The sequence below is a fragment of the Acinetobacter sp. GW821-FHT09D10 genome (assembly GCF_059416285.1).
The window spans coordinates 1-230,686 of sequence record NZ_JBWKOW010000002.1; the positions used below are offsets into that span (position 1 = coordinate 1).

The following is a 230,686-nucleotide window of genomic DNA, read 5'->3' on the forward strand; positions in this document are numbered from 1 at the left end:
AGAGTAAGTCATCGCCAGCTCATTATTCAAACACCCCTGTCCAATAGGCCAGGGGTGTTTTTTTATGACTAAAGTAAATGACGAAAATAAAAAATCAATGCAATAAAAAAGAATCCTATGAGAGAGCTGTGCTATAAATAATAAGAAAATTATCTATTTAAGCATAAATAATAAGAGAGAAGTACATATGAAAATCTATGGTGATGTGGGTTCGGGTAATTGCTATAAAATCAAACTCTTACTTTCCTTGTTAAATATTAATCATAGATGGATTCATATTGATATTTTAAAAAAAGATACACAAACCCAAGAGTTTTTATCCCTAAACCCTAATGGAAAAATACCTGTATTAGTTCTGGAAGATGGTCGTGTTTTAAGTGAATCGAATGCTATTTTAGGTTACTTAGCTGAGGGAACAAAATTTATTCCTATAGATCTTTTTATTAAAGCAAAAATGTACCAATGGATGTTCTTTGAACAATATAGCCATGAACCTTTTATTGCAGTTGCACGTTTTATTAATAAATATTTAGGTTTACCAGAAGATAGAAAAACCGAATATTATAATTTACAGCCAAAAGGGCATAAAGCATTATCTATTATGGATAAAGTATTAGCAGAACACGACTATCTTACAGGACCACAACTCACTATTGCTGATATTGCGTTATATGCTTATACACATGTGGCTGATGAAGGTGGCTTCGATTTAAAGTTATACCCAAATATTCAAGCATGGTGTCAAAGAATTCAAGAATATCCCAGATATATGAGTATGATTGAATAAAAAAGAACTCTTAATAGAGTTCTTTTTAAGTATGAGAGAAATTTCTAGCTTGTTCCGGTTTAGAAATGTGCTTCTAAGCCTACATAGGGACCTTTAAACTCAAATTTAAGGTCATTATTATCGTAGTCATCTAAATCAATATTGAGTATGCGATAGCCTGCTGTTAAACCAAGATCAATGAGTAAGTTATCTGCAAATTTATATTTTACTTCTGCTAATGCATCTGTAATTCGTGCATCATCAAAGTTTGTATACGTTGCTTCACCTTTAGCACTTAAACCTGTAAATGGAAGTTTTACTTCACCTGATAAATAAGCAATAGGATATGTTTTATCAATATCCACCCGCTTACCTGTATACGCAGTGATATCACCATTTAGTACAGTTGCACCAAGTCCGGCATCTACACTCACAATATTATCGAGTAATTCGTAATAGAGTATAAAATCGCTATGATCTAAATCAACTTTATAGTTAGCTTGACCTAAAGTTTCTGATTTAGTTTGAGTATCTAAATTTACATAACGAATTTTTGCATTTGGAATAAATGGGATTGGGTGTTCTACTGACAATGAGAGTTGAGCACTGCCTTTTTGATCTAGATCCTGATCATCAGGGAATTGAGAAGACATATTAGCTTTACCGTCATAAAACCAGTAGCCTACTTCTCCTTTGACTCCAACAAAGTCTGCTTGAGCAAAGCCACTTAAGCCCATCCCGAGCGCTAATAAAGACATTTTTAATATTTTCATTTTAACATCCGAATAAAAGAAATCTTCGAGCGCATGATATAGACATCTTGCTACAGATGCATTGATAAAAAATAAGCCTATCGAGTATATATCTATAAGATTTTTTGAGACTGAATAAAAATCCATGTATTTCAAATAACTAATATTTATTTATTAGTTTTGATGACAATAAACCTATAAAAATTTTAGTATAAATTTTGTCATCTAACAGTAATGTGACATTTAAATCTTAATTGAAAACTGAAGAGTTAAGAAAAAATTACTGGATAAGTCGAGTAATTGAAGAGCTCTTTCAATGAATTGGAATAAAATATCATTGAACAATAATGCCTGCCCCTAAGCTTTAGGGCGTAAAGATGAGCTGAAAAATAACCAATTGTGAAAAAAACTTGGAAAATTCGTAAAATTTCTGATGGAAATTACAGTAAAAAGAAATAAAAACAGGTATTGTTCAGCTACATAGGGGCAAAAAATGGACAAAAATCTTTAAGGAAGAATTTTCTATTTTTGCTTGTTTGAAATGAAATAAAAATACTCAGAAGGTGCTTTTTATTCTCAATCAAACACAAAAGTATTCTTTGGTTCTTTTTTTGCATGCGGAATAACAATCAACAATAGCAGTAAAAATAAGTAATCTTTTAACATTAGGTGTTTTATGGCAGATTCTCGTGAAAACTGGACGTCACGATCTGGTTTTATTATTGCAGCCGTTGGTTCGGCTGTAGGCTTAGGTAATATTTGGCGCTTTCCATACGTTGCTTATGAAAATGGTGGTGGTGCGTTTCTTATTCCCTATCTATTGGCACTCATTACTGCTGGTTTACCGTTACTATTTTTAGATTATGCGGTAGGGCATCGTAGTACTGGTTCGCCTCCAAAAGCATATCGTGCTTTATTTAAAGGCGGAGAAACTTTAGGGTGGTGGCAGGTTTGTGTCTGCATCATCATCGGTTTGTATTATGCAAGCGTTCTGACGTGGGCAGGTAGTTACGTTTACTTCTCTATTGGTCAAATGTGGGGAAGTGATCCAGAAGGTTTCTTCTTTAATACTTACCTACAAACCTCAAAAGCGACTGGTTTTGATCTACAGTTTGTAAGTCATTTATTCTGGCCGATTGTTGGAATTTGGGCACTTACTTTAATCATTCTTTATGGTGGCGTGAAAAAGGGTGTGGAATTATCTAATAAGATTTTCATGCCATTATTATTCGTTCTATTCACTATTTTGGTGATTCAGTCATTGCGTTTGCCGGGTGCAGTTCAAGGTTTGAATGCATTCTTCACGCCAAACTGGTCAGCAATGATGGATTATAAAGTTTGGTTAGCAGCTTATGGCCATACTTTCTTCTCTCTCTCTGTTGGTTTCGGGATCATGGTGACGTATGCATCATATTTGAAACCAAAAACGAATTTAACTGGTTCTGGCTTAATCGTTGGTTTTGCAAATGCATCAACAGAGATTTTAGCGGGTATTGGTATTTTTGCAGCGCTAGGTTTTATGGCACATGCTGCTGGTACTGAAGTTAAAGATGTGGTGAGTGGCGGGATTGGATTGGCATTTATTGCATTCCCTAAAATTATTTCAAGTTTAGGTACAGGTGCCGATTTATTTGGTCTCTTATTCTTCTCTTCACTTTTCGTCGCAGGTATTTCTTCGATGGTCAGTATTTTGGAAGTGCCTATTGCTGCAATGCAAGATAAGTTGAAATGGGGCCGTAAAAAAGCTGTAACGATTATTGGTGGTGGTAGTGCGCTCGTATCAATTATTCTATTCTCAAGTGTAAATGCAATTAAACTGGTTGATATTGTCGATCACTTTATTAATAACATCGGGATTATTGGTGGCGCATTAATATCAATTATTAGCGTAGCTTGGTTTAAACGTTCAGCGCTTAAAGAACTTAGTGACCATATAAATCGTATCTCAACCATCCAAGTTGGTAAGGGATGGGATTTCACTTTAACGGTTATTACATCTTTAATCTTGTTAACTACACTCTGTATGACTGTTTTTAATTTGATCAAAAATGGCTATGATACTTATAGTATGAGCTTACAAGGTGTATTCGGCTGGGGCAGTGTGATTTTCTGTGCGGTCGTTGCAATCGTGTTAAGCAAAATGAAAGATCGCTAGGAGGATAAAATAATGAATACTTCGGCAATCGTGATGATGGTGATTTCGATGGTGTTTTTATGGGGTGGATTGATTTTATCCATTCTACATTTGTCGAAACATCCTGAAGAGTTAGATGATGTTTTAGAAGATGTAAAAGATCAACATACGCTTTGATGCTGATCTAGTAAAAAGCAGGCTTTAAGCCTGCTTTTTTTATGCAATTTTTTGAATTTTACAATAATAAAATCCATCACCAGACTGCGCTTGCGGCAGTAATTGGCGACCATGGGTTTGCTCAATTCCCCAATCAGCTTCAATTTTGATTTCTTTCGCATCAGTATGTTCTGCGAAGAAATCTATCATTTGCTGTTCATTCTCAGCTTTTAAAACTGAACATGTGATGTAGAGCAGTGTGCCTCCAACGTTGAGTTGTTGCCACATATGTTCCAGAATCTGCTTTTGCAGCTCAATCGTTTGGCCTATATCGCTAGATTGGCGTAAAAGGCGTATGTCAGGATGACGTCGAATGACCCCTGTTGCAGAGCAAGGCGCATCTAGCACAATACAATCTACAGGCTGCGCTGGAACCCATTGGGTTGCATCAGCTGCCAAAATTTCAGTATGAGTTTGATCGAGTGCTAAACGGTTTAAATTTTCAGTCACACGGACTAAACGATTAGAATCTTGGTCAATAGCAATGAGCTGAGCTGGTTTAAACTTTTCGAGTAAATGAGCCGTTTTTCCACCGGGTGCTGCACAGGCATCAATCACTGTTTTATTATTTAAATCTGGCAATAATGTTGCACATAGCTGAGCATGCTCATCTTGTACAGAAAACCATCCCTCTTCAAAACCGGGTAGTTGGGTAATTTGAACAGATTGCTCAAGGACGATGCCTGCTTCAGATAAAATACATGCACGTGCTTGAATTTCTGAACTTTGTAATTTTGCTAAATAAGCGTCTCGACCAATGTGGCGTTGATTAACCCTTAAGGTTAAAGGTGCGACTTGCTTTAATGATTGGCATAGAGATTCGGTTTGTTCACCCCAATCTTTTTTCACACGCTTATAAAGCCAACTTGGTAAGCCATGCGCCTGTTGTAAACCTTGTTGAAATTCATCAGTTTCACGCGTCGCTCGGCGCAAAATAGCATTCACAATGCCACTGAGTGCTGGGAACCCAAGTTGTTTAGTGGCGTCTACTGTTTCAGATATGGCAGCATGTGCGGCAATACGTGTGCATAAAACTTGATAAAGGCCGACGTAAAGACAGGTTTCAACAGTTTCATTGTTTAACGGTTTGCTTAGCAAAGGTAAGCTAATTGATTTAAGCGCAAACCATTGACGCAATGTACCCAAAACCAACTCGTGAAACAAAGCACGGTCACGTTCTGCAACTTGATTCAACTGTGTATTTAAAATACTAGCGAGTGATTGGCCTTGCTGAACTTTTAATAACGTCTGGACGACTTGAGCACGTAAGTTAAATCGTGACGAATTTGATGAAACCTGACTCATGGCAGAATTTGTCCTACATGAAGTTTTTGAGTTTGAGCAATTTGTTGGGCATTCATTGCTTTGCCGCCCGGCCATTGCACACTGGTCAGACAAATAAAGGAATCTTTCCCACAAGCAATATGTACGCCTTGCTTATCAATCGCGATAATTTCACCAGCTTGGACATTCGCTTTGTTTTGACTAGAAATTGTTGAGCTCCAAACACGCAGAGCATTATTTTCATCTAACTGAACGAAAGCAACAGGCCAAGGGTTGAAGGCACGAATATTTCGATCAAGTTGAATAGCATCAGTTGACCAGTCAATACGAGCTTCTGATTTCACGAGCTTGTGTGCATAGACAGTTAGGCTTTCATCTTGAACTTCACGTTCTGCCAAATATTTTTGTAATGTTGCTTCTGACTCGAGTACTGCACAAATCGCTTCTGCACCTTGAACAGCTAATTTGTCATGCAAGCTGGCAGAGGTCTCTTCGGTGGTGATTGGGCAGTAGGTTTTATACATCATATCGCCTGTATCTAAACCGGCAGCCATCTGCATAATGGTAATTCCTGTTTCATCATCACCTGTTGCGATTGCGCGCTGAATTGGTGCTGCACCGCGCCATCGTGGTAATAATGAGCCATGAATATTTAAACACCCATATTTAGGTGTATCGAGTACAGCTTGTGGAAGAATCAAACCATAGGCAGCAACCACCATCACATCAGCACCTAAAGCAGCGAGTTCTTGTTGCGCTGCCAAGCCTTCTTCTGTTGAAGCTTTAAAGTGAAGCGGTTGATAAACAGGAATATTATGTTCAAGGGCAAGCTGTTTTACAGGAGATGGCGTTAATTTTTGTCCGCGACCAGCTTTACGGTCTGGTTGAGTATAAACCGCGATAATTTCATGGGAAGTTTTTAATAAAGCCGCCAATGCTGTTGCAGCAAATTCGGGGGTGCCAGCAAAAATAATTTTCACAAATGCAATCCAAAAAGAGTTTGTGGGTAGTATACGTGAAAAACGTTTGAAGCCCTAAACTCATGGCTATTGAGAGATTTGGTTTTTAAATAGTGAACAAAAAATTATTGAAAAACTTTTATTGATAAAAAAAGGTTATGAAAAAATAAAAAATTATTCATGTAAGTTTTGCTAAATATTGACTGACTATTACTGTTCTTGGCTTTCCGAATATTATTTGCTTCTATAGAATGGAGAATGATCAAATTATGATGATGAGTCAATATTCCGACTGATCTAACGCTATATCAGTATCATTCAGCCAGAGTGGGAGAAATTTCGCTCAAGCACAACTTGTTGGAAACACTAATGCCTGACTATCGTTCAAAAACATCGACACACGGAAGAAATATGGCTGGCGCACGTGGCTTATGGCGTGCAACAGGAATGAAAGATGAGGATTTCGGCAAACCGATTATTGCGGTGGTCAATTCATTTACTCAATTTGTTCCGGGCCATGTACATCTTAAAGATCTAGGGCAGCTTGTTGCAGCAGAAATTCAGGCATCAGGTGGTGTTGCTAAAGAGTTCAATACGATTGCAGTAGACGACGGGATCGCAATGGGGCATGACGGCATGCTTTATTCTTTACCATCACGTGATTTGATTGCTGACTCAGTAGAGTACATGGTGAATGCGCATTGTGCTGATGCTATGGTCTGTATTTCTAACTGTGACAAGATTACTCCGGGAATGCTCATGGCTGCGATGCGCTTGAATATTCCTGTGGTTTTTGTGTCTGGTGGACCAATGGAAGCAGGTAAGGTCAAATTCCGCGGTAATGAAAAAGCGATTGATCTTGTTGATGCAATGGTTGTTGCAGCTGATGAAAGTTATACAGACGAAGAAGTTGAAGAATTTGAACGTTCAGCATGTCCAACCTGTGGTTCATGTTCAGGTATGTTCACTGCAAACTCAATGAACTGTTTAACCGAAGCGTTAGGTTTATCTTTACCGGGTAATGGTTCGATTGTTGCGACACATGCTAATCGTAAAAAATTATTCTTAAAAGCAGGTCAGCTTATTGTTGAATTGGCTAAGCGCTATTACGAACAAGAAGATGCAAGCATTTTACCTCGTTCAATTGCAACAAAGGCTGCATTTAAAAATGCCATGACGCTTGATATTGCAATGGGTGGTTCAACCAATACCGTTCTACACTTATTGGCTGCGGCAAGTGAAGCGGAAGTTGACTTTACCATGGACGATATTGACGAACTATCACGTCGAGTGCCTGTATTATCTAAAGTAGCGCCTGCAAAACAAGATGTTCATATGGAAGATGTACACCGTGCAGGCGGCATCATGGCCATTTTAGGTGAACTTGATCGTGCGAATTTACTTGATGTATCACTAGCAACCGTACATGAGAAAACATTAAAAGATGCCTTAGATAAGTGGGATATTATTCGTACTGAAGATGCAGAGGTATATGAGTTCTATCGCTCATCTCCGGGTGGCGTACCAACGCAAGTTGCTTTCTCTCAAAATCGTTACTATGCAACTTTAGATGGCGATCGTGAAAAAGGCGTTATCCGCAATGCAGAACATGCATTCTCTAAAGATGGTGGTTTAGCTGTGCTATACGGCAACATCGCTCTTGATGGTTGTATTGTGAAAACTGCGGGTGTAGATGAATCTATCCTAAAATTTACTGGTACAGCGCGCGTGTTTGAGAGCCAAGATGCTGCTGTAGATGCAATCTTGGGTCATGATATTAAAGCTGGTGATGTCGTTGTTATTCGTTACGAAGGTCCACGTGGTGGTCCGGGTATGCAAGAAATGCTTTACCCAACCAGCTATCTTAAATCGAAAGGTTTAGGAAAAGACTGTGCATTAGTTACAGATGGTCGTTTCTCTGGTGGTTCATCAGGTCTTTCGATTGGACATGTTTCGCCAGAAGCTGCTGAAGGCGGTGCCATTGGTTTGGTTGAAGATGGCGATACCATTGAAATTGATATTCCAAACCGTACCATTCACTTGAACGTTGATGATGCGACTATGGCGCACCGTCGTACAGTTCAAGAAGCGAAAGGCTGGCATCCGAAAGAAGAACGTAAACGTAAGGTATCAAAAGCATTAAAAGTTTATGCAATGCATACAACAAGTGCAGCGAAAGGAGCTGTACGCGTTCTATAAAATATTCAATTTTAATAATTGAGTAGAAATTATGCACTCTTCAACACGATGAATTATTATCTGTTGAGGGTGCATTTTTTTCGCCTGATGAAAAAAATAGGCTTGTAGATTAGGGTGTTGCAAGTCATTCTATGGGTTTGTCATAAAATGATGATAAAATCTTCACCGATGCAGGAACACGTGCAATAACATGATATTTGTTCTGCGTAAGCAGAGCCCATCAGTATTTTGTATATTAAGCTTCTGCTGCACTTTGTACTGCGATCAAAGCAGTTTTTTGGTCTAGCTTAGGATTTTATTTTTTAGAGGCACTATTCATGTCACTGCTACGCCGTTGGTTTGACCCTATCCGATCGAGTTGGTTTTACCAAAAACCATCTCGTCAAGCGGTGTTACCCACGGAAAATGGTTTAAGTATTTATTTACGACTTGATGATGTGTATAGCTATTTGGCTGTTCAACAATTGTCTCAGCTCGATGAGATTTTAAGTGATGAACTTAAGCCTTTAAAAATTATTATTTCCCATACGGCTTCTGAACCTCCAAATGGCATGTCACATGAAGAGTGGCAAAATTATTGTCTGAATGATGCAAAAATTTTAGCCAAGCAACACCGTTTTGCTTTTGATGAATTTCCAGAAATCCCAAGCCAAGAATCTTTAAAACAAGCCGCTGTCATATTAAAAAGAACTCCATTACAAGGTCAGAATTTCTTACATTTACTAGAAGATATTTTTCACATGCTTTGGCAGCAGCAATATGGAAAGCTGCGCACTTTACATGCCATGGCAGTTAAACATCAGCTTCCTCAACATTTTTCCGAACGTATTTTTACGAATGAACCTGTACCGGCGGCATACTTTGAATTTGGTGGGCGTAAGTATCATGCAGTAGATGATTTATTACGTTTAACCCGTCGTCTAAAACAGCAAAAGTTACTTACTGGTAATCCGATCTTTTTAATTAATCATATCGAATGGCGTGAACATTTGATTAATGATGCTGAGGCACTTACTGAAATTCAGACACTTCGTCCTGAACTCGATATATATATTGCCTTAGAAGATCCAATGAGTTGGCTGTTACTTGCTTATATTAAGGAAGAGCTGGCCGATTATTATGACATTCAATTAAAAGTTTACCCCTTAAGCTATCAAGGCCGAGATTGGTTTGACTGGAGTTTGGCAACCCGTGTTTCTAAACGAACAGATGTAGCTTTTACCCCTTTTTGCCGACCAACAGAAGAAAGTACGCTTGAAATGGCAAAGCTTTTCTATAGTGTGCAGGAAAATCAGCAAATCGATACGGTTTTTACGATCTTGCAGGCTGTTTGGACAAAAGGCAAAGATTTATCTTTCAAAAAGCATTTCCAAGAATTACAGCAGCAATTGGGAATTGAGCAGTTAACCGAACAGGATGTGCCAGCTATTTTGGCGCAAAATGACGCATTTTGCAGAGATAAGCATCAGCCTGATTTACCAGTTTTAGAGTTGCGTATTGATGGGCAAAGCTATGTCTTTAATAGTTTGTATCGTGTTTGGATGATTGAAAGTATTTTTAGCAATGTATTAGAAGAAAAATATAAAACGGCCTCAACTTCTAATTGAGGCCTTCTCCCAAAAACAAGAATAGGGCAAAGCCTGTTTTTTCCGTAGCATAGCCTTGTAGGGAATCGGAGATAAACAGTGACATTTCTAGCAATTATTATGGTGGTGTTTGCCTTTGCTGGCATGATTAAAGGCATGATCGGCTTAGGGTTGCCCGCGGTATCGATGGGCCTACTCACCATCGCAATGAGTCCTTTTCAAGCAGCATCTCTTCTGATTGTTCCTTCAATGGTCACTAATGTCTGGCAGCTTTTCGCTGAGGGGCATGTCTGGTCTTTTATTCGCCGTTTCTGGACTTTGCTTGTAGGCATTGTACTAGGGTCAATATGGAGCTTTCTGCCCACCTTGAGCCAAAGTCATGGGCATAGTAGTGAAATTTTATTAGGCTGTATGTTGGCCTTATATGGGCTCTACGGTCTATGCGTGAAAAAGCTTCCACACTTAGGCAAGCATGAACGTTGGTTATCGCCCATCATTGGTTATATTGGTGGGGCAGTGACGGTAGCAACAGGTGTGATTATTATTCCAGTAGTGCCTTACTTGCAGTCGTTGCATTTAAAACGTGATGAGTTGGTACAGGCTTTGGGGCTGACTTTTACTGTCTCTACCATTTGTCTTGCAGTCTTTTTACACCACAACCCTATGTCAGGAATAACGCTAGACTATCGTTTATCTTTTGCGGCTTTATTCGCTGCATTAGTTGGAATGTGGTTAGGTAAAAAAATCCGTTATCGATTGAATGAGCAGAAATTTCGCCGTATTTTTTTCATTGGTTTAGTGTCATTAGGGATTTATATGGTTTTGCACTAAGCCAAGTATTTAAGGGCGATGTTGCAGTAAAAAATCTGCAAATTGCTGATAATTGTTAGGAAGCTGACTGAAATCTTGTGTAGCTAAAAGCAATTTACGGTTTGCCCACGCACCGAGTAATTGAATCGAATGGAAATCATAGTCTGATTGCAAACGCTGTGCAGCACGGGCGGGCATAATTGCAATTCCAACACCTTTCGCCACAACCTCAGCAATTGCGCCAAAGCTAGGTAAACGTAAACGGTACTGTATGTTAAAGCCTAGCAATTTAGCTTGAGTTTCGATGGACTGCTGCAAAGAGTGATGGGATTTAAGGCCAATAAAGCCATAGCTTAAAGCATCGACCAAATTCAGCTCTTGGTATTGAGCTAAATTGTGGGTAGTAGGGCAAATCAGAACTAAAGGATCACTCGCAAATTCCTTAGTTTGCAAATGCCTTGTATCAAAGAAACTTGAAACGAGACCGAGACTTGCAACCCCTTGTGTTAATGCATCTACAATTTCTGAGCTTTCGGCTTCATGTAAATCGATATTCATTTCGGGATGCAGTACTAGATATTGCGGTAAGAGAGGCGGTAGATATTCACTTTGAGCAGAAGAGTTACACCAAAGGATCAATGATTCTGTGGTCTTTTGCCTAAAACGCTGCATTTCTTGTTCGAGTTGATCTTTTTGTGCCAAAAGCTGACGAGCATGCTCAGTAAAAGCATGTCCTGCGGTCGTGAGTTCGACTCCTGTTGTCTGGCGAATAAATAAAGGAGTTTCAAAATATTGTTCGAGTTTTTTTATACGTTCGCTGGCAGCCTGAAGTGAAATCGCGGAACGATCTGCACCTTTAGTTAAGCTACCTGTAGAGACAATATGGAGAACCAGTTGTAAATCAAAAAAATCAAAACGCATGACAGGGAACGTATTGAAGGGTAAGTGATCATCATACTAAAAAGTAATCAGGAAGGGTGATGAAAAATAATAATAAAAAAGGCAGCTGATGCTGCCTTTGGGAACTTACGTTTTATCTTTTAAACTAAATAACCAGTTCAAAATAATGGCTGCAAACGTTGCTGTACCAATGCCGCCTAAATTGAAGTTACCAAACATCAATTCAAAGTTTCCGGCACCTAAAATAATCGTTACAGAAGCAACAATCAGGTTTTTATTGTTAGAAAAATCGACTTTATTTTCAATCCAGATTTTTGCACCCGCAATGGTAATTAAACCAAATACGACAATAGATGCACCTGTTAAAACAGCATTTGGGATAGTACTAATCACTGCACCAAATTTTGGAGATAAACCCAAGAAAATTGCGAAGACACCAGCAATAACAAAAACAATAGTTGAATAGACACGAGTTACCGCCATGACCCCAATGTTTTCACCATAAGTGGTCATACCCGGTGCACCTACGCTACCAGACAGCGTTGTTGCCAGACCATCTGCGACAAACGCTTTGCCTAATTGTGGAGTTAGGTTTTCGCCAGTCATTGCACCAACAGCTTTAATATGCCCTAGGTTTTCGGCTACTAAAATAAGCGCAACCGGAGCAATAATGAGCATAGCTCTGGTGTCAAAAGTAGGATGTGAAAAGCTTGGGATACCGAACCATGCAGCTTGAGAGATCTGGCTAAAATCGATTGGTTTACCTAAACCTAGACCATTGGTGGTGATGGCATAAATTACATAGGCCAAGATTAAACCAACCAATAGAAGTAGACGTTGCAATAAGCCGCGAGTAAAGACCGCAATACTTCCCATACAAAGTACGGTAATTAAGGCCATCCACATTTCAAATGGTTGGCCTGCAACACCTTTAATCGTAACAGGTGCAAGGTTTAGACCAATAATCATCACAATCGCGCCAGTAACGACAGGCGGCATGAGTTTTTCAATCCAGCGTGTGCCAGTAAGCATCACAATAAAACCGATGAGGGCATAAAACACACCGCACGCAACGATTCCACCTAAAGCCATAGAGAGGTTGGGATTTGCACCTGAACCTGTAATATGCCCAGTCGCTGCTGCAACCACACCAATAAAGGCAAAACTTGATCCTAAGTAACTTGGAACGCGACCACCTGTAATTAAGAAGAACAGGATGGTACAGATGCCAGACATTAAAATGGCAAGATTTGGATTAAAACCCATGAGTAATGGTGCTAAAACAGTTGCTCCAAACATGGCAAACGCATGTTGGATACCTAAAATAGCACTTTGAACTGGAGGGAGATATTCATTGGTAGAGACTGGCCGATGGTCAATATCACCTTGGTAAGGCTGCCATTTTGGAAACCAATTGGACATAAAATAAACTCGTTATTCTTTAATTGGTGCAATGATACTCTTTCTTGAGAATGCATTTAATCTCTAGAGAGAAGTATGTCAGTGGAAATTAATTATTTTTTAACGATTGGTATAATTTTTTAAATTCTAAATGTACGTATTTAGTTATTTTTTTCTTATAAAAATTAATTTTTTGATTTTTAAAAAATATTTAAAAAAATAGAAAATCGGGGAAAATTTAAGAAAACTGGGGAACTTTGTAAGTAAAAAGCAGCGCATCGGTAATGCACTGCTTTGTTAAACAATCGGTAAAATCAGCTTAGCCAGTGTTACGTAAACCAGCAGCAATACCTGCAATACTCACCATTAGCGCATGATCAACAGGGGTATTTTCTGCTTGACGCTCAGCGAGATAATCACGACGGCGTTTCATCAGTTCAGCCTGTAAAAGGTGTAAAGGCAGTAAATAAGGTTTGCGAACTTGCATAGACTGATCAAGAACTTCGTTATTGCTCAGTAGTTTTGATTCATCTTTTAATGCAAGTAGGGTTTCAACAGCATCTTTTAATCGCTGACGTAATTGGTTGCCGAGTACTTTTAAATCTTCATCTTCAGTCAGATGTGATTCGTAATAGAGCGCAATGTTGGCATCAGCTTTTGACAATACCATTTCCAGCATATCGATGAGTGTCTGGAAATAAGGCCATTGCTGGAGCATTTCATCAAGGGTTGCTTTTTGCTGATCCGCAATCACTTCATTAATTGCTGCACCAGTGCCTAACCATGCAGGTAACATTAAACGGATTTGAGTCCATGCAAATACCCATGGAATCGCACGTAAAGACTCAATACCACCACTCACTTTACGTTTTGCCGGACGCGAACCTAGTGGCAACATTTGTAATTCAAGCTCAGGGGTGACAGTACGTAAATATTTTACGAAGTGTGGATTTTCACGTACTGTTTGACGATAGACCTTAACAGAATGATCTGTCATACGGTTCATGAGTTCACGCCACTCAGCTTTAGGTTCCGGTGGTGGTAATAAGGTCGCTTCAAGTGTTGCTGCGGTATAGATTTCAAGGTTTTGCATGGCAATCCCTTCTAGACCGAATTTGAAGCGGATCATTTCACCTTGTTCTGTAACTCGGATTGCACCAGAGATCGAACCCGGTGGCTGTGAAAATAGTGCCTGTTGAGTTGGAGCACCACCACGACTAATTGAACCACCACGGCCGTGGAACAGAGTCAACTGTACGCCGTGTGTTTGAGCAATTGCAGTCAGCTCTTCTTGAGCACGATATTGTGCCCAGTTGGCAGACATGAAACCGGCATCTTTTGCAGAGTCAGAGTAGCCGATCATAACTTCGTGTTTGCCCTGAATGTGCTGTTTATACCAATGCATATTGAACAGCGTATTCATGGTAGTTGCAGCGCCATCTAAGTCCTTTAAAGTTTCAAATAGAGGAACTACTCGTAAAGGATGCTGAATACCTGCTTCTTTTTGCAATAACAATACAGCTAAAACATCGCTTGGATATTCAGCCATAGAAATAATATAAGCTCCTAAAGATTCAGGCGGTTGGTCTGCCAAAGTACGCATGGTTGCAAATACTTCTTGAACATCTGGGTGTCCAATCAAACTGCCTTCAGGTTCATTAATATATTTCGGTAAAAGTGGACGTTTGCTTTGTAATTCCTGAATCAGGAAGTTTTGGCGTGCTTGTTCAGTCCACGATTCAAAATTACCTAAACCTAAGTATTCGGTAATTGCTGAAATTGCTTGGCGGTGACGACCTGATTCTTGGCGAATGTCGAGTTTAAGTAGTTCAATACCAAAACAGTTCACACGGTAGATAAAGTCGAGTAGTTGACCATTCGCAATTTCAGGTAGGTTACTGTCGATTAAAGAGCGATAGCACAATAATAACGGTTGTAAGAGCTCATCTTTACTTTTAATCACATTCGTATCGTCTGCTTCGAGTCCTTGCAAACGTTGAGCTAACCAGTGACGAGTCGCTTTTAAGCGTTCTCGTGTTGCACGTAAATACTCACGATAAGGTTCTGCATGTTGGTTACCAATGGCCTGAATCATTTCTTCAGAGCAGGTTTGGATCGAAAGTTCCCAACGTAAGTTTTCGATATCTCTTAAATAGAGATCGGCAGCTTGCCAGCGCGATAACCACAGAACTTCTTGTGTAATTTGATGGGTAACATTTGGGTTACCATCACGGTCTCCACCCATCCAAGAGGCGAAACGCACTGGTGCAATGTTAAGGGGTAAGTTTTGTTGGCAATTTTCTTGAACCAACTCATTTAACTCACGAATAAATTTAGGTACTGCATTCCAGAGCGTTTGCTCAATCGTCGCAAAGCCCCATTTTGCTTCATCAACAGGAGTCGGACGATGTTGACGAATTTCATCGGTTTGCCATGCCGAACTAATTTGTTGCTTTAGGTTCGCAAGTGCACTTTGACGCTCACGTGGAGTGAGTTTTTGCTGATCAAGCTGAGACAAGCACGCATTGATATCATCATATTTCTGAATGAGCGTACGACGGCTGACTTCGGTCGGATGTGCTGTAAGCACTAGCTCAATATCAAGATCACAAACTTGTTGGAACAGTTTTTCTGTTGAAATACTTTTATCTTTGAATTTTTCAAATAGGTGAACAAGTGGATTCGGAGAGTTGGCATCCGAATCAAACTCTGCCTGTCTGCGGCTACGGACCACATGATATTGCTCGGCAATATTGGCAAAATTTAGGAAATGAGAAAAAGCTCGGGTAAGGGGAAGTAATTCATCGTCGGGTAAATTTAAAAATAATTGTTCTAGTTGCTTTTGGGCTTCAGCTTGGCCATCACGTGCACCTTTAGCAAGGGCACGAATTTGCTCGATCTGATTAAACAGCTCTTGTCCTGCATGTTGCTTTAGGGTTTCACCTAATAAATTACCAAGTAAGCGGACATCCTCGCGCAGTGGCGCATCGATTTGCTGAACCATGCTATTTTCTCCTGTTCTTATCCTTATCGAATATAGCGTGATTAACAAACATTCCAAGCTTTGAGCGTAAGAAAATGTGAATTTTTGCTTAAAAAATAACATTTAATTTGCATGTAATGCTGTTAACGATGGCATGCACTCAGTACAACTTTTGGCAATGGTACTTTGGTTTAAGTCCGATATTTGAGCAGGAATAAAGCAATTGCATCTTGAATAATTTGCTCAAGCTCATGAACATTTGGTACAGCAATGATCCCAAGTAAAACCTTCTGGTGGCGTACGCCAAGCAATAAGGACATAAGAAGCTCGGTTTGATAAGTAGGATTATCGGTTTGAATAAAACCTAATTGAGCTGCTTTTTGCAAAAACTCAGCTAATTGATTTTGCAATCGGGTATGAGATGCATCAAAAAACTGTAGGGCGAGTGGACTTTGTTCTGCTGCAAGTTCAAATAAAACGTGTTCAAGTTTAAGTGCTTCAGGTGAGTAAATAATTTGCAAGGCGCGTGAACACACAATAACGAGTGCTTGATAAAAGTCTGCCGATGCATCTAATTCAAATTGTTTATTACACAGTGTCTCTTCACAGGTTTCTGTAATCGCACAGATAAATAGGTTGGCTTTATCTTGAAAGTGATTATAAACCGTGAGCTTAGTGACTCCTGCTTCCTGTGCAATCTGGTTCATGCTGGTACCGTGATAACCAGATTTCAAAAAAATGGCTTTTGCTGCTTGTAGAACACGAGCACGTTTTTCTAGATCTTTGGGGCGACCACTTTGATTAACTGTTTGCACGAAATCCTCTAATAAAAATTTAAAAAAATAGCGATTTATAAGTTTTTCTTTAATTAGTATACCCATGGGTATATTAATTAAAAAACAAACAATTTATGATGCAAACATATTGTGCCTTAAAAAATCAGTTTGAATAAGAGCGATAAGATATGAATCTGTTAAAACCTCTCATCATGAGTATGGTGATTGTTTGTACGGTCACATTAATGGGGTGTAGTAAAGAAGCCCCAAAAACAGAAGAAATACCCTATGTGATGGTGGCTCAACCTTTGACCACACTCAATGAACAAAAGAGCTATGCGGGAGATGTTCAGGCCAGACAACAAACAGCTTTAGCATTTCGGGTCGGTGGGCAGGTTACAGCACGTTATGTAGATGTTGGTGATCGAGTTAAGGTTGGACAAGTTTTAGCAAAACTTGACGTGGCAGATGCTCAGCTACAGTTAAATGCTGCTAAAGCCCAACTGGACAATGCTCAGGCCGCAGCAAAAACGGCATCAGATGAACTTAAGCGTTTTCAGCAATTACTACCAATTAATGCGGTTAGCCGTTCGCAATACGATACGGTGAAAAATCAATATGATTCGGCACAAGCAGCGTTACAACAAGCTCGTTCTAACTATGAAGTTTCTGCTAATCAGACAGGATATAACCAACTCGTTTCTAATAAAAATGGGGTGATTACTGCGCGAAATATCGAAATTGGACAAGTGGTTGCAGCGGGCCAAGCCGCTTATCAACTGGCAATTGATGGAGAGCGTGAAGTTGTCATTGGCGTACCAGAACAAGCAGTTGCCGAGATCAAGGTTGGTCAGGCAGCTTGGGTCACTTTATGGTCTAAACCGGATGACCGATTTGCTGGTTATGTGCGCGAAGTTTCTCCCGCGGCTGATCAGTCTCGTACATTTACGGTCAAGGTTGCACTCAAAGAAGGCCAATCTGTTATTCAGCTTGGGCAAAGTGCACGCGTATTTTTTAGCTCGACTCAAACCAATGTGATGAGTGTGCCACTTTCGAGTGTCTCAGCAACAGATAATCAACCTTATGTATGGGTCGTTAATGCGAATCAGACATTGCGTAAAGTACCTGTAACGATTGGTGCATATGGCAAAGATAGTGTGCCGGTATTATCTGGCTTGGCCCCAAATGATTGGATTGTGATTGGCGGCGTACATTTGCTACGTGATAAACAGAAGATTCACCCGATTGACCGTGAAAACCGTGGGGTGAAAATTCAGGGAGCAACCCAGCCATGAAATTCAATCTCTCGGAATGGGCATTAAATAATAAAGGCATCGTCCTTTATTTTATGCTGTTGCTTGGCATTGTCGGTGCGATCTCTTATTCAAAATTATCACAAAGTGAAGACCCACCCTTTACCTTTAAGGTAATGGTGGTACAGACCTACTGGCCTGGGGCGACTGCCAAAGAAGTTTCAACTTTAGTTACGGACCGTATCGAAAAGGAACTCATGACAACAGGGCAGTATGACAAGATTATGGCTTACTCCCGTCCAGGCGAGTCACTAGTCACTTTTGTGGCCAAGGATTCACTTACTTCTGACAAGATTCCCGATGTTTGGTACAACGTTCGTAAGAAGGTCAATGACATTCGCCATGAACTGCCAAACGGTGTACAAGGTCCATTTTTTAATGACGAATTTGGAGACACTTACGGCAATATTTATGTACTGACAGGCAAAGACTTTGACTATGCACTTCTTAAGGAATATGCAGATCGTTTGCAATTACAGCTTCAACGGGTGAAGGATGTCAGTAAGGTTGAATTAATTGGTCTACAAGATCAAAAAATCTGGATTGAGATTTCTAACACTAAAGCGGTACAGCTTGGTATTCCAGTTACCGCAATTCAAGAAGCCTTACAAAAACAAAATAGTATGGCAAGTGCAGGTTTTTTTGAAACAGGCACAGACCGTATTCAGATTCGGGTAAGTGGTCACTTACAAAACATTGATGAAATTAAGAAAATGCCGTTACTGGTAGGCGATAAAACCATTCAGCTCGGAGATGTCGCTGATGTCTACCGTGGTTTTAGTGAACCTGCTCAGCCACGTATGCGTTTCATGGGTGAAAATGGGATTGGTATTGCTCTATCGATGCGTAAGGGCGGCGACATTATTGCCTTAGGTAAAAATCTCGACACAGAATTTGCCCAATTGCAAAAGACACTACCTTTAGGTATGAAACTCCAAAAAGTTTCTGACCAACCTGTAGCAGTACAACGTAGTATTCAGGAGTTTATAAAGGTACTCGCTGAAGCAGTTATTATTGTCTTGTTAGTGAGTTTTTTCTCTTTAGGTTTCCGTACAGGATTGGTTGTCGCTTTTTCTATTCCTTTAGTTTTAGCAATGACCTTTGCGGGTATGAGTCTATTCGATGTCGGCCTGCATAAGATTTCACTGGGTGCCTTGATTCTGGCGCTAGGTCTGTTAGTCGATGACGCTATTATTGCCGTTGAGATGATGGCAATTAAGATGGAGCAGGGCTATAGCCGAATTAAAGCCGCCGGATTTGCGTGGAAAACAACAGCATTTCCGATGCTCACTGGAACACTGATTACCGCGGCTGGTTTCTTACCTATCGCGACAGCTCAGTCTGGTACAGGTGAATACACTCGCTCTATCTTTCAGGTTGTGACGATTGCCTTATTAGTATCTTGGGTTGCAGCAGTTTTATTCGTACCTTATTTAGGTGAAAAGCTATTACCCGATTTTACCAAAATAGGCCATCAGGCACCTTGGTATGTCCGTTTATGGGCGAGATTAACCAAAAAACCGCAACCGCAAACTGTGACCATTTCACAGGACCATCATTACGATCCTTATCAATCTAGCTTCTATTTACGTTTTAGAAAGATGGTCGAGTTTTGTGTGACTTACCGAAAAACCGTAATTGCGACGACGGTGGGTATTTTTGTGCTATCTGTGCTGATGTTTAAGATAGTTCCTCAGCAGTTCTTCCCACCTTCGAACCGTGCTGAGATTTTAGTTGATTTAAAACTTGAAGAAGGCGCTTCTTTAACAGCGACAGAACAAGCTGTGAAAAAGGTTGAAAAGTTTCTGTCTACACAAAAAGGTATTGATAACTATGTGGCATATGTCGGTACAGGATCACCACGTTTTTATTTACCATTAGACCAGCAACTGCCACAAGCCAGCTTCGCGCAGTTTGTAGTTCTGGCATCATCACTTGATGATCGTGATGAAATTCGTCGCTCGTTAGACAAACAAATTAGGCAATTACTGCCGCAAGTTCGTACTCGCGTGTCATTACTGGAAAATGGCCCACCTGTTGGTTATCCATTGCAATATCGTGTGTCGGGTGAAGATCAAAATCTGGTCCGTCAAGAAGCACAGAAGGTCGCTAAACTAGTGAGCGAAAACCCGAATACCACCAATGTACATTTAGATTGGGGTGAGCCGAGTAAGATTATTTCAATTCAAATTGACCAAGATCGTGCTCGACAAATGGGTGTCTCTAGTGTGGATTTAGCGAATTTCATTAATGCATCAATTACAGGTAGTGCGATTGAGCAATATCGTGAAAAGCGTGAACTCATTGAAATCCGTTTACGTGGCGATCAGAGTGAACGAGTTGAAGTGGCTTCACTGGCAAGTTTAGCTGTACCAACGACAAATGGAACGACTGTGCCTTTAGCTCAAATCGCTAAAATTGAGTATAAATTTGAAGATGGCTTAATCTGGCATCGTAACCGCTTACCAACCATTACCGTTCGCGCAGATATCCGAACTCAATTACAACCAGCTACAGTGGTTGGTGAGTTAGCTGAATCAATGGACAAGTTACGTGCTGAATTACCAAGTGGCTATCTTGTTGAAGTCGGTGGAACGGTAGAAGAGTCTGCACGTGGGCAAAATTCTGTTAATGCGGGTATGCCACTGTTTTTAGCAGTTGTCATGACATTACTGATGATTCAGCTTAAGAGCTTATCTCGCGCAACCATTGTGTTGTTAACAGCTCCACTAGGTTTAATTGGTGTGGTTTTATTCTTACTGTTATTTAACAAACCATTTGGCTTTGTGGCCATGTTGGGCACAATTGCACTCTCTGGGATGATCATGCGTAACTCGCTTATTTTGATCGATCAAATTGAACAAGACAGGCAAGCAGGTCATTCCACATGGGAAGCGATTATTGAAGCAACAGTACGTCGATTCCGTCCAATTATTTTGACTGCTTTAGCCGCAGTTCTGGCGATGATTCCACTTTCACGGAGTATTTTCTTTGGTCCGATGGCAGTTGCGATCATGGGTGGATTGATTGTTGCCACCTTACTGACATTATTTTTCTTGCCTGCGCTCTACGCAGCATGGTTTAAGGTGAAAAAAACCGCATAAAATACATAATTTTTTTGTGAATAAAGGTGCGAAATATTGAAAACTCCAATATAGTAGCACCTGTCTTTACACAAAAAATACAGGATTATTTCACTGCATAAAAAATAGGCAAATGCAGTGAATTGAGGTGAAATACAGATGGGGCAAGACCATATCGAACAGCATCGCCGTTATATTGTAATTTCTTATGCGTTCATGTTTCTTGCATTGTTTACGGTTATTTTTGCAGCCTTTGCTTATTTGGTTGCTCGTAAAGTAGCGGCTGTAGATAATGCGGAAGTTTGGATTCATGCGCATGCACTATGGATTATGCGAAACGGGATTCTATTTCTTTGTATGGCAATTTTTGCTGCGGTCTGGTTTATTCCGCTCTTCTTTTTTGCATGGGACAGTAATCTTTGGGTAACTGCCTCTACGGTTGCTGGTGTTGTATTTAGCGCGATTGCGTGGTTATTTCTATTAAATGCATGGTTAAAAGGCTTGTCTAAATATTTAAAAAATAAGGCAGTTTTTTAATATATCTATTTTTTAAACATTTTCCCCTTGTAAATTCGGCTAAAGCCCCCCATTTAGTCGGCAATAGAGTATTGATAAAATTCCGTGAGGAGCACCGCCAAAAATGGCTAAACGTGATTATTATGAGGTTTTAGGCGTTTCAAAAACCGCAAGTGATGATGAGATCAAAAAAGCCTACCGTAAATTGGCGATGAAATATCATCCTGATAGAAACCCTGACAATGCCGAAGCTGAAGAGAAATTTAAAGAAGCTGCTGAAGCTTATGAAGTTTTATCGGATAGCGAAAAGCGTAGCATGTACGATCGCATGGGTCATAATGCGTTCGAAGGTGGCTTTGGCGGCGGTGGTGGCGGCTTTGGCGGATTTAGTGCAGAAGATATTTTTAGCCAGTTCGGTGATATCTTCGGTGGTGCATTCGGTGGTGGTGGACGTCAACAGCGTCAACGTCGCGGATCAGATTTACGCTATGTAATGGAACTTACCCTTGAAGAAGCTGTAAAAGGGGTGAAAAAAACCATTACCTTTACTGCTCCTGCACCATGTGATGTGTGTGATGGTAAAGGGTCAAAAAATCCAAAAGATGTTGAAACTTGTAAAACTTGTCATGGTTCAGGACAAGTGCGTATGCAGCAAGGTTTCTTCTCTGTACAACAAACATGTGGTACTTGTCGTGGCCAAGGTAAAATTATTAAAAACCCTTGTCAGGCATGTCATGGTTCTGGTGTAGCTGATCGCCAGCAAACGTTGGAAGTTACAATTCCAGCGGGTGTAGATAATGGTGACCGCGTACGTTTGAGTGGCAAAGGCGAAGCAATTCGTGATGGCCAATCAGGTGATTTGTACGTTGAAGTCGTTGTTCGCGAACACGAAATTTTCCAACGTGATGGTGCTGATCTTTATATGGATGTACCTGTTAGCATTGCTGATGCCGCACTTGGTAAAGAAATTGAAATTCCAACTTTGGAAGGTCGTGTTAGCTTGAAGATTCCTGAGGGAACTCAAACAGGCAAATTATTCCGTTTACGCGGCAAAGGCGTTCGTCCAGTACGTAGCAGCATGGTGGGTGATTTACTCTGCCGTATTGTGATAGAAACACCGGTGAACTTGAATGCTCGCCAACGTGAATTACTTAAAGAGTTGCAAGCTTCTTTTGATGGCGAAGACAGTGCTTCTTCACCAAAGAAAAAATCATTCTTTGATCGTTTGTTCGATTAATGCTTGATTAGATAAGAAATTAAAAAGAAGGCGGATATTGATAAAATATCCGCCTTTTTATTGCGCTGATTCATCTTATTATTTTTATTCTGCTTAAAAGAAAATTACTTCTGCTTACTCTGTAGGGTGAGCAACGTCAATATCATCAACACTTACAGTAGGTTCACTAGCAGCAAGAGTAGGCGCATTTTCGATAACCGATGCGGCTACTGCTTCTGCCTGTACAGCTACTTTAGGCGTTTCTGCTGTTGTTTCGCCAATAATCGGGTCAATATCTTCAACTTTAACGTCGGTATTGGCATCGGTTACTACGCTAATTTGAGCTGTAGGCGTTGCTATTTGAGTATTTACGTTAGTCGTAATGCGTGCTTTAGATAAGCTTTCTAATGTGTCTCCTGGCTGGATTGCAGGCTCTGCAAATGCCACTGAACTCATAATCCCCATCATCGCTGTGAAGCCAATAATTCTCGAATGCATGTTGAACTCCTTATAGTCATCTTTTTTTCATTCGTGGCTGAGTAGTGTGCCGATCAATTCTTTAACTTTTGTGAAAACAGATTAAATTTCAGCTGATCTTAAAAAATAATTTTTACTTTTTATCGTGAGCAAAGAGTTTTGATATAGTAGACAAATTACGTAAAACAGAAGATTGAGAAGGATTATGTCAGTAGCTCCACGCATTGGTGTTTTAGGTGCAGGCGGTCGTATGGGCCGTACGCTTATTCAAGCAGTTCAACAGGCAGGCTATCAATTGGCTGCTGCGGTAGAACGTCCGGAAAGTAGTTTGGTCGGCACTGACGCAGGTGAGCTTGCTGGTATTGGTTCAGTGGGTGTGAAGGTTTCAGGAAGCTTGGCAGATGTTCTGAAAGACTGCGATGTAATCATTGATTTTACTGCACCAGTTGCGACTGCTCAGCATTTGAAGCTTTGCCGTGAAGCTGGGGTTGCCATGGTTATTGGTACAACAGGTATGTCAGATGAACAAAAAGCTGAGTTAGACGAAGTTGCCACTCATACACCTGTGGTTTACGCTGCGAACTATTCAGTAGGTGTAAATGTATCAATCAAGTTACTTGAGCTTGCAGCAAAAGTATTTGGCGATACAGTAGATATTGAAGTGATTGAAGCTCACCACCGTCATAAAGTAGATGCGCCGTCAGGTACAGCGTTAATGATGGGTGAAGCGATTGCAGATACTTTAGGCCGTAACTTAAAAGAAGTTGCTGTTTATGGACGTGAAGGACATACAGGCCCACGTGACCGTCAAACGATTGGTTTCGAAACCATTCGTGGTGGTGATATTGTTGGCGAACACACTGTCATGTTCATTGGTGAAGGTGAGCGCGTTGAAGTGACTCATAAAGCAACTAACCGTATGAACTTTGCTGCTGGTGCAGTGCGAGCTGCGGCATGGGTTGTGGGCCGTGAAGCGCGTAAATATGACATGAAAGATGTTTTAGGATTGAACGACGTACAGGTTTAAAACCCTGTACGTATTCCATGTGTAGCGAGAAAAAAAAGATAGAGCAGAACATGAATAAAAAACAAATTGCCCTGACCACTCTTCTTTGTTTAAGTAGCCTCTGGACGGGGGCTGCTTCTACAGAAAAAGCTAAATTAAGCTTAGACCGCAATAATATTAAAGTCTGGACCTATCAGAAGACTGATAATCCAGTCTTTCAATATAAAGCAGAAACGACATTTGATGTGCCACTCGAACGCGCTGTCGCCGTGATTTTAGATGTGAATCGTGCCGATCAGTGGGTGCCTTATATGGGCAAAGTTGAAATGTTGTCTCAAGATGAGAAAAAAGGTGAATTCACACTCTACATGGTGTTAGATTTTCCATTTCCCTTGAAAGATCGTGATGTCGTTGTAAAAGGAAAAATGAGCAAGGCCGCAAATGGCGTTGTGACAATTAAAAATACTGCAATTAGTGGAAATTATCCGATACAACCCGATGTGGTGCGCTTAACACGCTATGAAGGGGACTGGACATTCCAAAAACTTGCAAATAATAAGGTGAAAGTAACCACCAGTGGTTATGCTGATCCTGCTGGTGCAATTCCATTAAGTTTTGTGAATATGTTTGTTCAACAGCAACCTTACCAGATGTTGCTTAAAATGAAGCGCGAAGTGACCAGTCCGATTTATGAACAACCGAAATTACCAGATATTTTAAAATAAATAACTTAAAAAAAGCGCCTGAAATCAGGCGCTTTTTTTATTAATCTGAACACTGCTGTAACGCTTGGGCAGGGCTGCTTTCGCGTTTGATTTGCAATAAAACCAATAACAAAGCTAACCCAGCCAGCAGTGCACCAGCAAATGATACTGCGCTATAACCCCAACCTAAATCGAGTACTAATGCGCCTGCTGCTGCTCCGACAGCATTACCGAGGTTAAATGCACCAATATTCACTGAAGAGGCAAGTCCTGGAGCTTCGTAAGCGACTGACATTACACGCATTTGTAATGGAGGCACTAAAGCAAAGGTTGCTGCACCCCAGATCACTAAAGCAATGGCTGCACCAATCTGACTTTGTGCAAGAATTGGGAAAGTCACCATCATCACAATCAACAGAACCAAGAAACCAATCAGGGTTTTGTTGATGGACAAATCTGCAAAACGTCCACCTAAATGGTTACCAATCGAGAAACCGACACCAATTAACATCAGCATAAACGTAATGAAGGTCGGTGAAGCATGGGTAAACTCAGTCAAACTTGGCGCAATATAGGTATAGAGCGTAAACATTGCACCCGCACCGAGTACAGTGGTGAGCAACGCAAGTATTACAGGAGTGCGCGTTAACACTTTCAACTCGGCTTTCACATTTGGTTTTTGGGCAACCATACCTTGTGGGAGAGCTTTCCATAAAGCGAGCATGGTAATAACACCAAGTAACGAAATAGCAAGGAAAGACATACGCCAGCCAATGTTTTGCCCAACCCATGTTGCCAAAGGCACACCACCAATATTGGCAATAGTTAGGCCCATAAACATGGTTGCTACAGCACTGGCCTGTTTATGTGCGGGCACAATGCTTGCTGCTACAACTGAACCTATCCCGAAGAACGCACCGTGGTTCAAGCTTGTGATGAGACGAGCACCTAATAAGCTCATATAGCTTGGTGAAAATGCTGCAATTAGGTTACCTACCGTAAAGATCGCCATCAGAAAGATAAGCGCATTACGTCGTGCAAAACCACCGAACCACAGGGTCATGAACGGGGCACCTAGCATTACGCCAAGTGCATAGCCCGTAATTAACATTCCGGCTGTTGGAATTGAAATCCCTAAATCATTAGCGATATTCGGCAACAATCCCATTGGTGAGAATTCAGTGGTGCCAATGGCAAAGGCACCAATCGCCAATGCCAATAATGAGAACGCCGTATTTGATTGAGTGTTCATGAGTTTAGTCCCAAACTGGTGCCCATGGCTCTGGGCTAACTTCACGACTGTTACGATCAAGTTCGGCAATCATTTGCATTTCAGCTGAAGTTAACTCGATATCCTGTGCTTTTAAATTGCTCATCAGGTTTTCACGTTTAGTCGAAGAAGGAATGACTGCAAAACCATGTTGCAATGCCCATGCCAGTGTAATTTGTGCTGTTGTTGCTTGATGAGCTGCTGCAATTTCAGCTAGAACTGGGTCTTGAAGCACTTTGCCGTACGCAAGCGTCATATATGAAGTGACATCAATATTCTTCTCTTGTAAGAAGTTCACAAGTTTGTGGTTTTGAAGATAAGGGCTTAGCTCAATCTGATTAGTTGCAATATGTTCTGCACCAATTGTGTCAATTGCTTGTTGGGTAAGCTCAATATTGAAATTTGAGATGCCAATTTGTTTGGTTAAGCCCTGTTGTTTTGCTTCAAGTAAAAGCTGCATGATTTCAGGAATCGAAACGCCTAAGTCCGGTGCTGGCCAGTGAATCAACGTTAAATCGACATGGTCAGTACGAAGCTTTTGTAAGCTCTCTTTTAAGCTTGGAATAAATTTATCTTGAGCAAAATTATCTACCCAGATTTTTGTGGTTAAGAATAAGTCCTGACGTGATATACCGCTTTCGGCAATGGCTTGACCAATCGCTGCTTCATTGTCATAAATTTGAGCAGTATCAATTGCACGGTAACCTACATCTAAAGCATTTTTAACAGAATCAATCACCGCTTGCTCTTTTAGACGGAAAGTTCCTAGACCAAAACGTGGGATATTCATGTGTTCACCTGAATTTAAATAATTGTTTAACTTGAGGTGCATTTTGCTCGGATTATTGTTGCGAAAAAATAGATGAATAAGCAAAATATCTTTGATGATTAGTCAATAATAGAATAAGCCATGAAATCAACAATTGAAGAACTTGTTGCCTTTATCACAATTATTGATACAGGCTCATTTGTAGCTGCCGCAGAACATTTAAAACAAACGCCTTCAGGGGTAAGCCGTTCTTTAACACGCTTAGAGACTAAGTTAGATGTAACCTTGTTAGAGCGAACGACACGTAAGTTGAAATTGACTCAAGAAGGGCAACAGTTTCTGGTAAAGGCTCGTAAAATCTTAAATGAGCTGAATGCTGCTGAAGAAGAACTACAAAAATCTGATCAGGGCACGGCAGGACTCATTCGTATTGATTCGGCTACTCCGTTTGTTTTACACGTGATCGCACCATTAATGCATAAGTTTCGTGAGTGCTATCCAGATATTGAAATTGAGTTAAATAGTAATGATCAGGTGATTGACTTGTTACAACATAAAACGGATGTGGCTTTTCGATTTGGGGAACTCAATGATTCGAGCCTACATGCCAAACTGGTGTGTAAAAGTCGTTTATATATTGTGGCAAGTCCAGAATATTTGGCGATTAAGGGCACTCCAACACAACCTGAAGAACTCGAACAACATGATCTGATTGGTTTTACCAGACCTGCCTATATTAATAGCTGGCCGATTAAAGTAGGTGATGAATATTTCTTTGCTCAATCGAAAATTAAAGCATCGAGTGGAGAGACGGTACGTCAACTCACCATTAGAGGTCATGGCATTGCACGGCTATCTGAATTTGAAGTTTGGAAAGATATTGAAGAAGGGCGATTGATTGCATTATTTGAAGATCAAATTGAACATCAATATCAAAGCATCCATGCTGTGTATTATCAACAAGAGCATCTACCAAAACGAATCCGTTTATTCATTGAGTTTTTGGCAGAACAGTTAAAAGATGGTTTTAAAAACGCTCTCTAAAAGTAGCATAGCCATCAGTTGGAAAATGAACCTCTAGAAGTGGAGTGGTTTGTCCTTCTGATGAATGCTGGGCCAGAAAATAGCTTTTTTGCTGTTGGCGGCAACTAAAATATAATTTGGAATAGGTCGAGTTCACCATCACAACTTCATTTGAGCTATTACGCTTATATTGATAATGAGAAATCGTACTGGCCTCATCATCAGTACGCTGCTCCAATTTGTAGTCTTGTTGATTCGTCATTTTTAAATAACCCTCAATCAGACTTTGGCAAACTGTATGTCTGTATTGTTCGTTTTTTGGTTGAGGTTGGCAACCTGCTAAAACAATAGTAAATAAGAATATAGCGTTTAATTTCATGATCTTGCTACTCTTTGAGTTGATTTCTATAGCGTAAAGGTGTTCTATAAACCAGTACAGATACAGAAATTTTTAAAAAAGCAGCACAGAATGACTTTTCAATATCAGGTTCTTGCCAATCAATTAGCACATCGTATTTATCAAGATGAGCTCAAGCCCCATCAGAAGCTGATTTCTTTACGAGATTTTGCTCGTCAGCACACTATTAGCTTAAGCACGGCAAAAAGTTGTTATGAGTTACTTGAGGCAAGGGGACTCATTTATGTAAAGCCGAAATCAGGTTATTTCGTGGTTGCTCGTGCCCAATCGAGTCCTATTCCTGATAGCCCAGATTTTTTATCGTTACCTCGGCAAGTCTCAAATCTAGAGTTACATAACCAAATTCAAGAAGCTGCCTTACAGAGTCATCTCGTACCGTTGGGTTCGATCCAGTTGACACCACATTTTATTCCGGTAGAGGGTTTACGTCGTTCTATTCAACGGGCTTTAAAAAATTGTCAGCCACAAGACTTTCTCTACTGTAATAAACAAGGACATGAGCAATTAAGGAAAGCGCTTTCTGATCATTGGCGGGAAGACGGCATTTTTATCGCAGCAGAAGATATTTTCATTACCAATGGTTGTATACCTGCTTTGTCGTTAGTCATTCAGCATCTAACAGATGTAGGGGATAGTATTTTGATTCCGACGCCTACTTTCAATGGGCAACTACAGCTTTTAGCCAGTTTAAAACGGCAGATTATTGAAATTCCTGCGCATCATCGTGGCATTGATCTTGAGCGTTTAGAGTCATTAATGCAGCAGGGTTTGGCAAAGGTTTGCCTCATGACAGCCAACTATCAAAATCCTTTAGGATATTGTTTAAGTAATTCAGAAAAACAAAAGATTGCTGAATTAGCTGCAAAGTATCAGTGCTTTATTATTGAAGACGATATTTTTGGTGAATGTGGTTACAGTAATGAACGCCCGCTACCGATTCGCTATTGGGACCGTGAGGGCTATGTCATTTGGTGTGGGTCGGTTTCTAAGTCGCTATCGAGCGCATATCGGGTAGGGTGGTTCTGCCTAAGTGCAAAGCTACAGCATTTAAGGCTTGAGCTGCTAGCAAGCAATATTGGAGTAAATACACCGCTACAATTAGGCTTAGCTGATTTTATTTATAGTCGTGGTTATCGAGAGCATTTAGAGCAGCTACGACCAAATCTAATGCGACAGGTCGAACAATATCGCAGTTGTATTTTAAGAGCCTTTGACGGCCTTCCCATTGCGTTAAGTCAGCCAGAAGGCGGCTATGCACTTTGGATACAATTACCAAAGGAGGTAGATACCTTAGCGCTTTATTACACTGCGAAAGCCGAAGGAATTACTGTGGTACCGGGCCATGTTTTTGGTGAGGATGAACGATATCGACATTTCATTCGTTTAAATGCGGGTCATGAATTAACAGCAGATGTCCGCCAAGCAATTAGTGACTTGGCGGAATGGTCACGACAACAGATGAAAACCGTGAGTTAGCTAGTTTTATTCTGCAAAGTCTGCTTTAAGCACAATTCGATAACGTGCTTGACCTGAGTGTAAACGTTCAATTGCTTCATTAAGCTCTGACATTGGAAATAGCTCAATTTGAGGTGCAATTTTTTTGCGTGCAGCAAACTTTAAAAGTTGACGCAGTGCAGCAGGTGAACCTGTAGGTGAGCCTGTCACTGACTTGGCACCGTCAATAAGCGAACCGACAGAAACTGGAACAGGTTCAAGTGTAAGTCCCAAGAAATGCAAAGAGCCGTTTGGTGCTAGCGTAGAAATGAAAGCGCGCCAATTTAAGGTCACATTTACTGTACTCAGCAATAAATCAAATTTACCTTTTTGTGCTTTTACCGCGTCTGTGTCGCGGCTATTCACCACATGATCGGCACCCATTGCTTTGAGTTCTTCTGTTTTATCCGGATTAGAACTAAATGCCGTGATTTCACAGCCCCAAGCTTTAAGTAGCTTAATGGCCATATGACCTAAACCGCCAATCCCAATTACACCTACATGGTGTGTTGCCTGAATTTTGTGTTTGAGTAGCGGATCAAAAACGGTAATTCCGCCACAAAGTAAAGGACCTGCGCTTTCTGGGTCTAAATCTTCGGGGAGAGGAATAGCCCATTGCCAGCCTGCACGTACTTTATCGGCAAAACCACCAGCATGCCCGACGATTGTTGCTACATTTTCACCCGTACAAAGTACTTGCTGACCACCAATACATTCATCACATGCTTGGCAGCTCTCCGCTGTCCAGCCAATACCGACACGTTGCCCGATTTTTAGACCTTTGGCTTCTGAGCCTAAAGCAACAATTCGTCCAATAATTTCATGCCCTGCAACGACAGGATACACAGTTGAACGCCATTCATTGTTTAGAACAGAAATATCAGAATGGCATAAACCACAGTATTCAACTTTTACTTCAACCTGATGCGGTTGTAATTCACCTGCATCAAATTGGTAAGGAACCAGTTTTTCACCTGCCTGCATAGCGGCATAAGCTTGAATTGTATTATTGCTCATCGGAAACTCCTTAAGCGGATTTAAACCGTTATGGTGGGTTATGAAGCTTTAAATTGACAATTGTTTTCATGATCATTGACCATGCCCACTGCTTGCATAAAAGCATAACAGGTGGTTGGGCCAACGAATTTGAAGCCATTCTTTTTGAGTGTTTTGGAAAGTTTTACACTGAGTTCGGTTTGTGCTGGTGCCTGACGATAATCTACAACATCGTTTTGTTGTGGGGCTGCATCTACAAATTGCCAAAGCCATGTAGTGACATCACCGACTTGTGCTTTGAGTGCTTGCCAAGCAATTGCATTATCACGAATTGCTTTAAGTTTGCCTAAGTGGCGAATTAAACCCGCATCGGATAATTTTAGTTCTAAAAAGTCATCTGTGAATGAGGCAATATCTGAAATAGAATGTTGAAAAAAGTGTTGACGGTAACTCTCTCTTTTTTTCAGTACGGTAATCCAAGATAAGCCAGCTTGCTGACCTTCTAGACAAAGCATTTCAAATAATCGTGCTTCATCATGTTCTGGTTTACCCCATTCTTCATCATGATAGGCAATATAGAGGGGATCATTGGAACACCATCCGCAGCGTTGAGTTTTCATGATGATGCTCCTTATATTTATCTTAGAATTTTAAAGTTTAAATAACACCCATTCATTTGGGCGCGTATCCCAATAATACAGTTCAGCTTGAGTTAAGTCTTCAAACTTTAGCCAAAAGTCTTTGCCTACTTTATCTGAAAAACCGGTACTGATTAGCAGGGCATCGTCGCTGATTTCCATGATCCAGCCTTGATAGCTATTGCCATTTAAAATGATCTTTTGCTGATTGCCTGACTCGGCAAACTCTACTAAGCGATTGATCAGCGCTTCCGACATACAATGTTCCTAGCGTAAATAAGAATAAGGATTAACAGCACCACGTCCTTTACCATCTAGATAAAGACCATAATGCAAATGAGGTGAAGTATAACGTGCATTGCCCGTGTTGCCGACATAGCCGATCAGATCACCCTTTTTGACATAGTCACCTACATTCAGGCCACGTTTGTGACCATCAAGATGAGCATAATAATGCCATGTTCCCGCCGGCCCTAAAATCCAGATGACTTTGCCACCGAGATTGTTATTGCGAAGATCTGCCACAAGTCCTTCGGTTGCACTGTACACTTTGGTTCCACGTGGAGCCAAAATATCAATTCCTTCATGACTACGGCCCTGACTGCGTGCAGCTCCCCATGTATCTTTTAACTCATCTCGGTCGACACCTTTCACAGGCACAGGAAGTCGATTTGCAAGTTGCATACTTTTAAGCTTGCTGACTTGAGCTGGTGAGAGTGGGGCTGGTTTTTTAGGTGCACTGGCACAGGCAGCCAAAAGAATAATTAAAAAACCAAGTGAGAAATGGGAAACAAAACGTCGCACAAAATACTCCCTGTCACTGCCATATCAAAATTATTTTACTCAATATGTCATGAACGGCTTGTCGAGATCAATTTTTTCATTGCTGTTGGAACGCCCTTGGCAACAGCTTGTTCTGGACTAAGCCATTGTCCTTCGAGTTCAATTGCCAGATGTTCTTTTTGATCAGGTTCCACGTGGAACGTGTGAGCATTAAGTAACCACGTAAAATGAGTGAAACTATGACTGATCTGAAAGGTTTGCGGTTGAGGTTGCAATTTAAATTGCTGACTTAAGCTAAGACGTTCGTGTTCAATTTCTAAAATGGGTAAACAGAATAAACCACCCCATAAACCATGAGATTGTCGTTGTTGCCAGAACCATTCATCTTCACACTGGATGATAAGAACATCTGCTGTTCTAACGGGTGGTGTTTTTTTAGGTTTTTTAAATGGGAGTTCTTGTTCTAGGCCTTGTTGGTAAGCTTGGCAGTGGGCTTGCATTGGACAATATAAACAAAGAGGCTTTTTAGGCGTACAAATGGTCGCACCTAGGTCCATAATTGCTTGAGTGTAGTCATGGTTACGCTGGGTTGGGCAAAGCTCTTCAGCTAGTTTCCACATTTCACGTTCATGTTGGGGTTTACTTAAATCATCCTCAATAGCAAAGAAACGGGCTAAGACACGTTTCACGTTGCCATCCATAATCACGCCATACTGACGTAAACCCAAAGACATGAGCGCACCTGCGGTAGAGCGGCCAATGCCGGGTAGAGCAATCCATTCTTCTAGCGTTTCAGGAAACTTACCCTGCTGCGTTACAAGACCTGCGGCCTTGTGCAAATTGCGGGCTCGAGCGTAATAACCGAGGCCAGCCCAAAAGGGAGCGACTTCATCCCAAGTTGCATGACCTAATGTCTCTACGGTTGGGAAGCGCTCCATAAAGCGGTCGAAATATTGCAGAACTGTTTTAACTTGAGTCTGCTGCAACATAATTTCAGAAACCCAAACTTTGTATGGATCATCTGCGACTTGCCACGGCAAATCATGACGACCATGTTGATCGAACCAGTTTAAGAGGGCATCAGAAAAAGAAAAGTTGGGCATGAACAGCTAAAGAAGAAAAGTGAGGGCTAAATTATAGCTGAAATTTGTGGGGAAATTTTGTTTAAAGCAGGTAAGCACAAGTGCCAGTTAAAACAGAGATGACCTTAAAAAGCGTGATCTCTGTTTCAATAATAAAAAGGATTAAACCTTTTGTACGCCCCAACGCTGATCAAGTTTCAACGGCTGGTTTTTGTAGTACGGAATGACATGAATGTGGAAATGGTCTGAATTTTGTCCGAACACTTCACCATCATTGAAGCTAATATGGAAACCGTCTGGTTGATGGCGAAGCTGCGTTTCGTGGCGTGCAATTTCAAGAAGTGTAAGCAGGCCTTGGTGTTCTTTAGACGTGATGTCAAAAAAAGAACGAACATGGCGTAGTGGTGTTACCACACAGTGGCCTTTAGACAACGGATTAGAATCAGGTAAAATTACAGCAAATTCATTCTTATCAATGATGTCATATTCATCAAATTCGCAATACGGACATTTCTTGTCAGTCATTGTTGTATCCTCTCATGTTATTCCATTAAACCCCGAGTGCGGGAAATAAGACTAGGCTTTGCTCTAGCTCAACGGGAGTATAGTTATTGAAGTATGGTTTAAAAAATACAGTAAAAATATTGCAAAGTCATAAACATTTAAGGGAGCAAATGCAAATAAACAATTTGCTCCAAATTCGCTTCTTTTATTTTAAAGTACGTTCTAATAAAGCGTACATTTTAGCAAGGCCTTGTTTTTCCGCTTCGCTATTGTAGCCAAGGTCTACACCGTTCGCTTTAGCTCTTTCATCTGCAAGCGGGTTACTAAAGCCATGTTTAGCACCTTCTAAAACCACTACCTCGTGTTTCACCTCAGCAGCTTGCATCTCTTTTTCAAAATTAGCAACATCTTCTAAGGTGACCATACTGTCTAATTCACCATGAAGAACTAAGATTTCACCTTGAATGTTGCCTTTTTGAGCAGGGGCTTTCGGTGTTAGCGTGCCATGGAAGGTTGCAACTGCTTTTAGGGGAGCACCTGAGCGAGCAAGATCCAATACCACTTTCCCGCCATAACAAAAGCCAACAGCTGCAAGTTTTTCACCGTTTACTTCTGGTTGGTCTACAAGAGTTTGAAGTCCAGCATTTGCACGAGTGGTGACAGTATCTAACTCTTCAAATGTCTGCATCATCCATTCATAAGCTTGAGCTGCAGTAGTTGTGACTTTTTTATCACCGTACATGTCAATTGCAAGCGCAGCATAACCATGTTCAGCAAGCTCACGCGCACGTTGTTCAGTATATTCGTTACGTCCCCACCATTCAGGAGCAACAATCACACCCGCAACAGGTGTTTCACTATCTGGAGCCGCAAAGTAACCAATTAAATGGCTGCCATCTGGTGCAGTATATTGAATTTCACGGGTTTTAATTGCTGTACTCATAACCTTAATCCTGAAATTTAAAGAGATTTAAACACGCTTGATTAAAGCATAAAAAAATAAAGTAATATAAATAACTATGTAAGAATCTACATCAAAAGAAAAAGTTAGAAAGTTTATTGCAATATAAAAAAGAAGGAAACTGGTTCCTTCTTTTTTATATATGGTCATGATTAAATTAAGTCCTGCCTCGCGAAATGAACCCAATTACAGCAAGAATTACAGCTATAACTAATAAAATCACGGCAAAGTCTTTAGATAACCCTGCAACACCACCAAACCCTAATAGACTGGCTATGAGTGCAATCACTGCAAAAATTATTGCCCAACGGAACATATGCTGTCCTCCTACTTATTTTTCATTGTCCTTTAACTATATAGGGTGTTTTTTACACTGAATGTGTCGTTTATGTGGTTGAAATGTATATTAAACAATCATTTTGTGATGCTAAAAATAAAGCTTCTTTTCTTAAGATAGGGCACTTCAATGTTATACTGATGCATTGCTTTATCTGTTCAGCCGTTGAAAACTTATGTCTACCGAGACCTCACTTCGTCCATTGTTTTGGAAAAACTATCCGCTAGAGCAACTGACTCAAATTGAGTGGGAAGCTTTGTGTGATGGGTGTGGTTTGTGCTGTCTGGTAAAGCTAGAAGATGAAGATACGCATGAAGTCGCGTACACCAAAGTGGCTTGCAAGCTGCTCGATTGCAGTACGGGTCGTTGCTCGGACTATTCTAATCGTCAGCAACAAGTGCCTGACTGCTTACAATTAACGGTAGAGTCTTTAAAAACAATTCACTGGTTGCCATCAAGCTGTGCTTATAAACGTTTGAATGAAGGTAAAAAATTACCCTCTTGGCACTATTTAAATACGGGTTCTCGACAAAGCGTGATGAATGCGAAAAAGTCGGTTGCAGGACGTTGTATTTCTGAAGTTGATGTCCATGAAGATGATCTTGAAGATTATGTTGTACGTTGGGTACGTTAAACAGATCTGCATGGTATTTCTAATTACAGCGTATAATAACGTAACACTTTTAGCGTAAATTTTTTGCTCATCTCCGTTATATAACAATAAAGACAAAAGGAGATAAAAATGATGAGACGACTAGCAGCCCCCTTATTATGTAGTAGCTTTTTTTTCTTAATGGCTTGTGGCTCTAATAATACCAATTCAAAAAACCTTGAAAAAACAACCTCTGCTAAAACAGAACAGTCTAATTCAGTCAAACAATCTTATCAGGTTGAAACTGTTGCACATTTTGATGAACCTTGGGCAATAACAAGTTTGCCAGATCAGCGTTTGTTAGTGACGGAGCGCCAAGGTAAATTAAAAATTTTTAATCCTAAAAATAAACAAATGCTGGATGTTTCAGGAATACCTACAGTGAGTTATGGCGGGCAAGGCGGTTTAGGTGATGTAGCTTTACATCCGAACTTTGCGAAGAATCACTGGATTTACCTAAGTTATGCAACCAAAGGGCAAGGTGGGTATGGAGCAGTCATTTCACGTGCAAAATTAGATTTTTCTAACCCTAATCAACCTAAACTTACAGATGTGAAGCAGATTTGGCAGCAAGTACCCAAAGTTTCAGGTCAAGGCCATTATGGGCATCGCATGGTTTTCGGGGCCGATGGAAAACTTTGGGTGAGTTCAGGTGAACGACAAAAGTTTGACCCTGCCCAAAACATGAAAAGTAACTTGGGCAAAATCTTGCGCTTAAATGATGACGGCTCAGCGGCCACAGGTAATCCTTTTTATCAGCAAGGCGGGGTAACTGCTGAAATATGGTCGCTTGGACACCGTAATCCGTTAGGAATGACATTTGACCCTCAAGGGCAACTATGGGTCGTTGAAATGGGCCCGAAAGGTGGTGATGAGCTTAATATCATCACAAAAGGTGAAAATTATGGTTATCCAATCGTTTCAAATGGAGACCATTATTCAGGTTTACCAATTCCAGATCATCATACTCGTCCAGAATTTAAAGCACCTGAAATTGATTGGACTCCTGTAATCTCTCCATCGAGCTTGATCATTTATCGCGGACAACAATTTCCTGCATGGCAAAATAAGGCTTTAATTGGAGGGTTATCTTCCGAAGCGATTATTGTTGTGGATTTACAGCATAAACCTGTGAAAGAAGTGCAAAGACTAGATATGAAGCAACGTATTCGTGGTTTGCATGAAGCACAAGATGGTTCGATTTGGATCATTGAAGATGGTTCAAAGGCGCGCTTACTTAAGCTGACTAAGAAAGCATCTTAAGGCGATAAAACCGCCTGTAAATAAAGGCCGTGTCTCATAGATTAAAATTGTAGATTTCTGTGAGACACAATAGACTATAGATAAAAGACGATAAAGCTATTTGAAATGTCAGACACCCATATTCCACTTCCCGAACGCCTACGCCCGAGAGACTTGTCTGAAATTATTGGGCAAGATCATTTATTAGGTGAGAATGCACCACTGCGTCAAATGATTGATCAGGGTCATTTACCTTCTATTATTTTTTGGGGACCGCCGGGAGTTGGTAAAACCACAATTGCTTTGCTGTTAGCTCAGGCGATAGACCGCCCATTTGTGAGCTTATCTGCGCTGAATACGGGTGTAAAAGAATTACGTGAAGTCATTGCAGAAAGTGGTGATTTACTAACACCTGTGGTTTTTATTGATGAAATTCATCGTTTTAATAAATCGCAGCAAGATGCTTTATTGGGTGCAGTTGAAAAAGGTAAAATTACCTTAGTTGGAGCGACTACCGAAAACCCGTCTTTTGAGGTAAATAGTGCGCTTTTATCACGTTGTCAGGTTTATACCTTAAACAGTTTAGACAGTGAAGCGATCCAAACTCTCATTAATAGTGCGCTTCAAGCCGATAAATTCTTAAAAGAACGCTATATTCATATTGAAGAATATGATGCTCTCATTCAATTCGCTGCAGGTGATGCCCGTAAAGCGCTTAATTTACTTGACCTGATTGCCAGCACATTTGAACCAGAGATTGAAAATACCATTACCAATGCGGTTGTGGTGAAAGTAGCGCAGCAAAATATTGCACGATATGACAAATCTGGGGAACAGCATTACGATTTAGTTTCTGCATTCATTAAATCGATTCGTGGCAGTGATCCAGATGCAACCCTGTATTGGATGGCACGTATGCTCAAAGGCGGCGAAGATCCGGTTTTTATCGCAAGACGTATGCTCATTGCAGCCTCTGAAGACATTGGAAACTCTAACCCAAATGCATTATTACTTGCAGGTGAATGCTTCCGTTCTGTCCAAGCGGTAGGTATGCCTGAAGCTCGAATTATTCTGGGCCAAACGGCGGTTTATTTAGCAACGAGTGCAAAAAGTAATAGTACTTATTTAGCGATTAATAAGGCCTTGGAACTTGCTGATAAGACTGCAAATTTACCTGTGCCTTTACATTTAAGAAATGCACCAACCAAGCTCATGAAACAGCAGGGTTATGGAATTAATTATCTCTATCCTCACGATTATCCTGAGCACTTTGTGCTGCAAGACTATTTGCCGCCTGAGTTAAAGGGAACCAAACTCTACGAGTCTGCGAGAAACAAGCGTGAAGTTGAAGGTGAGCGCTTGCAACAACGTAGATGGCAGCAAGAACAGTAATAACTTATTCGTTTTATCAAGCTGCACCTAACGATGATCATGCTGTTCCAGCTCTTCAGTCACCTGACCATAAATCAGTAGCGTGAACACGCCTGTACCACCAATAATATTGCCAATGGTGGTTGGGACTAGGAAAGTAAACAGATATTTATTAATGGAAGCCTCTCCTTGCCAGACGAGATAGGACATTTCGGTAGAGCCGACTACTACATGGGTAAAGTCACCTAGTCCTATCAGATAAGTCATGAAAAAGATGAGCAGGAATTTATTACTGACTGAGGGCAACATCCAGACCAATGCTGCAATTAACAGCCCTGACATAATACCTTTGAGCATATTCTGGGTTGCAGAAAAGGAAGCAACATGATGGGCTAGCTCATCGAGTGCTTGGTCAATACCGGGAGTAAAGAGGTGAGTAGTTAGGAAAAATAAACTCGCTAAACCTGTTCCAATCACATTGCATAGAATCACAATCCCCCATAAGCGGCCCACTGCTCGTAATTTATCGAAGGTAAAGGGCTTGAATAAAGGTACAACTGTGGTGATGGTATTCTCGGTAAAGAGCTGCATGTGGCCCAAAATTGCGATCAGGAACCCAATGGTATAACCGATATTGGTGATTAAATCGGTCCAGATGGCATCAGTCGGGAGATAAGAAGCAATAATCGCTTTAAATACAAATGAAAAACTGATGACCAAACCTGCGGCAATCCCTGAAAAGATCAGTGCAGCTGTCGGGCGATCCAATTCCTCGGCACCATCACGACGGATAATTTCATAGACCAAACGGGGTGACAGCTTCTCATGTTCTTCTACCGCTATTTTTTCACGCCAGCTTAAGGTTTGATCGACTTTTTCTTCCTCTATTTTATGATCCATCAGGTTTACTCCTCACTGAATAAATATTTTATATTTCTAATTTTTATTTATTGTTAAGGCAGTGTTCAGGATAAATCCAGTCTATTCCTAACAGCTTTGTGTGTCTTTTTATAAATCGAATGATGCGGCGGCGGCAAAGAAGCAAAAATAATGCGTAAACAAGAGCAATCAGCCCAGATGCAAAGGAAGATTGAGAGCACTTTGTGCTACAAGACGAATTGCCGCCTGAATTAAAGGGAAGCTATGAGTCTGCAAGAAATAAGCATGAGGTTAAAAGCGATTGCTTATAGCAACGTAGATGGCGGCAGCAGCAATAAATTTAAAAGAATGTATAAGCTCTTAAGGTACGAATAAGCGCCATATAATCGCCTTGAGAAGCCTTGGAAATTACTGACTCAACTTCTGCCTGAGTCCAGCCTTGTTTTAAGGCTGAGCTGCTAAAGTTGGTTAATAAGACCAAAGGATTTTCACCAAAATGGATTGGATGATTCATTAATCTCTTTTCAAGCTTAGATATTTTCATAGGCCCACCCTATTTTTAAATTTAATTATTGTGAAGTACTTAATATTTTTTTAGATTTTAGTGTTTAAATTTAGGTTTGTGCAAGTGCTAATTTATTTTAATAGACAAATCTGTCTACATTATTTATTTTCTAAAGTACTTAATGTAAAAAAACCGGGCTAAGACCCGGTTTTTCATGAAGTTTGACTGATTAGATGTCAGATAAATCTACGCCTAAACGAGCAGCAACTTCTTCATAAGCTTCAACAACACCGCCTAAACCTTGGCGGAAACGGTCTTTGTCGAGTTTCTTCTTAGAGTCTTTATCCCATAGACGGCAGCCGTCTGGAGAGAACTCATCACCAAGCACGATACGGTCATGGAAAACACCGAATTCAAGCTTGAAGTCCACCAAAATCATGTTGCCTTCAGCAAATAATGCTTTTAATACATCGTTTACTTGGTAAGTTAACACTTTCATTTGCTCTAATTGTTCAGCAGTCGCCCAACCTAAAGCAATTGCTTGAGATTCGTTAACCATTGGGTCGCCTAGACCGTCGTCTTTATAGAACAATTCAAATGTAGGAGGAGTTAACTCTTTACCTTCTTCTACACCTAAACGACGGCATAGAGAACCAGCTGCGTAGTTACGAATTACACATTCAACAGGAATCATTTGAAGTTTTTTAACAAGCACTTCAGTTGGAGAAAGCAATTTTTCAAAATGCGTTTCAATACCCGCAGCAGCAAGTTTTTCCATAATGAAGGCGTTAAAAAGGTTGTTCACCTTGCCTTTACGATCTAGCTGTTCGATTTTTTCGCCGTTGAACGCAGAGGCATCATCACGAAAGACTAAAATCAGATGGTCGGCATTGTCTGTTTCATATACAGATTTTGCTTTACCAGTATAGAGCAAGGTTTGTTTTAACATGAGGGAACCTTTTTAAAAAAAATGCCTAGTAAACGACTAGGCTGGCCAATTTTGGTAAATCTGGTTTAACACTTCAGCAGCCACATCTGGGCTTGCAAAAGAGTTGTCTACATTAAATAGAGCAAGAGTATGACTTGAACCAACACCAGTGAGTTTAAGCACATAAGTATTGTCATTTACTTTAATCGTCGCCTGATTACTGCCTTGAGCGATGATGTTGTAATTTAAAGTGCTTAATGTTGCTTTGGTGTATTGCCAGATCTCGGTCGTATTCCCATCAATTTTTAACAATGGGTTTTTATTACCGTCGGTCACAAGCTGAGGGCGTCCAAGCGCAGTCGTCGTTTGAGCAGATGCATCTGCTGTTGCATTGCCATTCTGTGTTTGTTCAGGACGTGGCAATGCAAAACGGTTACCACGCTGGTTTTCAAACTTCGGTGCGTGCTCGATAGCGAGCTGGTCAACAGTTGGTGCAGGATACAAAGGTGTCGCTGGTCGTACAGTTGCATCTGCAGGATACTCAAGCGGGGCAAGTTGCTTGGCATTTTTATAATCTAAAGAATGATTATTAATTGCGAAGCGACCACAACCAACTAAACTTAAGGCTGAAACTGCAAGGACTAAACCAAGACGTAATTGCATCATAAATTGCTCTTATTAAATAATTCCCGCATCGTTTAGGGCATTGCGGAGAGGTTCGCGATATTGCTCAGCGAGAGGAGTGAGTGGTAAGCGAATACCAGTATCAATCAGTCCCATCTCATGTAGTGCCCATTTCACAGGAATTGGGTTTGATTCGCAAAATAGAATATTGTGTAAATTTGCAATCTTATTGTTAATCGTCTTCGCTTGTTGTTCATCTTTGGCAATCGCAACAGCACATACTTCGCTCATTGCTTTAGGTGCAACATTTGCTGTAACAGAGATATTACCATCTGCACCAAGAAGCATAAGTTCCCATGCAGTTTCATCATCACCTGAATACACAGCCATCTTGCCGTCTAAAGCGTCAATTAAAGCTTTACCACGAGGTACGTCACCTGTTGCGTCTTTAATACCGACAATATTAGGAATCTCTGCTAAACGTACAGCTGTATCGTTTGCAAGATCTACACCCGTACGGCCAGGTACGTTATAAAGAATAAGTGGTAATTCTACGGCTTCAGCAATCGCTTTATAGTGTTGGTAGAGGCCTTCTTGAGTTGGCTTATTATAATATGGCGTAACAAGTAAGGCTGCATCTGCGCCAAGATCTTTAGCAGCTTTAGTTAATTCGATTGCTTCACGGGTTGAGTTTGCACCAGTACCGGCAATAATTGGAATACGTTTATTGGCTACACGAATAATTTCTTTAATAACCTGTGTGTGCTCTTCCATGCTCAATGTTGAGGCTTCGCCGGTAGTACCGACGGCTACAATACTGTTTGTACCTTGTTCTATGTGCCACTCAACCAGCTTCTCAAGACCCTTCCAATCTACACCACCATCTTTCAACATTGGTGTGACGATTGCGACGATTGAGCCTTGAATGGTCTGTGCTTGCTGAGTCATTTTTAAAAATATCCTATTTATCCATCCGAATCTGAGGTAAGAAAAACAAAATGTGGGATGGTTGCAGTATTTTGATTGTCCAGTTCTAACAATAACAGATTGTTGAATGACAATTATGCAAATTATGACTGATCAGACGCATAAGAACAATACGCCTAACGGATAATCGCTATGTAAACTTGAGGAAAAGATAGGATGTATTCGTATTGCAGGGGTGAGAAGGGTTCGTAAATATAACAATACAGCTTGATTCAACTGAGCCTTACTTAATATCGGCTTTTTTTATGGCAAGATAGAATGCAATTTTCCCTGTTGGGATTGAAGATGACATGAAAATGAATAAACAACCACAAAATGCGGCTTTAATCGTAGTTGATGTACAAAATGGTTTTACACCGGGTGGAAATTTAGCAGTTGCTGACGCCGACACAATTATTCCAACGATTAACCAACTTGCTGATTGTTTTGAAAATGTTGTTCTGACGCAAGATTGGCACCCAGATAATCATATATCTTTTGCACAAAATCATTCGGGCAAGCAGCCATTTGAAACTATTGAACTCGCCTATGGAGCACAGGTGCTTTGGCCTAAACATTGCGTACAAGGCACCAAAGATGCCGATTTTCATCCTGATTTGAATATTCCAAAAGCTCAACTCATTATTCGAAAAGGCTTTCATGCTCATATCGATAGCTACTCGGCTTTTATGGAAGCAGATCAGTCCACAATGACTGGTTTAACGGGTTACTTAAAAGAGCGTGGTATTGATACGGTGTATGTGGTTGGAATTGCGACCGACTTTTGTGTGGCATGGACTGCTTTAGATGCAATCAAACAAGGTTTTAAAACTTTAGTGGTTGAAGATGCTTGTAAAGGTATTGATTTAAATGGTTCGTTAGAACAGGCATGGCAAACCATGCAGCAACAAGGTGTTGTCCGTATTCAGTCTACGGATCTATTGAGTGAGCGCTAAGCCTATTGCTCTTGTATTTTGACTTTGATGTTTTAATTTTTAGGGAATGAAAGTATGTCAGCATTACTGCGCTTTACCCAATTTATTCAAAAAACTTTTGCCCTATGGGTGATTGTTTTTGCAGCATTGGCGCTATGGCAGCCTGAGTTTTTTGTCTGGCTGAAAGCTTATATTCCATGGATTCTGGGCATTATTATGCTTGGTATGGGAATGACCATGACCGTAGACGACTTTAAAGGTGTGCTACAAAGTCCTAAAGCGGTGTTGATTGGGGTAGTGGCACAGTTTGTGGTCATGCCAGGTTTAGCATTTGTCTTATGTAAATTATTTCAACTACCTCCTGAAATTGCGGTTGGTGTGATTTTGGTAGGATGTTGCCCCGGTGGAACGGCTTCGAATGTCATTACCTATATGGCTAAAGGCAATGTGGCTTTATCGGTGGCCTGTACCTCAGTTTCAACACTTTTAGCTCCCGTGTTAACACCTGCTATTTTCTATTTGCTTGCTAGTCAGTGGTTGAAAATTGATGCAGCTTCTATGTTCGTTTCAATTTTACAGGTAGTACTGCTTCCTATTGTCGTTGGTCTGATTTTAAGAACATGGCTCAAGCGTCAGGTCGAGTCCTATATTCAAGTCATGCCTTTAGTGTCGGTTATTGCAATTGTAGCCATTGTTGCAGCCATTATTGGTGGGAGCAAAGCAGCTATTCTACAGTCGGGTTTACTCATATTAGCCGTAGTGATCTTACATAATGGGCTTGGATATTTATTAGGTTTTGCAGCAGCACGATTCTTTAAATTACCTTATGCCGATAGCAAAGCGATTGCTGTTGAGGTGGGAATGCAAAACTCAGGCTTAGGCGTTGCTCTTGCAGCGGTACATTTTGCGGCTTCCCCGATTACAGCAGTGCCAAGTGCGATTTTCAGCCTTTGGCATAATATTTCTGGGCCTGCACTTGCCACTTATTGGGCGAGTAAACACAAAAAATAATAACCGTAGAAAAACATGAATTAGAAAATAAGACCAAACGAATCGTTTGGTCTTTTCATTTAAAACAAATTTTATGGGAGCTGAATTTAGAACGGGTATGTCTTTTGCTTTGAATTGATGCACTAAAAATAACGTGAATATGAATATAACTCGCAAAGAAAAATAAGGCATTTCCTAAATGAATCAGATTTTTAAATTATTTATTCCAATGCTTTCAAGCAATTTAATCCTAGTTTTAAGTGGATTGATTGATATTGCTTATGTAGGGCATTTTAGTAATGACCATGTAGCCGCATTATCAGTGACCTTATCTTTATATACAGTGATTTATGTCATTGGTATGGGGATTCTGCAAGGTGTGATGCTCAAGCTCTCGGAAGCTTATGGTTGTCATGATATACCACGTATTCGTCAGATTTTTATTCAAGGCATCTGGCTGATGTTATGTTCGGCATTGATTAGTATTGGCTTGCTTTACTTGTTCCGTGATTTACCAAAATTGTTTGGTGCATCTGAACATGTCATTTCAATTACTAAAAACTGTATTTGGGCTTTGGTATTTATTTTACCTGCGCATTTACTCATGCGTTTATTTACAGCTTTGTCTCAGGTCACTGAAAATGCGCATAAGGTTTTATTATCAGATATCATTTTTTTTATTCTTAAAATTATTTTGTCGTATCTTTTAATTTATGGCGTCGATTCATTTTCAATTCCGCCACTCGGTGCGATAGGGGCTTTGTTAGCCACCCTCATTGTAAGGTGGTTTATGCTGGCTGTTTATTACCTATTTTTTCTGGAGAAAGGCTACATCTTTATTGAACATCCAGAACTGTCACCTGAAGATAGCCGACAAAGTCTGCGGATGATTTTAAAAATAGGGATACCGACCGCGATCTTGGCGTTGATGGACGTCGTTGCATTCTGTTCGGTTGCTATTCTGATTTTGCCTTTTGGAAGTGTGGTGTCAGCAGCCCATCAAATTGTCGCGAGCACCAGCGGGTTCATGTTTATTATCCCGTCATCAATTGCCTCGGCTTATAGCATTTTGGTGTCACGATCTATGGGCAGCGGAAACATGGAAGAAGCAGATAAAATTGCCACACAAAGTATATGGGTGATTATGGCAGTGAGTGGCAGTCTGTCTCTGTGTTTATGGTTGGAGCGGGACTTGATTGTCACGTTCTATTCAGATGATTTGGCCGTACAGATTTTAGCTGCATCACTGCTGTTAATTGTCTGTATGTTTCATTTTCTAGATGGCTTAATGGCGTTATTGACCTCTTTGTTACGCTGTTGGGATGTGTCGATTTTACCGATGCTAATTTTCTTGGTCGTAGTACTGGCTTGCGGATTGGGCGGTGGTTGGTGGGTGGCCTATAAAGGGCTGCATTGGCAGGATATCTCGATTTCAGCGATGGGAATTTATGGTTTCTGGTGGATGGCCGCCCTGAGTTATTTAATAGCTTGTGTATTGAGTGCCCTCTGTTTTCATTTTAGAAAGCAATTAAGAGGGTTTTGAGTGAGCAGACAACCATTAAAGCGGATGTTCTGCTAACCAATCTTCAATTTCATTTTCAGAAATCACCTCAAAACCATGGCGCTGTAAAAGTGCCGTGGTGATTCCAGTTCCAACAATTTTTTCGCCTTGAAAAGTCCCGTTATAAATTTTTTGACTACCACAAGAGGGACTATTTTCTTTTAAAACCACACAGCTTGCTTTTATTTGCTGTGCAATTTCTAAAGTGCGGTGTGCACCTTTTAAATATAAGTCTGTTACATCTAAACCAGATGAATCGGTAATTTTTGCTTTGCCATCTAGCACATCTTGTCCTGTTCCCCCAACAATTTCTGCGGGTAAGCGCGGAGTGGTAAAACCACCTAATAACTCTGGACAAAGAGCATGAGCTTTTTTATTGAGTAACAGCTGCTTAAGTAAAATATTTAGGCAAGATTTACCGTCATAACGAACAGGTTCGCCAATTAAACATGCGCTGACTAGAAGCATAGTTTTCCAAACTCAAAGCAGGTGAGATTTTTGAAGATTAAGAATCATAAACAGAATATGGAATATGACAATTCATTTTAAAAACACACAAATTAAAAGATTACCAAAATTATGCAATTCATAATTAAGTTATGTATTGCATAATTTAATTGTTTTTAGTAGCATCTGTTTTAAGGTAAATGGCCATTGGAGATCCAACAAGGATGTTGGTCTCCATAAATCTATAAATGATTTTTAGGAAAAGACGATTTTTAAGGGTTTAGTGAAAAATCTCAATCGTACTTTTAGATAAGAAAGGACAGTGTGTATGGAAAATAAACACCACATGGAACGGGAATTAATCATCAAAAGCTTCACGCTCATCATATCTTTTTAGTGATTCGTTTTTTTCTCATAGGATGCGTTGGGTTAAGGCATTTTGACGGTTCAAAGACCTACCCAATAAATACGTATTCTATAGAGAAAGGAGCTGAATTGATCAGCAATAGAGATAAACGGAACAGGTAATCACCAGAGGGAAACTAGATGGATATTTTAGAGAACCCATTAGAATTATGCGGTTTTGCATTTATTGAGTTTGTTTCAAAAGAAAATGAATTAGATCCAGTTTTTGAAACAATCGGCTTTTCAAAAGTAGCCAAGCATAAATCGAAAGAAGCGTACTTATGGCGTCAAGGAAATATCAATATTATCCTGAATTATCAGCCAGAATCTTATGCTTCATTCTTCTTTAATGAACATGGTCCATCTGCTTGTGCGATGGGCTTTAAAACACGTGATGCAGCAAAAGCTTTCCAGAAAGCCGTAGAACTTGGTGCTGAACCAATGTATTCAAAAGTTGGGCCAATGGAGCTCAACATTCCGGCAATTAAAGGTATTGGTGGCATGCCAATCTTTTTAGTTGACCGTGATATTTATGAAAACGACTTTACGTTCTTTGATGATGCTCAAAGACACCCAGTAGGTGCAGGCTTAAACGAAATTGACCATTTAACTCATAACGTCTACAAAGGCCGTATGGAGTATTGGGCAAACTTCTATGAAAAAATCTTTAACTTCCAAGAAATTCGCTACTTTGATATTAAAGGCGAATATACAGGTTTAACGTCTAAAGCATTAACAGCGCCAGACGGCATGATCCGTATTCCATTAAACGAAGATTCGGACAAAGGAAACGGCCAAATTGCAGAGTTCCTGTCTGACTTTAATGGCGAAGGTATTCAACATATCGCGTTTATTTGTGATGACTTAATTTCGACTTGGGATAAGTTAAAAGGCCTCGGTCTGAAATTTATGACACCACCGCCAAATACTTATTATGAAATGCTACCAGAGCGTTTACCTGAGCATGGTGAGCCGACTGACGAGTTAAAACAGCGTGGTATTTTGCTAGACGGCAATACCAAAGATGGTCAGAAGAAACTGTTATTGCAAATTTTCTCTGAAAACATGATTGGTCCAGTCTTCTTTGAATTTATTCAACGTAAAGATGATGATGGTTTTGGTGAAGGTAACTTCAAGGCGTTGTTCGAGTCAATTGAACGTGACCAGATTCGCCGTGGTGTTCTAGAAACTAAATAAGCTGAGCTTTGTTTCTCATCTAAAAAAACCAAGAGGTTGATCTCTTGGTTTTTTTATGGCTGTTAATTAGCGACTTTTAATATATTGATTGATGAGCTTCACTTCATTTTTTAGGATTTCAATCGTTTTACTGTGAGGGTCGACTGGTAAAAACATTTCGCTATCCAGTGCGACAATACAAAACTCTATGCTTTGATTTGAGTTAAACACAGGTAAACCCACTGCATTAATTCCTGTTAGTAAATCACCTTTCGCTGCCGACATTTCTTGCTGGCGAATCGTTTCTTTAAGCTCTGTAAACGCTTGCCAGTTTTGTGGTGCAATGTTAAGACCAAGCTCTTGATGCTTTTGCCATTCTGTTTCCATTAAGGGGCGAACAAAATGTTCTGGAAGGTAAGATGCAAATAAACGTCCCGCAGCAGAATTAACTAAAGGCATGATCGAGCCGACTTTGGTGACAATCGAAATAGGGTGGTTAGATTCAATAGATTGAACAACCACAGGGCCTTTAGGCGACCATTTACTAATTTGTATACCGCAACCAATTTTGTTTTGTAGGTCGTAAATTAAATGCTGTACCAGCTGTAGTGTGTCGCTATGTTGAACACAGTTTAGACCTAAGCGCCATGCCTGATCACCTAAAGCATATTGGCCATCATCAAGCTGTTTTGCATATTCCATGCGAATAAGACTAACGAGATAGCGGTGTACCTTCGCAGGATGCATTTCTAGCTTACTAGACAGATCTTTGAGAATAATAGGTTGATTGTGCTCTAAAAGGGCATTTAGTACAGATAAACCGACTTCAAGTGATTGAACCCCCCCAGATACTTTTTCTTCAATCATTTAAATACCCTTAATAAAGTTACTTCAGTTGTTAAACAGTGATGTTCAAAACATAAATTGAAATTGGTGCGTTTTACATCATGCCTGAGCCTAGTGAGAAATAGAAATCACCTTTTTCTATTAGCGAAATTGGCATGTTTAATAATCAACAATTTTCTAAAATCACCATACTCTCATTTGTAGCGCAAATTTCTAGAAATTTAGCAGCTTTAAATAATATAAATCGGCATTGATACAGAACAGTTCATCCAAACAATTCTAATCAATGCCGACTTTTTAGATCGCTCTTTTAAAATTAGGTTCCTAACTCTTCTTCATGTAAGAAATGTGTATGGTGAGGAGCGCGTTTAGTTTTGCTCCATTCCTCAAGCATTTCTGCTTTCATTTCTTCAGTAATTTTTGCAATTTTTTCTTCAGCGCGCACATCGTTATAGGTAAGTTCTAAACGGTGGCCATTTGGGTCAAAGAAATAAATTGAGTGGAAAATACCATGATTGGTTACACCCAAAACTTTCACACCATTTTCTTCTAAATGTTGCTTCGCAGCCATCAGCGCATTTACATCTTCGACTTCAAAAGCAATATGCTGTACCCATTGAGGCGTATTTTCGTCTCGGCCCATTTCTGGTTGAGTCGGCAATTCAAAAAATGCCAAAACGTTGCCTTGACCTGCATCTAAGAATAAATGCATATATGGGTCAAAAGCTTTAGTTGATGGGACATGGTCTTCAGCAAAAGCTAAAATGAAGTCCATGTTGAGCATTTTTTTATACCACTCAACAGTTTCTTTCGCATCCTTACAACGATATGCAACGTGATGTATTTTTTTAATGGCAAATGTCATATTAAAACTCCTTTTTACTATTCCCAATCTGGTTGTTGTTCTGGCGCCGCGTTATAGAAGGCTGGGATAGACAAACAATGGTGATAAATCGATTCAATTTTTGGAAACGCAGATAAATCAATCTTGAAGCGTTTCGCGTTGTAAACTTGTGGAATCAGACAGCAATCGGCAACCGTAGCTTCTTGTCCAAAGCAAAATTGGCCATTCGAATTTTGTAGTTGCTGTTCCAGATTTTGAAAACCTTCAAGAATCCAGTGTTGATACCAGTAATTTTTTTGCTCATCTGAAACATTTAACTCATTTTTTAAATATTTCAGAATGCGCAGGTTATTTAATGGGTGCATATCACAGGCAATAGCTTGTGCAAAAGCACGGACTTTGGCACGTTCTTGCACATCTCTTGGGAGTAATTTGGTTTCTGGATATTGTTCATCCAGATATTCCAAAATACTTAAAGATTGAGACAAGGTTAAATCGCCGTCAATTAAAGTCGGGACCAGAGCACTAGGGTTTAACTTTAAATAGTCTTCGCTTTGCTGTTCGTTTTTTACTAGATGTACCGGAACAGTTTCATAAGCTAAACCTTTAATGTTTAGACCAATCCGTACTCTGTAGGCTGCAGAGCTACGAAAGTAACTATACAGCCTCATAGTCAGGCTCCGAAGTTTCTGCAAAATCGAACGTTAATGCAGGAAGAACTGTATTTTTCACTTCACCAAAGCCGACACGGATTCCATTTTTCTCACAGTGGCCTTTCATGATGAGTGTATCGCCATCTTGTAAGAAACCACGAGTTTCACCGTTGGCAAGTGTTAACGGCTTAGTTGTGTTCCATGTAAGCTCAAGCAAACTGCCATACGAATCTGGTGTAGAACCTGAAATTGTTCCTGAACCCATTAAGTCACCAACCTGAACATTACAACCAGCAATGGTATGGTGAGTGAGCTGTTGAGACATAGACCAATACATATATTTAAAATTGGTTTTACAGATCACGTCAGTTTGTGTCGATTTTGGCGTTTGAATTTCAACACTCAAATTAATGTCGTAACTGTTGGCGATATTTTCTTGTAAATAGCCCATTGGCTTCGGGTCTTGTTTCGGGCCTTCAACTTTAAATGGTTCAAGTGCTTCAAGCGTCACGACCCAAGGTGAAATCGAACTGGCAAAAGTTTTAGCGTTAAAAGGGCCGAGTGGAACATATTCCCATTGCTGAATATCACGTGCTGACCAGTCATTGAGTAATACCATTCCAAAAATATGGTCCCACGCATTTTCAATCGAGATCGGTTGACCAAGCGCCGTTGGTTTACCAATAACAAACGCTGTTTCAAGTTCAAAATCGAGTTTACGCGTTGCAGAAAAAACTGGGCGCTCTTCATTTGGAAGTTTAATTTGACCAGATGGGCGTACGACGTGAGTGCCACTGACCACAACAGAGCTAGCACGGCCGTTATAACCCACAGGCAATTCAGTCCAGTTTGGCAGTAAAGCATTTTTTGGGTCGCGGAACATACAACCCACATTGGTCGCGTGTTCTTTAGAAGAATAGAAATCGGTATAACCAGGTACTTGAACAGGTAAATGCAAAGTAACGCTGTCTTGTTTAACCAATACTTCCTGACGTAATGCTTCATTTTGTTGAAGCGTTAAATTATCAGCCGAGAGAAGAGACTGTAGTGTCTTACGCACTTTTGACCAGTTTGCTTTGCCAGACTCAATAAATTTATTCAGGGTCGGTTGATTAAAGTAGGTGTCTTGTTCTGAAAGTTTTAAAAGACCATGCTTTTCAAGTGCAGCGAGATCAATAACCCACTCACCAATAGCTACACCAACTTGACGCTCGCCTTCGCTAGTTCTGCTAAAAATACCATAAGGCAAATTATGAATAGTGAAATCTGATTGAGGTGAAACTTCAATAAAAGAGTTTAGTTTTTGTTCCATTTTCGCGTCCTTGTCTTTATCTCGGGTCTTATACAAATAAAAGTTCGGTCTAGGACTGAGCTACTCAACAAGTTTTTTAACCTTTATGTAGATCATCTTTTGTCTTATGAGTTTGATATAGACCGAGCACAACCAATTGCTTTATGTCTCTATAATACTGAATTCATCAAATTACGCAATACATAATTTAATTACACATTTCATAATAATTGTCATTTCTTGTATTTTCTGTTTTCATTCGCGTTCTTGAGAAAAGTCACGCAATTATTTTTTCATGAATCTCTATGAAAGTTTGATTAATTTATGATATACGTAATTTATTGGAAAAAAATTACGTGACACGGATGAGAATAATCATATGTCAGCACAAGAGCAAGGAAACCTGAAACATGGTTTGAGTAATCGGCACATCCAGCTTATTGCATTGGGTGGGGCGATTGGCACAGGGCTTTTTCTTGGTATATCACAATCGATTAAATTAGCAGGTCCATCGGTCATCCTTGGCTATGCAATTGCAGGATTTATTGCTTTTTTAATGATGCGTCAGCTTGGTGAGATGGTAGTTGAAGAGCCAGTAAGTGGGTCTTTTAGTCATTTTGCCTACAAATATTGGGGACCATTTGCTGGGTTCATGTCTGGATGGAATTACTGGGTACTGAATGTCCTTGTTTGTATGGCAGAACTAAGCGCAATTGGTCTTTATATTCAATATTGGTGGCCGCAAATTCCAACGTGGGCATCTGCTTTAACCTTCTTTGTCTTAATTAACGGCATTAATTTGCTGCATGTTAAGTTTTTTGGCGAAATGGAATTCTGGTTTTCTATTGTCAAAATCTTGGCAATTCTGGCAATGATTGGGTTTGGTTCATATTTACTAGCAACAGGCACGGCAGGTCCACAGGCAAGCATTTCTAACCTTTGGGCACTCGGCGGCTTTTTCCCGTTTGGTGTTGAAGGCTTAGTGATGGCAATGGCGGTCATTATTTTTGCTTTTGGTGGTATCGAACTTTTTGGTATTACGGCGGCTGAAGCACGTGATCCGGACAAAACCTTACCTAAAGCTGTGAATCAAATTATCTACCGTATTTTGATTTTCTATATTGCGACACTTTTGGTTTTATTCTCGCTATTCCCATGGAACCAGATGGCTGAAGGCGGTAGCCCATTTGTGATGGTTTTTGCTTCTTTAGATAGCCAAGGCATTGCAACGTTGCTGAACTTTGTGATTTTGACTGCTGCGGTTTCAGTTTATAACGGGACAAGTTATTGCAGTAGCCGTATGCTATTGGGTCTTGCACAACAAGGTAATGCACCAAAAGCATTTGCACACATTAATAAACGCGGTATTCCAACCAATGCAGTGATCCTTTCTGCTGCGGTGACTATTTTATGTGTGCTGTTAAATTACATTTTTCCTGAAAAAGCATTTGGTTTGCTCATGATGTTGGTTGTCGCAGCGATTGTGATTAACTGGGTTGTAATCTCATGGACACATTTAAAATTCCGTAAATACAAGCAAAGCCAAGGTCAAACTACAAAGTTTCCAAGCTTTATGTATCCATTTAGCAACTATCTTTGCATCGTGTTTATGTTGGGCATTTTAGTTGTAATGTCTTTAACACCAGACATGCGTATTGCAGTCATGATGATTCCTGGTTGGATTCTATGTTTAATGGTGGCTTATCAATTTAAACGTCGTAAGCTGAAAGCAGAGCAACCTGTGCCTGCACTTGAAGCTGATTTGTAAGATTGATTTAACCATAAAAGGACGTATTTCATACGTCCTTTTTTATTTTTAAAATTTAGCAACAGAAAGTAAAAGATTTTATTATTGTTATAATATAACATTTTTTGAATTTAATGATGAGCATCTTTCCCATTATTGGTGAAGATAGAGCATATTTATGAAGCGTTATTTAGGTTTACTTTTATTATCTCTCACAGCGTGTAGTACCCAAACACCCAAGCCAACGATTCCTTTGCAACCGCAGTCCACGCTGCCTCAACCTTCAAAGTCAGTCGGCAAAATAAAGCCACAACCTGAGGATTATATTGCATGGTTAGCATCTGCAGATCACGGACAATCTGTACAGGCTTACAAGCAATTCCTGCAAAAAAATGGTCTTGCTACTTTAATTCCAGACCATGAATTATTACGTTCAGCCCGAGATTGGCAAAAATGTGGAGTTGAACCCTATGCGGTGCCTCCACGCGAGATTTGGTCCAATATCGTTCCGACACTCAGCATCTTAAAAGCATTGGTTAACGATGGGGTAATAAACGATTTTGAAGTGACATCGGTTTATCGAGCTTTATCTCTAAACCGCTGTGCTGGTGGTGCGGATGCTTCTCGACATGTCTTTAATGCAGCGCTGGATTTTCGAATTGGGCCAGAACAGCCGAGTGACTTAGACCAGTTCAATATTCAACAAAGCAAAACCAAAATTTGTCAGTTCTGGGCAACCAAAGGACAAGCACTCAAGATGGGATTGGGTGTTTATGCTTCGGGACAAATTCATATTGATAGCCAAGGTTTTAGAGCGTGGGGGCCCGATCACCACTATAAAACGTCAATGTGTCAGGGCTTTTAAAAGTAATTTTTTCAAAGACTAATTTACTGGTGTAAAGGAAGGAGAGATAAAAAACTTGCTTAATAGTTATGTTATAACATAACATTAATATGGTTTAGAGTAGAAACACCTGCCATCTGACCATATTTAATGGTTAGTCATGATTAGTTTTAAATATTATTCAAAGAGAACAAGCCATGCGAACTGCAATCGCCAACTCATTTGCCAAACTTCCTGTCACTGTTTTATCTGGTTTTTTGGGGGCAGGAAAGACCACGTTACTTAACCATATTTTAAATAATCGTGAAGGTCGCCGTATTGCCGTGATTGTGAATGATATGTCAGAGGTGAATATTGATGCGGCATTAGTACGCGAAGGTGGGGCGGAGCTTTCAAGAACAGATGAAAAGCTGGTTGAAATGAGTAATGGCTGTATCTGCTGTACGCTACGAGAAGATTTACTGGTTGAAGTTAGACGTTTAGCCGATGAAGGGCGATTTGACCAATTGGTGATTGAGTCAACAGGCATTTCAGAACCATTGCCTGTTGCAGAAACCTTTACTTTTGAAGACGAAAATGGAAATTCTTTAAATGAGTTTGCTCGACTCGACACCATGGTCACTGTAGTCGATGCTTTTAACTTCCTTAAAGATTACAGCTCTCTGGACTCACTACAGCAACGTGGAGAGTCGCTAGGCGAACAAGATGAACGAACTGTGGTCGACTTACTTATCGATCAGATCGAGTTTTGTGATGTGATTGTGCTGAATAAAATTGATTTGATTGACCAAGCTCAGCAAGAGCAGCTTACTGCAATTCTAAAGACATTAAACCCACGTGTCCGAATTGAAATTGCTCAATTTGGAAAGATTGCTTTAGATAAAATTTTAAATACACATCTATTCGATTTTGACGAAGCCGCACAAGCGCCGGGATGGTTAAAAGAATTGCGTGGTGAGCATACGCCAGAGACCGAAGAGTATGGAATCAGTAGCTTTGTTTACCGTGCCCGCCGACCTTTTCATCCGCAGCGTTTTTATGATTTGGTACAGGCTGAATGGCCGGGAGTTGTTCGTTCCAAAGGCTTTTTCTGGTTGGCTGCCGAACCGACATTGGCTTATTCATGGTCACAAGCGGGTGCGATGGCTCGGCACGGCTTAGCAGGCTATTGGTGGGCAGCCGTTGCCGAAGAAGACTGGCCAAGTGATTTAGACAGCATCGAACAAATTAAAAAGGTTTGGGATGCAAAAACAGGTGATGCAAGGCAAGAGCTGGTTCTCATTGGTATGCAAATGGATGAGCAAGCTTTGATAGAAAGATTAGACCATTGTTTATTAAGTGATGAAGAAATGGCTTTAGGTCCACAAGTTTGGCAGAGCTGGTCGAATCCTTTTAAGCAAGATGATGAAACTATGTTGATCGCTTAATTAAATAAGCCCCTATTTTAAAGGGGCTTATTTTTATGATTTGTCTTTAATGAAAATCTTTCGAATGTAGCTGTTAAGTGGTGTCGAATAATATTTTTCAATTGATGCGCTAATGATGAAAGTCAGAACGAGATAGGCAATTAAAAGCATAATTTTGATGCTAGAGTCAGTTTGAGCTGGAATAAAAGCAACTTTCATGAGACCCAGCACAACCAGATGAAACAAATAAGTTTCATAACTTCTTTGCCCCAACCAGACCATCACTTTTGTAAACAGACTATGTGCTTGCGTTCCCGTAGGATGCTGAAAACACAAAATGAGTAAGCCTGTGGCAAAAGCAAATAAGCTAATACCCCATGTACTGACTTCTTTAATGGGAGCATATAAATATAGAGTGGCCATGCTTAAAATAATCAACCAAGAAAGAGGCTTTTTATAGGCCCAATTTGGGCGATATATATGAGAAAATATCGCAATTAAACAACCAATGGCTATGCCGTCAAAACTCGAAAAATAATGATATAAATAAGCTCCGCTTTCTTCTCCAAAATGTAGAGATCTAAAATAAGGTCCGTATAAAATTACCCCAATCAGTACAGCAATAAAGACCTTATTACTGCGTGTGAGCAAACACAATAATGGAAAAACAAAGTAGAAAACTTCTTCTACAGAGAGTGACCACAACACACCTAAAGCATAGTTTACCCAACCAAATTTGATAATCAGGATATTCATCCAGAAGGTTAAAGCTGCAAAAATTGTTAGTGGATAGGAAACCTCAATGCCATTGGGAGCTTGGTTCATAAAGGGTTTTAAGTCAAATGACCCAAGTACACTTACACCTGAAATGAGTAAAACCAGACACGGTAAAATACGAGCTGCGCGCCGGATATAAAAATGTTTGAGGTTAATTGCGGAGAATTGTTTGTCTCTTTTTAAAGTGTGATGGGTAATTAAAAAACCTGAAATCACAAAAAACATGGTAACGCCATAATTTCCGTTTCTTGCGATTAACATGCTAAATGCTTCACCTAAAAAGTTAAAACCTAACCATGTATCTTTAAGTTTATAAGGAATATTAAAATGATGTAAAAGAACCAAAAGGATAGAGATTCCTCGAAGAATATCTATTTTATAATTACGCATTCGATGTGCTTCCAGTTTTATTAATATACTGTGTGGCAGAAGAATACTATCGATCAGTTATTTTAAATAAAATTTTTAAGCATCATTTCGTAAACCTAAAAGGATCATACTTTTTTATCTTTGAATGGAGCAAAGGCATAGCACAAATAATTATTAAATAAATATTGATAAAACCTTTATATATTTGAATTTATCTACATAAAACTTTAAATTAGCTCTTGTTGAGCTATGTTTATTTTTTAAACTTTTTAAAATCTATTTAATTCATTAATTAACATATTGTATGTGGTTGTATATACATAGCATGTCAACTAAAATATGATTTTGCCTGCTGCCTTTTTGAGTATTTGTTATGCCCAGAACATCAAAACAAGAACATGCTGAGCTTTCGATTGAAGCTGATAGTCCAGTTCCTTTATATCAACGCGTAAAACAGCTGATTTCACAAAAGATTTATGAAGGCTCTTGGGCTGTAAATAAAAAAATTCCTTCGGAAAGTGAACTGGTCAATCAACTTGGTTGCAGTCGCATGACAGTAAATCGCGCTTTACGTGAATTAACGACTGAGGGTCTATTGGTACGTATACAGGGTGTTGGTTCTTTTGTTGCTGAAGGGCAAGGCCGAACTGCACTTTTTCAAATTAATAATATTGCCGAAGAGATTGTTGCACGAAACCATAAGCACCATGCTGAAGTTTTAATTTTAGAACAAATTTATGCAAATGCAGAGCAAAGTGTATTAATGCAGACTCGTGAAGGGCAAAAGCTGTTTCATTCAATTATTGTGCATTATGAAAATGATGTGCCAGTTCAGGTCGAAGATCGTTTGGTTGATGCAGCACTCATTCCAGATTATTTAGAACAAGACTTTAAAACCATTACTCCAAATGCATACTTAATGGCGAAAGCACCTGTGACAGAAGGCGAGCACATTGTTGAAGCTGTTTTAGCATCTCCGCAAGAGTGTAAGTGGTTAAAAATCACTAAAACTGAACCATGTTTACTCATTCGCCGTCGTACATGGTCAAACAAACAACTCATTTCTAGTGCCCGTCTAACATATCCGGGTAGTCGTTATTATCTAGAAGGCAAATTTACGCAATGATTGAAGTACTCAAGGCAGATCAATATACAAAAATGCTTTGGAAAAATGGTGCAGGCTATACTTTGGAAATTGCGCGAAGCCTAGGTGATCTTGATTTCGACTGGCGAATTTCCATGGCAGATGTGACAAATTCTGGACCATTTTCCTTGTTCCCAAATAAGCAGCGAATTATTACTGTACTTGATGGACAAGGCATCGTATTACATGTCGATGATCTGCCTGCTAGGTCGTTAAAGCTGGGTGATATTTTTGCTTTTCATGGTGAAAGTCAGGTGCATAGTGAACTGGTTGACGGTGCAATTCGCGATCTAAATTTAATTTATGATCCTGGAAAGTTTCATGCCCGCTTTCAGAGAGTAGATGGTACAGAAGCACAGACTTTTTTAAGCTCGGCAGACCTGATTTTTATTTTTAATAGTGGTTCTAACACTGAAGTAGCGATTGAGGACAAAACCTTTTTGCTTGCTGCTCACGAGACTTTAAAAATTGAGAAAACCACTGCAATTACCTCAGTTCATTTTCCTCAAAATTGGGCAAAAAATTGTTATGTTATTGAGCTAATTCAACGTTAAAAGTAAATAAATTATTTTTTTAAAGCACATGTCCAACTCAAGGATATGTGCTTTTTTTATGTCGGTGTTAAAAATAAATATAGTTAATTCAAATGCTTATTTTAGTTTTTAAAAAAATATTTGAAACCCTCTTCACGTTTTAAAATATTTGTGTAGTATATGGATGTATATACAAGTTAATACATTACTATACAAATGCAGAAACAAGTGATGTTCTGCTGATGTAAGCTCAAAGGAAGGAGTCCGCCTGTGACAACAACAACGACAACAAAATTTCGTGATGTAGAAATTCGTGCGCCACGCGGCACTGAATTGACGGCTAAAAGTTGGTTAACTGAAGCGCCATTACGTATGTTGATGAATAACCTTGATCCGGACGTTGCAGAAAACCCGAAAGAGTTGGTTGTATACGGTGGTATTGGCCGTGCAGCACGAAACTGGGAATGTTTCGACAAAATTGTAGATACTTTAAAAAATCTTGAAACTGATGAAACTCTATTAGTTCAATCAGGCAAACCAGTAGGCGTATTTAAAACTCATAAAGATGCACCACGCGTTTTAATTGCAAACTCAAACCTTGTGCCGCACTGGGCAAACTGGGAACACTTTAACGAGTTAGATGCAAAAGCTTTAGCAATGTACGGTCAAATGACAGCAGGTTCATGGATCTACATTGGTAGCCAAGGCATTGTGCAAGGTACTTACGAAACTTTCGTTGAAGCAGGTCGTCAGCATTACAACGGTGATTTAAACGGTCGTTGGGTATTAACTGCTGGTTTAGGTGGTATGGGTGGTGCTCAACCGTTAGCTGCAACACTTGCAGGTGCATGCTCTTTAAACATTGAATGCCAACAAGCAAGTATCGATTTCCGTTTACGTACGCGTTATGTAGATGAACAAGCAACTGATTTAGATGATGCTTTAGCGCGTATTGATCGTTACACGAAAGAAGGCAAGGTTATTTCAATTGCACTTCATGGTAACGCTGCTGAAATTTTACCTGAGCTTGTGCGCCGTGGTGTACGTCCAGACATGGTAACAGACCAAACAAGTGCACACGATCCACTCAATGGTTACTTACCAGTAGGTTGGACTTGGGATGAATACCGTGAACGTGCGAAAACAGAACCAGAAGCTGTTGTAAAAGCTGCAAAACAGTCGATGGCGAAACACGTTCAAGCAATGCTCGATTTCCAAAAAATGGGTGTTCCAACTTTTGACTATGGTAATAACATTCGTCAAATGGCGAAAGAAGAAGGCGTAGAAAACGCTTTTGATTTCCCTGGCTTCGTTCCTGCATATATTCGTCCATTGTTCTGCCGTGGTATTGGTCCATTCCGCTGGGCAGCGCTTTCTGGTGATCCAGAAGACATTTATAAAACAGATGCCAAAGTTAAAGAGTTAATTCCGGATGATGAACATTTACATCACTGGTTAGACATGGCACGTGAACGCATTAGCTTCCAAGGTTTACCAGCGCGTATTTGCTGGGTGGGTTTAGGCTTACGTGCAAAACTTGGTTTAGCTTTTAACGAAATGGTTCGTAGTGGTGAATTATCAGCACCAGTCGTAATTGGTCGTGACCACTTAGACTCAGGCTCAGTTGCGAGTCCAAACCGTGAAACTGAAGCAATGCAAGACGGATCAGACGCAGTATCAGACTGGCCTTTATTAAATGCTTTGTTAAATACAGCAGGCGGGGCAACTTGGGTGTCTCTACACCATGGTGGCGGTGTAGGTATGGGCTTCTCTCAACACTCAGGCGTTGTGATTGTGTGTGATGGTACAGATGACGCTGCTGCACGTATTGCTCGTGTACTGACCAATGACCCTGCAACAGGTGTTATGCGTCATGCCGATGCAGGTTATGAAATTGCGATTAACTGTGCGAAAGAGCAAGGCTTAAACTTGCCAATGATCACTCAATAAAAACACATGGAAAAACTAGCGGTGCTTTTTGCAATTGTGAAAAGCACCGTCTCAGCAGAATATAGTGCCAAAAATTAGGAAGCCAACATGGAATTATTGATCCAACCGGGAAAATTAACCTTAGCTGATTTACGTCAAGCTTACCTCAACCCGATTAAAGTTAAATTAGATGACAGTGCTTCAGCTGCAATTAACGCAAGCGTGGCTTGTGTAGAACAGATTGTAAATGAAGGGCGTACAGCTTACGGCATTAACACAGGTTTTGGTTTACTTGCTTCAACCAAGATTGCTCCTGAAGATTTAGAACAATTACAGCGTTCATTAGTTCTTTCGCATGCAGCAGGTGTAGGTGAGCCACTTGATGATGCAATGGTTCGTTTAATTATTCTATTGAAAGCAAATAGCTTGGCACGTGGTTTCTCAGGTATTCGCCGTAAAGTCATTGATGCATTGTTGGCTTTAATTAATGCAGAAGTTTATCCGCACATTCCTCTTAAAGGCTCAGTAGGTGCTTCGGGTGATTTGGCACCACTTGCACATATGTCATTGATTTTGTTGGGTGAAAGTAAGGCGCGCTATAAAGGTGAATGGATACCAGCAGTTGAAGCTTTAAAAATTGCAGGCTTAGAGCCAATTTCTTTAGCAGCTAAAGAAGGCTTGGCACTTCTAAACGGTACACAAGTTTCGACCGCTTATGCTTTACGTGGTTTGTTTGAAGCTGAAGATTTATTTGCTGCTGCAACTGTATGCGGTGGTTTAAGTGTTGAAGCAATGCTGGGTTCACGTTCACCGTTTGATGCACGTATTCATGAAGTACGTGGTCAACGTGGTCAAATTGATGTGGCTGCGGCTTATCGTGACCTCTTAACAGAATCAAGTGAAATTGCACATTCACACGAAGACTGTAGCAAAGTTCAAGATCCGTATTCATTGCGTTGTCAGCCACAGGTGATGGGTGCATGTCTAACTCAAATCCGTCAGGCTGCTGAAGTTTTAGCAATTGAAGCAAACGCAGTGTCTGATAACCCTCTTGTTTTTGCAGCAGAAGGTGACGTGATTTCAGGCGGTAACTTCCATGCAGAACCTGTAGCAATGGCGGCAGATAATTTAGCATTGGCAATTGCAGAAATTGGTTCACTGTCAGAACGTCGTATTTCGATGATGATGGACCGCCACATGTCACAGCTTCCACCGTTCTTGGTCGCAAATGGTGGCGTTAACTCAGGTTTCATGATTGCTCAAGTTACAGCAGCAGCGCTTGCGAGTGATAACAAAGCGCTTGCACATCCGGCGAGTGTTGATAGCTTACCGACTTCAGCGAATCAGGAAGACCATGTTTCGATGGCGCCTAACGCGGGTAAACGACTTTGGCCAATGGCTGATAACGTGCGCGGCATTCTAGCTGTTGAATGGTTAGGCGCTTGTCAGGGTTTAGATTTCCGTGAAGGCCTAAAAAGCTCGCCTAAACTTGAACAAGCCCGTAAAATCTTGCGCGCTCAAGTGCCGTACTACAGCGAAGACCGTTTCTTTGCTCCTGATATTGAACAGGCAAGTGAATTACTGTCGAGTGGTTGTCTAAACGAGTTAATTATTCCAAACCTACTCCCTAGTCTATCTGAAGTGTGATTAATAAAACGGTCACATGGAGTGGCCGAATCTAACTAAATATCCTCAAGGATTGGAGATTATAATGTCACAAAACTCCACACTACAGCGGGGTTTGAACACCCGCCATATTCGGTTCTTGGCATTGGGCTCAGCAATTGGAACTGGGCTTTTCTATGGTTCGGCAACTGCCATTAAAATGGCGGGGCCTTCAGTATTATTAGCGTATATTGTTGCAGGGATTGCAATTTATATTGTTATGCGCGCACTGGGTGAAATGGCTGTCCATAACCCAGTATCCGGTTCATTTAGCCACTATGCATCACAATACATTAGTCCACTAGCTGGTTTTACCACAGGTTGGACTTATGTTTTTGAAATGGTGATTGTTGCACTTGCTGATGTCACTGCTTTTGGTATTTATATGGGATTCTGGTATCCCGATGTACCAAGGTGGATCTGGATTTTATCGTTAATTATGTTCTTGGGTGCCATTAACTTAATTCACGTTAAAGTCTTCGGTGAACTCGAATTTTGGTTGTCTATTATCAAAGTTACTGCCATTGTTGCCATGATTGTAGGCGGTTTAGGCCTTATGTTCTATGGCTTCCGCGCTGATCATAGCAATATCGTACCGGGCATTTCAAACCTATGGATTTATGACGGTTTTATGCCGCATGGTATTGCAGGTTTGGTGGCATGTTTATCTGTAGTGGTATTTGCCTTTGGTGGTATTGAGATTATTGGCATTACAGCTGGTGAGTCTAAAGATCCGAAAACGACTTTGCCAAAAGCAATTAATGCTGTTCCGGTTCGTATTTTACTTTTTTATGTGCTCACGATTTTTGTTCTGATGTCGATTTTTCCATGGAACCAAATTGGTAGCCAAGGTAGTCCATTTGTCCAGATTTTTGAAAATTTAGGCATTAAATCAGCAGCAAATATTTTAAATATTGTCGTGATTACAGCAGCTGTTTCAGCAATTAACAGTGATGTATTCGGCGCAGGCCGTATGCTTTATGGCATGGCAAACCGTGGTCAAGCACCTCGAGTTTTCCAAAAACTATCACGTAATGGTGTGCCATGGATGACTGTTGTGGTGATGGCTGGTGTGCTATTGACGGGTGTGGTACTGAACTACCTGATTCCTGAAAATGTATTCATGATCATTGCATCAATTGCGACTTTTGCAACCGTCTGGGTTTGGCTCATGATTTTGCTTTCGCAAGTGGCGATGCGCCGTAAATTATCTACTGCTGAAATTAAAGCACTTGATTTCCCTGTATGGGGCTGGCCATATGCACCTGCGTTCGCGATTGGTTTTATGGTGTTCATTTTAGTCATGATGGGTTATTTCCCTGATTCACGTCCTGCAATTTATGTAGGTATAACATGGCTTGTACTCTTAACTATTGCTTATCGCATATGGGTAAAACCAGAACAAAATCTGGGAAAGGAAAGTAATCCTATCCAGCAAAATGTTGAGATAGAAAGCTAACAAATGAACTGCCCAATGGTTTAACTATTGGGCAGTTTTGAGGAAAGGCTCATGAAAAAACTTTGGCAAAATTGCCACATTGCGACCATGCAAAATGGGCAATACTCTTACATTGAAGACGCTGCAATTGTCACAGAAGGGCATCTCATTCAGTGGATTGGAAAACAACAACAACTTCCTAGCGATACTTATTCCGAAACAGTTGATTTAAATGGAGCTTGGGTGACCCCAGGATTTATTGACTGCCATACGCATAGTGTATTTGGCGGCAACCGTAGTGTTGAGTTTGAAAAACGCTTGCAGGGTGTGAGCTATGCTGAAATTGCAGCAAGCGGCGGTGGCATTGCAAGTACAGTGCGTGCAACGCGTGAAGCAAGCGAAGAACAATTATTAAATTCGGCACTTAAGCGCATTCGCTGTATGCAACAAGACGGTGTAACCACCATCGAGATTAAGTCTGGTTACGGGCTCAACTACGAAAATGAGCGCAAAATGTTGCGCGTCATTCGTCAAATTGGTGAAGCTTTACCAATGACGGTAAAAAGCACTTGTTTAGCAGCACATGCGTTACCACCAGAATACAAAGATCAAAGCGATGCTTATATCGAGCATATCTGTACAGAAATGCTGCCTAAACTGCATGCTGAAGGTTTAGTCGATGCTGTTGATGCTTTCTGTGAGCATTTAGCATTTTCACCTGCTCAGGTCGAACGTGTTTTTAAAACAGCACAGTCTTTGAATCTACCGGTTAAGCTGCATGCTGAACAGCTTTCATCGCTAGGCGGTTCAAGCTTAGCAGCGCGGTATCATGCTTTGTCGGCTGACCATTTAGAGTACATGACCGAAGATGATGTTAAAGCAATGGCAGAGTCGGATACGGTTGCTGTGCTATTGCCGGGCGCCTTTTATTTATTACGTGAAACACAATATCCACCAGTTGAAAGCCTCATTAAGCATGGCGTACGGATTGCACTGTCGAGCGATTTAAACCCAGGTACATCTCCAGCACTTTCTTTACGTTTAATGCTCAACATGGGCAGCACGTTATTCCGTTTAACACCTGAGCAAGCATTAGCAGGTGTGACCATTCATGCTGCACAAGCGCTCGGTTTAGAGCAAACACATGGCAGTTTAGAGCAGGGTAAAGTCGCTGACTTTGTGGCTTGGGATATTGAGCATCCATCTGAAATTGTTTACTGGCTTGGTGGAGATTTACCTAAGCGAGTAATTCAGCATGGACAAGAAGTTATTTTTTAAACGGTGTCACATGAATCACACATTTAAATGGCAAGGCCGCCATGATGGCGAAGGTGAAGCACACCAACGCATTCATCATATTATCAACAAGACCCAACACGCAGACTTTGCGTTGATTGGTTTTAGCTCTGATGAGGGCGTGAAGCGTAATAAAGGTCGAGTCGGTGCTGCGGATGCTCCAGATGCAATCCGTAACCAGCTTGCCAATTTACCTATTCATCGTCCAGTCAGTATTGTCGATTTAGGTACAGTAACTTGTGAATATGGCAATTTGGAGCAAGCCCAAACTGAGTTGGCAGAGCAAGTCGCAAATAGCCTAAAAAATGGTTTAAAACCGATTGTTCTTGGTGGTGGGCATGAAGTCGCATTTGGTAGCTTTAGCGGTCTGTTCCAATATATACAAGCCCATGCGCCTGAACAAAAAATAGGTATTATTAACTTCGATGCCCATTTTGATTTGCGTGAAGCAGAGCAGGCGACATCTGGAACACCTTTTTTACAGGCAGCACACCTTTCTGAGCAACATCAAAAGCAATTTAATTATTTATGTATTGGGGTAGCTAACCATGCCAATACTAAAGTTTTGTTTGATACAGCCGATGCTTTAAATTGTTCATATTTACGTGATCATGAGGTTAATATTTTTAACCTAAATAATGTGCTCGCGGCAGTTGATGCTTTTATTGAAAAAGTTGACTGTTTATATATCACGATCGACCTTGATGTATTTACTGCCGCGGTTGCACCCGGAGTAAGTGCACCAGCTGTAAAAGGAATTGATTTAGCCACTTTTGAAGCAATTTTTAAGCATATTCAAGAGACTGGAAAAATCAAACTTTTAGATATTGCAGAGTGCAATCCAAAGTTTGACTTAGACAATAGAACAGCAAAACTGGCTGCCTATATTGTTTATCAATATTTGTTTTCTTGAGAAAGAATTTTTAATGTAGAAATGAAAAAGTGCACTGAGATCGCTCATGTGCTCTTTTTTTTGACTTTCTGGTAAATTAAAGTCAGATAGAGAATATAGATAGCAACTATAAATAATTTAATTAAAAAGAAAATTAATTTATAAAATCATTTAGTTAAAAAAATACTCGATTTTTACACCATTTTATAGGCTGCTTGGCACGTAATTTGTTTTGTCTTTATTTTAAACTTCGTTAAATATTTCTGGATAATTAAATGAAAAACAGAACCTTACATTTTGCTTGTATCAGTGTTTTATTTTGGATGTCTCATTCTTCTGATGCTGCAACCCCCGAAATTAATACGAATACTATTGAAAAGTCACAATCTAAACAAAACAGTGATGTCTCTGTTCGGGTGAAAGCTTTAAACCAGCTTTTACAAGAACAGTGGGAATATACTTTGAAAAATAATCCTGAAACTGCAACTACTTTAGGAGATTTACGCTACAACAATCGTTGGACCGAGTTTTCAAAAAATCAGATCGAGAAAGATAAAAAAAATACTCAAAATTTTTTAAAACGTTTTGAAGCAATTGATAGCACAGGGTTTTCAGCAACTGATCAATTAAATAAAGATCTGATGATTTATCAATTGAAAGAGTCACTTAAAAATTATGATTTGAAACTCTATGAGATGCCTTTCAATCAAATGTGGGGGCTGCATTTACAATTTCCGGGATTTATTAGTTCGATTCCCTTTGATAATGCTAAGCAATATCAAGACTATATTTCTCGTTTAAAACAAATTCCTCTTATTCTTGATCAAGGTACTCAGTTAGCGAAACAAGGACAAAAAGATGGCTTGATGCCACCCAAATATTTAATTGAAAAAGTAGCAAAGCAGATTGATAGCATTGCGACTCCCGCAGGGAAGGACAGTGTGTTCGCTTCTCCATTAAAGAAATTTCCAGATAACATCTCGAAAGCAGAACAAGAACGTTTAAGCCGTGAAATGCTACAGGCCATAGATCAGAATGTTCGGCCTGCTTATCAAAAACTAGGGACGTTTATTCAGAAAGAGTACTTACCCCATGGACGACAACATGAAGGTATATGGAGCTTGCCAAACGGTGACGAGCTCTATCGCTTTTATGTAGAAAATAATACAACTACGTCAGAAAGCCCTGAAAATATCCATAAACTTGGATTAAAAGAAGTTGCTCGTATAGAGGCGGAAATGCTTAAAATTGCGAAAGCACAAGGTTTCAATGATTTAAAAAGTTTCCAACAATCATTAAAAACAAATCCCGCTGTTTTCCCAAAATCTCGTGAAGAAATTTTAGAGATTTATCGTGGTTACATTGCGCAAATGCAACCAGAGTTGCCGAAGCTCTTTGGTTTATTGCCAAAAAATAAAGTCGAAGTTTTACCTGTAGAGCAATATCGAGAAAAAGAAGCGGCAGGTGCGGAGTATCACCAAGGCACGCCTGATGGTTCACGTCCCGGACAAGTGTATGTAAATACTGGTGACTTCTCTGAACGTTCCAAAATATCAATGGAAGCGACCGCTTACCATGAGGCAATTCCCGGCCACCATATGCAGATTGATATTGCCCAAAACCTGCCAAATTTGCCGATGTTCCGAAAGCAGCCCAACCATACCGCCTACATTGAAGGATGGGCACTTTATGCCGAGCAATTGGGGAAAGACGTTGGCTTCTATAAAGACCCGCTTTCAGACTATGGAAGACTATCGAGTGAGTTGTTCCGTGCTTGTCGTTTAGTGGTTGACACAGGTGTACATTATAAAAAGTGGACCCGTCAGCAAATGATTGATTTTATGCGTGAACACTCAGCTTTAGATGAACCAGATATTCAGGCAGAGGCAGATCGATATATCGCTATTCCTGCTCAAGCGTTAGCTTATAAGATGGGGCAACTAAAAATTTTAGAGTTACGAGAGCTCGCGAAACATGAGCTTGGAGATCGTTTTGATATTAAAGCATTCCATGACATGATCTTAAATGCAGGAACCTTGCCTTTAAATATATTGGATGCACGTATTAAGAATTGGATTAAGGAACAAAAAGCGGCAGCTTAAAACAAAATTCGAAATTTAGGTCAGGTCCTTGTTGGGCCTGATGTAAAAACCGATAGAAAACATAATATAATAATGAAAAATATAGTTTCTTTTTGAATTTTAAATTGGAAAAATAATGAACCAGAAGAATAACCCGATTGGAATGATTGACTCTGGTTTAGGCGGACTGTCTCTATTTAAGTACATTCGGCAGGCCCTTCCGAATGAAGATATTATCTATTTTGCAGACTCGAAATATGTCCCGTATGGAGACAAAGAAAGTGACTGGATTGTTTCAAGAACCACGCATTTAATTTCAAATTTAGTGGATCATGGCAAATGCAAAGCGATCGTGATTGCTTGTAACACCATGACTGCGGTAGCGATTGAAACCATTAGAGCGCAAATTAATGTGCCACTTATTGCGATAGAACCAGCGGTAAAACCTGCGGTGGCAATAACACAAAGCAAGCACATTGCTGTCTTGGCAACTGCAACGACGGTTAAGGGTAAAAACTTAAAAAGTTTAATCGAAACTTATGCACAAAATATCAAAGTGTCTTTAGTACCTTGTATTGGTTTAGCCGAAAAAATTGAAACGGGCAAAGCACATACCGCAGAAGTTAAAGATTATTTAAAAAATATTTTGACGCCGTTAGTCGAGCAAAAAGTCGATACGATTATTTTAGGGTGTACGCACTATCCTTTTGTTTCAAATATTATTCAGGATCTTGTCGGCCCTGATATTCAAATTATTGAGCCTTCGGAAGCTGTAACAGCGCAATTAATTCGGCAGCTAAATCACTACAGTTTAAGTTCTGAAAGTTCAAATGAGGGAAATCATATTATTTGGACCAGTTCAGACCCGTTGGAAGTTGCGGATGTTACTTTTTCTTTATTAGGTAAACATTTACCAGTAAAAGCTGTAGAAAAATAAGTTCTTGAAAAGATGGTAAGAGGATTTTCTCTTACCATCTTTGTACTAGCTCAAATTAAGCTCTTTTAAGTTCCCAGCGCTGTCTTGGGTCATTAGATCGTTGACTAATACCTACAGATGAACCCCAGAGATGCGTTAGTACAGCATCTGGTTGGCCTTCTACAAAGATATAACCATCTTTAAATGCCCAACTAGTCTGGTACTGACGACCCGCTCCTTGCAAGAAAATATCGCCACTATGCTTATTAACTGTTTGTAACTCTTTATTATTCGTACTCTCTAATGCTGCTTTGAGTTGTTCAAAAGACTCATTTGACTTTAAAGCTGTCTGTAAAACCTTTTGGGCAGTATTCATATTTTTCTCATCAATATGTAAATCTAGAGTTTTTCTAAGCTCTAGAATAATTTTTACGGCTTCTTTTTGAGGGTCTTCTACATCTTGAAGTTCTGTCCATGCTTTTTCTTGTAGTTCATCAAGGCTCTCTTTTTTAATTTTTTTTAGAAGTTCATTGATATCGTAATTGCGTAGATACAAGCGGAACACGGAATCTGATTGCCAATCTTTTTGATCCAAAACATCTAATTGCACAGAAGCAAAAATGAGCTTATAGAGTTGTTCATCAAGTTCAGGAATACCTTCAAAACCAGGAATATTTAAACGTAGCCAAGGAGAGGAAGCAAGCTCATAGAATTTTCGCTCAATGCTACGAATTGACTCATGTGCGAGGACTGGATTTAAAAAGTCATTCAACTTAGTCTCATCGAGTTTACCAACAAGCTCCGATTTAATGGTTTCTTCACCGTTAATATCAATAAATGTCTCTAATAAGCGAACAATATCAAGACATGCATTCGTTTTTAAGTGGGCTAGTGTTTCTTCATCTTGCTTGGGTAAAAGACTAATAAAATGTTCTAGGTCTTTGTCTTTCAGTTTCCATCCAATCACTTTTGTTTTAACGTAAGCACCGAGTACCCAACTAGATCGGATATCTTTAACTTTGTTGAATAGCTTATTCTCTCGCCCACTGCGATATTCGTGGCTGTCAAAATACCAAAGCTCTTCGTCTATGTTTTTAACCTTGTCATGTACCGTAAATTTTCGGTCATTTGTATGAGAATATGCAAAATGACCCGTTTCACCACGTCTAGATACCGTGTGTACACCATCGGTTTGACCACCGTACAAACTTGAAATACACGCACCTGTTTCTTTGTTAACGATTCTAAAGTTTCCAGTTGGGAATCCGTTAGCCATGATAAGTTGCTCCTTATAATTAGAAAGTGTTTTGTAATAGTCGAAATTTATAGTTATTAGGCAAATTTCGAAGCGTGATTTATACCATAACTTTTCATGTATAAATCCAAGTGTTTTTGTTGGTTTTTGTATATAACATATTGAATTATTTATATTTATTAGAATGCCTTAATAAAAGGGAGCTACTATGTTTTAGAGCTTTATGAACGCAATAAAAAATTCCAATATGTATTTCAAAGACATATCAGGCTTTTTAATAGATGAGTTATCAAAGTTATGGCTGCTTTGACAACGATATATTTTTAAATTACTTAACGATTAATCTATTTTATTAACTAAATATATGTAACCCAAGTTTATATTTTAAATTTAATTAAAAGTCATAAATATAATAAAAAGAATAATATTATTTGAACATTAATAAAATTATTATATTTAAACTTTCCATTAAAATAAATTGACGTTCTTTATTATACCGATTATTATTTCGTTGCTGGCCTACATTGCCAGACGGTTTTGACAGACCGTAAGTCCCCATAGCGGATTATAGTTCTACTATAAGTCGTTAGACCCTTGCGTCCCCTTTCTTTGCGGTAGGACGGAAGGGGGACGCCCCGTGCGTGCTGGTCTCTATGGGCACCAGTCTGTCAACCCTCTTTCGTTCTACCACCATAAATTAATTCGCGGTGATTTGGTGGTAGGACTCCATTTTTTAAGGAGTTGGCCATGCCACTATTCAAACTTATTTTCTCTCGCATTTAACTATTTTATTTATTTAAAATTTGGGTTTTCTACAACCTTATTTTTTAAATTTATAAATTATTTTAATTTTAAAATTTAATTATTTTATTTTTCTATTTTTGTGGGGGGATTAATTATTATTTAAAAAATTATTTTAATATTTAAGCGAATAATATTTTTTATTTAAAGATATAAATAATCATGAGAATAATATGAAACTTCATAAATTTATATTGTTTTTAAACCTTGTGGTCGGTGCTTACGGTATTACAAATGATGACGCCAATGCTCAGCAGGAATTTAAAAGAATTTGCTTGTCAGGTGAACACATGCAAGCCAGTTGCGATTGTATTTGCCAACAGCTTGAACAGGTGTATTCACCTCAAACCGTACAACGTTTAAAACGCACCAGTTTGCAAAGTCCTGATCTCCCACAGGACTTTGCCCCTAATTTGTTCAGCATCATTCGACGCTGTGACAAAAATGAAATGGGCTAAGTTCGCTTAGCTCCTTTATCTCTGTGTCGCGATGATCTCTCAAACTTTAAATCAGCGCAAAAGTAAAAGTCCGTTGTGACACAGAGTCCTAGGGGGACTTCTCTACTATCAAACTAGATTTTCTTTCACGTAAAAGCGCTTGTGTAGCGATATGAATGCAATAAAAAAGCCCGATAGGCAATTAATGCATATCGGGCTTTCTAATCAACACAAGCGATCTACACCCTTTATGGCATAGATAGCATGTCTGATTATTATTCTACAGTTACTGACTTCGCCAAGTTACGTGGCTGGTCAACGTCTGTACCACGTAATACAGCAACGTGATAAGACAATAACTGAACTGGTACGCTATAAACAATAGGAGCTAACCATTCGTTTACTGCTGGAATATGTACAACGTGTTGACGGTCTTTTTCATTGATTCCACTATTTTCATCAGCGAAAACGAATAATTCACCACCACGTGCCTGAACTTCTTCCATATTCGATTTGAGCTTATCAAGCATTTCATCATTTGGCGCAAGAATAACGATCGGCATTTCATTATCAACAAGTGCCAATGGACCGTGTTTTAACTCGCCAGCCGCATAGCCTTCTGCATGAATATACGAAATTTCTTTTAGCTTTAATGCGCCTTCCAATGCGATTGGATAATTCGTACCACGACCTAAGAATAAGCAGTGATTTTTTTCAACGAATAATTCAGACAAACGCAAAATTTCTGGGTCATTTTTGAGGGTATCAAGAATAACTTTCGGGCTGTGCCATAGCTCACGTGTAATTTCTTCAAGCAGAGCAGGGCTAATACGTTGTTTAACTTGACCAATTTTCAGGATCAACAACATAAGTGCAGCGAGCTGAGTCGTAAACGCTTTAGTTGATGCAACACCAATTTCAGGACCAGCAAGAGTCAATAAGTGATGATCAGTTTCACGAACCATTGAAGACGTTGCAACGTTACAGATAGTCAAAGTCTGAATATCGATATTGTTTGCTTTCGCACGCTTTTGAGTTTCACGTAGTGCAGCTAAAGTATCAGCAGTTTCACCTGACTGTGAAATACAAATATAAAGTGTATTTTCAACAATCACAGGTGTGCGATAGCGGAATTCACTCGCGATTTCAACTTGGCAAGGCACGCCAATCAGTTGTTCAAACCAATATTTCGCAATCATTCCTGAGTGGTAACTTGTACCACAAGCGATGATTTGTACGCTTTGAATTTTATTGAAATCTGCTTCAGCATTTTTCAAGAAATCATCACGTAAACTATTACCATCAAGTGCTTGAGAAATCGTTTGCTTGATTGCTTCTGGTTGCTCATAAATTTCTTTGAGCATGTAGTGCTTGTATTCACCTTTTGATGCACTACTTACGGTTGCATCAAGCTCTCGCACTGGACGCTCAACGCGTTCGCCATTTGCAAATACTTCAATTGAAGTACGTGTAAGACGCGCAATATCACCTTCTTCTAGGTACATAAAGCGGTTCGTCACAGGTAAAAGTGCGAGTTGGTCTGAACTGATAAAGTTTTCACCAATACCTACGCCAATTACTAAAGGTGAACCTTCACGTACAGTAATGAGTTCATCTGGATAATCGCTGTGGATAATACCTAGCGCGTAAGCACCTTTAAGCTGAGGTACAACAGTTTCAACAGCATCTAAAAGGCTATCTGTGCTTTTTAGAGCTTCAGCAACTAAGTGTGCAACAACTTCAGTATCTGTTTGAGAAGTAAAAACGTAACCTAAAGCTTGTAGGTCATCTTTTAGCTCTTGATAGTTTTCAATGATACCGTTATGTACAACAGCAACCTTACCAGACATATGCGGGTGAGCATTGTTTTCAGTTGGTTTACCATGCGTTGCCCAACGCGTATGCGCAATGCCGATAGCCCCTGTAAGTTGGTGTTCAGCAACTGCATCTGCAAGATTGATGACTTTACCTACACGGCGCTCACGTAAAATTTGTTGATTATTTAGTAAAGCAACACCCGCAGAATCATAACCACGGTATTCAAGACGTTTTAAACCTTCAATTAAAATCTCGGTTACACAACGCTCTGCAACGCCTCCGACGATACCACACATACTTCAATCCTCTTATTTTTTAACCTTTTGGGGACGTTGATAATTTGCTTTTGAAATTTGTTGCGCACGTTCAAAGGAGAGACTTTGTTCGGCTACATCTTTCGTAATCACAGAACCCGCACCAACTGTTGCGCCATTCCCAATGGTCACCGGAGCAACCAGCGAGCTATTAGAACCGATAAAAACTGCATCGCCAATAGTGGTTTTGTGTTTATTTGCACCGTCATAATTGCAGGTAATTGTTCCTGCCCCAATATTTGATTCAGCACCGATTTCGGCATCACCTAAATAGGTGAAATGGTTAGCTTTACTACCTAGTCCAATCGATGTGTTTTTAACTTCAACAAAGTTGCCAATATGCACTTCATTTGCCAATTTAGCCCCTGGGCGTAAGCGTGCAAATGGTCCAATTTGAGCATTTTCGCCTACAACTGCGCCATCAAAAACGCTATAGGCTTGAACTTTAGTGCCTGCTGCAATTTTGGTGTTCTTTAAAATACAGCCAGCGCCGATTTCTACAAAATCACCAAGCTCACATTCACCTTCAATAATAACATTGATGTCAATACGAACGTCTTGTCCAACTTTTACAGAGCCACGTAAATCAAAACGTGCAGGATCAAAGAACATTACACCTTGCTGCATGAGCTTTTTGACTTGTTCTTGTTGGAACTGGCGTTCTAAAGCTGCAAGTTGTAAGCGGTCATTAACCCCTTCAACTTCAAAAGCAAGCTCTGGTTCAACAGAGGCAACTTCTAAGCCATCTGCAATTGCCATTGCAACGATATCAGTTAGGTAATATTCACCCTGTGCATTTTCATTTGAAAGTTTAGGCAACCACTCATGAAGTTTTGCGTTGCTAACACAGTAAATGCCTGTATTGAATTCTTTAATTTGGCGTTGTGCTTCGTTTGCATCTTTATGTTCAACAATGGCTTGAATTTTGCCATCTTGGCGCACAATACGGCCATAACCTGTTGCATCATCTAAAGTGAGCGTAACTAAGCCAATTCCTGTCTGGGTCGATGCATCTAATAATTTTTGTAGCGTATTTGCATTAATACATGGTACATCGCCTGATAAAATCAGTGAAACACCTTCTTTAGGAAGTACGGGTAAAGTCATTTGTACTGCATGACCTGTACCAAGTTGTTCAGCTTGTTCAACCCACTCAATGTTTTCTTGGGCAAATGTTTGTTGTACGCGGTCACCACCATGACCATAAATCGTAATAATATTTTTAGCTTGTAATTGTTTTGCTGTTTGAATGACATGCCCTAATAGTGGGCGACCAGCTAAAGGTTGTAATACTTTAGGAAGCTGAGAACGCATACGCGTTCCTTTGCCAGCAGCAAGAATAATGACGGTAGTTGACATGTATAACTCTAATGATTAAGTCAAATGGATAATAATTAGTGTACAAAGAGCAGCCCATACACCGGCAATAATATCGTCAAGCATAATACCAAAACCACCATGCACTTGACGATCAATAACGCGTATAGGCCAAGGTTTCCAAACATCGAAAATACGAAATAATATAAAGCCGACGATCACCCACATCCAATTCATTTGTTGTAAATAAAGAAGAGGGAGGAAGGTAATAGATTGCCCTGCAAATTCATCCCACACAATTCGACCATCATCGTGTACGTCTATAACTTTTGCAGTTTGACCACAGATATAAATCCCGACCAAGGACATGATAGTCATCGCGATTAAGCTTAAGTTAAATCCAAGCGATAACCAGATCGGAACGAAGAGTAGCGCAAAGGCAGAGCCAAAAGTACCAGGGGCTTTAGGTGCGAGACCAGATCCGAAACCAACTCCACAGAAAACGATGCAGCGGTTGAACCAAGACATGTCTTTAAAATGAATCGGCGGCTTATGCAAAGTGTTGGTATCCATGAATTTGCAATGGGTAATCTGAACCCAAATGCTCAAAAGTTAGTTGTGTTTGCTCAACGATCTGTCCGATCATTGTAATCTTAATGTCTAGTTGTTTTTGCAAAAGTTTTTCATAATTTTGCGGTGTTATTGTAAAACATAATTCGTAGTCATCACCACCAGCTAGCGCATATTGCCAGCGCTGCTGTTCTGGTAGTTTTTCTAGCGTTGAATCAATCGGTAACTTTTCTAAAAGTAATCGAGCACCGACCTTTGAAGCTTTTAAAATATGGCCTAAATCTTGGGCTAATCCATCAGAAATATCAATCATGCTAGAAGCAAGACCCTTCAACTGTTGTCCAAGCTGACAACGTGGTGTTGGGTAGTCTAGTCGTTGTTGCAAGGGATGACCTAGGTGTTGTAAACCATAGGCTGCATCTCCAACTTGACCGCTCACACAAACATAGTCACCGACTTTTGCGCCCGAACGTAACACAGCTTGTCCGGTTTCAATCCAGCCCATGGCTGTGACCGTAATGGTGAGATGTGGACCTTGGGTCGTATCTCCACCAATGAGAGCAACACCAAATTGATTACAGCAGTCATAGATTCCCTGACTGAATCCTTCAAGCCATTCATGGTCAATGGTAGGTAAGCTTAACGCAAGTAAAATACTATGAGGTTTAGCACCCATGGCAGCAATATCTGAAAGATTGACAGCCACACTTTTCCAGCCAATTGCATGGGGAGAGGTATCAAGAGGGAAGTGACGACCAGCAACTAGTGTATCTGCACAGATCACCAATTGTTGGTTTTGGGGAGGGGTGATTAAGGCTGAGTCATCTCCAATACCTAAGGTGACATCTGTATAAGATTGTCTGTTAAAGTATTGGTCAATAATAGAAAACTCAGCCATATCAACTTCAAACCTATTAGTTTGCTTGTTGTTTTTCAGCACTACGTAGTGTTGAACTTAAACGATCTAAAACGCCATTAATGTATTTATGGCTATCTGCTCCACCAAAGTGTTTGGCGAGTTCAATGGCTTCATCAAGAACTACACGATAAGGTACTTCTAAATGATCACGTAACTCGTAAGCACCTAAACGTAAGGTTGCGAGCTCTACACCATCAAGTGCATCAAGTTCACGGTCAAGTACCGGAATTAACAATGCATCAAGATCTTCGCGCTGTGCAATCACTTGCGTTAATAGTTCGTGATAGTAATTTAAGTCTACCTTGTGCATCGCATTTTCAGCACGGGTACGTGCTTCAATTTCATGTACAGGATTGTGACTCATTTGCCACTCATAAATACCTTGTACAGCAAAACGACGTGCTTTGCGTTTTGCTGCATAAGCGGCTTGCAGTGTTTGAGACATGCTTTAAATTGCCTTTAATAAATTAACCATTTCAATTGCAGTTAAAGCAGCTTCGCTACCTTTATTACCTGCTTTTGTACCTGAACGTTCGATGGCTTGCTCGATGCTATCAGTAGTTAATACACCATTGATGACAGGCAAGCTGCTTTCTAACGCGACTACACCTAAACCTTTTGCACATTCACCAGCAACGAAGTCAAAGTGTGGTGTGCTACCACGAATAACTGCGCCAAGTGCGATGATTGCATCAAATTGATTTGATGTAGCTAATTTTTTAGCAACAATCGGGAGTTCCCATGCGCCAGGAGCATGAATAACAGTAATGTTATCTTCATTTACACCATGACGTTTTAATGTGTCGATTGCACCATCCAATAAGTGTTCAACAACAAAACTGTTGAAACGACCCACTAAAATCGCATAACGACCTTCGCTTGCGAGATGTAATAAACCTTCAATACGGCGAATTGCCATAGCAACCTCGATTATTTCGTTGTGATTTGATCAGCAGTGACATATTCCACTACTTCTAAATTAAAGCCAGATAAAGCATTGAAACGTAATGGTGAGCTAAGAAGCTTCATTTTTTCAACACCTAAGTCACGCAAAATTTGAGCACCTACACCAATGGTTTGATATTGATGTGAAAGAGCTGCATTGGATTTCACCGGTTTTGGCTTATTTAAATCATCCAACGCTGGTCCCAAGTCTTGCAAATGATCTTGCCCGATCCAGACTAAAACACCGCGATCACTCGCTGCAATTGTCTGTAGTGCACGGTCTAGATTCCACGCAGGTTCACCATCAGCTTTATTCAGCTTAAGTAAATCGCGAATTGGACTAAAACCATGTACACGTACTGTTGTAACACCTTCTTTTGGCTCGCCTTTGACTAAAGCCAAATGGATGTCTGGGTTACCAATCTCACGATAACGATAGAGTTCAAATGAACCATATTCTGTTTGAATGGTTTTTTGATCCAGACGTTCAACCGTTTGCTCATTGGTCATGCGGTAGTGAATCAAGTCCGCAATTGTACCAATTTTTAAGCCATGCTTCTCGGCAAAAATTTCTAAATCTGCACGGCGTGCCATTGTGCCATCTTCATTGATGATTTCACAAATGACAGAAGCAGGTTCAAGACCTGCTAAGCGTGTTAAATCACAGCCCGCTTCAGTATGACCTGCACGATGTAAAACACCGCCTGGTTGTGCCATTAACGGGAAAATATGGCCCGGTTGTACAATATCACTTGGCTTTGCATGCGCTGCGACAGCAGATTGAATAGTATGTGCACGCTCTGCTGCTGAAATACCAGTGGTAATACCTTCAGCTGCTTCGATTGATAGTGTAAAGTTTGTACTATGCTGAGCACCGTTTTGGTCAACCATCAACGGAAGGTTTAACTGCTTACAGCGCTCACGGCTTAACGTTAGGCAAACTAGACCACGTGCATGGGTAATCATGAAGTTAATATCTTCAGGACGAACATGCGTTGCTGCAATGACAAGATCACCTTCATTTTCGCGATCTTCGTCATCCATCAAGATAACCATTTTGCCTGCACGAATATCGGCGACAAGATCTTCAACACGACTCAGCGGCATTCGCTTTCACCTTTTTTTGTCGTTAGACAATTTCTATTTAATAAATTTTGCATAGTTTACGCTGTTTAGAGAATTTTGCCTATGATTCTGATTTATCCAACTTTGCAACGAGATAGAATAGATCCAGCTTTATTTATACAAATAAATCATAAGAAAATGGAATAATTTAAAATAAAAACGATGAATTTAAATAAAAAAAACCTAGCCAAAAGGCTAGGTTTCAATATGCGCACTTACTTTTTTATGAAGCTGCACTGCTTGGACTATCATTTTGTGGGATTGATTTTTTCCCCATCAAAATCTCAGTTCGGATATTTTGAGCAAGTTCAGCACATTCTGCATTCATGCCATTGATCATAAAGGCATGGCGAGTCATGACATTACTTGGGTTTGGCATTGCAACAAGTTGATAGCTGTCTTGAATTGCTTTGAGTTGATCATTCTCAAGATATAACGCAGATTCTTTCGCATGAAGATGCTGTGCTAAACGTTGAGCAGCTTCTTTCGCATCAATTTGCATCGCTTCCACAGCATTACAAGTTGCACTACGCGTTTGCAAAGCAAAGCGTTTATCTTCGCGGTAACGTTTATATAAAACGTCAGAGAGTAATTGGAATACGGTTCCCACCATAAGCAGACACTCTACAGCGTGAGTATGCGAGGTTGAAATCGCAAGTGTAGCGCCGTCAGCATTAAACTCATTTACAACTTCAATGTCCGATAGCTTTAATTGATAATGCTTAACGCACAACTCAATACTCTTGTTTAAAAAGAGCTGACAGAGTTTAAAGTACGGGACAGATACTGACTGGTTAACACTGCTTAATAACTGTTTAGGATCATAAAACTGAATATTGAGTGCCAACATATGTTGGTCAGCTGAATCTGTAGTTTTCTCAGGCTGAGGACGAGCCGCTGGTTTACCTTTCGCCTGCTGTTGAGCTTGAGCAACTAACGTTACTGTATTTTGTTTTTCTAGAGCCAATGCTTGAGTTAACTGCTGAATTTCATGTTTCAAGCGGTTCTCTTCATTAATGCGTGCCAAATATTCGCTACGGGTCGGACGAGCAATGGCGCGATAGGCAAGCCATAATAAAACATGCAAAAACAGAGAAGCTAAGATTGCCAGCCATTGAGTGCGGAGAATTTCCCCAATACTTGGCTGAATAAGCGTAATCTCAATAGAACCCACTTTCTTTTCATTTTGCAGCGCATCGCGAGCAAAAATCTCACCTTGGCGAGTTTTCGAAATTCCGCTCGTTGCCAGCACTTGTTTGTTGGCATCAAGAATGCGAATAGACGCAACGCTTGGATTGGTCGCATAGCGATTGGCAATCAGAGCTAAAGACACCGTATTTGCCGGTTCTAGCTCGGATAAGCTGTCTGCAACGAGCTGACTGGTCATGAGCTGACCTTGACTCGCACGGTTTTCATTGAGCTGGTGTGTCGTTGCAATCACCAATAAAAAGGTATGCAATGCAAAACTAACGATCAGTAGGCTAGCAAATAGCCCTTGTCTAGGCGCAATCAAGTTAAACTTCCAAGGCAATTATATTGAAATTCGATTATGATTCTTACAATAGTTGTCACTCAGACTAGAGTCAATTCATGCGAGAAATCATTCTTATATCCTTTTTAGGACCAGACCAACCAAACCAGTTTACCCGATTAATGCAAGTACTATCCGTACATTCATTGCAAATACTGGATGTAGGTCAGGCTGTTATTCATAATCAACTCACATTGGGCATTGTAGTCGCGTCAGATAATGAAACTGCGACCGCATTGGCAATGAAAGAAATTCTGATTTTAGCACATGATATTGGCTTAACAGTGCGCTTTAAACCAATCACAGGCGCAGAATACGATCAATGGGTAGGTGAAGGCGGTCGTACTCGTTATATCGTCACGGCTTTGGCACCTGAACTCACTGCTGCCCACTTACAAGCAGTTACACAAATTGTGTCTAGCCAAGGCTTTAACATTGAAACTGTTACCCGATTATCAGGCCGTGTCGACTTTGAAAAGGATAGCGCATTTCCACGTCGTGCATGTGTACAGTTTGGTTTAAGTAGTGGTCCAACTTTAGACGCACAAGCCATGCGTGCAGCATGTTTACGTCTTTCAAGCGAATTAAATATTGATGTTGCTGTTCAAGAAGACAACGCTTATCGACGTAACCGTCGTTTAGTTTGTTTTGATATGGACTCAACATTAATTGAACAAGAAGTTATTGATGAGTTGGCGATTGAAGCAGGGGTAGGCGCACAAGTTGCTGAAATCACTGAAAGAGCGATGCAAGGCGAACTTGATTTCCAGCAAAGCTTCCGTGCTCGTGTTGCATTATTAAAAGGGCTAGATGCTGCTGTTTTACCTAAAATTGCAGAGCGTTTAACTATTACTGAAGGTGCAGAGCGTCTCATCTCGACCTTAAAAGCGCTTGGTTATAAAACGGCAATTTTATCTGGTGGATTCCAATATTTTGCTGAATATCTACAAGGCAAACTTGGTATTGATGAAGTTCATGCCAACATTTTAGATGTGCAAGACGGTTTCGTAACAGGTGAGGTTAAAGGTGCGATTGTTGATGGCGCACGTAAAGCTGAGCTATTACGCGAACTTGCGAATAAAATGGGTATTTCTCTAGAGCAAGCGATGGCGGTAGGCGATGGCGCAAACGATCTACCTATGCTTGCGATTGCGGGCCTCGGTGTGGCTTACCGTGCTAAACCTTTAGTTCGTCAAAATGCAAATCAGGCTATTTCAAGTGTTGGTTTGGATGGTGTGCTGTATTTGCTGGGCATGCATGACAAAGATTTAAACCGTGCTTAACCTATAGGCTTGAGCTTTAAGCGCTACTTCAGAGTAGCGCTTTTTTTATGCAGAATAGTTATAAAATCAAGGGTGTTATGCTCAAATAGTGCACAGAAAAAAGGCAATAAAAAAATCTGAAAAAAACTTATTTTGGTCCTTAAAAACAGCATATTTTTTTGTAATGACACGCCAGAATTGATGCCATATAGGGAATCGAACTTTTTGAATTTTACAAAAATGTAATGACAAAAGAATGTTGCGACAAAGTGTGTCGCATTAAGAAATAACGGGTCTTTTTTTCTAAAAAAAAACATCCATAATGCATCCTAAGCTTCAACACAAATTATGAATTAAAGTTGTTTTTGGAATGAGGTCGGGTTTTTAAGACCGAATCTTTTTAGACGTTTTCATTAAGACGGAGGTTTCTATGGTAACAGCGAATTTTGCCGCTATCGCCGGATTCAGCTTGATCGCTGTCGCGCTTGTTGCTGTTTTCTTTTCTCCTTACCGTCGTTGGCTTGGTTTTATGCTTGCAGGGATGTTCTTTTGGGGGCTATTGGAAGTGGTCCGTTTTGGAGTTCAAGTCACTTTTGAAATGCCAGTCACATATAGTTATTTAACTGCACTAAGTCTAGCGATGGTAATGGTTACATTTATTTTGTTACGTGAGGATAAACAGGCACAAAAGGCTTTGGCAAATCGCCAATATATAGAACACACGCCAGTATATGAAGATGATCAGCAGCAATGTTCTAGCCGATAATTAAATTGTTATCTAACGGTAAAGAGGTATGCACAGCATGCCTTTTTTATTTACGAAACGTGATTTTTATTATACAAAGCATTTATTAAAAAATAGCCAGTTATGCTACGATACATGGGTCTGTTGACGTTTCATCTAGATTGCGTTGCCAGCTAAAAATTATCAGTTAATGCACAAAACACAGGCAATGGTATGTCCTTACTGAGTTTTGCTCTAAAGTTTTCATAAAAATACAATAGGCGTGAATGTTCATGAAACTTTCTTCTATACCTGTAGTCAAATTACCTCTCGTTGATGTCAGTACAGACCCGTTAGATTTATTGGTAGCAGGTTTAGTGCTGCGTATGAAGCAATTGGCACGTACTAGCCCTAAGTTTATTGAATTGATTCATGACCGCGCATTCCGTATCCAGATCGGTACGGATTTAGGTGTTGCACGTCAGATCATTATTAATAATGGACAGATTGACACTGTTGCAGGCGCACCTGAAAAAGCTGATTTTATCTTGCAGTTTGCAGATAGCGAACAGGGTGTAAAAACTTTGATTAAAGGTGACCCAACAGCATTTATGACAGGTATGCAAAACGGCAGCATTAAAATGGAAGGTGACTTCAGCCTATTGGTTTGGTTTAACCAAGTGGCTAGACTCATTCCACCTAAGTTGCCAAAACCAGTTAAAGATAAAGTACGTCAGGCACGTGCTTTTATTAAAGAGAAAACTGGTCGTTAATCGCCAGATATAAAAAAACTCCCGTTCGGGAGTTTTTTTATATCTACGCTTCGACTTCCAAGTTAAACGTAACTGGACCATCATTAATTAAATGAACTTTCATATCGGCTGCAAAAATGCCGGTTTGAACTTTTTCAAATTGTGAATGTGTATATTCAACCAGCTGTTCATATAACGCTTTGGCATCTGCTGGCGGCATGGCTGGACCAAAATCTGGACGTAAACCTTTTTGGGTTTGAGCCATCAGGGTAAATTGCGAAACAAGCAGGATTCCACCATTTGCTTGAGAGACATTCCAGCCCATTTTGCCTTGTTCGTCATCAAACATACGATATTTCAAAATCTTATCAATAAGCTTTTGGCCAATCGCTAAAGTGTCATCTCGGCCGATGCCTAAAAAAACCAATAAGCCTTGTTGGATTTCACCGGTAGTCTCACCGTCAACCACCACTTTAGCTTCAAGAACTCGTTGTATTAAAGCACGCATAGTTAAAGCAAATTTCTGCAATTGATTGAATTGGCGTAGTTTAGCAGAAATTAAATTAAATGATTTTTAAAAGGAAATTTCACGGAGCTGCAACAATGGTCTAAAAGCTCGCAATTCATTTATAAAAATATGCTTTAATGCTAAGAAGCAAGCGAATAATCACTGACTATGTCTCCAATTATCCATTCTTTACTAGATACAGACTTGTACAAATTTACGATGTTACAGGTGGTTTTGCATAAGTTTCCGCAAACTCATAGCGTCTATCATTTCCGCTGTAGAAATTTAGAAGATACTGTCTATCCACTAGTAGATATTTTGGATGATTTAAACGAGCAACTCGACTATTTATGTAGCCTTAAATATAAAGAAGATGAGCTTCAATATTTGCGTAAATTACGCTTTATCAAAAGTGACTTTGTTGATTATTTGGAATTATTTCAACTGAAAAGGCGCTTTATTCAGGCCAGCATTGATGCGGAAGGTCGTTTGGATATTCATATTGAAGGTCCGATGGTCCAAGCCATGATGTTTGAAATTTTTGTATTGGCAATTGTAAATGAACTTTATTTTAGCCGTATTAAAAACGATGAAGTATGGGCTGAGGGTGAACGCCGTTTACAAGCCAAGCTTGAATTGGTTCAGCAATATGAAAAAACTCAAAAACCGAATGACCCGCCATTTTTAGTCTCTGATTTTGGTACACGTCGCCGTTATAGCTTCGTATGGCAAAAGCATGTTGTGGCAGCTTTTCATAAAACCGTGCCAAATGTATTCCGTGGTACAAGTAATGTGTTACTTGCTAAAGAGTTAAACATTACGCCAATTGGAACCATGGCCCATGAGTTTTTACAGGCTTTTCAGGCACTTGATGTCCGTCTGCGTGACTTTCAAAAAGCTGCTTTAGAGACGTGGGTTCAAGAATATCGCGGAGACTTAGGAATTGCTTTGACTGACGTTGTTGGTATGGATGCGTTCCTCCGAGATTTTGACTTGTATTTCGCGAAACTATTTGATGGCTTACGTCATGACAGTGGTGACCCATATGAATGGGGTGATAAGGCCTATGCGCACTACCGTAAATTAAAAATTGATACTAAAACCAAAATGCTGACTTTTAGTGATGGCCTTAATTTGCCAAAAGCATGGGAATTGCATCAATACTTTAAAGACCGTTTTCAGGTCAGTTTTGGTATTGGAACTAATTTGACCAATGACATGGGCCAAAAGCCGCTCAATATTGTGTTGAAACTAGTCGAATGTAATGGTCAGTCAGTTGCGAAAATTTCTGATAGTCCCGGTAAAACCATGACTGATAATGATACTTTCTTGGCTTATTTACGTCAGGTTTTTGAAATCGAAGAACTTGAAGAAGTGGTTTAAGTAAAAAGTAGTCTCACTATTTTGTATTTTTTAAAGTAAGAATGCTGATATCTGATTTTCTGCTAAAGAGTAGCAGAAAATCAGAGTTTGATAGATATATGCTTATGCTAATATGAAATTAAGCTGGTATAAAAAGAAACCATGACGATGACACTCCCGGATTTTAAACTCGATTTATTAATAGAAGCAGAAGAATTAGTGCCTTATTTAGGCAATGAATATATTCGCATTGTAGATTTGAGCCGTGCTTCTGTTTATGAGCAACTCCATATCCCGCACGCAATTCACTTAAAGCCTAAATGGTTAGTGTCTCAACACGAAGAAGCCACTGGCATTTTGCCAGATGAAGCAGGTTTACAAGCACTGATTGAGAAATTGAATATTTCACCTAATCATCATGTGGTGGTCTATGACGATGAAGGTGGAGCATGGGCTGGGCGTTTAATCTGGAATTTGCATTGCTTAGGATTTACCCGTACCAGTTTAATTAATGGTGGTATTCATGCGTGGTTAGGAGCAGGATTGCCAACCACTGCCGACGTTGAAGAACTTCCTCGGGTTGATAATTTAATCCAGATTGATTTATCGCATGCTGCTCAGTTCCGAGTGAACTACGAAGAACTACGCAAACAAGTCGAACAAGAAAATGTTCAATTGTGGGATTGCCGGACGAGTGATGAATATAGTGGGGTCCGTTTAGCAGCGCGACGCGGCGGTCACATTCCAAATGCCCTCCATTTTGAATGGAGTACTGCACTTAATCGACAAAATCATCTAAAATTGCATCCGCTTGAACGCACGCGGCAGCGCCTTGAACAACTTGGGTTCGATTTACAGCAACCTGTAGTTGTGTACTGCCAGTCACATCACCGTTCCGGTTTGGCCTATATTTTGGCTAGACTCTTGGGCTGGGAAGCAAAAGCCTATGATGGTGCGTGGAGTGAATGGGGCAATCGCCTCGATAGTCCTATTATTACTGGAGAATCACCGTCGTGAGTTTCACATCTCGATTAAAAAAAGAATTATTTATTAAGGCACAAAACCTTGTACCACAGCATCAATTGAGCCGTGTGGTTGGTAAAGTTGCTGCGAGTGAAAATCCAGTTGTGAAAACTGCTGTTATTCATGCATTTAAAACTAAATACGGTATTGATTTATCGATTGCTGAACAAGGCAACGCACTAAAATATAAATCTTTTAATGACTTTTTTACTCGTGCTTTGAAAGATGGTGTTCGTCTGGTTGACGAAAATGCAGATAGCATCGTGTCACCTGCTGATGGCGCAATTTCTCAGATTGGTAAAATTGCTGCGGGTGAAGTATTTCAAGCAAAAGGCCAAAGCTTCTCTGTAGAGAAACTCATTGGCGACCCACAACTTGCTCAGCCATTTCAAGAAGGTGAGTTCGCGACAGTCTATCTATCTCCACGCGATTACCACCGTGTACATATGCCGTTTGCAGGTACATTAACTGAAACTTTGTATGTACCGGGTGAGCTATTTTCGGTAAATCAGGTGACTGCTGAAAATGTACCGGGACTATTTGCCCGTAATGAACGCATGGTGTGTTTGTTTGATACTGAACTTGGCCGTATGGCTGTTGTTTTAGTGGGTGCAATGATTGTTGCGGGTATTGAAACTGTGGCAACAGGTAAAGTGAAACCTTCAGGTCGTATCGAATTACAGCATCATCAGTTGAAGCTGGAAAAAGGTGCCGAACTTGGACGTTTTTATTTAGGTTCTACGGCAGTTATTTTATTTGAAAAAGATAAGATCGAATGGGAACAACGTTTTAAAGCTGAGTCTGTAGTTGTAATGGGCGAGCGTATGGGACATACAGTTTAGTAAGCGATATAACCCCCTATAAGATAAGTAAACCCTGAGTTTAATTATTCAGGGTTTATTTTTTGATTTAAATTATATAAAAGCAAAATATATAACTATGTCTGGATTTATATTATATGGAAATATAATTATTATTAAGTGATCTGAAATAGGACGTTATATGAACTAGCCTATAAATATGTGTCTGAAGAGAGCAGAAATATTAATATGATTGAAAATTAATAAATAAAAATAGAAAGAAATACTTAAGTTAGACTTAAGTCGTAATTTTTATTTTACTTGCAGATAAGTTATTAAATATAAAAAAATTATTTAATTTTATAAATATGAAGCGCTTTTTAGATATTACACAGCCTTTAGCCTTGGCACAATGCTTGCTAACTATTCAGGACCTTACTGTAATTTTCATATTTTTTAGGTTCTGAAATCATGTTAAAAGTTAAACGTCTGACAGCTTCGGTTTTATCTGTACTTTGTATTTCACTCAGCCATGCCAATGATTTTAAAGTTTTAAATCAAATTTCAAAACAGCCTACTCAACTTCAAAGTGGCGAATATAAAGGTAATTATTACGTTCCATCTACTTTAAATACCATTACATGGGGCTATTTACCGAATCGGGAAGCCAAACCCGTACTTACTGTTCCGTCGGGTAGTGTTGTGACATTTGATACGGTTTCTCATGAAGGTTTGCTTGAAGATCAAGGGCGTAATGCTGAAAAGTTCTTTCAATCAAAAGGTGTAAAATCTAATGAAATATTGGAAGATGCAAAAACAATTACGCAGTCAAATTTAAAGCATGATTTTCATAAAGATGGTCCACATATTGTGACAGGTCCCGTTGCAATTGAAGGCGCACAGCCCGGTGATATTTTGAAAGTTGAAGTACTTAAAGTTGAGCCGCGTGTACCTTATGGTGTTATTTCAAATCGGCATGGTAAAGGTGCTTTAGTGGGGGAATTTCCTAAAAAAGCAAAGCAAGAAAATGCATCAGCTGAGCACCCTGAACGCTATGGAAATGTCTCAATTTTCACACCAATTGAAAAAAATGCTAAAGGTGAATATGAAGGTGTATTAAAAACAGAATCGGGTAAATCAATACGTTTCCCGCTGTATCCTTTTATGGGAATTATGGGTGTAGCAGCCAATACTTCTGAGCCTGTTCACTCTGTACCACCTGCGATGTATGGCGGAAATATTGATATTAATGAACTAGGCGCAGGTTCAACAGCCTATTATCCTGTTCAGGTCAAAGGCGCATTATTCTATACGGGTGATAGTCATTTCGCGCAAGGGGACGGTGAAGTAGCATTAACTGCACTAGAAGCTTCAGCACGTGCGACACTAAAATTTACCTTGCTCAAGGCCGGTAAAGACAAAATACCGGGCAAAGAGTTAAAACAACCTTTAGCTGAAAATGCTGAGTTTTGGATTACGCCGGGACTTGATGAAGATTTAGATGAAGCCATGAAAAAATCTACACGTGAAGCCATCCGTTTCTTAAACCAAGAATACGGTATTGATGAAGCAACGGCTTATGCGTATTTAAGTGCCGCAACTGATTTTGAAGTTTCACAAGTTGTAGATAAAACTAAAGGGATCCATGCAAAAATCAGAAAAGCTGATTTTAAAGAGTTTGAGAGTAAATAATAAAAAGGGAGCCAAGCTCCCTTTTTTATTTAGTCCAACCATATTTTTTGAAAATAGTATTGCCTTGCTGAGACGATAAAAACTCTACAAAGCGTTTAGCTTCAGCATCTTTTAAACTATGCTTTGTTAAAGCAACACCTGTATCGCGATAGACAACTAGTTCTTTCTCTATAGGTATAATTTGTCCAACATCTGGGTTACTGATTCCCCAGATATTAAAGACTAACCAAGCATCGTAGCTACTATTTTCTTCCCAGTTTTTCTTGGCAATACCTGTATTGACTGCATAGGTGGCAATATTTTTTCGGAAAGATTTGGTTAATTGAATATTTCCAGTTCTACCCGCAATATCCTCCCACATACCAACTTGATCTGCACCATGCGTAACCAAAACCTTAATGTTGGATTTGGCTAGATCTTTAAATCCTTTAATATTTTTAGGATTTCCTTTTCTCACTAAAATGGCTGCAGGACGTAAATATAAAGGTTCCACCGAGTCTTTTATAATTTGTGCAGAAAAAGCATTTTCGAAATCAGACATCATGGCTTCGGAACCACTATATATAATATCGGCATCTAATTTAGCTTGGTCAGACCATTGAGAAGTAGGACCAGATGTCACATGGACAGCTATTCCAGTTTTATTAGTGAATTGTTTGGCTGCTTCTTTCATGGCGGGCGCTGGCCCGCCAGGACCATATACCTGAATATCTGCAAAGCTATAAATCGGTAGAGAACAGAGAGTAAGGTAAATCAGGTACTGTATAAATTTATATTGTTTTGACATTTTCATAGCTATAGTAATTAAGAAAATATCAGCATATATTTTTTACTATTTAAATTGGATTAATTTTTGCAACGATATTTATAATACTTTTCTTTAAAATATATTTTAATTAAATTTTAAGTGGTTATATATAAATGTAATTTAGTTTGAATTGAATATAAATATAGATAGTTTTATGGTAGTTTAGATTTTATAAATTGATGATTTAGATAGATATAATGTAAATAATAGAGGAGTAATCCCTTGATTAGAAAAAGTAATTCTTTTTTTAAAATTTTATTTAGCAGTGCTTGTTTAGTGACTGGTGCTGCTATGGCTGCTCCAATTACAGATTTGAATAAGCAAATTGTGAGCGAAAAACCGGGTTCAATACTGTCTCTCGAACAGCAAGCTGTGACGGATTTATTTCCTCATGCAGATCAGCGCTTGTTGGTAAATTATCGTAGTCGAGGTATTCAGGGCGAACCTATTGTTGCATCGGCTTTTATTTTATTACCCAAAGGCACCCCTCCAAAAAATGGCTGGCCTATACTCGCTTGGGCACATGGTACGACTGGAGTCGCCGATACTTGTGCGCCTTCGGGTGATTATGTGGGTGGACCAGTTCATTCATATCAAGAAGTTGCCTCAAAAGCCTTAGATAGTTGGCTTGCACGTGGCTATGCAGTTGTCGCACCTGATTATCAGGGTTTAGGTACATTAGGCGCGCATCCATATATGAATGCAAAGAGCCAATTGCATACGGTGGTCGATGCAGTACGTGCATTGCATCTACTTAAACCCAAGAGCTTTAATAAACAGTGGTTGGTGATGGGGCATAGCCAAGGCGGAGCTGCGGCAATTGCAGTGTCTGCCTATGGTCAAAAAGATGCACCTGAACTAGATCTAAAAGGCGCGATAGCTCTTGCTCCGGGTGGCTATCAATATGAAGATATTGCAGAATATGTGCAGAGTCATCCAAACCCAGAACCTAGCGTAGCTGCTTTCTTCCCGATTGTGCTATTAGGAGCACAAGCAGCAGAGCCGAGCATAGTTCCTGAGAATTTAGTCAGTCCAGAAATGAACACGGTGCTGACACAAGCGCGCAGCCGCTGTTTATCTGAACTTCAAACTGATTTAAAGAAATCTCCGTCTAGCATATTTCGACCTGATGCTGATTTAAAACCTCTCTTGGCTTATCTAAAACAACAATCGATTGAAAATATGGTACCTACCGTACCGTTAATGATTGTTCAGGGTTCTAAAGATCATTTAGTCGACCCGAGGGGGACATATGCCTATTATCAACAGCTATGTAAATTAAAAAAACCAACGATATATCAAACGATTGATGGCGGAGATCATCGTGATGCACTACGCCAGAGCAATACTTTTGCTACTAACTTTTTAAATGTAATAGAGAAAAACCAAAGTCAATCCTATTGCTCGACTTCTAAGTAAATTGGTTTAAATGCTAAAAAAGCCGACTTTTTATGAGTCGGCTTTTTATATTTGAAGGGAGATAACTTTAAGCCATGTTATATAGTCTTTCTTTAGGAAAAACCACTGTAAAAGTTGAACCTTCATTTTCTTTAGACTGGACATCTAAATAAGCGCCATGTTGCATCAATACATGCTTCACAATGGCTAAACCTAAACCTGTACCGCCTGTTTGACGACTACGGTCGCTGTCAACACGATAGAAGCGTTCAGTCAGACGTGGTAAATGTTTCGGATTAATTCCAATGCCTGTATCTTGTACACTAAAGTAGGCATGTTCACCGTCGTCATGCCAGCCAATAGTAATCGTTCCACCTTTTGGCGTGTATTTGATGGCATTGGTAATTAAGTTACTAAACGCGCTGGCGATTTCCATGTCAGAACCAATCAGGTCACAGTGACTATCAATATGTAAATTGAGTGTATGTCCATAATCGGCATTGTAGGCCTGAGCATCATCAAAGAGTTGATTCATTAAACTCGGCATTTCAATAATCTGATTTTTTGCAATTTTCTTATTATTTTCTAAATTCGATAACAGTAGTAAATCATTCACCAAAGCATTCATACGTTTGGTTTGTGACTGCATTTGATCAAACGCACGTTTCCAGCGTGGACTAATATCTTCTTGATCGGTAAATGTCTCGATATAACCACTCAGTACAGTTAATGGTGTACGAAGTTCATGAGAGATATTATCTACAAAGTCTTTACGCATTTGCTCAAGGTTGTGCATACGAGTAACGTCGTAAGCCACCAATAAACGGCTTTCTCCACCAAATCGTGTGAGCTTGACCTGTACATATCGGTCATCGTCAAAACTCGACTGTAGTTTAATACCATCGGGTGCTTGATCAATATTGTTAAAATATTCAATAAAGGTCGGCTGGCGTAAAATCGTTAATAAATTTCGACCACGGTCGAGAGGGCTGATACCCAACAAACGTTCAGCAGCAGGGTTCCACCATTCAATTTTATGTTGATCATCAATGAGGACAACAGCTTCGGCAAGCGCCACTAAAGAAGACTGAGCGCGATCAATTAAACCGACCATTTCTGCTTGAACGATTCGTTCCTGACGCTGGGCACGGTAAACATTAAACAATAACGCTCCCCAAATCCCGTTTAGATTTGGAGGAACGTCATAAGGTTTATTTGCAATCCAGTCATTGACCAGATAAAGCGAACGCAATTGGAGTGTAAAAAACACCACAAAGGCGATAAAAATACAGCTCCAGAAATACCCAAGGCCTAAACCGACTAAACCGGCAATAATTATAAAAAATAATAAAAGCCGTAAATCTTGTTTGGCAAACGTCCATAAACTACTGTAGCGGGAAAGCTTTTGTTCACGTACCTGTTCGGGGACGGGGTAGGGTTCATACATAAATCTTGGTTAACCTGCGGCTAAATCTGCACGTGTTGAGAAACGGTAGCCAGTTCCACGCACGGTCTGAACAAATCGGTCAACACCAAAAGGTTCTAAAACTTTACGCAAACGACGGATGTGCACATCGATAGTTCGATCTTCGATATATACATTACCGCCCCAGACCTGATCGAGCAACTGGGCACGTGTATATGCACGCTCTGGATGGGTCATAAAAAACGCAAGTAAGCGATATTCAGTTGGGCCCATATCTAAAATGCTGTCGCCAAAGCTGACACGTTGGCTCACAGGATCAAGAATTAAACCATTGGCGTCAATCATTTTTTCGCCACTTAATGCATTTGCACGACGCAGAACCGCTTTAATACGTGAAACCAGTTCACGTGTTGAGAAAGGCTTCGTCATGTAATCATCTGCGCCAGCATCAAGACCTTGTACTTTGTGGTCTTCTTCTCCGCGAGCGGTAAGCATAATTACTGGAATTTCTGCTAAGTTTTCATCACGTTTTAAGCGGCGACATAAATCGACACCACTTACGCCTCCAGGTAACATCCAATCGAGCAAAATAAGCGCCGGACGTTGGTCGACGATAATTTGATGAGCCTGTTTGGCATCTTCTGCCTGCAAACATTGAAAGCCTGCCATGTCCAAAGAAGTATGGATCATTTCACGAATAGGAAGCTCATCATCGACAATTAAAATATAGTCATCTTTCACAGCGCAATATCCTATAGATTTAACGGTGAACCGTTTTGTAGTTATGACAGGCTTATTACAAAGATTAATTATGACAATTTCATTGCAGAAAAGTCTATAAAATTGAATTTAGCAATAATTTGTGACAAAAGTAAGGCAAAGGTGTGACCGAATGATGACATGAAAGCTTAAATATTCTTAAAATCATTCAATAACTTATCACCTTCAAAGCTTAACGGGTTTTGCACATTTGAGAGTGTCAAAAAACTTTAATATTATTTTGAAACCTTGGCCAATAAAGATAAGAAAACAATGCGGCATGCGGTTAAAACCTGTTCAAGAGACTGCTCAAAGCCTCCCATGACCCATCGAATTGCAATTTGAGTGACATATCCATTTAAGCCTGTCGCGATTAGAGAGAGCTCATTTTCGTTGTGTTGGATTTGCGGCATGGTCAACATAACAAAGGCCTGAATCATTCGATCAAACTGTGCAAGAGTTTCTTGAATGGTGGCCTGATTATGTAATTCTTGTACCAGAACTGCGTCAACATAGACAATGCGAGCTAATCTCGGGTCGTTTTTTAATGTCGTCAGCAGTGCCCTTAACCCAGCATCGACCATTTTTTCTGGATCTGGTGTCGCTTTAATGACAGCTTGCATCAGGTTTTGCTGCAATTCTTCAATCATTTTTAAAAAGATGGTTTGAAATAAATCTTCACTCTTCTTAAATGATTCATAGAAATAGCGTTCTGTGAGTTTTGCCTCTTGGCAGACATCCTTAACCGTCACGGAAAAAAAGCCGAGTGTTCCATAAGTCGCAATGCCAGCTTCAATCAGTTTTTCTCGGCGTGCCTCTTTACGTTCAGATAGAGATAACCCTTTGAACTGACGTTCTTTACTCACAGTTTTTGTTTTCTTTTTACTGGTTGAGTCGTTTGTCGCCATAAATAAGTCGTTTCCTAAAGAATGGTTTCCTAATTTATAGGTTTTAGCCAAATATGCTCACTATGATAAAGCTCTCAGCAGAATTGTGCCATTCTATCTGAAATTACAGTGTACTATATTGACAATGTATATTGTCAAAATTATATTAAAGATGTCTAAGCTGCACATGCAATGAACCGATTGTGCAAATATCGAAAAACAAAGGATGGACAATGAAAAATTTTAAAAACAAAGTCGCTGCAATTACGGGCGCAGGTTCTGGCATTGGGCAACAACTCGCAATTCTTTTGGCAAAACAAGGCTGCCATCTTTCGTTGAGTGATATTAATGAGAAGGGATTACAGCAAACCGTTGAACTTTTAAAACCGTATAGCACGATTACTGTGACGACCAAAAAGCTTGATGTTTCTGACCGTGAAGCGGTAAAGCAGTGGGCCCAAGAAACTGTTCAAGATCATGGGTCAGTTAACCTGATTTTCAACAACGCTGGCGTTGCATTAGGCTCTACTGTTGAAGGTGCGACCTACGAAGATTTAGAGTGGATTGTTGGGATTAACTTCTGGGGTGTAGTGTACGGAACGAAAGAGTTCTTACCGTTCATTAAGCAAACGCAAGATGGCCATATTATTAATATTTCAAGCCTATTTGGTTTAACCGCTCAACCGACTCAATCTGCTTATAACGCGACTAAATTTGCTGTGCGTGGTTTTACCGAGTCATTGCGCCAAGAGTTAGATATTGAAAAAAGTGGCGTAAGCTCTTTGTGTGTACATCCGGGTGGAATCCGCACTAATATTGCTAAATCTGCAAAAATGAGTGATAGCTTGAATAGTTTGGGTATGGACCCGACTAAATCGATTCAAAATTTTGACAAGTTATTACGTACTCCACCTGAAGAGGCGGCTCGTCAAATTTTACAAGCAGTATTAAAAAATAAACGTCGTTTATTGATTGGTAGTGATGCAAAAATTCTTGATGCATTCCAGCGTGTATTCCCAACTGGGTATCAACGTGCTTCTACCATTGTGACCAAGTTAATGAAATAATTTTAAAGTCAAAAAAAGCCATCAAATGATGGCTTTTTTTATAAGAATTGATTGGTTCTAAATGAGAACTTTGATCTTCTTTTTCTTCCAGATGAATTGATAATAGAGCCCTTGAATAATACATAAACTCACAAATGCCAAGGCATAGGCAACCCAGATTCCTTTAAGCCCCCACATTGAGCTAAACCAGTAAGCACATGGAATTTCAATAAATAAAATAGCAGAAATATTAATGAGCATCGGGACAGTCACAGTTCCACTGGCACGCATGATCGATGCAAAAATGGCACCCGCACCAAAGAATAAAATTGCCCAAAGCACAATAAATAAAAGTTGCTGGCCTAACACGACGACAGTTGGGTCGGTAATGAATAAAGCCATTAAATATTTTGAAAATAGATAGCCAAGTGCAATTAAGGCACCCGTAAATAAAAAGTTCATGCCTAGGGCAGTACGAGTCACACGAGATAACAAGTCAGATTTACCGGCACCAATTGCTTGGGCTGCAAAAATCGAAGCCGCAATTGAAATAGAGATTGCAGGGAACTGAATGTAATTGAGCACCTGATTTACCGCGCCATACGCTGCTGTGGCATGTGAGCCATAGCGGTTAACCAACCCGACAATAACCAAGCCGGCCATAGAAGTCGTAATCATTTGAATACCAGTCGGCACACCTAAGCGTAAAATGATTTTGCTCAGTTCTGGATTGTGACGGATATGTTGCAGAAGCTGACGATTCGGTCTAAGCGGATGCTTTTTCTTGTTTAAGTAGATGGCAAGAAAAATTAAGATAGCCACATATCCTGTTATGGTGGCAATTGCTGGAGCAATAATCCCTAGAGCGGGTAAGCCAAAATAACCTTTAAGCAATATCGGGGTAATCACTAAACCAATGACGCTAGTTAAAGCAAGGGCAAGTAAAGGCGTAGTACTGTCGCCTACACCACGTAAAATTGAAGTATAGATAATATAAACAAACAGAAGCGGGCTGCCTGCCAGCATCCATTGCACATAAGGCAAAGAGAGATGCATCACCTTGGGGTCAGTTCCCAATAACTCTAAAATATCATGGGCAAAAAACACACCAATAATCGCGGTAATTACTCCACCAATCAGTGTCATAAAGAGGGTAGAACCCACCACACTTTGGACTTTTTCAATATTTTGCGCGCCCCATGCTTGCCCTACTAAAACAGTCGTACCTGTTGAAATCCCGATAATAAAAGCGAGCAGCAAAAATAAAATAGGGAAAAAAACAGAGACGGCAGCAATTGCATCTACTCCCATCATTTGACCAACAAAGATGGTGTTAATAGTTCCGGACAAGTTTTGCAAAATATTGGTTGCAATCAGGGGCAGCAAGAAAACAAAAAATGTTTTCCATAGATTTTGCTGGTGAATTAAAGACTGTCTTGGTGGCATGCATTCTCCATCGCCCATCTCTTTGATGAGCGGGGCAGATATCCAACTTAGCATAGTTAGAGCCAATGGCTTGTAGTGTTTTTACTATGCTAAGTGGCTAAATTTATTAACATTGATTCAGAATTTCTCCTGCTTTTTGTAATGTCTCATCATTTTTAGCAAAGCAGAAACGAATCAAACGCAAAGACTCTGGCGCTTGCTTGTAGAAAACCGAAACCGGAATAGCCACAATCTTATGTTGTTCTGCTAGAAACTGGCACATTTCAACATCGTTTAAGTCGGGTCTAATTTGACTGTAATCAAGATTTTGGAAATAAGTACCTTGAGACGGTTTTAGCAAGAAACGGCTATGGTGAATCGCCTGATTAAAATGATCTCGCTTAGTTTGGTAGAACTGTGGAAGCTCTTGAATATGTTCTGGATGTTGCTCCATATATTGCGCTAGGGCAATCTGACAAGGTGTCGTGCCACAGAAATTCGCATATTGGTAAATTTGGCGGAATAAACGCATTAACTCAGGTGAAGCGACGCAATAACCTGTTTTCCAGCCTGTTACATGAAAGGTTTTTCCAAAAGAACCGATCACAAAACTACGCTCTCTGAGCTCTGGAAAATGTAATGCGCTGAAGTGTTGTTGACCATCAAAGACCAAGTGTTCATAGACTTCATCAGATAAAATCACAATGTTTTTATCTTGAATCAGCTCAATGAGTTCTAACCAATCCTGTTTATCCCAGATTGTGCCTGTTGGATTATGGGGAGTATTCACCACAATCATTCGAGTTTTATCGTTAATCAGATTTTTAACCTGTTGCCAGTTCACCTTAAAGTCGGGTGCTTCAAGAGCGATATGAATGGCTTTACCACCAGCTAACTGCACGGAAGGACCATAACTGTCGTAACTTGGGTCAAAAATAATGACTTCATCGCCCGCATTAATGCATGCCTGTATGGCACAAAAAATTGCAATGGTTGCGCCGGGCGTAATGGTAATTTGCGTTACAGGATCTAGTTGAAGTTGGTCACGTTGCTTAAATTGTAAAGCAAGCTGTTCACGTAAAGCGAGAATACCATCGCCAGGTAGGTATTGATTATGCCCAGCCAAAGTCGCCTGAGATAAGGCTTCCAGTAAGGCCTGTGGTGCCGGAAAATCTGGAAAACCTTGTGACAGGTTGAGTGCACCTAGTCGATGTGCCATTGCTGTCATCGTACTGAAAATCGTCACGCCTTGAGTGGCCAATTTTGACTGAAGCTGTAGCATATTGTTCTCTTATAAAAATATTTAAAGTTATAAAATTGATTCAATCACTGCCCGAATTACACCGAGTGTTAAACCAATAAATGCCCCGACTACAACGCCGTTCACACGGATCATATGTAAGTCGCCACCGACTTCGTTTTCAATTTTTCCGATCATTTCGCGCGAATCCCATTCATGAATGCGTTCGCTCACATAGCGGATGATTTTATGGCTATATTGGTCTGTAAAATTCAGCGCAAGTCCTGTCATTTCTTTGTTCAACACTTCACGTACTTTGGCATTTTGAACAAGATTTTCACCCAGTTGCTGAATAGCAGCCCGAAGGTTCATTGCAATACCTGAGTCTTTTTTCATTAAATCTTCTTTAATGGCATCACACAAAATGGTGACGGCACCACTGATGAAATTTAGGACTTGAGGGCTGTCTAAAAGGGCATCTTTACCGCTGTTTAGGCGTTGGCTGGCAGCACTGTCTGGTTTTGCTAGCTCAAGCATGAGCGAATGGGCAATGGTTTCAATTTCCTGTCGCCATGGGTGTTCAGGGTCTGCCAACATTGATTCTACTTTTTCAACGAGTGAGTCGATGGTGCGTTGTTGAACATCAATGCCAATCCAGCTTGCACCTTTTGCAAGGGACCAGACACCCAGCGCTTTAAACATTTTTCGGGTTAACTCACGGGTTTTATCTGGGTTTTGTACCACCCACTCATGGGCGATATCGAGACCACGCTGTAAAACGTCTTGGTGGAAATCATTTTCCAATACTGCGCGGAGCATTTCACTTGCGAGTTTATTGACTTCGGTATTACGCACCCATTGCACACTATTGTTTTGCACAAAGTTGGCAATTTGATCTTGGCTAACAAACTCAAAAATTTTCGGAACAGTTTGCTGAATAAGCTGTACCACTTGCGTATTGTTTTGTGGACTTGCTAACCATTGACCAATTGCGAGGCTTAAGTCAGTTTTTTCTAAGCTTCGTTCTACCACTTGAGGCGAAAGAAAATTTTCCTGTACAAAACGGCCCATTGACTCTGCAATGCGTGCTTTGTTGCGTGGAATAATCTCGGTGTGGTCGCGTAAAAACTTAGGAATCGGTAACTTACCAAATGGGTTCCGAAACAGAACTGTAATCGCGTACCAGTCGGCTAAACCACCGACTACACCAGCTTCTGCCCCTAACATTAAAATATGAATAAAACCTGTGTACTCTGGCAGAAAACGGTCGGCTACCATCAGTGCAATCCACAGCACAACGACAATAATAAGCGCCAGAGTAGCAAAATATTTGCTACGTTTTAGACTGGGCACGTGGTGGACTTCTTCTGCCATGTTCATAAATTTATCCTATTCATTTTTGTTTTACTGGAGGCTCAGGCGGTGGCAACAGCTCTCCTGTCGGACTCAATCCATATTTTTGTCCGATTGATTTCAAGATCAAGGTTGCATCAAAAGCATCCTGAGGAGCCTGCTTCTGATCCCGATAACATTCAATAGTATACGACACTTGAACAGGATCGATATTGACCACTTGTGGGTAATCATAGAACGGATCATGCCAGAAACCTGGGTAGCGACGACCATAACCATATGGGTAAAAGCTTGGAGCTGATGGATAAACCACAGCCTGACGTGGTGGTTTCTGGCTTTGATTACTTGGGTCATTTTGCACTTTAAAAAAGCGGAAGCCTTTTTGTACCGTCGTTTGTGCTGATTTTATCAAAGTGATTTCTTCAGCTGCGCCATAACTCATATTCGGGTCGGCTTGAAAACTAATCCGAAAAGTTTGGGCATTTAAAGGATATGCTGAAAACTGACCAAGCTGATCAAAGGTTCTTGGTTTACTTGGCGTTGTTGCACAAGCAGTTAGAGTTAAGGCAGTACCTAAGGCTAAACAAAGAGAGAGATATTTCATGATGAACTCCCAGCTAAGCATTAAAAAATAAATGACTCAGCGTTAAAAATTAAGAAGTTTTAGAAACTACTGTTTGGTTCTAATAAAAATTCGGTTTCCTCTGGAGTAGAGACACGTCCTAGAATCGCATTGCGATGAGGATAGCGCCCAAAGCGATCAATAATGACTTTATGCTTTTTCTCAAAACTTAAATTAATTTCATTGCCGAGGCGTTGAAAGAGTTTCAAGGCAAACTCATGGATCAATTTTGATTCACTATGCATAAACGGCATATATAAAAAAGAGCGTTGCTCTGGATTAAGCTGTGCATCTAATTGCAAGCTAATGGCTTCTTGTGCCAAAGCTAATGCCAAGCTGTCGTAAGCAAAAGATTGTGGTTGATCACGATAAATGTTGCGAGAAAACTGGTCTAGTACAATAATCTCTGCCAGACGGCCTTCAGCCGTTTTTCGCCAAGACCAGAGTTCTGCTTGAGTTGCCTGTCGATGAACGTCAGAAAAATTTTCACAAATTTTTTTGTCAAAATCATCACTTTTTGCAAACCAAAGTGAACGGTGTTCAGGTGAAAACCAGAAGTTTAAAATGTCTTGATCGTTCATGATATTGACAACTCTTTAGCAATTATTCTTCAATAAAATCACAATTCTTTCGTGTCTTAAATAACAAGATTGTGATAAAAATTGCCAAACTGGAATGATGTGATTATATAAGTAACCGTATCATCTCACGATTTTGTATATAGTGATCTTTAATAAGCGAGCAAATGCATGAGTCAACCCACTACACCATCTCAATCAGTTATTCCTGCTTGGGTGGATTCGTCGCTACTACAAGGCATGTTACGTGGAATAGAGCGTGAAAGCCTACGTATGCAAAGTAATGGGTTCTTATCGCAAGAGTTACATCCAAAAGCATTAGGTTCAGCTTTAACACATCCGCAAATTACGACTGATTATTCAGAAGCATTGATGGAGTTTATTACCTCTCCAAAGCCAACGATTGGTGAAGCTTTACATGAGCTCACCGATATCCATGCGGTTGTGCATCGTCATTTAGAAAATGGTGAAAAACTTTGGCCCCTTTCTATGCCATGTATGTTAGATGACAATGAAGAACGAATTCGTCTAGCGCAATATGGCACTTCTAATATTGGTCGTTTTAAAACACTATACCGTCGTGGGTTAGGAATACGTTATGGTCGTCGTATGCAGACGATTTCAGGTGTGCATTACAATTTATCTTTTCCAGATACGCTTTTTGCTGAGTTGCAGGCTCATGAAACTGACGAACAATTAAAATCATTAAGTTTGCAGGATTATCGTAGCCATCGTTATTTTGGTCTTATTCGTAATTTTATCCGTTTAACGCCACTGGTTATGTTTTTGGTGGGTGCAAGCCCAACGGTATGTCGTTGTTTCTTGACCGGACATAAACATCAGTTGTTGCCTTTAATCAAAGGTTCATACTATTTACCGTATGCTACAGCTTTACGTATGGGGCGATTGGGCTATCAAAACTCAGCCCAAAAAAGCTTAGGTATTCATTACAACAATTTATGTGGCTATTTGGATGGTTTACAAAAAGCTGTTCATTCTCCTTACCCACCATTTAGCCGTTTAGGGTTAAATGATGCTGCTGGTGAGCCGTTGCAAATTAATGATCATGTTTTGCAGATCGAGAATGAATATTACAGTCTCGTACGTCCAAAACAGGTGCCTCAAGCGGGTGAAACGCCGTCTCAAGCCTTGAAAAATCGAGGAGTGGGTTATGTTGAACTACGTGCTGTTGATGTAAACCCATATTCGTCAATTGGCGTTGATGAAACGACAGCTGGCTTCCTTGAAGTGTTAGCACTTTATTGCTTGTTAAGTGATAGCCCAGAGCTGTTAGGCCCTGAGCAAGATTTGATTGAAAAGAACCAGACTGAAGTGGTGAATCGTGGCCGAGCGCCAAATGCAACTATTACAGATTTAAACGGGTCTTATCACATCGAAGATTGGGCACGTTTGTATATTGCTCAAATGCAAGATTGTGCGCAGTTACTCGATCAGACCTATGCAACAGAGCTGTATGGTTCTGCATTAGCGATCATGCAAGCCCGAATTGATGAAGTTGATGAAACTTTGTCAGCCCATGTGATTGACGATACGTTAAAGCATGGTGGAACTTGGAGTTTTGGTAGCCACATGGCCCAGTTACATGCTGAAAGTTATGAACAGCATGAGCTTAGTGTGGAAACCTTGAAACATTTTGAGCAATTGGCTGCACAATCTTTACAGCAGCAAGAACAACTTGAGCAAGATACTCAGGTCAGTTTTGACCAATATCTTGAACAATATCGATAATAAAATGAGGTTTTACATGCGATTAAGTTACCGTTTGGTGAGTGGACTACTTGTTTTAGCAAGTATTGTCGGCATGTCTTTTGCGTTGTATCTGGAACATGTAAAAGGTTTAGAGCCATGTCCGCTCTGTATTTTTCAACGTGTTGGCTTAATGGCAATGGGCCTTGTGGCACTGATTGCATTTTTGCATAACCCTGTTTCCAATGCAGTTAAACGCTTTTACGCATTTTTGGCTGGCATCGCAATTTTATGGTCAGTGGGTGTAGCAGGGCGTCATGTCTGGCTACAACATTTACCACCTGATCAAGTACCAAGCTGTGGTCCGGGTTTAAACTATTTAGTTGATGCCTTACCAATGAAAACAGTTTTGCAAGAAGTATTGTCAGGTTCAGGTGAATGTGCAGCAATTGACTGGACCTTTTTAGGCCAATCTTTACCAGTTTGGTCATTGGTCTATTTCATTTTGCTATTACTCGTATGTTTATGGCAATTGTTCCGCTTCTACCCAGTGTTTAATACCGCTAAAAAAAGAGTTTAAATAGATTAAAAAAAGCCCAACATAATGTTGGGCTTTTTTTATTGTTTTAGAATTAATCAAAATATAAAAAAATGAATTGAAAAAAAGCATAATGATATAGACAGATAGTTCTGTTTTTTATAAAGTGCAGCCGTTTATATATCCTTATGATTATAAAAAATGTTTTTTAATATCTTTAATGTTTTGGAAAAAATAGGATTAAGCGCACAGAAACGTGCGATCCACGTGCAATTTTCTAATGAATTGCTCAATCACCAAGTTTTTTTACAACGTATAGAAGGCCAACATCAGCTAAATGGGGGAATTGAAGCTGAGTTAATTTGCCTTTCGACGAGTGCCCAAATTGCATTGAAGCAGTTTATAGGCGTTCAGGTGGCTGTTGATCAGGTTACAGATTCTGGACAATTATTTCGAACTACAGGAATTGTGACTGAAGCCAGCTATGGCCAAAGTGATGGCGCTTTAACGCTTTATAAATTGACCTTAAAAGACGCGACAAATTTATGGCACAAACGCCGTAATAGTCGTGTTTTTATGAATAAAAGTATCGTAGAAGTCACGGAAGTTCTATTCAAAGAATGGCAAGAAAAAAGTCCACTTTTTGCGACAAGTTTAAGCCTAGACCTGAGTGGGTTAAGCCAGAGTTATGATACTCGTCCATTTATCATGCAGCATAATGAATCCGACTATGACTTTCTTACGCGTTTATGGCGAAGTGAAGGTGTCAGTTGGTTAATTGATGAATCAGAGCTTTTTGTTCCTCATTTTACTGCTCCGGTACAGGCCCAAAAGCTTAGATTAATTGATGATAATAGCCAGTACCAAGCTTTAGCACGTCGTAGCATTCGCTATCACCGAAGTAGTGCAACAGAATATCAAGATAGCATTACAGGTTTTGTTGCGGTGCGGAGTTTGCAACCGACTGCGGTACATGTGCAACGCTGGCAGCCCGATGCCTTAGCACAAGAAGAAGGCGCTGGTTCCGTCATCACTACCCATACACATTCAGATAACTTTGATTCGGCGAGTTTAAGCCTTGAGCAAGCATGGCACATGAGTCCAGCTTGGATGCAAGATTTAAAAGGTGAGGATCAAGCTACTGCTTCAACTAGTAATCAGCTAGAGAAATTGAATCAGCAGTTTAATGACATGTATGCGAGTCAGGCTAAATACTTTAAGGCTTATAGCAGTGTCAGAGATAGCCAAGTTGGCTATTGGTTTAATCTTCGAGAGCATCCTGAAATTGATCAGCATGAAGGGGTTGATCAAGAGTTCCTGATTATCGCTAAAAATTTCTACAACCAAAACAATTTACCAAAAGATTTGCATCAGCAAGTTAGTCAATTGCTCACCCAAAGTCGATGGGACAAACACGGTTATGATGATATTGAGCGACAAGGTAATGAGCTGACTTTAATTCGCCGTCAAATCAAAACGACACCTGAATATAATCCAGAACAGCATCGTCCGATTACCTACCCACAAAGAGCGAAAGTCGTGGGACCAGAGGGAGAAACCATTCATGTCGATGAATGGGGGCGTATTAAAGTACGTTTTCTATTTACCCGTAGTGATGATCATGGCCATGATGGTGGCGCAGGCAGCAATGACAATGATACCGACTCGGCTTGGGTCGATGTACTGACTCCGTGGGCGGGTGAAGGCTATGGAGCACGCTTCTTACCGCGTATTGGTGAAGTAGTGGTCATTGACTTCTTTGATGGCAATATCGATCGTCCATTTGTGACGGGACGAATCCATGAAGCGCAGCGTTCACCAACCAAGTTTGATGTGAAAGGACAGCTTCCTGATACTAAAAAACTCAGCGGTATTCGTAGTCAGGAAGTTAGTGGCAGTGGGTTTAATCAATTGCGATTTGACGACACAACAGGGCAAATCAGTACCCAACTACAAAGTAGCCATGCAGCGACGCAGCTGAATTTAGGTAATTTAAGCCATCCTAAAGAACAATCGACGAGCCAAGGTCGTGGTGAAGGCTTTGAGCTGAGAACCGATGCGTGGGGGGCAGTGCGTGCAGGTAAAGGCATGCTCATTAGTACCTATGCACAAGAGCAGGCAATTGCAGATCATTTAGAGGCTGCACAAGCACAATCCTTACTTTCACAAGGCTATGAGAGCATGAAAATGCTCAGTGAAGTTGCAGCCAAGCAACAAACTGATGCTTTGAACGTGATTAACCGGTTACCCAAATTCATCCAATCACTTGAGCTAAAAACCACAGGGCAGGCATTAAATAGTACGGTAAATCTATTTAAAGAAGGGATTAATAACGATCCTATTCATGCGTTAAAAGATTGTGGTGGCTTTATTGAAGACATGGGTGCACTAGGTGGCGATGCAAAAGGCGTTGTAGATGAATTTAATACTTTCTTTAGCGATGCTAAAGATTCGGTGGAAAATTTAAAAGCGTTCATCGAAAACGTTGAAGAACATGGTGCTGACATTGTTAAAGGCAAACTCGCAAGCATTAAAGATCGAATTCATCAAAATCCATTTGAAAGTCTTAAAGAGGTCAGCAAAGTCTTAGCTAATGTCGAGACTAAAGACTTTGATTTGATGAGTGTATGCGGAACTTTTAGTAAAGGTAGCAAATTGGAAGTGACACCTTCTAAAGCATTGGGTTCTTTACAAGGCTTTATGGAGGGTTATACCCAAGGTTTAGAAAGTAGCTCGGATGCGAAACAGCAAGAACAAGGCAAAATCTTTAGACAAGCCCTTATGTTATTAGCATCGCCAAATGGTATTGCTCTAACAACACCTGAAAATATTATTCTGCAAGCTTCGCAAGATATTGCCGAAAGTGCTAGTGGTTCAATTAATTTAAGCGCACAGAAAAACATCATTGGGCATGCACAAGACAAAATTAGTCTGTTTGCCGCACAAAAGGGTTTTCGTGCTTATGCAGCAAAAGGAAAGCTCGAGCTACAAGCGCAAGAAGATGCTATTGAAGCGATTGCCAAGAAGGTCATCAAGCTCATTTCTACTGAAGATAAAATCGAGCTTACCAGTCCAAAAGAAATTGTATTAACAGCGGGTGGGTCGCAGCTCAAAATTAATGCGGATGGTGTATTTTCAACAACAGGCGGTAAGTTTGAAAGTAAAGCTGGGCAGCATTTGTTTACGAGTGGGGCTAAGGTTTCTTATGAGGTTCCTGAGCTGCCAAAAATTGGGCCTTATGCTGTTGATTTTTTATTTGCTAGTTTAGCTGGAAATGGTATAGGAAATGCAAAAATACAGCTGTATGAACCAGACAAAAAAGAAATTATTTGGGAGGGTAAAACAGATCTAAGGGGGAAAAGTAATTTATCTCTCCAGAATGAAGCAAAACGATATAAAGCTCTGATTGGCTTTGATGATTGGTCAAGTATATTTGATGATGAAGATAATTATGAAGAAGAACATGAAGAAGAATTTGAAATAGGTGAGCATGGTATGCAAGCTGAAGAAAATAACTTAGAAGAATAGGTATAATTTATGTCAAAAATTTATATTGTTAAATCAGGTGATACTCTTTGGGGGATTTCACAAAAGCATCATACTTCAGTAAAAGAGTTAGCTAGAATTAATTCATTATCAGGTAGAATGATTCATAATCTTAAAATTGGGCAAAAGATTTATTTGCAAGATAATGTAAATAACGCTAAAAATTTTGAAACCCAATTAAAGATTATTTTAATGGATCTTTCTTTTAAGCCTATATCAAAAGCTACCATTCAATTAGAATTTGATGGGAAAAAAATTATTAGAAATACAAAAAATAGTATTTTTGAAGATATAAAAATTCTAGATCATTCAAAAGGATTGAAAGTTTTTTTCAAAAATTTAAATGGTGCTTTCGATTTAATTGCTGATCATAAAGCACTTCCATTAGGGAGAAAAGTACTAAAATTAACATCAAGGAAAATGAAAGTAGAAGGTTCTCATTATGCAAAAGATGGAGTATTAAATGAAACAGTTAATCAGATTATGATTAATTTAAAAAGGATTGGAAAACCTATAGTTGAAAGTATATCTACTACTACATCTAATAAAGATGAATTGAAAAATAAGCAACCACCACCAAGAATACCTGAAGAAAAAATAGAGCAAAAGCGGACCGATAATGGTAATAGTACCCATATAATTGCTGCACAATTTACAGAAGATAATTTTTTATTAAAACCTGTTAATAATAAATATCGAGCGTATATTGTGAACGCAGCTAAAAGACATAGTTTTACCCCCCACTCTTTAGCAGCTGTTATTGAAGCTGAAGCAGCAAAAATAAAAAAGACAGGCGAATGGAATACTAATAGTAAAGCAAATTCGAGTACTGCAGCAGGATTGACCCAATTCCTAGATGAAACATGGTTAGCTATGTGTAAGGATAAAAGTTCATTAGTTGGGCAATATGTAATGAATCATCCTAAACTAACTATACAGCAGAAATTAAATTTAAGATTTAATGCGGAAATGGCGATTGATGCTGCCGCTGCCTATGCAATTAGTAATTTTAAATCATCTGGTTTGCCCTATCAAAAACTAACAGAACCAAGTTCAATCGCTAAGCTTGCTTATTTGTTACATCATGAAGGAGCTACAGGAGGGAAAAATTTTGTACTAAACACTTTAAGTCAGGAACGTGCAAAAAAATTACTTTTTACTCAATTTGGAAAGAATGGCGCTAAGCAAGCTGCAGATTTTTTAAATCGGTATAAAGGTGATGCAAAAGCTGCTTATGGAGCATGGCTGAGAAATTATATTGATGGCCATATAAATATTTATCAATATGTTGTAGATAAAAGTAAGACTTCTGGAATAAACTTAAGTACGGATGAAACTATAAAGTTATTGAAAGGACAAACAATTTCTACTCCTGCTCCTAAAATATCAACTACTTCTAATAATCAAGAAACGACAAAAGTCAGTACTATTGAAAAATCTGAATCTAAAATTGGAATTAATACTTCACAAGCCCCAACAAATAATGTTGGAGGAGATAATAAGTGGCATAATCCTTTAGCAGATTGCAAATTAAGAACAGCAGGTTTAGCTAATGCTAAAGGTGCAACATTTGGTAAAGTAAGAAATAATGGTACTAAAAATCACCAGGGTGTTGATTTACAAGCTAACCCAGGTACAAAAATATATGCAGTCTGTGGTGGTATTATTGCATTTGCTGGGGCAACTGGTGGTGCATATGGTAAAGTCATTGTCTTAAAAGTTGATATAAATGATTTACCCGAAAAGCAAAAGAAATATGCTCAAACCAAACTTACAAAAAATAAATATGTCTACTTCTTTTATGCTCATTTATCGGTTATTGATGTAGATAAAGGTGATCCAGTTGATACTGGCGAAGTGATTGGAAAAACTGGTGCAACAGGTAATGCTAATAAAATGACCACTATATCCAAAGGTGCTCATCTTCATTTTGAAGCTAGAAGTGCTCCCTTATTAGGAGTAGGTTTAGATGGAAGAATTGATCCAATACCATTTATAAATGCAAATTTACCATATTAATTTTGAGGTACTTATGAAAGTTTTAAATTCTTTTGCAATGATGATAGCTTGTAGTGTTTCTTTCAATATCTGTTATGCAAAAGAAAATAGTGAGTGGAATGATTATTTACAAGATTCCACTCAAATAAATTCACCTATAGAATATATAGATTCTTATAATAAATATACAGTTATAAATCCTAATTTAAAAATTAAATTAGTGGATTTTGGCAACATTAATAAAACTAAAAAAGAGATTAAATATTCTTTAAAAAAATATGGAGTTCAAATTTTAAACAAAAAAGAAGTGTATAATATTTTTGAAAGTAAAGTTCCTTTAAAATCTGATGTTGATTTTACATTGTTGTACAATGATAAAAATATTGTGGCTTTTAGAATTCGGGAAAATAGTAATATAGATTATATGAAAGAACCATATAAAAATTTCACTGCAAATGCATACTTTTATAATTTGATAAATAATAAGTTTCTTGAGGTGCCAGTTTTAAATTCAGATAGTGAGGATAAAAGTAAGTCGACAGACATATTACAAGGAGATCAGTTAACATATGATTCAAAAAAAGGGCAATATATTTATTTAGCAAATATAAAATCTTATAAAACGGGGAAAATACAATCTGTCAAAACTATTTTTAATAGTAACTTAAAATGTATTTCCTCTACTTTAGGATGTGAAACAATAGGGGCTCTTCCTGCTATAAAAGCTAATTAATTAAAAAGCCCAACATAAGTTGGGCTTTTTTTACGTCTCTACAATCCCTTCTAAATCTTCGAGCGTATAGTTCGGCATATCAATAATATGAGTTTGAATACCTTCTTGCACATAATCATTAACATTAGGATATAGCCAGCGCGTAATCTGTTCCGCTACACTTGAGTGATACTGAATTTCAAAGTGATTTAAACCATAAAACACGGCTTTATGTGAGTCTGGAACTTTGAGCTGAAAACGTGGATTAGGATGTTCACCCAGCGCGCTTTTAACGCTCACCAAGTAGTCACCAATCACAGTAAGCGCTTTATTGCGTACTTTTTCAAATTCGAGTGTTCCTGCCACTAAAAAAGTATTGATATGGGAAGGTAGGGGAGCCGGAGCACGGTTATCATCCATCATGCCAATTCGGGCATCCATATATTCCCAGTCATCATCACGAACACTACCGTGGCGTAAGTCTAAAATACCGTTACTGCGAATATTAACCAGTTGACCAAGTAAGCCTACAAAAGGGAAAGCCCCAAGTTTATCTTGTATGGTAAAACCAAAGCGCTCCAACACTGCACCATGATGTGGAGAGCCAATGCACACTAGATTCTCGACCATATGAATCCATTGATACATGTTTTGTTTACCATAAAACAAGGCACTACGAGAAACCAGTCCGCCCATACTATGACCAATCACATCAATGCTAGTAATTCTTGGATTATTTTTTACGAGATCTTCTAATAAATTTGAGAAGCTGCGACCATTGGCCGAAATACGTCGACCTGTATTGTAATTTAAATACAGCATGGTGTTATGATCACGCTGGGCTAATAGACGCTCTCCAATTCCCCCGTAATGTGCATTTGACCAAGTAAGATGGTTCATACACAAACCATGAACCATAATTACAATACGACCTGCCAGCTCACCTTGCTGTATAGCTCCGTAGTGATCGTATAGCACTATTGGTAGGGCAAGTGGACTATGTTGTTTAAGTAGGTAATCCCCAAAAACACCATTCAAAATTCCCACCAAAAAATGTAGGCTTGGGGTGAGTGGTTTTTCGTGAAGTGTTGGATATTTTTCAATAATGCGACGCAAACCGGGGGCTAAAAAATAACGACCATATTTTTGTAAAGCGCCATAAGAAAATTGATATGCCTTTTGCACAAATGGTCGTTTTTGAAAGTTTTTAGCGTTTTGTGTGCTAATACCAAAAGCATTTTTTAAGACTTCAATATTAATAACTTGTATTAATTCATGTACACCATTTAAGCTGGTGCTGAACAGTTGAGCTAAACCTTCAAGTACGTCTGCCTGACTCGGTGGCGTACGATCCCATTTACAATAAGTTTCATGTAGTGGTGTTAAGCTCGGCATATCTTTTCCCCATATACGTTATAACCGACGTTTTAAGCTGTACTTTTTATCAACGGCAGTAAACGTTTCCATCTTAGTAGTTTAAATAACACATTTTTTTAAAATACTGATGAATGGTTAGTTGAGTGGTTTTTCTTGTCTAACAATTGTGCTTTTCTATACAAACTGAGAACAAAATTGTGAAATTAGTCTCAATTTAGAGGGAAATATATGAATATTATCTACCTCCATGGTTTTAATAGTAGCTCTCTTTCGATTAAAGGATTGAGCTTAAGGCAGTATTGTAGCGAATTAGGGATTAATGTGCATTTGCCAAACCTTAATAGATCTCCAGATCAGGTGGTTGAGCAAGTTTCAGAGCTTATTGAAAGTCTGGATGATGTTGCACTTGTAGGTAGTAGTTTAGGTGGTTTTTTTGCGACATACTTTGTCGCGAAATATAATATTCCGGCTGTACTGATTAACCCTGCTATGCAACCATGGAAGTTGTTTGATGAGTTATTTCAGGTTGAAAGCATGCCCTATGTGGTGAATGATCAATGGTCGATTGACCATGTTCAGCTGCGGCAGTTGCAACAACTGGAACTGAAACAACCTAAAAATGCCGACAAAATACTCGTCTTATTGCAACAAGGCGATGAAATTTTGGATTATCGTCAAGCACAACGCTATTATAGTGCTGCAACGCCATCCTCATTGATTTTGACGGATGCTCATGGCAATCATGCTATGGAAGATTTTGAAGAAAAATTACCGTTAGTGATCGAATTCTTTGCGCACACCATCAAATAAGGAAAACGTACAACGTGACACAATATACGGCTCAATCGCTTGAAGTCCTTTCCGGTTTAGACCCTGTTCGTCGTCGTCCAGGGATGTATACCGATACGACTCGACCTAACCATTTAGCTCAGGAAGTTATTGATAATGCTGTTGATGAAGCATTAGCGGGTCATGCCGACAAAATATGTGTCACGGTTTATAAAGATGGTTCATTGTCGGTTGAAGATAATGGTCGTGGCATGCCAGTCGATATTCATCCTGAATATGGTCAAAGTGGTATCGAAATCATTCTGACCAAGCTCCATGCTGGCGGTAAATTTAGTACCGATAACTACCAATTTTCTGGTGGTTTACATGGTGTGGGGATTTCAGTTGTAAATGCTTTATCAACGCGTGTTGAGGTCGAAGTACAACGTCAGGGTAATCTCTACCAAATGGCATTTGAGCAAGGTGAGCCTGTTGCGCCTTTAGCCGTGCTAGAGGGTAAGGCACCAAAACGTGCGACAGGTACAACCGTACATTTTTGGCCTGAAACTAAATATTTTGATAGTCCGAAATTTGCTTTAAAAGCCCTTAAACATAATTTAAAAGCCAAAGCTGTTTTAGCCGCAGGCTTAAAAATTATCTATATTGATCAAATTAACGATGAAAAAATTGAATGGCAATTTGAAAATGGCCTCGTCGATTATTTGATGGATGAATTGCAAGATCGTGAAATCTTGCCAAATCCGGCTTTTGTAAGTAGTGGACAAGCCGATCGTGCGGCATGTGAATTTGCAATTTGTTGGAATGTAGAAGGCGGCGAGCAGGTTCAAGAAAGTTATGTAAACCTGATTCCAACTGCACAAGGCGGAACTCATGTGAACGGTTTACGTTCAGGGGTAACAGAAGCATTACGTGAGTTCTGTGAGCTGCGTAACTTATTGCCACGTAACCTCAAACTATCAGCAGAAGATGTCTGGGATGGCGTGAACTATATTTTGTCACTCAAGTTCCAAGAACCACAGTTTTCAGGTCAAACTAAAGAGCGTCTTTCTAGTCGAGAGGCATCCAATATTGTTTTAAATATTGCTAAAGATGCTTTTTCACTTTGGCTCAATCAACATGCTGAAATTGCCATGCAACTGGCAGAAATGGCGATTTCTAAAGCGGGTCGTCGTTTAAAAGCAGCGAAAAAGGTCGAGCGTAAAAAGATTGTTTCAGGGCCTGCATTGCCAGGTAAATTGGCTGACTGTGTTGGGCAAACGCGTGAAGACACTGAGCTATTTATTGTCGAGGGTGATTCAGCAGGTGGTAGTGCTAAGCAAGCGCGAGATAAAAACTTTCAGGCCATCATGCCAATTCGTGGAAAAATTTTAAATACGTGGGAAGTTTCTTCAGATGAAGTTTTGGCTTCTCAAGAAGTTCACGATATTGCGATCGCAATTGGGGTAGACCCAGGTAGCGATGATTTATCCGAGCTACGTTATGGCAAAGTTTGTATTTTGGCCGATGCGGACTCAGATGGTTTACACATTGCCACATTGCTATGTGCGCTATTCGTTAAACACTTTCCGACATTGGTTGAAGAAGGCCATTTGTTTGTCGCAATGCCACCATTGTTCCGTATCGACATTGGCAAAGATGTCTACTACGCCTTAGATGATGATGAGCTTGAAGTCATCTTGAAAAATGTGAAAGGCAATCGTAATCCGCAAATTACCCGATTCAAAGGATTAGGTGAGATGAACGCGATTCAGCTACGTGAAACGACTATGGATCCAAATACTCGTCGTTTAGTGCAGCTCGACCTTGATGATGCTCATTTTACGGCAGGTTTACTCGATAAATTACTTGCCAAAAAACGTTCAGCAGATCGTAAGCAGTGGCTTGAGCAGAAAGGTAACTTAGCCGATATCACCGTTTAAAATAGAATTAAAAAAATCCCCGCTTAATAGGCGGGGATTTTATGTAAACCTAGATTATTGGAAATCACCACAACGATTGCTGCCATTAAACTAAAATAGACAGATCTGTATATTATAATTTAGACCGTAATTTTTATAGCGTGTGGAAATTGAAAAACATCGCAATTCGCTCCACCTCCAATTCGATCTACCACTGCAAAATCACTCGGTGCTTCAAAGGTAAGCAAAGGATGATGCCATGTACCTGCTCGATAATTTATGCTTTGCTTTCCATTTGAAACAAATGCACATAACTTTGAAATATCGGGAGTATTCTCGTCCAAAGAAGGTGCCACAATAATTAAAAACTTTTGCTGTTGTAAGGGAATAAATGCCTGAGAGCCTTTCGGATGACGCTCTAGCATTGAAATTTCTAAAGGTAAAACGCTGGCCTTAATATTACGAAAAATACTAATTCCTGCCTTTGCTTCCCCTTCAATTTCTGTTTCAACGAGCGCATGGTAGCGCTCGGTGTGTGTATCATTAATATGGAAAAAGTCATGCCCGTCACAACAAATGACTTCTCCAAAGGGTTGAAAGCTCTCAATCGTTAAGGGTTGAATCTGCACATTCTTCATAATCATGACTTGGCAATTTTTCCCCATAAACGGACACGGCTAATGCCGCCATCTGGAATCATATTAATACGAATATGCGAGATTTTTTCATGCTGTAAAATCTCATTCACATATTCATGAATATGGTCCATTTGCATAGGTTGAGCTTCAAGTAAATAAGCCCAGAACATACTCTGTGGAATCAATTGTGCATCGGTTGCATTCTCAAGGTAAACCGCCTGAATGGATACTTGGGCAGGGAAATTCCCTTTAAAGTGAGCTGTATCAATTTCAAGCTTATCAATTTTCCCGCCTTTACCTAGAGCGAGAATACACCAGTCATAACCTGGGGCACGGCGGCGTTTGGTTTCCCATCCATCACCCATGTTGATGCCACGACCGGGATTAATCAAATTGCGCGGATGTCCAAAATGAGCATCGCTATAGGCAACTACGCGACCACCATTTTCGAGGGCTAATAAATCGAGAGTTTGCTCGCTATCAGTCACCTGAATATGAACATCGCCATAGACACGTAAACGGGCAATACCACCATCTGGGAAAATATTGAGGCGTATATGGGTGAAAAGTGCATCATTATTGACCATAAAAATATGATGCTGGCTTGGGCCGAGTTCAGTATTTTCTAAAATACTTTCCCATTTTGCCCCTGTTAGGTCCCCATTTGGTGCATAACAAGCTTCTAATGATGCAGAAGCGGGATAATTTCCTGTAAAAAAGCTGGTATCAATATCAAGTGCACTGATTTTCCCACTTACACCTAGTTTTACGATGCACCAGTCATAGCCCGCATGACGCTTACGACGCGTTTCCCAACCGTCCATCCATTTGCCGTTGTCATCAAATTTATCTTCAACAAAAACAGGTGCTTCAAATTGCAGCATACGCTTTGCTTCTGCAAAGAAATCATCTGAACACTCAATGACTTGTGCACCAATTCGGGTATCTGCCAAATTGGTTTTCATATTCAAAATTTCAGGAAGTTCAAAAGCTGGAGCGTGCAATGTTGCCATAATGGGGTATCCGTATTTCTTGTTAAAAACATGATTTTTCATTTAAAACTGCCCTAACACTGAGCGTGCTAAGACGAGTTTTATACTTAAATATATAAGCATGGTGCATGCCAGTTTTGTGGAAAAGCCAAATAAATTTTGAATGATGGCATGTTTTTAGCATAAGCACCCTATAGGTGAATATCTATAGGAGAGTGTTATGAATGTGGTGATTATTGGTGCGGGAATGGGAGGTCTAACCACAGGCATTGCATTAAAAAAATTTGGTCACCAAGTTCACATTTTTGAGCAAACAGAAAAGATTCTTCCAGTCGGTGCTGCAATTTCGCTGTGGTCAAATGGTGTGAAATGTCTAAACTATCTGGGATTAACAGAGAAAATCGCCAAACTTGGTGGACAAATGGACGACTTGGCCTACGTAGATGGCTTAACTGGAGATGTGATGACACAATTCAGTTTATTGCCATTAATTGAAGAAGTCGGTCAACGGCCTTATCCAGTTGCACGCGCTGATTTACAAAACATGCTGATGGATGAGTTTGGCCGAGATCAGATTTATTTAGGCAAAAAAATGGTGCGCCTCGAAGACAACGCTGATTATGTTGAAGTGCATTTTGCTGATGGTAGCTCTACACAAGCCGATTTAGTAATTGGGGCAGATGGCACTCACTCAATTACACGGGCCTATGTGTTGGGCCAGCAAGTACAGCGCCGTTATGCCGGTTATGTGAACTGGAATGGTCTGGTTGAAATATCTGAAGACTTAGCTCCAGCTCAGCAATGGACCACCTATGTTGGGGAAGGTAAGCGTGCTTCTCTGATGCCGGTTGCGGATGGCAAATTCTATTTCTTTTTAGATGTGCCTTTACCAGCAGGTTTAGAAAATAATCGAGATGAATATAAAAAACTTTTAAAACAATATTTTGCTGATTGGTGTTTACCAGTACAGCAGCTCATTGAACGTTTAGACCCGCAAAAGACCAATCGGGTAGAAATACATGATATTGAGCCGTTTACCCAGTTTTATAAAGGTCGCGTGGTGATTTTAGGTGATGCTGCGCACAGCACCACACCTGATATTGGACAAGGTGGCTGCCAAGCCATGGAAGATGCGATTTATTTAGCGCGTTCTTTGCAAATTAATACTTTAGGTGTCGAAGACGCTTTACGTCGCTATCAAAACAAGCGCAACGAACGTGCAAATGAGATGGTACTTCGTGCGCGCAAACGCTGCGATGTGACCCATATGAAAGATAAAACGGTTACACAAGCGTGGTATGCAGAATTACGCCGTGAACAAGGTGGACATATTATGCAGGGGATTATTAGTAATATTGTGGGTAATCCACTCGATTAAAACAAAAACAGCAAGGAATTCTCCTTGCTGTTTTATATTCTAAATAATGATTTTAGAAGTGGTATTTAACCAATGCACTGACGTTGTTTTCGTCTCGGCCTTGCAGACCAAATTTGTTATTCCACACTGAGTGCTCAATACCTAAGTATAGACGTGTATCAGGAGAAATGTGTTTACCTACATTCCATTTCCATTGAGTTGTCCAGTTCAACTCGCTGGCATGGTCGCCTTCAGCAGTTGACCAGTCAAGGAAACCGTCTACCAAGAAATCTTCAGAGCCTAATTTTAATGGAATACCATAAACAAATGTCATTTGGTAATCGTCGTCAGTGTTCTCATTATTTGCACGGTAGAAGTTTAAATTCGCATATTGGAAATATGGGATATTTAAGTCGACAGCAAAACCATAAAGGAAATTATCGAAGTTGTTGCCGTCTTCACTATTGCCTTCCCAAGTGGTACTAATTAACACATCTTTGATTGGGCCATACGCCAGTTTTTTACCTGATATTTCACCTAAGCTTAAACGTGGTGATAACTCGAAGTAAGTACTCTTGTGGTCATTTTCACCACGCATACGGTCCATAAAGAAAAATACATCAGCGTATTTAACTTTCGCTGCATATTCCAAAGTAAGGGTTGTTTCTTTCTCATCTACAACTTCATAGTTTTCACCATAAAGTCCAGTCACGCTAAAATCTTGCCAGATTGGTTTTGCCTGAACCATGGCAGTTGCAGATAACAAGGCACAAGTCGCCGCAAGTTGCTTTAATTGCATTTAAATGATCTCCCCCCAAATAAAGCACGCTAAGGATACAGTGTCTTAAGCAAAAATGAAGCCAAATTTGATCAACGGTTAAAAAAAGGCCCACCGAAGTGGGGCGCTAAAAACTAAATCTTTAATGTGTATTTCTGGTATTTATTGTTTGGCTTAAATGAGGGGTACGCGAGCTGCGAAATGTAGGTAAATGATTAAATAACAAATTCAACAAGATAGCAAAGATACAAGCTGAACTAATGCCTGAATGGAACAAAGTTTGTACCCAAACTGGGAAATGAGCATAAAATTCATGGTTAATAATTGGGATCATACCTGCCGATAAAGCGGTCGCGACAATAATTAAATTTTTCTGATCGTTATAATCTATTTTTGCCAAAGTGCGAATTCCACTGGCTGCAACCGATCCAAATAAGACCAAACCTGCACCACCAAGTACGGGCATTGGAATTGCTGCAATCAAACGACCCATAATAGGGAGTAGACCCAAAATAATCAGAATCACACCGCCTGCTGCTACTACGAAGCGGCTTTTTATACCTGTAATCGCAACCAGTCCAACATTTTGGGCAAAAGCACTTTGCATAAACGAACCAAAGATAGGCGCAAAAGCACTTGAAAACATATCCGCACGTACACCATTGGCGATACGTTTAGCATCTACTTCAGTTCCTACAATATCTCCGACAGCAATAATATCGGCTGTGGTTTCCGTCATAATGACTAAAGTCACAATCAACATCGACAAGATTGCGCTGAGCTCGAAAGTCGGTAAGCCAAATGCAAATAAGTGTGGAAATTGCAGCCATGCGCCTGAGCTTACCTGACTAAAATCACCAAAACCCATGAAGTAGGCCAGTATGGTACCTGCAACAATGGCTAATAAAATTGATAAACGACGAATGTTGGCTTGCGGCAGAATATTTAAAACAATCACAATGCCTAAGGTTAGTAAGGCCAAAGAGATATTTTCTACACTTCCCCAGTCGGGTGCTTTATTGTTACCACCCATCATCCAGCGAACTGCGACGGGTAACAGAGATAAACCAATAATTGTGATGACGCATCCCGTTACAACAGGCGGGAAAAAACGAATAATTTTAGAAAAATAAGGCGCAAGACATAGGCCAATCAGAGATGCGGCAATGACCGCACCGTATACAGCAGGTAAGCCACCGCCCGTGGTAATAATGGCAACCATGGTTGCAACACCTGCAAAAGACACGCCCTGAACTAAAGGTAATTTTGCACCTAGATATTTGGTCCCAATTGTTTGAATCAGTGTTGCCAATCCACCTACAAATAGGGCCGCTGCAATTAGCATTCCGACTTGTGCTGAGCTTAATCCAGCCGCTGTTCCAATAATAAGGGGCGGTGCAACAATGCCACCATACATGGTAAGCACGTGCTGTAACCCATAAGCAAAACTTTTGGATATTCCTAAATATTCATGCTCTGGAGAAATCGCATTCTTTTGCCGATGATTCATATTTTTCTCCTCGTTATATTTGAGTTAGCTACCGCGATAAGTGGAGTAAGCAAACGGGCTAATCAGTAAGGGAATGTGGTAATGCTGATTAATGTCTTCTATAAAAAATTGAATGCAAACACGCGGGAAAAAAGTTTTGATTTTTAGTGATGAAAAATAAGGGGCGATTTCGAACTCAAGTTGATAAGCACCCTCTGCAAACTCTTTTATTCCAAAATCACTCACACGCCCATCTTGGTTCGTGGTTGCGGTCGCAATCAGCTCATGGGTTTCTGCATGAAACAACTTCACTTCTACGTGTGCAGCTGGTTTGCCTAAATTCGTATCTAAAATATGAGTGCTGATCATGCTTGTATTTCCTGAGATAGACGTAATAGAGCAATCGCTGCGAGTTGCTCATGTACAATTATTTTTTCGATAGCTAAGTCATGTTGTAAACGTTCATGTAGCTTTTTTAAAATCTGATCGCTACTGAGTCCTGCCGCTTTAATTAAAAAAATAAAGCCAAACTTTTGTTCATAATCGAGATTGCCTTGCAGCAGAGCTTGCTGCGTTTTTTCATCTAGAGAAATGCCAGCTTGTTCTTGATTTGAAAAATCTTGCTCTTTTGCATTGAGTTGCTTTTTTGCCTGCCGTTCACCAATTTTTGGGTGAGTTGCTAATGCTGCTTGAATCTCTTGCCATGACCACATTTGACTTAAATTTTCTGCATATTCCAAAAGAGATGTTTTTGATGAATAAGGCCGTTCTAAGATGATTTTTTCGGCCCATGTTGGAATGTGGACACAGTTTTTTAACAAAGTCTTGAGTTGTTCGGGGGGGGCTTGATTAAACTCGGCTAAAAACACTGTTATTCCTAAACTCATTGTCGTGATATAGAGTTTTAGCAATAACAGTGCCAATAGCTGTTAATCAACAGTTTAAGAATTTAAAAATCAATTATTCAGTTATGTGATTTTTATACCAATGTTCAGCGATATCCTGACGACGACATACCCAGACACGATCGTGCATTTGAATGTAGTCGAGAAATTTTTGTAAGGCTTTAAAACGACCCGGATGCCCTAAAATACGGCAATGCATTCCAATTGACATCATTTTTGGTGCAGTTTCACCTTCTGCGTACAGCACATCAAAACTATCTTTTAAATATTGAAAAAACTGTTCTGAATTATTAAATCCACCCGGTGAACAGAACTTCATGTCGTTACATTCTAAAGTATAAGGAATAATTAAATGGGGGCGGGATGCACCCGCAGCATCGGTAAGTGTGTTCCAAAAAGGCAGGTCATCACCATAATAATCAGAGTCATATTGTATTTGTGGGAACTCTGCAAGTAACTGACGAGTATTGGGGCTGTCACGTCCTGTGTACCAACCTATCACTTTATTTTCAAACAAGTTTTCTAAAACAGATAAAGCTTGTTCCATGTGCTGTTTTTCTACTTCAATATCGGTATCTTGATAGTGAAGCCAGCGGTAGCCATGAGACACTACATCATAATCAGCTTGCTTAATGGCTTCCACAATATAAGGATTGCGGGCAAGCGCCATTGCAACTCCAAAAATGGTCATTGGAAGCTTGCGCCGTTCAAACTCACTATGAATGCGCCAAAATCCAGCACGTGAACCATATTCGTACATAGAGTCCATCGACATGTGTTTAGCAGGGTAGCTTGCAGCACCAATAATCTCTGATAAAAACTGTTCCGAACCCTCATCGCCGTGCTCAATATGTTTTTCGCCACCTTCTTCATAATTAAGCACAAATTGCACAGCAACCTTGGCATTATTAGGCCATTTAACCTGTGGAGGCTGTCCGTGATAACCGATTAAATCACGTGAATAAGGAGACTTTTGAATTTGCTCAATGAGCGCGGCACCAGATAGATAAAATTCGGTCACGATTGCTCTCCTTTTGTTCAATTTTTCATAAATATTTAAAAAATCAGCTTGCATATTTTTATAGATGGACTGATATTGAAGATATGAAGATCTTCAAAATAAATTAAAAGCAGTACGTTTAAGTCAGGAGATAACAAACCATTACACCATCAAAATGTACAATTGAAGTCAGTTCATGCATGCTTAAAACATGCCAACATAAAAAAGTTTTGCATAGAAAAGATCCACAGTAAGAAAGAGAGGATGGTATTTATGAATATAGAAATCCGCACAGATAAAAACATCCATAATAGCGAACGTTTAATTACTTATGTACGTGCAGAACTTACTCAAGAATTCCAACGTCATAGCGAACGTATTACGCATTTCTCGGTTCATTTTAGTGATGAAAATGGGGACAAAAGTGGTGACAAAGATATCCACTGTATGATTGAAGCACGTCCTTCAGGTTTGAAACCAGTTGCAGTGCACCATAAAGCAGGAAATATTGATGCTTCAATTCATGGTGCAATTGAAAAATTAAAACGTAGCCTCGAACATACTTTTGAGAAAAAAGAACACCCGAGAGGTGGGCAACCAGAATTCATTGATGATGAAGTTTAATTGAAAACGGTAAAAAGCCCTTCGGGGCTTTTTTTATATCTGATGAAAATAAAACTATTCACAACATTAGGTTTGCAATGCAATGCAATCAACCTCTAAAATCTGGAGAAGAGATTAGGCATAATAGCCCTAATATATTTTTGAGAGATGGTCATGTTAACCACCCAGCAGCAAGCTTTAATTAAAGCCATAGAAGAATTAGAACTCGCGCAAGTGCAAAAATTACTTGCTGAAGGACTTGATCCGAACTTTATTGATCCGGAACAGGGGCCACCTATATCAATTATCTGTGACGGAATTTTTAAATGGTGGGAAAATGTATCGGAAGCTTATGAAGCAGGTACACCATTATCAAAAGAAGAAAAGCAACAAGCATTGCAAGTTTACCTCGATATTCTTGAAGCTTTGATTCAGGCCAAAGCCAATGTACATCTTTGGGATGCAGAAGAGTTTTACGGTCCATTATGGGATGCTGCAAGCTCGGCATGTGCTCCAGCTGTTCAACGTTTACTCGATGAAAAAGTTGATCCAAACTCGCGTGATGAAGAAGGACTTACTATTTTATCTTCAATCAGTCAGTTGTTCTTTGATTGTGAATTTGATGAAATAGATTGGTCAGAATCACTTGAAGAAGAGCGCGAAACATTAGAATTATTGCGCCGTCACGGGGCAAAGATGTCAAAAGAATTAACTACTTAATTGGATATTAGAATGAAAATAGTACAAGTCTTAACTTTTGCTTTATCTACTGTTGCTGCTGGAAGTACTTTTGCAGCTGAGTTCTCGTTTGACCGCCCAGGGGCAGGAATGGGGACGGGTATTACCCCTGTAGGCAATTTGGCTTGGGAGCAAGGTTTACCAAGCGTAACTTATACTGAAGCAACTGTTGATGGTGTTAAAGAAAAGACCGTAACCTTAAATCAAGATATGTTGTTCCGTACAGGTTTAGGTCGTGACTTAGAATTACAGTTAGGATGGCAGGGTCCAGCGTGGACTCAAACTAAACGTGCTGGCAAAAAAAATGATACTTCGGGCTTTGGTGACGTAAGCATCGGTTTAAAAAAAGCGATTGATTTAAAAGATGACAGATTGTCTATGGCAGTGTTGGCTGAGGCGATCATTGCAACCGGAAATGATGAATTTACGGCACATGACGACATTTATAGTCTTACCTCTGCGGTAGCTTACCAATATAGTGATTTAGTAGGTACTTCAATTACCATGCGCTATGAAGTGCAAAATAGTGATTGGGCAGTGACAGCAGTACCAACCATTGACTATAAAATTGCAGGTAAGCTCTCAGGTTATTCAGAGTTCATTTACCGTAAAGCTGAAAGCCAAGACTATGAATATGGTCTAGGTACAGGTCTAGTTTATGCGGTAAATAATCGTACCCAGCTTGATGCAAGCATAGGCGTCGATTTAAATGGTCAAGATAAGAGCTACAACGGTGGCTTAGGCGTGTCATTCTTGTTCTAATCGAAGCAATTTAAATTTATGTTAATGAAAAAGCTTATTCATCAGGGAATTCTTTATTTTCTAGCAGTTGCTGTTTGTGTGTTTAGCCAGTTGGTTTCTGCGCAAGACAAGTTGCTGTCACCCGAACAAGCTTTTTCATTTTCGGTTGAATCTTCTGAACCGCATACTGCAAGTTTATCTTGGCAGATTCAGCCAAATTACTATCTATATCAGCATAAATTTACCGTACAACAAGGTACTCAACCTTTAGCTTTAAAGTTACCAAAAGCTATTGCTCAATATGATGAAAATTATGGGCAAAGTCAGGTTTACTACAATCAAGTTAATTTTCAAATTAAGACAAAGCCCTCAGAACACTACAGTGTGACTTGGCAGGGTTGTGCCAAAGACCGTATTTGCTACCCACCTCAAACAATTGAGTTTCAAACTGATGCCGATGGTTTGGTCGGTGTGCAAAACCAAGCAGGAACCGCACCAAAACGATTGTTGGATTTAGCAAATACACAAACAGACGCTTCTTCAGAAACTCTAGAAAAAGAGCAGGGCACAGCACAGGCAGCTGATACAACTACTCCGCAAGTTGCGCAAGATCAGATTTGGTCAGCTAAACTGATCGAACACTCTCTTTGGTATGGGATTTTATTATTTTTAGGTTTAGGCATGTTGCTCGCATTTACGCCATGCTCTTTACCAATGCTTCCTATTTTAACTTCATTAATTATTCGAGAGCATAAAGGTTTAAAAGCTTGGGTCATTGCTTTGACCTTTGTTTGTAGTATGGCATTGGTTTATGCAGGGTTAGGTTTAATTGCTTCTTCAGCAGGCTTAAATTTCCAACGCTGGTTACAACAGCCTGCTACTTTAATTGCTTTTAGTTTGCTGTTTATTGTATTTGCTCTGAATCTATTTGGCTTGTTTGAGCTTCGTTTGCCGCAAACATGGTTAAATCGACTTGACCGCATTCAGTCCATGCAACAAGGTGGAACTTTAGTAGGTGCTGGCATCATGGGTGTGGTTTCTGCGCTCTTGGTGGGTCCTTGTATGACTGCACCTCTGGCTGGAACATTATTATTTATTTCTCAAACACAAAATCAATGGCAAGGGGCTTTGCTTTTATTCTGCCTAGGTTTTGGAATGGGAATTCCCTTATTGCTCGCGAGCATATTAGGTGCAAAATTTTTACCTAAAGCTGGCGACTGGATGCATCAGATTAAAGTGATTTTTGCTTTCCTGATGTTGGGTTTAAGCCTCTACTTTATTCGTCCTTTATTGCCTGATTGGGGCATGCAAGTACTTAGTCTAGTATTAGGACTCGCTTTTATAGCTTATGCTGTTTATCAGTTTTTCTGGAAAAAAGGGCAGCTACAATGGCTCTATGCGATTTTATTGTTAATCGTTACACCTTTTGTAGCCTATAACCAGTATCAACATATTCATAATCGAAATTTGCAAAGTTCTGATCACATGGCCGAGTGGCATATTGCAACTACAGCAGCAGATTTTCAGAAAATTTTAGCGGCTGCTCCAGCTGATCGGGCTATTGTAGTTGATGTTTATGCAGACTGGTGTGTTGCCTGCCAACCGATTGAGCACCGTATTTTAAAAGCACCCGAGGTTCAATCTGCTCTTGCGCCATATTATTTAATTAAGCTTGATTTGAGCCATTATGATCAGTCGCATGAGGCTCTACTCAAACAATGGAATATTTTAGGGCCACCGACCTATTTATTCTTAAGCCCAGAGCAAAAAGAAATTCGTGCGTTGCGTTTAACGGGTGCCTTTAGCCAGCAAGAACTTTTACAGCAACTCGCGAGTTTGGCAAAACTAAAAGAATCATAGCGTATTAATAGCCTCGGTCTGATGAAATGTACGTACCTGATTACGTCCTGATGCTTTTACGGCATAAAGCGCTTGGTCTGCTTGTCTAATCACAAGATAAGGGTCTTGTGCAAAAGCTGAACTGCTTATTCCAAAACTCGCGCTAATATGAATAGGATTATTTTGAGTGCTAAAAACTGGCAGTTCTTCTAAAGCATGGCGGCAGCGCTCAGCAATTTTTTCTGCTTGAATAATATCGGTATGGGGGAGCAATAAAATAAACTCCTCGCCACCAAATCGACCAATAATATCTTCACTACGCACGTTGTTTGACAGGCATTGGGCAATTTCAATTAAAACCTGATCGCCTTGATGATGTCCGTATATATCATTAATTTTTTTAAAGTGATCAATATCCAGAAGTATGACCGCATAATCAAATTGCTGTTGGTGTAGTGACTCTAAATGCGTGTTTAAACTACGTCTATTTAATACGTTGGTTAATGGGTCGAGTTGACTTAGGCGTTGAATATAAGTTTCCCGTTGGCGCCATTGGGTGAGTAATATCTCAAATAAAATAAAACAGGCTAATAAAATCGGCATAATAAAAAATGCCATACTTCCTAACCAAAAGGGATTGGTTTGAGCACGTTGCATAGCAATAAGATTAAATAACGGCGCATAAGGCAAAGTACCTTTCATACTCAAATAAGTACATACGGTTAAAATAACGGTCGCAGGCACGAGGGCGCTATAAACAATTTTTCTATCAAATAACACCAAACCCACACCAATGGTGCCGACATAACCCACCATGGTTGCAGGGCTAATACTGCCAATTAAATATCCATCGTGACATAGCATGAGTGCAAAGAATTGCACGCTAATAAACGGAATAATTTTTTGTGCCCACTCATGATTTTTGTAGCGATAGCAGGGAATAATCAATGAAGCTAATAAAAATAAGGTAAATAGATTTAACCAGATTTGCGATTCAACTAAAGGTAAATGTGCCCATTGCCAGACACTTGGTGTAATTAAAATATAGCCTTTCCATAAAATCCAACTGAAATTCATTGCACAGGCAAGTGTGAGCATGAGGGCGCTTTTTTGTAATGGCGTCCAGTTAATGATGTGATTATTGTGGATGAAATCGATTATCACCTGTTTTGTTCTATGTATTGGATGAGTGATTAAACGACTTTTCATAATAAGTAAGGGCTCCTAAATATAGATGCCTCTTTGTTGGACCATCCTAAAATTGAATTATCTAAATAATTTATTTTTTAAACATAACATGATTTTCAATTTATACATGATGACTTTTTATAAAGAAAATGATGTGAAAAGTTTTATTCACTGTTCACATCATTCATAGATAAATTAAGTTTTATCGAGTTCATGGGCAAATTCAGCAATATCTGCCAACGCTTGTTTTGCTTCATCAAACCATGCATTAAACATCTGGAAGTTATGCCACATACCTGTATAAAGTTTGAATTGAACTTTAACACCTGCATCTTCGGCTTTTTCTCTAAAACGCTTGGCATCGTCTAATAATATTTCTTTAGAACCTACTTGAACCAAAGTCGGCGGTAGGCCATGCAAGTCATCGAAAATAGGCGAAACACGTGGGTCATCGGCTGCAATCTGATTGCCAATATAATGTTGGATCCCTGTTTGCAGGGCTTTAAGCGAAAGCAGGGCATCATGTTTCTGGTTAAATCTTAATGATTCGCTTGTCAGCGTTAAATCTAAAAAAGGCGACAATAAGATCAGGCCACTCGGCATGAGTTCAGGTTGTTCTTTTAAGCGTAAACAAAGTGCTAATGCTAAATTGGCTCCGCACGAATCACCCGATAAAATAATATCTTTTGGCTGAACACCTTGTACTACTAAAGATTGATAGATGTCATATAGAGCTTCGGTTGCCTCAGGGTAGGGATGCTCTGGTGCAAGCGGATAATCCACATGAATAACTTGCATTTGGGTGCGAGCAGCCAAATCTGTCATAAAAGCATGGTGTGTTTTGATACTGCCAAGAAAAAAAGCACCGCCGTGAATATGAAAAATCAGTTGAGTAGAATGATCTTGCGGTTTGATTTCTTCACCTTTAATGCCTGCCAGCCGAATTGGGCGAACAGAGACATTTTTTTGTCGTGGAAAAGCACGACACATTTGATCTAAAACAGGACGTAAGGCAGTAGGCGGTAAATTTAGCTGACTTGGCTTGCGAATTGTTGTTTTAAGAAAAGTTTCTGTAAAGTAATATTTCCAAACATTTGATATATTCATAGAGCATCCATTTTTATGCTAGTTTCTTGTTTTCTTGTAAATTTTATTTTGCAAGATTACAAGGTTACACGAAACAGTCACATTCAAAAATTGCAATATCTTTGCGACTTCTGAATACTAAAATCTTGAAAGACCCAAGGATATTACAAAAATGAAAAAGATTGCTTTAGCTTTAGGACTCATTGGTATGGCTGCATTTGCCAATGCGGCTGATACACTCAATGGAACGGTATGGAAAACAATTGATGATCAGACCAATAAGCCAAAAGCCGTAGTTAAATTTACGGAACAGAAGGATGGAACCTTAACTGCAACCATTCAAAACATTTTGACACCGGGCGAAGAAAACGCTTGTACAAAATGTGAAGGTCCGTACAAAAACAAACCACTTAAAGGTGTCACCATTGTACATAATTTAAAAAATGTAGGTGGCAACAGTTATGAAAACGGTACGATTTTAGATCCTAAATCTGGCAAAACTTACAAATTGAAAGGTGAGTTAACAGATGGCGGTAAGAAGCTTAAATTGCGTGGCTATATCGGTGTTTCTGCACTTGGTCGTAACCAAACATGGATTCGCGCTAACTAAAAGTTTTAATAAAAAAACGAGCCAAATGGCTCGTTTTTTTATGCTTGGATATTTTGATAGGTTGCTTCATCAAAACCGACGATAAAACCTTGGGAGGTTTGTAAAACTGGTCTTTTAATTAAACTTGGTTGAGCAATAAGTGCTTCAATAAGATGGTCTTCACTGCTTAACGCATGCGTTTGTTCTTCTTCTGATAGCTTGCGCCAAGTGGTTCCTTTTTTGTTTAGAACTGTGTCTTGCCCAATTTCTTTTAACCAGATCTTTAGAGTATCTGCATCAATGCCTTGTTTTTTATAATCGTGAAAATCATAGTTAAGCGATTTGGCTTGCAAAGCATCAAATGCTTTTTTCATTGAATTACAGTTTTTAATTCCATAAATTTTTAACATTTTATCGGACCATGTCAAAAAGAGAGAGCACACAGCCTAACCCAAAAAGCTTTTAAGCACTACTTTATACCGATACTTTTAAAACAAATGAAAAATTATGATTAATCGAAAGAGAAATGTCATGTTATTGTCATAAGACAAGGCGATAATGAGCTTAATAAGAAGAAGTTAAAACTAAAAGAACTTAGCGCAAAAAATAAGAGATTGAAAAGAGAAAACCCGCATTTAATCATCCTGATCATGCGGGTCTCATTTCAACGTCCAATGTCACATCCTTGCAAATAAACTTATCATAAGTTTATTTTATCTTCCTACGGCGTCCTATCCTTTTGCGTCATCCTGACTGCTTCCCTGTGCCGTGGGGCTATAATGCCGTTAAAGCTGTGTAAGAAAAATACTCAAAAACGACATATGCTGTAAGCGAAAACGACAATGTAAGTGAACGAGTGTTCACTTATTCTTGAATTTTATAGTCGATAATAACTGGTGCATGGTCACTAAACCATTGATCTTTAAAGACCCATGCATTGGTTGTGCGTGTTTTCCAGTCTGGTGAGCAGGCTTGATAGTCAATACGCCATCCTACATTTTTTGCACGAGCTTGACCGCGATTTGACCACCATGAATAAAGTTCTGCTTCTGCTCGAACTACACGGAAGGTATCGACATAGCCAAGTTCATCGTAAATATGGTCAAGCCATGCACGCTCATGCGGTAAACAGCCAGATGATTTTTGGTTACCTGACCAGTTCTTAATATCAATGCGTTTATGAACAATGTTGTAGTCACCACAAATGATCACTGACTTATTTTCATCACGCCATTGTTTCAAGATTCTCGCGTATTCACCTAAAAATAAATCTTTACGTGCTTGCGCTTCTTCACCACTTGAGCCTGAAGGTAAGTATAATGATGCAATATGTACCGGATGTGACAAACCTAAATCGAATTCAGCAGAAATAAAGCGACCTTGACTGTCAGCCAGTTCAAACCCTAAACCATCTTTAACAGAGACAAAGGGTAAACGGCTATATATGGCAGTTCCTGCATAACCTGCACGCTCTGCTGGAAATAGATGGGTATGCCATCCTTCGGGTCTAAATTTTTCAGTCCATTGTTCATGGGTAATGCGGCTTTCCTGCATGCATACGACATCGGCATCTGATTGTTCTAACCATTCAAGTAAGCCTTTCGTCACCGAAGAACGCAAGCCATTTACGTTAATGGAAACGACTCGAAGAATTTTTACATCACTTGGATACTGATCCTTTGGTATCATGCGAAAATTTAACCTCAATTGTGAATTTGGAGCACCTCATGACAACGCCTGTGTCATTTAACCCGCAAGCATTTATCGAACTCGCATTATCACGCGGTGTGCTTAAATTTGGTGAGTTTACTTTAAAATCTGGACGTGTGAGTCCTTATTTTTTTAATGCAGGCCTACTCAACGATGGTGAAGCTTTATCTCTTTTAGCGCAAGGCTATGCTGATAAATTAACACAATGCCAAAATGTTGATGTTATTTTTGGGCCAGCTTACAAAGGCATTCCGTTTGTAGCAGCGACTGCTGTTGCCTTGTCGCAAGTACATAACAAAAGTGTGCCATGGGGCTTTAACCGTAAAGAAGCGAAAGATCATGGTGAAGGCGGTGTTTTAGTTGGTGCTGCGGTTGAAGGTAAAAAAGTCTGGATTATTGATGACGTAATTACCGCAGGTACAGCAATCCGTGAAGTCGTAACGATTTTGAAAAATGCTGGTGCAACTATCGCTGGTGTTTTAGTAGCGCTAGATCGTCAAGAACGTGGTCAAGGTGAGCTTTCTGCAATTCAAGAAGTTCAAAAAGAATTAGAAATTCCTGTGCACGCGCTGATTACCATGAAAGATTTAATGGATTATTTAGATGCGAAAGGCGAAAAAGAAGCGCTAGCAAATATGCAAGCTTATCGCGAGAAATATGGTATCTAAAAATAAAAGGGCATACCTCTAAATAGGGGTATGCCAGTTTAATATTTTATTTAGAATTGATAATTCAAACGCAATAACACATTACGTGGCGTGCCTGGCATGCTGTCTGAGCGCCAATACTCTTTATTGGTTAGGTTATTCACCGCAATAGTGACATTCCAAGGATCTGCACTATAACCAATTGCAGCGTCGACACGATTAAAGCCTTCCATTTTTACTTCATTGTTAATATTCGGGTAATAAGAGCCGACATAAGTCACACCCATTTCGGTATACCACTGTTCAGTTGGTAAATAGCGAATAAATAAATTACCCGTATTTTTTGATGTGTTAGCTAAATAGTTGCCTTCTCGTTCAGGATTTTGTTTATCTTCTTTTACTTTTGCATCTGTATAGCCATAACCACCGCGAACAAAGACATTATCAAGTACACGCCCAATAAAGCTAAATTCGAGACCGCGTGATTGATGCTGACCAGCAGTTGCCCATACCTCTGGTTCACTGTCAGGATTCGGTTTATAGCGAATATTATTTTTACGAATATCAAAAACAGAAAATTGAGTATTTAAACGATTGTCTAACCATTCGCTTTTTACCCCAACTTCATATTGCTCATTATATTGAGGCTCTTTGTCCATTTTTTCGACATCGGTGCCGCCTGTAACTTGATTAACACCCATTTGCCCGCCAAACGGTGCAAAGCTCTTAGAGTAAGAGGTGTAAAAGCTATGTTCAGGAAGCGGTTGCCATACCAAGCCAACATTTGGGCTAACAGTACTGTCTTTTACATTACGATGTGCATTAGTGAGTTTATTGGTGGTTGAAAAGTCAAAGTAATCATAACGTAAGCCCAACATGAGTTTAAGTTGGTCATTTAGACCAATTAAATCCTGAATGAATACACCATAAGTTGTGCCTTCATTGTAGTTATGCTGACTAATTAAGAGTGGGCCATTGCCACGACTTGATTCTCGTTCACCTGTGAATGGATTGACGTAACCATAAATGGCTGAACCATTTTGAGTCTTATTGGCTAGGCGTGGTTCTCGTTGTTCATAGGTCCAGTCAGTACCTAGCATAATTTGGTGTTCAAGTTGGCCTGTTTTGAACTTACCTTTAATATCAAATGTATTCGTCGTTGTTTTATTGCTGGTTTGTTGCCAGTAGTAAATCTGGTTGATGTAGCCTTTTTTAGTGGTGCATGTTTCACCTTTCAAATTTTTTCCATCTAGCCCACAATAAGTTCCAAAATAAAAGTGGTCAAAGTTCTGTTCTGCTTGTCGGTAACTCGCTGCCCAGTGAAAGTTCCAATCAGGCGCATATTGATAATTCACATCGGTGCGGAGCACCTGCAAAATATCATCAACATAATCTCCGTCTTGGGCAAATCCTGTTTTGATCGAAGTTCCCTCAGGTAAGTTGTCTTGTGTTGGCCCGCGATCAGGTACACGACCTAATTTGTCATACGTATATTGTGTGGTCCAAGTAAGCGTTCCATCATCATTTTTATACGTAAAACTTGGTGAAAACATCTCAATTTTATTTTCAATACCAGAGCGGAAGCTACCTGACTCGCCATATTCTCCCGTAAGGCGTACTGCTAAATTGTCATTAATGACTTGGTTGATGTCAGCAGTGGTTCCATAGTTATCGTATGAGCCTGCATAAGCGCCAACTGAACTTTTAGAGTCGAAATTGGCGAATTTACTCACCATATTCACAACCCCACCACCAGCGCTACGGCCATATAAAACAGAAGCGGGGCCTTTTAAAATTTCAATACGCTCAATATTGGCAGTACTACGGCGTACTTGCCCACTTTCACGTATACCATCACGGTAAATATCGCCTGTGTCAGCACCAAAACCACGAATGGTAATGCCATCACCACGCATGTCGTAATTGGTAGATACCCCAGGTGTGCCTTGCAGCATAACGCTTAAATCATTTGATCCATAAATTTTATATTTCTGAACATCAATGGTATCAACGGTTTGAGGGATATCTTTTTTATCTAAGCCATTACGTGTGACATTGGCTTTGTCATAGTCGATATAGCTTTTGATTGGGTCGAGTTCACTCATGGCCTCAATTTTTATGGTTGGCATGGTCGCTGCAACTTTCGAGGATGAGTTACTAGAGTCTTCAGCGTATACACCTTGAATATTAAGGATCATTAAACTGAGTAAGCTGAGCGGGAACAAACGCTTAATTTGGGGAGATGATGTAGAAATTCTTAACATAAAATAAAATCAATTAACAAAAATAAAAGTATAAATGATAATTATAATCATTTATTTGTTTAGAATAAAAGAACTATTGTCTTAAAAATGACATATTTATTTTTTAATAACTATTCTTTAGGAGTGTAATAAGTAAATTAAACAAACTATGTGAATTAACTCATTAGTTTTTCTTGTTAATTGAGTTTTAGAGAGGGGCTTTTACCAATAAAAGCTCCCCCTTGGGGTTAAGCATTATTTTTCAGAACATCTAAAATATCCATTTCTGGATCATAACTCTCGTCAATTGTTTTGCAAATTGCTTGTCCAACAATCACATGCGTGCCATTAAAGGTCATGCTGGGTGCTTCATATAATTCCCAGCCGTGATTTAGTGCTTTAGTGACTCGTGCACAAAAAGCAGAGTCATCAGGGCCGGTTAAATAGCGATAAAGTTTCATCTTTAGCCTTTAAAAATAATATTTTATGGTCATAGTTTAACTGAATTTACTTGAGTTCTAGTTAATGGAATAACAGATAACGATTTACTGAAATTAAGAAAAACGAGTGAAAAATCTCAGCTATACTCATGCTAATTTAAATTTTATGAAGAGCTTGAGCATGCGTGTACTTGTCGTCATGGATCCGATTGAAACCGTAAATCTTAAAAAGGATTCAACCATGGCAATGTTGTGGGCGGCGAGCCGTCGTGGACATGAATTGGGTTATGCATTACAACAAGATTTATATATCGATCAAGGTAAGGCTTACGGTCTAATCTCGCCATTAAAAGTATTTGAAGATTACAATCATTATTACGAGTTGGGTGAAAAGAAAAAAGAATCTATCGCGGCTTACGATGTGGTATTGATGCGTAAAGATCCACCGTTTGATATGAATTTTGTCTATACAACTTACGTGCTTGAGCAAGCTGAACGCGAAGGTTCATGGATTATCAATAAACCTCAGTCATTGCGTGATTGCAATGAAAAGCTATTTGCAACGCAATTCCCAGAGCTGCAAGTACCTACACTTGTGACATCGCAACAAAGTTTAATTCGTGAATTTCTTAAAGAACATGGCGATGTCATTGTGAAACCACTTGATGGTATGGGCGGTACGGGAATTTTCCGTTTATATCAAGATGGTGTAAACATTGGTTCAACGTTGGAAATGCTTACAGAGTTAGGTACTCGTCCAATTATGGCTCAGCGTTATATTCCTGAAATCGTAGAAGGGGATAAGCGTATTTTGATGGTAAATGGCGAGCCTATTCCTTACTGTCTAGCTCGTATTCCACAAAATGGTGAAGTGCGCGGTAACTTAGCGGCAGGTGGCTTAGGTCAAGCGCGTCCGCTCACTGAAAACGATAAGCTGATCGCAGCTAAAATTGGCCCTTTCTTGCGCGAAAAAGGTTTGATTTTTGTTGGTTTAGATGTAATTGGCAATTATGTCACTGAAATTAATGTCACCAGCCCAACATGTATTCGTGAAATTGATGCTCAATTTGGCACATCAATTGCCGATGATCTATTTGATGTATTAGAAGCTGGTCGTACGGCTTAATTATTTATTTCAGGTGATTTTCAGCGGTATTTATGGGAAATCACCTGAAAATATATGAATTAATAAAATCACAATATGAAATACGCTAGTGCTTTGTAGGCATATTTTCAAAAAAGCACATCTTTCTGTTATAAACGAGTGAAATTAGCTTTTCGTTAATGAAGCTTTAGGATTAAAATAAACGGCTACAAAAATAGATGACAATTTCCATTGTTTTTTGAGTTGAAGAATTAGACCGTGACCGATTCACAGCAAAGCAAACCCAAACATGTCATGATGATGGCTGCCGGTACAGGTGGACATGTTTTTCCAGCCCTCGCCGTAGCCAAACAACTTCAACAACAAGGTTGTCAGGTTTCGTGGTTAGCCACGCCAACAGGTATGGAAAATCGTTTATTAAAAGATCAAAATATTCCAATTTATCAAATTGATATTCAAGGTGTTCGTGGGAACGGTGTGATCCGTAAACTTGCTGCGCCTTTTAAAATTTTAAAAGCGACTTTAAGCGCAATGCGCTATATGAAACAGCTTAAAGTTGATGCTGTTGCTGGATTTGGCGGTTATGTTGCGGGGCCTGGTGGTTTAGCAGCACGATTGTTAGGTATTCCAGTACTTATTCACGAGCAAAATGCGGTTGCTGGTTTTACCAATGCACAGCTAGCGCGTGTTGCTAAAGTCGTGTGTGAAGCATTTCCAAATACTTTTCCTGTTAGCGAAAAAGTTGTTACAACCGGAAATCCGGTACGTCGTGAAATCACCGATATTTTAAGCTCTAAGTGGCGTTATGATGCACGTGAGCAAGCGGGACAACCTTTAAATATTTTAATTGTTGGAGGTTCTTTAGGTGCAAAAGCGCTTAATGAACATTTACCGCCAGCGCTAAAAAAAATACAAGTTCCACTCAATATTTTTCATCAAAGTGGTCAACAACAAGTTGAAGCAACTCAAGCACTTTATGCACATGCGCCAGCCAACTTAAAGGTGCAGGTTTTGCCGTTTATTGAAGATATGGCAAAGGCTTATAGTGAAGCTGATTTAATTATTTGCCGAGCTGGAGCATTAACGGTGACGGAAGTTGCAACAGCAGGCGTTGCTGCGGTTTTTGTACCACTTCCGATAGCAGTTGATGACCATCAAACTGCGAATGCCAAATTTCTGGCTGATATTGGTGCTGCAAAAATTTGCCAGCAATCGACTATGACACCAGATGTTTTAAATGAATTGTTCACTTCGCTGATGAACCGCCAATTACTTACAGAAATGGCAGTGAAAGCGCGTCAACATGCCCAACCCAATGCGACTCAGCATGTGGTTGATCTTATCCAAAAAATGTAATCGGATTTACTATGTCTCCATCAACAGCTGCGAACCAAGCAAAAAAACTGATTAAAGTGCCTGAAATGCGCCGTATCAAACACATTCATTTTGTGGGGATCGGTGGTGCTGGGATGTGTGGCATTGCAGAGGTATTGGGTAACCAAGGTTATAAAATTTCCGGTTCAGACATTAAAGCATCTAAGACTACAGAACAATTAGAGCAAAATGGCATCAAGGTTTATATCGGCCATCAGGCGGAAAATATTAAAAATGCCAATGTGCTTGTAGTTTCTACAGCGATTGATCCAGAAAATCCGGAAATTAAAGCAGCGATTGAACAACGTACTCCAATCGTACGCCGCGCAGAGATGCTAGGTGAGCTTATGCGTTACCGTCATGGTATTGCTGTAGCTGGTACACATGGTAAAACCACAACGACTAGTCTTTTAACCACCATGTTGGCTGAAGAAAACCTTGATCCAACCTATGTCATTGGTGGTTTACTTAACAGTACAGGTGTAAATGCTGCACTTGGTGAAAGTCGTTTTATCGTGGCTGAAGCTGATGAGTCAGATGCGTCTTTCCTTTATTTACAACCTATGGCAGCGATTGTAACGAATATCGATGCTGACCATATGGATACCTATGAAGGTAGCTTTGATAAATTAAAAGATACGTTCGTACAATTCCTTCATAACTTACCATTTTATGGTTTGGCTGTAGTTTGTGGTGATGACGCCAACATTCGTGAAATTATGCCACGTGTAGGCCGTCCAGTTATTACTTATGGTTTTAATGAAGATAACGACATTCGCGCAATTGATGTTGAACAAGATGGTATGCGTTCACACTTCACCGTGTTACGTAAAAGTCGTGAGCCGCTACGTTTAACGATTAATCAACCAGGCATGCATAATATTTTGAATGCTTTGGCTGCTATTGGTGTTGCGACTGATGAAGGTGTTTCTGATGACGCAATTAGCCGTGCTTTAGCAGGCTTTAGCGGTGTTGGTCGTCGCTTCCAAGTACAAGGTGAGTTTGAACTTGCTGATGGCAACGTTAAGCTAGTTGATGACTATGGTCACCATCCGAAAGAAGTAGAAGCAACTATTAAAGCGGCGCGTCAGAGCCATCCAGATCGTCGTTTGGTTATGCTATTCCAGCCACATCGTTACTCTCGTACCCGCGATTGTTTTGATGACTTTATTGAAGTGCTCTCTCAAGTCGATCAATTATTATTATTGGAAGTTTATCCTGCCGGTGAGAAGCCTATTGTCGGTGCAGACAGCCGTACTTTGGCGCGTAGTATTCGTTTACGTGGACAGGTGGAACCGATTTTGGTCGATCCGGTTGAAGGTAATTTGCAAAACATCATGCAAAATGTGTTACAACCAAATGACTTGTTATTAACGCAGGGTGCGGGTAACGTTGGAGCAATTTCAGTAGAACTTGCACAACACCATTTGTATGTGAAATAAACAAAAATATTGAATTATCGGGTTAAGGATTTAAACGTGTCAAATGCTACAAAATTCGGCAAAGTTGCCGTGCTATTTGGTGGGAAATCGGCTGAGCGTGCTGTGTCTTTAGATAGTGGTCAGGCAGTTCTGGATGCTTTGTTACGTTCAGGTATTCAGGCTGAAGCATTTGATCCGCAAGACCGCAGTGTGACTGAACTTGTAAATTATGATCGTGCATTTATTGTATTGCATGGTCGTGGTGGTGAAGATGGCCAGATTCAAGGTGTACTTGAATGGTTAAATCTGCCTTATACCGGAACAGGTGTACAAGGTTCTGCCATTGGCATGGATAAAGTCAAAACTAAGCAAATCTGGCAAGGTAGCGATTTACCTACAGCGCCATATCGCATTATTACTAAAGAGACAGATTTAGATGCGGTGATTGCTGAGTTGGGCTTGCCTGTCATTATCAAACCTGTACATGAAGGCTCAAGCGTGGGCATGAGTAAGGTTGAAAAAGCAGAAGACTTTGCTGCTGCAATTGAAAAGGCGACTCAGCACGATGCTGTTGTGATGGCAGAAAAATGGATCACAGGTCGTGAATTCACAATCTCGTTCTTAAATGGACAGCCTTTGCCGGTTATTCGTTTACAACCACCAGCAGACGTTGCTTTTTATGACTATGAAGCAAAATATGAACGTAATGATGTTGAGTATGGTATTCCTTGTGGTCTAAGTGAGACAGAAGAGAAAAACCTACAAGCATTGTGCTTACGTGCTTTTCAAGCAGTCGGTGCAGAAGGCTGGGGTCGTATTGATGCGATGCAGGATGAGCAGGGTAATTTCTGGCTTTTAGAAGTAAACACTGTGCCAGGTATGACCAGCCACTCTTTAGTTCCAAAAGCTGCTCAAGCTGTTGGCTATAGTTTTGATGAATTGTGTGTTGCCATTCTTGAGCAAACATTGGAAGGTACGGCTTAAATATGGCACAACTTCCGGCTTCCATGCGCCGTAAACGTGCGGCCATCACCTCTATTCATGATAAACCGCCTACACGTAAGCAGAAGCTTGCGAATGCTGGTGGATGGGTGCTGTTGGTTATTGCTTTTGTAGTGCTGGCAGTCGGAATTTATGGGCTATATAAAGTTATTACAGATGCAAAAGTTGCAAAGCTAGAGGTTGTAGGGTCGACGTCTTCAGTTGAAACACAACAAGTGATGCAGCATGTTGCTCCAATTATAAAAGCGAATTATTTCACATCTGATTTAGAACAGATTCGTGATAAAACATTAGAAATTTCATGGGTAGACCGAGTTGTTGTATCTCGTGCCTGGCCCAATGGTATTCGTGTTCGTGTTATGCCTCGACATGCCATCGCCCGTTGGGGAACAGGTCGCTTGTTAAGCGATGGAGGCGATGTATTCAGTGAGGCAGAGCAGACAATTCATCCTGAGCTTCCGTTACTACATGGTCCGGTAAGCCAGTCGAAAATGATGATGCGACGCTATAATGAAATCAATCAATTATTCCATCCCGCCAATTTGCGCCTAAAAGAGTTATATCTGACGGAGCGAATGACTTGGTTTATGCAGTTTGATACAGGTTTACGAATTATTGTTGACCAAGATCAAACAATGAATAAGTTGCAACGTTTAAGTCATCTGGCACAATCTGACTTAAAACCGGTGTGGTCGAAAATCTCAGCCATTGATTTGCGATATCGTAATGGATTATCTATTCAATGGAAGAACGCAACACCACCTAAAATTGTGAATGGTCAGTTTGTTGTAACGATTGATGACACAAGCATTGCAGGTGGAACAAAAGCAAAGCCATAATACGTGGCTTTAAAATAGGCAATTTGCCTGGTATTAAACAACAAAGAAATGGTATGAGTGATGAATGAAGCTGTTCCCTCAGTTGTTGCGATTGACATTGGGACGCATAAAGTTTCAGTTTTGATTGGAAAAATTCATGCGCCGGATAACATTCAAGTTATCGGTATGGCAACTGCTCGCAATCGAGGCATGAATAAAGGAAAAATCGTCAGCCTCGATAAAGTCATCGCTGCGATTAAAAATGCTGTTGCTGAAGCGGAAAATATGGCCGAATGTCGCATTCATAGCGCATGGGTATCGATTCCGAGTACCGAGTTGCAAAGTTTTTATGCCTCTGGTCGCACACCAGTCGCTAATCCAGCACATGTTATTACAACAAATGAAGTCGTGCGCGCGTTAGAATTGGCAAAAGCAAGTCATGTGACTTCTGATTACTATTTAGCAAGTGCAGTGCCGTTAGGCTTTGAATTGGGTGATTCTGCTGAATGGGTGCAGAATCCAATTAACATGACTGCCCATAGTATGACAGGACATTATCAGCTCATGATGATGCCTATAGCGACTATGCAAAACCTTGATCGTGCCATGAAAGGTGCAAATATCGGGGTTGAAAAAATGGTGGTATCTTGCTTGGCAACCGCCGAGGCAAGTTTGCTTAAAGATGAAAAAGAATATGGTGTTTGTCTGGTCGATGTTGGCGCAGGCATTACCAATCTTGCGGTTTATCTAGATGGACGTTTAGCTCTGGCACGTACATTGCAGCGCGGTGGTGAACACGTTACACGTGATATTGCTGCCGTACTGCAAACTACGACAGAAGAAGCTGAACGCATTAAAATTCTGTATGGTTGTGTCGATTTAAGTGCTGTTAAGCCAGATCACATGATTCAGGTAGAAGGAATTGATGGCCCTCAAACCATTAGTCGAATTGAGTTGTCAGAAATTATTATTGCCCGTTATGAAGAGATCTTTAGCCAGATTCGCGATGAGCTCGAACACAGCGGCGCAATTCATGGTTTATACCATGGTGTAGTGCTGACAGGTGATGCTTGTCAAATCGAAGGTATGGTGAGTTTGGCTCGCCGTATGTTGGGGGTATCTGCACATTTGGGCAATCCACCGTTACAGGTTTATGCTGATGATCAGCATCAAGCCGCGTTACGTCGTTCGATGTATGCAACAGCAGCTGGTTTGCTCATGTTTAGCCAAAGTGAGTTGCAAGAAGCTGTTGAAGAGCCTGAAGAGGCAAATGACCGTTCGGTATGGGAACGAATGGTAAATGGCTGGAATGCGTTTAATAGCAAGCTAAAAGCCATTTTTTAGGATGTATGGATTTATTGGTAGAATTGTTAGGAAGTTGTAAGAGAAAACCACTGTACTTGACAAGGTTTGTATTGCACAGCATTCTTAAAATTAGTTATTTTTGAAAATCAAGGCAGTATACGGGCTGAAGTGACTGCCATAATGTATTAGGAACCCTAAAGGTCATGGCCTCATTTGAATTTATAGAAGATGAACTAAACGATGGCAACGGTCAAGCCCGTTTCACTGTATTTGGTGTAGGTGGTGGTGGCGGTAATGCCGTTCAACATATGGTGCAGTCTGATATTCAAGGTGTTAAATTCGTTTGTGCCAATACAGACAAACAAGCACTGGACTGTATGAATGCACCTTTCAAAATTCAGTTAGGCGAGCAAAGTACACGTGGTCTAGGTGCTGGTGCTAACCCTGAAGTAGGGCAAGTTGCAGCAGAAGAAAGCCGTGAAATCATTCGTCACCATCTTGAAGGTACGGATATGGTATTCGTTACTGCTGGTATGGGTGGTGGTACGGGTACAGGTGCGGCACCTGTCGTGGCTGAAGTTGCCAAAGAAATGGGTATTTTGACTGTTGGTGTTGTGACAACCCCATTTAACTTTGAAGGCCGTCGCCGTTTAAAGTCTGCTGAACGTGGTATTGAAGCGCTTGAAGCACATGTTGACTCATTGATTATTATCCCTAACCAGCGCTTACTCAGTGTATATGGCGATATTTCAATGAAAGATGCTTATAAAAAAGCTGATGATGTATTGTTAAACGCTGTGCGTAGTATCTTTGACCTTGTTGTAAACCGTGGTCATATTAACCTTGACTTCGCCGATTTGAAAACTGCAATGAGTACACGTGGTTATGCCATGATGGGTGCTGGTTTAGGCCGTGGTGAAGATCGTGCACGTCAAGCTGCTGAACAGGCTATCCGTAGTCCATTGCTTGATAACGTAAATATTATTAATGCTAAAGGTGTGTTGATTAACATTACTGGCGGTGATGATATTACTTTACGCGAAACTGAAATCATTACTGATGTCGTGAACCAGATTGTTGACCTTGATGAAGGTGAAATCTTCTACGGTACTGTATTTGATCCAGATGCGCGTGATGAATTACGCGTAACAGTGATTGCAACTGGTTTAACACGTAATGCAGCAGATGCGGAACCGAGAAAACGCAATACGGTAAGTCATGCATCGGCTCAATCAGCTCAATCTGTTGATGAAGATGATGTTCCTGCTATTAATAAGCGTCAAAATGCTGACAATGAAGTGAGTAGTACTGCAAGTTCTTCTCCGCGCTCTTCTCCGATGAGCATTCAAGATTACTTGAAAAATCAGCAACGTAAGTAAAATATTGTTAGATTTAAAAAAAGGTAGTGTTTAAACACTGCCTTTTTTATTTTTGATCAATGACTAAATATGCTAACGTATAGCGGTTTTAAAAAAGAAGTTACAAAGCATGGTGAAACAACGTACTCTCAATCGTGTGGTAAAAGCGAGTGGAATAGGTCTTCATAGCGGTCAAAAAGTGATGATCAATTTCATTCCACATACCGTGGATGGAGGTATTGTATTTCGTCGTATCGATTTAGATCCACCTGTGGAAATCCATGCGAATGCTTTGCTGATTCAAGAAGCTTTCATGTGCTCCAATTTAGTAATTGGAGATATAAAAGTTGGAACAATTGAGCATGTGATGAGCGCAATTGCAGGTTTAGGAATTGATAACCTTATTGTTGAGGTATCTGCGTCCGAAGTTCCGATTATGGATGGAAGTGCTGGCCCATTTATTTACCTGTTAATGCAAGGTGGATTGCGTGAGTTGGATGCGCCGAAAAAATTTATAAGAATATTAAAGCCAGTTGAAGCATTAATAGATGATAAAAAAGCAATTTTTAGCCCGCATAATGGTTTTCAGTTAAATTTTACGATTGATTTTGACCATCCGGCATTTGCTAAAGAATATCAATCTGCGACTATCGACTTTTCTACTGAAACTTTTGTGTATGAAGTGAGTGAAGCTCGTACTTTTGGTTTTATGAAAGATCTGGATTATCTCAAAGCAAATAACTTAGCTTTAGGTGCAAGTTTAGATAATGCGATTGGTGTAGATGATACGGGCGTTGTTAACGAAGAAGGCTTACGTTTCGCCGATGAATTTGTGAGACATAAGATTTTAGATGCAGTAGGTGATTTGTATTTGCTTGGTCATCAAATTATTGCCAAGTTTGATGGCTATAAATCGGGACATGCTTTAAATAATCAGTTGTTACGCAATGTTCAAAGTGATCCGAGTAATTATGAAATTGTAACATTTAATGACGAGAATGAATGTCCAATTCCATATGTGAGTGTGACATAAGTCATTGTCTTTATTTGATCATGTTATAATGTAACATTTTAAAGTGTGAATTTTGTCACATAAATATGGCTGAACTTTTCATTAAATATAGAGCCCGTCATTTTTTATTGCTTGCCAAACGTAGTAAAGCTTGGCTAAGCTTAGGGTCGCTCACAAAGTCGGCTGCACTACGTAACATTTCTTGTGTTTCCGGGGGAATGGGTTTAGATGGCTCAGATGAGGGTGGGTTTGGAATGTTTTTATTTCTCAAGCGAACCTGAATTCTTTGTAGGTCTTTTAACCCTTCAAGTTGAGATAATTTAGATACATATTGGTTCTGTAAATAACTGAGTTGACTAATCATCGCCTGATTTTCACCAGTAATGATCAAAGAACCATTTTGATAACACACGACCTGCCATTGTTCCGGTTGGGGCAATAAGGGTTGGATAATTTTCGTAAGTCTTTGCCATTGCGCGACTTGCGTTGTTAGAAACGTAAGGTTTCCTGTTTTTATGTGTTTTCCGGATTGTTGAAAAACGTTATCGGGTTTAGACATGGGTCATTCTCGGATAGATTCTTGTCTTCATCTTAAGCGTTCATTTCAATCGATATCAAGGAAGAGATCATAAGGAACTTAAGTAAGAACAGTTTCAAGAGGTTTTTATGCACACGCGTCGTATTTTATTAGCGTTTTCACTTGCCGCTTCGGCAGCATCAGTTGCTTTTGCAGATTATCAAACAATTAACCAATCTACTGATTCAGATCGATTGGAACAACTATCAAAAACATTATCTCAAGGTTCATATACTCATCCTGATGATTTAGATCTTCCAGCGAGTGCGAAAGTTTCAGTGACCTTACGCCAAAAAACGGTTGAGCTCAACAATGAGTCACTCGCTAAAAAATATGGCAATACGACAGCTAAGAACTCTTTCAATACCTCTTCTTCAAATGCTTATTCGTGGTTAGTTTCTCATCCTCTTCCTGATACAGTGCGTGTTTCTTCCAACTTTGGTGGCCGTACGATGAGCGGTCGTGCCGAACATCATGGCGGATTGGATATGGCTGCTCCAAGTGGTACGCCAATTTATGCTACAGGCCCAGGTATTGTAACTAAATCTGGTTGGGGCACTGGCTATGGTCAATATGTTGAAATTAACCATGGTAATGGCTATTTAACACGCTATGCGCATGCTTCGCGTTTAATGGTACGTGTAGGTGAACAAGTTTCGGCAGGTGAACATATTGCCAATGTAGGTTGTACTGGTCGCTGTACTGGTCCACATTTGCACTATGAAGTAGTAAAAGATGGTCAACGTAAGAACCCAACAACTTACTTAGCGATGCTTCCTTAAAAGCATAGTGAAAAAGGTTAAGGTTATTGAATTTATGAATCTGAAATTAACTTAAACCTTTTTTAACGTAAAGATTGTATAAAAAAACGCCATTATTGGCGTTTTTTTGTTATTTTGTTTAATGCTCGGTCAATGACTATTCATTCAGAAAATAATAGGCCCCCCTCACATTCACCCGTGGCAATAACTAGAGAGGGGTAAAACGTGGTAAAAATACAAAGTAGATTAAAGAACAAGGAACAGGTGAATTATGGCGTTTTACGGTGACTCCGATGCACAAGAAACCCAAGAGTGGCAAGATGCATTCGATTCAGTTTTACAACATATGGGAACTGAGCGCGCGGCATTCTTATTGGAAAAACTTTACCAACAAGCAATTGCCAAGCATGTTCCCATTCAACGTCTCAATACACCTTACTTAAATACAATTTCTGTTGAAGAACAACCTGCAATGCCAGGCGACCAAGATATGGAACGCCGTATTCGTGCATTGATTCGTTGGAATGCCTTAGCAATGGTACTTCGTGCGAATAAAACAGGTGATGATTTAGGTGGACACTTGGCGAGCTTCGCATCAAGTGCAACATTATATGACGTAGGTTTTAACCATTTCTTCCGCGCAAACAGCAATAACTTTGGCGGAGATATGATTTATTACCAAGGACACTGTGCTCCTGGTATTTATGCACGTTCATTCCTCGAAGGACGTTTAACTGAAGAACAGTTAAGTAATTTCCGCCGTGAAGTTGGCGGTAACGGTTTACCAAGCTATCCACATCCATATTTAATGCCGGACTATTGGCAATTCCCAACTGTATCAATGGGTCTTGGTCCAATCATGTCGATTTATCAAGCGCACATTCAGAAATATTTGATGAATCGTGGCTTGATCAAAGAAGAAGATCGTAAAGTCTGGGCTTATCTTGGCGATGGTGAAATGGATGAGCCAGAAAGTACTGGTGCAATTTCACTTGCTGGTCGTGAAAAGCTTGATAACCTCATCTGGGTGGTTAACTGTAACTTACAGCGTCTAGATGGTCCTGTACGTGGTAACGGTAAAATTATTCAAGAATTAGAATCTTTATTCCGTGGCGCAGGCTGGCGTGTCATTAAAGTAGTATGGGGTCGTCATTGGGATCCGCTACTTGCAAAAGACAGCACTGGCGCTTTAAAAGCGGTAATGGGCGAAACAGTTGATGGTGAGTATCAACGCTATCAAGTGAAAGGTGGTGCATATACACGTGAGAAATTCTTTGGCAAGTACCCAGAAGCTGCGGAACTTGTAAAAGATTTAAGCGATGAAGACATCGATAATCTTAACCGTGGTGGTCATGACCCGTACAAAGTTTTTGCTGCCTATGCAGAAGCAATGAAAGCTAAAGGTCAACCAACAGTTATTCTTGCGAAAACTGTTAAAGGTTATGGTTTGTCTGAAGAAATTGAAGCGGTGAACAAAACTCACCAAATCAAAAAAATGCAGATTGACTCTTTGAAATATGTACGTGACCGTTTCAACCTGCCATTTACAGATGATAAGTTAGAAGAGCTTCCATTCTACCGCCCAAGTGAAAACTCTCCAGAAATGAAGTATATGAAGGCGCGTCGTGAAGCTTTAGGTGGCTATTTACCTGCACGTCGTAAAGAGAGTGAAATTTTAGCGATTCCTGAATTATCTGTATTTGATGCAGTATTAAAAGGTTCTGCAGGCAAAGAACAATCAACTACCATGGTAATGGTTCGTTTAATTGCTTCTTTACTTAAAGAAAAAGCAATTAAAGACCGCGTAGTGCCAATCGTTCCAGATGAAGCGCGTACGTTTGGTCTAGAAGGTATGTTCCGTCAGCTTGGTATTTATGCTGCTCACGGTCAAAAATATACCCCAGAAGACCAAGAACAGTTAATGCATTACCGTGAAGCAAGTGACGGTCACATGCTTCAAGAAGGGATTAACGAAGCTGGTGCGATGAGCGCATGGGCTGCGTTGGCAACGAGTTATTCAACCAATAACTTGCCAATGATTCCAATGTACATGTACTACTCAATGTTTGGTTTCCAACGTATTGGCGACATTGCATGGGCTGCTGGCGATGCACAGGCACAAGGTTTCTTGTTAGGTGCTACTGCTGGTCGTACCACCTTGAACGGTGAAGGTTTACAGCACCAAGATGGTCATTCACATATCTTGGCGAACACGATTCCAAACTGTGTATCTTACGATCCATGTTTTGGTTATGAGTTAGCTGTAATCGTGCATGATGGTTTACAACGTATGTATGTGAACCAAGAGCGTGTGTTCTATTATCTAACTGTAATGAACGAAAACTACGAGCATCCTGCAATGCCTGAAGGCGCTGAGGAAGGCATTAAACGTGGTATGTACTTGTTCGAAAAAGATGAAAAAGCAACTGTTCAGTTACTTGGTTCAGGTGTAATTCTTCGTGAAGTGATCAAAGCTGCGAAAATCTTACGTGATGAATACCAAATCCATTCAAACGTTTGGAGTGTAACAAGCTTCAATGAGTTGTCGCGTGATGGTATGGCATGTGAAGAATACAACCGTTTACACCCACTTACTGAAGAAGTGAAAGAGTCTTGGGTATCTAAACAATTACGCGGTACAGAAGGTATTGTTGTTTCAGCAACAGATCATATGCGTGCGTATAGCGAACAAATCCGTGCCTATCTTCCAGATGGTCGCCCATTTGTTGCATTAGGTACAGATGGATACGGTCGCTCAGATACACGTGCTAACTTGCGTAGTTTCTTTGGTGTTGATGCTGCACATATCGTTGTTGCTACTTTGAAAAAATTAGCTGACGAAGGTGAAGTAGATGCACGTTTAGTTAAAGATGCAATTTCTAACTTTGAGTTAGACACTGATCGTCCAGTGGCATGGGCTCCACAAGCACATCCAGAAGTTCAAGCAGTTGCTGAATACCATGAAGCGCAAACAGGTGAGGGGAACTAAGCATGCAAATTAAGACCCCTGATATTGGCGTAGATAAAGCAGTTGTTGCTGAAATTTTGGTAAAAGTTGGCGATAGCATTGCTGAAAATGACAGCCTTGTTTTGCTTGAGTCAGATAAAGCCTCTGTTGAAGTGCCTAGCACTTCAGCAGGTGTAGTGAAAAGCATATTGATCAAAGAAGGCGATAGCGTAACTGAAGGTACGGTATTGTTTGAACTTGAAGCTGAGGGTGCTGCACCTGTAGCTCAAGCAGAAGAAGTTGCAAAACCTGCACCAGCAGCTGAAAAAGAAGTACCTGCTACAGCGCCACAAGTTGCTGCACAACCAGCAGCTGCAACCACTAGCCAAGTAGTTGAAGTTCAAGTTCCAGATATTGGTGTTGAAAAAGCACTAGTTGGTGAAATTTTAGTAAAAGTTGGCGAGCAAATCGATGTTGAACAAAGCATCGTTGTTGTTGAATCTGACAAAGCAACTGTAGAAGTGCCAAGCAGTGTTGCTGGTACTGTAGAAAGCATTCAAGTTAAAGAAGGCGATACAGTTAAAGAAGGTGTTGTGCTCATTAAAGTGAAAACAACGTCTGCATCAAGTGCGCCAGTTGAAGCTCCTGCTTCTACAGCAGCTCCAGCGGCAGCGCCTGCACCAGTTCAACAAGAAACTGTAGCTGCGGCTGCTACTCAATCTGGACCAGTTGATATTAACGTTCCTGATCTGGGCGTAGACAAAGCAGTTGTTGCTGAAATTTTGGTACAAGTTGGCGATAAAGTTGATGTAGACCAAAGCCTTGTTGTGGTTGAGTCAGATAAAGCGACTGTTGAAGTTCCAAGTACTGTTGCGGGCGTTGTGAAAGCGATTCACTTGCAAGCAGGTCAACAAGTTTCACAAGGTATTTTGCTTGCAACAATTGAAGCGGAAGGCCAAGCACCTGCTCCAGCGCCAAAAGCAGAAGTAGCGGCTGCGGCAGCACAAGCTTCAGCACCTAAAGCGGCAGCTCCTGCTGCTACTCAGTCAGCACCTGTCGCTGCTTCTGGTAGTGATAAGTTAACGAAAGAGCAAGAAGCTGAAAACGCTAAAGTTTATGCTGGCCCTGCTGTTCGTAAGCTTGCTCGTGAACTTGGTGTGGTTTTATCACAAGTTAAAACTTCTGGTGAACATGGTCGTGTGATTAAAGAAGATATCTTTGCTTATGTGAAGACTCGTTTAACTGCACCACAAGCGGCTCCAGTAGCTGCGGCTGCACCAGCAGTTTCGGGTTTGCCAAAGCTTCCTGACTTCACTGCATTTGGTGGCGTGGAACAAAAAGTACTGACGCGTTTGCAGCAAGTATCAATTCCGCAATTGTCATTGAACAATTTTATTCCGCAAGTCACCCAGTTTGATTTGGCTGATATTACTGAGTTAGAAGATTGGCGTAATGAACTGAAAGGCAACTTCAAAAAAGAAGGTGTCAGCCTGACGATTATGGCATTCATTATTAAAGCGGTTGCGTATTTGTTGAAAGAAGAGCGTGAGTTTGCAGGTCATCTATCTGATGACGGTAAATCAGTGCTCTTGCGCAATGAAATCCATATGGGAATTGCGGTAGCAACACCTGATGGTTTAACTGTGCCAGTACTTCGTAACCCAGACCAAAAATCAATTAAGCAAATTGCAGTTGAATTGGGTGTATTAGGTCAAAAAGCACGTGATAAGAAATTAACACCGAAAGACTTGCAAGGTGCGAATTTCACCATTTCAAGTTTAGGCGCAATAGGTGGTACAGCATTTACACCACTTGTGAACTGGCCGCAAGTTGCGATTTTGGGTATTTCACCTGCAACGATGCAACCGGTTTGGAATGGTAAAGACTTTGACCCACGCTTAATGTTGCCGTTGTCATTGTCTTATGACCACCGTGTAATTAATGGTGCAGACGCTGCTCGCTTTACCAATAAACTTACGAAACTTCTTAAAGATATTCGTACTTTATTAATCTAATATTTTTTAAATGAATCCTTAAAACCTCGCTTCGGCGGGGTTTTATTTTGGTATTTAATTTAATTGGTTTTAGGTTAATCTAAAGATTAGATATGAATTATCGAGAGAGAGGAGAAATTTCTCGTTATTAGGTAAAGGAGAAATAATAAATGGTGGGTTTTTTAAAAATCATGTCGCCGATTCTGTTGGTTGTATTTTTACTGATGGGGCTGTGGGTTAGTGTTTTGCACTTTCCTTGGGAGTGGATGACTTACGTTGCAATGGGCTTAGAGGTATTTGTGGCAACGCTTATTTTGCCATTTGAATTTCAATCACAGCATGTAGCAGGCATTAACAATTTTGGGTTTATTAACTTAAGTATTTGTTTAGCCTTACTATTGGGCTTAGGTCGGTTATTAGTGTGGGCATGGGTAAAATTTTTTGTTTGAAAAATAGAACTGCTCGAATATAATAAGCACATACTTCATTGGGGAGTAGCCGCTATTCATTTCTGAATGAATAGGTGATGATCAACATAATTGTTCAACAGAACATGGTCATCATAGCTTAAACGTCTCATCGTTTCCGAGTTGGCAAGACCTTTGATTTACCACTCTGCAGATATTTGGCTAGCAGGAGCGGTAGGTCATGGGCATTTATGCTAGCCAGAGAAACGATATGCAAGAATTTCTGATTTCTACCTCAATTGTTGCCCTAGCTGAAATGGGCGATAAAACTCAATTACTCGCCCTTTTACTGTCTGCACGTTTCCGTAAGCCAATCCCTATTCTCATTGCGATTCTTTTAGCAACTTTAATTAACCATGGTATCTCTGCTGTGCTTGGACAGTGGATTACGACGGTCTTGAGCCCCGAAATATTAGTTTGGGTTCTTGCGGGTGGCTTTATTGGTATGGCGTTCTGGATGCTTATTCCAGATAAGTTAGATGATGAAACAGATAGCATTAATAGATGGCAAAAATTTGGTGTTTTTGGCGCAACCTTTATCTTGTTTTTCTTGGCTGAAATTGGCGATAAAACGCAGATTGCAACAGTGGCCTTAGCTGCTCGTTACGACAGTATTTTCTGGGTTATGCTGGGTACAACGTTAGGTATGATGATTGCCAATGCACCAGCTGTATTTATTGGTAATAAATTAGCTGAACGTTTATCTATCTCGCTCATTCATAAAATTGGTGCGGCTATTTTCTTAATTGTAGGTATCTCTACTTTAGTGCAGCATTATTTCTTCTAAAACATTTAAAGCTGCCATAAAAAAACGCACTCAATTCGAGTGCGTTTTTTGTCGGTCGTTTTAGTAGTTAAATTTCACTGTAAAGTTAATTTGGCGTGGGTTACCGAGCGTCACTAAATTCTCATTCAGCGCACCTGCATAGTAATCTTTATCAAATAGATTGCGGATAGCAAGTTGAGCGCCCCAATGCCCAGCGTCATAGCCAGCTTCAGTGTCAAAGACTGTATAGCCTGGAACATGAACATCTAAGCCATCGACAGTTTTATACGTTTCACCGCGGAAACCGCCGCCTACATACCAACCAAGTTTTGATGCAGGGTCAAATTTATAGCGTGCTGACAAGCTATATGCATGCTCAGGAATATTGTCGAGTGCTTTTCCTACATTGCTCGTGTTTGCATCTTTACTAATTTCCGCATCAATTGTGTAGGTATATGCAGCCGTTAATTTTAAGCCTTCTAAAATTTCTGCGCTGAGTTCAGTTTCAATACCACGTGTTAACTGTTCGCCGCGTTGTACTTTATAGCCACTATTCACGGTATCAGTGACTAAAACATTTTGACGTTTTAAATCATACCAAGCGATAGCACCTTGAATTCGTTGATCAGGACTTTGTAATTTCATTCCGACTTCAACCTGTTTCCCTTCTTCAGGTTTGAACGGATTGTTATTTACATCAGTACCACTGTTAGGTGTAAATGAAGTGGCATAGCTGACATAAGGAGCAACAATGTCATTAAGGGTATACATGACAGAGGCGCTACCCGTAAATGCATTGTCTGATTGTTTGCTGACATTACTTGTAACTAAGCTTGTGCTTTGGGTTTGTGCCCAGTCTTGGCGTCCAGACAAGCTTAAAAGCAATTGGTCATTAAGTTGAATACGGTCACGTAAATAGAGCCCTAAATATTTGAGGCGATTAATATCACGAACATTTTGCGTCAATGTCACGTTTTGACCATAAACGGGGTTATAAATATTTAAATCGCCAATGTCATATTTATCATTGGTGTAGTCACTTTTTTCCTGAAAAGCATCTACGCCAATATTAACGTCGTGTTGCATGCCATATAAATCAAACTGTTTATTTAAACGGTTATCGATGGCAAAACTTAAGTTATCAATAATTTGATGGCGGCTATTATTTTTACGGCTAATGGTCGTGTAGTCGATTTCACCTTGTTTGTTTTTTGCCCAGAAATTTGTGCCTGTTCGAGCAAAAACAGCTGTGCCATCCATTTCAGTTTTTTGTACGGCAAAATTCTGATTGAAGTTCCAGCCATTATCAAAAGCATGTTTAAACGTATAACCAGTACGGTAAACATCGGCCTCATATTTACCAAAATTAGGATCGCCAATATACAAGCTTCGGTCTATAGCGCCGTTAGGGTTATCTTTTAGAGTACCAATGACGGGTAAACCTTGCTGACGAATATATTCGCGATGTTGATAGCTTGCGATGACAGAAAGGTCGGTGTTATCCCCTAAGTCAAAGTTGTAAGAAGGGGAAATATAGTAATTTTTAAAATACACATAATCTGTTGGGTCATCTTGGTCAGAGATACGACCATTTAAACGGAAAGCACCTTTTTCACTATTATTAGGACTATAGTTTAAATCGAATGTGCCTTCTTTAAGGCTGTAACTGCCATAAGTCATGCTAGCACGTGCAAAGTTTTCTGCTTCAGGGCGTTTAGTGACTAGATTCACCATGCCGCCTGGAGCAACCAAACCAAAATTAATAGATGCAGGGCCTTTTAAAACTTGTACCTGATCCATACCTGATATTTCAGCTGCTACAGATGGAGTTGGTGAGCTTTGTCCAACTCTTAAGCCATCTACATAAACTGAATCAGAAGATGTCTGCCCTCGAATAACGAAATCATCCCAACCACGACGACCTAGTTTTCCAGCTTCTACTCCTGCAACACCTTCAAGTGCATCTGCTAAGGTTCTTGCTTGTTTCTGATCGAGCTGTTCACGTGTTACTACCGAAACCGATTGAGCAGTTTTAAACAAGGGCGCATCTGATTTTAAGGCAGAGGTTGCTTTCGTTGCGACATACGGGGAGGTGGTTTCTTTTTGCGCCTGAATAGAAATTGTGGGTAGCACACTGGTCGAATTTTGTTGTTCTGCTGTTTCATCAGCATGACTTGCTGTCATCGAACTAAAAATAGCAACTGCTAACAATGTTTTGGAGCTTGAAAAATAAGGTGCTTGGTTCATGGGAGGCCTAGACAGCGCAAAAGACAAAAAACTGATAATGAGAATTATTTTAATTTATTGTGAGTTAATTTTAAATAACATTATGATTCATTTATAAAATAAGAAAAGCAAAAGCTATTTTAAAATATTATGAGAAAAATAAAGCAATTCATTGCAAGAATTATCGAATCCCTTTATTTTAGTATGGATATAAAAATATCTAATATTTAAAGTTTTTTTGGGGAATTGTATGGGGTTTGAAAAAACAACATCGCAGATATTATTTGATAATGGCGTGCATAAATGTATTAGTTTTACCAGTTTGGTCAAAGGGGAAGGCATACAAGCCAATCAATTTTTAATTATTGATCATGAACGAGCTGCGGTGATCGATCCAGGTGGCGATTTGACCTATGTTCCGTTGACCATGGAACTTAATAAATATACGCGATTGAAAAATCTGGATTATGTGATGGCTTCTCATCAGGATCCAGACATTATAACTTCAATGCCACGCTGGTTGGTCTATACCGATGCCAAAGTGGTCGCTTCTAAATTATGGGCACGATTTTTACCGCACCTCAATTCTGCATTCATGAGTGAACGTATGAAAGGGAATTGGGAAGATCGCCTTATTGAACTACCAGATCGTGGTCAAGTGATTCAATTGGGGGAATCAAAACTTGTGGTGGTTCCAGCCCATTTTCTACATTCGGTGGGTAATTTTCAGTTCTATGATCCAGTCGCTAAAATTTTATTTTCTGGTGATATGGGAGCTTCGATTGTTGAGGATGCTAGTCAACCTTTGAAAGATTTCGATACGCATGTTCTGAAAATGAAAGCTTTTCATCAACGCTATATGTGTTCCAATAAGGTCATCCGTTTATGGGTCAACATGGTCCGTCAGATGGATATTGAAATGATTGTTCCACAGCATGGCAGCCCATTTATTGGTAAAGAAATGATTAATCAGTTTTTAGACTGGATTGAGGTTTTACCTTGTGGTGTCGATTTAATGTCAGAACAAATTTTTAGTTGCCCTGCATAAATCTAAATATTATTTCTAATAATTAACCCAGATGAAGTTCTGGGTTATAAAAAGATAAGAGCTAAAAAATAGAGCTAAAAGTATAATTAAGTGAGAATTATTTAGAGCAGGCCAATATCTATTGCTGAAAAAGGCAAAGATAATATGAAAATTGCATTGAAATTTGTTTATAATAGCTCACGGAATTTACCAGTGAGATTGTTATGCTGACCATCGTTCAAGAAGCGCTAACCTTCGATGATGTCTTATTACTTCCTGCCTACTCTACTGTTCTCCCAAAAGATGTCTCTCTAAAGACACGTTTAACTCGCGGCATTCATTTAAATATCCCATTAGTTTCTGCTGCAATGGATACAGTGACTGAGTCACGTATGGCGATTGCGATGTCACAAAATGGTGGTATCGGGATTTTGCACAAAAACATGGATATTGCTGCTCAAGCTGCAGAAGTACGCCGTGTAAAGAAATTCGAAGCGGGTATGGTGAAAGACCCTATCACTGTAACGCCTGAAACTACAGTACGTGAACTGATTGCAATTACCACTGCTAATAACATTAGCGGTGTACCTGTTGTTAAAGACGGCAAGGTTGTTGGTATTGTGACAGGCCGTGATACGCGTTTTGAAACCAATTTAGAACAACCAGTTAGCAACATCATGACAGGCCAAGATCGTTTGGTGACTGTACGTGAAGGTGAGTCTAAAGAAAATATTCAAGCATTATTACAAAAACACCGTATCGAAAAAGTCTTGGTCGTTGGCGAGAGCAACGAACTTAAAGGCTTAATTACAGTGACTGACTTCCGTAAAGCTGAGAGTTATCCAAACAGTTGTAAAGATGATCTTGGTCGTTTACGTGTTGGTGCTGCGGTAGGTACAGGTGCGGATACTCCAAGTCGTGTAGAAGCATTGGTTGAAGCTGGTGTTGACGTAATTGTTGTTGATACAGCACATGGTCATTCAGCTGGTGTAATTGAACGTGTACGTTGGGTGAAACAAAACTTCCCTCAAGTACAAGTAATTGGCGGAAACATCGCAACTGGTGATGCTGCATTAGCATTATTAGATGCAGGTGCAGATGCAGTCAAAGTCGGTATTGGTCCTGGTTCTATCTGTACGACACGTATTGTGGCAGGTATTGGTATGCCACAAATTTCTGCTATTGATAGCGTTGCTAACGCACTGAAAGATCAAATTCCTTTAATTGCAGATGGCGGTATTCGTTTCTCTGGCGATATGGCAAAAGCGATCGGTGCGGGTGCAAGTACGATCATGGTTGGTTCACTTTTAGCTGGTACTGAAGAAGCGCCTGGCGAAGTTGAGTTTTTCCAAGGTCGTTACTACAAAGCATATCGTGGTATGGGTTCATTAGGTGCAATGGCGGGAGCAACCGGTTCGGCTGACCGTTATTTCCAAGACTCAAAAGCGGGTGCTGAGAAGTTAGTACCAGAAGGCATTGAAGGCCGTGTTCCATATAAAGGCCCAATGGGTAACATCGTTCATCAAATGATGGGTGGTTTACGTTCATCGATGGGTTATACAGGTTCATCTGTGATTGAAGATCTTCGTCAAAATGCGAAATTTGTGAAAATTACTTCAGCAGGTATGTCTGAGTCACATGTTCATGATGTAACGATTACTAAAGAAGCTCCAAACTATCGTGTTGGTTAGATTTTGGTAACCAAAACAATGAAGAAAGCCGTCATTACACTGACGGCTTTTTGTTTTTGGTGTAAAGTAAATCTAACGAAAAGAAATATGGCGGAATTGCCATATATGAAGTGAGCCACCGCTGAAGTGGCGTAAGAATGAGATAAGCTATGAGTTATTTTGGAACGGATGGTATTCGTGGAAAATTTGGGCAGATGCCTATTACTCCAGAGTTTGCTTTAAAACTCGGTTTTGCTGCAGGGAAGGTATTAAAACGAACGAGTCCAAAAAATAAACCGCTCGTTGTATTAGGAAAAGACACACGTTTATCTGGTTATATTTTAGAATCTGCTTTACAGGCAGGCTTAAACGCTGCTGGCGTATATGTTCATTTACTTGGTCCATTACCAACACCAGCAATTGCACACCTTACTCGTGCTTTGCATGCACATGCAGGTATTGTTATTTCAGCATCACATAATCCATATTATGATAATGGGATTAAATTCTTCTCAAGTGAAGGCAAAAAATTACCTGATTCATTACAAGAAGAAATTAACCTTGAATTAGAAAAAGACTTATTCATTGAGGACACTGCAAACTTAGGTAAAAGTGTTCGTGTAAATGATGCAAACGGTCGTTATATCGAATTTTGTAAATCTACTTTCCCTTACCACTTTGATTTAAATAATTTAAAGATTGTGTTGGACTGTGCTCATGGTGCTGCATATAGCGTTGGCCCTTCAGTTTTTCGTGAGCTAGGAGCAAAAGTTGTTGCTTTATATAATGAACCAGATGGCTTAAATATTAATGAAAGCTGTGGTTCAACACATCCTGAACACTTGCAAAAAGCAGTGGTTGAGCACCAAGCAGATTTAGGCATTGCCTTTGATGGCGATGCTGACCGTGTTGTGATGGTTGATAAGTTTGGTAACTTAATTGATGGTGACCATATCCTATATATCTTGGCGACTCAGGCGCAAAATAAGCCAGCTGGTATTGTTGGTACTGTCATGAGTAATATGGCACTTGAAGTTGCACTTGAAAAAGAAAATGTTAATTTTGTTCGTGCAAAAGTTGGTGACCGCTATGTATTACAGGCTTTAGAAGAAAATGGTTGGGTGACAGGTGGCGAACCTTCTGGTCATATTCTAACTCTAGACAAGAGTACGACTGGTGATGCCATTATCGCTGCACTTCAAGTGTTAACGGTGATGGTCGAGCAAAATAAGGCTCTTCATGAATTGGTTCAAGACTTTAAACTATTCCCACAAGTTCTTTTAAATGTACGTTTAGAACAAATGCTTGATCCATATTCTATTCCAGCATTGGTTACTGAATTTGATAAAGCAGAAGCACAACTCAAAGGCCGTGGACGTATCTTAATTCGTAAGTCAGGAACAGAGCCAGTAATTCGTGTCATGGTTGAAGGTGACGATGAGCAAGAAGTAAATGCTTTAGCTCAGCATTTAGCAGATTCAGTTCGTTCACAAGCACAAGTCGCATAAGGTGCATGACATGAGTGATGTCATTAAAGATTTAAGCGAATTACGCTTGAGCTATCAGCAAGGCGAGTTGTATGAGGGGCAGGTTGAATCAAACCCTCATCAGCAGTTTCTTGGTTGGTTTAACCATGCTCTAGCAGCCAATTTGCATGAACCCTATGCCATGTCGTTAGCAACAGCTGCTGCTAATGGCAGACCACATGTTCGAACAGTTTTGTTGCGTGGTGCTACAGAAGCTGGGTATGATTTTTATACTAACTATGACAGTCAGAAAGGTATAGATTTGGCAGAAAACCCATATGCTGAATTATTATTTTACTGGCCGAGTCTAGAGCGTCAGGTGAGAGTTGGTGGTCATGTAGTAAAAATTTCTGAACAGGAATCTACAGATTACTATCGTAAACGCCCACGTGATAGCCAGATTGCAGCGCATATCAGTACTCCACAAAGTGGCAAAATTGAAAGCCGAGAGCTGTTACAGCAGCGCTTTCAAGACTTACAACAGCAAGTCGAAAGTCGTGAAGTGCTTGATAAGCCAGAGTTCTGGGGAGGCTATCGTCTGCAACCGGATTATTATGAATTCTGGCAAGGGCGACCAAATCGTTTACATGACCGCTTGAGTTATGAAAAAATCGACGGTCAATGGATGTTGCACCGGCTGATGCCTTAAATGACAAAAATACAAATCAAACAAAGACCTTTATTGACACGCCCTGAACAGTTTCAGGGCGTGCCGCCGTTTATTGCCGAGATTTTGGCAAGACGTGGAGTCCAATCTGAACAGGAATTAGAGCTCAAGCTTAAGAATTTGCTTGCTCCAGAGCTCAAAGGTCTAGAAACCGCTGTAGCATTAATGGATCAAGCCATTGATGAGCAGAAAAAGATTGTTATTGTCGGGGACTATGATGCCGATGGAGCAACCAGCACTGCGTTAATGGTATTGGTGCTTCGCGATATGGGGGCACAAGTCGATTATTTGGTTCCCGATCGGTTTAAGTACGGTTATGGGCTTACGCCTGCAATTGCAGAGCTTGCTCATCAAACTTATCAACCAGATCTATTAATTACTGTTGATAATGGTATTTCCAGCCATGCAGGTGTAGAAACTGCTCAGGCCTTGGATATGCAAGTCATTATTACCGACCACCATTTAACAACTAAAGAAACACCTCCAGCACAAGCAGTTGTTAACCCAAATCAGTTGGGTTGTGATTTTCCAAGTAAAGCGCTTGCCGGTGTTGGCGTTGCATTTTATGTGCTGGCAAATTTGGCAAGTTTACGTAACAAGCAAGGCAAAAGCACAAGTAAAGTCACTCAATATCTAGATTTAGTGGCTTTAGGAACTTATGCCGATGTTGCTGTATTAGATTATAACAACCGTATATTGGTGGATGCAGGCGTAAAGCGAATCCAACAACACCAATGCCGAGTTGGAATTTTAGCGCTATTGGATATTGCGGGTAGAGAGGCGAGTTCATTACGTGCACAAGATCTAGGATTTGTTATAGGACCCCGTATTAATGCTGCTGGACGTATGGAAAGCATGCGTATAGGGATTGAATGTTTACTTGCAGAGAATATGGAAGCTGCCTATCCAATTGCTCAGCAATTAAATCAATTAAATATAGAGCGGCGGCAGATAGAAGGGGAGATGAAGCAACAAGCTTTGTCTGCTTTAGATAGTTTGCAACTCTCAAAAGAAGATATTCCACAAGCCCTTGTACTCTTTGAAGAGAGTTGGCATCAAGGTGTGATTGGGATTGTAGCAGGGCGTTTAAAAGAACAGTTCCATCGCCCAACTATTGTTTTTGCACCAGATGAAGATGGTATCCATATTAAAGGCTCTGCGCGTTCAATTGATGGCGTGCATATTCGAGATACAATTGAACAAGTTGCTGAAAAACATCCAGAACTGGTGAGCCATTTTGGTGGACATGCGGCAGCGGCTGGCTTAACGATTCGAAAAGAAAACTTTGATGCTTTTAAAACGCTTTTTACTGGCTGTGTTGCAGCCATGGAAGAATCTCTATTCCAAGCAACACTATGGACGGATGGAGAGTTACCAGCTTCTGCTTTGCAACTAGACACATTGGACTGGATAGAGCAGCTTGGACCATGGGGGCAAAAATTCCCTTTTCCTCAGTTTGAAGGGAACTTTAAAGTTGTTGATTATCGCTGGCTTAAAGAAACACATCTAAAACTTAGATTAGCCCTAGATCAATATACGTTTGATGCGATTGCATTTAATGCAGCTGGTCGTTTTGAATTTAATCCTATGCGAGATGAAGTTCATTTAGTATATGAAATGGATCGTAATGTATTTAATGGCAATGTAAATTTACAATTGCGTATTGTGCATTTAAACCAATAAAAAAATCCGCTCATTAGAGCGGATTTTTTTATGTGCTTTTAAGCGATATTAGAAGCGGTATCCTGCACGAACACCATAAGTGTTGTCGTTGTCACCGAAACCAATACGACCTTCAAGACTTACTTGTTGATTTAAGAATTTTTTAGCATTAATACCAAATTCATCTTTATCAGTTAAGTCGTTATTGTAGTAATCCACACCAAGACTTAAAGTTTTATCGATGTAGTAGTCACCACGAACTTTATATTCGTCAAGGTCACCAAACGCACCAAACGCTTCAAGGTTTACGTCATGTTGACCTACTTGAGTTACGTATTTAGCACGAACTGTTGGATCAGCGCCGTCTTTACCGTCTTTTTCGTCGTAACCTTTAACACCTAGAGCAAGTAATAAACCAGGAGCTGGTAAATAACCTACTTCAGCAGCATAAGTCGTAACTTTACTATCAATATTGGTGTTGTCGATTTCACGTTCACTTCGACCTACATCACCGCTAAGGTAGAAATCTGAGTTAGGAACGTAGTATTCAACACCTACGCCATACTGAGTGTCTTTAGTACCGCTGTTATCGCCATAGTTGATAAGAGCGTTAACATTACTTGCACGGCTTAAGAAAGCTGCTTCAGCAAGTGGAGCGTTACGAGTTTGAACAGGATTAAAGTAATAAGTCCCGTCAACACCGAATTTGCTTACACTGCTGCCATCATCTGGATCAAGATAATTGTAAGAACCACCAACTTCAGCTTGGTAAGCGTTTGCTGCGCCACTTACTGCCAGTGCAGATAAAAGAGCTGATGCAATTGCTAGTTTTTTCATGGAATCTCTCCCCTCTAAAAAGCGATTTTATAAATGTTTTGTTACAACTTTTAGTCTAGACCAAAATGCTTATGCGTCAATCTTGCTCAAGTAACCATACTGTAACTACGTGTTTTTTTTGTAAACATGATCTATTTAAGTTATTGATTATTAAGTAAAAATTAAGAATGTTTTATTTTATTAAAATTGAGGAGATTTTGTGTAGATCATAAAAAATGCTGTAAAAATACCCAATTTTGTATGAGGATGTTACTGGTTAAACTTAAAATGAACTGAAGAACGCTCAGATAAATCTATCCAAGCGTTTATATCTTTAATTAATAAATTCTTATGAATTAGAAACGGAATGTTCCATTAATACCAAAAGAATCAGCATCCTCAACAGTCGTATAAGTTAAGCCTACTGCTACTTGTGGTGTAAAGAATTTTTGTGCGCGAAGACTAAAAATTGTATCTGAATCTTCTGCTGTTGAATCTGCAAAAGATGCTCCAATACTTAAAGTTGGATCAAGATAAAGATCTGCACCTAAACGATAAGTAGTTTCATCTCCAATATAAGTTTGGCCTTCAAAATTAGTATAAAAACCAGAAATTTGAGTTACATACTTCGCACGTAGAGTTACGGCTGTATCATCATCTTCACCAGTTACGGCTGCGGAATTTGAGAACGAAGTAATAAAGCCATATTTTGCTGCTTGCATTGGATCAAAACTTTCAGACAAATCTGTTACACCAGCAGCCAATAATAAGCCATCGGTTGGTAAGAAACCGACCTCTACAGCATAGCCGTTACCACTATCATCAACCGAACCAAAATCATTTGCAGTGACTTCGGTTTTTGTACGGTTAAATGCTCCTGATAAATAGAGTGGGGTATTTGGAATAAAGTATTCACCTGTAATGCCTACAGAACTAAATTCGAGTTTTCCAGAATCTTCATCATCTTCTAGTTTGCTATATGCATATCCTAGTCCAATATTTGAAGATTTATTTAAAAAAGCAGCTTCAGCTAAAGGGAAAGTTTTTGCTTCTACTGGATTAAAATAATATTTGCCGTTAATACCGAAGCTATTATTTTCTCCCCCATCCATATCTGTAAATTCGTACATTGTACCAACTTCAGTTTGGTAGGCATTTGCATTGAAAGCACATGCGGCAGTGAGGATTGCTAATAAAATATTTGATTTTTTCATGAGAAAAACTCTAGTAATGAATGTTATAAAGTTATTAAGATTTTAAGTTGTTAATTTTAATATGTTTTTATAATATTAATCAATATTATTATATTTATTTATCACGATTAAAATAATAAAAAACAATAAGTTTTAGTCCTTTTGTTTGAGAATGACAAGCTATGCTAAAATAATCGACTGTTTATCTGCTTTTATGGGAACACTCGCGTGGAAATTAATCCTTATCTAAACCAATTGAAAGACTTAACTGATCGTAGCCAAACACTACGGGGGTATCTTTGACTACGATCTGAAAAAGGAACGTTTAGAAGAAGTTTTACGTGAGTTAGAAGACCCTGCGATCTGGAATGACCAAAGCCGTGCTCAGGCAATGGCAAAAGAAAAGGGCGAACTAGAAAACGTTATTAATGTGTTAGATGGTTTATCAACACAACTTGAAGATGCAAAAGCAATGCTAGATTTGGCCGTAGAAGCCGATGATGAAAGCCTTCTTGAAGATGTTCAGTCTGAGCTTGGCGCTGCCGAAGATGAACTGGCTAAACTTGAATTCCGTCGTATGTTTAGCAACCCGATGGACCCGAATCCTTGCTATGTTGAGATTCAATCAGGTTCGGGTGGTACTGAAGCGCAAGACTGGGCATCTATGCTATTACGTATGTATATGCGCTGGATCGAACGTCATGGCTTCAAAGCTGAACTCATGGAAGTATCTGATGGCGATGTAGCAGGCATTAAGTCTGCAACGATTCGTGTTGAAGGTGAATATGCCTATGGCTGGTTACGCACTGAATCAGGTGTACACCGTTTAGTTCGTAAATCCCCATTTGACAGTGGTAACCGTCGTCATACCTCATTCTCTGCGGTGTTTATTTCACCAGAAGTTGATGACAATATTGAAATTGATATTAATCCTTCTGATGTTCGTACAGATACTTACCGTGCATCGGGTGCTGGTGGTCAGCATATTAACAAAACCGATTCGGCAGTTCGTTTGACTCACACTCCAACAGGTATTGTGGTGGCGTGTCAGAACCAACGTTCACAACATGCTAACCGTGACCATGCATGGAAACAGTTACGTGCGAAACTGTATGAGTTGGAAATGCAAAAACGTAATGAAGCGGCTCAAGCCTTAGAAGACTCAAAGTCTGATATTGGTTGGGGAAGCCAGATTCGTTCGTATGTATTAGATGATTCGCGTATTAAAGACTTACGTACGGGTGTTGAAAACTCTAATACGGGTGCTGTTCTTGATGGTGACCTTGATCGCTTTATTGAGGCGAGCTTAAAACAAGGTTTATAAGAGTCTGCTGAACTTTTAGTTTAAATACAGTTCATCTATGAATATGTAGAACTCTTGGATTTTTAGCGATTAAAACGGCAAAGCAGTTCAGCCTTCAAATGTTAATCGAAAAAATGCGATATGAATATCGGAAAAAATAGATATGAATATCGCAAAAATGCGATATGATGTTTTCGAAATGCTGAATAAAGCTTTGTTCGTTTAAAAGACGTGTTGAGCCTATGGATATTGATGCAATTAGCAAAGCCCTTTCCAATCCGCTACGTCGGCAAATTTTGCAATGGTTGAAAGAACCTGCGCATTATTTACCGGTGGAAGAGTGCGGTGGTAGTTTTGAGAAGGGTGTTTGTGCAGGTCATATTGAACGATTGGGCAAAGTAGCGCAGTCTACAATGTCGAATCATTTGTCTGTTTTACAACAGGCGGGCCTAATTCAGGTCCAAAAATATGGTCAATGGTCTTATTTTTCACGTAACGAAGCTTTGATTCAGCAATATATCGAACATTTAAAACAAACACTTTAACTCTTTAAATTAAAGTGTAAGTCGAGGCGACTATGGCTGAACTCAATACTCCTTTAACGGTTGGTGATTTTGAAATTAAAAATCGATTGGTAATGGCTCCATTAACACGTGCGCGTAGTGGTGAAAGCCGAGTACCGAATGATTTAATGGTTGAATATTATCAACAGCGTGCAAATGCTGGTCTTATTTTGACTGAAGCAACAGTGATTGGTTCAAAAACTGTGGGTTATGCAGAAACTCCAGGATTATGGTCACAAGAGCAGGCACAGGCTTGGAATAAAATTATTGAGGCAGTTCATGCTCAAGGTTCAAAAATTGTAGCTCAACTATGGCATGTGGGGCGTATTTCGCATCCTGAGCTTTTAGATGGCGATATTCCTGTTGCACCAAGTGCGATTCAACCTGCGGGTGAAGTGAGTTTATTACGCCCTAAACGTCCATATGTAACGCCACGCGCGCTTTCAATTGAAGAAATTAAAGAAGTTGTAGCTCAATATAAACATTCAGCAGAATTGGCTAAAGCAGCTGGTTTTGATGGTGTTGAGTTACACGCGGCAAATGGTTATTTAATTGACCAGTTCCTTCAAAGTAACACCAACCAACGTAATGATGAGTATGGTGGTCCAGTTGAAAACCGCGCACGTTTATTATTAGAAGTGATTGACGCGTTTATTGAAGTGTGGGGCGCTGGCCGAGTTGGTGTTCATATTGCACCGCGTGGTGATTCGCATGATATTGGCGATGAAAATCCGTTAGCGACATTTGGTTATGTCGTTGAGCAGTTGAACCAACGTAATGTTGCTTTCATTTTCTCTCGTGAATATGAAGCTGCCGATAGTATTAGTCCACAACTTCGTGAAAAATTTAACGGTGTATGGATTGCTAATGAAAATCTAACACCAGAGTCTGCAAAACGTATTTTGCGTGATGGTGAAGCTGACGCAGTATCTTTTGGTAAAGCATATATTGCCAACCCAGATCTTTTACAGCGTTTAGAGCAGGACTTGCCTTTAAATGAACTTCAACCAACGACTTTATATGCTAAAGGCGCTGAAGGTTATACAGACTATCCAACGCTAGAAGCTTCGTAAATTTTTTGAAATGACTGTTTGCTGACCTAGTTCATTTATGAGCTCAGTAAATCGCTTTTCTTGTAATGGTAGAGTTTAGGTATCGAAACTCTGCCATTTTTTCTATCTATGTTATATTTTCCCCAGTTTTTAAATTTTGACTATTTGAGGCAAACCGCTTGGCGACCCCTTTTTGGTACAACACCGCACTTCATTTATTAAAACCCTTTTACCGCTGGCGGATAAAAAAACGTGCAGAAAGCCAGGAATTATATAATCAGGAATGTCTTGAAAGATTTGGGCCGTTTGAATCTCCGAAGAATGTGAGAGCAATCTGGTTCCATGCTGTCTCGGTTGGAGAAACTAACGCCGCGCAGCCTTTAATCGAGCATTATCTTAAACTTGGACAACCTGTTTTAGTGACCAATACGACTAAAACGGGGCAGGCACGTGCCAAATCATTATTTTTAAAAGCTCCTTATTTAGACTTGTTTCAAGCAGTTTATTTGCCTGTTGATCAGAAGCATCTTTTAAAACAATTTTTTGAGTTGTATCACCCAAAACTTTTAGCATTGGTTGAAACAGAACTTTGGCCAAATTTAATTGATCAGGCCAAACAGCAGCATGTTCCATGTTTATTATTAAATGCACGTTTATCAGAAAAATCAGCTAAAGGTTATGGGCGAGTTGCAGGTCTAACGGCAGGAATGCTGAAAAAAATTGACTGGGTGTTGGCACAAGATAATGCGACTCGACAACGTTATGTAGAACTTGGCTTAGATCAACAAAAAAGTCAGGTGGTTGGAAATATTAAATTTGATATTCACGCCCCTGAAGCATTTGTAAATCAGGCTGCAAAGCTACACCAGTTATGGTATTTGGGGCAACGGAAAGTTCTGACAATTGCCAGTACACATGCACCCGAAGAACAACAAATTTTGCAGGCACTTCAGCCTTATTTAAAGTCAGATCCAGATTTAGTTTGTATTGTTGTACCTCGACATCCTGAACGTTTCGATGAAGTATTTGAAATTTGCCAAAACTTAGATTTAATTACTCATCGTAGAAGTTTGAACCAAAGTATTCATACCAGTACACAGGTTTATCTAGCCGATAGCATGGGTGAACTTTGGTTATGGTACGCCTTAAGTCAAGTGTGTTTTGTGGGTGGTTCTTTAAATGAGCCGGGTGGCGGGCACAATATTTTAGAGCCTATGGTTTTAAATGTTCCAACAGTGATTGGACCTCGTTATTTTAACTTCCAAACCATTGTTGATGAGTTTATTGATGAAAATGGTGTATTGATTGCTCAAAATGCAGAACAGGTTGTGGCAATCTGGATGGCTTGTTTAGCCGAACCTGATCAGACCCAACAAGTGGTAGAGCAAGCGCATAAAGTCTTACAACGTAATCAAGGCTCATTGCAAAAACATATTGGAGTAATTAACCGGTATTTGGCCGATAAACCATGAATATCGTTTTACTAGAACCAAAAGATGCTCAGTCAGACATGTGGTCAATTCACTCAAAGCGCCAATTACAGCATTTACGTGAACATCTTGATATTACGGTTGGTCAAAATCTAAAAATTGGTATCCGTAACGGCGCACGTTATATCACGGAAATTGTTTCGATTAACGAGCAAGAAGTCTGTCTTCGGCCTATCAGTGAAGAAGCTGTACCTGCAAAAATTCCGGTTCATTTAATTGTGGCATTACCCAGACCTAAAGTTTTACGCCGTTTAATGATGGATAGTGTCACCTTGGGTGTACAAAAAATTAGTCTGATTCATAGTTATCGGGTCGATAAAAGTTACTGGCAGACTCCCTTTTTACAGCAGATCGACAACTACGTTACTTTGGGACTTGAGCAAGCAGGGGACACGATTGTTCCTGAAATTCAAATGTATAAACGCTTTAAGCCTTTTGTTGAAGATGTCTTACCTACATTTATTTCAGAAGAGTGCCCTGCCTATGTGGCCCATCCATATGCAGGGCAAAGTATGCCAATTAATATTGATCACGCCTGTAGCATTGTGGTCGGACCCGAAGGTGGTTTTATCCCTTACGAGGTTGATTTGCTCACAAAAAACGGCTGCCAAGCAGTGAGCTTAGGCAACCGTATTTTAAGAACAGAAACGTCTATTTCTTATATTTTAGGACGCTTATTTGCAGCTTAAGCATTTGGCTTAACAGTTTCTTCAGTTGGTTGATCACCACGATATACTTTTACTTCTTGTACCGGATATGGAATTGAGATGTTGTTTTCATCAAACGCATCTACAACCATTTCCTGAATTTCACTAATCGAGGCAGAGGTGGTTGTTTCCGTTGTGTCTACCCACCAACGAACGGTTAGATTGACCGAGAAATCTGCAAGAGCCGTTACGTTGACCGAAAATGCAGGTTGGCTAAGCACATTACGGCTGTTGTCGAGTAGTTTAAGAATGACAGCTTTTGCCTTTTGGACATCGTCTTCATAGCCAATTCCGACTACAAATTCACAGCGGCGACGTTGATAGGCAGTATTTACAGTTACTGCACTGGTGTAAACAGTCGCGTTAGGAATAACAATACGACGGCCATCGGGTGAACGTAAAAAGGTCGCACGGATTTGAATATCTTCTACGGTTCCTTCCATGTTGTTGACAATAATGTCATCGCCAATACGGAAAGGTTCGCTGAGTAAAATTAAAATACCAGAGAGTAAGTTCTGGAAAATATCTTTAAATGCAAAACCAATTGCGACAGAACCGATTCCAAGTGCACTCATTAATTGGCCCGGTGTAAACCCAGGAATCGAGATAACTAAAGCAATTAAGAAACCAAAGAATAAAATCGCTGTACTGCCTACACGGTTTAAGACCAAAACGAGGTTTTGACGAGTGTAAGAGCGGTTTTCTAATGTTTTACGAACAAAGAACTTAAATAATTTGGTGAGAAGCCAAAAAATAATAAAGACGAGAATCGCAATACAAATATAAGGCACACGTTCCCAGAAGCTATCCACAATTTTATCGATTGTGGTGTAGGCATCATGATACTTTTCAGTATGGGCTAAAACCGTTTGAGTGGTTTTAGTACCCGCCTCTTGCAAAAGTTCGCCTGTATTTTTTGCGACATCTGTTAAGGATTTTTGTTCATCAGCCACGACAAGTCTCAATTAAAAAATTTATGAAAGCGATTTTCAGCTTTCATCATAGTAGGAGATAAAATGTGCGCCTACTATAATGAGTTCATCTGAATAATAAAGTGTTTTTTAATTAAAAGTATTCCGTTCCTTTTTGTAAGATTTGTGTCGGCGTTTCTAGGGTATCGGTCCCTGAGAAATAATAAAAAATTCCTGCTGTGGAAATCAGGCTAATTAAAATAGCCACTAAAATAAGCCAAGCCATGAGTTTTTCTATAAATGTTGAAGGCCGAACGGGACCATATTGATTGGTACCTGCTGTACCTGAGGCAAGCAGTAAGTAAATCATAAAAAAGAATTGAACAACCGGAATGAGCAACAGTAACCCCATCCAGCCGCTCTTATTTAAATCATGCAAACGTCGAACAACGAGAACAATATTTAAATAAATTAAAAACAGCGAAAAAGCCCAGACCACTAAGGCGCTGACTCCAGAAAGAGAGCTATAAAATTCAAAATTAAATAGATTGCTTGAAAGCTGAAAACTTCCAAGAAATGAGGCCAAAATGAGATAACCCACGAGGGTGACTAAATAAATTAGTCCATATCCACCTAAATAGCTCATACGATTAAAGCGCCCATGAATCGAAAAAGGACTATCTTTAAACGGGAGCTGTGGTGGGCGTGAAGAGGTTGTTTGGGCAAACATATTATTTTATTCCTGTGCTCGATATGAGAGACAAAATAATCTTTGTTGATGATCAAAACCATCAAATCTTGAAAAAATTATAAAAGTAAAAGCTATAGACAAATGTTTTAAATCAACTTAATTTTATAAAAATGTTCACAATTTCGTATGCTTGAGTAAGTGGTTAATATATGACCAAAGTCGCATTGTTTGGACTTTGAAAGAGTCATCATACTGCAAAGGCATGCAAATAAGATCCAGTAAAATAATAGCCACAGTCTCGAGATGGGATGCACAAGATCAAGGAAGTTGCGTATGAATGAGATCTATCCAGTACCAGAGGAATTTAAAAAAACAGCTCGTACTGTTGAAGCAGACTACTTTAAACGTTATCAACACTCTATCGAAAAGCCAGATGAGTTCTGGGCAGAGCAAGCTAAAATTGTCGATTGGATAAAGCCATTTACCCAAGTTAAAAATACGAGTTTTGACAAAGACAATTTCAAAATTGAATGGTTTGCTGATGGTGAGTTGAATGTGTCAGCAAACTGCCTAGACAGGCATCTTAAAGAACATCCTCATAAACCTGCAATTATTTGGGAAGGTGATCATCCTTCTCGCCATAAAATTGTTTCTTATAAAGAATTACACGATGAAGTCTGCCGCTTTGCTAACGTTTTAAAGAAATATGGCATTGGTAAAGGTGACCGCGTTGTGCTCTATATGCCAATGGTCACTGAAGCTGCAATTGCCATGTTAGCGTGTGCTCGTATTGGTGCGGTTCACTGTGTAGTATTTGGTGGTTTCTCACCAGACTCTTTAGCAAGCCGTATTGAAGATAGCCAAGCTAAACTTGTGATTACAGCAGACTCAAGTCTACGTGCTGGTAAGTTATTACCACTCAAAGAAAATGTCGATTTGGCCCTAGAGTTGCCGGGTACAGAGTGTGTTGAAAATGTAGTTGTGGTTTACCGTAATGCGAACCCGATTGAAATGAAGCCGGGTCGTGATTTGTGGTATCACCTTATTATTATGGAGGTTGATGCAAACTGTCCTCCAGAGCCTATGAAGGCAGAAGACCCATTATTTATTCTTTATACTTCAGGCTCGACAGGTAAACCTAAAGGGGTCTTGCATACCACAGGCGGTTATTTGGTCTATGTTACAAGTACTTTTAAAGAAGTATTTGATTTGAAACAAGATGACGTGTACTGGTGTACGGCTGATGTCGGCTGGATTACAGGCCATAGTTATCTCGTTTATGGACCACTTGCAAATGGCACCACAACCTTAATGTTTGAAGGTGTGCCTCAATATCCAACGTGGGCACGTCTTGGTCATGTGGTCGATAAGCACAAAGTTTCTATTTTATATACGGCTCCTACCGCAATTCGCGCCATGATGCGTGAGGGCGACACTTATGTGCGCGAAAGTAATCGTAGTAGCTTGCGTTTACTCGGTTCGGTTGGTGAACCTATTAACCCTGAGGCTTGGAACTGGTACTACAATGTAGTTGGTGAAGGCCGTTGCCCAATTGTTGATACATGGTGGCAAACCGAAACTGGCGGTATTTTAATTGCGCCATTGCCGGGAGCAACAGCTTTAAAACCGGGTTCCGCAACACGTCCGTTATTTGGTATTCAACCCGCCATTGTAGATGGTGAAGGTAATGAGCTAGAAGGTGTAGCAGAAGGCAATCTAGTCATTAAAGATTCATGGCCAGGCCAAATGCGTACCATTTGGGGTGATCCAGATCGCTTCATCGAGGCTTATTTCTCGACCTTTAAAAATAACTACTTTACAGGTGATGGTGCTCGCCGTGATGAAGATGGCTATTACTGGATCACAGGTCGAGTTGATGACGTCTTAAACGTTTCAGGTCACCGTCTAGGTACTGCGGAAATTGAAAGTGCTTTGGTGTCGCATGAATCAGTAGCCGAAGCTGCGGTGGTGGGAATGCCACATGATATTAAAGGGCAGGGTATTTGTACTTTTGTGACCTTACAAGCGGGTGTTCCAGAGTCGGAAGAGCTGCGTAAAGAATTAATTAACTGGGTACGTAAAGTACTTGGACCAGTTGCATCTCCTGATGCACTACACTGGGCACCAGCATTACCTAAAACCCGTTCTGGTAAAATCATGCGCCGTATTTTAAGAAAAATCGCAGCAAACGAGCTTGATAGTTTGGGCGATACTTCAACCCTAGCTGAACCAGCAGTGGTTGATCAACTTATTGCAACGGTTTATCCAGACAAGCAAAACTAATTTAAAAAAGCCCCACATGGGGCTTTTTTATTGAAACGTATTAAGAATTTGCCAAGAAATCAGAAGTACTGTGTACAGGGGCAAACATGCTAAGCGCAGCTAAAAAGGCAGTTTGTACATCTTCAGCTTTTACCGTTTTTCCGTCATAGCTGAGATCACAAGTTGCAGTGGCATCTCCAATTAGGATTGGTTGATAGCCAAGTTCTTTTGCAGCACGAGTTCCTGAATCGATACAAATATGCGTCATCATGCCTGTGATCACGAGTTGCTCAATTTGATGTGCTTTTAAAAGTTCATCTAAATTGGTTTCTAAAAAACTGTTTGGATAATGCTTTATCACAATTAATGCATCGTTTTGAGCGTTGAGTTCAGGGTGAAGCAAAACACCGTCGGTATTTTCTTGAAAGAAGCTGGCCTGTGATGGATTAATGTGTTGTACATAAATAATTGGAAGGTTTTTCTCACTGAAATATTGTTCGAGCTGTTTTATTTTTTCTAGTGCTTGATCTGGCCCAACCAATTCCATTTTGCCATTTTTAAAATAATCATTTTGTACATCGATAATTAATAGTGCTTGTTTCATGAGATTACTCTTGTTGATATGAGATAAAACAAGGTTATTCTCTGCCCGCAAAATCAGCTATAGTCAGATGAAAGCATTACCGCCAGTTTTCTTTCGCCATGAAAAATGAATATTGAATTAGACCCGATTGATCTAAAAATTATTGCATTACTCAAGCAAGATTCCCGTTTAACAAATAAAGAGATTGGGCAGCGTGTTCACCGGACAGGGCAGGCTGTAGGGGCGCGCATAGCTCAGTTGATGGATGCAGGGGTTATCAAGAATTACACCATTGCTGTTCAATACAGCCATAAACAATTTATTCATTTGCATTTAAATGAACAACGCTCATTTGAAGAAATTGAAAATTTAGTCAAGCAATATGAACAAATAGATGAATGCTTTAAAGTCATGGGAAATGCATGTTATATGATCGTTAGCCATTTCGAATTTTCAGAATTAAATGAATTTATTGAAAAACTTTCAAAATGGTGTCGTTATTCGGTTGAAACAGTTGTAAGGGAAATTGAGAAATCTTAAAAAATAAAAGCTCCAAGCCGAGTCTTGGAGCCAATAAGTCTTTATTTTTAATTTATTGTTTTTATTGTCTTGCGCTGCTTTAACTGAAGTTTTTTAGGCTGATTTCGCTTGAATTTCTATCTCCTTTTCTTGTTGAAGTTCTAATTGACGCACGAGCGGTAGAACTTTTCCCCCAAAATATTCTACTTCTTCAATGAAATGTAAGAATCCAGAAAGAATCAAATCAACACCAACCTCTTTAAGCGCCACAATACGCTCTGCAATTTGCTGGGGTGTACCAATTAAATTGGTTTTAAAACCATCGTTATATTGCACTAGATCTTCAAAACTTGATTTCGCCCAGTTACCTTGTTGCTCTGGTGAGGCTGCACCTGCTTCACGTGTTGCATCGCCAAACGCATTTACGGCTTCCGTATTGGCTTTATCAATAATTTCTTGAAGTACTGCTTTTGCTTCTTTTTCGGTATCTCTGGCAATAATGAAGGCATTCACCCCAATTTTGACATGATGGTTATTGGCTTTCGCTTTAGTGCGAATGTCTTCGACTTGTTTTTGAATCTCTTCTACCGTATTACCATTGGTGAAATACCAATCAGATACACGAGAAGCCATGTCACGTGCAGCACGTGAGCTACCACCCTGAAACACTTCGATATAAGGTTTTTGCAGAGGTTTCGGTTTAAGAGTGTAGTTTTGGAATTGGTAGTATTTACCATCGAAACTATAGTTATCGGTGGTCCAGATTCCTTTTAGAGTGCGAATGAATTCTTCAGAGCGGACGTAGCGCTGGTCATGCTCTGGCCATTCTTCACCAATCGCATCGAATTCCCCTCTAAACCAGCCACTCACCACATTAATGGCAATACGGCCTTCGGTTAAATAATCAATTGTTGCAAGTTGCTTAGCTGCGAGTGCCGGTTTCCATGGGCCGGGCAGAATAGCAGCAATGACCTTAAGTTTTTCAGTTTTTGCTAATAATGCATGACTGAAACTCACTGACTCATGCTGATTTTCTGCCCCATAGCCCGCCGTAAAACGAATTTGGGTGAGCGCATATTCAAAACCATTTTTTTCGGCAGCCTGTGCAAGTCGAACATTGTAGTCATAACTCCAGTCTGTACGCTGCTCGATGTTACTTACTACAAGGCCACCGCTTACATTTGGTACCCAATAAGCAAATTTAATCGGTTGTTGTAATTGCGTCATGGTGCGCTCTCCCAAATTCGTTATTTTTATTCAAGCATGCTGCAGTTAGGCAACATGCGTTAATGATTTGCCAGACTTGTGATGCAAGCGAGACTCTGCCGCATCAAGATCTGGGACAGCTGCTGAAGGTAAGACTTCTTCTTGCTCAATCTGTTTATTAATCCCAAGCTCTTGGTTCGCTTGCTGAGATTTAGATTTGATCACTTCAGCACGCTTACCTTTGGCTGGTGCCCATTCTAAAATTGGTAATGCGCGAGCTACTGCTAGTGTAATACGATCTGCTAATTGCTCACTTTTCACTGTATATTCAGGGGTAAAGTCGCGATCTGTTGCATATACGCCAATTGGTAAAGTTTGTGCTTGGAAGAAACTAAACAATGGACGTAGCTGATGCTCAAGTACAAGCGCATGACGATCGCTACCGCCTGATGCTGCTAAAAGTACAGGCACATCGACCAAGGCAGTTTGTTCAACAAAATCGAAGAAATGTTTAAACAGACCTGTGAAAGAAGCACGGTAAACAGGTGTACCTACAATTAAAGCATCTGCTGCTTCAACCGCTGCAAGGTCATCTTGTACACGCTGTGGAAGTTGGTTGCGATAAAATGCGCCGCCTAATAAAGGCCCAATTTCGCTTAATTTAATGAAATGAACTTTAATATCGATTGCTTCAGATAATTCATCAAGAATGGCTTGAACCAGACTTTCCGTTTTAGATGGGGTATTTAAGCCACCAGAAACAGCAACAATATTCAAAGGTTTTGGTGATGTGATACCAGTCATAATTTGGTTCCTAAGCCTAAAAAAGGTAATTGGACCTATTAATCAACAACGACGGTAAACTGTAAAATAACGAAATTGGTCAACCTTATCTGTTTTAAATATAAAAGATAAATAGTGGATTTTTATACTTTATATTTTTATTAAGTAGTTGTTTTTATTTTATATAATTATTGGTGATATATTTTTTATAATAAAAAGGAAGCTTATATAAAAAACAGATTAATTTTGATTAAAAGTTAAAAAACATTTGAAAATTTTAGCTAAGTTCTGCATTTATCAACATTTTGCATAAAAATGGATAAGATGAACGTATCTTTCATCTAAATAGTAGGGTTACAATAGGCCATAATTATGCTCAAGATTACTTTAATCGCTTATGAACATTTTAATCGTTGATGATCATCCTTTGTTTCGTCATGCTTTAATTCAAGCAGTACGTTATAGCCTGCCACAGGCACAAATTCATGAAACAGCTTCGGTTGATGAGTTTTATGAGCGTTTGGAAAATGGGGCAGAACCTGATCTGGTATTGCTCGATTTAAATTTACCTGGTGCTTCAGGCTTTTCTGCTTTGGTTTATGTGCGAGCACAGTATCCAGCTATTCCAATTATTGTGGTTTCTGCACATGAAGAAACTTCAATCATTCAGCGTGCGATTGCACATGGTGCGATGGGTTATATTCCTAAATCTGCGCATCCAAGTCATATTGGTGAAGCGATTCGTCAGGTCTTAGAAGGTGATATCTGGTTACCACCTAACTTGCCATCTAACCTTAATCTTGACCCGAGAGCGGCAGATGAAACTGCATTGGCAGAACGTATTCAGTCATTAACACCACAGCAGTTCCGTGTTTTGATGATGGTTGCAGAAGGCTTATTAAATAAACAGATTGCCTACGAACTCGATGTTTCAGAAGCAACGATTAAAGCCCATGTGACAGCCATCTTTAGAAAACTAGGTGTACAAAACCGGACACAGGCGGTACTGGCAATTAGTGCATTAAATATTGAAGATAGAAAAATCTAAAAATTAAAAAAAAGACCTCGATTGAGGTCTTTTTTATATGTGTGAATTAAGCAAGGCAATCCTGTTTTGGGGTTAGGCTGTCGCAATACAATGGGTTGAGTGCAGATTGCAAATCATCGATCTGTTCTTGCGTCACATAGCGTTTCATTTTTAAATATTCCGCGACACGGTCATCACGCAAGCTTAAGAAAGCAGCATCATAAACACCTAAATCCACAAATAGTGCAGCTGTTTCAAGACTATTGAATCGATCTAGAAAAATATCGTTGCCATACATTAAGAAGATATGGTCGAGTTTTGCTTTTTCATCAACATGCAGACGTTCAGCAAGTTGATCTGGATGAGTCTTAATAAAGAGTAAGTCAGAGAGCTCATCAAACTGAGTCATGTCTAACTGATTTTCTCCAAGTTTGACATGACCAAGCCAAGCTTTGAAAACAAGCACAGCGCCACCGCGAAGCAGCATGCTCCAGATTTGATGACGGGTATCGTGATCTAGATTTTCACTTTCCGTAGTGAGGACTTGTAAGAAGTTTTCTTCTTGTTGACCTAATTTATCAAATAGACCCAAACCTTGTGGATGGTAAGCAGCTGGAGCAAATACATCAAAATTCAAATCATGAAAAATATTGAGCGCGAGCGGAACGGCACACTGATAAATGGTATTTAATGCTTTGATATGTGCTTCATTGAGTTTGCTATTGGGAAAAATGCTTTGCCAATCTAATTCCGGAAGTAAAGCATTGGCACTGTATTGACGATAAAACTGTTGAGATGAGAGTTGCCCTTGTGGGGAGGTATCAAAAGTATTCATGGCAATTGTCCTTTGCATTAATAAGTTGGTATGGATGTTTTATAAATTAGAAATGGGTTTCGAAATTTTGAAGCATATAAAATGCACATCGATTATTTATGGAACATGAAGAATGCAAGTGATATACGACTAAAGTTTTATATGGGGTTTTATGTTTTATTTTCTTTTAAAAAATATAAGCTTATTAAATTGTAACTAGGTGTACACGTGTTCACTTACAAAAAAGGTGCGCTTTGCCATAGGAAAAGGGGCATTGGAAAGTTTGGTCAATTATTTCTTGGGTAAAAGTAGACTTTTTGAGCAGTTCTGCCTATTGGCTTAAATTCAGCCATTAATTTTTGCCAACAATTTCTCCCAAACCCCTAAAATGCTTGGGAGAGACAAATCATTAGTCTGCTGTGCTGGCAATTTTAAGCCCAGATAACCAAGCTCTTAATGAAGCTGGTTTAAGCGGCTTCTTAAGTAAAACAATATTCAACTCTTTAAGCTGCTGAGGTAACTCTGGATGAGAGTCAGCGGTAATTAAAGCAACTGGAATATCGTCCTGTCGATTTTGCATAATAAAATCGACGCCGAGTTGGTTGTGATTCAAGTGTTGGTCAATGAGCCAGACTTGAATATTTTCCTTTTGAATAATCTCAAGCGCCTGTTCTGGCTCGGTGGCTTTAAAGACCTGATAGCCCCATTTACCTAGTAAACTACTCATACCTTCTAAAATAGTTTCATCGTTGTCCAGACATAAAATGCGGTAGGCCTTAGTTTTTAAAGGTACTGTCTGCACGGTTGGGGTAATCACTTTTGGCGGCTCTACGACTGGAACTTCAATCATAAAGCATGAGCCTTTATTGAGCTCTGAGTAGACATGAACAGGATAATTCAACAAACCTGTCATACGCTGCACAATAGCAAGCCCTAAGCCTAGACCTTGTTCACCCCAAGGTGATAAATGCCCACAGCGTTCAAATTCTTGAAACAGTTTAATTCTCTGTTCTTCGGCAATTCCTGGACCTGTATCCCACACGCCGATACGAATATGATCCGACTTTTGCGCCGAGCGTAGAACACCCACAACTACTCGGCCTTTTGCCGTATAGCGTAAAGCATTGCTGACAAAGTTCTGAATAATACGTCGAATCCACTGTGGATCTGTATCAATCCAAAAAGATACATCATGAACTTTGAGTGAAATATTTCGCTGAGCAGCAATCGATTTAAACTGTAGTTCAAGATCGCTGAGTAAATCATGTAGTGGATAAGGTTGTCTTTTTGGCTGTATGCTGCCACCTTCTAAACGGGCAATATCGAGTAGGGCAGAGAGCATGCTTTCTGCACCATATAGAGCACGATCAAGTTGCTGCAAAGTCTGACGGTCTTCTTCGGTTGCGATGCTCTGTTCAAGAACGGTGCTAAACAGGCGAGCGGCATGCATTGGCTGTAATAAGTCATGGCTTGCCGCAGCGATAAAGCGGCTTTTTGACATATTTGCCATATCGGCTTGTTCACGTGCAAGTTGCTGTTCGGTTAATGCATCGGCAAGCTGCTGGGTTCTGTTTTTTACACGGGCTTCGAGTATTGCCTCATTTGTACGGAAAGGAGTAATGTCGGCGAATGTTGTCACAAAGCCTCCACCTGAAATAGGATTACCGCGCATTTGAATTACCCGACCATCTTTACGGATTCGTTCAAATTCATGAGCACTTCCAACTTTCATCCAGTGCAAACGTTTGCGTACATGCTCTTCGACTGAACCAGGGCCACATTCACCGCGTTCAGCGTTATAACGAATTAAGTCTGCAATTGGACAGCCGACGTACACCAAGTCTTTGGGGTAACCAAACAGTTTTAAATATTGGTTGTTCCAAGCGACCAGACACATATTTTTATCAACCACACTTACCCCTTGGGTCATGTGGTCAATCATGGTCATGAGCAGGTTTTGGTTAAAACGTTGCCACTGTGAGGCTTGGTCCAGAATATTAGCAACTTGGCCTAAAGCCAGACCATTATTAATCATTGCTGTAGTGAGCAAAGTACGTGCAGAGGCTGCCCCAATAATGCCGGCTAGATATTGCTCGGTAAACCGCCACCACATACCATTCGCAATACTATTTTCATTAAGTATTAAATGATTTTGTTCACAGAAATTTTCAAAGGCTTGTGTTGTTGGTTGCTCACCAGTAATTCTTTTGGCAAGTGCAAAGAGATCACCTACTTTTAAACGTGCTGCATCATGCGGTAAATAGGTTAAATCGGTAGAAGTGTGCGGTGATGGCAATGGTTTTGTTTCATAATAGAAGAAACTTTCAGCCTGAATTTGCTCTGCCACACTTGGGCGGTAGAGTTTAGAAATCCAGATATATAAAACAATATTTAAACCAAGCGACCAAATTACACCATGTGTAAGTGGTGCAAATGATTCAAAACCAAATAATGATTCAGGACGTAGCGCATTGATTCCAAAAGGGCCAAAAAGCAAAATACTCTGAGCCGCTTCCTGATAGGCTTCAGGCAAACTACGTAAGATCGTTGGAAATAGTAAAGTATAACTCCACATTAAAAATCCAATGATGAGTCCCGCATATACGCCCTGACGACTTCCACCACGCCAGTACAAACCCCCAATAAGAGCAGGGGCAAATTGAGCGACAGCACTAAAAGCCAATAAGCCAAATACTGAAAGCTGGTTAATATCATTAAAGAAATGGAAGAATAAAAAACCAAGTAGCATCACTGCAACAATACTAATGCGGCGACTAAACTTAAGAACTTTAGGGAGATGCTTATCATGGCGCGAGAGCACTTTAAAACGCCAGAGCGCAGGCATAATTAAGTCATTACTCAGCATGATAGACAGGGCAACTGATGAAACCAGTAACATGCCTGTTGATGCAGAGAACCCACCTAAAAAAGCCAGTAAAGCCAGCCCTTCTTGGTTATAGCTAAGGGGTAATGACAACACGGCAACATCGGGTACAGTCAAGAACTTTGGTGCAGCATGCAACGCCCAGCTTGCGATCGGAATAATGGCTAAAATTGTTAAAATGAGATAAACCGCAAACCATTTACGCGCACCGCGAATATGCTTTTCGTCACGCAGCTCGACCACTGCTACATGAAACTGACGTGGCAGGCAGATAATTGCTAAGCCTGCCAATAAGGTCTGAATCCAGAATGTTTCAGGTACTCCAAATAACTGAACTTCCTGAAAAGTTTGGTTCACATCGGCTGTAACTTGGACTAGGTTCGCTGGTGTTTCAAAAATAAAAAATAAAGCGACGCAAATGAGTGCGAATAATTTTACAAAGGATTCAAATGCGACGGCGAGCATGAGGCCGCCATGTTGCTCGGTATTGGCGATTTGTCTTGTACCAAAAATCATGGCCAAAATAGCCAGTACACTGGTTAAAAGCAAAACACTATTGGTGGTTGTATGGATATGAGCATTCTGTTCCATAATGACAGACGTACTTAAAGCAATCGCACGTAGCTGTAAGGCCAGATAGGGAATAATCGCGATTACGGCCAAAATGGTAACCAGTGATGCCAAGACACCGCTTTTTCCGTAACGTGCAGCAATAAAGTCGGCAATTGATGAAATAGCATGGTGTTGGCGTACTCGACCTAAACGTCGCCAAATGTCATAGCCGAACCAGACAAATAAGAGTGGACCTAAGTAAATCGGTAAGAAAATCACGCCTTCGCGAACAGCGGCTCCAGTCGCGCCGTAAAATGTCCATGATGAGCAGTAAACGCCTAGGGTTAAGCTGAACAAGAACATGCGGCCACGTGTACTCAGACGGCTGGCATGCTTTTCACCAAAAAAAGCACAAATAAATAAGAGTGCTATATAAAGGGTGAGTACCCCAATAATCAGCCAGCTGTTCATATGACTCACATGATTAAAACCTTGTGCCTATCATACCCCAAGCAGAAACAAAGCTATAAATTGATTAAATTTTAACGACCAAAGTCTAAGTTACGAATTACACGGAATTTTGCTAACTTAAATCCTGAGAAACTACTATTAAAAAAGTGGCCAAGGCTGGACACAGGGCAAGGAGTTTGGTTATGGATCAGAACCAAGTAGAACAGATTCTACGCAATCCAAAGTTTCAAAAGATGGTCAAGAAAAAAAGTGCATTAAGTTGGACGCTAACAATCATTATGTTAATTCTTTATGTGGGTTTTATGCTGCTTGTAGGCTACAACAAAGAATTTTTGATGAGTTCATTTAGTGGTGGTGTAACGACATGGGGAATCCCGCTAGGTTTAGGAATTATCGTTTTATCTTTCCTTCTGTGTGGCGTGTATTCTTTTATCGCAAATAGGACCCTTGACCAGTTGAGTGCAGAAGCGTTGAAGGAAGTTGAAGCCATCACGCATGAGAAAGGACTACACTAATATGAAATGGAATTCATTAAAGGCGAAAGCTTTATTGGCAGCAGCATCGCTATATTCAACAGTGGCTATGGCGAGTCCAGATCTGGGAGAAGCTGAACAACAAGCAACCAACTGGCATGCCATCATCATGTTCTTAATTTTTGTTGGTTTCACTTTGTTCATTACTAAGTGGGCTGCCAAGCAAACCCAATCAACACAAGACTTCTATACAGCCGGTGGTGGTATCAGCGGTTTCCAGAATGGTCTGGCAATTGCGGGTGACTATATGTCTGCTGCATCTTTCCTTGGTATTTCTGCACTTGTGTTTAGTTCGGGCTTTGATGGCTTACTTTACTCGCTTGGGTTCATGGTAGGTTGGCCAATCGTTTTATTCTTGGTTGCAGAACGTTTACGTAACCTTGGTAAATATAACCTTTCAGATGTGGTTTCATTCCGTCTTGAAGAAAAACCGGTACGTACTTTAGCTGCAATCAGTTCACTTGTTGTTGTGGCATTTTATTTGATTGCTCAAATGGTAGGTGCGGGTCAGCTCATCAAATTACTATTTGGTTTGAATTACAATATTGCTGTAGTCATCGTTGGTCTATTGATGATGGCTTACGTAATTTTTGGTGGCATGTTGGCAACGACATGGGTACAAATTATCAAAGCGGTAATGTTACTCAGTGGTGCAACCTTCATGGCATTCATGGTGATGAAAGCAGTCGGTTTCAGCTTCAGCAACATGTTTACCCAATCAATTGAAGTTTTCAGCAAAGTACATGATATAAGCTTGGCCGATGCTTCAAAAATTATGGGACCGGGTAAACTTGCGGCAAATCCGATTGATGCCTTGTCTCTTGGTCTGGCATTGATGTTTGGTACAGCAGGTCTTCCACACATCCTTATGCGTTTCTTCACTGTAAAAGATGCAAAAGAAGCGCGTAAATCGGTTGTGGTTGCAACAGGTTTTATTGGTTACTTCTACCTTTTAACTTTCATTATTGGTTTCGGTGCGATTCTTTTTGTATCAAATAATCCGCAATTCCTTGATGTTGCAAAAATGGCAGTAACAGGCAAACTTGAGCTTGTTGGTGGTAACAATATGGCAGCCGTGCATTTAAGTGACGCTTTAGGCGGTGACTTGTTCATGGGCTTCATTTCAGCAGTAGCGTTCGCAACCATTCTTGCTGTTGTTGCTGGTTTAACACTTTCAGGTGCATCTGCAATCTCTCACGACTTATACGCTAACGTATTCAAAAAAGGTCAAACAACCCCAGCTTCAGAGCTTCGCATGTCAAAAATTGCGACACTTGGTTTGGCTATTTTTGCCATGATTTTGGGTATCTTGTTTGAAAAGCAAAACGTGGCGTTCATGGTAGGCTTGGCATTCTCTGTAGCTTGCTGTGCAAACTTCCCAGTTCTTGTTCTTTCAATGTTCTGGAAAGGTTTAACGACTCGTGGCGCAGTTATTGGTGGTGTGGTTGGTCTTGTAACAGCGGTAGTATTGATTGTGCTATCTAAAGCAGTTTGGGTAGATACTTTAAAAATCTCTGATACACCAATCAATCCATTCAATGGCCCTGCATTATTCGCAATGCCGTTGTCTTTCCTTTGCTGTTGGTTGTTCTCGGTTACCGATAACTCTGCACGTGCTAAAAAAGAGCGTGCTGCTTTCGATGCTCAATATGTTCGTTCAATGACAGGTATTGGGGCATCTGGTGCATCGGATCACTAAGTGCAATATTGTTAGCTAATTCTTAAAAAAGCCCTACGGGGCTTTTTTTATACTTATTTAATTTTCAATTTAGTGCTTAGATATTAATAAAGAACAACTTGTTTGCCCTGTTTTGTGTACAGTATGATTTGCTAGACCTCAAAAAGCATAATGAAACAAGGAAAATAATAATGCGATCTATCATCGAGTTCTGGGCGGGCTTTCGATTGTTACCTTCTGCATGGTTGCTGCTTGTGCAATTTATCTTACTCATTTTGGCCATGCTGACGTTTCATGATGTATTTTACCGCACCCTAACATGGGCTTTAGGCGTGCTGGCCTTACTTATTATTGCCAAGGTTATTCGTCAAACCCCAATGTTTACTTTTCTCGGGTTAACATTTGTGAGTGGGGCGATTATATCCTCTGTATTTATTTTATTGAGTTATGGCAATTTATACGTTCAGGTTTTTGCACATGGCTGTGAAGCGCTAGCCTACTTTTCAGCAGCTTATGGCTTATTTCGTTATATGTTTGCCGATCAGTATTTAACAAGAGATGAGTTGTTTGCAGCAGCAGCAGTCTTTACGCTTATTGCATGGGGTTTTGCATTTTTATATAACATTTGTCAGCTTATTTTTCCGTCTAGCTTTCAAAATCCAAATAACGTTCACCATTTACAGACTTGGTTAGATTTATTATTTCTCAGCTTTAGCTTGCAATCGGCTACAGGTTTATCTGATTTAATGCCTCTGAGCCCACCAGCGCGCGTTTTAGCCATGCTTCAAATGTTCTGTGGAGTCATGTATTTAACTTTAATCGTAACTCGATTAATTGCTTTACAATATATTACCCACCTCCCTAAAAAAAATTCAGATAAATAATGTAGAAGGTGTTTTAATTTATTTACACCTTTGTAACTGCAATATTCTTTAAGTTTATTTAGAGTGTTATCGGCTTTCTCTATTGAAAGCCTTAGCTTTGTTCATTCTATGAATATCTTATTGGCATTTAAGCCTGTCACTCGTCATTAAAATAACATGGAGGATTTATGCCTTCCAAACAGTCCAGTTGGTTCGCAAACGTTAATCCTAACGTATTTTTTGGTACCGTCATTATTATTGCTTTGTTTTTAGCAGTAGTGGTGATTGCTCCGAGTTCTTTTGAGCTTCTAACGCAACAATTAAAACAATGGATCACTGATTCATTTAGCTGGTTTTATGTTTTATCTGTTGCTTTCTTTCTCATCTTATTGATTTATATCGCCTGTTCATCGATTGGACGTATTAAATTAGGGCCTGATCATAGCCAGCCTGATTATAATAATGGGTCCTGGTTCGCCATGCTGTTTACAGCAGGGATGGGGATTGGTTTGATGTTCTTCGGTGTTGCTGAACCCGTCATGCATTACGTTAACCCCCCAAGTGGTGAGGCTCAAACGATTGATGCAGCACAGCAAGCACTAAGAGTAACCTTTTTCCACTGGGGGTTACATGCGTGGGCGATTTACGCTGTAGTCGGACTGGCTTTAGCTTATTTTGCCTATAGACATAATTTACCTTTGAAGACCCGTTCCGCACTTTATCCTCTGATTGGAAAAAAGATTTATGGCCCATTGGGCGATAGCATTGATATTTTTGCAACGATTGGAACTGTATTTGGTGTCGCGACATCTCTTGGCTTTGGGGTAACCCAGATCAATTCTGGTTTGCATTATTTGTTTGGCATAGAGCAAAGTACTCATGTTCAAGTTCTACTTATTATTTTCGTGAGTATTTTGGCCTCTTTATCTGTATTTTTAGGTCTAGATAAAGGTGTAAAACGTTTATCAGAAATAAACTTAGTTCTAGCTGTAATTCTATTAGTATTCATTTTTATTGCCGGCCCTAGCATTTATTTACTCCAAACCACTATTCAAAATACTGGGCAATACCTCTCTAACCTTTTTACCATGACATTCAATTTATATGCCTATCAGCCAAATGGATGGATTGGGGGGTGGACGATCTTGTATTGGGCATGGTGGATTTCGTGGTCACCATTTGTGGGAATGTTTATTGCCCGCGTGTCACGTGGTCGTACCATTCGAGAATTTATTGTTGGGGTTTTGCTTATCCCAACAGGCTTTACCATTATCTGGATGGGCTTTTTAGGAAATGCTGCATTATTTAGCATTATCCATGAGCATCAAACCACCTTAATTCAGGCGGTTCAACAAGATTCATCAGTCGCATTATTTGAATTTCTAAATCATTTACCTTTCTCTGGGGTAATGAATGTCTTGGCAACTGTTTTAGTGGTTTTATTTTTTGTGACCTCGGCCGATTCAGGTGCATTAGTCACCGACTATTTAACTGCAAAAACAGAAAACTCACCGACTTGGCAACGTCTGTTCTGGACAGTGCTTATGGCTGTACTCGCCATTATTTTATTATTGGTGGGTGGGTTGGCTGCACTTCAGTCCTCAATCATTATGAGTGCATTACCATTTACTGTCGTCATGCTGTTAATGAGTTGGGGATTAATCAAAGCGTTGCATCTTGATGTCACTAAAATGACTGCTATTCAAGAAGCACGAATCACGCCGCGTGCTATTCATAATCCACGAAGCTGGCAACAGCGTCTAGGATTAATCATGCACTATCCTCATAGTGAAGACGAAGTAAAGCAATATATTGAAAATCAGGTGAGCCGCGCTTTTGAAAATATTAAGCATGAATTGAAACGCCGTCATTTAGAAGTTTCAATTAGTCAACTTGAAGATGGTATGCAGCTTAGGGTAGACCATCACAATGAAATTAATTTTATTTATAAAGTTGTTTCACGTGAAACATTGCCACCAAGTTTTCTTATGGGGCGTATAGAAGCAGAAGATGGGCAATATTTTCAGGCCGAAGTCTTTTTACGAGAAGGTGGCCAGAACTATGATGTAATGGATTGGACGCAAGAAGATTTAATTCAAGACATTATTGATCAATATGAACGTCATTTGTATTTCTTAAATATTGTACGAAGCTAATATTTAAGTATTAAAAAAGGACTCAATAAGAGTCCTTTTTTTAATTCGATTTCTAAATTAAATTAGAAACGGAATTTAGTATTCAAGCCGATAGTTTGTGTATCGTAGCTAGTAGACGCATTTTTAACGTCAGCTTTCATATACGATGCACCAACTGCCAAAGCTGGAGTAATGAAGTAGTTTACGTTACCACCCCAAGCTTGACGGAATTCACCAAGTTCATTACCTTTGATGTCAGCTACGCCATCGTTACCCACGAAAGATGCACCAACACTTAACTTAGGAGTTAAGTAAAGGTCAGTTTTTAAACCGTATTGGTTTTCTTCACCGAAAGCACCAGCAGCTTCAAAACCGATTGCCATGTTAGTTCCATCGATTGGACCTACATATTTAGCACGTGCAGTAATAGCATCTTGGTCATTTTTGATCGCAGCAGTTTGGTTTACAGCAGAGTAGATACCGTTGCTGATGATGCCAAAGTTGTCTAAAGCGAATTGGTTAGCAACACTTGTATAACCAACAGTCATCAAGAAGTTAGGTAACAACATAGCACCAACTTCTAATGCATAACGGTCACCGTTGTCATCTTTAGAGAAGTTGTTTTTACCATCAACATCAGTGTGGTTGTAGGTTGCACTAGCATATACAGGAAGGTAAGGAGTAGGAACATAAGCCTCACCTTTAACGCCATATGTACCAACGTGGTAGTTTAAACCATTGTTTTGGTCATACTGTTGGTAGCTATAACCTAAAGATACGCTAGAAGCTTGATTCAAGAAAGCTGCTTCAGCTAATGGACCTTTAGCGGTATCAACATTTTTTAAATAGAATGTACCAGCAACGTCACCAGTGAAGTTTTTATCGTTTGCAGTTGTGTCAACATATTCAGATTGACCTTGAACTTCAAATTGATAAGCATGAGCACCGGTCATGGCTAATAATACAGCAGTGGCTAAACCAAGTTTTTTCATAATCATTTCCAGCAATAACAAGAGATAAAGCTGGGGCCATTGTATTGTAACAATTTATGAAGTCAATAATGAAAAAAAGGAATGTTAAAGATATTTGACACTTATGTTAAAATTGGTGAAAAACTAATCAAATGAAAAGTAAATTGTCAACCTGATAAAAAAATGAACATTTACAAGAAGCTAATAATTATATTTCATAGGGAATTTAGAAGTAAATGTTTAAAAGTTATTACAATTGTGATTGGAAAAACAGATTATATTAATCGGTTTTAACATTAGCAAAAGTATAATATTGTTTACAATGCGAATAAAAAATCATCGTTTTTTTATCGAATTTGTAATATTTTGAGGAATAGTTAACAATATTTAGATTAGTTTAACTAAAAAATTTAACTATTTTTAATTATTATATAAGTGAATAAGATAAAAGAGATCTCTATTTTAAGTTGAAAAATCGATTAAATTTTAAATTCTGATTAATTTAATCGACTTTACAAAATTAGAGATAAGTCACATAATTCAATTGCAAAGTTCACTACCTAACGTTTTTAGGATTTAAAGTGCTTTCCCAGATACGATGTGTGTAGCACATCAGGTTTTACGAGCTCAGCTTTCCCCAAGGTTGAGCTTTTTTTTATCTATAAGAAAATCTTAAAATTATAAGAAAAGTTATATGAAATTTATTAGAAAATAATAGATCAAAAAGAACCCAGCTTAAAGCTGGGCAGTGGATGCTGGGAGAAGTGCATCCAAGAGGATAACTAAATATGTTTTACTATCATTGCTAAATTTTTTTAATCTGTAAAATAGAGTTTTTTTATAAATATCATTTAATTTTTCGATCCCTTTTATTATTTAAGCTTACTAAAATGTAGGAAACGTATAATTATTAAAAGATAAATGAAGGGTTTATTGATGAAATTCTAGTTATTAAAATGCTAGGATGGATTTAAGCCTAATTTATATCGTAGTAAAAATGGCAGGACATTTACGGAGTATCAGCTAGAAATGTCAGGGTTACGTTCAGAGCACATTAGTAATCGACTGTTCTTTTTTATGCTGATTATTATTTTGTCCTTATTATTCATGGCGATTCCCCTCATTGTGGGAAGCTATCAGGATTATATAAAAACTAGACAAGCCTTAGCCGAAATAAAAAGTTTAAGAGCTGTAGCCGATATTGCCTATAAAATTTCTAAGGAGCGTGCTCCAGCCAACAAAATGATGTCGAGCAGTCCTCATGATTTATTAAAGAGTCAGCAAGAATTAAAAAAATTTCGTTTAATTGTCGATGAGCAAATTGATACAAGTATTCTTATCTTAAAACAAGCAGGTTATGTTTCATTAGCAAATGAGCTGCAAACCAACTTCAAAGAAAATCTTAGACAAGCTCGGCATGTAGTCGACTATTATGGTGAAATTCCATATGGAGCGCGAACTTCCGTCCAAATGGATAATGCCATTCTAGGGATGTTTGGCGCATGGGATAATTGTAGGGAAATACTGCAAAAACTGATGTTGCAGCTAAAAAGTAAAGATAGCCGTATTTCTAATTATTTTACGCTGATTATAGTTCTCACCGATATGCGAGATCAGGCCGGACGTATGGCATCTAATATTATTGCTCCTGTGAGCTTTAATGAAGAAATTCCAAGTAATAATCGTGCGCGTTCTCTACAAACTCAGCATCAGTCTAGATATTTATGGATTTTGGTTGATACCTTGCAGCCTGAACAGGCAAAGACCACAGAATACCGTCGGCTATATTCCCGAGTGAAATCAGAATTTATAGACAAGGGTATTCCGATTGTAGAAAAGTTATTAGACGAAAGCGAAAAGGGAGAGCCATATTATTTAAATGGCACTCAATTGACAGAAGCAATCGTGGGTAAATTTACCACCGTGGTTGATTTACAAAGTTATATTCTTGATGAAAGTGTTGTAATTGCCACTCAAGAAAATGTAATTGCTCGAAATGATTTTCTCTTAACTTTATTAATTTCTTTAATTTCTCTAGCCACCGCGTTACTTACGCTTAATTATGCGCAAAGAAGGGTGTTTTCTCCTTTAATAAAAGCGAGGACTTTAATTTTAGATTTATCGCATAGTTCTGATCATTGCACAGATGAGATGAATGTAACTACAAAAGGTGAATTTTTTTCTCTATTTGAGGCGATTGATCGATTACAGCGTATGTTGCAACAACGTGATGCTTTTGAATTTCAATTAAAGAATATAGCCAATACAGACCCATTAACTGGTGTGTCCAACCGTTTAGCTTTATCTGAATATTTAAAAATTGTTGAAAGTTACCCTCAAAAATTTACGCAGACTTGTTTAATGATTATAGATATTGATCGTTTTAAACAGGTGAATGACCAATATGGGCATATTGTAGGTGATCATGTCATTGTTAATATTGCCGAGCAATTAAAGCAAAATATACGAAGTTCAGATTTAATTGTTCGTTATGGCGGAGATGAATTTTTAATATTGTTAGAGCAGGTGCAATTTGTAGATGCTCGCCTTTTGGCAGAAAAAATTCGGATTGCGATTTCTTTACAAGAAATTGATTTGTCAGGTTCAGATGAAAAATTGCATGTGTCTGTCAGTATTGGTTTTGCGATAGGAGCGGCGAGTTGGATAGAGCTCTTAGAGAAAGCTGACCGTTCGCTATTAAGAGCTAAAGCCCGAGGACGAAATGCAGTAGAGGGGTAAAAAAAGCCGGAAATGATTTCCGGCTTTTTCATTCAATAAATTACTTCAACATCGGTTTTAAGAAACGGCCCGTATGTGAAACCTCAACCTCAGCCACTTGTTCAGGTGTGCCTTCGGCAATGATCATACCACCGCCTGAACCACCTTCAGGGCCCAAGTCGACAACCCAGTCCGCTGTTTTAATCACATCAAGGTTATGTTCAATCACCACAATGGTATTACCCTTGTTGCGTAGCTCGTACAAAATGTCGAGTAGCTTGGCAATATCATGGAAATGTAAGCCTGTCGTCGGCTCATCCAAGATATATAAGGTTTTACCCGTATCACGTTTTGCTAACTCTCGAGCTAATTTAACGCGTTGCGCTTCACCGCCTGAAAGTGTCGTTGCAGCTTGACCTAAACGAATATATCCCAGACCTACTTGCATTAAAGTATCTAAACGACGATGAATCACAGGAATTGCATTAAAAAACTCAGCTGCATCTTCAACGGTCATTTCTAATACGTCTGAAATGTTCTTGCCTTTATAACCAACTTCTAAAGTTTCACGGTTATAACGCTTGCCATGACAAGCATCACAAGGCACATACATATCAGGTAAGAAATGCATCGCGACCTTGATCATGCCATCGCCTTCACAAGCTTCACAACGTCCACCTTTCACGTTAAACGAGAAACGACCTGCGCTATAACCACGCGCTTTGGCTTCAGGCGTTTGCGCAAATAACTCACGAATAGGCGTAAATAAACCTGTATACGTGGCAGGATTGGAACGTGGGGTACGACCAATTGGACTTTGGTCAATATCAACCACTTTATCTAAATGCTGTAAGCCATCAATTGAGTCAAATTTTTCAGCCGTTAACGTGGTTGCACCATTGAGTTGTGTTGCTGCCAATGGAAGCAAAGTACGGTTAATCAGTGTTGATTTACCGGAACCCGAAACGCCAGTCACACAGGTCATGATGCCAAGTGGAATGGTGAGATCGACATTCTGTAGGTTATGACCACTTGCACCAGAAAGTTTGATGAATTCATCTGGGCGTGGTGATTGGGTACGTTGTGTAGGTATCGCAATTTTTAGGCTACCTGAAAGATATTGACCTGTAAGAGAGTCTTTATTGCTTGCAATCTCGTCATAGCTACCTTCTCCGATAATGACACCGCCATGAATCCCTGCACCAGGTCCGATATCAATAATATGATCCGCAGCACGAATAGCATCTTCATCGTGTTCAACCACAAGCACGGTGTTACCCAAATCACGTAAGCGAATTAAGGTTTGTAGTAGGCGATCATTATCACGTTGATGCAGACCGATCGATGGTTCATCGAGTACATACATCACGCCCATCAAACCTGCACCAATTTGCGAAGCGAGACGAATACGCTGAGCTTCACCGCCTGACAAGGTTTCTGCCGAACGAGCGAGACTGAGATAATTTAAGCCGACACTAACGAGGAAGTGTAAACGCTCGCGAATCTCTTTAAAGATTTTATCGGCGATTTCACCTTTAGCGCCTTCAAGATTGAGATCTTGATAATAGTTTTCAGCATCACCAATCGACATCTTGGTGATTTGTGCAATGGTCTTATCTTTGACCCGAACGTTGCGTGAAATTTCATTTAGACGTGAACCGTCGCAGGCATCGCAAGCGGCATTCGATAAATATTGAGCTAAATCGTCTCGTACATAGTTACTTTCAGTTTCACGGTAACGACGTTCAAGGTGCGGCAAAATTCCTTCAAAAGGTTGTACGCGTGTGTGTTTGCGGCCACGTTCATCGATATAACTTAAATCGACTTTTTCTTTACCTGTACCTTGTAAAAATTTCTTTTGAGTATCTTTATCTAACTGGTTCCAAGGCGTATCAAGTTGGAAACCAAAATGGTCGGCAACTTTTTGCAGCATCGAATAATAATAAGGACGTTGACGATCCCAACCGCGGATAGCACCTTCACTAATCGCAAGCTCAGGATTTGGAATGAGCTTTTCAGAGCTAAAATGACTGCGTGTACCTAAACCATCACAAACAGGGCAGGCACCAAACGGGTTGTTAAATGAAAATAAGCGAGGCTCAAGCTCTGCCACAGCACGATCACATTTAGGACATGAGTGTTTTGCAGAAAAAACGCGGTCTGGGTGTTCGCCATTCATCCATGACAAAACCGCAATATCACCACCTAAACGTAAAGCAGTTTCAAATGATTCGGCAATACGGTTACCTAAATCTTCGCGTACTTTAAAACGGTCAACAACAACTTCAATGGTGTGCTTTTTCTTTTTATCGAGTTCAGGTGGCGTATCAATATCAATGATTTCGCCATCGACACGCGCACGAACAAAACCTTGACCTTGTAGCTGTTCGAATAAGTTGCTGTATTCACCTTTACGCTCACGAACTACAGGGGCAAGCAACATCAGTGCTGTGCCTTCTTCAAGTGTTTTTACTGCATCGACCATTTCAGAAACAGTTTGCGCGACCATCGGCAAGTCGTGTTCAGGGCAGTAAGGTGTACCGACACGCGCATAGAGCAAGCGTAAATAGTCATAAATTTCGGTAATGGTACCAACGGTTGAACGTGGGTTATGACTGGTAGATTTTTGCTCAATTGCAATCGCTGGAGATAAACCTTCAATCGAGTCTACTTCAGGCTTTTCCATTTGCGATAAAAACTGACGGGCATAGGCCGAAAGTGATTCGACATAGCGGCGTTGTCCTTCGGCATAGAGGGTATCGAAGGCAAGAGAAGATTTTCCTGAACCTGATAACCCCGTAATTACCACAAATTTATCGCGTGGAATATCGAGAGACACATTTTTTAAATTATGGGTACGTGCGCCTCGAATACGGATATGACTTTGGCTCATAAAACATCTCAATTATGTATTAATGAAAATTTAGGTGTTGATTGATCAGTCTTGTGTAGTGTGACTGGTTATAAACAACAGACCCTATATATGATAACGATTTAAAATTGTTCAAGTGGTACAAAATGATTTAAAGCGACAAATTGTGACGGTTAAACGACAATCGACAAAATTTGTTTAATTAAGCAGGTTGTATTTTTAACATTCCTCTCTTTTGATTTCTACTCTTAGCAAATTTTAATGAGCAACATAATTTTACTAGACGACTGGTCTAATAGTGGGGTATTGTGTATGCATGAAACGACTAAATAAAAGTGAAACCACGCGACAACACATTTTGGATACCAGTTTTGAGCTGGTATTACACAAAGGGTTTGTCGGCGTTGGTTTACAAGAAATCTTAAAGGCTTGTGACGTACCTAAAGGTTCGTTCTATCACTACTTTGCTTCGAAAGAGGCGTTTGGCTGTGCGTTGCTAGAGCAATACATGGCTGACTATAAAGTTCGTATGGAACAGCTTTGGCAGCACAGTGAACAAAGTGCCCACGCCCGTTTAATGGCGTTATGGCAGGCATGGATTGATGACCCAGTAAATGGTAGCTGGGCTGAAAATTGCCTGATTGTGAAACTGGCAGCCGAGGTTTCCGATTTATCGGAAGATATGCGCCAAATTCTCAATGACGGTGTGTACAAATTAACGCAACGTTTGGCTTTGCTACTCAAAGAAGGCCAACAAGAAGGATCAATTCCAAAACACATTGACCCTTTAAAAACTGCGCAAGTCATGTATCAGTTATGGTTAGGTGCTGCTTTACTCACAAAATTGTCGCAAGACAAAGCACATCTACATCTAGCTTTAGAAACGACCCAACAACTCTTAAAACCGATAGAGGAATAAAGCATGCGAAGTATTATCCATGGTAATTTTGGCGAACCTGTAGACGTTTTAGAGCAGGCGGATATGCCAAAGCCAGAACCAAAAGCAGGCGAAGTTCGTATTAAAACAATCATGTCTCCAATCCATAACCATGATGTATGGACGGTACGTGGAAGTTATGGCTACAAGCCTACTTTACCTGCTATTGGTGGTAGTGAAGCCGTAGGTATTGTAGATGCGCTGGGTGAAGGCGTTACTCATGTACAGGTAGGACAACGTATTGCAGTTGCAGCTGTGCATGGTAGTTGGGCTGAATACTTTATCGCACCAGCTCAAGGGCTTATTCCATTAAATAATGAAATTGATGACGAAACAGCAGCACAGCTGATTGGTATGCCAATTAGTGCCCTCATGCTGTTGGACTTTGTAAATGTTCAACAGGGTCAATGGTTAATTCAAAACACGGCGAATGGTGCAGTAGGTAAAACGGTTGCGATGATTGCACAGGCACGTGGTTTACCTGTAATTAATTTAGTTCGTCGTACTGATGCAATTGCAGAGATGCAAGCATTAGGCATTCAACATGTTGTAGCAACCGATCAGCCTAATTGGAAAGACCAAGTTAAACAGCTTCATGGTGACCAACCTTTAATTGCTGGCGTGGACTCGATTGGCGGAAGTGCAAGTGGTGAAATGCTGAACTTGCTTAGTGAAAATAGCCTATTGGTTTCGTTTGGCAGTATGACAGGTGAAACCATGCAAATTTCATCTGGTGATCTCATCTTTAAACAAGCAACTGTAAAAGGTTTCTGGGCGAGTGTGGTCAACAAAGAAATGCCAGCAGAACGCAAAAAAGAGCTTATTGTCGAGTTATTAACGCTGGCAACTCAGAAAAAATTAATCCTTCCTGTAGAAGGCGTATTTAGTTTCGATGAGATTAAAACTGCTGCCCAAAAAGCAACCCAAGGTGCTCGTCAAGGCAAAGTATTGTTAAAGCCGTAAAACATTAAAAGATCAGTCGAGAGACTGATCTTTTTTCATATCTTTAAAATAAAAAGGAAAATTGTATGATCGGACAAGTTTTAGTGGGTTTAATTGCAATATTACATGTCTATATTTTAGTGTTAGAGATGTTTTTGTGGGACAAACCCTATGGCATGAAAGCCTTTGGAAATAATGCAGAAAAAGCAAAACTCACCAAAGTCATGGCACAAAACCAAGGTCTTTATAATGGCTTTTTGGCTGCTGGTTTATTCTGGGCTTTATTTGCAGATGCACCGTTTGCGACATCAATTGCCAACTTCTTTTTAGGTTGCGTGCTCATTGCAGGTATCTATGGTGGACTGACAGCCAGTAAAAAGATTATTTATATTCAGGCAGTTCCAGCACTGATTGCTTTGGTCGCTGTTAATTTTCTCTGAAAAGCGCACAATACAGCGTTTTGATATGGAAATGACCAGATAGGATAAGCGCATGTGGGCGTTATTTTTAAAATGTATGTTGGGGGCTGGGGTTGTTCTCATCATTTCGGTTTTATCGAAAAGTAAGGCATTTTATATTGCAGGTTTAGTCCCGCTTTTTCCTACCTTTGCTTTGATTGCTCATGTGATTGTTTATCAGCAAAAAGGAGCTGAGGCTTTACAGAAAACAGCTCTGTTTGGCCTATGGTCACTTATTCCTTACGCCATTTATTTAGTGGCGGTCTATGTACTTGCAACGCGTCTGTCGATGTGGTCGTGTCTAGGTTTGGCAACATTGTGTTGGGTAGTTGCCGCGGCAGGTTTAATTTATGGCTGGCAACTATTTCAGCATTAAAAGATTAAGAGATAGCCCTTAATCTTTTAAATTGAACTAGCTTTATGACGGATCGATAACGCGGGTTCTGAGCATCCCTTCAACTAAATTGATCATCTTTTTGCGAGAAAGAATTCGAGGCAGCTGAGACGTTAAATAGTTGCTACAACCTACAACAAGAGTTGGTTTATTTTTATCTAATGCTGCAACTGTTGCAGATACAACATCGTCTACTGTAGAGCTTTTCATACCGCTGGTATCGGCATTTGCGACCTGAGTAAAATTGGTTTCCGTATTGCCCGGACAAACCGCTAGAAATTTAACACCTGAAGATGAATATTCTCCTGCCAACGCCTCAGTAAATTGTAATACGTAAGATTTACTTGCCCCATAGACAGCAATATAGGGGAGAGGCTGGAATGCACCTGTCGATGAAATATTAATCATGATGCCTTTTTTGTTAGCAAGCATGTGAGGCAAGAATAAATAACATAAAGACGTCACGCTGCTGATATTCAGCGTTATCATTTCTTGATAGGTAGATACAGATTCATCTAGGAATTTAGTCCATTTTCCAAATCCTGCGTTGTTAATTAAAATCTCTACCGATAATTTTCTAGCCCGCACTTCATCAAATAAGGTTTGAGCTGAATTGGATCGAGCTAAATCTAAAACGATAACCTCAACATTTACGTTATATTTTTTTCTAAGTTCATCAGCTAAATCATTCAACTTTTGTTCGGAGCGTGCAGTCAAAATTAAATGAATCCCTAAAGATGCAAGTTTTTGAGCATAGGCTTTGCCTATTCCTGAAGATGCTCCTGTAATTAATGCTGTTAAATTTTTAAATGTAGAAAGATGAGCGCTCATTTTATTTATCCGTAATAAACGAAGTCATTACGATAAACCTTTACCCTAAGGTCAGAGTCAAGCGCTAATTTTGAAAGCTATTTCAAAATTTAATGAGCTGTTTTAAGCCGAAATCTTATGGGTAATATAAGTATCAATAATCTCATTCTCAAGTTGCTTTAAATCTTGTTGTAAACGGGTTAACGCTGCTTTTTGCTCAATAATTTGTTGATTCTTTTTCTGAATGAGCTGTTGTGCAACTTCTACAGGAAATCGATTATTTTTATATTTTAAAGCAGACAAGTCATACAGTTCTGAAAGGCTAAATCCGACAGTTTGCGCGAGGCGAATCATCTTAACCGATTGAACATCAATCGCTTCATAAATACGATAATTTCCCTTTCTTTTTGCCACAGGTAGCAAGCCTAATTTCTCATAATGCCGAATGGCTTTAGGAGTAGCTCCAGTTAAAGATGCTAATTCGCCGATATACATATCTGTCTCGCATTTTATTGAAAATCGATCAGAGTATTGAACCATCTGACCGATTCTTTTGAAGTTTTAAATATGATCTAAACCTAACCATTGTCTTTTGTGGTAGGCGCTATCCCAAAATAACCACTCAAGTTTTGCACCCATGGTGTACGCGGCATGCATTTTATCTAAAGTATCAGCATCACAACGTGCTGCAACTTTATCAACTGTCGCAATGACATTACGAACGGCAGTATGGAACTCTTCGCCTGCATAGGTATCAATCCATGCTTGGTAAGGATTATTAGAAATTGATTTATCTACAATGTCTTTACCGACTTCGGCATAAATCCAGAAGCACGGTAAAAGTGCTGCCAGCACAACAGGATAACTTTCAGACCAAGCAGTTGCGGTTAAAAATGAAGTGTAATGGTGGCCAGCCAAAGTTAATGGCGTATTTTTAAATTCTTCTTTGGTCACACCAAAATTTTTCATGAAGTCATCATGCAAACTGCGTTCAACCACAATCGCAATTTTGGCTGCATCTGAAAATTGCATAATATCGTCAGCTTCAAAAGCCTTAGCTGCTGCAACGGCTAAAACGCGGCCATAAGCAACGAGATATTGAGCATCTTGAATCACATAATGACAAAACGCTTCTTTATCTAAAGTTCCACTGGCAAGTTCCTGATTAAAAGGCAGGTCTAGAATTTTTTGATATAAATTTAAATTACGTTGCCAGAGTTCTTGAGAAAAAAGCATAAAATCATTCCATTTAAAATAAGACAGCTGAACAGGATTTTAAATCAATTTTAAAATACAAAAATAATAATGATAGATATATCTTAGAAAAATATTTAATACGATTAATAAGTTAATTAAAAAATATAAATTTCTTTATTAAACAGAGAGATAAAGTAAAGGGAATAACGGCACAAAACAACATCGTTTTGTGGTTAATTATCGATATAATAGCCACGGTTTTAAGAAAGATTAAATTTAGTTCTTGGTATAGGTCTGATCCATGAAGCATTTCCGATTTTCGATATTTTTTACGGTGGTGTGTTTAGCGCTATCCGCTTATTGGGGTTTTACCCATGGACCTGAAGCAGGCGTGTCTACCATGCTTAAAGCTTTAACGATTACAGCCATTTTAGCTGTAATGGAGGTCTCTTTATCTTTTGACAATGCTGTCGTGAATGCATCGGTTCTACGTAATTGGGATCCTTTCTGGAAAATGCTGTTTTTGACGGTTGGTATTTTAATCGCCGTTTTTGGTATGCGTTTAATTTTCCCAGTGGCGATTGTTGCCGTGACTGCGGATATGGGAATGATTGAAGTGGCTAAATTGGCACTCAACGATCCAAAAACGTATTCTGAACGTTTAATGGCCCACCACGCCGAGATTTCAGCTTTTGGTGGAACATTCCTATTATTGGTTTTCTTAAACTTCTTCTTTGATGAGGAAAAAGAAACGCATTGGTTCAGATGGCTTGAAGCTAAACTTTCTAGCTTAGCTAGCGTACCGGCAATGTCTGTTTTTATTGCTCTCATTGCCATGTTAATTATGGCAGCAAATGTTGATGAGTCGCAGCGCCTTGTTGTGACTATGGCAGGTATTTGGGGCATTGTGGTTTATATCGGTGTAGAAGTATTAAGCCATATGTTAGGCGGTGAACCTGAAATTGATGAAGATGGCAACGCCGTTATGAAAGATGGATCAGGTGCTGCTTCTGGTGTGGTTAAAGCAGGTATCGGTGGCTTCTTATATCTAGAAGTGTTAGATGCATCTTTTAGTTTTGACGGTGTGATTGGTGCATTTGCAATTACCAGCGATGTTGTCGTGATTATGCTTGGTCTTGCTATTGGTGCTATTTTTGTCCGTTCAATGACAGTTTATCTTGTTGAAAAAGGCACGCTAGATGCTTATGTGTTCTTAGAACATGGTGCACATTATGCAATTGGTGCTTTAGCATTCATTATGATTGCAAGTGGTACAGGCGTACACGTACCGGAAGTGGTAACAGGTTTAATAGGTGTAGCATTTATTGTTTGGGCTGTATTTGCTTCAATTCAATATAGTAAACGCCATCCACACTCGTCTTAAGCTAATTTTCAGTAAAGATGTTTAGAATAAAGAGGCTAAATGCCTCTTTATTTTTTTAAGCTGAAATCGTTAATTTAAATAAGGTGTCCCGTATTTTTAGAAACGAATCGGCTTATAATTTGCCTAGTTTGATAAACGTGTATTGATATGATGAATGCTTTGGAACGTCGCTCAACTTTTGCCTTAAGTAGTATTTTTGCGCTACGCATGTTGGGTTTGTTCATGATTATTCCTGTCTTTTCTGTAGTCGGGCAGTCATATCAATATGCAACTCCAGCACTCATTGGTTTGGCTGTGGGTGTCTATGGCTTAAGTCAGGCGATTTTACAGATTCCATTTAGCTTACTTGCTGACCGTTTTAGCCGTAAACCTCTCGTGGTGCTTGGCTTATTACTCTTTGCTCTTGGCGGTGCAATTGCCGGTTTATCTGACACCATTTATGGCGTGATTATTGGTCGTGCCATAGCGGGTGCAGGTGCTGTTTCAGCAGTTGTGATGGCGCTTTTAGCCGATGTCACGCGTGAAGAGCAGCGCACTAAAGCCATGGCTGCCATGGGCATGAGTATTGGTCTGTCTTTTGTGGTGGCTTTTAGTCTTGGACCTTGGCTTACAAGCATTGTGGGTATTTCAGGCCTATTCTTTGTCACGACCATTATGGGCTTAATCGCGATTTTGATGCTATTGCTTGTACCTAAAGTGACTCGTCATCATCGTAATTATCAGCAAGGCTACATGGCACAGCTTAAGCAAGTCATCCAAATGGGTGATTTAAACCGTTTGCATGTCTCGGTTTTTGCATTGCACTTACTGCTTACCGCCATGTTTATTTATGTGCCTTCACAGCTCATCGAGTTTGCACATATTCCTTTAGCAAGTCATGGCCTGGTGTATCTGCCGCTGTTAGTAATTAGTCTGTTCTTTGCATTTCCAAGCATTATCGTGGCTGAAAAATATCGCAAAATGCGAGGAATTTTCTTAACGGCAATTACAGGAATTATTGCAGGTTTGCTGTTACTCATATTTGGCTATCAATCAAAATATGTATTACTCGCAGGCCTAGGTATTTTCTTTATTGCATTTAATGTGATGGAAGCATTATTGCCATCGTGGTTATCAAAATGTGCTCCAATCCAGTCAAAAGCAACTGCTATGGGTGTAAATGCCAGTAGTCAGTTTTTAGGTGCTTTTTTTGGTGGCACACTAGGTGGTCAATTATTGATGTTACATAATACTGCGATTGGATGGAGTGTCTTAACAGGGATTGCTATAATATGGTTGCTAATTAGTTTTGGTTTAGCTCAGCCGCGGTATTTGTCATCGATTGTGTTGCCATTGCCGCAAGTGCAACAGGTGAATGAGTGGACCACACAGCTATTGGCAATTCGTGGTATAGAAGAAGTTGTGGTAATGCCTGACCAGCAAGTTGCTTATATTAAAGTCGATAAACAGTCACTTGATGAGGCTGCGCGACGTGATTTAACGCAGTTGTTCGGTAAAGAGGTAGCCATTTAAGCATAACTCTTATAAAGTAAAACATAGAAATGTATAGGATGAAGACAGCTAATGCGTGGTGTAAATAAGGTTATTTTGGTTGGTACTTTGGGTCGTGATCCTGAAACAAAAACTTTTCCAAATGGGGGTTCGCTGACTCAATTTTCAATCGCGACAAGTGAAGCTTGGACCGATAAAACTTCAGGTGAGCGTAAAGAACAAACAGAATGGCACCGTATTGTTTTGCATAACCGTTTAGGGGAAATTGCTCAGCAGTTCTTACGTAAAGGTTCTAAGGTTTATATTGAAGGTTCATTACGCACGCGTCAGTGGACTGATCAAAATGGTCAAGAGCGCTATACAACAGAAATTCGTGGCGAACAGATGCAAATGTTAGATGGTCGTCAACAAGGTGAACAAGGGTTCGCTGGCGGTAATGATTTTAATCAACCACGTTTTAACGCACCTCAACAAGGTGGTAATGGTTATCAAAATAATAATAACCAAGGTGGTGGTTATAACCAAAATAGTGGTGGCGGCTATGGCAGCAACCCAGCTGGTTTTGGTAATGGTGGCAACAGCCCGCAAGGTGGTGGTTTTGCTCCAAAAGCTCCACAGCAACCAGCTTCTGCACCAGCAGATTTAGACGACGATTTACCGTTCTAAACAAAATTTTAAAAAAGGCGAGTTTATCTCGCCTTTTTTATTACTCAATTCCAAGTAAACGTAACAGTGCTGTACCAGCTGCTGCTAAGCAAATTACCAATAACAGCGGTACTTTTTTCCAAACTAATAAAAGCGCAAATCCAACACCCAATATACGCGCGAATCCAGCGAAGTGCTGGCCTTCAAAAAATGTAGTCGTCACCGCAATAGCGCACAGTAAAACAGTTGCACCATTTGACAATAAAACTTGGTATTTTTCAGAAAAAGTAAATTTGGCACCTAAGTGAAAACCCGCAAAACGGATCCCATATGTTCCAAGTGCTAGCAAGCCTATACCCAAAATAATCAGTAATTGTTGATTCATTTTTTTCTACCAAATATTAAGCCAAAAAGTGAAAGCAGAATTGGAAGTCCTGAGGCCAAAAAAGGTGTGGTAATCAGTGCCAAAGTTGATCCAGCAAATGCAGCTTTTCGAGTAGATTTATTCTTTAAAGCATTAAAAGTAAGTGCAATTAAAATGGCAGGGAAAATGGCATCTAGACCAAATGTTTTTGGGTCTGGAATAGCGGTTCCAATAAAATAACCCGCAGTGACACCGAGTGGCCAACTGAGCATAATGCCTATGCCACATAACCAATAAGCAGCTTTTTTAGTCTCAAAATCAGGCTGTGCCATACCAAACAAAACACTTTCATCGTTCATGATATGGGCCCCGAAATATCGAGAGAATTTACCTCTGATTAATTCATTGACCGCAATACCAAAAGGTAAATGCCGTAAATTGACCAATAGTCCTGCAATTGCAGCAGCAATCGGGCTACCACCTACCGCTAAAAAACCAATAAAGATAAATTCAGCAGTTCCTGCAAGCACAAATATGGATAGGCAAAGCGGGATCCAGAGTGCTAAGCCATAACTTGCAGCGAGTGAACCTAAAGACATACCAACGACACTCGTCGCTAGACACACAAAGAAAATCGAGCGGGTAGTGTCTTTACTAAGTTTCTTAATGAGAGAGTATGTGGTCATAGTCTGATATAACGAACGATTTTCCATTATAATGAATAAGTCTGATTGTTTTGTCAAAACGAACGATCGTTTTTTTTATAGAACGGATGTGGTGAATGTCTCAGCCAATTGAAATTATTGCTAAAGGTTTAAACCGTGAACGCCAAAGAGCAGGGCTTTCTTTGGCAGAGGTTGCTCGTCGTGCAGGCGTTGCAAAATCTACACTTTCACAATTAGAGGCAGGGCAAGGTAACCCAAGCATTGAAACCTTATGGGCACTTTGTGTTGCACTAAATATTCCTTTTGCACGTTTGATGGAAGAACCAAGCAATCAGGTACAAGTGATTCGTTGTGGAGATGGCCCAACCGTTAGCTCTGAGATTGCCAATTACAAGGCAATTTTGTTGGCGACTTGTCCGCCACATGCGCGTCGAGATGTTTATTTACTCATTGTTGAGCCAGGTGAAGACCGTCTTTCAGAGCCACACCCCGTTGGTTCTGTGGAGCATATTATTGTGGTGGAAGGTAAGGCCCTGGTTGGTCTAATTGATGAGGCCGTTGAACTCAGTGTTGGAGACTATATTTGTTACCCTGCTGACCAGAAACATATATTCAGAGCTTTAGAAAAAGGGACAAAAGCTTTATTAATTTCTGAGCAAAACTAAATAATTCCAATCTAATTAAAGTAAAACTTATTCATTTTTAAAATAAAAAATAAAAACCAATTACCCACATGCAATCTAAAAAGAGCCAATTTTGCGTATAAATTTTGCAATTGGCTCTCTCTTTTATTACAAAAATGGCTCTCGTTTCTTCAGGGCCGAAACGACAAATTAAAGCCATTGGAAGTATGCATACGGAAGCGCCGGATAAGCTCAGTGAATTTTCTGTTTTAGGAATTGGGCAAAACGGCTAAATTTTTAGGGGATATAGTTGGCTTCGGAGGATTTCCGAGATTGGCCGATATCCTCCATATATTAAGGAAAATGATATGGCAGCTCATCAAAGTGGTTCTGAAGCCAATCACTCCCAAAGTTTAAAACATGGACTTAAATCACGCCACCTAACGATGATCTCAATTGCAGGGGTTATTGGTGGTTCTCTATTCGTGGGCTCAGGTAGCATTATTTACAATACGGGCCCTGTTGTTTTTCTAACTTATGCTTTGGGTGGTCTACTCGTTTGGTTCATCATGCGTATGTTAGGCGAGATGGCCGTTTTAAACCCAGACAGTGGCTCTTTCTCAACTTATGCAGACCGCGCGATTGGTCGTTGGGCAGGCTTTTCAATTGGCTGGTTGTACTGGTGTACACTCGCAATGCTCATGGGATGGGAAGCTTATGTGGCAGGTAAAATTCTAAACAATTGGTTCCCATTTATACCAATCTGGGCCTATATGGTCGTGGTCATTGTCGCATTGGTCGCAGTCAATTTACAAAACGTGAAAAATTATGGTGAATTTGAGTTCTGGTTTGCGCTCATTAAAGTCATCGCGATTGTTATTTTTCTTGTGATTGGTAGTTTGGCCATCATGCATTTATGGCCTTGGGGTAATCCGGCTGCTTCTGGTATTAGTAACTTAACCTCTCAAGGCTTTATGCCAAATGGAGGGTCATCCGTCATCACTGCATTACTTGGTGTAATGTTTGCCTATATTGGGGCAGAAATTGTCACAGTAGCAGCAGCTGAATCGGCAAATCCCTCTAAAGAAATTCGTAAAGCTTCTAACTCAGTGGTTTGGCGAATTATTTTATTCTATGTGGGATCAATGTTTGTCGCGGTATGCTTAATTCCTCACAACAATGAACTTTTGAAAGATTCGACTTGGGGAACTTATAGCGTAACGTTAAGTGCACTTGGGATTCCAGGGGCTCGCCATATTGTGAATTTTGTGGTGTTAACGTCGGTGTGTAGTTGTTTTAACTCAGCACTTTATACGTGTTCACGTATGTTGTTCTCATTAGCTAAACGTGGTGATGCACCGAAAAGTTTTGGTTCTGTGAACAGTAAAAGCAGCCCGTGGGTTGGCGTAATTGTGTCATGCTTTTTCTCTGTAATTGCCGTGATTTTAACTGCAACCAAGAGTATGGATGTTTATGACTTTTTCATGCTAACGACTGGCGCGGCAACACTGTATGTGTATTTGACCATTGCTTATTCGCAGCTTCGTATGCGTAAAAAACTAGAAGCCGAAGGGGTGAAAATTGACTTTAAAATGTGGATGTTCCCTTATCTGACTTATGTGGTGATCTTTGCAATTATTGGAGCAATTCTCACCATGCTAATTGAAGGCACATATTTCAAAGAAGTAATTTACACCACAGCATTGTTCGGCATTATTGTGTTCTTTGGAATATTGTCGGAAAAACTAGGTTGGGGTAGAGATCGTAGAGAGACCCATCTCACTCATACTCAAGAAGAAAAATTAGTTTAGTATTTTAGAAACTAAAAGAGCCTCACAATGAGGCTCTTTTTTTATTCAGCATGGTGAGATAAAAGAATCAATTCAGGGTTGATACACCTGCTTCACGTAAGCATTGGAGTAGCACACCAAAAGCCATCACCATGTCTTTTTCATTGACGCAGGCAAAGCCCATGAGCAAACCACGTTGTGCGTGGGCATGTGATTGCATGTAATACTGTGAAAGTGGGCGAACTTTGACACCACGTTCAAGTGCAGTGGCTGCAATCGCGACATCATCGCAAGAGTTTGGTAGTTTTAAAACCAGATGTAACCCTGCTGCTTCATCGTATTCGTGGATAAATTCAGGCCCTAGATAGCGTTTAATCAGGCTCACCAAGTAATCACGCCGTTTGCCATAGAGCAGACGCATACGACGAATATGTGCTTCATAATGACCTTCACGAATAAATTCTGCTAAAGCTTTTTGTTCGAGCAAATGCCCACCACGATAGAGTTCAGCTGCCACAATCCGTAGGGGTGAAAAGAGCGGCTTAGGCACTACCAAATAGCCAATTCTTAAAGATGGATAAATGGTTTTGCTGAACGTGCCCATATATAAAACTGGTGCATCATTTTCTAAACCTTGTAAAGATGGATAGGGCTGGCCTGAGAAACGGAATTCACTATCGTAATCATCTTCTACAATCCAGCTATTGTGCTGGCGGGCAATCTCAATCAATTTGCGTCGGCGATCTAGGCTTAAATGTGAACCAAGTGGATATTGATGTGAGGGAGTGACAAAAATGAGTTTAGGTGGTTTAACCGGATTTTCTTCGGGGATAATGCCTTCGGCATCGACTGGCATTGGTTGAATATCAACGCCATTAATACGTAAAGTATTACGCATTCCCCAATAGCCTGGATCTTCAATCCAGATCCGGTCACCAATGTCACTGAGCGCACGTGAGACTAAATCAATCGCTTGGTGAATACCTTCGGTAATAATAATCTGGTCGGCATCGCACTGGACTGAACGGGCAACCCGTAAGTAGTCTGCCAATGCACTTCGAAGTTCAATACATCCGCCCGCGTTGCTATAGATAAGGCGGTTAATGTCTGGCTCACGGCTTAATTTTGCTTGAATACGGCTAAAAATATGATGTGGAAACTCGGTAACGTCCGGAGCTCCTGGTACAAATGCACCCCATTGATGTGGAGACGCTGCGGCATAGCCTAATAAATTTGAACCGCGTTGAGACAAGGCATATGAGTTTTGAACCTTATGAATATTTGTGTTCTTCTTTTCATTTTTTGTATTTAAAAAGCTTTCGGGTAGTTTCTCTGCAACCCATGTGCCATGGCCTGTACGTGCTTCTAAATAGCCTTCAGCCTGTAGTTGTTCGTAGGCAGTAAGAACTGTATTTCTCGAAACATGAATTTCACTGGCCAAATCCCGTGAAGCGGGCAAACGCGTTTTTGGTTGAACCACTCCATCAATAATGGCAGCGCGTAGACAACGAAAAAGTCGCTGATGGAGTTTACCCTCGATGTCCTGTTGGAGCCGTTGTAACAAATGATCTCCAAGTAAACTACGCAATTGGCTCTCTCCTACAGTTAAAAAATGGCTCTCGTCAGTTGCCGCCAGACGAGCGAAATTACATGCATAGGCAGTTGTTGTAAAGCACCCTGAAAATTAAGCACAGGATGTAAAAACTAAAGCTGCAACTGATGATGAAAATATGAGGGAATCAAATGGATAATCAACATTCTGCACTTAACGCACGTAAACAGCAAGCAACTCCACGTGGCGTAGGCGTGATGTGTCAGTGGTATGCGGAAAAAGCTGAAAATGCCACGCTTTGGGACAAGGAAGGCAACCAATTTATCGACTTTGCTGGTGGTATTGCGGTTTTAAATACAGGCCATCGCCACCCTAAAGTGATTGCAGCGGTAACTGAACAACTCACTAAATTTACTCATACTGCCTATCAAGTAACTCCTTATGAGAGCTATGTATCTTTAGCTGAGCGTATTAATGAACGTGCGCCAATTGCAGGCCCTGCCAAGTCAGCTTTTTTCACAACTGGTGCAGAAGCAGTTGAAAATGCGGTGAAGATTGCTCGTTGTTACACTGGTCGTCACGGCATTATCACTTTTGGTAACGGTTTCCACGGTCGTTCATTCATGACGATGGCAATGACAGGTAAAACAGCGCCTTACAAACGTGATTTTGGTGTGATGCCAGCTGGTGTGTTCCACGCACGTTACCCTGTGCCTGCAAAAGGTATTTCGGTTGATGCAGCGATTGAAAGTGTTGAAGATATTTTCAGTGAAGATATTGCACCGCATGATGTTGCAGCGATTGTGCTTGAGCCAGTACAAGGTGAAGGCGGCTTTCATGTTGTACCAGCCGAGTTCTTAAAACGTTTACGCGCAATTTGTGATAAGCACGGTATTTTATTGGTAGCTGACGAAGTTCAGTCTGGTTTTGCACGTACTGGTAAATTGTTTGCAATGAACCATTACGAGACTAAAGCTGACTTGATCACGATGGCGAAAAGCTTAGGTGGTGGTTTCCCAATTTCGGGTGTAGTTGGTCGTGCAGAAGTGATGGATGCACCAAACCCAGGTGGATTAGGTGGTACTTATGCAGGTAGCCCGATTGCGGTTGCTGCTGCGCACGCAGTGATTGATGCGATTGAAGAAGAAAACTTATGCGACCGTGCAAATGAGCTAGGCGCTGAGTTAGTTGTTGCGCTTAAAGAAATTCAGCAAGCAACAGGCAATGTAGTGACGGATATTCGTGCATTAGGTTCAATGGTTGCAGTAGAACTAGAAACTGCTGAGCAAGCAAAAGTTGTACAAAACTATGCAATGGAAAACGGGTTGTTACTTCTTACTTGTGGTAAATACGGTAATGTAATTCGTTTCTTATATCCATTAACCATTCCTGCTGAGCAATTCCGTCAAGGCCTTGATATCCTGAAACAAGGTTTTGCGACACTCAAGGCGGGTAGTGCAAAAGCAATGGAGCAATCTGCATGATTCAAAACAATTTGCAGTATTTATTAAAACATCCTGATATTTCATTAGAAGCGCCTGCATCAAATGATTATATCGAGGTAAATGATGCTGCTACGGGTGAAACTTTGGCATGGGTGAAAACCTATGACCGCGCAGGGGTTGAAGCCGCAATTAACCGTTCAGCAAAAGCGCAAGCTGCTTGGAAAAAGCAAACTGCCTTGGTTCGTGCTGATGTGTTATTGGCATGGTATAACCTCATGCTTGAGCACAAACAAAATCTGGCTCAAATTTTAACAGCCGAACAAGGCAAGCCCTTGGCTGAAGCACGCGGTGAAATTGGTTATGCAGCATCATTTATCCGCTGGTTTGCTGAGCAGGCTCGCCGTGTTGATGGTGAAGTGTTAACACCAACCTTGCCAAACCAACGTCTTTTAGTGATTAAACAAGCGATTGGTGTCACTGCTGCAATTACGCCGTGGAATTTCCCGGCTGCCATGATTACGCGTAAAGCAGGTCCAGCTATTGCCGCGGGTTGTTCAATGTTGGTTAAGCCAGCAGAGCAAACGCCGTTAACAGCTTATGCGCTTGAAGTTTTGGCATTACAAGCAGGCTTACCAGCAGATGTTTTAATTAACATTAGCGGTGATGCGGCTGAAGTGGGCAAAACTTTATGCGAAAGCGATATTGTTCGTAAGTTAAGCTTTACAGGTTCAACCCAAGTTGGTCGTATCTTGATGCAACAATGTGCGCCAACCATTAAAAAGCTTTCACTCGAGCTAGGTGGTAATGCACCAGTTGTGGTGTTTGACGATGCCAATCTTGAACAAGCTGTTCAGGGCATTATGGCAAGTAAATATCGCAACAGCGGTCAAACCTGTGTTTGCGCTAACCGTATTTATGTTCAAGACGGTATTTACGATGCATTGGCTGAGCGTTTGGTTGAAGCGGTGTCTAAGCTTAAAGTTGGCGATGGACGTCAAGAAGGTTCAACTCAAGGGCCTTTAATTGACGAAGATGCGATTGCAAAAGTCCAGTCTCATATTGCAGATGCAACTGAGAAAGGCGCAACAATTCGTATTGGTGGTCAACGCTCGGCACTTGGCGGTACTTTCTTTGAGCCAACAGTTTTAACTGGCGTAACGCAAGACATGAAAGTGTCAAAAGAAGAAACCTTTGGTCCACTTGCACCACTCTTCCGCTTTAAAACTGAAGATGAAGCAGTAGCAATGGCGAACGATACCGAGTTCGGTTTAGCTGCTTATTTGTTTACTCAAAGCACCGCTCGTCAATGGCGCGTTGGTGAAGCACTTGAGTACGGTATGGTCGGCATTAACACGGGCGCGATTTCAAATGAAGTTGCTCCGTTTGGTGGCGTAAAACAGTCTGGTCTAGGCCGCGAAGGTTCAAAATTCGGCATTGAAGAATATGTTGAAATGAAATATCTCTGCGTAGACTTATCTGAGTAAGGAACAAAGCGAGTGCGTTTTGTTCTGAACGAAAACATGCAGCTATGCTGTATGTGATGTTTCACAAAAACCGGTCATGCCCATTCATGACCGGTTTTTTTTAGATAAGATCTGGACTTAGCGTGCTGAATCTAAAACTTCGCTATTTTTAATCACTTCTTGAGCTTTGGTATAGCTTTCAATCAGTAGCTGATAGGCAGGGAAAATTTGAGTATAAACTTGTGCCCATTCAAGTGCGTCATCTGGATTCCATGTTTTTTGAATTTCAGAAGCAACTGCTGCCGTATCCATAGGAACTACACCAGCTTGCACAACACGCGCTAACGTAATTTCTTCCGCCATTTTGCTATAAGTTCCTGAAGCATCAACCACTGCAAAAACTTTATATCCTTCTGCAACCGCACTAATTGCTGGAAAAGCCATACAAACGCTGGTAATTGTCCCTGCAATAATAAGAGTCTTACGACCAGTAGCCTTTACTGCGGCTACAAATTCAGGATTGTCCCAAGCATTGATTTCACCTTTACGGGCGACATATTGTGCATGAGGTGCATTTGCGTGAATTTCTGGAATAAGGGGGCCATTTGGACCTTGTGGAACAGAAGCAGTTGTAATCACTGGAATATTCGACAAGCTTGCGATTTTAGCCAATGCTGCTGCACGGGCACGTAATTCGGTCATTGGCATGTCTGCTACAGTTTGAAATAGACCACTTTGATGATCGATCAAAAGCATGACTGAATCATCTGGATCGATGACTGGACGCTGACCATTGAAGTTTGCTGGAGTTGTCATTGTTATATGCGCTTTGATGAGGGTGTAATTCATATTACAAATAGGATAAATGGCGAAAAATATCTAAAATAGAAATCATTGTCATGCATAAAGAACAACATGGTATGTTTTATATTCAGCTTGCTGAAATACACTGTGATTAATATGAGGATTGCAAAATGAAAGACTTAAATGACCTCTTTTTTTTCGTAAAGATTATTGATTGCGGTGGTTTTTCGGCTGCGAGTCACGAGTTGATGGTGACCAAGTCTTTATTAAGCCGACGTATGGCAGAGCTAGAAAATCGGCTTGGCGTGAAGTTACTCAATAGAACAACCCGCCAAGTCTCGATTACAGAGGTCGGCAAGATTTATTACCAGCACTGTAAGGCAATGCTGATTGAAGCAGAGGCAGCAGAAGAGGCGATTGAATATTTAACATCGGAACCACGTGGCCTAATTAAATTGTCTTGTCCAACAAACTTACTGCACATTAATGTAAGTGCAATGCTCAATGAATTTCTGGCGCTTTATCCTAAAATTAAACTACATGTAGAGGCGACAAACAGAAGAGTCGACCTGATTGATGAAAGATTTGATTTAGCCATTCGAATTCGGCCTTTGCCTTTGCCTGATAGTGATTCTATTGTTCGTGAGCTGGCTTTGGCGCGGCAGTTTGTTGTTGCTAGCCCTAACTTAACCAGTCGATATTTTTCAATCTCACGACCTGAGCAATTAGCCGATTGGCCTATTTTAATGATGGAATCTTTTGCACCCGAATATGCATGGCATCTTTATTCTCAAGACCAACAAGAAGCCACAGTCAAATGTCATCCTCGGTTCACCACTACAGATTTAACAGCTTTAAGAAACGCCACATTACAAGGATTAGGAGTAGCAAAATTACCAGAACTTGTGGTCTATGAAGATCTGGCTAAAGGAACACTCGTGAATGTATTGCCTGAATGGCAATTTCCTCCTGAAATGATTCATTTGGTGTATACAAGCAGGCGTGGATTGTTGCCTTCAGTAAAGTTGTTAATTGATTTTCTTGTAGAAAAGTTTAAAGGACTTAAACAGAATGCATCTGTGCTCTACTAAAAGAAGTACTCAATGCATTATGAAAATGAATAACCTTGAGTGCTTTCAGGCAAACGTCGCAGTTCATCAATCAGCGTTTCAATGAGTTTCTCGACCACAAGACGCTGGCCTTTTCTAGACACATAAACCAGTTGTAGCATGCCAATATTCGATTTCCAGTCAGGAAGAATATGAATAAGTTTGCCTTTACGAATTTCAGATTCAACGGTTAAAAAGGGAAGGTCTGCAATTCCTAAACCATCCATAACGGCATAGTAGACACCTGCCAAGTCATTACTTTTTATTCGTGGTTGATAAGGCACATCAACCGATTCGCCATTGCGAATATTGCATAAATGCCAGATATAATTTTGCTTTTGGGTTCCCAAACTAATACTTGGAAAGTCCTGTAGCTCTGAACAATGTTCAATCGTGCGGCCTTGGAGTAATTCAGGCGAAGCCACTAGACAGTGGTCAGTTTTAATCACATCGCGAACAATTAAATTCGAGTCTTCATTAGGTTCGAAATTGGTCCGAATAGCAAGGTCGATATCATCATGTAAAATATCTACTCGACGGCTTGTAAGCTCAAGAGATATTTCAACTTTAGGATAGGTTTTTAAGAACTGATTTAAAATTTTTCTAATTTGAAAATGCATCATAAGCGGTGGGCAACTCACTTTTATCAACCCTTGAGGTTCGCTTTTTTGCTTTAACAAAACGTTTTCTGCACATTCAACTTGAGCAATAACTTTGCAGCATTCCTCATAAAACTCTTGGCCCAAATCGGTCACTTTAAAATGGCGAGTCGTTCTTTGAATCAGGCTGACATTAAATTTATTTTCAAGGTCAATAATGCGTCTGCTGAGCTTTGATTTACTAATGTTTTCGGCTTCGCTGGCCGCACTAAAGCCGCCGTGTTTTACGACCAAATAGAAATAATAAAAATCATCAAAAGAGCTTATCAATTTCAGATCAATCCATTTAAATGCAAGATTAGAATGCTTAAGCACTCTAATCTTGGTTATGTCATTATTTTTGCGATGTATTAAAGCTGTAGCTAGTCATCAGGTTACGATAATCAGGAATATGATTTGAGAATAATGCACCTAAACCTTCTACATCATTACGCCAGTCACGGTGTAACTCACATGCCATACCGAACCAAGTCATGAGCTGAGCACCTGCTTTTGACATACGGTCCCAAGCAGCATCACGTGTTAATTCATTAAAAGTACCAGAAGCATCGGTAATCACAAACACTTCAAAGCCTTCTGCGAGTGCGGCTAAAGCAGGGAATGCCACACAAACTTCGGTCACAACACCTGCAATAATCAGTTGTTTTTTACCGGTTGCTTTTACGGCTTTTACAAAATCTTCATTGTCCCATGCATTGATTTGACCAGGACGTGGAATAAAAGGAGCATCTGGGAAGAGTTCTTTTAACTCTGGAACTAAAGGACCATTTGGGCCATTTTCGAAACTGGTAGTCAGAATAGTCGGTAAATTGAAATATTTCGCAGCATCGGCAAGTGCTAATACATTATTTTTAAATTTATCTGGATCGATATCTCGAACTAAAGAAAGTAAACCTGCTTGGTGGTCAACTAAAAGAACTGCGGCATTATCCTTGTCTAAACGCACGTAATCTTGAGCCATTTTTTATTTCCTCATGTTATCAAAATGAATGATGAAAAATTATTGAGTAGGTCATCATTGCCTAAAATTATGCTAGTTGAGTTTTATGTTGTGATTAAGTCTAAAAAATAGGATTAAGAATTTTAAAAATAGGACGATAGCCGAGACATATTCTGAAAAGGCACGATTGTCTCATAGATGAAATAATGTGTTGCTAATCCTGATCTATAAACTGCAATTATTGAGGCGTAAAATCAATCCCAGTTCAAGAAAATCCTACATATATAGGAGAGATCAGATGAAGAAATTTCTTGGTGCATATCAAAATAACCAGATGCATTGGGTGGGTGATGGTTTCCCTGTATATAACGTGTTCTCTTATGACCGTTTAGGCCAAACCCTAAGCCCATTTTTGCTACTGGATTATGCAGCGCCTTATACCTTCTCACCAACGACTGAGCAGCAAGGTGTAGGTTCACATCCTCACCGCGGTTTTGAAACGGTAACGATTGCCTACCAAGGTGAAGTGACGCATAAAGACTCAAGCGGTGGCGGCGGAACCATTAAAACTGGTGATGTGCAATGGATGACGGCAGGTGCAGGCGTGTTACATGAAGAGTTCCATTCTCCTGAATTTGCAGAGCATGGCGGTCTTTTTGAGATGGTGCAATTGTGGGTAAATTTACCTGCCAATTCAAAAATGACTCCTGGAAAATACCAAGCGATTGAAGCCAAAGATATTCCAGACATTGCACTAGACGAGCACGGTAGTCACTTGCGTGTTATTGCAGGTGAATATGCAGATGCACAAGGTGCAGCAACTACTTTTAGTCCATTAAATGTATGGGATGGTAAATTGGTTAAAGGCCAAAAACATACCCTTTATGTGCCTGAAGGTCATACCACGCTTGTTGTGGTGTTGGATGGGGCAGTTGTGGTTAATGACTCAAACCGTCTTGAAGGTAAAACCGTTGCGATTTTATCTCGTGAAGGCGTTGAGTTTAGCCTAAATGCAGAAGAAGACACTAAATTTTTGGTGTTAACAGGTCAACCGCTTAATGAGCCAATTGAAGGTTATGGACCATTTGTCATGAATACCAAAGCCGAGATTATGGAAGCGATTAATGATTTTAATCGTGGAAAATTTGGTTCACTCATGCAAGAAGGATAAATTGCTCTCGATTAGCCGTTAAAGCAAAGTAATAAAAAGCCCGCTATCAAGTGTGAATAGCGGGCTTTTTCGCTGTAAAGGTTCTGTTTTTATGATGGTTGTCATTGTTGTCTTGGCATTGTTTTATGTGACTTGCTTCTCATTATTATGGGGTAATGATATCCAAAAAAATAACAGTTGTAAAACGAATGATATAAATATAGTTAAATTATCTTATTTTATTTAAAAGATTTTTTTAAATTTTCAAAAAATATAAGGTCTTATGTGTTTCATTGTTATTGTAAGAAAATATAAAAAATGAGTGGGACGAAAAACTAAATATTTTCTATATAAATTGATGCAAAAAATAAAAATCTGGTAGTTTTTAATACGGTGTTTTTTTAGGGTATGAGTGATAATCAAAAAAATTCTCAAAGAATGGGACATCATTTTGAATATCGCAATTATTGGCAGTGGAATGGCAGGTCTTGCGGCAGCAAGAATTCTGAAAGATGCAGGGCATACGATCACGATATTTGAAGCACTTCCTGGCCGGGGAATGGATAGCCATAGCATTGAGTTCGACGGTGGAATTATTGATGCACCATTGCGTGTGATGAATCCACATTTGTGGAAGAACACGCTCAGTCTTGCTGCTCATTTAGGCATTAAAACTTTCCCAGTTCGTACTTATATGTCATGTAGCTGGTTATTCGAAGATCGTACGGAAACATGGTTAACCACATCTCGTAGCCGTATTGGTAATTTCCCAATTATCAATAACCGTAAAGGCATCCAGCAATATGGCTGGCGTCTTGTAAAAGGGATGTTGCAATTAAAAACTGCGATTCATCAGTTTTTCAAATCTAAAAATCAAGATATTACTCTCGCTGAATTTATTAATCAGAACGATATAGAAGAAGTATTCTGGCATGGTGTTGTAATGCCAGTGCTATATACCATTTGTACCTGTAATCCAAAAACAATTGGCGACTGGCCTGCAAAAAATCTACTTGAGTTTTTACGTCACTTAACTGATGGCGACATGCTGTTACGTATGAAAGGTGGTACACCTGCATTTGTAGATAGTTTAATTAAAGATATCGACATCCATAGCGGATCAGCGATTAAGAAAGTTGAATTACAAGGTGAAAAAGTACTGGTTGAAAACAGCCAAGGTGAACAGAACTTATTTGATCGGGTGATTGTTGCAACGCCAACATCTAAGATCGATGAGTTTTTAAACCCTGAACAATTTGCTGAAGATATGAAGCTGCTGAAGCAATTCCGTTTTGAGCAAGGTGATCTTGTGATTCATACAGATGCCACAGTAATGCCACCACGCCGTAAAGACTGGTCAGTGCTTAGCTATATGATGGATCGTAAGTTTACGCGTCAGCAATTCACAGTTTGGATGAATGCAGTTGAACCAACACTGGTTGGTAAAAATCCTGTATTCCAGACTTGGCGTCCAGTCACTGATATTGACCCTAAAAAAGTCATTTCAAAAGTGACACTAACGCGTGCAGTTGTAGACTCGCAAACAATTGCTTTAAATAAAGAATTGCAACAACGTCATTTAGACTTAAACCGTAAAGTATTCTACTGTGGTTCATGGTCATGTGATGGCTTGCCAATTTTAGAGTCAGCAGTGACTTCTGCAATGCACATTGCTGAAATTTTAGGCGCACCTTTACCATTTGTAGGTTTAAAACCTCAAGTTGAAGTTGCTCCTGAGCTCGGTTACTAAAATTGTGAAAACAAAAGTTCGAGCAGCTCTTTCTCGATTGATTCCCCATAAATATGCAATTGATGCATCAAGCTTGGGAGATGATGGAGAGCTTGCTTGGACAAATTTGGGTTTTTGGAAAAATACCCAAAACTACCGTGAAGCTTGTTGCCAATTGGCTGACCATTTGGCACAAGCTGTCAATTTAAATTCAAAAGATCATCTCTTAGATTTAGGCTGTGGACAGGGTGCAAGTTTATTGCACTGGTTACAACACTATCAGCCCAAAAGCCTTAGTGCAGTTGACCTACAAGCTAAATGCGTTAATAAAATTCAAAAACTTATTCCTGAAATAAACCAGATTTACATGGGTTCATTTTTAAATTTAAAACAATTTGAATTTAAACAACGCTTCGATGTGGTGTTGTGTATCGACGCGGCTTATCACAGCAATTTAAATTCATTTCTAGATTCAGTCACTCCAGTTTTAAATTCAAAAGGCCGATTAGGTTTTCATTACTTAATGAAAGCTGATTCATGTCAAAACATGACAGTCTTACAAGAACAAAAGTATCGCTATCTGCTTAAAGCGGCAGACGTGGTTTGGGACAATGTGCCAAACGAGAAAACGCTAAGAAATGCTTTAGAACAACAAGGTTTTGTCGATATTCAAATTGAAGATTTATCAGAACCTGTATTACTCGGTTTTTCGCAATATATTCAAAATCAACAAGGCCAAAACCAAAGCGGCGGGTTGGCAAATTTTAAAATTCAAATGACTGCAAAGTTATGCCAACAACTCTACCAAGCTGGATATGTACGTTATATTCAAATCACAGCAATAAAAAAATAGGATGAGCTATGTCAGCCAAATATCAGGGATCGTGTTTGTGTGGAGCTGTAAGTTATCAAAGTGAAGCGGAGCCACGTTATAGCTTTAATTGTCACTGTCGAGATTGCCAGAAGGCGACGGGTTCGGCATATGCACCAATCGCTTTTTTTCACCAATCTGAATTGAAAGTAAGTGGCGAGCTTAAATATTTTGAGACTTTAGGATCTTCTGGCCGACCTATTAAACGAGCGTTTTGCCCGACTTGTGGTTCTCAGCTTTTTGGCTTACCTGAAATTGCGCCTGAAATGATTTCAATACGTGCAGGTACTTTGGATGATCCGAGTCTCTATCAGCCTAGGGCGGAAGTCTTTGTGAGCCAAGCCTATAATTGGGATACGCTCAACCCAAACCTTAGGCACTTTGAAAAAATGATAGAGAAGAGCAAGAAATAAAACTTAATTAAAGAAGCCAAATATTCCTAAAATACAGATTAAAATAACGCTACTCATCGCTAGAAATAATATAGTTTTTCTAAATTTTAGCTGAGGCATTTTACTTACAATGAAAATAAGGCATGTAAGTATGATCACTAAAGGTTGAAAAAGATTTGATGGTAGAGTAGACATCTCGTTCCTTGTTGTTTTTAAATTTATTTTAGAAATAAAGTGAAAGGTTCATTATATATTTTTCTTATCTAATTGACGAACTGAACTTTTTGAAAATTCATATTTTCAGTTTTTTTTAATAGGTAAATCGAGTTTTAAATTTAAAAGAACCATGTACGCTTTTTCGTACATTCATTCGGGAAATTTGCGTCTTTCTATGACTTCATAAATTACCTATGATGCACTTAACGGGAACAGGAAGTTCCAAAACGTAAAACAACAACAATAAGTTTAAGCATCAGGACGTGAGGTATTACAGGAAGTGTACCTAGTAACGAAATACGAAAAAAGCCCAACAGGATGTTGGGCTTTTTTCATTTTGTATTAACGAATTTCTTTTCCACCTAAGGCTGCACAATCAACAGGTGTATTCCATTTCACAGCAGTTCCTGTGAGTACAGGACGAACAATACGCCACGGCCAGAAACCAATTCTTTGGCTTTGATGATAATTAATCACCACATCTGCACCATATTTACGGGCAACAATGGCTAATTTAGGTTTTATTTCTTCAAACCCACCATATGTTCCTTTCGCGACTTTGACTCGTTTAATTAATTTATAGTGTTCTGCTGAAGGAGTACCCTCAATTAAGCAAATTGGTGGGTTTGCAACATTTTGAATTTGAGATGTGGTGTCTTGGGCATATGTTGTTAAAGGCAACGTTAGAAATAAAGCAGGTAAAATAAAACGGAGTTTCATATTTTTCCTTGTTGGTATCTTAATGAATTAAAGTTTATAAAATAGGTCTTATTAACATGACCTTATTTGGGGGCGCATTATAATCTTATCTTTTTTAATATTTCTTATTTTAATCCTATATTTTTTAATAAATTAGCGGCATCATATTTCGCTTTTAAAAGAATAAATTAGTTTTAGAAAGTTATTTTGAAGCTCAGATTTATAATAAGTGTTTATCGAATTTAAAAAACAAAGTTTTTGACAAGAGTTTTTTCTCGAAAAGATATTCTTTAAAACTATTATTAATATGTTTTGCCTAAAATTATAGCAGCGGCAAAAGAGATGGTTACTGAATTAGAGAAATATGAAAAATAATTTGAGGTGGTGTAGATCACTAGGTCTGCACTCAATTTTTTGGAAATACTTATAAGTATTTGTGTATTTCAAAACCTACAGACAACAAAAAACCCCATAAATTAAATATTCATGAGGTTTAATGATGGTGCCGGCACACGGATTCGAACTGTGGACCTACTGATTACAAGTCAGTTGCTCTACCAACTGAGCTATGCCGGCGATGTGGAATGAATTTTACAGTTTCTTAAAAAAAATACAAGCCAAAAAATGAGCAGTTAGATGATTTTTCACATCTGATAATGAAAGATAGTTTAAAGAATTGGATGGGAAGGAATGAGTCGTTGTTCACGTGCTAAGTCAATGAAAGCACGCAATGCGGCACTCGGGTGTTTTCCTTGTGGGTAATATAAGCATAAACCAGCATAGAGAGGCGTCCAGTCCTCCAAAACCCTTACCAGTTTACCTTGTTCGATGAGCGGAGCTACAAACCAATGTCCTGTGTAGGCCAAGCCAATACCAGATAAAGCACTGTCAATGGCTAACATATAGGTGTCAATTGAGAGAGGTCCTGAAACATCCACAGTTAAAGATTCATTGTGTTGGGAAAACTCCCATTTATAAATTTTACCGCTAGGCAATCGTAGACGGATGCATTGATGTTTTAACAAATCAGAAGGTATGTGGGGGATGCCATGTGTATTTAGATAAGTTGGGGCTGCAACTACGGCCATGGATTGCTTTGGGCCTATTTCAATAGCAACCATATCTTGTGGGACGGTACTTGAGAAACGTATGCCAGCATCAAAACCTTCTTTTACAATGTCAATAAACTCTCCATCAGAAACGAGATCAACTCGTACATCTGGATAGCGACGTATATATTCAATGATTACAGAATGAAGAATTTGCCGAGACATGCCTTCTTCCGCATTGATTCTTAATGTTCCTGAGGGAGTGGCACGACGGTCTAATGTCTCTTGCACAGCAAGATCAATTTGTTCTAAGGCGGGTGTAATACGCGTTAAAAACTGTAGACCTGCTTCGGTCAGTGAAACACTACGGGTTGTACGGTTAAATAATCGTATCCCTAAATTATGTTCTAGCTGAGCAATATTTCGGCTGAGTGCTGAAGATGACATATCTAATTCAACGGCGGCTGACCGAAAATTACGGTGGTTGGCCAGAGCGATCACAGCTTTTAGGTCCGTTAGACTTGTGTTATTCATTGTCCCGATTTATGCATTAATTCATCCCATATTATCCCTCTTATAACAAGAATATTGTGAAGCTACAATCAAAAGCATCAACTCACATAAGGCTTAAAGATATGGTTCATCAAATTTTATTGCCATCAATAATTCAATACTATTTTGAATCAGATCGGCAGACGGCAGAAGCTGTAGTTGCTTGTTTTACAGAGCATGGCGTTGTACGCGATGAAGGTCGTGAATATGTTGGTCACAAGGCCATCTTAGGCTGGAAGCAGCAGGCTTCAACTCAATATGAATATCATGTGGAACCCCTGAGCATTGATGTGCAAGATGGGCAGCATCTGGTTGTAGCACGTGTGGAAGGTAACTTCCCTGGCAGCCCGATCAATTTACATTATGCCTTCCAACTAAACGATGAAAAAATTGAAGTATTGGAGATTACAGTATGAATTTTCCTTTACAACTATTGGGAAAAACGGCGTTGGTTACAGGTGGCAGCAAAGGAACTGGAGCCGCTGTTGTAAGAGCACTACATCAGGTTGGTGTGGATGTCATGACTGTTGCTCGCCATCCTGTACGGGATTTACCACAAAATGTACATTTTATTGAAGCTGATTTAACTACAGCTAAAGGATGCAATGATGTAACGCAGGCTGTGCAGAAACACTGGGGAAAAATTGATATTGTTGTACATGTCTTAGGTGGTTCATCTGCTCCGGCAGGCGGGTTTGCTGTATTGGGTGATGAAGAGTGGGAGCGAGAAATCAATTTAAATTTGATGCCTGCCATTCGTCTAGATCGGGCATTGATACCTCTGATGCTAGAGCAAGGTTCCGGCGTTATTATTCATGTAACATCTATTCAGAGAGAACTACCTTTACCAGAATCAACAACTGCATACGCAGCAGCAAAAGCGGCGTTATCTACATATAGTAAAAGTTTATCTAAAGAGATTTCTCCAAAGGGAATTCGTGTTGTGCGTGTGGCGCCGGGATGGATTGAAACCGAAGCTGCTGTGGCTTTGGCAGAACGTCTTGCACTTGAAGCGGAAACAAATTATGAAGGTGGGAAGCAAATCATTATGAATGCTTTGGGTGGAATTCCGTTAGGGCGCCCAAATAGACCAGAGGAGGTTGCCGATTTGATCACTTATTTGGTCTCTGAACGCGCTTCGGCAATTACTGGTACTGAGTTTGTGATTGATGGTGGAACTGTGCCTACCGTGTAAAATACGCAAATGCGTGCGGTCTGCTTTTGTGAAGAAAGACAGCACGCTATCATATTTAGTTGGTTTTCAAAATATAAATAAAAGAATCAACACGTTCGCCACTATTTAAAGTGACTTGAACAGGTACTCTTTCATATTCTCCACCTTCAAAATCATCAAGCAATTTCCAGTTCGTATCTAAATGCTCCGAGCTAAAAACAAAACCTTGAACTTGATTCGCACTATCATCAAGCACAATTCCTGGATAGCCTAAATCTGCGCCCCAACCTTCGTTACGTAAGGTTCCATTTACCCAGCCTTCCGCCCATTGTCCGCCAATATTTTCAAGGATATGAGCGTTAGGTCGGCCCGGGCCTAAAGTGCCATAAACAAATAAACTCGACATATGAGGTTCCTTTAAATTAAAAATTAATGAGCTTTTGCGTGTGAGGTATAAACCGCTAAAAATATTCCAAGTAATGAAAGTACAACGGTTAAACCGACTATGGCGCTCCATCCGCCGTGTAACCAGAACCAGCCACCTGCTGAACCGACAATGCTCGAACCCATATAGTAAAAAAGTAAATACAGTGAACTGGCATGGGCTTTAGCTTGTTTGCTTTCAGCACCGACTGAGCTACTTGTGAGTGAGTGGGTAATAAAGAAACCCGTTGTAATAAATGCAATACCGATGATAATGCCGAAAAGAGAGGTGAGCAGCGTCATGAGGCTGCCCACAATCATTAAGGCAAAGCCACTCATCATCATAGTTTTTTTACCGAAGCGTTCGGCTAGGCCACCTGCTAATGAGGAAGACACCATACCGAAGCTATACGACAAGAAAATAAGGCTAATTTGCGTTTGACTCAGTGAATAAGGCGCACCACTTAAACGGAAAGTAGCGTAGTTAAATAGAGTCACAAACACACTGGTCAGCAGGAATCCAATTGCAAACAGACGTAGCAATTTGAAATTACTTAAATGGGTACTCCACATTTGTATGTGAAAATCTAAATTCAAACCTTTTTTTTGTACGAAATTACGCGAAGCAGGAAGTAAGTTCAAAAAAGCAATTGAGCAGATAAAACAGATTGCCCCAAGTAAGCCTAAAGCAGTGCGCCAAGAAAAATATTCAATCAAAACGCCCATGCCAACACGGCCCATCATTCCACCAAAAGCCGTACCTGCAATATATAAACCCATGGTTTTACCAAGGTGTTCAGGTGCGATTTCTTCAGCAATCCAAGCCATGGTTACGGCAGGTACTCCACCAAGTAAGAGACCTTCTAGTGCTCGAGCTATCAGTAAACTGTGCCAGTTAGGCGTAAACATCGCCACAATATTAAGAATAGCTGCACACAGCATTGAGCTAAAGATCACACCACGACGACCAATCGCTTGTGAAAAAGCGCTCGATAGTACAATTGAAATCGCTAAAAAGGCAGTCGTTAAAGACAAAGCTAAAGAGCTGCTCGCAGGGCTAATCTGGAAGCTTTGGCTAAATGCTGGCAGAAGCGGCTGTACGCAATAAATCAGAGAGAAACTGGCAAAACCCACCAAGAATAAAGCGAAGCCTGCATGTTTATAGGCTTTAGTACCTTTGTGAATCCACTCGCGGGAAAGAACAGAAGTTGCTTCAGTGCTTAAGGTACTGGGTGTAGATGAAGAGCTCATATCATGACCATGACAGAAAAGAGGTGCAGCGCCTTTAAGTGTGCTGCATCGAGAAAATTCGATAAATTAAAATTAGCAATTTAGATGGTATTTTTCTAATATATTTAACAAGGGATCATGATATGTTTTATATATAGCGATGGAACTCAGACATATACGCTACTTTTTAGCAGTAGCAGAAGAAAAAAACTTTACCAGAGCGGCGCATCGCTTAAACATGAGCCAGCCGCCTTTAAGCATGCAAATACGAGACTTAGAAGAAGAGTTAGGTGCAGATTTATTTATTCGTTCTCCGCATGGGGTGGAACTGACCGAAGCTGGGCTTGCCTTTTTAAATGCCATTCAGCCTGTACAGCAGCGTGTAGAAGATGCAGCGAACTTGGTCAAACAAGTGGCAAATGGTGAAGTCGGCCAATTACGACTAGGTTTTACAGGCACTTCAATGTTGAATCCTCTAATTCCTAAATGCGTTCGCTATTTTCAGCAGCAATATCCTAAAGTGAATTTAAAGCTTGAAGAAGCTAACACCTTACTGCTTATCGATTTACTGCTTGAAGATCGTTTAGATGTCGCGATTATTCGGCCTCCAAGTCACATTCCAGAGAGCTTAATCCTTCAAGAGTTATTGGCTGAACCTTTAATTGCAGCCTTACCTTCAGAGTCTTTTAAACTAGACGAGTCATCAAAAGAAATTGATTTAGCTTCCCTACGAGAGCTTGATTTTATTGTCTCTCCACCTTCAATTAGTGCAGGACTTTTTGATGCGATTAGACAAGCATGCCAAAATTGTGGCTTTGAACCTAGAATTGGACAAAATGCTCCGCAAATTGTGTCAATTTTATCGTTAGTGTCTGCAAACTTGGGGGTATCTTTGGTTCCAGAGTCGACCAAACAATTGCAAATACAGGGTGTGGCTTATCGGTCGTTACAAGCGCCAGTACCTACGGTGGGTTTAGCGCTTGCATATAAAAAACATGCCCCTTCACAAATGGCGATTAATTTTGCCAGTGTGGTGCAAGTGGCTTGCCACCACGCAGAGCAATATAAATGAAATTGGCTCAGTTATGATTTAGGTGCTTTATTCATTAAGAAGATGCCTAAAATAATGAAAATCGCGCCATATAAAAAAGATAAAGTCGGTTGTTCATGAATGAAGACCCAAGCCATGAGTGCCGCAAAAATTGGCTCAGAAAGCTCAGTCACTTGTACTTTTGCCGCACTCATGTAAGACAAAGCTTTGGTGGTACAGAAAAAGCCAAGAATGGTAGGCAAGACTGCTAAGCCAACCAAACCTAAAATAATGTCAGTGTTAAAGTTTATTGTGTGAAAGTTGATTAAAAAGGGAACAGCAAGATAAACACTACCAAAAAGTAATAAGTATTTGGTTAGAAATAAACCACCGTTTAATCTGAATTTTTTAATTAATACTGAAAATAAACCATATCCAATACCTGCAATAGAAGCATTGATAAGCATTAATAAACTATTTTCACCTTTCCATGAAATTACACTAATACCCGTTACAGCTAATAATGTTCCAATAATTGAATGAATATAAATACTTTCTTTTAAAACTAATCTGCCAAAAAATAAAGCTGAAATAGCTGCTGAAGCCATTAATACTACGACCACATTGGCCGCAGCGCCGTGGTTGTAGGCAATGGTCTCGAAAAAGAATAGAGAGAAAATGCCTAAAAAGGCACATATCGCAATTTGAGCAAAAACACTGAGCTTGCTCGGAATACTACTAATGTAGGCAATCTTTTGGCGGACAGGGACTTTAAATAAAAAAACACTTAAAAAGAAAAAGGCAATAATGGTTTTTAAAAAGGCAATATCTTGTGGGTTTAAACCACTATGCATGAGTAATTTGCTAATCACACCAATAGAGGCATTGAGTGCAGCTGCACAGAGCGCAAATAGGGTTCCGATAATTAAATTATTCACTTTTCTAATTTTTCCATATATTTAGCACAAGGATTCTACATTATTTTTTGTAATAATATAGCCCTGTTAAATTCCTTCTTTTCCATGAAGTATAAGTTATTTAAATTTTATTGGTGATGGATATTAATAGGAATTTATTCATTTGTTTTAAAGTATTTGTTGTTTGATTGTTAATTTAATTTATTAATTTTATTATTGATTAATAATGCTTCTTTTAATTAGAAATTCTAAAAAATAATATTTTGTTGACATTTTATAAAATATATTTAAACATAATATTTGCTTGTTTTAAGTTTAATTAATAACAATCTTAATTCTAGCTAAATAAGTATTTAATACTTGGATAATAATTTAAATATAACGGAGATAAAACGTGTTTTTTTCACAGGAAAGTCTGAAAAAATTAGAAAGTGCGGTTGATCATGCTATGCATAGCGAGTTTAAAAAAGATGAAATTATGCATAAATTTCATAATGAAGACTGGTTCGATGAAAAATATTATAAACGACATATTTTAGAGTGCGTTATTCGCATTCATATGAATAATGAGTTAGATGCAAATGCTGTACGCGTTGCTGCAATCAATAATATTTCTGCTGCAAAACAGCTTTCATATTATTTATATGATGAATTTGGACACGATGAAATGTTTGGTCAAGACTTGACTAAATATGGATATTCTTCAGATCAGATTATTTCAAAAAATGCATTTCCTGAAACATGGAAACTGATGGGGTATTTAAACTTTTGTGTAGAGAAATTTGGTGCATTGCCAGCAGTCGTTTGGGACTGGTTCCTCGAATATTATGGCGACAAATTTAATAATTTTATTACGCAAAAAGCGGGTGTCCATATGGGGAATCAGGCTGTATCGGGCGCAGCTTCGCATGTTGCATTTGATGAAGCTGAAGACCATAGCGGCATGATGACAGATATGCTTTCTTCTGTAATTAAAACACAAGAAGACTTTGATCTTGCAATCAAGCATATCAATAGCTTTGTTCCGATGGTGGGAGAATATTTTCAGGCTGTGCGTGCTGAAACCCTTTCATAGCAATGGAATTAGAATATGCCAATGGTGAATGTTCGCATTAAAGAGCATATTTTCATTGCTGATTCTGAGCAGCCTCTTATCAATGCAGTGCCTGATAGCACGGTGATGAAAGGCTGTTTAAAAGGTGTGTGCCGAGTTTGTCGATGTAAACTAAAAGGTGGAGTCGTATATGAATCGGGAAACCAAGTTGCCATAGATAAAGAGTTCTTACCTTGTATTAGCTATGCTCAGAGCGATGTCGAAATCGCACCATTGGTTAATAATTTTAGTGTGGCTCAATTAATAACTCGAAATTTTCTTTCGGAAAATATTGTTGAGCTCACATTTAAAATTAAAAGGACCTTTTTTAGTTCTAAAGCAATTGTAAATATCAAACACCCATCAGAATCTTTAATTCGAAGTTACTCTGTGGTTTCACTGGGTGTGAAAAATTATGATTTTTTTGTTTTGCACATAAAATTAAGACCAAATGGAATATTTTCTAACTTATTTCAAAAGCTAGCGATTGGTGACCAATTAGAATATAACCTGAATAATCATATAGAGCCTGAATACGAGAAGGCCATATCTACGCTTAATATTGTAAGTGGTGGAAGTGGCATGGGTGCTGCACTTACTCGGGGATTGGATCTCATCCGAAAAAATCCTATTTCTAAAGTGAATATCTATGCGATTAATCGGTCAGTTTTAAGTCATTATCATCAACATTGCGTCAATGTTTTTCGAGAGCAAGTTGAAGCTGAGGTCAATATTATAAATATCCCGTTTTGTACGTGGACGAATAATGGATTTGATTTTTCAAATTATTTGGACTCTCACGAGTTAACAGTGGGTGTCGGTTCTACCCCAATAATTAATAAAATTTTAAATCAGCCTCTGTGTGAGTTGGAAAGTTTTGGTCCCTAACGGAGACTGTAACAATGACTGTAGTAGTTATAGAACCTATTTCTTCGGGCATCACTTATTTAAATGCCGCTCAAGAATTAGGTATAGATTTATATGTTTTTTCTACTGACGAAGGAGAGTGCAGCATTGATGGAACAATGCGACAAAAAGCAAAAGAGATAATAAAAATAGATACCAGTGATTTTCATAGTCAACTCTCTAAAATTAATGAGTTAAAGACAGTAAGAGCGATATTACCGGGGGTTGAATATGCTGTACCTATGGCAGCACAGCTAGGCAATTCATTTGCTAAAAACTCTCTTGAATATACGACAGCTCAAACGGTTCGAAATAAATTCAAATTTCGTGACAAGCTGACCAAGTCAGGTTTAAGCGATATTAAATATGCTTTGATTTCACAGGGTAAAGAGATTCGCTTACCTCAAGATTTTAAATTTCCTGCTGTAGTGAAGCCGGTTGATATGGCGGGCAGTATGTCTGTTAAAAAAGTTGCAGATTTTGAGGAACTTTTACGAACAGTTGAGGCGATCTGGAAATCTAAACCGAATGATATTGGCTTCTTTGCAAGTGGTGATTTAATTGTTGAAGAATATATCGTTGGGAAGGAATACAGTGTTGAAGGAATTGTCCATACAGATGGAAAAATAACGTTTGCTTCACTGACAGAAAAACTACTAGGCCCTGAACCTTACTTTGTTGAAATTGGACATATTGTTGGAAATAAGTATGACGGCCAATTTTCGGAACATGTTTTTGATTATGCCGCAAAAGTCATTCAAACCTTAGAATTAAACATCGGACCTTTTCACCTAGAACTGAGAGTAACGCCTCAGGGGAAAGCCGTAGCGATCGAGTTAGCTGCACGTTTACCGGGTGACAATATTGTTGAGTTAATCAAACTGGCGACTAATTTTGACCTCGCACAAGCTGTACTGAGCGAATACCTCGACCTGCCATATTCACCTTCAATAGAAAAAAATATGGTCTCTGCAATTGCGTTTATTCCACAAGGCAATCACCGCCTTTTTAAAGGTTTTAGTGGGCTAGAGCAATTATTAGAAGCACCTGAATGTGTACACCATCACTTCTACTACGAAGCAGACGATGAACTCGCGTGTAACCATGATTGGACCTCACGATTAGGCTACATCATCCTCCGTTCTGAAAGCGAAGATAAGATCCGTGGTTTAGTCACACATATACATGAGCAGGTGAAAGTCATATGAAACATGTATTAATCATCAATAGATATGACGATGAATTGTCTGACTTTAATAAATATATAGATCACGATGCTGTCCATGTATCTTATATTTCATTAACAGAAACGATGCGTTATATCACCTCTTCAAACTGTTACTACATAGCGGGTTTAGAACGATTAAATGAAGAGGATGTATTAAAAGAAGCCGTAAAAATCTATGAAAAAAAGCCAATAGATTACGTGATTGCCATCTCTGAATATGATCTGGACGCAGCCGCTCGCATTCGAACTGAATTGAATATTGTGGGTGCAACGGTTGAAGACAATTTGTTGTGTCGTAACAAGAAAAAAATGAAGGATGCCTTAGCTCATTCTACTGTCCGTTATCCAAAATATGCAGAAGTGTCTTCATACCAAGATATTGAAAAGTTTTTGGTGCAAAGTGGCTCAGCGATTATTTTGAAACCTCAGGTAGGTGCAGCTTCTGAAGGTGTGATCAAAATTAGTGAGTTGGCCGATATACCACGGTTGTCTTCCTATGCTGGATATGAAGTCGAGGAGTTTATTGAGGGAGATATCTATCACGTCGATGCGATTATTTCTGACAATAAAATGCCTTACTTTAAGGTCTCAAAATATATTAATACCTGTTTAGACTTTAGAAACGGTGCGCCATTAGGCTCAGTCACGATTGATAATTCTGAATTTATTCAAAAAGTAGAAAAATTCACTTTAGACGTATGTAAATTCTTAAAATTAAAAGATCAGGCAATTCATCTCGAATTTATTGAGTCTAAAGGTGAGCTGGTCTTTTTAGAGGTTGGCGGGCGAGTCGGAGGAGGGGAAATTCCGTTCATTACATTACGCAATGAGTCAGTCGACTTGTACGAAATGTGGATTAAGGCGGCAATGAATATTCCACAAGAGCCAGTGAATACGAAGATTACTGGTTTTCTGATGATGCCTAATCCTTATAGTTCTGGTTTTTTATTTAATGGCATTAAAGAATTAGAGAATGAAACGATTACCTATCAGTTAATTCAAGAAAGCGGCGACCATAATAATTTTAGTTATGAAAATATCCCTGCAAAAATTCATTTCATGGGAGATAGCCAGATACAGGTCGAAGATGCGATTAAAAATAGTATGAAAATTTTACAAAGCGCAATTTGTCAAAATCATCATTCTAACTTGAGTCTAAGTGAGTCTTCTTAGTTGAGATTTGGTTAAACTCTAAAATCAAAAAGGCTTGAACTTAAATGTTCAGGCCTTTTTATATAAGTTGATAAATGAATCATGGACATACATTTTAATAAGCCATTCTAATGGACTTTTGTTGCAGAGAATTGTGATTTGTCGAACTAGCTCATATTATATAATTAGTTAATTATTAAAGAATTTTAAAAATGATTAAATCTGTTATTTCAGGTTGCGCGGTTCTCACACTTTCGGCTTTGTCAGTTACCCATGCAGAGTTTTCTTTTGCACAAGAGCTACAACAAAGCTGTAATAAAGTGAAGCAATACGCGAGTTTAGGTAAGAAAAACTACGACCAAAAACAATATAAAAAAGCGCTAGAAAATTTTCAGAATCAAGCCTCTTGGACAGCATTTTGTAAAGCCAATGCAGATGAAACCACGGTTAAATTTACTGACCGAGATGTTGAAGTTGCTAACAATAACGTGGGTTTAGCCTATGCCAAACTGGGTCAGCCACTTTGGGCAAGATCGTGGTTTATGCTCGATGAAAAATCAAAATCTAGCCAATTTAACCTTAAGCAATTACCAAAACCTAAAGCGTCAAATGACTTGTCGGGTGAATATGTACGTTACTCAGGTTTTGGCGAATGGGACCACATCACGGTAAGCCGTGAGAAGGGGCAATATGCAATCAGCTATGCTGGCTTATATATGGGCCTTAGAGGCTTAATTTACGGCCCGAACATGGGTGAGTTTGGCACCACAATGCCAAGCAATAAAAAGCAAATCGTCTATAAAGATCAAGACTGCCGCATTCAGCTTGATTTTAAAACCAATGCGAAATTAGGAAACTACATTCAGGCAAAACAAGACAGCGGTGATTCAGGTTGTGGCTTTGGACACAATGTGTATGCAGATGGAACTTATTTAAAAGTTGAGTCTGGAAAATAAGTCTAAATATAGGGAATTAAATGATGAATATATTTGCACGGTTGTTACTACTTTCTACGATTGCGATTTCATCTCAAATTTATGCAGAGCCAACCAGCACATGCAAAGAAGTGAAATTTCAGCAAGCTGATCAGGCTTGGAGTGGGCACTATTATTTAAATGGTGTGATGGAAGTTGGTTCAGAACTTTTACTTCAGCCAGACGGCAAGTTTAAATGGATGTTAGCTTATGGTGCTTTAGACCAATATGCCGAAGGGACATGGTGGAAAAATGGAAACTGTATTGGTTTAAAACCAGACTCTAAATTTAAAAAGAATTTAAGTATTTTTCCAGAAAGCCTGACTATTTCTGAAAAATCATTAGACGTAACTTGGAACGATGGACGCCAACAGGGCAGTTATAGCAAAGACTAAATAAAAAAAGTCCGACACTAAGTCGGACTTTTTTATAGATTATATTTTAATGATTGACCGCAGCAAGTTGCTCAGCGTTATAGCGTGCGCCCATGTTTGGATATCTCGCAATAATTGCGTCGATTTCTGCCAAATCTGCCGCTGTTAAATCAAGGTCTACAGCCCCCGCATTTTCTACAAGTCGCTCGATTTTACGCGTGCCTGGAATTGGAATAATGTCTTCACCTTGTGCCAAAATCCAAGCCAAAGCCAGTTGAGCCGCTGTCGCGTTTTTGCTTTGGGCAAATTCGCTAAATGCTTGCGCCAAGCTTTGGTTATTTTTCCAGTTATCGCCCTGATAACGCGGTAACTGGCGACGGAAATCGTTTTCGTCTAGGTTGCCGACATTGAGCGTGTTAGTAATTAAACCACGTGATAGCGGTGAATACGGCACAAGGCTAATACCTAACTCACGAATAGTTTGCAAATGGGTTTGCTCAAAATCACGGGTGAGGAGCGAATATTCATGTTGAACTGCTGCAATTGGGTGAATCGCATGTGCTTTACGAATGGTTTCAGCCGAAGCTTCACTAAGTCCTAAGTAGCGAACTTTACCTTGTTGGACCAAGTCTGCCATAGCACCAATCGTGTCTTCAACTGGAATATTTGGGTCTATGCGGTGTGCATAATACAAATCAATCACGTCTGTATTTAAGCGTTTTAAACTGTTTTCGACCGCAACTTTAATCCACTCTGGAGAACCGTCGATATAAGACTCTAAAGAGTTTTGTGGGTTGAGGTTATCTTCTTTGTAGCGGAAGCCAAATTTGGTCGCCAAGAATACTTTGTCGCGGTGTTTTTCTAACACTTTTGAGAGCAAAACTTCATTTGCGCCGTTGCCATACATGTCGGCAGTGTCCCAAAAGTTAATACCGAGGTCTAAGGCTTTTTCTAGGGTTGCAATGCTTTGTGTATCGTCTGAGGCACCATAGGCAAAGCTCATTCCCATGCAACCTAAACCAAGTGCTGATACTTTTTCGCCTGTTTTTCCTAAAGTTCTATATTTCATTTTTCACACTCTTTTTGCAAAATCACTTGAGTAGAAAAACTATAAAATGCTTTGGCTCAAACTGACGTATAACATTCAAACCAATAATTATAAAATTCAAACAATCTGTTTTTAGGCCACACAGTCTTCACGGAACTTTTTAGGTGAAAATCCCGTATTTTTCTTAAAGAAATTGGTGAAATACGCTGAATATTCAAAGCCTAAGCTATAGGCAATTTCGGAAATATTCCAACTGGTGTGTTGCAACAGTGCTTTGGCTTCTTGCGTAATGCGCGAGCTAATATGCTCAGACGTGGTTTTACCTGTGGCTTCTTTTACAGCTCGGTTTAAATGGTTGACATGTACCGACAAACCATAGGCATAGTCATTTGCAGTTTTGAGTTTAAGCTGAAAATGAGGCGAGTCGATTGGGAACTGGCGCTCTAATAACTCAAAGAATAAATGGCAAATCCGAACCGCAGCATTGCTATGTTTTTCAAACTGTTGGGTCGGTTGCATTTTCATAGCTTCATGCACAATCAGGTGCAAATAGTTTCTTAAAACGTTGTATTTATGGATGTAGTCTGAATTTATTTCAGTCATCATCTTTTTGAAAATAAATGAAATTTCATCAACCTGTTGGTCATTTAAAAAATATAGTGGGTCGCCGTCGACTTTAAACAGCGGTGAGTCTTTTAAAAAACTTTGTCTTGATTCTTGGTTTACAAACTCTTCGGTAAATAAACAAAACCAGCCTGCCTGTTCGGGCGAATTAATTTCCCAAGCGTAGGGAACCATTGGGTTTGAAAAAAGTAAAGCAGGGCGGTCTACCCGAATCCAGCGGTTGGCGTAGTGAAGGTCACCTGTGCCCAAAACCAGTGAAATTTTATAATAATCGCGGCGACTGTAAGGCGTGAGAAACGAGCAGGCATCACGTTGGAACACGTTAAAATGTCCAAACGAAGTCGATGGAACCGAGTAATCGCTATCTCTGGTTAAAGAAAAGCGGCGATAAAAATCATGTATGGTTTCCATGTCTTTGCCTGCATGCGTTATCAATTTATTTAAAGTTATAAAATTCAAACTTTATTTACTGTAGCTTTTATTTATAGCGCGATCAATCGGTTCATTTAAGCAGTTTTGAAAATGAATGATTTTCTATAAATACTCTGGGTAGGCAATGTAAGAGGACTCTACGCATTCGAAGCCCATTTGACGGTAAAGCGTAACCGCTGGGGTGTTATCAATATCGACAATTAAGTGAGCAATCCGTCCAGTTGCAACAATTCGATTGACCGCGAATTGTAAGATGCGTTCGGCAAAACCTTTTCGACGATAAGCAGGGAAGGTGTATGTGCCACCAATAGAAATGAGCCGATCGGTTTCTATTCCCAAACGTACAACAGAAACGATTTGGTCGTCTGCTTCAAGCACAATAATCTTTTCTTGCTGAATCAGAGATTCCCAATCAGTTGTTTCATTCACTGAACGCTCATGATTATATTGATGTTGATATTCAATAAGACGAGCAATATCAGAAAGTTCAGCCAAGCGGCCTTGAGCTTGAGAAAATTGGCGTGAGCAAACCATGATCCATTGATCATATTCTCTTAAAATATGCCCTTTTTGTTTGATCTCGGCATGCAATAAATCACGTCCAATTGCGGTGGTTACAATCCGACGCGGTTGAAGCTGCAAAATTGAAGTGCAGAGCAATGCTCCAGATGAAGATTTCTCTGATGGAACCCAGAAGCAGGTGCCGCCAGCAAGGATGACCGCGACACCTAAAAGTTGCTCGGCGTTATGTGGGTCATACAACCGCATGAGTTGCCATTCGGCATCGAGAGCTTGTGTTTGATCAAGAAAGGCCATAGCCCCAATAGAATAATAAAACCGTTCATCAAGCCATTGAAAGATAAGTTGGTATTCTTCTGAACTGGTGGGAGGTCCCTTTATTATCATTATTAATTACCTATTCAAATGATGAACTCAATCATAATTCACTATCCTACATTTTTATTATTACCATGATATCGTTAAATTTAAGTTGAATGACTCTTTAGCTTAAATATCTAATTGAATAAACAACAATAATTATTTAACTAATTTCTATTCAACCTTACATTGACACTCAAAAACGCGCGGATTATCCTTTGCCTGCTGGCCTACATTGCCAGTCGGTTTTAGCAGACCGTCTACAAAAGGCGCACAACAATGCTGTTTTGGTTTTTGTGCGTTCTCTTAAGTCACGCCTTTATGGTGAGGCTAGGAGGGACACCTTCGGGTGTGCTGGTTTCCTTTTGTACCAGTCTGCTAACCCTTCTAGTCTTGCCACCATTATTTAGCAGTAATTGGTAAGACTCTTCTAAATCAAAAGGAGTTCGCCGTTATGCGTACTAATTCATCTCTCTCATTGGCAACCTTTGCCAAAATCTTTAGTTCTATACCCAACTGGTCTTTGAAACGGTTTAACCGACTCTAGGTTTTAAACCATAGGTCATTACGACTAAAAAATCATAGCAACAATAAAACCCGAGATAGGCGAACACACCATTTTTGTGCGGCTTTTGCATGCCTGTTTTTAGCGCTCAATTTAAGAGTGACGGCATTTCTATCTCTTTTACATACAACAAAAAATTATTTTAAACGGTATAAAAATGCCAAATTTAGAAGCATCATTTAAAGCATTACGCGTGCTCCACGCGGCAAAAGATTTATTTAATCAAAATGGGTTTTACATCGGGATAGATCGAATTATTGAGGAAGCCAAAATTCCCAAAGCCACTTTTTATAACTATTTTCACTCCAAAGAAAGACTCATTCAGATGAGCTTAACCTTTCAAATAGATGCATTAAAACATGAAGTATTTTCAATTATTCATTCGTATCGTGAACTCATGGCGTTCGATAAACTCAAGAAAATTTATCTCTTACATGCAAACTTAGAGGGCTTTTATCGATTGCCATTTAAAGCTATTTTTGAAATTGAAAAGATCTATCCAGCAGCTTATAAATTCGTCATTGACTACCGAAACTGGTTCATTAAAGAAATTCATAAATTGCTTTTAACCGTAAAGCCTACCTCTACAGTTGCAGATGCGCACATGTTTTTATTTGTGATTGATGGGGCGATGGTTCAGCTTTTGGGAACCAATAACACCGATGAAAGGGATGCATTACTTGAATATTTTTTAAGTCGAGTTTGATGAGAATAGGAGGAAAGGCCTGACGGAAGTTGGGCTTTTTGCTTGTTAATATTGAAATGCTGAGAATATTAGTAATATTTTTTTATCTTTAGCTATAATAATTTGGATATTATATTTAAATATTAATTTCATGTTTCTTTATTAAATTTATGTCTAATATTAAAAAATTTTTCTTAATATTTTCCATATACGTAATTTCACACTCTATTTATGCACAGGAAATTAGGACTCTTAATATGAATAATGCTCTAATTGAAGACATTAAAAATATGGCGCAACAAGAAGATACAGATGCTCAAGTAAAATTGGGCCTTTTTTATATTCAAGGTTTGGGTGTTCCTCAAGATTATATCTTAGCAAGACAATGGTTCGAAAAAGCTGCCAAACAAGGTAATAGAGATGCTGAATATAATCTTGGAGTCATCTATGAAAATGGGAATGGTATACCTCAGAATTATAAATTAGCAGCTGAGTGGTATCAAAAAGCAGCTGAAAAAGGACGATCTAATGCTCAATACAATTTAGGTAATTTATACGCAAATGGGGTAGGAGTTGCACAGGATTATAAAATAGCAAAGCAATGGTTTGAAAAGGCAGCGGAACAAGGAAACGCCGATGGTGAATATAGTCTGGGCGTTATGTATGAGTATGGAGATGGTACTGCTCAAGATTATAAGATAGCAGTAGAGTGGTATCAAAAAGCGGCAACCCAAGGTAATGCGAATGCTCAGTTTAACCTAGGTATTTTATATGCTAAAGGTTTAGGCGTTTCTAAGAATTATGAAATAGCTAAACAATGGATTGAGAAAGCAGCTGAACAGGGCCATGAGAACGCTAAAATAATTATCACCCAATTAGCTTCTTAATAACTCTTAACCAAATAGAAGACTTAAACCATTTGGCTTAAGTCTTCTAAATAATAGTCTATCTTTCTAGTAATCTTGCTCAACTATTTTTGCTAATGAATAAAATAAGTGGTAAAAAAAGGAAGTTAATCTCTATTTTTCAATAAAATTTATTAAATATGAACACAAAAATTCCTTGTATTAAATCAAATAAATTAAGTGAACTAAATAATTGTAATGTATGGCTAAAAATGGAATCTTCACAGCCAACTGGTTCTTTTAAGCAAAGAAGTATTGGTAATGCTTGTCAGCAATATGTAAAAAGAGGTGCAAAAAAATTTATTAGTTCTTCTGGGGGGAATGCTGGGATTTCAGCTGCTTACATGGGAAATAAATTAAGTATTCCTGTAACTGTTGTTGTTCCTGAAACAACTTCATCACAAGCCATAAATCTCATGCAGCAAGAAAATGCAGAAGTCATTGTTCATGGGAAATCTTGGGTTGAAGCCAATGATCTCGCT

Annotated in this window: 208 protein-coding genes, 1 tRNA gene, 2 pseudogenes and 1 riboswitch (1 of these 212 cut by a window edge); of the genes and pseudogenes, 117 read left to right on the top strand and 94 right to left on the bottom strand. The window is 39.8% G+C overall.

Annotation, left to right across the window (positions count from 1 at the left end; genetic code table 11):
- Window positions 1-187: 187 nt before the first annotated feature.
- Window positions 188-787 (top strand): glutathione S-transferase family protein, encoded by a 600-nt coding sequence (locus AC07M3_RS06680; protein ID WP_494567118.1) that lies wholly within the window; start codon window positions 188-190, stop codon window positions 785-787.
- Between the two features lie 59 nt (window positions 788-846).
- On the opposite strand, the gene AC07M3_RS06685 is transcribed toward AC07M3_RS06680, so the two are convergent.
- Entirely contained in the window at window positions 847-1,539 is a 693-nt protein-coding gene (locus AC07M3_RS06685) for a TIGR04219 family outer membrane beta-barrel protein (protein ID WP_270903195.1), read from the bottom strand.
- A gap of 655 nt (window positions 1,540-2,194) precedes the next feature.
- On the opposite strand from AC07M3_RS06685, the gene AC07M3_RS06690 reads away from it, so the two are divergent.
- Both AC07M3_RS06690 and AC07M3_RS06695 read left to right on the top strand, forming a co-directional pair.
- The gene (locus tag AC07M3_RS06690; protein WP_309951183.1) at window positions 2,195-3,673 is read left to right on the top strand and encodes a sodium-dependent transporter; all 1,479 of its coding nucleotides are present in this window, start codon (window positions 2,195-2,197) and stop codon (window positions 3,671-3,673) included.
- Between the two features lie 12 nt (window positions 3,674-3,685).
- A complete protein-coding gene (locus tag AC07M3_RS06695; protein ID WP_004640212.1) occupies window positions 3,686-3,829 on the top strand; it encodes a methionine/alanine import family NSS transporter small subunit in 144 nt (47 codons plus the stop codon).
- 39 nt (window positions 3,830-3,868) lie between these two features.
- Here the strand turns inward: AC07M3_RS06695 and rsmB are convergent, their stop codons facing one another.
- Entirely contained in the window at window positions 3,869-5,173 is a 1,305-nt protein-coding gene (gene rsmB, locus AC07M3_RS06700; protein ID WP_494567117.1) for a 16S rRNA (cytosine(967)-C(5))-methyltransferase RsmB, read from the bottom strand.
- Entirely contained in the window at window positions 5,170-6,132 is a 963-nt protein-coding gene (gene fmt / locus AC07M3_RS06705; protein ID WP_307013434.1) for a methionyl-tRNA formyltransferase, read from the bottom strand. Before fmt ends, rsmB begins: the two co-directional genes overlap by 4 nt.
- Window positions 6,133-6,480: 348 nt before the next feature.
- On the opposite strand from fmt, the gene ilvD reads away from it, so the two are divergent.
- The 3 genes from ilvD (at window position 6,481) to AC07M3_RS06720 (ending at window position 10,727) form a co-directional block, all read left to right on the top strand.
- Window positions 6,481-8,310: a dihydroxy-acid dehydratase gene (gene ilvD / locus AC07M3_RS06710; RefSeq protein WP_494567116.1), complete on the top strand. Its 1,830-nt coding sequence runs from the start codon at window positions 6,481-6,483 to the stop codon at window positions 8,308-8,310.
- 317 nt (window positions 8,311-8,627) lie between these two features.
- Window positions 8,628-9,917: a hypothetical protein gene (locus AC07M3_RS06715; protein WP_494567115.1), complete on the top strand. Its 1,290-nt coding sequence runs from the start codon at window positions 8,628-8,630 to the stop codon at window positions 9,915-9,917.
- Between the two features lie 78 nt (window positions 9,918-9,995).
- Window positions 9,996-10,727: a sulfite exporter TauE/SafE family protein gene (locus tag AC07M3_RS06720; RefSeq protein WP_199989157.1), complete on the top strand. Its 732-nt coding sequence runs from the start codon at window positions 9,996-9,998 to the stop codon at window positions 10,725-10,727.
- 9 nt (window positions 10,728-10,736) lie between these two features.
- Here AC07M3_RS06720 and AC07M3_RS06725 read toward each other — a convergent pair whose 3' ends face one another.
- From AC07M3_RS06725 to AC07M3_RS06740, 4 genes are all read right to left on the bottom strand, one after another.
- Complete coding sequence (locus tag AC07M3_RS06725) at window positions 10,737-11,627, bottom strand: LysR family transcriptional regulator (RefSeq protein ID WP_494567114.1); 891 nt, start codon at window positions 11,625-11,627, stop codon at window positions 10,737-10,739.
- 105 nt (window positions 11,628-11,732) lie between these two features.
- Entirely contained in the window at window positions 11,733-13,028 is a 1,296-nt protein-coding gene (locus tag AC07M3_RS06730) for a solute carrier family 23 protein (protein WP_005037795.1), read from the bottom strand.
- A 298-nt stretch (window positions 13,029-13,326) separates the two neighbouring features.
- The gene (ppc, locus tag AC07M3_RS06735; RefSeq protein WP_003654312.1) at window positions 13,327-16,011 is read right to left on the bottom strand and encodes a phosphoenolpyruvate carboxylase; all 2,685 of its coding nucleotides are present in this window, start codon (window positions 16,009-16,011) and stop codon (window positions 13,327-13,329) included.
- Between the two features lie 170 nt (window positions 16,012-16,181).
- The gene (locus AC07M3_RS06740; protein ID WP_494567113.1) at window positions 16,182-16,805 is read right to left on the bottom strand and encodes a TetR/AcrR family transcriptional regulator; all 624 of its coding nucleotides are present in this window, start codon (window positions 16,803-16,805) and stop codon (window positions 16,182-16,184) included.
- A gap of 149 nt (window positions 16,806-16,954) precedes the next feature.
- On the opposite strand from AC07M3_RS06740, the gene AC07M3_RS06745 reads away from it, so the two are divergent.
- From AC07M3_RS06745 to dnaJ, 4 genes are all read left to right on the top strand, one after another.
- Complete coding sequence (locus AC07M3_RS06745; RefSeq protein WP_494567112.1) at window positions 16,955-18,061, top strand: efflux RND transporter periplasmic adaptor subunit; 1,107 nt, start codon at window positions 16,955-16,957, stop codon at window positions 18,059-18,061.
- Entirely contained in the window at window positions 18,058-21,183 is a 3,126-nt protein-coding gene (locus AC07M3_RS06750) for an efflux RND transporter permease subunit (protein ID WP_494567111.1), read from the top strand. The genes AC07M3_RS06745 and AC07M3_RS06750 overlap by 4 nt, the downstream gene beginning before the upstream one ends.
- Window positions 21,184-21,321: 138 nt before the next feature.
- Window positions 21,322-21,699 carry a hypothetical protein gene (locus AC07M3_RS06755; protein ID WP_092709044.1) on the top strand — a complete coding sequence of 126 codons (378 nt, stop codon included), beginning with the start codon at window positions 21,322-21,324 and terminating at the stop codon, window positions 21,697-21,699.
- Window positions 21,700-21,802: 103 nt separating this feature from the next.
- Entirely contained in the window at window positions 21,803-22,915 is a 1,113-nt protein-coding gene (gene dnaJ / locus AC07M3_RS06760; RefSeq protein ID WP_003654301.1) for a molecular chaperone DnaJ, read from the top strand.
- 114 nt (window positions 22,916-23,029) lie between these two features.
- Here dnaJ and AC07M3_RS06765 read toward each other — a convergent pair whose 3' ends face one another.
- Window positions 23,030-23,392, bottom strand: coding sequence for a hypothetical protein (locus AC07M3_RS06765; RefSeq protein ID WP_133747268.1), 363 nt, complete (start codon window positions 23,390-23,392; stop codon window positions 23,030-23,032).
- A 184-nt stretch (window positions 23,393-23,576) separates the two neighbouring features.
- Between AC07M3_RS06765 and dapB the strand changes: the two genes are divergently transcribed.
- Window positions 23,577-24,398 (top strand): 4-hydroxy-tetrahydrodipicolinate reductase, encoded by an 822-nt coding sequence (dapB, locus tag AC07M3_RS06770; RefSeq protein WP_307013418.1) that lies wholly within the window; start codon window positions 23,577-23,579, stop codon window positions 24,396-24,398.
- 50 nt (window positions 24,399-24,448) lie between these two features.
- Window positions 24,449-25,102, top strand: coding sequence for an START domain-containing protein (locus tag AC07M3_RS06775; RefSeq protein ID WP_005037811.1), 654 nt, complete (start codon window positions 24,449-24,451; stop codon window positions 25,100-25,102).
- Between the two features lie 40 nt (window positions 25,103-25,142).
- On the opposite strand, the gene AC07M3_RS06780 is transcribed toward AC07M3_RS06775, so the two are convergent.
- Both AC07M3_RS06780 and dkgB read right to left on the bottom strand, forming a co-directional pair.
- Window positions 25,143-26,333 (bottom strand): MFS transporter, encoded by a 1,191-nt coding sequence (locus AC07M3_RS06780; protein ID WP_494567110.1) that lies wholly within the window; start codon window positions 26,331-26,333, stop codon window positions 25,143-25,145.
- Between the two features lie 4 nt (window positions 26,334-26,337).
- Window positions 26,338-27,141 carry a 2,5-didehydrogluconate reductase DkgB gene (gene dkgB / locus AC07M3_RS06785; RefSeq protein ID WP_494567109.1) on the bottom strand — a complete coding sequence of 268 codons (804 nt, stop codon included), beginning with the start codon at window positions 27,139-27,141 and terminating at the stop codon, window positions 26,338-26,340.
- A 120-nt stretch (window positions 27,142-27,261) separates the two neighbouring features.
- Here dkgB and AC07M3_RS06790 point away from each other — a divergent pair, with 120 nt between their 5' ends.
- Window positions 27,262-28,164: a LysR family transcriptional regulator gene (locus AC07M3_RS06790; protein ID WP_494567108.1), complete on the top strand. Its 903-nt coding sequence runs from the start codon at window positions 27,262-27,264 to the stop codon at window positions 28,162-28,164.
- Here AC07M3_RS06790 and AC07M3_RS06795 read toward each other — a convergent pair.
- Window positions 28,148-28,522, bottom strand: a complete 375-nt coding sequence (locus AC07M3_RS06795) for a hypothetical protein (RefSeq protein ID WP_494567107.1) — start codon at window positions 28,520-28,522, stop codon at window positions 28,148-28,150. The two genes, AC07M3_RS06790 and AC07M3_RS06795, sit on opposite strands and share 17 nt — an antisense overlap.
- 90 nt (window positions 28,523-28,612) lie before the next feature.
- Between AC07M3_RS06795 and AC07M3_RS06800 the strand changes: the two genes are divergently transcribed.
- Window positions 28,613-30,037 (top strand): aminotransferase-like domain-containing protein, encoded by a 1,425-nt coding sequence (locus AC07M3_RS06800; protein WP_494567106.1) that lies wholly within the window; start codon window positions 28,613-28,615, stop codon window positions 30,035-30,037.
- A gap of 6 nt (window positions 30,038-30,043) precedes the next feature.
- Here AC07M3_RS06800 and ahr read toward each other — a convergent pair whose 3' ends face one another.
- The 8 genes from ahr to AC07M3_RS06840 all read right to left on the bottom strand — a co-directional run bounded on the left by ahr (window position 30,044) and on the right by AC07M3_RS06840 (window position 35,335).
- Window positions 30,044-31,072 carry an NADPH-dependent aldehyde reductase Ahr gene (ahr, locus tag AC07M3_RS06805; RefSeq protein ID WP_494567105.1) on the bottom strand — a complete coding sequence of 343 codons (1,029 nt, stop codon included), beginning with the start codon at window positions 31,070-31,072 and terminating at the stop codon, window positions 30,044-30,046.
- 38 nt (window positions 31,073-31,110) lie between these two features.
- Window positions 31,111-31,671 (bottom strand): DNA-3-methyladenine glycosylase I, encoded by a 561-nt coding sequence (locus tag AC07M3_RS06810; protein ID WP_092709077.1) that lies wholly within the window; start codon window positions 31,669-31,671, stop codon window positions 31,111-31,113.
- A 30-nt stretch (window positions 31,672-31,701) separates the two neighbouring features.
- On the bottom strand, window positions 31,702-31,947 hold the full coding sequence (locus AC07M3_RS06815) for a hypothetical protein (RefSeq protein WP_001287364.1): 246 nt from the start codon (window positions 31,945-31,947) through the stop codon (window positions 31,702-31,704).
- Between the two features lie 9 nt (window positions 31,948-31,956).
- Entirely contained in the window at window positions 31,957-32,493 is a 537-nt protein-coding gene (locus AC07M3_RS06820; protein WP_494567104.1) for a M23 family metallopeptidase, read from the bottom strand.
- A gap of 47 nt (window positions 32,494-32,540) precedes the next feature.
- The gene (mutY, locus tag AC07M3_RS06825; protein ID WP_494567103.1) at window positions 32,541-33,575 is read right to left on the bottom strand and encodes an A/G-specific adenine glycosylase; all 1,035 of its coding nucleotides are present in this window, start codon (window positions 33,573-33,575) and stop codon (window positions 32,541-32,543) included.
- 141 nt (window positions 33,576-33,716) lie between these two features.
- Window positions 33,717-34,079: an HIT family protein gene (locus AC07M3_RS06830; protein ID WP_494567102.1), complete on the bottom strand. Its 363-nt coding sequence runs from the start codon at window positions 34,077-34,079 to the stop codon at window positions 33,717-33,719.
- Window positions 34,080-34,263: 184 nt separating this feature from the next.
- A complete protein-coding gene (locus tag AC07M3_RS06835) occupies window positions 34,264-35,001 on the bottom strand; it encodes a dienelactone hydrolase family protein (RefSeq protein WP_494567101.1) in 738 nt (245 codons plus the stop codon).
- Window positions 35,002-35,176: 175 nt separating this feature from the next.
- Window positions 35,177-35,335 carry a DUF1328 domain-containing protein gene (locus AC07M3_RS06840; protein WP_000490267.1) on the bottom strand — a complete coding sequence of 53 codons (159 nt, stop codon included), beginning with the start codon at window positions 35,333-35,335 and terminating at the stop codon, window positions 35,177-35,179.
- 196 nt (window positions 35,336-35,531) lie between these two features.
- On the opposite strand from AC07M3_RS06840, the gene AC07M3_RS06845 reads away from it, so the two are divergent.
- From AC07M3_RS06845 to AC07M3_RS06855, 3 genes are all read left to right on the top strand, one after another.
- Window positions 35,532-35,990, top strand: a complete 459-nt coding sequence (locus AC07M3_RS06845) for a YcgN family cysteine cluster protein (protein ID WP_494567100.1) — start codon at window positions 35,532-35,534, stop codon at window positions 35,988-35,990.
- 108 nt (window positions 35,991-36,098) lie between these two features.
- Window positions 36,099-37,271: a PQQ-dependent sugar dehydrogenase gene (locus tag AC07M3_RS06850; protein WP_494567099.1), complete on the top strand. Its 1,173-nt coding sequence runs from the start codon at window positions 36,099-36,101 to the stop codon at window positions 37,269-37,271.
- A 105-nt stretch (window positions 37,272-37,376) separates the two neighbouring features.
- Window positions 37,377-38,642 carry a replication-associated recombination protein A gene (locus AC07M3_RS06855; protein ID WP_004640157.1) on the top strand — a complete coding sequence of 422 codons (1,266 nt, stop codon included), beginning with the start codon at window positions 37,377-37,379 and terminating at the stop codon, window positions 38,640-38,642.
- A gap of 27 nt (window positions 38,643-38,669) precedes the next feature.
- Here AC07M3_RS06855 and AC07M3_RS06860 read toward each other — a convergent pair whose 3' ends face one another.
- On the bottom strand, window positions 38,670-39,521 hold the full coding sequence (locus tag AC07M3_RS06860; protein ID WP_494567098.1) for a formate/nitrite transporter family protein: 852 nt from the start codon (window positions 39,519-39,521) through the stop codon (window positions 38,670-38,672).
- A 194-nt stretch (window positions 39,522-39,715) separates the two neighbouring features.
- Between AC07M3_RS06860 and AC07M3_RS06865 the strand changes: the two are divergent.
- Window positions 39,716-39,811: pseudogene (locus AC07M3_RS06865) on the top strand (hypothetical protein); the annotation flags it as partial.
- A 29-nt stretch (window positions 39,812-39,840) separates the two neighbouring features.
- On the opposite strand, the gene AC07M3_RS06870 reads toward AC07M3_RS06865, so the two are convergent.
- From AC07M3_RS06870 to dapA, 4 genes are all read right to left on the bottom strand, one after another.
- Window positions 39,841-40,044, bottom strand: a complete 204-nt coding sequence (locus AC07M3_RS06870) for a hypothetical protein (RefSeq protein ID WP_307013384.1) — start codon at window positions 40,042-40,044, stop codon at window positions 39,841-39,843.
- A gap of 190 nt (window positions 40,045-40,234) precedes the next feature.
- Window positions 40,235-40,954: a phosphoribosylaminoimidazolesuccinocarboxamide synthase gene (gene purC, locus AC07M3_RS06875; protein WP_003654255.1), complete on the bottom strand. Its 720-nt coding sequence runs from the start codon at window positions 40,952-40,954 to the stop codon at window positions 40,235-40,237.
- A gap of 36 nt (window positions 40,955-40,990) precedes the next feature.
- Window positions 40,991-41,596: a lipoprotein-34 precursor (NlpB) gene (locus AC07M3_RS06880; protein ID WP_092709222.1), complete on the bottom strand. Its 606-nt coding sequence runs from the start codon at window positions 41,594-41,596 to the stop codon at window positions 40,991-40,993.
- 15 nt (window positions 41,597-41,611) lie between these two features.
- A complete protein-coding gene (gene dapA / locus AC07M3_RS06885; protein WP_005037855.1) occupies window positions 41,612-42,505 on the bottom strand; it encodes a 4-hydroxy-tetrahydrodipicolinate synthase in 894 nt (297 codons plus the stop codon).
- Between the two features lie 329 nt (window positions 42,506-42,834).
- On the opposite strand from dapA, the gene pncA reads away from it, so the two are divergent.
- The 3 genes from pncA (at window position 42,835) to AC07M3_RS06900 (ending at window position 45,991) form a co-directional block, all read left to right on the top strand.
- Complete coding sequence (gene pncA / locus AC07M3_RS06890) at window positions 42,835-43,479, top strand: bifunctional nicotinamidase/pyrazinamidase (protein WP_494567097.1); 645 nt, start codon at window positions 42,835-42,837, stop codon at window positions 43,477-43,479.
- A gap of 54 nt (window positions 43,480-43,533) precedes the next feature.
- Window positions 43,534-44,469, top strand: coding sequence for a bile acid:sodium symporter family protein (locus tag AC07M3_RS06895; protein WP_199989188.1), 936 nt, complete (start codon window positions 43,534-43,536; stop codon window positions 44,467-44,469).
- A gap of 178 nt (window positions 44,470-44,647) precedes the next feature.
- A complete protein-coding gene (locus AC07M3_RS06900) occupies window positions 44,648-45,991 on the top strand; it encodes an MATE family efflux transporter (RefSeq protein WP_199989190.1) in 1,344 nt (447 codons plus the stop codon).
- A gap of 15 nt (window positions 45,992-46,006) precedes the next feature.
- On the opposite strand, the gene AC07M3_RS06905 is transcribed toward AC07M3_RS06900, so the two are convergent.
- Window positions 46,007-46,477, bottom strand: coding sequence for a 2-thiouracil desulfurase family protein (locus AC07M3_RS06905; RefSeq protein WP_494567096.1), 471 nt, complete (start codon window positions 46,475-46,477; stop codon window positions 46,007-46,009).
- Window positions 46,478-47,002: 525 nt separating this feature from the next.
- On the opposite strand from AC07M3_RS06905, the gene hppD reads away from it, so the two are divergent.
- The gene (hppD, locus tag AC07M3_RS06910; RefSeq protein ID WP_199966583.1) at window positions 47,003-48,058 is read left to right on the top strand and encodes a 4-hydroxyphenylpyruvate dioxygenase; all 1,056 of its coding nucleotides are present in this window, start codon (window positions 47,003-47,005) and stop codon (window positions 48,056-48,058) included.
- A 66-nt stretch (window positions 48,059-48,124) separates the two neighbouring features.
- On the opposite strand, the gene AC07M3_RS06915 is transcribed toward hppD, so the two are convergent.
- The 4 genes from AC07M3_RS06915 to fahA form a co-directional block, all read right to left on the bottom strand.
- The gene (locus AC07M3_RS06915) at window positions 48,125-48,904 is read right to left on the bottom strand and encodes an IclR family transcriptional regulator (RefSeq protein ID WP_004640140.1); all 780 of its coding nucleotides are present in this window, start codon (window positions 48,902-48,904) and stop codon (window positions 48,125-48,127) included.
- A gap of 295 nt (window positions 48,905-49,199) precedes the next feature.
- Window positions 49,200-49,748: a VOC family protein gene (locus tag AC07M3_RS06920; protein ID WP_016139785.1), complete on the bottom strand. Its 549-nt coding sequence runs from the start codon at window positions 49,746-49,748 to the stop codon at window positions 49,200-49,202.
- 17 nt (window positions 49,749-49,765) lie between these two features.
- Window positions 49,766-50,398 (bottom strand): maleylacetoacetate isomerase, encoded by a 633-nt coding sequence (maiA, locus tag AC07M3_RS06925; protein WP_494567095.1) that lies wholly within the window; start codon window positions 50,396-50,398, stop codon window positions 49,766-49,768.
- Window positions 50,385-51,692, bottom strand: coding sequence for a fumarylacetoacetase (fahA, locus tag AC07M3_RS06930; RefSeq protein WP_494567094.1), 1,308 nt, complete (start codon window positions 51,690-51,692; stop codon window positions 50,385-50,387). The genes maiA and fahA overlap by 14 nt, the downstream gene beginning before the upstream one ends.
- A gap of 358 nt (window positions 51,693-52,050) precedes the next feature.
- On the opposite strand from fahA, the gene AC07M3_RS06935 reads away from it, so the two are divergent.
- The 3 genes from AC07M3_RS06935 to zigA all read left to right on the top strand — a co-directional run bounded on the left by AC07M3_RS06935 (window position 52,051) and on the right by zigA (window position 55,689).
- On the top strand, window positions 52,051-53,439 hold the full coding sequence (locus tag AC07M3_RS06935) for an amino acid permease (protein ID WP_045433949.1): 1,389 nt from the start codon (window positions 52,051-52,053) through the stop codon (window positions 53,437-53,439).
- A 157-nt stretch (window positions 53,440-53,596) separates the two neighbouring features.
- Window positions 53,597-54,283, top strand: a complete 687-nt coding sequence (gene zrlA / locus AC07M3_RS06940) for a D-Ala-D-Ala carboxypeptidase ZrlA (RefSeq protein WP_494567093.1) — start codon at window positions 53,597-53,599, stop codon at window positions 54,281-54,283.
- Between the two features lie 176 nt (window positions 54,284-54,459).
- A complete protein-coding gene (gene zigA / locus AC07M3_RS06945; RefSeq protein ID WP_494567092.1) occupies window positions 54,460-55,689 on the top strand; it encodes a zinc metallochaperone GTPase ZigA in 1,230 nt (409 codons plus the stop codon).
- Between the two features lie 33 nt (window positions 55,690-55,722).
- Here zigA and AC07M3_RS06950 read toward each other — a convergent pair whose 3' ends face one another.
- Window positions 55,723-56,835, bottom strand: coding sequence for an acyltransferase family protein (locus AC07M3_RS06950; protein ID WP_494567091.1), 1,113 nt, complete (start codon window positions 56,833-56,835; stop codon window positions 55,723-55,725).
- A 352-nt stretch (window positions 56,836-57,187) separates the two neighbouring features.
- Between AC07M3_RS06950 and hutC the strand changes: the two genes are divergently transcribed.
- From hutC to murI, 9 genes are all read left to right on the top strand, one after another.
- The gene (hutC, locus tag AC07M3_RS06955; protein WP_017391094.1) at window positions 57,188-57,940 is read left to right on the top strand and encodes a histidine utilization transcriptional repressor HutC; all 753 of its coding nucleotides are present in this window, start codon (window positions 57,188-57,190) and stop codon (window positions 57,938-57,940) included.
- Window positions 57,937-58,512: a HutD/Ves family protein gene (locus AC07M3_RS06960; RefSeq protein ID WP_494567090.1), complete on the top strand. Its 576-nt coding sequence runs from the start codon at window positions 57,937-57,939 to the stop codon at window positions 58,510-58,512. The genes hutC and AC07M3_RS06960 overlap by 4 nt, the downstream gene beginning before the upstream one ends.
- A gap of 249 nt (window positions 58,513-58,761) precedes the next feature.
- Window positions 58,762-60,441: a urocanate hydratase gene (gene hutU / locus AC07M3_RS06965; protein WP_004640122.1), complete on the top strand. Its 1,680-nt coding sequence runs from the start codon at window positions 58,762-58,764 to the stop codon at window positions 60,439-60,441.
- An 87-nt stretch (window positions 60,442-60,528) separates the two neighbouring features.
- A complete protein-coding gene (gene hutH / locus AC07M3_RS06970; RefSeq protein WP_003654215.1) occupies window positions 60,529-62,067 on the top strand; it encodes a histidine ammonia-lyase in 1,539 nt (512 codons plus the stop codon).
- A 64-nt stretch (window positions 62,068-62,131) separates the two neighbouring features.
- Window positions 62,132-63,544: an amino acid permease gene (locus AC07M3_RS06975; RefSeq protein WP_494567089.1), complete on the top strand. Its 1,413-nt coding sequence runs from the start codon at window positions 62,132-62,134 to the stop codon at window positions 63,542-63,544.
- Window positions 63,545-63,595: 51 nt separating this feature from the next.
- Window positions 63,596-64,801 carry an imidazolonepropionase gene (hutI, locus tag AC07M3_RS06980; protein ID WP_494567088.1) on the top strand — a complete coding sequence of 402 codons (1,206 nt, stop codon included), beginning with the start codon at window positions 63,596-63,598 and terminating at the stop codon, window positions 64,799-64,801.
- A gap of 10 nt (window positions 64,802-64,811) precedes the next feature.
- Window positions 64,812-65,732, top strand: a complete 921-nt coding sequence (gene hutG / locus AC07M3_RS06985) for a formimidoylglutamase (protein WP_494567087.1) — start codon at window positions 64,812-64,814, stop codon at window positions 65,730-65,732.
- A gap of 254 nt (window positions 65,733-65,986) precedes the next feature.
- Window positions 65,987-67,813: a DUF885 domain-containing protein gene (locus AC07M3_RS06990; RefSeq protein ID WP_494567086.1), complete on the top strand. Its 1,827-nt coding sequence runs from the start codon at window positions 65,987-65,989 to the stop codon at window positions 67,811-67,813.
- Between the two features lie 115 nt (window positions 67,814-67,928).
- Window positions 67,929-68,729 (top strand): glutamate racemase, encoded by an 801-nt coding sequence (murI, locus tag AC07M3_RS06995; protein WP_494567085.1) that lies wholly within the window; start codon window positions 67,929-67,931, stop codon window positions 68,727-68,729.
- A gap of 55 nt (window positions 68,730-68,784) precedes the next feature.
- Here the strand turns inward: murI and AC07M3_RS07000 are convergent, their stop codons facing one another.
- On the bottom strand, window positions 68,785-69,984 hold the full coding sequence (locus AC07M3_RS07000; RefSeq protein ID WP_494567084.1) for a hypothetical protein: 1,200 nt from the start codon (window positions 69,982-69,984) through the stop codon (window positions 68,785-68,787).
- Window positions 69,985-70,937: 953 nt separating this feature from the next.
- On the opposite strand from AC07M3_RS07000, the pseudogene AC07M3_RS07005 reads away from it, so the two are divergent.
- Window positions 70,938-71,232: pseudogene (locus tag AC07M3_RS07005) on the top strand (hypothetical protein).
- A 244-nt stretch (window positions 71,233-71,476) separates the two neighbouring features.
- On the opposite strand, the gene glmS reads toward AC07M3_RS07005, so the two are convergent.
- The 8 genes from glmS to AC07M3_RS07045 form a co-directional block, all read right to left on the bottom strand.
- On the bottom strand, window positions 71,477-73,315 hold the full coding sequence (gene glmS / locus AC07M3_RS07010) for a glutamine--fructose-6-phosphate transaminase (isomerizing) (protein ID WP_307013345.1): 1,839 nt from the start codon (window positions 73,313-73,315) through the stop codon (window positions 71,477-71,479).
- Between the two features lie 12 nt (window positions 73,316-73,327).
- Window positions 73,328-74,692, bottom strand: coding sequence for a bifunctional UDP-N-acetylglucosamine diphosphorylase/glucosamine-1-phosphate N-acetyltransferase GlmU (glmU, locus tag AC07M3_RS07015; RefSeq protein WP_348948427.1), 1,365 nt, complete (start codon window positions 74,690-74,692; stop codon window positions 73,328-73,330).
- Between the two features lie 15 nt (window positions 74,693-74,707).
- A complete protein-coding gene (locus AC07M3_RS07020; RefSeq protein ID WP_494567083.1) occupies window positions 74,708-75,223 on the bottom strand; it encodes a phosphatidylglycerophosphatase A family protein in 516 nt (171 codons plus the stop codon).
- Complete coding sequence (gene thiL, locus AC07M3_RS07025; RefSeq protein ID WP_056482025.1) at window positions 75,201-76,118, bottom strand: thiamine-phosphate kinase; 918 nt, start codon at window positions 76,116-76,118, stop codon at window positions 75,201-75,203. The genes AC07M3_RS07020 and thiL overlap by 23 nt, the downstream gene beginning before the upstream one ends.
- A 16-nt stretch (window positions 76,119-76,134) precedes the next feature.
- Complete coding sequence (gene nusB / locus AC07M3_RS07030) at window positions 76,135-76,584, bottom strand: transcription antitermination factor NusB (protein ID WP_092709163.1); 450 nt, start codon at window positions 76,582-76,584, stop codon at window positions 76,135-76,137.
- Between the two features lie 3 nt (window positions 76,585-76,587).
- Window positions 76,588-77,058 carry a 6,7-dimethyl-8-ribityllumazine synthase gene (ribH, locus tag AC07M3_RS07035; RefSeq protein WP_002119264.1) on the bottom strand — a complete coding sequence of 157 codons (471 nt, stop codon included), beginning with the start codon at window positions 77,056-77,058 and terminating at the stop codon, window positions 76,588-76,590.
- 11 nt (window positions 77,059-77,069) lie between these two features.
- Window positions 77,070-78,191, bottom strand: a complete 1,122-nt coding sequence (gene ribBA / locus AC07M3_RS07040) for a bifunctional 3,4-dihydroxy-2-butanone-4-phosphate synthase/GTP cyclohydrolase II (RefSeq protein WP_494567082.1) — start codon at window positions 78,189-78,191, stop codon at window positions 77,070-77,072.
- Window positions 78,192-78,432: 241 nt separating this feature from the next.
- Window positions 78,433-79,740, bottom strand: coding sequence for a hypothetical protein (locus AC07M3_RS07045; protein ID WP_231764393.1), 1,308 nt, complete (start codon window positions 79,738-79,740; stop codon window positions 78,433-78,435).
- A 59-nt stretch (window positions 79,741-79,799) separates the two neighbouring features.
- Here AC07M3_RS07045 and serB point away from each other — a divergent pair, with 59 nt between their 5' ends.
- The 3 genes from serB to AC07M3_RS07060 all read left to right on the top strand — a co-directional run bounded on the left by serB (window position 79,800) and on the right by AC07M3_RS07060 (window position 82,499).
- Window positions 79,800-81,023, top strand: a complete 1,224-nt coding sequence (serB, locus tag AC07M3_RS07050; RefSeq protein ID WP_005037920.1) for a phosphoserine phosphatase SerB — start codon at window positions 79,800-79,802, stop codon at window positions 81,021-81,023.
- Window positions 81,024-81,432: 409 nt separating this feature from the next.
- Window positions 81,433-81,768 (top strand): ciprofloxacin tolerance protein AciT, encoded by a 336-nt coding sequence (aciT, locus tag AC07M3_RS07055; RefSeq protein ID WP_002119105.1) that lies wholly within the window; start codon window positions 81,433-81,435, stop codon window positions 81,766-81,768.
- A 251-nt stretch (window positions 81,769-82,019) separates the two neighbouring features.
- Complete coding sequence (locus AC07M3_RS07060; RefSeq protein WP_003654185.1) at window positions 82,020-82,499, top strand: hypothetical protein; 480 nt, start codon at window positions 82,020-82,022, stop codon at window positions 82,497-82,499.
- A 43-nt stretch (window positions 82,500-82,542) separates the two neighbouring features.
- On the opposite strand, the gene dtd is transcribed toward AC07M3_RS07060, so the two are convergent.
- A complete protein-coding gene (gene dtd / locus AC07M3_RS07065) occupies window positions 82,543-82,986 on the bottom strand; it encodes a D-aminoacyl-tRNA deacylase (protein ID WP_494567081.1) in 444 nt (147 codons plus the stop codon).
- Between the two features lie 168 nt (window positions 82,987-83,154).
- Between dtd and pncB the strand changes: the two genes are divergently transcribed.
- The 4 genes from pncB to AC07M3_RS07085 all read left to right on the top strand — a co-directional run bounded on the left by pncB (window position 83,155) and on the right by AC07M3_RS07085 (window position 87,863).
- Entirely contained in the window at window positions 83,155-84,369 is a 1,215-nt protein-coding gene (pncB, locus tag AC07M3_RS07070) for a nicotinate phosphoribosyltransferase (protein ID WP_307013336.1), read from the top strand.
- Between the two features lie 147 nt (window positions 84,370-84,516).
- On the top strand, window positions 84,517-85,365 hold the full coding sequence (locus AC07M3_RS07075) for a sulfurtransferase (RefSeq protein ID WP_494567080.1): 849 nt from the start codon (window positions 84,517-84,519) through the stop codon (window positions 85,363-85,365).
- Window positions 85,362-86,213: an archaetidylserine decarboxylase gene (gene asd, locus AC07M3_RS07080; RefSeq protein WP_198078362.1), complete on the top strand. Its 852-nt coding sequence runs from the start codon at window positions 85,362-85,364 to the stop codon at window positions 86,211-86,213. Before AC07M3_RS07075 ends, asd begins: the two co-directional genes overlap by 4 nt.
- A gap of 429 nt (window positions 86,214-86,642) precedes the next feature.
- Window positions 86,643-87,863: an acetamidase/formamidase family protein gene (locus tag AC07M3_RS07085; RefSeq protein WP_494567079.1), complete on the top strand. Its 1,221-nt coding sequence runs from the start codon at window positions 86,643-86,645 to the stop codon at window positions 87,861-87,863.
- 25 nt (window positions 87,864-87,888) lie between these two features.
- Here AC07M3_RS07085 and AC07M3_RS07090 read toward each other — a convergent pair whose 3' ends face one another.
- Complete coding sequence (locus tag AC07M3_RS07090; protein WP_494567078.1) at window positions 87,889-88,650, bottom strand: AcfC family putative adhesin; 762 nt, start codon at window positions 88,648-88,650, stop codon at window positions 87,889-87,891.
- A 243-nt stretch (window positions 88,651-88,893) separates the two neighbouring features.
- Between AC07M3_RS07090 and AC07M3_RS07095 the strand changes: the two genes are divergently transcribed.
- Window positions 88,894-90,090, top strand: a complete 1,197-nt coding sequence (locus AC07M3_RS07095; RefSeq protein WP_494567077.1) for an alpha/beta fold hydrolase — start codon at window positions 88,894-88,896, stop codon at window positions 90,088-90,090.
- A 67-nt stretch (window positions 90,091-90,157) separates the two neighbouring features.
- Here the strand turns inward: AC07M3_RS07095 and phoR are convergent, their stop codons facing one another.
- From phoR to AC07M3_RS07110, 3 genes are all read right to left on the bottom strand, one after another.
- Complete coding sequence (gene phoR / locus AC07M3_RS07100; protein ID WP_003654168.1) at window positions 90,158-91,516, bottom strand: phosphate regulon sensor histidine kinase PhoR; 1,359 nt, start codon at window positions 91,514-91,516, stop codon at window positions 90,158-90,160.
- A gap of 9 nt (window positions 91,517-91,525) precedes the next feature.
- Window positions 91,526-92,236: a phosphate regulon transcriptional regulator PhoB gene (gene phoB, locus AC07M3_RS07105; protein WP_003654166.1), complete on the bottom strand. Its 711-nt coding sequence runs from the start codon at window positions 92,234-92,236 to the stop codon at window positions 91,526-91,528.
- 254 nt (window positions 92,237-92,490) lie between these two features.
- Entirely contained in the window at window positions 92,491-93,162 is a 672-nt protein-coding gene (locus AC07M3_RS07110; RefSeq protein ID WP_494567076.1) for a TetR/AcrR family transcriptional regulator, read from the bottom strand.
- A gap of 212 nt (window positions 93,163-93,374) precedes the next feature.
- Between AC07M3_RS07110 and AC07M3_RS07115 the strand changes: the two genes are divergently transcribed.
- Window positions 93,375-94,208, top strand: a complete 834-nt coding sequence (locus tag AC07M3_RS07115; RefSeq protein WP_005044336.1) for an SDR family NAD(P)-dependent oxidoreductase — start codon at window positions 93,375-93,377, stop codon at window positions 94,206-94,208.
- Window positions 94,209-94,265: 57 nt separating this feature from the next.
- Here AC07M3_RS07115 and AC07M3_RS07120 read toward each other — a convergent pair whose 3' ends face one another.
- From AC07M3_RS07120 to AC07M3_RS07140, 5 genes are all read right to left on the bottom strand, one after another.
- Complete coding sequence (locus AC07M3_RS07120; protein ID WP_494567075.1) at window positions 94,266-95,633, bottom strand: MATE family efflux transporter; 1,368 nt, start codon at window positions 95,631-95,633, stop codon at window positions 94,266-94,268.
- A 106-nt stretch (window positions 95,634-95,739) separates the two neighbouring features.
- Window positions 95,740-96,894, bottom strand: a complete 1,155-nt coding sequence (locus AC07M3_RS07125; protein ID WP_494567074.1) for a pyridoxal phosphate-dependent aminotransferase — start codon at window positions 96,892-96,894, stop codon at window positions 95,740-95,742.
- Between the two features lie 27 nt (window positions 96,895-96,921).
- Window positions 96,922-98,232 (bottom strand): DUF445 domain-containing protein, encoded by a 1,311-nt coding sequence (locus tag AC07M3_RS07130; RefSeq protein ID WP_198078368.1) that lies wholly within the window; start codon window positions 98,230-98,232, stop codon window positions 96,922-96,924.
- A 13-nt stretch (window positions 98,233-98,245) separates the two neighbouring features.
- Window positions 98,246-98,809 (bottom strand): CC0125/CC1285 family lipoprotein, encoded by a 564-nt coding sequence (locus AC07M3_RS07135; RefSeq protein WP_494567073.1) that lies wholly within the window; start codon window positions 98,807-98,809, stop codon window positions 98,246-98,248.
- 59 nt (window positions 98,810-98,868) lie between these two features.
- A complete protein-coding gene (locus AC07M3_RS07140; protein ID WP_348948458.1) occupies window positions 98,869-99,408 on the bottom strand; it encodes a DUF924 family protein in 540 nt (179 codons plus the stop codon).
- A 168-nt stretch (window positions 99,409-99,576) separates the two neighbouring features.
- Here AC07M3_RS07140 and gshA point away from each other — a divergent pair, with 168 nt between their 5' ends.
- From gshA to AC07M3_RS07165, 5 genes are all read left to right on the top strand, one after another.
- Window positions 99,577-101,154, top strand: a complete 1,578-nt coding sequence (gene gshA / locus AC07M3_RS07145; RefSeq protein WP_199989231.1) for a glutamate--cysteine ligase — start codon at window positions 99,577-99,579, stop codon at window positions 101,152-101,154.
- 16 nt (window positions 101,155-101,170) lie between these two features.
- Window positions 101,171-101,692 carry a disulfide bond formation protein B gene (locus AC07M3_RS07150; protein WP_307013320.1) on the top strand — a complete coding sequence of 174 codons (522 nt, stop codon included), beginning with the start codon at window positions 101,171-101,173 and terminating at the stop codon, window positions 101,690-101,692.
- Between the two features lie 159 nt (window positions 101,693-101,851).
- On the top strand, window positions 101,852-105,178 hold the full coding sequence (locus tag AC07M3_RS07155) for a type VI secretion system Vgr family protein (RefSeq protein WP_494567072.1): 3,327 nt from the start codon (window positions 101,852-101,854) through the stop codon (window positions 105,176-105,178).
- Between the two features lie 9 nt (window positions 105,179-105,187).
- A complete protein-coding gene (locus AC07M3_RS07160) occupies window positions 105,188-107,215 on the top strand; it encodes a peptidoglycan DD-metalloendopeptidase family protein (RefSeq protein WP_494567071.1) in 2,028 nt (675 codons plus the stop codon).
- Window positions 107,196-107,927, top strand: a complete 732-nt coding sequence (locus AC07M3_RS07165; RefSeq protein WP_307013314.1) for a hypothetical protein — start codon at window positions 107,196-107,198, stop codon at window positions 107,925-107,927. The genes AC07M3_RS07160 and AC07M3_RS07165 overlap by 20 nt, the downstream gene beginning before the upstream one ends.
- A gap of 30 nt (window positions 107,928-107,957) precedes the next feature.
- Here AC07M3_RS07165 and AC07M3_RS07170 read toward each other — a convergent pair whose 3' ends face one another.
- A complete protein-coding gene (locus AC07M3_RS07170) occupies window positions 107,958-109,301 on the bottom strand; it encodes a PGAP1-like alpha/beta domain-containing protein (protein WP_092708521.1) in 1,344 nt (447 codons plus the stop codon).
- A 210-nt stretch (window positions 109,302-109,511) separates the two neighbouring features.
- On the opposite strand from AC07M3_RS07170, the gene AC07M3_RS07175 reads away from it, so the two are divergent.
- Both AC07M3_RS07175 and parE read left to right on the top strand, forming a co-directional pair.
- A complete protein-coding gene (locus AC07M3_RS07175) occupies window positions 109,512-110,093 on the top strand; it encodes a YqiA/YcfP family alpha/beta fold hydrolase (RefSeq protein ID WP_045126105.1) in 582 nt (193 codons plus the stop codon).
- Between the two features lie 14 nt (window positions 110,094-110,107).
- Window positions 110,108-111,991 (top strand): DNA topoisomerase IV subunit B, encoded by a 1,884-nt coding sequence (gene parE / locus AC07M3_RS07180; protein ID WP_199989240.1) that lies wholly within the window; start codon window positions 110,108-110,110, stop codon window positions 111,989-111,991.
- 119 nt (window positions 111,992-112,110) lie between these two features.
- Here parE and AC07M3_RS07185 read toward each other — a convergent pair whose 3' ends face one another.
- Complete coding sequence (locus AC07M3_RS07185; RefSeq protein WP_494567070.1) at window positions 112,111-112,614, bottom strand: ureidoglycolate lyase; 504 nt, start codon at window positions 112,612-112,614, stop codon at window positions 112,111-112,113.
- A complete protein-coding gene (gene alc, locus AC07M3_RS07190) occupies window positions 112,611-113,621 on the bottom strand; it encodes an allantoicase (RefSeq protein ID WP_494567069.1) in 1,011 nt (336 codons plus the stop codon). The genes AC07M3_RS07185 and alc overlap by 4 nt, the downstream gene beginning before the upstream one ends.
- A 199-nt stretch (window positions 113,622-113,820) precedes the next feature.
- On the opposite strand from alc, the gene hpxO reads away from it, so the two are divergent.
- Window positions 113,821-114,978: an FAD-dependent urate hydroxylase HpxO gene (hpxO, locus tag AC07M3_RS07195; protein WP_494567068.1), complete on the top strand. Its 1,158-nt coding sequence runs from the start codon at window positions 113,821-113,823 to the stop codon at window positions 114,976-114,978.
- Between the two features lie 52 nt (window positions 114,979-115,030).
- Here the strand turns inward: hpxO and AC07M3_RS07200 are convergent, their stop codons facing one another.
- From AC07M3_RS07200 to puuE, 5 genes are all read right to left on the bottom strand, one after another.
- Window positions 115,031-115,756, bottom strand: coding sequence for an outer membrane protein OmpK (locus tag AC07M3_RS07200; RefSeq protein WP_133747319.1), 726 nt, complete (start codon window positions 115,754-115,756; stop codon window positions 115,031-115,033).
- A gap of 121 nt (window positions 115,757-115,877) precedes the next feature.
- Window positions 115,878-117,245, bottom strand: coding sequence for a nucleobase:cation symporter-2 family protein (locus tag AC07M3_RS07205; RefSeq protein WP_494567067.1), 1,368 nt, complete (start codon window positions 117,243-117,245; stop codon window positions 115,878-115,880).
- A gap of 24 nt (window positions 117,246-117,269) precedes the next feature.
- Window positions 117,270-117,593 carry a hydroxyisourate hydrolase gene (uraH, locus tag AC07M3_RS07210; protein ID WP_017391057.1) on the bottom strand — a complete coding sequence of 108 codons (324 nt, stop codon included), beginning with the start codon at window positions 117,591-117,593 and terminating at the stop codon, window positions 117,270-117,272.
- A complete protein-coding gene (uraD, locus tag AC07M3_RS07215; RefSeq protein WP_005037986.1) occupies window positions 117,590-118,093 on the bottom strand; it encodes a 2-oxo-4-hydroxy-4-carboxy-5-ureidoimidazoline decarboxylase in 504 nt (167 codons plus the stop codon). The genes uraH and uraD overlap by 4 nt, the downstream gene beginning before the upstream one ends.
- A gap of 91 nt (window positions 118,094-118,184) precedes the next feature.
- A complete protein-coding gene (gene puuE, locus AC07M3_RS07220; RefSeq protein ID WP_494567066.1) occupies window positions 118,185-119,150 on the bottom strand; it encodes an allantoinase PuuE in 966 nt (321 codons plus the stop codon).
- 252 nt (window positions 119,151-119,402) lie between these two features.
- On the opposite strand from puuE, the gene AC07M3_RS07225 reads away from it, so the two are divergent.
- The 4 genes from AC07M3_RS07225 (at window position 119,403) to dsbD (ending at window position 123,071) form a co-directional block, all read left to right on the top strand.
- Window positions 119,403-119,753 carry an HPF/RaiA family ribosome-associated protein gene (locus AC07M3_RS07225; RefSeq protein ID WP_004640014.1) on the top strand — a complete coding sequence of 117 codons (351 nt, stop codon included), beginning with the start codon at window positions 119,403-119,405 and terminating at the stop codon, window positions 119,751-119,753.
- Window positions 119,754-119,906: 153 nt separating this feature from the next.
- Window positions 119,907-120,452, top strand: coding sequence for an ankyrin repeat domain-containing protein (locus AC07M3_RS07230; protein WP_198078387.1), 546 nt, complete (start codon window positions 119,907-119,909; stop codon window positions 120,450-120,452).
- A gap of 12 nt (window positions 120,453-120,464) precedes the next feature.
- Complete coding sequence (locus tag AC07M3_RS07235; protein WP_005037991.1) at window positions 120,465-121,232, top strand: transporter; 768 nt, start codon at window positions 120,465-120,467, stop codon at window positions 121,230-121,232.
- A gap of 18 nt (window positions 121,233-121,250) precedes the next feature.
- On the top strand, window positions 121,251-123,071 hold the full coding sequence (dsbD, locus tag AC07M3_RS07240) for a protein-disulfide reductase DsbD (protein ID WP_494567065.1): 1,821 nt from the start codon (window positions 121,251-121,253) through the stop codon (window positions 123,069-123,071).
- On the opposite strand, the gene AC07M3_RS07245 is transcribed toward dsbD, so the two are convergent.
- Both AC07M3_RS07245 and AC07M3_RS07250 read right to left on the bottom strand, forming a co-directional pair.
- Window positions 123,066-124,259, bottom strand: coding sequence for a GGDEF domain-containing protein (locus AC07M3_RS07245; RefSeq protein ID WP_494567064.1), 1,194 nt, complete (start codon window positions 124,257-124,259; stop codon window positions 123,066-123,068). The two genes, dsbD and AC07M3_RS07245, sit on opposite strands and share 6 nt — an antisense overlap.
- Window positions 124,260-124,433: 174 nt before the next feature.
- Entirely contained in the window at window positions 124,434-125,345 is a 912-nt protein-coding gene (locus AC07M3_RS07250) for an alpha/beta hydrolase (protein WP_494567063.1), read from the bottom strand.
- A gap of 151 nt (window positions 125,346-125,496) precedes the next feature.
- On the opposite strand from AC07M3_RS07250, the gene AC07M3_RS07255 reads away from it, so the two are divergent.
- Window positions 125,497-125,934, top strand: coding sequence for a DUF2147 domain-containing protein (locus tag AC07M3_RS07255; RefSeq protein ID WP_003654111.1), 438 nt, complete (start codon window positions 125,497-125,499; stop codon window positions 125,932-125,934).
- 38 nt (window positions 125,935-125,972) lie between these two features.
- Here the strand turns inward: AC07M3_RS07255 and AC07M3_RS07260 are convergent, their stop codons facing one another.
- Both AC07M3_RS07260 and AC07M3_RS07265 read right to left on the bottom strand, forming a co-directional pair.
- The gene (locus tag AC07M3_RS07260) at window positions 125,973-126,323 is read right to left on the bottom strand and encodes an arsenate reductase (protein WP_494567062.1); all 351 of its coding nucleotides are present in this window, start codon (window positions 126,321-126,323) and stop codon (window positions 125,973-125,975) included.
- Between the two features lie 454 nt (window positions 126,324-126,777).
- Window positions 126,778-127,602, bottom strand: coding sequence for an exodeoxyribonuclease III (locus tag AC07M3_RS07265; RefSeq protein ID WP_494567061.1), 825 nt, complete (start codon window positions 127,600-127,602; stop codon window positions 126,778-126,780).
- Between the two features lie 38 nt (window positions 127,603-127,640).
- Between AC07M3_RS07265 and pyrE the strand changes: the two genes are divergently transcribed.
- Window positions 127,641-128,291 carry an orotate phosphoribosyltransferase gene (pyrE, locus tag AC07M3_RS07270; RefSeq protein ID WP_004639998.1) on the top strand — a complete coding sequence of 217 codons (651 nt, stop codon included), beginning with the start codon at window positions 127,641-127,643 and terminating at the stop codon, window positions 128,289-128,291.
- A gap of 50 nt (window positions 128,292-128,341) precedes the next feature.
- Here the strand turns inward: pyrE and AC07M3_RS07275 are convergent, their stop codons facing one another.
- Window positions 128,342-130,534 (bottom strand): TonB-dependent receptor, encoded by a 2,193-nt coding sequence (locus AC07M3_RS07275; RefSeq protein ID WP_494567060.1) that lies wholly within the window; start codon window positions 130,532-130,534, stop codon window positions 128,342-128,344.
- A gap of 227 nt (window positions 130,535-130,761) precedes the next feature.
- A complete protein-coding gene (locus AC07M3_RS07280; protein ID WP_092708478.1) occupies window positions 130,762-130,974 on the bottom strand; it encodes a DUF1737 domain-containing protein in 213 nt (70 codons plus the stop codon).
- Between the two features lie 160 nt (window positions 130,975-131,134).
- On the opposite strand from AC07M3_RS07280, the gene gshB reads away from it, so the two are divergent.
- From gshB to lpxC, 8 genes are all read left to right on the top strand, one after another.
- The gene (gene gshB / locus AC07M3_RS07285) at window positions 131,135-132,079 is read left to right on the top strand and encodes a glutathione synthase (RefSeq protein ID WP_003654100.1); all 945 of its coding nucleotides are present in this window, start codon (window positions 131,135-131,137) and stop codon (window positions 132,077-132,079) included.
- 237 nt (window positions 132,080-132,316) lie between these two features.
- The gene (murG, locus tag AC07M3_RS07290; RefSeq protein ID WP_494567059.1) at window positions 132,317-133,414 is read left to right on the top strand and encodes an undecaprenyldiphospho-muramoylpentapeptide beta-N-acetylglucosaminyltransferase; all 1,098 of its coding nucleotides are present in this window, start codon (window positions 132,317-132,319) and stop codon (window positions 133,412-133,414) included.
- Window positions 133,415-133,425: 11 nt separating this feature from the next.
- Window positions 133,426-134,874 carry a UDP-N-acetylmuramate--L-alanine ligase gene (murC, locus tag AC07M3_RS07295; RefSeq protein ID WP_133747327.1) on the top strand — a complete coding sequence of 483 codons (1,449 nt, stop codon included), beginning with the start codon at window positions 133,426-133,428 and terminating at the stop codon, window positions 134,872-134,874.
- A 36-nt stretch (window positions 134,875-134,910) separates the two neighbouring features.
- Entirely contained in the window at window positions 134,911-135,837 is a 927-nt protein-coding gene (locus AC07M3_RS07300; protein WP_419296701.1) for a D-alanine--D-alanine ligase, read from the top strand.
- A gap of 2 nt (window positions 135,838-135,839) precedes the next feature.
- Window positions 135,840-136,694 carry a cell division protein FtsQ/DivIB gene (locus tag AC07M3_RS07305; RefSeq protein ID WP_092708465.1) on the top strand — a complete coding sequence of 285 codons (855 nt, stop codon included), beginning with the start codon at window positions 135,840-135,842 and terminating at the stop codon, window positions 136,692-136,694.
- Window positions 136,695-136,754: 60 nt separating this feature from the next.
- Entirely contained in the window at window positions 136,755-138,017 is a 1,263-nt protein-coding gene (ftsA, locus tag AC07M3_RS07310; protein WP_045433761.1) for a cell division protein FtsA, read from the top strand.
- Window positions 138,018-138,181: 164 nt separating this feature from the next.
- Entirely contained in the window at window positions 138,182-139,357 is a 1,176-nt protein-coding gene (ftsZ, locus tag AC07M3_RS07315; RefSeq protein ID WP_017388958.1) for a cell division protein FtsZ, read from the top strand.
- 109 nt (window positions 139,358-139,466) lie between these two features.
- Window positions 139,467-140,369: a UDP-3-O-acyl-N-acetylglucosamine deacetylase gene (gene lpxC, locus AC07M3_RS07320; RefSeq protein ID WP_080027985.1), complete on the top strand. Its 903-nt coding sequence runs from the start codon at window positions 139,467-139,469 to the stop codon at window positions 140,367-140,369.
- A 97-nt stretch (window positions 140,370-140,466) separates the two neighbouring features.
- On the opposite strand, the gene AC07M3_RS07325 is transcribed toward lpxC, so the two are convergent.
- Window positions 140,467-140,907 carry a DciA family protein gene (locus AC07M3_RS07325; RefSeq protein ID WP_003654086.1) on the bottom strand — a complete coding sequence of 147 codons (441 nt, stop codon included), beginning with the start codon at window positions 140,905-140,907 and terminating at the stop codon, window positions 140,467-140,469.
- Window positions 140,908-141,014: 107 nt separating this feature from the next.
- On the opposite strand from AC07M3_RS07325, the gene AC07M3_RS07330 reads away from it, so the two are divergent.
- The 5 genes from AC07M3_RS07330 (at window position 141,015) to AC07M3_RS07350 (ending at window position 147,881) form a co-directional block, all read left to right on the top strand.
- A complete protein-coding gene (locus AC07M3_RS07330) occupies window positions 141,015-141,707 on the top strand; it encodes a M23 family metallopeptidase (protein ID WP_045433755.1) in 693 nt (230 codons plus the stop codon).
- Between the two features lie 250 nt (window positions 141,708-141,957).
- Window positions 141,958-144,675, top strand: a complete 2,718-nt coding sequence (gene aceE, locus AC07M3_RS07335; RefSeq protein WP_005300635.1) for a pyruvate dehydrogenase (acetyl-transferring), homodimeric type — start codon at window positions 141,958-141,960, stop codon at window positions 144,673-144,675.
- Between the two features lie 2 nt (window positions 144,676-144,677).
- On the top strand, window positions 144,678-146,648 hold the full coding sequence (locus AC07M3_RS07340) for a 2-oxo acid dehydrogenase subunit E2 (protein ID WP_494567058.1): 1,971 nt from the start codon (window positions 144,678-144,680) through the stop codon (window positions 146,646-146,648).
- A 149-nt stretch (window positions 146,649-146,797) separates the two neighbouring features.
- Entirely contained in the window at window positions 146,798-147,076 is a 279-nt protein-coding gene (locus AC07M3_RS07345) for a hypothetical protein (RefSeq protein ID WP_133747329.1), read from the top strand.
- Window positions 147,077-147,104: 28 nt separating this feature from the next.
- Window positions 147,105-147,290, top strand: a riboswitch (yybP-ykoY riboswitch).
- 15 nt (window positions 147,291-147,305) lie between these two features.
- Window positions 147,306-147,881, top strand: coding sequence for a TMEM165/GDT1 family protein (locus tag AC07M3_RS07350; RefSeq protein WP_013196598.1), 576 nt, complete (start codon window positions 147,306-147,308; stop codon window positions 147,879-147,881).
- A gap of 60 nt (window positions 147,882-147,941) precedes the next feature.
- Here the strand turns inward: AC07M3_RS07350 and AC07M3_RS07355 are convergent, their stop codons facing one another.
- The gene (locus AC07M3_RS07355; protein WP_494567057.1) at window positions 147,942-150,107 is read right to left on the bottom strand and encodes a TonB-dependent siderophore receptor; all 2,166 of its coding nucleotides are present in this window, start codon (window positions 150,105-150,107) and stop codon (window positions 147,942-147,944) included.
- Between the two features lie 229 nt (window positions 150,108-150,336).
- On the opposite strand from AC07M3_RS07355, the gene AC07M3_RS07360 reads away from it, so the two are divergent.
- The 5 genes from AC07M3_RS07360 to recJ all read left to right on the top strand — a co-directional run bounded on the left by AC07M3_RS07360 (window position 150,337) and on the right by recJ (window position 156,659).
- Complete coding sequence (locus tag AC07M3_RS07360; protein ID WP_494567056.1) at window positions 150,337-151,134, top strand: oxygen-binding di-iron domain-containing protein; 798 nt, start codon at window positions 150,337-150,339, stop codon at window positions 151,132-151,134.
- 203 nt (window positions 151,135-151,337) lie between these two features.
- Window positions 151,338-152,804: an IMP dehydrogenase gene (guaB, locus tag AC07M3_RS07365; RefSeq protein WP_003654069.1), complete on the top strand. Its 1,467-nt coding sequence runs from the start codon at window positions 151,338-151,340 to the stop codon at window positions 152,802-152,804.
- 149 nt (window positions 152,805-152,953) lie between these two features.
- Window positions 152,954-154,291: a phosphoglucosamine mutase gene (gene glmM / locus AC07M3_RS07370; protein WP_494567055.1), complete on the top strand. Its 1,338-nt coding sequence runs from the start codon at window positions 152,954-152,956 to the stop codon at window positions 154,289-154,291.
- A gap of 10 nt (window positions 154,292-154,301) precedes the next feature.
- The gene (gene pdxH, locus AC07M3_RS07375; RefSeq protein WP_494567054.1) at window positions 154,302-154,958 is read left to right on the top strand and encodes a pyridoxamine 5'-phosphate oxidase; all 657 of its coding nucleotides are present in this window, start codon (window positions 154,302-154,304) and stop codon (window positions 154,956-154,958) included.
- Window positions 154,959-156,659: a single-stranded-DNA-specific exonuclease RecJ gene (gene recJ / locus AC07M3_RS07380; RefSeq protein WP_494567053.1), complete on the top strand. Its 1,701-nt coding sequence runs from the start codon at window positions 154,959-154,961 to the stop codon at window positions 156,657-156,659.
- Between the two features lie 48 nt (window positions 156,660-156,707).
- On the opposite strand, the gene AC07M3_RS07385 is transcribed toward recJ, so the two are convergent.
- The gene (locus tag AC07M3_RS07385; RefSeq protein WP_003654062.1) at window positions 156,708-157,475 is read right to left on the bottom strand and encodes a putative porin; all 768 of its coding nucleotides are present in this window, start codon (window positions 157,473-157,475) and stop codon (window positions 156,708-156,710) included.
- A 335-nt stretch (window positions 157,476-157,810) separates the two neighbouring features.
- Window positions 157,811-158,668 carry a putative porin gene (locus AC07M3_RS07390; RefSeq protein WP_494567052.1) on the bottom strand — a complete coding sequence of 286 codons (858 nt, stop codon included), beginning with the start codon at window positions 158,666-158,668 and terminating at the stop codon, window positions 157,811-157,813.
- Window positions 158,669-158,875: 207 nt separating this feature from the next.
- Between AC07M3_RS07390 and prfB the strand changes: the two genes are divergently transcribed.
- The 5 genes from prfB (at window position 158,876) to AC07M3_RS07415 (ending at window position 163,744) form a co-directional block, all read left to right on the top strand.
- Window positions 158,876-159,971, top strand: a protein-coding gene (prfB, locus tag AC07M3_RS07395; RefSeq protein ID WP_100222431.1) for a peptide chain release factor 2 whose coding sequence is annotated in 2 segments (ribosomal slippage) — window positions 158,876-158,947 and window positions 158,949-159,971 — 1,095 coding nt in all. Because the reading frame shifts where the segments join, the coding sequence is not laid out codon by codon here.
- A 221-nt stretch (window positions 159,972-160,192) separates the two neighbouring features.
- Complete coding sequence (locus AC07M3_RS07400) at window positions 160,193-160,495, top strand: ArsR/SmtB family transcription factor (RefSeq protein WP_002121891.1); 303 nt, start codon at window positions 160,193-160,195, stop codon at window positions 160,493-160,495.
- A 32-nt stretch (window positions 160,496-160,527) separates the two neighbouring features.
- Window positions 160,528-161,586 carry an alkene reductase gene (locus tag AC07M3_RS07405; RefSeq protein WP_309951394.1) on the top strand — a complete coding sequence of 353 codons (1,059 nt, stop codon included), beginning with the start codon at window positions 160,528-160,530 and terminating at the stop codon, window positions 161,584-161,586.
- A gap of 158 nt (window positions 161,587-161,744) precedes the next feature.
- Window positions 161,745-163,037, top strand: coding sequence for a 3-deoxy-D-manno-octulosonic acid transferase (locus AC07M3_RS07410; RefSeq protein WP_494567051.1), 1,293 nt, complete (start codon window positions 161,745-161,747; stop codon window positions 163,035-163,037).
- Window positions 163,034-163,744, top strand: a complete 711-nt coding sequence (locus AC07M3_RS07415) for a 16S rRNA (uracil(1498)-N(3))-methyltransferase (protein WP_494567050.1) — start codon at window positions 163,034-163,036, stop codon at window positions 163,742-163,744. Before AC07M3_RS07410 ends, AC07M3_RS07415 begins: the two co-directional genes overlap by 4 nt.
- Here AC07M3_RS07415 and AC07M3_RS07420 read toward each other — a convergent pair.
- Together AC07M3_RS07420 and AC07M3_RS07425 are read right to left on the bottom strand one after the other, a co-directional pair.
- A complete protein-coding gene (locus tag AC07M3_RS07420; protein WP_199989274.1) occupies window positions 163,741-164,715 on the bottom strand; it encodes a mechanosensitive ion channel family protein in 975 nt (324 codons plus the stop codon). The genes AC07M3_RS07415 and AC07M3_RS07420 overlap by 4 nt on opposite strands.
- Before the next feature lie 112 nt (window positions 164,716-164,827).
- The gene (locus AC07M3_RS07425) at window positions 164,828-165,403 is read right to left on the bottom strand and encodes a DUF805 domain-containing protein (RefSeq protein WP_199989275.1); all 576 of its coding nucleotides are present in this window, start codon (window positions 165,401-165,403) and stop codon (window positions 164,828-164,830) included.
- A 294-nt stretch (window positions 165,404-165,697) separates the two neighbouring features.
- Here AC07M3_RS07425 and acs point away from each other — a divergent pair, with 294 nt between their 5' ends.
- On the top strand, window positions 165,698-167,647 hold the full coding sequence (acs, locus tag AC07M3_RS07430) for an acetate--CoA ligase (protein WP_092708425.1): 1,950 nt from the start codon (window positions 165,698-165,700) through the stop codon (window positions 167,645-167,647).
- 40 nt (window positions 167,648-167,687) lie between these two features.
- Here acs and AC07M3_RS07435 read toward each other — a convergent pair whose 3' ends face one another.
- The gene (locus tag AC07M3_RS07435; RefSeq protein ID WP_307012440.1) at window positions 167,688-168,230 is read right to left on the bottom strand and encodes a cysteine hydrolase family protein; all 543 of its coding nucleotides are present in this window, start codon (window positions 168,228-168,230) and stop codon (window positions 167,688-167,690) included.
- A 105-nt stretch (window positions 168,231-168,335) separates the two neighbouring features.
- Between AC07M3_RS07435 and AC07M3_RS07440 the strand changes: the two genes are divergently transcribed.
- Window positions 168,336-168,749 (top strand): Lrp/AsnC family transcriptional regulator, encoded by a 414-nt coding sequence (locus AC07M3_RS07440; RefSeq protein WP_307012438.1) that lies wholly within the window; start codon window positions 168,336-168,338, stop codon window positions 168,747-168,749.
- Between the two features lie 93 nt (window positions 168,750-168,842).
- Here AC07M3_RS07440 and sfnG read toward each other — a convergent pair whose 3' ends face one another.
- Window positions 168,843-169,955: a dimethylsulfone monooxygenase SfnG gene (gene sfnG / locus AC07M3_RS07445; RefSeq protein ID WP_494567049.1), complete on the bottom strand. Its 1,113-nt coding sequence runs from the start codon at window positions 169,953-169,955 to the stop codon at window positions 168,843-168,845.
- Window positions 169,956-170,000: 45 nt separating this feature from the next.
- Entirely contained in the window at window positions 170,001-170,738 is a 738-nt protein-coding gene (gene msuE / locus AC07M3_RS07450) for an FMN reductase (RefSeq protein WP_004639934.1), read from the bottom strand.
- Window positions 170,739-171,114: 376 nt separating this feature from the next.
- Here msuE and AC07M3_RS07455 point away from each other — a divergent pair, with 376 nt between their 5' ends.
- Window positions 171,115-171,765 carry a response regulator gene (locus AC07M3_RS07455; protein ID WP_003654038.1) on the top strand — a complete coding sequence of 217 codons (651 nt, stop codon included), beginning with the start codon at window positions 171,115-171,117 and terminating at the stop codon, window positions 171,763-171,765.
- 46 nt (window positions 171,766-171,811) lie between these two features.
- On the opposite strand, the gene AC07M3_RS07460 is transcribed toward AC07M3_RS07455, so the two are convergent.
- Window positions 171,812-172,579: a hypothetical protein gene (locus AC07M3_RS07460; RefSeq protein ID WP_199989279.1), complete on the bottom strand. Its 768-nt coding sequence runs from the start codon at window positions 172,577-172,579 to the stop codon at window positions 171,812-171,814.
- 388 nt (window positions 172,580-172,967) lie between these two features.
- The gene (locus AC07M3_RS07465) at window positions 172,968-176,465 is read right to left on the bottom strand and encodes a hybrid sensor histidine kinase/response regulator (RefSeq protein WP_494567048.1); all 3,498 of its coding nucleotides are present in this window, start codon (window positions 176,463-176,465) and stop codon (window positions 172,968-172,970) included.
- A 182-nt stretch (window positions 176,466-176,647) separates the two neighbouring features.
- On the opposite strand from AC07M3_RS07465, the gene AC07M3_RS07470 reads away from it, so the two are divergent.
- The 4 genes from AC07M3_RS07470 to AC07M3_RS07485 all read left to right on the top strand — a co-directional run bounded on the left by AC07M3_RS07470 (window position 176,648) and on the right by AC07M3_RS07485 (window position 181,695).
- Entirely contained in the window at window positions 176,648-176,980 is a 333-nt protein-coding gene (locus AC07M3_RS07470) for a DUF485 domain-containing protein (RefSeq protein WP_092708405.1), read from the top strand.
- 1 nt (window position 176,981) lies between these two features.
- On the top strand, window positions 176,982-178,697 hold the full coding sequence (locus AC07M3_RS07475) for a cation acetate symporter (RefSeq protein ID WP_133747344.1): 1,716 nt from the start codon (window positions 176,982-176,984) through the stop codon (window positions 178,695-178,697).
- Between the two features lie 170 nt (window positions 178,698-178,867).
- Window positions 178,868-179,560, top strand: a complete 693-nt coding sequence (locus tag AC07M3_RS07480) for an ion channel (protein WP_494567047.1) — start codon at window positions 178,868-178,870, stop codon at window positions 179,558-179,560.
- A 167-nt stretch (window positions 179,561-179,727) separates the two neighbouring features.
- Window positions 179,728-181,695 (top strand): glycine betaine transporter, encoded by a 1,968-nt coding sequence (locus AC07M3_RS07485; RefSeq protein WP_494567046.1) that lies wholly within the window; start codon window positions 179,728-179,730, stop codon window positions 181,693-181,695.
- 62 nt (window positions 181,696-181,757) lie between these two features.
- Here the strand turns inward: AC07M3_RS07485 and omp33-36 are convergent, their stop codons facing one another.
- A complete protein-coding gene (gene omp33-36, locus AC07M3_RS07490; RefSeq protein WP_494567045.1) occupies window positions 181,758-182,666 on the bottom strand; it encodes a porin Omp33-36 in 909 nt (302 codons plus the stop codon).
- A gap of 1,008 nt (window positions 182,667-183,674) precedes the next feature.
- Between omp33-36 and AC07M3_RS07495 the strand changes: the two genes are divergently transcribed.
- On the top strand, window positions 183,675-185,384 hold the full coding sequence (locus AC07M3_RS07495; RefSeq protein ID WP_494567044.1) for a GGDEF domain-containing protein: 1,710 nt from the start codon (window positions 183,675-183,677) through the stop codon (window positions 185,382-185,384).
- 40 nt (window positions 185,385-185,424) lie between these two features.
- Here the strand turns inward: AC07M3_RS07495 and uvrA are convergent, their stop codons facing one another.
- Window positions 185,425-188,256 carry an excinuclease ABC subunit UvrA gene (gene uvrA / locus AC07M3_RS07500; protein WP_375037549.1) on the bottom strand — a complete coding sequence of 944 codons (2,832 nt, stop codon included), beginning with the start codon at window positions 188,254-188,256 and terminating at the stop codon, window positions 185,425-185,427.
- A 295-nt stretch (window positions 188,257-188,551) separates the two neighbouring features.
- On the opposite strand from uvrA, the gene AC07M3_RS07505 reads away from it, so the two are divergent.
- The 4 genes from AC07M3_RS07505 to AC07M3_RS07520 all read left to right on the top strand — a co-directional run bounded on the left by AC07M3_RS07505 (window position 188,552) and on the right by AC07M3_RS07520 (window position 190,948).
- Window positions 188,552-189,154 carry a TetR/AcrR family transcriptional regulator gene (locus AC07M3_RS07505; RefSeq protein WP_198496638.1) on the top strand — a complete coding sequence of 201 codons (603 nt, stop codon included), beginning with the start codon at window positions 188,552-188,554 and terminating at the stop codon, window positions 189,152-189,154.
- A 3-nt stretch (window positions 189,155-189,157) separates the two neighbouring features.
- Window positions 189,158-190,135: a zinc-binding dehydrogenase gene (locus tag AC07M3_RS07510; RefSeq protein WP_494567043.1), complete on the top strand. Its 978-nt coding sequence runs from the start codon at window positions 189,158-189,160 to the stop codon at window positions 190,133-190,135.
- Between the two features lie 65 nt (window positions 190,136-190,200).
- Window positions 190,201-190,554: a DUF1304 domain-containing protein gene (locus AC07M3_RS07515; protein WP_004639914.1), complete on the top strand. Its 354-nt coding sequence runs from the start codon at window positions 190,201-190,203 to the stop codon at window positions 190,552-190,554.
- A gap of 52 nt (window positions 190,555-190,606) precedes the next feature.
- Complete coding sequence (locus AC07M3_RS07520; protein ID WP_003654014.1) at window positions 190,607-190,948, top strand: GlpM family protein; 342 nt, start codon at window positions 190,607-190,609, stop codon at window positions 190,946-190,948.
- A 42-nt stretch (window positions 190,949-190,990) separates the two neighbouring features.
- Here AC07M3_RS07520 and AC07M3_RS07525 read toward each other — a convergent pair whose 3' ends face one another.
- From AC07M3_RS07525 to tenA, 3 genes are all read right to left on the bottom strand, one after another.
- Window positions 190,991-191,797 (bottom strand): SDR family NAD(P)-dependent oxidoreductase, encoded by an 807-nt coding sequence (locus tag AC07M3_RS07525; protein WP_494567042.1) that lies wholly within the window; start codon window positions 191,795-191,797, stop codon window positions 190,991-190,993.
- A gap of 102 nt (window positions 191,798-191,899) precedes the next feature.
- Window positions 191,900-192,271: a MerR family transcriptional regulator gene (locus tag AC07M3_RS07530; protein WP_132070569.1), complete on the bottom strand. Its 372-nt coding sequence runs from the start codon at window positions 192,269-192,271 to the stop codon at window positions 191,900-191,902.
- 66 nt (window positions 192,272-192,337) lie between these two features.
- Window positions 192,338-193,012: a thiaminase II gene (gene tenA, locus AC07M3_RS07535; RefSeq protein ID WP_132070567.1), complete on the bottom strand. Its 675-nt coding sequence runs from the start codon at window positions 193,010-193,012 to the stop codon at window positions 192,338-192,340.
- A 262-nt stretch (window positions 193,013-193,274) separates the two neighbouring features.
- On the opposite strand from tenA, the gene AC07M3_RS07540 reads away from it, so the two are divergent.
- The 3 genes from AC07M3_RS07540 to ssb all read left to right on the top strand — a co-directional run bounded on the left by AC07M3_RS07540 (window position 193,275) and on the right by ssb (window position 196,514).
- The gene (locus AC07M3_RS07540; protein ID WP_042895695.1) at window positions 193,275-194,357 is read left to right on the top strand and encodes a DUF475 domain-containing protein; all 1,083 of its coding nucleotides are present in this window, start codon (window positions 193,275-193,277) and stop codon (window positions 194,355-194,357) included.
- A 147-nt stretch (window positions 194,358-194,504) separates the two neighbouring features.
- Window positions 194,505-195,869 carry an MFS transporter gene (locus AC07M3_RS07545; RefSeq protein ID WP_132070565.1) on the top strand — a complete coding sequence of 455 codons (1,365 nt, stop codon included), beginning with the start codon at window positions 194,505-194,507 and terminating at the stop codon, window positions 195,867-195,869.
- Between the two features lie 51 nt (window positions 195,870-195,920).
- Window positions 195,921-196,514: a single-stranded DNA-binding protein gene (gene ssb / locus AC07M3_RS07550; RefSeq protein WP_004639902.1), complete on the top strand. Its 594-nt coding sequence runs from the start codon at window positions 195,921-195,923 to the stop codon at window positions 196,512-196,514.
- A gap of 40 nt (window positions 196,515-196,554) precedes the next feature.
- Here the strand turns inward: ssb and AC07M3_RS07555 are convergent, their stop codons facing one another.
- Together AC07M3_RS07555 and AC07M3_RS07560 are read right to left on the bottom strand one after the other, a co-directional pair.
- Window positions 196,555-196,878 carry an AzlD domain-containing protein gene (locus AC07M3_RS07555; RefSeq protein WP_045433646.1) on the bottom strand — a complete coding sequence of 108 codons (324 nt, stop codon included), beginning with the start codon at window positions 196,876-196,878 and terminating at the stop codon, window positions 196,555-196,557.
- Entirely contained in the window at window positions 196,875-197,570 is a 696-nt protein-coding gene (locus tag AC07M3_RS07560) for an AzlC family ABC transporter permease (protein ID WP_494567041.1), read from the bottom strand. The genes AC07M3_RS07555 and AC07M3_RS07560 overlap by 4 nt, the downstream gene beginning before the upstream one ends.
- 68 nt (window positions 197,571-197,638) lie before the next feature.
- Here AC07M3_RS07560 and AC07M3_RS07565 point away from each other — a divergent pair, with 68 nt between their 5' ends.
- Window positions 197,639-198,187: a helix-turn-helix domain-containing protein gene (locus AC07M3_RS07565; RefSeq protein WP_005044199.1), complete on the top strand. Its 549-nt coding sequence runs from the start codon at window positions 197,639-197,641 to the stop codon at window positions 198,185-198,187.
- A 326-nt stretch (window positions 198,188-198,513) separates the two neighbouring features.
- Window positions 198,514-199,956, top strand: coding sequence for an amino acid permease (locus AC07M3_RS07570; RefSeq protein WP_133747355.1), 1,443 nt, complete (start codon window positions 198,514-198,516; stop codon window positions 199,954-199,956).
- A gap of 67 nt (window positions 199,957-200,023) precedes the next feature.
- Here the strand turns inward: AC07M3_RS07570 and pdxR are convergent, their stop codons facing one another.
- Window positions 200,024-201,523, bottom strand: coding sequence for a MocR-like pyridoxine biosynthesis transcription factor PdxR (pdxR, locus tag AC07M3_RS07575; protein WP_005038096.1), 1,500 nt, complete (start codon window positions 201,521-201,523; stop codon window positions 200,024-200,026).
- Between the two features lie 155 nt (window positions 201,524-201,678).
- On the opposite strand from pdxR, the gene gabT reads away from it, so the two are divergent.
- Together gabT and AC07M3_RS07585 are read left to right on the top strand one after the other, a co-directional pair.
- Entirely contained in the window at window positions 201,679-202,971 is a 1,293-nt protein-coding gene (gabT, locus tag AC07M3_RS07580) for a 4-aminobutyrate--2-oxoglutarate transaminase (RefSeq protein ID WP_494567040.1), read from the top strand.
- Window positions 202,968-204,416, top strand: coding sequence for an NAD-dependent succinate-semialdehyde dehydrogenase (locus AC07M3_RS07585; RefSeq protein WP_494567039.1), 1,449 nt, complete (start codon window positions 202,968-202,970; stop codon window positions 204,414-204,416). Before gabT ends, AC07M3_RS07585 begins: the two co-directional genes overlap by 4 nt.
- A gap of 117 nt (window positions 204,417-204,533) precedes the next feature.
- Here AC07M3_RS07585 and AC07M3_RS07590 read toward each other — a convergent pair whose 3' ends face one another.
- Entirely contained in the window at window positions 204,534-205,211 is a 678-nt protein-coding gene (locus AC07M3_RS07590) for an isochorismatase family protein (RefSeq protein WP_494567038.1), read from the bottom strand.
- A 158-nt stretch (window positions 205,212-205,369) separates the two neighbouring features.
- Here AC07M3_RS07590 and AC07M3_RS07595 point away from each other — a divergent pair, with 158 nt between their 5' ends.
- Window positions 205,370-206,290 carry a LysR substrate-binding domain-containing protein gene (locus AC07M3_RS07595; RefSeq protein ID WP_494567037.1) on the top strand — a complete coding sequence of 307 codons (921 nt, stop codon included), beginning with the start codon at window positions 205,370-205,372 and terminating at the stop codon, window positions 206,288-206,290.
- 17 nt (window positions 206,291-206,307) lie between these two features.
- Here the strand turns inward: AC07M3_RS07595 and AC07M3_RS07600 are convergent, their stop codons facing one another.
- Entirely contained in the window at window positions 206,308-207,282 is a 975-nt protein-coding gene (locus AC07M3_RS07600; RefSeq protein ID WP_494567036.1) for a LysR substrate-binding domain-containing protein, read from the bottom strand.
- A gap of 19 nt (window positions 207,283-207,301) precedes the next feature.
- Window positions 207,302-207,928 (bottom strand): isochorismate family cysteine hydrolase YcaC, encoded by a 627-nt coding sequence (ycaC, locus tag AC07M3_RS07605; protein ID WP_003653981.1) that lies wholly within the window; start codon window positions 207,926-207,928, stop codon window positions 207,302-207,304.
- A gap of 277 nt (window positions 207,929-208,205) precedes the next feature.
- On the opposite strand from ycaC, the gene AC07M3_RS07610 reads away from it, so the two are divergent.
- From AC07M3_RS07610 to AC07M3_RS07625, 4 genes are all read left to right on the top strand, one after another.
- Window positions 208,206-209,078, top strand: coding sequence for a pirin family protein (locus AC07M3_RS07610; protein ID WP_494567035.1), 873 nt, complete (start codon window positions 208,206-208,208; stop codon window positions 209,076-209,078).
- A gap of 430 nt (window positions 209,079-209,508) precedes the next feature.
- Window positions 209,509-210,807 carry an FAD-dependent oxidoreductase gene (locus AC07M3_RS07615; protein ID WP_044425777.1) on the top strand — a complete coding sequence of 433 codons (1,299 nt, stop codon included), beginning with the start codon at window positions 209,509-209,511 and terminating at the stop codon, window positions 210,805-210,807.
- Between the two features lie 4 nt (window positions 210,808-210,811).
- A complete protein-coding gene (locus AC07M3_RS07620; protein WP_494567034.1) occupies window positions 210,812-211,639 on the top strand; it encodes an SAM-dependent methyltransferase in 828 nt (275 codons plus the stop codon).
- An 8-nt stretch (window positions 211,640-211,647) separates the two neighbouring features.
- Window positions 211,648-212,070 carry a GFA family protein gene (locus AC07M3_RS07625; RefSeq protein ID WP_092708342.1) on the top strand — a complete coding sequence of 141 codons (423 nt, stop codon included), beginning with the start codon at window positions 211,648-211,650 and terminating at the stop codon, window positions 212,068-212,070.
- Between the two features lie 537 nt (window positions 212,071-212,607).
- Here AC07M3_RS07625 and AC07M3_RS07630 read toward each other — a convergent pair.
- The 3 genes from AC07M3_RS07630 to AC07M3_RS07640 form a co-directional block, all read right to left on the bottom strand.
- Entirely contained in the window at window positions 212,608-212,985 is a 378-nt protein-coding gene (locus AC07M3_RS07630; RefSeq protein WP_494567033.1) for a hypothetical protein, read from the bottom strand.
- Between the two features lie 479 nt (window positions 212,986-213,464).
- Window positions 213,465-213,540, bottom strand: a tRNA-Thr gene (locus AC07M3_RS07635).
- 92 nt (window positions 213,541-213,632) lie between these two features.
- Window positions 213,633-214,547, bottom strand: coding sequence for a LysR family transcriptional regulator (locus AC07M3_RS07640; protein ID WP_494567032.1), 915 nt, complete (start codon window positions 214,545-214,547; stop codon window positions 213,633-213,635).
- A gap of 101 nt (window positions 214,548-214,648) precedes the next feature.
- Between AC07M3_RS07640 and AC07M3_RS07645 the strand changes: the two genes are divergently transcribed.
- The gene (locus AC07M3_RS07645; RefSeq protein ID WP_003653967.1) at window positions 214,649-214,981 is read left to right on the top strand and encodes a nuclear transport factor 2 family protein; all 333 of its coding nucleotides are present in this window, start codon (window positions 214,649-214,651) and stop codon (window positions 214,979-214,981) included.
- A complete protein-coding gene (locus AC07M3_RS07650; RefSeq protein WP_494567031.1) occupies window positions 214,978-215,760 on the top strand; it encodes an SDR family oxidoreductase in 783 nt (260 codons plus the stop codon). Before AC07M3_RS07645 ends, AC07M3_RS07650 begins: the two co-directional genes overlap by 4 nt.
- Window positions 215,761-215,815: 55 nt before the next feature.
- On the opposite strand, the gene AC07M3_RS07655 is transcribed toward AC07M3_RS07650, so the two are convergent.
- Complete coding sequence (locus AC07M3_RS07655) at window positions 215,816-216,145, bottom strand: gamma-glutamylcyclotransferase family protein (protein ID WP_494567030.1); 330 nt, start codon at window positions 216,143-216,145, stop codon at window positions 215,816-215,818.
- Between the two features lie 23 nt (window positions 216,146-216,168).
- A complete protein-coding gene (sxtP, locus tag AC07M3_RS07660) occupies window positions 216,169-217,413 on the bottom strand; it encodes a multidrug efflux MFS transporter SxtP (protein WP_494567029.1) in 1,245 nt (414 codons plus the stop codon).
- 139 nt (window positions 217,414-217,552) lie between these two features.
- Between sxtP and sxtR the strand changes: the two genes are divergently transcribed.
- The gene (gene sxtR / locus AC07M3_RS07665; protein WP_199989321.1) at window positions 217,553-218,464 is read left to right on the top strand and encodes a multidrug efflux pump transcriptional activator SxtR; all 912 of its coding nucleotides are present in this window, start codon (window positions 217,553-217,555) and stop codon (window positions 218,462-218,464) included.
- 11 nt (window positions 218,465-218,475) lie between these two features.
- Here the strand turns inward: sxtR and AC07M3_RS07670 are convergent, their stop codons facing one another.
- Window positions 218,476-219,360, bottom strand: coding sequence for a DMT family transporter (locus tag AC07M3_RS07670; protein WP_199989322.1), 885 nt, complete (start codon window positions 219,358-219,360; stop codon window positions 218,476-218,478).
- 373 nt (window positions 219,361-219,733) lie between these two features.
- On the opposite strand from AC07M3_RS07670, the gene AC07M3_RS07675 reads away from it, so the two are divergent.
- From AC07M3_RS07675 to AC07M3_RS07700, 6 genes are all read left to right on the top strand, one after another.
- Entirely contained in the window at window positions 219,734-220,414 is a 681-nt protein-coding gene (locus AC07M3_RS07675; protein ID WP_003653956.1) for a hypothetical protein, read from the top strand.
- 15 nt (window positions 220,415-220,429) lie between these two features.
- Window positions 220,430-221,320 (top strand): FAD-binding oxidoreductase, encoded by an 891-nt coding sequence (locus AC07M3_RS07680; RefSeq protein WP_003653954.1) that lies wholly within the window; start codon window positions 220,430-220,432, stop codon window positions 221,318-221,320.
- A gap of 14 nt (window positions 221,321-221,334) precedes the next feature.
- A complete protein-coding gene (locus AC07M3_RS07685) occupies window positions 221,335-222,546 on the top strand; it encodes an ATP-grasp domain-containing protein (RefSeq protein ID WP_494567028.1) in 1,212 nt (403 codons plus the stop codon).
- Window positions 222,543-223,739: an ATP-grasp domain-containing protein gene (locus AC07M3_RS07690; RefSeq protein ID WP_494567027.1), complete on the top strand. Its 1,197-nt coding sequence runs from the start codon at window positions 222,543-222,545 to the stop codon at window positions 223,737-223,739. Before AC07M3_RS07685 ends, AC07M3_RS07690 begins: the two co-directional genes overlap by 4 nt.
- Window positions 223,740-223,930: 191 nt before the next feature.
- Complete coding sequence (locus tag AC07M3_RS07695; protein WP_494567026.1) at window positions 223,931-224,674, top strand: hypothetical protein; 744 nt, start codon at window positions 223,931-223,933, stop codon at window positions 224,672-224,674.
- Window positions 224,675-224,694: 20 nt separating this feature from the next.
- Window positions 224,695-225,087 carry a hypothetical protein gene (locus AC07M3_RS07700; protein WP_375038820.1) on the top strand — a complete coding sequence of 131 codons (393 nt, stop codon included), beginning with the start codon at window positions 224,695-224,697 and terminating at the stop codon, window positions 225,085-225,087.
- 46 nt (window positions 225,088-225,133) lie between these two features.
- Here the strand turns inward: AC07M3_RS07700 and AC07M3_RS07705 are convergent, their stop codons facing one another.
- The 3 genes from AC07M3_RS07705 to AC07M3_RS07715 form a co-directional block, all read right to left on the bottom strand.
- A complete protein-coding gene (locus AC07M3_RS07705) occupies window positions 225,134-226,135 on the bottom strand; it encodes an aldo/keto reductase (RefSeq protein ID WP_494567025.1) in 1,002 nt (333 codons plus the stop codon).
- 111 nt (window positions 226,136-226,246) lie between these two features.
- The gene (locus AC07M3_RS07710) at window positions 226,247-227,149 is read right to left on the bottom strand and encodes a helix-turn-helix domain-containing protein (RefSeq protein WP_004639845.1); all 903 of its coding nucleotides are present in this window, start codon (window positions 227,147-227,149) and stop codon (window positions 226,247-226,249) included.
- Between the two features lie 123 nt (window positions 227,150-227,272).
- On the bottom strand, window positions 227,273-228,076 hold the full coding sequence (locus tag AC07M3_RS07715) for a GNAT family N-acetyltransferase (RefSeq protein ID WP_494567024.1): 804 nt from the start codon (window positions 228,074-228,076) through the stop codon (window positions 227,273-227,275).
- Between the two features lie 695 nt (window positions 228,077-228,771).
- Between AC07M3_RS07715 and AC07M3_RS07720 the strand changes: the two genes are divergently transcribed.
- From AC07M3_RS07720 to AC07M3_RS07730, 3 genes are all read left to right on the top strand, one after another.
- Window positions 228,772-229,320: a TetR/AcrR family transcriptional regulator gene (locus AC07M3_RS07720; protein ID WP_494567023.1), complete on the top strand. Its 549-nt coding sequence runs from the start codon at window positions 228,772-228,774 to the stop codon at window positions 229,318-229,320.
- A gap of 236 nt (window positions 229,321-229,556) precedes the next feature.
- On the top strand, window positions 229,557-230,186 hold the full coding sequence (locus AC07M3_RS07725) for a tetratricopeptide repeat protein (protein ID WP_494567022.1): 630 nt from the start codon (window positions 229,557-229,559) through the stop codon (window positions 230,184-230,186).
- A 158-nt stretch (window positions 230,187-230,344) separates the two neighbouring features.
- On the top strand, window positions 230,345-230,686 hold the beginning of the coding sequence (locus tag AC07M3_RS07730) for a pyridoxal-phosphate dependent enzyme (protein ID WP_494567021.1). Its footprint extends 579 nt past the window's final position; only the first 342 of its 921 coding nucleotides appear in the window; its start codon is at window positions 230,345-230,347; its stop codon lies off the right edge, out of view.

Bases quoted from the DNA above. Each gene is read 5' to 3' on its own strand.
- AC07M3_RS06680 (WP_494567118.1), top strand. From the start codon at position 188: ATGAAAATCTATGGTGATGTGGGTTCGGGTAATTGCTATAAAATCAAA.
- AC07M3_RS06685 (WP_270903195.1), bottom strand. From the start codon at position 1,539: ATGAAAATATTAAAAATGTCTTTATTAGCGCTCGGGATGGGCTTAAGT.
- AC07M3_RS06690 (WP_309951183.1), top strand. From the start codon at position 2,195: ATGGCAGATTCTCGTGAAAACTGGACGTCACGATCTGGTTTTATTATT.
- AC07M3_RS06695 (WP_004640212.1), top strand. From the start codon at position 3,686: ATGAATACTTCGGCAATCGTGATGATGGTGATTTCGATGGTGTTTTTA.
- rsmB (WP_494567117.1), bottom strand. From the start codon at position 5,173: ATGAGTCAGGTTTCATCAAATTCGTCACGATTTAACTTACGTGCTCAA.
- ilvD (WP_494567116.1), top strand. From the start codon at position 6,481: ATGCCTGACTATCGTTCAAAAACATCGACACACGGAAGAAATATGGCT.
- AC07M3_RS06715 (WP_494567115.1), top strand. From the start codon at position 8,628: ATGTCACTGCTACGCCGTTGGTTTGACCCTATCCGATCGAGTTGGTTT.
- AC07M3_RS06725 (WP_494567114.1), bottom strand. From the start codon at position 11,627: ATGCGTTTTGATTTTTTTGATTTACAACTGGTTCTCCATATTGTCTCT.
- AC07M3_RS06730 (WP_005037795.1), bottom strand. From the start codon at position 13,028: ATGTCCAATTGGTTTCCAAAATGGCAGCCTTACCAAGGTGATATTGAC.
- ppc (WP_003654312.1), bottom strand. From the start codon at position 16,011: ATGGTTCAGCAAATCGATGCGCCACTGCGCGAGGATGTCCGCTTACTT.
- AC07M3_RS06745 (WP_494567112.1), top strand. From the start codon at position 16,955: ATGAATCTGTTAAAACCTCTCATCATGAGTATGGTGATTGTTTGTACG.
- AC07M3_RS06750 (WP_494567111.1), top strand. From the start codon at position 18,058: ATGAAATTCAATCTCTCGGAATGGGCATTAAATAATAAAGGCATCGTC.
- AC07M3_RS06755 (WP_092709044.1), top strand. From the start codon at position 21,322: ATGGGGCAAGACCATATCGAACAGCATCGCCGTTATATTGTAATTTCT.
- dnaJ (WP_003654301.1), top strand. From the start codon at position 21,803: ATGGCTAAACGTGATTATTATGAGGTTTTAGGCGTTTCAAAAACCGCA.
- AC07M3_RS06765 (WP_133747268.1), bottom strand. From the start codon at position 23,392: ATGCATTCGAGAATTATTGGCTTCACAGCGATGATGGGGATTATGAGT.
- dapB (WP_307013418.1), top strand. From the start codon at position 23,577: ATGTCAGTAGCTCCACGCATTGGTGTTTTAGGTGCAGGCGGTCGTATG.
- AC07M3_RS06775 (WP_005037811.1), top strand. From the start codon at position 24,449: ATGAATAAAAAACAAATTGCCCTGACCACTCTTCTTTGTTTAAGTAGC.
- AC07M3_RS06780 (WP_494567110.1), bottom strand. From the start codon at position 26,333: ATGAACACTCAATCAAATACGGCGTTCTCATTATTGGCATTGGCGATT.
- dkgB (WP_494567109.1), bottom strand. From the start codon at position 27,141: ATGAATATCCCACGTTTTGGTCTAGGAACTTTCCGTCTAAAAGAGCAA.
- AC07M3_RS06790 (WP_494567108.1), top strand. From the start codon at position 27,262: ATGAAATCAACAATTGAAGAACTTGTTGCCTTTATCACAATTATTGAT.
- AC07M3_RS06795 (WP_494567107.1), bottom strand. From the start codon at position 28,522: ATGAAATTAAACGCTATATTCTTATTTACTATTGTTTTAGCAGGTTGC.
- AC07M3_RS06800 (WP_494567106.1), top strand. From the start codon at position 28,613: ATGACTTTTCAATATCAGGTTCTTGCCAATCAATTAGCACATCGTATT.
- ahr (WP_494567105.1), bottom strand. From the start codon at position 31,072: ATGAGCAATAATACAATTCAAGCTTATGCCGCTATGCAGGCAGGTGAA.
- AC07M3_RS06810 (WP_092709077.1), bottom strand. From the start codon at position 31,671: ATGAAAACTCAACGCTGCGGATGGTGTTCCAATGATCCCCTCTATATT.
- AC07M3_RS06815 (WP_001287364.1), bottom strand. From the start codon at position 31,947: ATGTCGGAAGCGCTGATCAATCGCTTAGTAGAGTTTGCCGAGTCAGGC.
- mutY (WP_494567103.1), bottom strand. From the start codon at position 33,575: ATGCCCAACTTTTCTTTTTCTGATGCCCTCTTAAACTGGTTCGATCAA.
- AC07M3_RS06830 (WP_494567102.1), bottom strand. From the start codon at position 34,079: ATGACTGACAAGAAATGTCCGTATTGCGAATTTGATGAATATGACATC.
- AC07M3_RS06835 (WP_494567101.1), bottom strand. From the start codon at position 35,001: ATGAGTACAGCAATTAAAACCCGTGAAATTCAATATACTGCACCAGAT.
- AC07M3_RS06840 (WP_000490267.1), bottom strand. From the start codon at position 35,335: ATGTTCCGTTGGGCAATAATTTTTGCAGTGATTGCACTCATAGCCAGT.
- AC07M3_RS06845 (WP_494567100.1), top strand. From the start codon at position 35,532: ATGTCTACCGAGACCTCACTTCGTCCATTGTTTTGGAAAAACTATCCG.
- AC07M3_RS06850 (WP_494567099.1), top strand. From the start codon at position 36,099: ATGATGAGACGACTAGCAGCCCCCTTATTATGTAGTAGCTTTTTTTTC.
- AC07M3_RS06855 (WP_004640157.1), top strand. From the start codon at position 37,377: ATGTCAGACACCCATATTCCACTTCCCGAACGCCTACGCCCGAGAGAC.
- AC07M3_RS06860 (WP_494567098.1), bottom strand. From the start codon at position 39,521: ATGGATCATAAAATAGAGGAAGAAAAAGTCGATCAAACCTTAAGCTGG.
- AC07M3_RS06870 (WP_307013384.1), bottom strand. From the start codon at position 40,044: ATGAAAATATCTAAGCTTGAAAAGAGATTAATGAATCATCCAATCCAT.
- purC (WP_003654255.1), bottom strand. From the start codon at position 40,954: ATGTTAAAACAAACCTTGCTCTATACTGGTAAAGCAAAATCTGTATAT.
- AC07M3_RS06880 (WP_092709222.1), bottom strand. From the start codon at position 41,596: ATGCAATTACGTCTTGGTTTAGTCCTTGCAGTTTCAGCCTTAAGTTTA.
- dapA (WP_005037855.1), bottom strand. From the start codon at position 42,505: ATGACTCAGCAAGCACAGACCATTCAAGGCTCAATCGTCGCAATCGTC.
- pncA (WP_494567097.1), top strand. From the start codon at position 42,835: ATGAAAATGAATAAACAACCACAAAATGCGGCTTTAATCGTAGTTGAT.
- AC07M3_RS06895 (WP_199989188.1), top strand. From the start codon at position 43,534: ATGTCAGCATTACTGCGCTTTACCCAATTTATTCAAAAAACTTTTGCC.
- AC07M3_RS06900 (WP_199989190.1), top strand. From the start codon at position 44,648: ATGAATCAGATTTTTAAATTATTTATTCCAATGCTTTCAAGCAATTTA.
- AC07M3_RS06905 (WP_494567096.1), bottom strand. From the start codon at position 46,477: ATGCTTCTAGTCAGCGCATGTTTAATTGGCGAACCTGTTCGTTATGAC.
- hppD (WP_199966583.1), top strand. From the start codon at position 47,003: ATGGATATTTTAGAGAACCCATTAGAATTATGCGGTTTTGCATTTATT.
- AC07M3_RS06915 (WP_004640140.1), bottom strand. From the start codon at position 48,904: ATGATTGAAGAAAAAGTATCTGGGGGGGTTCAATCACTTGAAGTCGGT.
- AC07M3_RS06920 (WP_016139785.1), bottom strand. From the start codon at position 49,748: ATGACATTTGCCATTAAAAAAATACATCACGTTGCATATCGTTGTAAG.
- maiA (WP_494567095.1), bottom strand. From the start codon at position 50,398: ATGAGGCTGTATAGTTACTTTCGTAGCTCTGCAGCCTACAGAGTACGG.
- fahA (WP_494567094.1), bottom strand. From the start codon at position 51,692: ATGGAACAAAAACTAAACTCTTTTATTGAAGTTTCACCTCAATCAGAT.
- AC07M3_RS06935 (WP_045433949.1), top strand. From the start codon at position 52,051: ATGTCAGCACAAGAGCAAGGAAACCTGAAACATGGTTTGAGTAATCGG.
- zrlA (WP_494567093.1), top strand. From the start codon at position 53,597: ATGAAGCGTTATTTAGGTTTACTTTTATTATCTCTCACAGCGTGTAGT.
- zigA (WP_494567092.1), top strand. From the start codon at position 54,460: ATGCGAACTGCAATCGCCAACTCATTTGCCAAACTTCCTGTCACTGTT.
- AC07M3_RS06950 (WP_494567091.1), bottom strand. From the start codon at position 56,835: ATGCGTAATTATAAAATAGATATTCTTCGAGGAATCTCTATCCTTTTG.
- hutC (WP_017391094.1), top strand. From the start codon at position 57,188: ATGCCCAGAACATCAAAACAAGAACATGCTGAGCTTTCGATTGAAGCT.
- AC07M3_RS06960 (WP_494567090.1), top strand. From the start codon at position 57,937: ATGATTGAAGTACTCAAGGCAGATCAATATACAAAAATGCTTTGGAAA.
- hutH (WP_003654215.1), top strand. From the start codon at position 60,529: ATGGAATTATTGATCCAACCGGGAAAATTAACCTTAGCTGATTTACGT.
- AC07M3_RS06975 (WP_494567089.1), top strand. From the start codon at position 62,132: ATGTCACAAAACTCCACACTACAGCGGGGTTTGAACACCCGCCATATT.
- hutI (WP_494567088.1), top strand. From the start codon at position 63,596: ATGAAAAAACTTTGGCAAAATTGCCACATTGCGACCATGCAAAATGGG.
- hutG (WP_494567087.1), top strand. From the start codon at position 64,812: ATGAATCACACATTTAAATGGCAAGGCCGCCATGATGGCGAAGGTGAA.
- AC07M3_RS06990 (WP_494567086.1), top strand. From the start codon at position 65,987: ATGAAAAACAGAACCTTACATTTTGCTTGTATCAGTGTTTTATTTTGG.
- murI (WP_494567085.1), top strand. From the start codon at position 67,929: ATGAACCAGAAGAATAACCCGATTGGAATGATTGACTCTGGTTTAGGC.
- AC07M3_RS07000 (WP_494567084.1), bottom strand. From the start codon at position 69,984: ATGGCTAACGGATTCCCAACTGGAAACTTTAGAATCGTTAACAAAGAA.
- glmS (WP_307013345.1), bottom strand. From the start codon at position 73,315: ATGTGTGGTATCGTCGGAGGCGTTGCAGAGCGTTGTGTAACCGAGATT.
- glmU (WP_348948427.1), bottom strand. From the start codon at position 74,692: ATGTCAACTACCGTCATTATTCTTGCTGCTGGCAAAGGAACGCGTATG.
- AC07M3_RS07020 (WP_494567083.1), bottom strand. From the start codon at position 75,223: ATGGATACCAACACTTTGCATAAGCCGCCGATTCATTTTAAAGACATG.
- thiL (WP_056482025.1), bottom strand. From the start codon at position 76,118: ATGGCTGAGTTTTCTATTATTGACCAATACTTTAACAGACAATCTTAT.
- nusB (WP_092709163.1), bottom strand. From the start codon at position 76,584: ATGTCTCAAACACTGCAAGCCGCTTATGCAGCAAAACGCAAAGCACGT.
- ribH (WP_002119264.1), bottom strand. From the start codon at position 77,058: ATGGCAATTCGCCGTATTGAAGGTTTATTACATCTCGCAAGCGAAGGT.
- ribBA (WP_494567082.1), bottom strand. From the start codon at position 78,191: ATGCCGCTGAGTCGTGTTGAAGATCTTGTCGCCGATATTCGTGCAGGC.
- serB (WP_005037920.1), top strand. From the start codon at position 79,800: ATGCGAGAAATCATTCTTATATCCTTTTTAGGACCAGACCAACCAAAC.
- aciT (WP_002119105.1), top strand. From the start codon at position 81,433: ATGGTAACAGCGAATTTTGCCGCTATCGCCGGATTCAGCTTGATCGCT.
- AC07M3_RS07060 (WP_003654185.1), top strand. From the start codon at position 82,020: ATGAAACTTTCTTCTATACCTGTAGTCAAATTACCTCTCGTTGATGTC.
- dtd (WP_494567081.1), bottom strand. From the start codon at position 82,986: ATGCGTGCTTTAATACAACGAGTTCTTGAAGCTAAAGTGGTGGTTGAC.
- pncB (WP_307013336.1), top strand. From the start codon at position 83,155: ATGTCTCCAATTATCCATTCTTTACTAGATACAGACTTGTACAAATTT.
- AC07M3_RS07075 (WP_494567080.1), top strand. From the start codon at position 84,517: ATGACACTCCCGGATTTTAAACTCGATTTATTAATAGAAGCAGAAGAA.
- AC07M3_RS07085 (WP_494567079.1), top strand. From the start codon at position 86,643: ATGTTAAAAGTTAAACGTCTGACAGCTTCGGTTTTATCTGTACTTTGT.
- AC07M3_RS07090 (WP_494567078.1), bottom strand. From the start codon at position 88,650: ATGTCAAAACAATATAAATTTATACAGTACCTGATTTACCTTACTCTC.
- phoR (WP_003654168.1), bottom strand. From the start codon at position 91,516: ATGTATGAACCCTACCCCGTCCCCGAACAGGTACGTGAACAAAAGCTT.
- AC07M3_RS07110 (WP_494567076.1), bottom strand. From the start codon at position 93,162: ATGGCGACAAACGACTCAACCAGTAAAAAGAAAACAAAAACTGTGAGT.
- AC07M3_RS07115 (WP_005044336.1), top strand. From the start codon at position 93,375: ATGAAAAATTTTAAAAACAAAGTCGCTGCAATTACGGGCGCAGGTTCT.
- AC07M3_RS07120 (WP_494567075.1), bottom strand. From the start codon at position 95,633: ATGCCACCAAGACAGTCTTTAATTCACCAGCAAAATCTATGGAAAACA.
- AC07M3_RS07125 (WP_494567074.1), bottom strand. From the start codon at position 96,894: ATGCTACAGCTTCAGTCAAAATTGGCCACTCAAGGCGTGACGATTTTC.
- AC07M3_RS07130 (WP_198078368.1), bottom strand. From the start codon at position 98,232: ATGAACATGGCAGAAGAAGTCCACCACGTGCCCAGTCTAAAACGTAGC.
- AC07M3_RS07135 (WP_494567073.1), bottom strand. From the start codon at position 98,809: ATGAAATATCTCTCTCTTTGTTTAGCCTTAGGTACTGCCTTAACTCTA.
- AC07M3_RS07140 (WP_348948458.1), bottom strand. From the start codon at position 99,408: ATGAACGATCAAGACATTTTAAACTTCTGGTTTTCACCTGAACACCGT.
- gshA (WP_199989231.1), top strand. From the start codon at position 99,577: ATGAGTCAACCCACTACACCATCTCAATCAGTTATTCCTGCTTGGGTG.
- AC07M3_RS07150 (WP_307013320.1), top strand. From the start codon at position 101,171: ATGCGATTAAGTTACCGTTTGGTGAGTGGACTACTTGTTTTAGCAAGT.
- AC07M3_RS07155 (WP_494567072.1), top strand. From the start codon at position 101,852: ATGTTTTTTAATATCTTTAATGTTTTGGAAAAAATAGGATTAAGCGCA.
- AC07M3_RS07160 (WP_494567071.1), top strand. From the start codon at position 105,188: ATGTCAAAAATTTATATTGTTAAATCAGGTGATACTCTTTGGGGGATT.
- AC07M3_RS07165 (WP_307013314.1), top strand. From the start codon at position 107,196: ATGCAAATTTACCATATTAATTTTGAGGTACTTATGAAAGTTTTAAAT.
- AC07M3_RS07170 (WP_092708521.1), bottom strand. From the start codon at position 109,301: ATGCCGAGCTTAACACCACTACATGAAACTTATTGTAAATGGGATCGT.
- AC07M3_RS07175 (WP_045126105.1), top strand. From the start codon at position 109,512: ATGAATATTATCTACCTCCATGGTTTTAATAGTAGCTCTCTTTCGATT.
- AC07M3_RS07185 (WP_494567070.1), bottom strand. From the start codon at position 112,614: ATGATTATGAAGAATGTGCAGATTCAACCCTTAACGATTGAGAGCTTT.
- alc (WP_494567069.1), bottom strand. From the start codon at position 113,621: ATGGCAACATTGCACGCTCCAGCTTTTGAACTTCCTGAAATTTTGAAT.
- hpxO (WP_494567068.1), top strand. From the start codon at position 113,821: ATGAATGTGGTGATTATTGGTGCGGGAATGGGAGGTCTAACCACAGGC.
- AC07M3_RS07200 (WP_133747319.1), bottom strand. From the start codon at position 115,756: ATGCAATTAAAGCAACTTGCGGCGACTTGTGCCTTGTTATCTGCAACT.
- AC07M3_RS07205 (WP_494567067.1), bottom strand. From the start codon at position 117,245: ATGAATCATCGGCAAAAGAATGCGATTTCTCCAGAGCATGAATATTTA.
- uraH (WP_017391057.1), bottom strand. From the start codon at position 117,593: ATGATCAGCACTCATATTTTAGATACGAATTTAGGCAAACCAGCTGCA.
- AC07M3_RS07225 (WP_004640014.1), top strand. From the start codon at position 119,403: ATGAATATAGAAATCCGCACAGATAAAAACATCCATAATAGCGAACGT.
- AC07M3_RS07230 (WP_198078387.1), top strand. From the start codon at position 119,907: ATGTTAACCACCCAGCAGCAAGCTTTAATTAAAGCCATAGAAGAATTA.
- AC07M3_RS07235 (WP_005037991.1), top strand. From the start codon at position 120,465: ATGAAAATAGTACAAGTCTTAACTTTTGCTTTATCTACTGTTGCTGCT.
- dsbD (WP_494567065.1), top strand. From the start codon at position 121,251: ATGTTAATGAAAAAGCTTATTCATCAGGGAATTCTTTATTTTCTAGCA.
- AC07M3_RS07245 (WP_494567064.1), bottom strand. From the start codon at position 124,259: ATGAAAAGTCGTTTAATCACTCATCCAATACATAGAACAAAACAGGTG.
- AC07M3_RS07250 (WP_494567063.1), bottom strand. From the start codon at position 125,345: ATGAATATATCAAATGTTTGGAAATATTACTTTACAGAAACTTTTCTT.
- AC07M3_RS07255 (WP_003654111.1), top strand. From the start codon at position 125,497: ATGAAAAAGATTGCTTTAGCTTTAGGACTCATTGGTATGGCTGCATTT.
- AC07M3_RS07260 (WP_494567062.1), bottom strand. From the start codon at position 126,323: ATGTTAAAAATTTATGGAATTAAAAACTGTAATTCAATGAAAAAAGCA.
- AC07M3_RS07265 (WP_494567061.1), bottom strand. From the start codon at position 127,602: ATGATACCAAAGGATCAGTATCCAAGTGATGTAAAAATTCTTCGAGTC.
- pyrE (WP_004639998.1), top strand. From the start codon at position 127,641: ATGACAACGCCTGTGTCATTTAACCCGCAAGCATTTATCGAACTCGCA.
- AC07M3_RS07275 (WP_494567060.1), bottom strand. From the start codon at position 130,534: ATGTTAAGAATTTCTACATCATCTCCCCAAATTAAGCGTTTGTTCCCG.
- AC07M3_RS07280 (WP_092708478.1), bottom strand. From the start codon at position 130,974: ATGAAACTTTATCGCTATTTAACCGGCCCTGATGACTCTGCTTTTTGT.
- gshB (WP_003654100.1), top strand. From the start codon at position 131,135: ATGCGTGTACTTGTCGTCATGGATCCGATTGAAACCGTAAATCTTAAA.
- murC (WP_133747327.1), top strand. From the start codon at position 133,426: ATGTCTCCATCAACAGCTGCGAACCAAGCAAAAAAACTGATTAAAGTG.
- AC07M3_RS07305 (WP_092708465.1), top strand. From the start codon at position 135,840: ATGGCACAACTTCCGGCTTCCATGCGCCGTAAACGTGCGGCCATCACC.
- ftsA (WP_045433761.1), top strand. From the start codon at position 136,755: ATGAATGAAGCTGTTCCCTCAGTTGTTGCGATTGACATTGGGACGCAT.
- ftsZ (WP_017388958.1), top strand. From the start codon at position 138,182: ATGGCCTCATTTGAATTTATAGAAGATGAACTAAACGATGGCAACGGT.
- lpxC (WP_080027985.1), top strand. From the start codon at position 139,467: ATGGTGAAACAACGTACTCTCAATCGTGTGGTAAAAGCGAGTGGAATA.
- AC07M3_RS07325 (WP_003654086.1), bottom strand. From the start codon at position 140,907: ATGTCTAAACCCGATAACGTTTTTCAACAATCCGGAAAACACATAAAA.
- AC07M3_RS07330 (WP_045433755.1), top strand. From the start codon at position 141,015: ATGCACACGCGTCGTATTTTATTAGCGTTTTCACTTGCCGCTTCGGCA.
- aceE (WP_005300635.1), top strand. From the start codon at position 141,958: ATGGCGTTTTACGGTGACTCCGATGCACAAGAAACCCAAGAGTGGCAA.
- AC07M3_RS07340 (WP_494567058.1), top strand. From the start codon at position 144,678: ATGCAAATTAAGACCCCTGATATTGGCGTAGATAAAGCAGTTGTTGCT.
- AC07M3_RS07345 (WP_133747329.1), top strand. From the start codon at position 146,798: ATGGTGGGTTTTTTAAAAATCATGTCGCCGATTCTGTTGGTTGTATTT.
- AC07M3_RS07350 (WP_013196598.1), top strand. From the start codon at position 147,306: ATGCAAGAATTTCTGATTTCTACCTCAATTGTTGCCCTAGCTGAAATG.
- AC07M3_RS07355 (WP_494567057.1), bottom strand. From the start codon at position 150,107: ATGAACCAAGCACCTTATTTTTCAAGCTCCAAAACATTGTTAGCAGTT.
- AC07M3_RS07360 (WP_494567056.1), top strand. From the start codon at position 150,337: ATGGGGTTTGAAAAAACAACATCGCAGATATTATTTGATAATGGCGTG.
- guaB (WP_003654069.1), top strand. From the start codon at position 151,338: ATGCTGACCATCGTTCAAGAAGCGCTAACCTTCGATGATGTCTTATTA.
- glmM (WP_494567055.1), top strand. From the start codon at position 152,954: ATGAGTTATTTTGGAACGGATGGTATTCGTGGAAAATTTGGGCAGATG.
- pdxH (WP_494567054.1), top strand. From the start codon at position 154,302: ATGAGTGATGTCATTAAAGATTTAAGCGAATTACGCTTGAGCTATCAG.
- recJ (WP_494567053.1), top strand. From the start codon at position 154,959: ATGACAAAAATACAAATCAAACAAAGACCTTTATTGACACGCCCTGAA.
- AC07M3_RS07385 (WP_003654062.1), bottom strand. From the start codon at position 157,475: ATGAAAAAACTAGCAATTGCATCAGCTCTTTTATCTGCACTGGCAGTA.
- AC07M3_RS07390 (WP_494567052.1), bottom strand. From the start codon at position 158,668: ATGAAAAAATCAAATATTTTATTAGCAATCCTCACTGCCGCATGTGCT.
- AC07M3_RS07400 (WP_002121891.1), top strand. From the start codon at position 160,193: ATGGATATTGATGCAATTAGCAAAGCCCTTTCCAATCCGCTACGTCGG.
- AC07M3_RS07405 (WP_309951394.1), top strand. From the start codon at position 160,528: ATGGCTGAACTCAATACTCCTTTAACGGTTGGTGATTTTGAAATTAAA.
- AC07M3_RS07415 (WP_494567050.1), top strand. From the start codon at position 163,034: ATGAATATCGTTTTACTAGAACCAAAAGATGCTCAGTCAGACATGTGG.
- AC07M3_RS07425 (WP_199989275.1), bottom strand. From the start codon at position 165,403: ATGTTTGCCCAAACAACCTCTTCACGCCCACCACAGCTCCCGTTTAAA.
- acs (WP_092708425.1), top strand. From the start codon at position 165,698: ATGAATGAGATCTATCCAGTACCAGAGGAATTTAAAAAAACAGCTCGT.
- AC07M3_RS07435 (WP_307012440.1), bottom strand. From the start codon at position 168,230: ATGAAACAAGCACTATTAATTATCGATGTACAAAATGATTATTTTAAA.
- AC07M3_RS07440 (WP_307012438.1), top strand. From the start codon at position 168,336: ATGAATATTGAATTAGACCCGATTGATCTAAAAATTATTGCATTACTC.
- sfnG (WP_494567049.1), bottom strand. From the start codon at position 169,955: ATGACGCAATTACAACAACCGATTAAATTTGCTTATTGGGTACCAAAT.
- msuE (WP_004639934.1), bottom strand. From the start codon at position 170,738: ATGACTGGTATCACATCACCAAAACCTTTGAATATTGTTGCTGTTTCT.
- AC07M3_RS07455 (WP_003654038.1), top strand. From the start codon at position 171,115: ATGAACATTTTAATCGTTGATGATCATCCTTTGTTTCGTCATGCTTTA.
- AC07M3_RS07460 (WP_199989279.1), bottom strand. From the start codon at position 172,579: ATGAATACTTTTGATACCTCCCCACAAGGGCAACTCTCATCTCAACAG.
- AC07M3_RS07465 (WP_494567048.1), bottom strand. From the start codon at position 176,465: ATGAACAGCTGGCTGATTATTGGGGTACTCACCCTTTATATAGCACTC.
- AC07M3_RS07470 (WP_092708405.1), top strand. From the start codon at position 176,648: ATGGATCAGAACCAAGTAGAACAGATTCTACGCAATCCAAAGTTTCAA.
- AC07M3_RS07475 (WP_133747344.1), top strand. From the start codon at position 176,982: ATGAAATGGAATTCATTAAAGGCGAAAGCTTTATTGGCAGCAGCATCG.
- AC07M3_RS07480 (WP_494567047.1), top strand. From the start codon at position 178,868: ATGCGATCTATCATCGAGTTCTGGGCGGGCTTTCGATTGTTACCTTCT.
- AC07M3_RS07485 (WP_494567046.1), top strand. From the start codon at position 179,728: ATGCCTTCCAAACAGTCCAGTTGGTTCGCAAACGTTAATCCTAACGTA.
- omp33-36 (WP_494567045.1), bottom strand. From the start codon at position 182,666: ATGAAAAAACTTGGTTTAGCCACTGCTGTATTATTAGCCATGACCGGT.
- AC07M3_RS07495 (WP_494567044.1), top strand. From the start codon at position 183,675: ATGTCAGGGTTACGTTCAGAGCACATTAGTAATCGACTGTTCTTTTTT.
- uvrA (WP_375037549.1), bottom strand. From the start codon at position 188,256: ATGAGCCAAAGTCATATCCGTATTCGAGGCGCACGTACCCATAATTTA.
- AC07M3_RS07505 (WP_198496638.1), top strand. From the start codon at position 188,552: ATGAAACGACTAAATAAAAGTGAAACCACGCGACAACACATTTTGGAT.
- AC07M3_RS07510 (WP_494567043.1), top strand. From the start codon at position 189,158: ATGCGAAGTATTATCCATGGTAATTTTGGCGAACCTGTAGACGTTTTA.
- AC07M3_RS07515 (WP_004639914.1), top strand. From the start codon at position 190,201: ATGATCGGACAAGTTTTAGTGGGTTTAATTGCAATATTACATGTCTAT.
- AC07M3_RS07520 (WP_003654014.1), top strand. From the start codon at position 190,607: ATGTGGGCGTTATTTTTAAAATGTATGTTGGGGGCTGGGGTTGTTCTC.
- AC07M3_RS07525 (WP_494567042.1), bottom strand. From the start codon at position 191,797: ATGAGCGCTCATCTTTCTACATTTAAAAATTTAACAGCATTAATTACA.
- AC07M3_RS07530 (WP_132070569.1), bottom strand. From the start codon at position 192,271: ATGTATATCGGCGAATTAGCATCTTTAACTGGAGCTACTCCTAAAGCC.
- tenA (WP_132070567.1), bottom strand. From the start codon at position 193,012: ATGCTTTTTTCTCAAGAACTCTGGCAACGTAATTTAAATTTATATCAA.
- AC07M3_RS07540 (WP_042895695.1), top strand. From the start codon at position 193,275: ATGAAGCATTTCCGATTTTCGATATTTTTTACGGTGGTGTGTTTAGCG.
- AC07M3_RS07545 (WP_132070565.1), top strand. From the start codon at position 194,505: ATGATGAATGCTTTGGAACGTCGCTCAACTTTTGCCTTAAGTAGTATT.
- ssb (WP_004639902.1), top strand. From the start codon at position 195,921: ATGCGTGGTGTAAATAAGGTTATTTTGGTTGGTACTTTGGGTCGTGAT.
- AC07M3_RS07555 (WP_045433646.1), bottom strand. From the start codon at position 196,878: ATGAATCAACAATTACTGATTATTTTGGGTATAGGCTTGCTAGCACTT.
- AC07M3_RS07560 (WP_494567041.1), bottom strand. From the start codon at position 197,570: ATGGAAAATCGTTCGTTATATCAGACTATGACCACATACTCTCTCATT.
- AC07M3_RS07565 (WP_005044199.1), top strand. From the start codon at position 197,639: ATGTCTCAGCCAATTGAAATTATTGCTAAAGGTTTAAACCGTGAACGC.
- AC07M3_RS07570 (WP_133747355.1), top strand. From the start codon at position 198,514: ATGGCAGCTCATCAAAGTGGTTCTGAAGCCAATCACTCCCAAAGTTTA.
- gabT (WP_494567040.1), top strand. From the start codon at position 201,679: ATGGATAATCAACATTCTGCACTTAACGCACGTAAACAGCAAGCAACT.
- AC07M3_RS07585 (WP_494567039.1), top strand. From the start codon at position 202,968: ATGATTCAAAACAATTTGCAGTATTTATTAAAACATCCTGATATTTCA.
- AC07M3_RS07590 (WP_494567038.1), bottom strand. From the start codon at position 205,211: ATGACAACTCCAGCAAACTTCAATGGTCAGCGTCCAGTCATCGATCCA.
- AC07M3_RS07595 (WP_494567037.1), top strand. From the start codon at position 205,370: ATGAAAGACTTAAATGACCTCTTTTTTTTCGTAAAGATTATTGATTGC.
- ycaC (WP_003653981.1), bottom strand. From the start codon at position 207,928: ATGGCTCAAGATTACGTGCGTTTAGACAAGGATAATGCCGCAGTTCTT.
- AC07M3_RS07610 (WP_494567035.1), top strand. From the start codon at position 208,206: ATGAAGAAATTTCTTGGTGCATATCAAAATAACCAGATGCATTGGGTG.
- AC07M3_RS07625 (WP_092708342.1), top strand. From the start codon at position 211,648: ATGTCAGCCAAATATCAGGGATCGTGTTTGTGTGGAGCTGTAAGTTAT.
- AC07M3_RS07630 (WP_494567033.1), bottom strand. From the start codon at position 212,985: ATGAAACTCCGTTTTATTTTACCTGCTTTATTTCTAACGTTGCCTTTA.
- AC07M3_RS07640 (WP_494567032.1), bottom strand. From the start codon at position 214,547: ATGAATAACACAAGTCTAACGGACCTAAAAGCTGTGATCGCTCTGGCC.
- AC07M3_RS07645 (WP_003653967.1), top strand. From the start codon at position 214,649: ATGGTTCATCAAATTTTATTGCCATCAATAATTCAATACTATTTTGAA.
- AC07M3_RS07650 (WP_494567031.1), top strand. From the start codon at position 214,978: ATGAATTTTCCTTTACAACTATTGGGAAAAACGGCGTTGGTTACAGGT.
- AC07M3_RS07655 (WP_494567030.1), bottom strand. From the start codon at position 216,145: ATGTCGAGTTTATTTGTTTATGGCACTTTAGGCCCGGGCCGACCTAAC.
- sxtP (WP_494567029.1), bottom strand. From the start codon at position 217,413: ATGAGCTCTTCATCTACACCCAGTACCTTAAGCACTGAAGCAACTTCT.
- sxtR (WP_199989321.1), top strand. From the start codon at position 217,553: ATGGAACTCAGACATATACGCTACTTTTTAGCAGTAGCAGAAGAAAAA.
- AC07M3_RS07680 (WP_003653954.1), top strand. From the start codon at position 220,430: ATGCCAATGGTGAATGTTCGCATTAAAGAGCATATTTTCATTGCTGAT.
- AC07M3_RS07685 (WP_494567028.1), top strand. From the start codon at position 221,335: ATGACTGTAGTAGTTATAGAACCTATTTCTTCGGGCATCACTTATTTA.
- AC07M3_RS07690 (WP_494567027.1), top strand. From the start codon at position 222,543: ATGAAACATGTATTAATCATCAATAGATATGACGATGAATTGTCTGAC.
- AC07M3_RS07695 (WP_494567026.1), top strand. From the start codon at position 223,931: ATGATTAAATCTGTTATTTCAGGTTGCGCGGTTCTCACACTTTCGGCT.
- AC07M3_RS07700 (WP_375038820.1), top strand. From the start codon at position 224,695: ATGATGAATATATTTGCACGGTTGTTACTACTTTCTACGATTGCGATT.
- AC07M3_RS07705 (WP_494567025.1), bottom strand. From the start codon at position 226,135: ATGAAATATAGAACTTTAGGAAAAACAGGCGAAAAAGTATCAGCACTT.
- AC07M3_RS07710 (WP_004639845.1), bottom strand. From the start codon at position 227,149: ATGGAAACCATACATGATTTTTATCGCCGCTTTTCTTTAACCAGAGAT.
- AC07M3_RS07715 (WP_494567024.1), bottom strand. From the start codon at position 228,076: ATGATAATAAAGGGACCTCCCACCAGTTCAGAAGAATACCAACTTATC.
- AC07M3_RS07720 (WP_494567023.1), top strand. From the start codon at position 228,772: ATGCCAAATTTAGAAGCATCATTTAAAGCATTACGCGTGCTCCACGCG.
- AC07M3_RS07725 (WP_494567022.1), top strand. From the start codon at position 229,557: ATGAATAATGCTCTAATTGAAGACATTAAAAATATGGCGCAACAAGAA.